Source organism: Aquicoccus porphyridii (genome assembly GCF_008369105.1).
GTDB lineage: Bacteria > Pseudomonadota > Alphaproteobacteria > Rhodobacterales > Rhodobacteraceae > Aquicoccus > Aquicoccus porphyridii.
The window spans coordinates 85,001-310,179 of sequence record NZ_VINQ01000003.1; the positions used below are offsets into that span (position 1 = coordinate 85,001).

Consider the following 225,179-nt stretch of genomic DNA (forward strand, 5'->3'; position numbering starts at 1 on the left):
AAAGCGTCGGCATTTGTTTCGCGCAAGCGCAACAAATCAATGCCCGCGCGCACCACTCTTCACCTCCTGATCGGGAAACAACCTGCTCATCGGCACCGACTGCCCGTCCGGCTGCACGATCCGCACATGCTGGCGACGCATCTGGCGCGGCTCCATCACCCCCACCGAATGGGCGATGGTTTCGACCTCGTCGATGATTCCGCGGGCATAATGCGCAACCCTCTGGTCCTTTTCCTCGACCACCAGCCCGCGTTGCAGGCGCGGGTCATGGGTGGTGATCCCCGTGGGACAGGTGTTGCGGTTGCACTTCAATGCCTGGATACAGCCCAGCGAAAACATGAAGCCCCGCGCCGATGTCACGAAATCCGCCCCCGCACAGATCGCCCAGGCCACATCCCCCGGCACCATGAGCTTGCCGCTCGCGATGATCCTGATCCGCTCTTTCAGCCCGTGCCGGTCGCGCAGATCCACCATTCGCGGCAGCGCCTCGCGAATCGACATGCCCACCAGATCCATCAGCGGCATCGGCGACGCGCCCGTGCCGCCCTCGCCCCCGTCCACGGTAATGAAATCGGGCGCATGCTCGACCCCACGCCGCAACACCTCTTCAAAAAGCGCCTCCCAAGGATCGCCTGCCCCCAACACCGCCTTGATCCCCACCGGCTTGCCGGTCAGCGTGCGGATATGCCCGATCAGGTCGAGCAGATCGCCCCAATCCTCGATCCCCTCATGCCGGTTGGGCGAAATCGACGGCTTGCCCGCCTCGATCCCGCGAATGGTCGCAATCTCCTCGCTCACCTTCTCGCCGGGCAGAATGCCCCCCTTGCCGGGCTTGGCCCCCTGCGCCAACTTCACCTCGAACATCCGCACACAGGGATTTTCCGCCACCGCACGCAGCTTGTCGTCGTCAAGCCTGCCTTCGGCATTACGTACGCCATAGTTGGCGGTGCCGATCTGGAAAACGATGTCGCAACCGCCCTCTAGGTGAAAGGACGATAACCCGCCCTCGCCCGTGTTCATCCAGATCCCCGCCCGCGCGGCCCCACGCGACAATGCCCGCACCGCGGGCCGCGACAGCGCGCCAAAGCTCATTCCCGAGATGTTGAATATCGACGGCGCACGATAGGGCAACGCCGCATGCGGACCGATCACCATCGGCCGGGTTGCGACATGCTCACCATCCAGCGGCGGAAAGGCCGCGTTCACGAAGATCGGCGTGCCTGAAACCGACAGGTTGCGGGTCGAGCCGAATGCGATCGTGTTGCCGATATTCTCCGACGCCCGCTCGACCCAGTCGCGCTGCGCCCGGTTGAACGGCAATTCCTCGCGGTCCATGGCAAAGAAATACTGCCGGAAGAACTCACCCAGCGTCGAGAACATCCCCCGGAACCGCCCGATCACCGGATAATTGCGCCGGATCGCATCGCTGGTCTGCAAGCGGTCGATCACGAAAAACACCACGACCAGCGCCGCAGCCAACCCGAGCACCACGAGGAAAGCCAGCGCCAGAACGTTCAAGGCATTGACCGCAAAATCCATTTCATATTCTCTCATATTGATATGTGTCATGTGCCGCCGGACGGCTTCGGTCTACATTGCGGTGGTTGCCATGGCGGGGCAACCCTGCCCCGCTTCACACTCCAGGGAGGATGTCATGAAGAGATTTCTCGCCGCCGCGGCCACCGTCGCCTGCCTTGCCACCCCGACCCTCGCCGCCGATGGTGTCGTCACCTACGAAACCGACGACAGCTTTGATGACGTGGTATTCGGCCTCGAAAACGCGATCATCGACGCGGGCCTTGTCATCGACGCGGTCAGCCACGTGGGCGACATGCTCGAACGCACCAAGGGCGATGTCGGTTCGACCGTCACGATTTTTGAGAAGGCCGATGTCTATTCCTTCTGCTCGGCCGCCGTGTCACGCAAGGTGATGGAGGCCGACCCGATGAACATCGTCTTCTGCCCCTATGGCATCTTCGTGGCCCAACAGCCCGACCAACAGGTCATGATCGGCTACCGCGAGTTCCCCGAAGGCCCGATGCAGGAGGTGCAGACCATGCTCGACACCATCACCCGCGCCGCCATCGGCCTCGACTGACCCCAACCCCGCGCAAACAACGGCCGGGCGCACCCACTGCAGCACGCCCGGCGGTTGGTTATGCTGGCCTGAGAGATATGGGTTCTCGTTCGATCATCATTCCAGGTGCTGCTTCATGTCAGGCCAAGATCACGGGACCGGCGGCCGTGCGCACCGGAGCGGACCTTTAAGACCAGACCAACCCTTGCTGCCTCGTGCTTTCAATCAGCCCGGAAAAGGAAAAAGCCGTGTGAACTCCGCGTCGCCGCCGGGAGAGAACAAGACGGCCCTGCTCTTCTGATCCCGCCTGGCCCACGACAGCGCCTCGAATCGGCTTAGAAAAGCGCGGCCGAGACTGCCAGCCAAATGGGGACGGCGCTCGCTCCAGTCCAGGCACTCGCGACACAAGGGCGCCTTCTTTCTGACCAAGGCGTCAAGGTCGATCCCGAAACTGGTTACGAACGCCGCGCCTTGGTCTGTCAGGGTGACAATCTCACCTTTAAGGGCAACATATCCTTGCGCCATCAGGCTGTCATATAGGCGCGTGCCCATGTCGCCCGCCAGATGGTTATAACAAACCCGCGCCTTGCGCAGCTTTTCGTCTTTTGGACCTGTGCGTTTGCGCAAATGACCCGCCCCGGCGGCGAGACCCATTAACCCCTCAAGCACATGCGCCACATCGTCGGTCGCAAGCGCGAAATACTTGTGCCGCCCTTGTTTGCGGTGCCGCAGCAATCCACCATCGTCCATCCTCGACAGATGCGAACTTGCCGTCTGGATCGTTACGCCGGCCTCTTCCGCCAACTCGCTGACGGTCAATGCCTTGCCGCTCATCAACGCGGTAAGCATGTTGGCCCGGGCCGGGTCTCCGATCAGCGCGGCGATATATGCGATATCGGGTCCTTCTTTCATGGTTCGACCGTAGTCGAAACATGCATGCCCAGCAAGGCTGTACGTTGCAGGCACGATCCCTTGTTGAGGAACCCCTTATGTTGACCTGTATCATCCGCTACCACATCGACCCCACCAAACGCACCCAGTTCGAAGAGTACGCTCGCAACTGGGGGCAGGCCATCCCGCGCTGCGGGGCCGACCTGATCGGCTACTTCGCACCCCACGAGGGGTCCAGCACTCTCGCCTATGGCATCTACAATGTGGCGAGCTTGGCCGACTACGAAACCTACCGCGCGCGGCTGGCGGCCGATCCGCTTGGGCGCGTGAACTATGAATTCGCCCAGAAAGAGAAGTTTCTACTGCGCGAGGACAGGACATTCCTGAAACTGGTATCCGCACCCCATGGCCCGGGTCGTTCCGCATGATAGCCGTCATCTTTGAAGTACAACCCGCCGAAGGTCGCAAGAACGACTACCTCGACATTGCGGCCACCCTGCGCCCGATGCTCGACCGGGTCGAGGGATTCATTTCGGTCGAGCGGTTCCAGAGCCTGACCGATCCGAGCAAGATTCTGTCCCTGTCATTTTTCGAGGACGAGTCCGCGATCGAGCGCTGGCGCAACCTGACCGCCCACCGCGGTGCGCAGGCAAAAGGAAGAAGCGATGTCTTCGCTGACTATCGTCTCCGAATCGCCCATGTCGTTCGTGACTACGGGATGTTTGAACGCGCCCAAGCCCCGGTGGACAGCAAGAAGGCACACGAGCAGTGACCGCTTTGGCCTCAACGCCCCCCGGCGAGGCACCTGCAATATGCATGTGGCCTTTCCTTTTGCCCGGCCCCCACCTATCTCTTGGAGTGACACGCAAATCAACGGAGAACCCGCATGTTCAAAGGTCTCGGCTCCATGGGCGACATGGCAAAGATGATGAAAGCCGCGCAGGAAATGAAAACCCGCATGGAGAACCTGCAAGAGGAAATGCACCGGATGACCGTCACCGGGGAATCCGGCGCCGGCCTCGTCAAGGCCACCTGCACCGCCAAGGGCGAACTCAAGACCCTCGACATCGACCCCTCGATCTTCGCACCTACGGAAAAGGAAGTGGTCGAAGACCTGATCCTCGCCGCCATCAAGGACGCGCAACAGAAAGCCTCGGACAAGGCGCAAGAGGAAATGTCGAAGATCACCCAGGAACTCGGCCTGCCCGCCGACATGAAACTGCCCTTCTGATCTTCATCTGACCCAAAATACCTCGGGGGTGCGGGGGCTGGCCCCCGCTTCCGCCCGGATCAAAGGCCTGACGCCCGACCATGAGCTCAACCCGCGACATCGACGCCCTGATCGAGATGATGGCGAAACTGCCCGGCCTCGGCCCGCGCTCGGCCCGGCGCGCGGTGCTGCACCTCATCCGCAAGCGCGCGCTTTTGCTCTCGCCGCTGGCCGATCTCATGCAGGAGGTCGCCGCGACCGCCCGCGAATGCATCAATTGCGGCAATATCGGCACGTCAGACATCTGCGACATCTGCGCCGCGGAAAAACGCGCCAATGGCGAGCTGTGCGTGGTCGAGGACGTGGCCGATCTCTGGGCGATGGAACGCGCGGGCGGGTTCAAGGGGCGCTATCACGTGCTGGGCGGCACGCTCTCGGCCCTCGATGCCATCGGCCCCGAGGATTTGCGCATCCCCAAGCTGATCGACCGCGTCTCATCCGAGGGCATCACCGAGGTGATCCTCGCGCTCAACGCCACCGTAGATGGCCAGACCACCGCCCATTACATCGCCGATCAACTCGAAAACCGGGTGCGCCTCACCTCACTGGCCCAGGGCGTGCCCATCGGCGGCGAGCTTGATTATCTCGATGACGGCACGATTTCCGCCGCCCTCAAGGCCCGCAAGGACATCTGACCCCCCGCACCGAAAAAGCCCCGGCGCCGTTTCCGCCACCCGGCACCTCCGGCCGACCCGTGGCAGGGATCAGCCCAGCCCGAGCAAGCGGCTTTCATGCGCGCGCAGGCACATCCGCGCGGTCTCTCCGAAATTGCCCGTCGAACTGCGCAATTCGGGAAAGATCGTGAACAATTCCTCCCGCGCCGCCTCATCGACGGCTTCCAGCCCGATATCGCCGGGAAAGAAGCTCTCGCTCGGCGCACCCTCGGCATAGACGATCTCGTGCCGGTCAAACAGGACATGCACATAGCTCACCACGCCCCCCGACATCCGACGCACCGACCCGCCGTTGACCAGGTGCTTGGCACTGGCCAGAACCTCGCTTTCGCCGAACATGAGGTTCGCCTTGGCACCCCGGATCAGCATCCGGTGCTGCGGCGACACCACGAGCGGCCGCTTGTTGGCCACGACCCCGGCCTCGAACCGGATCGGCGCAAGACTGCCAAGCGCCGGAACCGTGCGGCGCCCGATCCAGCGCAGCGGCTGAAACCCGTGATCCCGGGTCAGCACCATCTCCCCGGGGTGCAGATCCTGCACCGGGCAAAGGCCCCGCGCGGTGGCGATCCTTGTGCCCGCGGTAAAGCAGATGATGACATTCTCGATCTCGCTGAACTTGACGAGCGTGCCATCCGCCAGAACCGCGTTCCCGCTCAACCCGCCATCCATATCGGAATCGGGATCGGCATAGGTGACGTCATCCCAATGGGTCAGCCCCTGGAAATCGAGCGTATCGCCATCTGTCTCGTCACCTTCGCCACCGATAATGGTTATGGGCGCTTCGCCCGGTTCACCCAGATCGGTGACGAGGAACAACTCGTCGCCGTCGCCGCCATCGGCCACATCACCCTTGGCCACCTCGATCGTATCGTTGCCCGCACCGCCATCAAGCGTGTCACCCCCCTCGCCACCAAACAACCGATCATGACCGTCGCCACCGTAAACCGTGTCGGCCCCAAGCCCTGCGAACACGGTGTCATCACCTGCACCCGCCTCGATCACATCGTCGTTCGAAGCGTCGGCGGCATCATTCGCATCCACACGGTCGCCTTCGGGATCACCCTCGTAATCCGCGTCGATCAGATCATCGCCCGCCGTGCCCTCAACGATGTAGTTCCGGCCCGCATCCGGCACACCCATCGCAACCAACTGCGCCGGGCTGCTGACCGCCGAAACCGGCACGCCCGTAAGGGTCAGGCTCTCGCCAAAATGAGGGAAGTGCAGCACCGCATCGCCGCTGCCGTCGCCATTGGTGTCGGTAACGGTGACATTGGCCACGGTGACCGGATTACCCTCGGCATCGGTCATGCCGGATACATCCAGCATATCGACACCGCTATAGGTGCCATCGCCGTTGTCTATCGGTGCCTCGAACCCCTCCACCCGGTCTGCGCCGCCAAAATTGGCGAGGGTCAGCGTGTCACGCCCACCGCCCAGCACGATATTCTCGATCCCGTCGAACCGCGCGGTTGACGTGCCATCGGTGACTGTTCCGATCCCGGGGTTCACATGGCTCAGGTCGATCCTGAGATCGCTGGTCACCCGGCCCAGGTCGAGCGTGTCTCCGTTGACCTCGTCCTCGTTCTCGGCGTCGATCGTGTCATTGCCGAAACTGTCCTCGATGACGAACAGATCGTCGCCATAGCCACCCCAAAGGTAATCGTCGCCCTCGCCGCCCCAGATCTCGTCATCGCCGTAAGAGCCGCGAATCCAGTCATCCCCGGTGCCCCCGAAAACGGTATCGCTGCCCTCGTTGCCTTCAAGGTGATCGTGCCCGTCGCCGCCTTCGATCCAGTCATCGCCCAGCTCACCGAAAATCGAATCGTCGCCGCCCCCGCCGAACAGCGTGTCACCGCCCGCGTTGCCGAAAATGCTGTCATCCCCGGCCCCGCCCTGCACCACGTCATCGCCCGCCCCGGCGCGCACCGTGTCATGGCCCGCGCCCGCGTCGATCACGTCATCGTCCGACCCGTCGGCGGCGTCCCCCGCATCGACCATGTCACCGTCCGGATCGCCAGTGTAACCCGCGTCGATCAGATCGTCATCTGCCGTGCCCTCGACCACGTGATCCAGCGGTAGCGTGGCCACCGTGTTGACCGTCATGAAGCCGATATCGGCATTGCCCGCACTGTCCACCACGCCATAGGTGAAACTCTGGCTGCCCAGCGTGCCGGTGCTCTGCACCGTCACCGTCTGATCGGGGTTAAGCGTCACCTGCTCGCCCGTGGGCAGGGTCACGGTCTCGCCGACGCTCACCGGCTCGTTGTTGATATGGGTGATGGTCAGACCGGGATCGCCGGATTCGCTGATATCATTGGCGAGGATGTCATAGGTGCGGATTGTGTCGGGCAGGATATTCACCGCGTCATCCTGCGCGATCATCACCGCCTGAACCGAATGGCCCATGATCAGCACGTTGGAATCATAGGCCGCGTCGCCCCCATCGGCGAGGCCGATCCTGATATCGTTCTCCTCGCCCCGGTTCACCGGCGCCTTGAGCGTCAGCGCAACGGTGAACCCGTCCATCTCGGTGTTGTAAAGGTCATCCGGCTCCGGGTTGTTGACATAGAGGTTCGGCGTCTCCACGTCGTTGATCGTGTCGATCAACACATTGCCCGATCCCACCGAAAGATCGAGCTTGCTGCCATTGACCCAGACGCCAAAGGCATCGTTCACCCCGCCATTGACGTATTCGAGGTATTCCTCGGACGAAAAGACGAAACTCATCGTCAGGAAATCACCGTCGGGGATGAACACCGCCTCCATGATCACCGCGTCAAAGGTGCTCACCCCGGCCACCGCGTTCATGTCGGCATCCCCGTCGATGCCGCCCGCCGTATTGGTGCCGGTCCCGGTCGAGACATTGGGATCGCCCGACTCCTGCGTGACATCCATTGCATTGCCGGTCGACAGGATCACGCCACTGTCGCTGGGCGAAATCCCCTCCAGCGTCTCCAGCGCCCCGGTATAGATCCCCGACTGGACCGCGTCACCCGCCAGCGTCGATGACACCAGCGTCACGCCCGCGCCGAAAATCTCGTCAAAGAGATCGTCCGCCGACGCGCCGGTGTCGATCGAAAGCTGCGATGCCGTTGCCATGCCTCGTTAACCCGTTCTTTCCCGAATCCCGAACCGCCCGCCAACCGCCCACATGGCGGATGCCCGGCCTGTTTCAGCTTCGGAAAAGAACAGAAGGAACGGGCCATAGTTTGACCCCGGCATGGCCAAATTGTCCGCGTCATTCGGAAATGTGGCAAAATCGGGCCCGATCCCACCACTATCTCAGGCGCGACCCCGCCGGATCACCCGCGCGGGGCGAGGGCCCGTGACAGCAGGATCGAAACCGCGAACAGGATCGCGGCGACACAAACGATGGTCGGCCCCGCCTGCGTATCGAGATGCCAGGCCGCCGCCAATCCGCCCAGCGCCGAGCTAACGCCCAACGCCACGGCCAGCACCGCCATGCCTTCGGGCGTGCGCGCAAACGGGCGCGCCGCCGCTGCCGGAATGATCAGAAGCGCGGTGATCAACAGCGCCCCCACCGCCTTGATCGCCACCGCGACCACCACCGCCAGCGCAAGGATCAAAAGTCGCTCCTCGCGCACCGGGCTCAGCCCCCCGGCAATCGCCAGCTCGGGGTTGAGCGTGGCGGTCAAAAGCGCCTGCCAGCGCCACAAAAGCCCAACCGCCACCACCGCGGCCCCCGCCCAGATCACCAGCAGATCGCCCCGCGACACGGCCAGGATATCACCGAAAAGATAGGCTTCGATATCGACCTGCGCCCCGGGCAGAAGCTCGACCGCAACAAGGCCGAATGCCAGCGCCGCATGCGCCATCACCCCAAGGCTCGTATCCATCGCATGCCCGCGCCCCGACAGGGCCGAGATCGACAGCGCCATGACCAACGCCACCACCAACACCCCGGCAAAGACCGAGATCTCGAATCCCAGCGCCAGCGCCACCCCCAAAAGCGCCGCATGCGCCGTGGCATCGCCGAAATAGGCCATCCGCCGCCACACCACGAAACAGCCCAGCAACGCCGCGGCAATCGCCACCCCCACGGCGCCCAGCGCCGCCCGCACCAGGAAATCGTCAAGCATCACACGGACTCCCGGTCATCGGCGTCATGATCGTGCCCGTGATCATGCCCATGGTCGTGGTCGTGATCATGCCGGTAGAGCGCCAGCGCCCCATGCGTGCCGGTGCCGAACAGCGCCCGGTATTCCGGGGCCGAGCGCACCACCGCGGGCGTGCCCTGGCAACAGACATGCCCGTTGAGACAGACCACCCTGTCACTCGCACTCATCACCACGTGCAATTCGTGGCTCACCATCACCACCGCGCAGCCCAGATCACCGCGGAGCCCCTCGATCATGCGATAGAAATCCGCCGATCCCGGCTGATCCAGCCCCTGCGTCGGCTCGTCCAGCAACAGGATCTCGGGCGCGTTCAGAATGGCACGGGCCAGCAACACCCGCTGCAACTGCCCGCCCGACAGGCCACGCAACTGCCGCTCGGCAAGATGCGCCACCCCCACCCGGCCCAGCGCCGTCTCGGCCGCATCGCGCGGCCCGCGGCGCGGCAGGTCCATGAAGCGCCGCACCGTCATCGGCAGGGTCGACTCGATACTCAGGCGCTGTGGCACATAACCGACCCGCAGCCCCGGCTTGCGCCGCACCGTGCCGCGCGATGGCGCCACCGCCCCCATCAGGGCGCGCAACAGGGTCGATTTGCCCGACCCGTTCGGCCCGACGATGGTGACGATCTCACCCGGCTCGACGGCGAAATCCACACCGCTCAGAACCTCTGAATCACCATAGGAAACCGACAGGCCCTCGGCCGCGATCAGGCTCATGCCGCCTCCGTCCTCTGACAGTCCGGGCAAAGCCCCTCGGCCTCGATCACCATGCGTTCGACCCGGAACCCGTCCGGCCCGACATCGCCGATCATGGGCATCGGCAGATCGGCCTCGCCCACCTTGTGGCATTTGCGACAAATCAGGAAAACCGCCTCATGCGATTTGCCCGGATGGCTGCACGCGACAAAGGCGTTGAGCTTTTCGATTCGGTGCGCGAACCCGTTCTCGACCAGGAACGACAGCGCACGATAGGCGACCGGCGGCTTGTCTCCCAACCCCTCGGCGGCGAGCCGCGCCAACACGTCATAGGCCCCCATCGCCACATGACTTTCCAGCAGGATCTCCAGCGACCTGCGCCGCACCGGGGTCATCCGCAACCCGTTTTCGGCACAGCTCTTTTCGGCCTGCGCAAGGGCGCTGGCCATACAGGCGGCGTGATCATGCGCCACAAGCCCCACGGGGGGTATTTCCGGACGATCGGTGTTTTTCATATTGTTTTGTTATACTATTACAATTAAACCGTCTACCCAATCCACCCCTTACCAAGCGAGTCTCCGAATGCTTCGATATATTGTCCCGTTGCTTCTGACCACCCTTCCCGCCGCAACCCTGTCCGCCCGGGCCGACGCCCCGCGCATCGTCACCGATCTCGCCCCGGTTCATTCGCTGATTGCACAGGTCGCGGGCGATCAGGCCGAGATCGGATTTTTCATGCGCCCCGGCGCCTCGCCCCACGGCTATGCCATGCGCCCTTCCGAGGCGCAGCTGCTGCAAGACGCCGACATCGTGATCTGGACGGGCCCCGACCTCTCGCCCGGCATGACCGAAAGCATCGCAACGCTGGCCCCGAACGCCCTTTCGCTACCCCTGCTCGACGTCCCCGGCGGCGTCAAACATGCCCGCCGCGAACGCGCCGTGTTTGTCGACTCGCATGACGATCATGACCACGACGACGATCACGGACATGATCACGCCGATGACGAGCACGGGCATGACGATGACCACGGGCACGACCACGCCGATGACGATCACGACGACCACGACCATGGCGATAACGATCCCCATGCGTGGCTCGACCCGGAGAACGCCAAGGTCTGGCTTGGCGTCATCGCCGAAGCCCTCGCCGCGGCCAACCCCGATGCCGCCGACCTCTACCGCGCCAATGCCGCACAGGCCCGCGCACGGATCGACAACCTGCAATCCGACATCGCCGCACAGTTCGCGCCGGTGCAGGGGCGCAATTTCGTCGTTTTCCACGACGCCTATCAATATTTCGAAACCCGTTTCGGGCTGAACTCGGTCGCCGCGATCTCGCCCGCCGATGCCGCGTCCCCGGGGCCGCGCCGCCTCGCCGAGTTGCAGCAGGCACTGGGCGAACATGAAGTGGTGTGCGTCTTCTCCGAGCCGCAATTCGACCCCGGCCTCATCACCACGCTGACCGAAGGCACATCGGTCCGCAGCGCCGTGCTCGACCCGCTGGGCCGCGACATCGAACCGGGCGCGGATTTCTACGCGGCTCTCCTGACCGATCTGGCCGACACCATGGCCGGCTGTCTCAGCGGATCAGAATGACCCGCAGGTCGTTCACATTGGTCCCGGTGGGGCCGGTGACGTAAAGATCGCCCGCGGCGGCAAAGGCACTCCACGCATCGTCGCGCGCCAGTGCCGCCGCGGGGTCCACCCCCGCCGCCCGCATCCGCGCGGCGCTGCCACCGTCGGCAAAGGCCCCGGCATTGTCCTCGCTGCCATCCACCCCGTCGGTATCGGCGGCCATCGCGGCAATGCCCTCCAGCCCCTCGATCCCCAGCGCGAGGCCAAGCAGGAACGCACTGTTGCGCCCCCCGCGCCCGCCGTCGCCGCGCAGCGTCACCGTGGTCTCTCCACCCGAGAGAATCGCCACCGGCCGCGCAAAGGGCCGCCCCTTCAGCACAACCTCGCGCGCAATCGCCGCGTGCACCTTCGCCACCTCCCGCGCCTCGCCCTCGATCGCATCCGACAGGATCACCGGCGTGAACCCCGCCGCCCGCGCCACCTCGCCCGCCGCCTCAAGCGACTTTGCCGCACTCGCGATCACATGCACCTCGTCGCGCGCGAAACCCGGATCATCCGGGCGCGGCGGCTCTTCGGCCTGCTCCAGCGCCGCCCTGACCCGCTCGGGCAGGTCGATCCCGAAATCGCGCATTGCCGCCAGCGCCGCCGCGCGCCCACCCTCACCGGGAACCGTCGGCCCGCTCGCCACCTGCGCCGGGTCATCGCCCGGCACATCCGACACGATGAGGCTCACCACCCGCGCCGGATGTGCCGCCTGCGCCAACCGTCCGCCCTTCACCCGGCTCAACATCCGGCGCAGCGCGTTCATCGCCCCGATCGGCGCCCCGCTGGCCAGCAATATCTCGTTGAGCGCCACCTCGTCCGCCAGGTCCAGCCCAGGCGCGGGCCCGGCCAGCAAGGCCGACCCACCCCCGGTGATCAGCGCGATCACGAGGTCATCCTCGGTCAATCCCTCAACCGCCGCGAACAAGGCATCGGTCGCCGCAAGCCCGGCCGCATCCGGCACCGGGTGCGACGCCTCCACGACCCGGATGCCCCGCGTCGGCACGCCGAACCCGTAGCGGGTGACCACCACCCCCTCCAACGGCCCGTCCCACAGGTCTTCCAGCGCCGCCGCCATCTGCGCCGCGCCCTTGCCCGCGCCCACGACAACCACCCGCCCGCGCGGCCGCGCAGGCAGGAACGGGCGCATCGCCGCGCCCGGCTCGGCCGCGCGCACCGCGGCCTCGAACATCTCTTGCAAAAGCTGACGATCCTGATCGCGCATGGGCATCCTCCGCGCGCTCAGCTTCATCCGGCCAATCGCGAAAGACCAGCCCAAAATTCACCCCGAATTCGCCACCGCACCCGGCGAGGCGGGGCAGCGACGGCGTTTCAGACACGCCTTGAACCGCCAACACCCTGACCACGCCGGGCGCGCTCAGGATACTGGCGATACCTCATGCAACAGGCAGCGCCGCAACACGTCAGGTCATCATATGCCCGGCTTCGTCACGTTCCGTCGGAGGATGACAGCGCGGCAACCCCCAGGAGCGCCGCCACACCGAGCGCCGCTGCGCCGGGTTGGGCGCCCAGCCCGGCGTTCATGGTGCTGGCCAAAACACAGCGGCGCACCAGCTTCCCACTCGCCGTTTCCTCAGGGACGCGGCAATGATAGGTCCGCCCATTGCTACCCACCACGGTCACGGGATAGGCGCTCGATCCGCTCTGGCCCACCACGGTCGTGGCCGTGATCAGTTGTGCCGAGGCAACCTGCGTCATCGCGCAGAGCCCGAAAATCGAAGCAAGCAGGGGTTTGAAGAATGTCATAATGCTAACTCCTGTAAATTGTTACGATGCCCAAGTATGCCACGGCCTGAAACCAACCGGTGAGCAAAAAAGACTCCAAAGCCCCAAACAGGCCATTTCCCGCCACCATGCACCGGATCAGAACGCCGCAACCGCGCAAATCTCTCGCATAAGCTGACGATCCCGATCGCATATGACCCCTTCGCGGGCGCAACGACCGGAATCAACAGATCAGATGCCGATCACGTCCCGTCCGACGAGGCCACCGCCAACACGCCCAGAAGCACCGCCGCCCCAGCCAGCGGACCGGCCTGCGCCCCAAAATCACCGCCACCGCCGCTCGTAGCGGACACACAGCGGCGCACCTGCCGCCCGCCCATGGTTTCCACGTTGGCCTGACAATTATAGAGCTGCCCGTCACTGCCCTGAACCGTCACCGGGTAATCGCCCGTTCCGCCCTCGCTCACGACAGCCGTCGCCGTGACTTGCTGAGCCGAGACAACCTGCGTCATCATCAGAAAGCCCGCGCAGGATGCGAGCAGAGGTTTGAGAATTTTCATGTCATGATCTCCTTCAATCACCAATGAATACCACCCTGCCACGACCCCGCCCCACCTCCAGACCCAATTCCGCAATACGCGCAAACCGGCCAAATGCTGCCATTTGGGCGCAAATCGCGCCCTGATTCTCGGCGGATACCTGCCGCCCGCACGGGCCTGCCCTTGCGCCCAACTCGGCGCTTGGCGCGCGCACGCCCTCCGGCATGCACCGGCTGGATCTATAGATTCGCCCCCTCTGGCCCTATCGACTCGTGTTGAAATGGGTCTGTGATATGATCCGAACCCACAGTTCCCGCCGCGCCCGGATTCCCGGGCGCGCCCCAGTTTTCGGAGACACATCATGGACGGAACCCTCAGCCAGAACGATATTTCCCACGTGGTGGACGCCGACCGCGCCCATGTGTGGCACCACCTGATCCAGCATAAACCGTTCGAGACCGGCGAACCACGCGTCATCATCGAAGGCCGCGGCATGCGCGTCTGGGATCAGAACGGCAAGGAATTCCTCGATGCGGTCTCGGGCGGCGTGTGGACAGTCAACGTGGGCTATGGCCGCGAATCCATCGCCAACGCCGTGCGCGACCAGTTGATCAAGCTCAACTATTTCGCAGGCTCCGCCGGATCGGTCCCCGGCGCGCTCTTTTCCGAGAAACTGATCTCGAAGATGCCGGGCATGACCCGGGTCTACTTCACCAACTCCGGCTCCGAGGCGAACGAGAAGGCGTTCAAGATGATCCGCCAGATCGCCCATAAACGCCATGGCGGCAAGAAGACCAAGATCCTCTACCGCGACCGCGACTACCACGGCGGCACCATCGGCACGATGTCGGCGGGCGGCCAGGACGAGCGCAACATTCAATACGGCCCCTTCGTTCCCGATTTCATCCGCGTGCCGCATTGCATGGAATACCGCGCGCAACAGGGCTGGAACCCCGAATCGGAAAGCTATGGCGAATGGGCCGCGAACCAGATCGAAGAGGTGATCCTGCGCGAAGGCCCCGACACCGTGGGCGGGCTCTGCCTCGAACCCGTGACCGCCGGCGGCGGCGTCATCACGCCCCCCGAAGGCTACTGGCCCCGCGTGCAGGAGATCTGCCGCAAATATGACATCCTCCTGCATATCGACGAGGTCGTCTGCGGCGTCGGGCGCACCGGCACCCACTGGTTCGGCTATCAGCATTACGGGATCGAGCCCGATTTCGTGACCATGGCCAAGGGCGTGGCCTCGGGCTATGCCGCCATCGCCTGCTGCGTCACCACCGAACGGGTGTTCGAGATGTTCAAGGACGATGCCGACGATCCGATGAACTATTTCCGCGACATCTCGACCTTCGGCGGCTGCACCGCGGGCCCCGCCGCCGCGCTCGAAAACATGCGCATCATCGAGGATGAGGGCCTGCTCGAAAACACCACCGCGATGGGCGAGCGGATGATGGGCAACCTCGAGGCGCTGATGGAGAAACACCGCGTGGTGGGCGACGTGCGTGGCAAGGGTCTGTTCCTCGGTGCCGAACTGGTATCCGACCGCGCCACCAAGGAACCGGTGAGCGAGAAACAGGTGGGCCAGGTCCTGGCCGAATGCGGCGCACAGGGCGTGATCATCGGCTCCACCAACCGCTCGATGCGCGGGTTCAACAACACGCTTTATTTCTCGCCCGCGCTGATCGCCACGCCCGACGATATCGACCAGATCACCGAGGCCGTGGACACCGCGCTGACCCGCGTCTTCGGCTGACCCGCAGTTTCACGCCGTGCGTTCCCGCGCGGCGTGCCAGCCCTGAAGCGCCGTCGGCGCTCTCCACTATTTTGCCAAGAAAGAGACCCGTGCCCGGAATTCACTCCCGGGCACGGGTCTCTTTCTTGGTCCAAATACTCATCTGCAACGATCCGGGACATCGAACACCGGATCATGTCGCGCAAAGCCGCCCGGGCAAACGGGGTGGGTGGGCGGGCGTTTGCCCGGGCGGCGACCCACCGGACGGGCGATTCATTTATTTTCTCTTCACATTTGCCGCGCTGCGGCGGTGCACGCCTGACAGCCGGGCAGCAGCCGCATATCACCCCCGGCCCATGCGCCCTCGCCCCGGCGTTAACCACGCGGGACGCCCGGTTAACCGGACAGTCACTCCGCCGCGAGCCGGTCCTCGCGATTGCCGATAGCACTGATCTCGGCGACGACCCCGCGCATCAGCCGACGGAAGGCATCGAAATTGCCATTGGGGCGGATCGACTGCTCGTTCATATAGAGCGAACGGTCGATCTCGATCTGGACCGCATGTTGGCACCGTGCCGGGCGGCCATAGGTCTGGGTGATGTAAGCCCCTGCAAACGGGGCATTTCTTACCACCGCCAATCCCGCCGCGGCAAACGCCGCCTCGACCCGCTCGACCACCTCGCCCGAGGCCGAGGCCCCGAACCGGTCGCCGACCACCACCTCGGGGCGTCGCCGCACACCACGGGCAATCGAGTCGAGCGCCTCATGCGGCATCGAGTGACAATCGATGAGAATCGCCTCCCCGAAAAGCCCATGCGCCTCGTTAAGCTGGCGTTGAAGAACCTGGTGATAGGGTCGCCAATACGTGTCGATCCGCCACCGCGCCTCGCTCAGGGGCAGCTTGCCGCGATAGATCGCCTTGCCATTGGCCACCACCCTCGGGATCACCCCCAGTCCCGAGGCAATTCTCGGGTTGTGCCCGATCTTCGGCACGCCTTCGATCAGCGCCGGGTCCAACTCCTCCGGACCGCGATTGAGATCGATAAAGGCGCGCGGCGCCCCGGCCCGCAGAAGCGGGGCGCCGAATTGCGGTGCACAATCAAAGAGCTGATCGACAAAGGCATCTTCCGAGGTCCGGATCGACCGCGCATCCAGAACCGTGCGCCGCAGGAAAGCCCAAGGGTAATCCCGCCCCGAATGGGGCGAGGCAAACACCACCGACGTCGTCCGGCGTTCGGGGTAAACGAGATCGTAGGCAACCTTTGGCATCGGCCCTCCTGATAGCTTATCATTACGCAATCGAATGGGTTTTCAAAAGCCCTTGATCCCTTCGTCGACTCCTTTTATAAGCCCCCAGACCGGCGCGGATTTTCCCGCGCCCGATTTTTTGGAGCCGGGTTCGTGTCGGCTCTTGGGCGGTTAGCTCAGCGGTAGAGCACTACGTTGACATCGTAGGGGTCACTGGTTCGATCCCAGTACCGCCCACCATGGAATTACCACCCCGAATGGCCCGGGGTGCCCGGAACCGAAAAGGCGTGAAGGCCCACGCCGCGACAGATAGGAGAGACCGATGAAGGTCAAGAACTCGCTGCGTTCGCTCAAGAACCGCCACCGCGATTGCCGCGTCGTGCGCCGCAAGGGCCGCGTCTACGTGATCAACAAGACCCAGCGCCGTTTCAAGGCCCGCCAGGGCTGATACCACGGCCCTTCACTCAACCCGGTTCACAGGTTGGAACCGCCCGTTTTCCGGGCGGTTTTTTCGTTTGCAGACCAGAAATCCGGCAGGATCGCGCACATTTGGTGGCACGATCATGTGCCTGACATGCATTCCGTGCAATACTTGCCCATATCTGCAACACGCCTATCGCGGAACCGAATCGCACCATGACCTCTCACCCCCGCAAACCCCTTGCCGCGACACCCACCGGCACCGGGCTGCCCGATCACCGCAACGCCGAAAAGGCACGCGCACATCCCCATGACGGGCCCGACCGCGCGTTGCGTGCAACGCTTGCGCGGACGACCGGCGGGCTGTCGCCACAGGCCGCCGCCGGGGCCTGGCTCGATTGGGCGATGCATATGGGTCGCGCCCCGGGGCGGCAGTTGGAGCTTGCACAGCATGCCATTGAATCGGCTTGGAAACTGGCCGCCGACATGGGTGCCCGCCCCGAGACCGAACCGCCATTCGCGCCCGGCCCGAATGACCATCGCTTTGCCCATCCCGGCTGGTCCCGGCCGCCGTTTCGCGCCATGCAACAGGCTTTGCTGGCCGGTCACGATTGGTGGGATCGCGCCACCGATGACATCCCCGGCATGGGACGTCAGGATGCGGCACGGGTGCGGTTCATGGCACATCAGGCGCTCGATACGTTCTCGCCAGCGAACGGCCCCCTGACCAATCCCGAGGTGATCGAAAGCGCGTTGAAAAGCAACGGTCAAAGCCTTGTCACCGGGGCATCGCATGCGGCACAGGACCTGCTGCACGCCCTGAAACACGAGGAAACCGCGCCTTCATCGAAATTCAGAGTCGGTCACGATCTCGCCGCGACAAAGGGCGAGGTGGTCTATCGCAATACTCTTTTCGAACTGATCCAGTATGCACCGCAAACCGATACCGTGCGGGCCGAGCCGATCCTGATCGTGCCGGCCTGGATCATGAAATACTATATCCTCGACCTGCGGCCCGAGAACTCTCTCATCAACTACCTGGTGGGACAGGGCTTTACCGTCTTCTGCATGTCCTGGATCAACCCTGGCCCGGAACTGCACGATGTCGGCCTCGATGACTATCGTACTGACGGTGTGATGGCGGCCATGGACGCGGTCTCGACCATCACCGGGAACGAAAAGATCCACGCCTGCGGCTATTGTCTTGGCGGCACGATTCTCTCCATTGCGGCAGCCACGATGGCACGCGATGGCGATGACCGGCTTGCCTCGCTGACCCTCCTGGCCGCCCAGACCGATTTCGCCGAAGCCGGGGAACTGATGCTGTTTCTCGATGAAAGCCAGGTGTCTCTGCTCGAAGACCTGATGTTCGATCAGGGATACCTCGCCTCCGACCAGATGGTCGGCGCTTTCAGGGCGATCCGCTCCGAAGACCTTGTCTGGCAACGGGCCGTGCGCCGTTACCTGCTCGGGATCGAGGAAAAAGAGACCGATATGGGCACGTGGAACGCCGACGCCACGCGGATGCCCGCACGGATGCACTCGGAATACCTGCGTGGGCTTTTCATGGAAAACCGCCTGACTGCCGGACGCTTTGCCGTCAAAGGCAAGGTGATCGCGCTGCGCGATATCTCGGTGCCCATGTTCATCGTCGGCACCGAAACCGATCACATCGCGCCATGGCGCTCGGTCTACAAGACCAAGCTGTTCACCGTTGGGGATTTGCGCTTTCTGCTCACGTCAAGCGGCCACAACGGCGGTATCGTGTCCGAACCGGGCCATCCTCGCCGCCACTATCGGATCGGCCACCGCAAGCCCGGCGCGCTTTACATGGATCCTGACACATGGCTTGCCAGCCATGCCCCGCAAGACGGAAGCTGGTGGCCGGAATGGGCCAAATGGCTTGGCGAGCACAGCAGCGAGCGGATCGACCCGCCCCCCATGGCGGCGCCGGATGCAGGATACCCATCTCTTGAAAAAGCACCGGGCAACTATGTGCTGATCCGCTGAAACGCGCCGTCACCGCGTTTCAGCCGGATCTTGCAGAAGCCCATCTGGGGCATGGCAATCAGTCGTAGCTGCGGGTGTCCTCGATCACCTTGCCATCATTGGGCAGGGTGCCCGGCGCCATCATCTCGACCCGGCCCTTGAGCTTGAGCAGTTCACCAGCGGATTTGGCGAAATCCGCTTCGTTCCCGCCTCTGGCCTCGATCTGAACGGTCATCGTGTCCATCTCGCCTTCCCGAGCGGCGATCACCCGTGCCTTGACGATCTCGTCATGGCGGGCCACCAAAGCGGCAACCTGTTCAGGGCGCACGAACATACCCTTGATCTTGGTTGTCTGATCGGCACGCCCCATCCATCCCTTGATCCGCATGTTGGTGCGGCCGCAGGGGCTTTGGCCTTGCATCACCGCCGAAAGATCACCCGTTGCAAACCGGATCAGCGGGTAATCAGGATTGAGCGTCGTAACGACCACCTCGCCCACATCGCCCGGGGCAACCGGGTCGCCGGTCCCGGGGGTCACGATCTCGACGATCACGCCCTCATCCACGATCATGCCTTCCATCGCCTCGGATTCATACGCGACGCTGCCCAGATCGGCCGTGCCATAACCCTGAAGGCAATGGATGCCCCGGTCGGCATATTCCTGTCGCAGTGACGGAAACAACGCTCCGCCCCCCACCGCAGCCTTGGAAATCGCCAGCTTGAGGCCCATCTCGTCGGCCTTGTCGAGGATGATCTTGAGGTAATCAGGCGTACCGGTATAGGCCGTCACCCCGATGTCATGCGCCGCCTGCGCCTGAAGTTCGGTCTGGCCCGTGCCCGCCGGAACCACGGCACAGCCGATCGCCCGTGCCCCGCTCTCGAACATCATGCCCGCGGGCGTCAGATGATAGGAAAAGCAGTTCTGAACGATGTCATCGGCGCGAATTCCCGCCGCATACATCGCACGGCCCGACCGCCACCAATCATGGCTGATGCCACCCGGTTCGTAAATCGGGCCCGGGCTCTGGAAATAATGCGCCACGTTCGAGACCGGCAACCCGCCAAAAGGCGCTGCCGCTTTCTGCCGACTGCTCAACTCGGATTTGCGCAGCACAGGCAGCCCAGCAAGCTCGGACATATCCTTGAGCGGCGCCAGTCCATGCTTGGCCAACTGGGCGTTCAGCGCAGCAAGCTGATCGGCGGCGCGCTCATCGGCCGAGCGGGTTTCCAGGGCGTCATAAAAGGCACTCATCGCCTGATCTCCATAGGGTTTGCTCGTCTCTCGTGTCACTTGTAACTCCCTCGGGCGGGGATCAACTCAGCCATCTCTTGCGGCGGCGATATGACCGCACATCGCGGAAACTCTTGCGACCCTCGTCGGACATCCCGAGATAGAATTCCTTCACGTCCGGGTTCTCACGCAGATCGCTTGCAACGCCATCCATCACCACCCGACCACTTTCGAGGATATATCCGTAGTGGGCAAAGCGCAGAGCCACATTGGTGTTCTGCTCGGCCAGCAGGAAGGTATAACCCTCTTCCTCGTTGAGCGACTTGACGATCCCGAAAATCTGCTCGACCAACTGCGGTGCCAGCCCCATGCTCGGCTCGTCCAACAGGATGGTCTCGGGGCGGCTCATCAAGGCCCGACCAAGCGCGATCATCTGCTGCTCACCACCCGAAGTATAGCCCGCCTGGCTGCGGCGGCGCTCTTTCAGGCGGGGGAAATAATCATAGACCATGTTCAGATCGGCATCTATCGCACCCTTGCCATCCTGGCGCGTATAGGCACCGGTCAACAGGTTTTCCTCAACCGTCAGGTGCTCGAAACAATGGCGCCCTTCCATCACCTGAATCACGCCCTTCTGCACCAGATCATTGGGGGTCAGATCCTGCACCCGCTCGCCGCGATAGCTGATCGAACCCTTCGTCACCTCGCCGCGTTCCGAATGCAACAGGTTCGACACCGCCTTGAGCGTGGTTGTCTTGCCTGCGCCATTCCCACCCAGAAGGGCGGTGATTCCCCCCTTGGGCACCTTGAGCGACACGCCCTTCAGCACGAGGATGACGTGGTTATAGATCACCTCGATGTTATTGACCTCGAGAAGCGTCTCTTGGGCTGTTTCACCGGCATCCAGCATGGCGTTGTCTCTCGCTTGAAACTTGTCTGGGGTGCCCCGGCCGATGGTCGGCCGGGGCCTTGATCATCGCAACATTCAGTTGCAACGCTCCTCGATATCGTTTTCGGCGGCATATGCGGCCGAATCTTCCTCGATCAGCGGCTGAAGCACGTCCTGATCCGATTGCACGAAATCGGTGATCAGCGTCCACTTCTCGGCATTCGCATCCCACTGGGTCACGGCACCAAGGCCATCACCACCATGGTTCTCGCAGGTCACCGTGAACTCGGGACCGAAGTTCGGCATGCCAAGCGTGGCCATCTTCTCCTCGGTGATCTCCAGAGATTCCATCCCGTCGCGCATCATTGCAGCGGTGATGTTGCTCGTGTCGTGGATCTCTTGCGCGGTCTTGGCCGCCTCGGCAGCAAGCATGGCTGCGTAAAGACCACGGTTGTAAAGCACGGTGCCAAGCTGATCACCCGCACCGGCCGCAAGGCCCTTATCCACGACATGCGTCTTCAGGTCGTCAAAGATCGGAAAGTCCGAACCCACGTTGTGGAACGCCAGCGCCTTGTAGCCATCCGCGCCTGCGCCTGCGGGTTTGACGTCGTTCTCGGAGCCCGACCACCAGATGCCGATGAAGTTTTCCATCGGAAAGCGGATGTTCACGGCTTCCTGAATGGCAACCTGGTTCATCACGCCCCAGCCCCACATCAGGACATAGTCAGGACGCTCGCGACGAATTTGCAGCCATTGCGATTTCTGCTCCTGACCGGGATGATCCACCGCAAGCAAGGTGAGCTCATACCCATGCTTCTTCGCCAGTTCCTCAAGTGTGCGGATCGGCTCCTTTCCATAGGCCGAGTTGTGATAGACCAGCGCAACCTTCTTGCCGCTCAGGTCCCCATCATTGAGATCCAGCAGGTGCTTGATCCCGACCGAAGCACCATCCCAGTAGTTGACCGGATAGTTGAAGATATGGCTGAACACCTTGCCGTTCTTGGCCGACGTCCGACCATAGCCCATCGAGTGTACCGGGATACCATCTGCGGTGGCCTTGGGGATCAGCTGATAGGTGATGCCGGTCGACAGCGGTTGATAAAGAAGCGCGCCGCTGCCCTTGGTTGCCTCATAGCATTCCACGCCCTTCTCGGTGTTATAGCCGGTTTCGCATTCGATCAGGTTGATCTTTTCACCGCCGATGCCGCCATCACGCTCGTTCAGAAGCGTGAAATAATCGGCATAGCCATCGGCGAACGGAATGCCGTTTGCGGCATAAGGGCCAGTACGATAGCTTAGCGACGGAAAGGTCAATTCTGCCAGCGCCGGACCTGCGGCCAGCGCCGCGCCCAGTGCCAGTGTGGCCAGTTTCATTTTCATCGGGTTTCTCCTCCCATTGGTTGATTCCGATGTTGTTCGGGGTTTTGCCCCCCCGAAAAGGGTCCGACCCGCCCACGCAACTCAGTGCGGGAAGGGCCAAAGCCTCAGTTTCTCCTTGATGATCCGCCAAAGCTGCGCAAGCCCATGCGGTTCGAGGACAAGAAAGGTTATGATCAAACCGCCCACGATCATGAATTCCAGGTGCGCGGCAAGGTCGGTGGGCCAACCCAGGCCCCCGACCAGAGTGTTCTTGAGAAATACCGGCAAGAGCACGAGAAACGCCGCCCCGGCAAACGCGCCAAAGATCGAACCCAAGCCGCCGATGATCACCATGAAGAGCACGAGGAAGGACTTGTTGATGCCGAACACCTCACCCACTTCCACGGCCCCGAGGTAGACGCTGAAGAACAGCGCGCCGGAAATCCCGATGAAGAAGGACGAGACCGCAAAGGCGCTGAGCTTGGCCTTGAGTGGATCGACCCCGATGATCTCGGCGGCGATATCCATGTCGCGAATCGCCATCCACTTGCGCCCCATACTGCCGCGCGTCAGGTTGCGCGCCATGAAGGCAAGACCTGCCAGGAACACGAGACAGAACAGATAGGCGACCCACGGATCGGCGTTGGCCCCGGTTACGTTCATACCAAAAATACTACGCTCAGGGGCGCTGATCTGACCCGAGGCCGAGTAGTTGTAGGCCCAGGCCCATTTGTTGAAAAGCCAGACAAGGAAGAATTGCGCCGCCAGCGTCGCCACGGCCAGATAGAACCCCTTGATCCGCAGGCTCGGCAGGCCGAACAGCACGCCGACAAAGGCAGTCACGAGCCCGGCGAGGATGACGGAAAGGAAGATATTGATCGGCGGCAACGCATACTGAACCCCACCGATCCAGATATCGAGCCCGGTCATGAACTTGTAACAGGCATAAGCCCCGACCGCCATGAACCCGCCAGTGCCAAGGCTGACCTGCCCGCAATAGCCGACCAGTATGTTCAGCCCGATGGCCGCGATGGCATAGATCAGGAACGGCAGGAACACCGAGTTGACCCAGTAATCGTTGATCACGAAGGGAATGACGGCAAACCCGATGAACAATACCGCGAAAAAGCCGAACCGGTCGAGCTTGATCGGAAAGGTCTGCCCATCCTCCGGATAAGAGGTCTTGAAATCACCGGCCTCACGATAAAACATCAGGCGCACTCCCCGTTTGCGTGTTCTTCTTCAAGATGCGTCTTTTTGACAAGGTTTGGCCGTTTGGCATAACCGGTCGCTTCGCTTTGGCGTATCAGCCAGAAATAGGCCCAAAGCCCAAGCCCCGCGCCGATGGCCGCCAGTATCGCCGCAGTCACCATCTGAGAAGCGTTGGAAGGATCGGACGACAGGGCGAGATACCCAAAGGCCCAGAACCCCGACCAGGCGATAACGTTGAGAATGGCGATCAGCTTGGACATCCCGTCACACCCTCTCGATGATCTTCTCGCCGAACAGACCCTGCGGCCGGAAGACGAGGAAGATCAGCGCCAGCACATAGGCAAACCAGTTTTCGGTCGCTCCACCCACCATCGGCCCGACGATGAACTCGAACAGTTTCTCGCCCACACCGATGATAAGACCGCCAACGATAGCCCCGGGAATCGAGGTGAACCCACCCAACATCAGCACCGGAAGCGCCTTGAGAGCAATCAATGACAGGGAGAATTGCACACCCGACTTGGTGCCCCACATGATGCCAGCCACCAGTGCCACGAACCCAGCCAGCGACCAGACCATGACCCAGATGAAATTGAGGTTGATACCAACCGAAAGCGCCGCCTGATGATCGTCTGCCACCGCGCGCATGGCCCGGCCATGTTTTGAATACTGTGCGAACATCACCAGCGCGATCACCAGGAGCACGGCGATAAAGGTCGCCCAAAGGTCGAGGTTGTCGATGAAGAAGCCATAGCCCAACAGGTTGAAGGTGATCTCGTCGATGAAGCCGTTGATCCCTTGGGGCAACCCGACATCAAGCTTCTTGATGTCGCTGCCCCACATGATGTCACCGAAACCCTCAAGGAAGTATGCCAACCCGATGGTGGCCATGAAGAGGATGATCGGCTCTTGCCCCACGAGATGCCGGAAGATGAAGCGATTCACCATCCAGGCCAACGCCACCATCACCACCATGGTCAACAAGATCGCGGCGAACGCGGGAACATTCCATCCGAAATGATGAACAGACGTGCCAAAGACCGCGTTGATCAGGTGGCTGAATGGAACACGCCCCTCCATGATCCCCACCAACGTCAGGGCCGCGAAAAGCGCCATCACACCCTGGCTGAAGTTGAAGATGCCACTGGCCTTGAAGATCAACACGAAGCCCAAAGCGACCAGCGCATAAAGCACACCGGCCATGAGGCCGTTCATGAAGACTTCCATTCCCCAAAGAAGCTGTTCAGGCATGGTGCGCATCCCCCGGATTGATTTGATCTCTTGCGGTTCTGTCAGTCATGGGCCACCCCCAGATAGGCGTCGATCACCGCCTGGTTGTTGCGCACCTCGTCTGGCGATCCATCGCCGATCTTCTTGCCGTAATCCATCACCACGACCCGGTCGCTGAGATCCATGACCACGCCCATGTCATGCTCGATCAGGGCAATCGTGGTTCCGAACTCGTCATTCACATCGAGGATAAAGCGGCTCATGTCCTCTTTCTCCTCCACGTTCATCCCCGCCATCGGTTCATCGAGGAGCAATAGCGACGGCTGCGCAGCCAACGCCCGGGCAAGCTCGACCCGCTTCTTGAGACCATAGGGAAGGCGCGACACAGGCGTTTTTCGAATGTGCTGGATTTCGAGAAAGTCGATGATCTTTTCCGCGACCTCGCGGTTCTCGATTTCCTCCTGCTCGGCCTTGCCCTTCCAGATCGCCTGCGACAAAAGCCCCATCGTCATGTGGTTGAGACGCCCGGTCATCACGTTGTCCAGAACGCTCATCCCCTCGAACAGCGCGATATTCTGAAATGTCCGGGCGATGCCTTGTCGGGCCACCTCGAAGGGCCGCATTTGTGGCCGCACCGCGCCCTTGTACCAGACCTCCCCCTCCTGCGGGATATAAAAGCCCGAAATCACATTCAGCATCGACGACTTGCCGGCCCCGTTCGGCCCGATGATCGCGCGGATCTCGCCCTCGCGAATGTCAAAGCTGATATCGGTAATCGCCTTCACACCACCAAATCGCAGGCTGATATTGCGCATTTCCATCAGCACACCGCCAATGGTTCGGCCATCCGCGGTGACATAGGTCTCCTGATCCATCACGCTCATTCTGCTGCCACCTTCTGGGGCTCGACCGGCACCACCTTGGCGTCGCGAATCTCCAGCGTCGCCTTGATCGTCCCCTTGCGCCCGTCTTCATATGTTACCTCGGTCACGGTCGAGACCGTCTCCGACCCGTCGTAAAGCGCCTCGACAATGTCATTGAACTTGTCTGCCACGAAGGCGCGGCGCACCTTGCGGGTGCGGGTCATCTCGCCATCGTCGGCATCGAGTTCCTTGTGCAGCACGACAAAGCGATGAATCTGGCACCCCGACAGCATCGGGTCTTCGGCCACCGAACGGTTCACCGCCTCGACATGCTCCTGGATGGTCGCCAGAACCCGCGGATGACCGGCCAGCTCCTGATAGGAACTATAGCCGATATTGTTGCGCTCGGCCCAGTTGCCCACTGCCGTAAGGTCGATATTGATGAAGGCGACGCAGTGGTCACGGCCATTACCGAACATCACGGCCTCAAGGATGTCGGGATAGAATTTCAACTTGTTCTCGACATATTTGGGCGCGAACATCGCCCCATCGGCCATCTTGCCCACATCCTTGGCCCGGTCGATGATCCGCAGATGACCGGTGCCTTCCTCGAAAAACCCTGCATCGCCAGTATCGACCCAGCCCTCGGCATCCTTGGTATCTGCCGTCGACTCGGGGTTCTTGTAATACTCGACGAATGTTCCCGGGCTGCGATAAAAGATCCGCCCTTCATCCGTGATCTTGATCTCGACCTCCGGTGCAGGCACGCCCACCGTGTCGGCCCGAACTTCACCATCCGGTTGCACGGTGATGAAGACCGATGCTTCTGTTTGACCGTAGAGCTGTTTCAGGTTGATTCCGAGCGAACGATAGAAGTCGAAGATCTCCGGCCCGATGGCTTCGCCCGCAGTATAACCTACCCGAACACGCGACAATCCCAGCGTGTTCTTGAGCGGCCCGTAAACCAAGACCTCGCCCATGCGGTATTTGAAATAGCTGCGCACAGGCTCAGGATAGAGATATAACCCCAACGGGTCCCTCGCCTTGAAATGATCGCGCGTGTCGATCGGGTGGCGGAGCTTGACAAAGAACAGGCGGATGGCGTTCTCAAGCAGCGCCTCAAGGGCAAAGCCGACCCCCATCGAGAATTTCCATGCCTGCTTGACCCTGCGTTTGAGATCGGGCTTGGCCAAGCTGCGTTTCGGCATCCCGTATTTCTCGCCCGCGCCAGTGCGAGCGAAATCCATGAAATGGTGAAACAGCGCACGTTTGAGCGTACCCGCATCCTCCATTCGGATCATCACGTTGGTCAATTGCGTCTCGAAGACACGCGGCGGCGCGAAATAATAGGTCGGCCCGATCTCGCGCAGGTCGATCATCATCGTTTCGGGGCTCTCGGGGCAGTTGACGCAGAAACCCGTCCAATAGGCCTGCCCGATTGAAAAGATGAAATCCCCCACCCACGCCATCGGCAGGTAGGCCAGAACCTCGTCGCCGGGACCAAGATTGTCGAACTCGCTCGCATTCTGGGCACTGCGGATGATGTTGCGGTTCGACAGAACCACCCCCTTGGGCTTGCCCGTCGTCCCCGAGGTATAGAGCATCACGCATTGATCATCGAATTTCGGCTTTTCGCGCCGGTCCTTCAGCTCCTGAATGAATTCGTCACGAGCCGCACGACCCTGTTCCTGCACCTTGGCGAATTCGTGAAGCGCCCTGTGGTCGTATTTGCGCAAGCCACGCGGGTCGATATAGATCATGTGCTCGAACTGGTGCAGGCGCTCCTGCACGTCGATCACCTTGTCGACCTGTTCCTGATCTTCGACAATGGCAAACCGCGCGCCGCAATGTTCGAGGACATAGGCCATCTCTTCGGCCGCACTGTCCTGATAGAGAGGCACCGGGATCGCGCCGACCGATTGCGCGGCCACCATCGACCAATAGAAATGCGGCCGGTTGCGTCCAATGATGGCAATGAAATCGCCCTCGTTGACGCCCAGATTGATCAGCCCCAATGCCAGCGCCTCGACCTCTTTCTCGGTCTCGGCCCATGTCCAGCATTGCCAGATTCCAAATTCCTTTTCGCGATAGGCGGCCTTCGAGCCGAACTCACGCGCATTACGCTGCAAAAGCGCCGGAATGGACTCCAGTCCTCCGGCCGTCTGAGACGGATTGCCCAAGTCTTGTCCTCCCTTAGCCCGCGTCCTCCGTCGGGCCCCCCGTTTTCCTCGGGGGATGATTCTCCCGCGTCATTGGGTGCGAAGCATACCCTTGACGTCAAGTTTTTCTCTATGTTTGCCGGAATCTAACAAATTGTTACAGGCGACAGCTGCCAGTTCCGCCGTTGCATCCCCCATTGTCCCCTTTCCCAATGACACCGGTTGCGCTACCTCCCCTAGCAGGAGGGGCCATGCAGCAGATCAGCACAGACACCCATGCCATGATGATGGCCGGGCTGAACCTCATTCAGCAGGCCCTGTCCATCTATGACTCTGACCTGCGCCTGGTGGTTTCGAACCGGATGTTCCGCGACATGTTCGGCCTACCCGAGGCGCTCGTCACACCGGGCGCACATTTCGAGGACACGATCCGCTATCTCGCCACCAGTGGCGAATATGGACCGATTGACGATATCGAGGATTTCGTGAGGACCCGCGTCGAGCAGGCCCGCGCCTTCGTGCCGCATTACATGGAACGCCCCCGCGCCAATGGCCGCATGATCTCGGTGGAAGGTTCCCCTCTGCCCCAAGGTGGCTGGATCACCGTCTATACCGACATCACCGCCGCAAAACGTGCCGAGCAACTACTTCGCGCACGCTCCGAAGAACTCTCGGATCAACTCCTTTCTCATACTGAAGAGCTCTCGGCAGCCAACCGCGAACTCGCCGCCACCGTCACCGCGCTGGAAGAGGCCAAGCGCCAGATCACCGAGGCCGAGGCCCGCACCCGCCTCACCACCGAGATGATGCCGGCCCATATCGCCCATGTCGGCGCCGACCGGCGATATACCTATTCCAACCGGCGCCTGAGCACCATCATGCCGGGCAGCCAGACCAATATCGTCGGCAAACATGTCGCCGATGTTCTGGGTCCACAGCCATGGTCGGTGATCGGTTCACATCTCGACCGCGCCTATGCCGGGCAACCTTCGGTCTTCGAATTCACCCATGAACCGTCGTCGCGCCGGATTCGCGTCGCGCTCACCCCCGATCCGATGTCGGGGGGGGTCTATATCCTGTCAATGGACATCACCGAAGAGACGCAGGCCCGCACCGCCCTGCAACAGACCCGGCGGCGGGAAATTGCCGCGCAACTCACCTCCGGCCTCGCCCATGACTTTTCGAACCTGCTGACCATCATCCTCGGCATGCAGTCACGGCTTCAACGGATGGACCTTCCCGACGAGGCCGGAGGCCTGATCGCTGCCACCCTTTCTGCCGCCCGCCGCGGTGGCACACTGCTGAACCGAATCGCCGATATCACTGGCGCACGCGAAGTTCATCCCCGACCGACCGACTTGCCCGCCTTTCTCCGCGATATCGAAACGCTGGCCGGCTCGACGCTGCCACCGCAGATCAGGCTCGAAATTAACAACCTGATTTCGCACGATGCATTGATTCTCGATGCGGGCATGTTGCAGGACAGCCTGCTCAACCTCGTTCTCAACGCCCGCGATGCCTGTAACGGACAGGGGCGTATCACCCTCACCGCACGAACGGTAAAGGACACATGGGCGGAATTCACCGTTCGCGATACCGGCCCGGGCTTTTCGCCGCAAGCGCTCGAACATGGCTTCGAGCCGTTCTTTACCACAAAGGGCGGCGAAGGCTCGGGGCTTGGCCTTGCCATGGTATATGACATGACCAAACTCGCCGGCGGGCAGGCCACATTGACAAATCGCGACACTGGCGGGCAGGTCTCGATCCGCCTGCCTCTGCGCCCCGCCACCGCGCCCATCGCCCCGGGACTCGTCCTTCTGGTCGAGGACAGCGCCGATCTGCGCGCCACCATCCGCGATATGCTGACGGGCGCGGGCCACACCGTGATCGAGGCTGCCAGCGCCGCCGAGGCGCTCTCGCTGGCCGCGCAGATACCAGACATCTCGCTCTTGCTCTCCGACATCTCGCTCGAAGGCAACGATACCGGAATCGACTTGATCGACCGTCTGCCTGAACCGCACCCGCCGGTCTTTCTGATGACCTCACTCCCCGCGACGCACCCACTTCACCAGACGGCCTTGTCACGTGCGCCCGTTCTGACCAAACCCTTCAGCGCCGAACAGCTTGCCGCTTTCCTCGCGATGGAGCCCGCCTCATGACAGATGCCCCTCTCGTCACCATCCTCGACGACGAACCGGCGATCCGCGACATGCTTTCGGACGCATTGGAAGAGGCGGGCTTTCGCACGATGGGGTTTTCACGCGCGACGGAATTCGAGGCCGCGCTGAAATCGACAACGCCGGATGTCTGCCTTGTCGATCTCTCCCTGCCCGATCGCGACGGGCTTTCACTCGTCCACCGCCTCGCACTCGAACAGGGAGCGACCGTGATCATCATCTCAGGTCGTGCGCAGGTGCAGGATCGCGTGACCGGGCTCGAACTGGGCGCCGATGACTATATAATCAAACCCTTCGATCCGACCGAAGTCGTAGCCCGCATCCGCGCCCGCCTGCGCAAACCCGGCCTCTCGCCTCAAACCGGTGAAACCGCCCGCTTCAACGGCTGGACCGCGCATTTCGACCGCTACATGCTGACCGACGAAAACGGGTCTGAAACTCCCTTTTCCCATGCTGAAGGCGAGGTGCTGCGGCTGTTTCTCGAACGACCCAAGCGGCTCATTTCCCGCGCGATGATGCAGGAAAGCCTCGGCGGCGCCGCAGGGGAAAGCTTTGACCGCGCCATGGATGTCCGCATCTCGCGCCTGCGCACCAAGCTGCGCGAAGATCCGAAAAACCCCCGCCTGATCAAGACGATCTACGGCGCTGGCTATATCTTTCTGGGGGATGTTACATGGTCCTGAACAGTCCCGCCTGAACAGTCCCGAGCGCCGCATGCCTTGTCGCAGATGCTCAGCCTTGCAATCGTTCCACCGCTCCGGCCAGAACCTTTAGACCGGCCACCAGGTCGCGCTCGTCCGTGTCCTCTTCAAAGGCATGGCTGATCCCGTCGATGGACGGCACGAATAGCATTGCCGAAGGCATCAGCCGTGCCACGTTCGTCGCATCATGCAGCGCACCCGAAGGCATCCGCCGCCACCGCCCCGGCGCGGCCTCTTCCGCCGCCCCTTCCAGCGCGGCGCGCAGGTGCGCATCCATGTCCATCGGCTCAAGCCCCAGCATCGGGCCGATGCTCAAGTCCAGTTCCCGCTCCGTCGCCACCTCCTGTGCCGTTTCGCGGATGATCTCCTCCATGCGCGCCAATCGCCCGGCATCGCCATCGCGCCACTGCATCGAGAATACGGCCCGCCCGGGCACGATCGAATGCGCGTCGGGATGCAGGCTCACATGGCCGATCGTCCAAACGGTCGCAGGCGTCACCACGTTGCGAAACCGCGCGTTGATCCGCGCGTTGAATTCGGCCAGGCCCTGAAACGCATCGCGACGCCGGTGCATCGGCGTCGTCCCGGCATGGTTCTGCTCGCCTTCGAAGGTGATCCGCATATCGCGAATCCCCACGATACTCTCGACCACGCCGACAGACTCGCCCGCCTCGTAAAGCCACGGCCCCTGCTCGATATGCATCTCGATGAAGCCATCGAATTGCGCCGGATCGACGAAATCGCCCGTCAGATGCGCCATCGAGGCTCGCGCTTCGGCAAAACCGACGCCATCCCGGTCGGTCAGTTCATCCGCCGCTTCAAGTGAAAGCTTGCCCGACCAGACGGTGCTTCCCGTGGTCACACCGAACCGCCCTTCCTCGTCCTGAAACGATACCACCGACACCGGCGGTCCGCCCGTTTCGCGCGATGCCCGCGCAACTTCAAGCGCCGCCATCACGCCCAGCGCCCCATCGAGCCACCCGCCTTCGGGCTGGCTGTCCGAATGCGAACCCATCAGCAAGGATTTTTCCCCGGCCAACCCGAACAGGCTTCCGACCGGGTCGAAATGCGTCTTCAATCCAGCCGCCTTCATCCGCCCGGCCAACCATTGCCGCGCTTCGATATCGGCTTTCGAATAGGCCGGGCGCACCACGCCCTTGCCAACGCCCGACGCGCCAAAGCGGCGCAGCTCGTGCAGTTCGGCTAGGAATCTCTCGGGATTGACGGGAATCATGACGCACTCCTCCTGTTGTTCCTCTCGGCATACGCCGCCAAATCGGATTGGTCAATTTATCATGATAAATCGTAAGCCCGGTTCACGATCTCCCCTGCACCAAAGGCGACCTCGCCAGCCGGGCCCAATCGTTCAGATCCCCAACCGGTCGCGCGTGGCGTACCACATCATCGCCAGCGTCAGCAGCGGTGCGCGCAACGCCGCACCACCCGGGAAGGGCCTCGTGGGAATGCGCGACAAGACGTCGAACCCGTCGCTTTCGCCTTCAATCGCCCGGGCCATGATCTGTCCGGCCTGTGTCGCACTGCCGACGCCATGCCCGGAGTAGCCCGAGGCCGAAAGCACGTTCGGCGCCACCCGCGCGACATAGGGCAGCCGCCGCATGGTGATGGCCAATGTCCCGCCCCATGTATAGTCGAAGGGAATATCCGCGAGGTGCGGGAAAATCTCGGCCATCGGCCTGCGCACTGTCCGGTCGATGTCGGGAAAGCGATAACCATAGCTTTCGCCACCGCCGAAGAGCAGCCGCTTGTCCGGACTCAGGCGAAAATAATTCACCACGAATTTCGAATCCGCCACTGCCACATCGCGGGCAAGCACCCGGGCGGCCTCCTCCCCCAAAGGTGGCGTCGCGGCGATGAAATTGTTGATCGGCATGACCCGCGCCGCGACCTTGCGGTTCAGTCCACCGAGATACCCGTTGGCGGCCAGGATGACATGTTCCGCCCGCACCTTGCCCGCATCGGTTCGGATTTCGACCGGGCTCTGGCCCTCGCCGATCTGCTGCACACAGGTGCCTTCGTGGATGCGCACGCCCGCCGCCACAGCCGCCCTTGCGAGGCCCAACGCGAAATTGAGCGGATGCAGATGCGCCGCTCCCATATCCAGCGCGCCACCCACATATTTGGGCGAAGGGCAAAGCGCCTGCATCGCATCCCGGTCCAGCGCCTCGATCTGCCCGTATCCATATCGGTCCTTAAGATGCGCGACATAGGCGTGTTCGTGCTTCACCTCTCGCGCAGTGAACGCCGCATGGGCAACGCCCGGCCTCAGGTCACAGTCGATCCCATGCTCGGCCACCAGCGCCTTGACCAGCGCCTTGGCATCCTCGCCCAGATCCCACAGCTTGCGCGCATCCTCGGCCCCGACCAGTTTCTCAAGCGTGAACTGGTCCACCCGTTGGCCGGACCCCAACTGTCCGCCGTTGCGCCCCGACGCACCAAACCCCACCCGATGCGCCTCGAGCAGCACCACATCGCGGCCAGCCTTGGCCAGATGCAGCGCCGCCGAAAGGCCAGTGAACCCACCGCCTACAATGCAGACATCGGCCCGCGCCTCTCCCTGAAGCGCGGGGAACGGATCAAGCGCATGCGCGGTCGCGGCATACCAGCTTTGCGGATATTGTCCGCGCCGGTCGTTGGAAAACAATAGGTTCATACGTTCAACAGCAGATGTTCCCGTTCCCAAGGCGAAATGACCTGAAGGAACTCCTCGTATTCGGTGCGTTTAACGATGGAATAGACCCGCGCGAATTCAGGGCCCAAAACCTCGTGCAACTTTTCCGACGCATCGAAGATATCAAGCGCGGCTCCCATCTCGCGGGGGATATCCTCTTCCCCCTCATAGGCGTCGCCCTTGAACTGCTTGTCCGGGCGCTCCTCCTCCAACAAACCGAGATAGCCACAGGCGAGGCTCGCGGCGATACCGAGATATGGGTTGCAATCCATCCCCGCGAGCCGGTTTTCCACGCGCCGCGATTCCGGCCCCGAAAGCGGCACGCGGATGCCCGTGGTGCGGTTGTCGCGGCCCCATTCAAGGTTGATTGGCGCGGCATGGTCGCGCACGTATCGGCGATACGAATTCACATAGGGCGCAATCACCGCGATGGCCGAGGGCAGATGCGTCTGCATCCCGGCGATAAAATGGAAAAACGCATCCGTTTCCCCACCTTGAGGGCCGGAAAAGATGTTCTTTCCAGTTTCGACATCAAGCACCGAATGGTGAATATGCATGGCACTGCCCGGTTCCTCCGCAATCGGTTTGGCCATGAAGGTAGCATAGCAGTCATGGCGCAGCGCCGCCTCGCGAATGAGGCGTTTGAAATAGAACACCTCATCGGCCAGCTTGACCGGATTACCGTGGCGCAGGTTGATTTCGAGCTGCCCCGCCCCGCCTTCTTGGGTGATCCCGTCGATCTCGAACCCCTGTGCCTCGGCGAAATCATAGATGTCGTCGATCACCGGCCCGAACTCGTCTACGGCAGTCATCGAATAGGCCTGCCGAGCGGCGGCGGGGCGGCCGGAGCGACCCATCATCGGCTTGATCGCCTTGGCCGGGTCGAGATTGCGCGCCACCAGGAAAAATTCCATCTCGGGCGCAACGACCGGTTTCCAGCCCTTTTCATGGTAAAGATCGACCACCCGCTTGAGCACGTTGCGCGGGGAATAGGGGATCGGATTGTTCTTGCGGTCATAAGCATCATGGATGACCTGAAGCGTCCAGTCGCCGGTCCAGGGTGCGGCGGTGGCGGTGGACATGTCCGGCTTGAGGATCATGTCGCGTTCGATGAAACCCTCATCCCCTGCGGCCTCGCCCCAATCGCCTGTAATCGTTTGATAAAATATCGAGTCAGGCAGGTGGAAATAGGTCTGGCGCGCAAATTTCGATGCTGGAACCGCCTTGCCGCGAGCGATGCCCGGCAGGTCGGAGATGATGCATTCCACCTCGTCGAGCCTGCGGCCTTCAAGGAAATCCTGCGCGGCCTGTGGTAGCGTCTTGATCCAGTCGGCGGTCATTTTTCTTTCCTGTTCAAATGCTTGACCATCATCTCCGCGAATACGGCGCTGTCGTCAGGATGATCGAGCGTGGCAGTGGCGGCGTCGATTAGGTCCGGGGGCACAACACCGGGTGCGCGGTAGCGCAAAAGCGCGTCGATCATGGCCGCCGTGAATTCGGGATGTGGTTGAATTGTAAGAATATTCTCTCCGATCATCAGGGCCGCGTTGGCGCAGAAGTCGCTGGACCCGATCAGCTTGGCATCGGGTGGCAGCTCGACCACCTGATCCTGGTGCCACGCATTGAGGCGCATGGGCTTGTTTTCGATGCTGTATTCCTGCTGACCGATCGACCAACCCCCTTGATATTTCTCGACTTTTCCGCCCAGCGCCTGGGCGATGATCTGATGACCAAAACATACGCCAACCAGCGGTTGGTCGGCGTCGCGGATGGCGCGGATCAGGGTTTCGAGGGGGGGAATCCAGTCGTGATCTTCGTAGGCGCCGTGTTTGGAGCCGGTGATGAGCCATGCGTCGGCCGCTTCGGGGCCGTCGGGGAACTTTCCATCAACCACGGAATATGTAATAAACTCAAAGCCTTGCCCATCAAGAAGGCGCTGGAACATCGTGTCGTAGTCGCCAAGCTCGCCCAGCACCATGTCGGGGGCGTGGCCGGTTTGCAGGATGCCGATTTTCACGTCTTTCTCCGAATTTGATCAAGTTCCGAAACGGACCGGAAGACCCGTGTCAGACCGTTTCGAGATAGGTTTTCCAATGGTCCTCGGGCACGATGGCCTTCATCCCCTCAAGTTCCTGCCGCTTGGTATAGCACAGGTTGGAAACGAGGTCTCGGGGCAGAATGCGGGCGATGCGGGCATCCGACTCGAAGGCCGATATCGCACTGTCCCAATCCGGGGCGAGACCGGGCAGGTCGAGGTCATAGGCGTTGCCGGTGATCGGCGCGGGCGGGTCCGCCGAATCCTCGATCCCGGTGAGCGCGCCGCCGAGGATGACGGCAAGCGCCAGATAAGGGTTGATGTCGCCACCTGCCACCCGATTCTCGATCCGCCGCGCCACTGGTGGTCCGGACGGCACCCGGATCGCCGCAGTGCGGTTGTCATAGGCCCAGGACGCGCCGGTGGGCGCATGGGCACCCGGTTCGAGGCGGGCATAGGAATTGGCATGCGGCGCAAAGATCAGCGTCGCACCGTGCATCGCCTCAAGGCTGCCGGCAATCGCGTGGTGCAAAAGCGCGCTGCCCTCGGGCCCGCCGTTGTCGAAAATGTTGCGCCCCTCGGCGTCGAGCACCGAGAAATGCACATGCATCCCCGAGCCCGCATCACCCGCGAACGGTTTGGCCATGAAGGTCGCCGCCATTCCGTGCTTGCGCGCCAAGCCTTTGACAAGGCTTTTGAAAAGCCATGCGTTATCGGCGGCGCGCATGGCCTCGCAGTGGCGCAGGTCGATCTCGAACTGGCCCAGACCGGCCTCGGAAATCGCCGATTGGGCGGGGATGTCCATCGCCTCGCACGCCTCGTAAAGCGCGGTGAACCAGTCGTCGAAGGCGTCAAGCTGCCTGAGCGAGAGGATCGCCTGGCCATGCAGCGGGCGACCCGAAAGCGGGTTGATCGGCGGGGCCAGCCGGGTGTCGCCGTCATCGACCAGGTAGAATTCCATCTCGGTCGCGGCCTGCACGGTCCAGCCGCGTTCGGCATAGCGCGCCAGCACGGCGGCCAGCGCGTGGCGCGGATCACCGGCAAAGGGCGTGCCATCGTCGTGGAACATCCACATCGGGACGAGCGCGCTGGGGCTGTTCAGCCATGGCATCGGAAGGGGGCCGCGTTCGGTGGGCAAAAGAACGCCGTCGGCATCGCCGGACTCGAACACCAGCGGGCTGTTCTTGATGTCGGCGCCCCAGATGTCGACGTTGAGCACCGAATAGGGCATCCGCACCCCATCGGTTTCCAGCTTTTCAGCGGCCTGGGACGGGAGGCGCTTGCCGCGCACCTGACCATTGAGGTCAGCCGCGCCGACGCGGAAGGTTTGCAGATGTCTGAGGTCCATGAAGGGCTCGCTTGGGTAATTTGATCAAAATATCGACGCCTTGTGCGAAAAAGTCCAGTGCTTTCCTGTGGGCAAAGGTTAACGCCACCAAAGAGCGAAAAACAGGGGGGGTGATTTGCGTATGTTTTCCGGCTGCTGCCCGGCTGCCGCGTGAATCAACCATTCGTTAACCGCGCAAAAGGTTAACGCGGCGTGCGCCCGATCGAATTCAGCCCCGCCCGGGCAGCACACGGCCGTGCGCGGCCCTCGCTTCGGCCTTCCACCTCAGCGCGTCAGTGTCAGCGCGCCGTCGGTGATCTCGATCCGCGAATAACGGTTGAGATAGCGCATCCCCAGAAGCGAGCCCGACATGTCGCCATCGTTGACATAGGCCATCACCCGGTCGTCACGGATCGCGCCGATGCTGATACTGTCAAGCCGCACCGGCGCGGTGCGCACCTCGCCATTTGCGGTGTAGGCGCGCCCGACATAGGCAAGGCTCTCTGTGTCGATGCCCGCGCTCAGCGCGTCCTGCCGGCTGAGCACGATCTCGGTGGCGCCGGTATCGACGGTGAATCGGATCGGGGTGCCGTTCACCTCGGCGGTGACGTAGTAATGCCCGTCGCGGGCGCGCGGCAGGGTGATCACGCCCTGCTCGGCGATGACCGATTGTTGCGGGGTGACGGCCTGCCGGATGTCATCCCAAAGCGCGACCACGGCCAGCGCCCCGGCAAAGATCAGCCCCCAGGCCAGCGCCTGTTGCACCAACTTGCCCAGCCGCTCGCGGTTGTGGACGAAGAACCACACCGCGATCGCAGAAAGCAGCAGGACGAGATAAGTGAGCGTGGCGGGATCGTTCGACATGGATCACATATAGGGGGTCAGGCCCCACCCGCAAAGCCAAAGTCGCGCAGCCCGTCGAGGATGAACTGCACCGAGAGCGCGGCGAGAAGCATGCCGAGCAGGCGCGTGGTCACATTGATGCCGGTCTTGCCCAGCGCGCGTTCGAGCAACCCCGAGAGCAGGAAAAGAAGCAGCGCCAGCAGAATCACCGCCGCGACCGTGCCGATCACCATGGCCAGCCCCGCGGCGCCCGGTTTCTGCCCGGCCAGAAGGATGACCGAGGCGATGGCCCCCGGCCCGGCGATGAGCGGGATGGCCAGCGGAAAGACCGAAGGGTCGGGCGCGTCGTCCTCTTCCTCGGCCTGGCCTGCGCGGCGTTTGCTCCGGCGCTCGAACAGCATGTCGAGCGCGGTCAGGAACAGGAGCGCCCCACCCGCCACGCGGAAGGCGGGCATGGAGATGCCGATGAAGCCGAGCACCGCCTCGCCAAAGACGGTAAAGGCGGCAAGGATCGCGAAGCCGGTCACGCAGGCGCGTATCCCGATCGCCCGGCGGCGCGGTGCGCCCTGGGTCAGCGCGATGAAAAGCGGGGTCAGGCCGATCGGGTCGATCACCACGAAAAGCGTGACGAAAGCGGTGATGAGAAAGGCGGTGTCGATCAGCTCCATGGCCCAGCGTTACGGCAGCGGGGCACGGCGCGCAAGCCTAGCCCTCGGCCACTTCGAGCTTTTCCAGCGCGGTCATCCACAGCGCCTCGGCGCGTTCCAGCCCGTCCATCACCTCGGCGTATTTCTTTTGCCAGACGGCGGCCTCGGCCGGGTTGTCGTAAAGCTCGGGATTGGCCAGCTTGGTGGCCAGCCGGTCGCGCATCTCGTTGAGCTTGGTGACGCGGGCCTCGCATTTGCGCACGTCCGAGCGCAGGGCGAGGATGGCGTCGCGCGAGGCGCGTTTGGGTTTCGCAGGCTTCGGTTTCTCGGGCTTGTCGGGTCTGGGCGGCGCAAGCAGCAACTGGCGATAGCTTTCGAGATCGCCCTCATAAGGCGCGACGCGGCCGCCCTGCACCAGCCACAGCCGGTCGGCCACGAGGGACAAAAGGTGCATGTCGTGGCTCACCAGGATGACCGCGCCGGTATAGGCGGTCAGCGCCTCGACCAGCGCCTCGCGGCTTTCGATATCGAGGTGGTTGGTGGGCTCGTCGAGGATCAGGAGATGCGGCGCGTCGAGCGTGGCCAGCATGAGCGAAAGCCGCGCCTTCTGCCCGCCCGAAAGCTGACCCACCAGCGTTTCGGCCTGTTGCGCGCCGATGCCGAAGCCGCCGAGCCGCGCGCGCAGCCGCGCCGGGGTCTCGCCGGGGCGCTGGCGGCGGATGTGGTCGAGCGGGGTTTCGTCGACATGCAATTCCTCGACCTGGTGCTGGGCAAAGAAGCCGACGCGCAGCTTGGCGGCCGTGGTCATCTTGCCGGCGAGCAGCGGCAGGCGTGCGGAGAGGAGTTTCGAGAGGGTGGACTTGCCCTCGCCGTTGCGGCCCAGAAGGGCGATGCGGTCGTCCTGGTCGATCCTGAGGTCGAGATGCGAGAGCACCGGCACCCCGTCATAGCCGACCGATCCGCCCTCGACCCGGATGATGGGGGGCGAGAGTTCCTCGGGCGCGGGGAAGGTGAAGGCGCGCAGCGCGGCCTCTTGCGGGGCGGTGATCGGTTTCATCCGCGCCAGCGCCTTCAGCCGCGATTGCGCCTGTTTCGCCTTGTCGGCCTTGTAGCGGAAGCGATCGACATAGGATTGCAGATGCGCGCGGCGCGCCTCCTGCTTTTTCGCCTCGGATTCCTGCGCCATGAGCCGCGCGGCGCGGGTGTCGGCAAAGGCATCGTAATTGCCCTGGTAGAACGTGAGTTTGCGATCCTCCAAGTGCAGGATCGCCCCCACCGCGCGATTAAGGAGCCCGCGGTCGTGGCTGACGATGATCACCGTGTGCGGATAGCGCGCAAGGTAGCTTTCGAGCCACAGCGCGCCCTCGAGGTCGAGATAGTTGGTCGGCTCGTCGAGCAACAACAGATCGGGCGCGGCGAAGAGCACCGCCGCCAGCGCGACCCGCATCCGCCAGCCGCCCGAGAAGGCGCTGCACGGCATCTGCATTTCCTCGGGCGTGAAGCCCAGACCGCGCAGGATGGCCGACGCGCGCGCCTCGGCCGACCATGCGTCGATATCGGCGAGCCGGGTCTGGACCTCGGCGATGCGATGGGCATCCTGGCTTTCCTCGGCCATGAGTTCGGCGCGCTCGGTATCGGCGGCCAGCACCGTGTCGAGCAGGCTCACCTCGTTGCCCGGCACCTCCTGGGCGACCCCGCCGATACGGGCGCGCGGCGGCAGGGAGATGGTGCCGGTTTCCAGCGCCAACTCGCCCCGGATCAGGCGAAACAGCGTCGTCTTGCCGGTGCCATTGCGCCCGACAAGGCCCACCTTGTGCCCGGTGGGAATGGTGGCGCTGGCATGATCGAAAAGCGGGTGGCCGGCCACGGAATAGGAGATGTCGGAAAGCACGAGCATGGCCGGGCATTGCCAGAGGGGCGCGGGGGTGTCAATCGCCGCCGTCGCCCCCGGCGGCGGCATCCCCCGTGGCGGTTGGCCCGTGGTGGCGCAGGCCGCTCCGCGGGGAGTATTTGGGGCAAGATGAAGGGGGGCGGGCGGGCAGGTCGTGGCGGTTGGGGTGTTGGCGGCACGGGATCGCTGGCGCGACCGGCGGCGTTGCAATGAGCGGTTGGAGCCCAAATGACCGTGCGGCACTTCGGGAACAGAAGCCGAGATGCCTTCAGTGTCTCTTGTTGCCTTGAGGGTGATTCCCTTGTATCGCAGCGGCAAGGTGCCGGGCACCTGCCGCCTGCAGACGTGAGTCATGGTGAAGCCCGGAGCAAGACAACATCTCACCCTCGAAGCATTTCGCAGGTGGGTAACGCAGGCTCCCTCCCGATCTGAAATGCCTCTCTGGAGGAGTGAGCGATGTCTGTCGGACGCGCTGCCAATATAGTTGAAAACCCCTTTCTGACTCTGCCGGTCGGGCGATTGTTCCTGTCCAACGCCGTTCCCATGGCGGTGGTCATGTCAACTGGCGGCCTGCTGAACGTGGTCGACGGGATCTTTGTCGGACGTTTTATCGGCGCCCAAGCCCTTGCCGCGGTCAGCCTGGCCTTCCCGGCAGTCATGCTGCTGACGGCGTTGACCACTCTGGCGGGAGGAGGCATGTCAAGCCTTCAGGCCCGGCATCTGGGCGCCGGATCGCGGAGGGAAGCAGAAACCATTTTTGCGGGTGCGCACGGGCTGATCCTCGCCATGAGTGCGGTCGTGGTCACAAGTGCCCTGACGTTCGGCCCCGGCGCCGTCTCGTTCCTCGCCGCAGGGGATGAAGAAGTCGCCGGACCTGCCTGGGACTATCTGCTGATCCTGATTCTGGGCGCACCCGTGCAGTTCGGTCTGGGCCTGCACGCCGATGCCCTGCGCAATGAGGGGCAAGCAGGGCTTATCGCGCTGCTGTCCGTGCTCGTGAACCTGCTGAACGTAGCGGCAAACTACATTGCGATCGTGATCCTCGACCTCGGCATCGCAGGATCGGCGATCGGCACAGTGGTCGCGCAGACGCTCGGTCTGGTGTTGCTGCTCATGGTGCGCAAGCGCGATCCCGCTCTTTTGCCACTCAGTTCGATCCGGCACGCAAGCTGGCTGACAGGATGGCGGCAGATTCTCTCATTGGGTCTACCTTTGTGCCTGAGCTTCATCGGAATGGCACTGGTGGCCAGCACCGTTCTCCTCACCATCGGCAACACCGCAGCGGCTCACGCCACTTATGTCGCCGCCTACGGGGTGGTGACGCGCGTCCTTGGCCTGGCCTTCCTGCCGCAGATGGCCATCGCGCTCGCCACCCAGAGCATCACCGGCAACAATGTCGGCGCAGGCCGGATGGACCGGGCCCGCGCGGCCCTGTGGCTCGCCATTGGAAGCGCGTTCTTCTGGTGCCTTGGCGTGGCGCTGATCGGCATGTTTGCAGGCGAAATGCTGGGCGCGGTGTTTTCAGAAGATCGGGAGGTTGTCACAGCGGTCGCGGCAATCATGTGCCCATGACGGCGCTCTACGCCATCACCGGACCGATCCTCGTCATCGCCATGCATTTCCAGGCGATGGGGCATTCGCTGCGAACTGCGGTGCTGACCTTGGTGAAACCCTGGCTGCTGACGCCTGTCCTCATCGTCGTCTTGAATGCGCTCTCAGGGCTTCCAGGCTTGTGGCTTGCCTTTCCGGCCGCGGATGCCGCCCTGCTTCTAGTGGCTCTGACGATCATTCTTCGGGACCGCGTGTTTGACACTGCCCTCGCGACACCGGATACCAAGGAGGTATCATGACACAACCATCACTCGATGCCATCAAGGCACAGGCCAAGGCCCTTCGGCAGGCACTGCAAGCTGAGGGCACTGTCGTCAGCCATGCTCAGGCTCTTGAACTCATAGCCCGGCAACATGGCGCCCGAGACTGGAATACGCTGCATGCCCGGCTTACCCAGCGAAACGCCCTGCCTGAACTTGCCTTGGGCGATCGAGTCGCGGGGCATTACCTGGGCCAGGCCTATAGTGGCGAGATCGTCGCCCTGTCGGGATCGGCAGGTCATCGTCATGTGGCGATCAAGCTGGACCAGCCGATCGATACCGTTCGGTTCGAAAGTTTCTCAAACTGGCGCCACCGCATCCGTGGAACGCTCGATGTGGACGGTCGCAGCCATCGTAGAACATCGGACGGCGCACCGCATCTGGTCGTGAAGAAGGTGCCGTCCTAATCTTGGGTTGCGCAATCACTGGCCATGACCGCGAACGGCCGCTTCGTCCCGCAAAGCTGACGCTCGTTCATGGTGCGGCGAAAGGCTGCTTTCAACACCGATTCCGAAGGCAGAGGCAATTTCTCTGACGAAAAAGGCAGAACTATATGATGTTTTCAGGTGGAAACTTGGTGGAGCCTAGGGGGATCGAACCCCTGACCTCTTGCATGCCATGCAAGCGCTCTCCCAGCTGAGCTAAGGCCCCGTAAGTTCAGGCGTTCGGCCTGTCGCCGCTATCTAGGCAAAGCGCCGGGCGGGATCAAGCGGAAAATCGCGGTTTTTGCGGGCAGACGGCCCGTGAAACGCCGCACAACAGAAAATGCGCCGCTGCCAGGCAGGGCGCATTCCGGTCACCTGCAAACATCGTTTGCGGATCAGTCGTCGTCATCCGACGCGACATCGGCGATCTCGTCGAGCGACACGTTGTCGTCGTCGTCATCTTCCAGAACATCCGCGTCGAGATCGACCTCGACATCATCTTCGTCGAGAACATCGGTTTCCAGATCGTCCTCGCTGGTCTTGGATTTCTTGGTCACGGCGTCTTCGGCATCGGCGGACAGCAGGCTGCGCTTGCCGGTCTCGATATTGATGGTCTCACCGGTATAGGGGCTGACCACCGGATTCCGGTTCATGTCGTAGAACCGCTTACCGGTGGTCGGGCAGACGCGTTTGACGCCCCATTCTTCCTTGGGCATGGCAATCCCTCTAAACTCTCATGTCATGTCGACGATCCGCGCCAACTGCCATAACATGCGCAGGGTGTCAAAGGCTTTCAGGGGCTTTCGGGAATGCAGGGAATCAAGGGCGCGATGCGCAGCGCGGAGTCGTGGTCATGAGGGTGCATGTCATCCCCGGCGATCCGCCGGTCGAACTGGTGTTGCGGCGCTCGGGACGGGCAAGGCGGATTTCGTTGCGGGTGTCGTCGCTCGACGGGCGGGTGACGCTGACCTGCCCGCAAGGCGTGCCCGAGGGCGCGGCGCTCGATTTCGCCCGGGACAAGGCCGACTGGCTGCGCCAACAGCTTGCCCGCACCCATGACGCGGTGCCGGTGGGCATCGGTTGCGACCTGCCGTTTCGCGGGCGCCTGATCCGGGTTCTGCATGCCCCGGGGCGCGGGGTTCTGGCCGAACGCGATTGCGTGCATGTCGGCGGCGCACCTGATCACGCGGCGGCCCGGCTTCAGGGATTCTTCAAGCAAACCGCCCGCGACCGTCTCGCCGCCGCCTCCGATCGCTATGCCGCCGCGCTGGGGCGGCCCTATGTGCGGCTCACCCTGCGCGACACGCGCTCGCGCTGGGGGTCGTGCTCGTCGCGGGGTGGGCTGATGTATTCCTGGCGGTTGATCATGGCGCCCGATGACGTGCTCGATTACGTCGCCGCCCACGAGGTTGCACACCTGGCCGAGATGAACCATTCGCCGCGGTTCTGGCACCATGTCACGCAGCTTTACGGCGATTGCTCGGCGCCGCGCCGCTGGCTGCGCGAACACGGGCCGGGCCTGCATCGCTATCAATTCTGAGGGCAGGTCTTGCGCCGCGCTTGCGCGCGTCGCGGCGGGGCCTCGCTGCGCTCGGCCCGGTCATGGGGGCGACGCGGTGCCCACCCCCTGTCGGGGCGCATGTGGCGGGGTGGAGTTGAGTATTTTCGCCAAGAAAGAACCGTGGGCCGGGGTGATTCGATATCGGCACGGCAGGTGATTGACGGCGCGTGAAATTGTGATCACAAGAAGATCATGCTGACCCAGACCCGCCCCGACCCGTCGCCTTCGGCCCATGACCGCGTTTACCGCATGTTGCGCACCCGCATCATGCATGGCGACATGGCGCCGGGGCAGGCGCTGACCCTGCGCGGCATCGGCCGCGAATTCGACGTGTCGATGACCCCGGCGCGCGAATCGCTCAGGCGGCTGGTGGCCGAGGGGGCGCTGACCATGTCGGCCTCGGGTCGGGTGTCGACGCCGGAACTCAGCAATGAGCGGATCGAGGAACTGGCCGCGCTGCGCGCGCTGATCGAGGTCGAACTGGCCAGCCGCGCCCTGCCACGCGCCCACATGGCGCTGATCGAGCGGTTGCAGACCATCAATACCGGGCTGGCCGACGCGATCGCGCGGCAGGACCCGGTGGGTTACATCCGCACCAACCTGGAATTCCACCGCACGCTCTACCTGCGGGCGCAGGCCCCCGCGATGCTGGCCATGGCCGAAACCGTCTGGCTTCAGCTCGGGCCGACCATGCGGATGCTTTACGGGCGGCTCAGGCACAAGGAGGTGCCGCAATATCACCGGCTGATCATTTCGGCGCTCAAGGCCGGTGACGAGCCCGGGTTGCGGCTGGCCGTGCGTTCGGATGTGACGCAGGGGTTGAAGATGCTTCAGACCTGAAGCGGCGCCGCCCCCCGGTGCCCGGCATGCCCCGCGGTTCGAGCGGTCAGGCGGCAAGCCCCTTCGAGCCAAGATCAAGGTAACGGCGGCGGCGGTCCTTGACCAGTTTCTTTCCCGTCCTCCCGTCAAGCTCGGCCAGCATCGAGGTGATCGCCTCGCCCACCGCCGCGATGGTGGCGTCGCGGTCGCGATGCGCCCCGCCCAGCGGCTCGCGGATCACCCGGTCGGTGACGCCCAGCTTTTCGAGATCCTGCGCGGTGAGGCGCAGCGCCTCGGCGGCTTCGCGCATCTTCTCGCTGTCTTTCCAAAGGATCGAGGCGCAGCCCTCGGGCGAGATCACCGAATAGATCGAATGTTCGAGCATCGCGACCCGGTCGGCGGTGGCAAAGGCCACGGCGCCGCCCGATCCGCCCTCGCCGATGATGACGCTGACCAAGGGCACGCCGATCTGCAGGCATTTCTCGGTCGAGCGGGCAATCGCCTCGGACTGGCCGCGCTCTTCCGCGCCCTTGCCGGGATAGGCCCCCGCCGTGTCGACAAGGGTGATCACCGGCAGGCCGAACCGGTCGGCGAGATCCATCAGCCGCACCGCCTTGCGATAGCCTTCGGGCCGGGCCATGCCGAAATTGTGCCGGATGCGCGACTTGGTGTCATGGCCCTTTTCATGGCCGATCACCATCACCGGCCGATCGCCGAACCGCGCCAGCCCGCCCAGAATCGCATGATCGTCGGCGAAATTGCGATCACCGGCCAGCGGCGTGTACTCGGTGAACAGCGTCTTGATATAGTCACGGCAATGCGGCCGGTCAGGATGGCGTGCGACCTGGGCCTTCCGCCATGGCGTGAGCCTGGTGTAAAGCTCTTCGAGAAGCTCGCGCCCCTTCTTGTCGAGCGCCGACGCCTCGGCCTCGACATTCATTTCCTCGTTCGCCCGCGCCATGGCGCGCAGCTCTTCGGCCTTGCCTTCGATCTCGGCCAGCGGTTTCTCGAAATCGAGGTAATTGGTCATTCGGACACTCCCACGCGTGACTTTGCGCTATATGACGTCCCCGACGCCACGATGCAACTCCTGCGCAGTCGGTATCGTTCCGGTAACACTCTTGCCGCCATGCCCATGGAACGTGCAAGCTGGGTCAGGCAGCAACATGCCGATGCCACGAGGAATCAGACCGGAGAGGCCATGACCAAGCTTGATTTCCGCAAGGCCGACAAGGCGCTCTACACACCACCTTCGGACCAATGGCAGCGCGTCGATGTGCCCGCCATGGTCTACCTGTCCATCACCGGGCAGGGCGACCCCAACGGCCCGGGTTTCGCCGCCGCGCTCGGGGCGCTTTATCCCGTGGCCTATGGCCTTAAATTCGCCCGCAAACCCGATGGCGATTTCACCGTTTCCCCGCTCGCGGCGCTGTGGTGGGCCGATGATCCCGCCGCCTTTGCCACGGGCGAGCGCGCCGCGTGGCGCTGGCGGGCAATGTTGCGCGTGCCCGGTGATGCGGACGACGCGGCAGTTGAAGATATCCGCAAGACCGTTCTCGCCAAGCAGGCGGGCAAGACGGGCGGCGCCGATCCGGCGTTGATCGCCGCTGTGACGCTCACAAGGCTGGCCGAGGGCGATTGCCTTCAACGGCTCCATCTCGGCCCCTTCGCGGACGAAGCCCCGGTGCTGGCAGATCTGCACGATAACGTGATGCCACGCCTTGGCCTGACCTTCGCGGGGCCGCATCACGAGATCTATCTCTCCGACCCGCGTCGCACCGCACCCGAGAAGCTCAGGACCATCCTGCGCCAACCGGTGAAACCGGCATGACCGCGCCCCCGCCCATGCCACCCGCCGTTAGGGTCGCTTTCGATGCCTTCCCGGCCCCGGCGCGAACCGGGTGCCTTGCCCTGCGCGCGCTGATCCTCGAGACCGCCGCGCAGATGCCCGAGATCGGGCGCATCGCCGAAGAGTTGCGCTGGGGCGAACCCGCCTATCTCACCCCCGAGACGAAATCGGGCAGCACGATCCGGCTCGGCGTGCCGAAATCCGGCGGTTACGCGCTTTTCGTGCATTGCCGCACAACCCTGATCGCCGATTTCCGCGAAATAGCCCCGCCCGACTGGCGCTTTGACGGGACGCGCGCGGTGCTGTTCGACACGGCGCATCCCCCGCGGCCTGAACCGCTTGCGCTGCTTATCCGCGCCGCGCTGACCTATCACCGCAAAGCGCCGTCCTGAGCGCGGTTTCCGGCGACGCATGTGGATAGGACAGCAACGGTTGACGTCCTACCCCACAGGATAAAGCACCGGATAGAGCGTCGCCACCAGCAAGAGCGCCATCACCCAGTTGAACGCGCGCAGCCGTGCGGGGTTGGTCAGGATGCGCCGCATCTGCTGGCCCATCACCGTCCATGTGCTGACCGAAGGGAGGTTGACCGCGCCAAAGATCACCGCGACGAGCGCGATCGCCGCCATCGAGCGATCCGGCGCATAAAGCGTGATCGCGGTGAGTGCCATGGTCCACGCCTTGGGGTTCACCCACTGGAACAGCGCCGCCTGGAGAAAGCTGAACGGCCGTCCGCCGGGGTCGGCGCCACCCTCAGGCGGGGCGGCGTTGGCGATCTTCCATGCCAGCCACAGGAGATAACCGACACTGCCGATCTTGAGCAGCGTGTAACTGACCGGGAAGGCATCGAACAACCGGATCAGCCCGGCCCCCACAAGGAACACCATCACCACGAACCCGACCCCGATGCCCAACATATGCGGGATCGACCGACGAAAGCCGAAATTCGCCCCCGACGCCATCAGCATGAGGTTGTTCGGCCCCGGCGTGATCGACGAGACGAGGGCAAAAAGGACAAGGGCAGACAGCATGGCTTGGCTCATGAACACAATAATATTGACTTGCTGACGCAAATAAGGTGCAAATTGCAGAAATTTTGCGGATTAAATGCAATTAAAAATGAAACATGACCCGATAACCCAGAAAATATTGCGCGCGCTTACCGATAATGGCCGGATCAGCAATCTCGAACTGGCCGACCGCGTGGGGCTGTCGCCCTCGGCCTGCCTGCGCCGGGTGGTCGCGCTGGAAAAGGCGGGCGTGATCCGCGGCTATCGCGCCGTCCTTGATCCCGCGCAGATGGGCGTGGGCTTCCTCGCCTATATCACCGTGGGCCTCAGCCAGCACACCAAGGCCGCGCAGGAAGCGTTCGAGCACGCCATGGCGCGCGCGCCCGAGGTGCGCGAATGTCACAACGTCACCGGCGCGGTGGAATACCTGCTCAGGGTCGAAGCGGCGGACCTCGCGGCCTACAAGGCGTTTCACACCGAGGTGCTGGGCACGTTGCCACAGGTGCAATCGCTCACCACCTACGTGGTGATCGGCTCGCCCAAGGACGAACGGGCCTGATCCCATCGCGTGGCCTTCGGCCACACAGGTTTTGCGCCGCGCTGTCGCGCGTCGCGGCGGGCACGCATGGCCAGCGGCGGCAAATCGCCCAGATCGGGCGCGGATGGTTTCCGATGCGCCCTGACTGCGCTATCACAGGGGCGTCTTCAGTCATGAGGCCCCCATGCCCCTCACCCGCCGCCTGTTCCTCGTCGCCCCCTTGGCCCTTGTCGCATGCGGTCGGCGCGAAAAGGTTTCGACCAGGCGGGCCTCATCGAACTACAACCCGGCGCTTCACCCAAACGAGACGCCCGAACTGCGCGCCCTGATCAACAAATGGGCCGATCATTACGAGGTGCCCCGCGAACTGGTCCACCGCCAGATCATCCGCGAAAGCACCCACCGCCCCTGGGCGCGCAACGGGCCCTATTACGGGCTGATGCAGATCCTGCCCCAGACCGCGCGCTCCATGGGCTTCCGGGGCAAGCCGTCGGACCTTCTCGATGCCGACACCAACCTGAAATACGCGGTCAAGTACCTGCGCGGCGCCTATCTCGTCGCCGAGGGCAATCAGGACGCGGCGGTGATGTGGTATGCCCGGGGCTATTACTACGAGGCCAAGCGCAAGGGCCTTCTGGTCGAGACCGGGCTGCGCCCGGCCTGATCGGGACTTGGCCTGATCCCGTCCTTCATCTTGCCGAAAATACTCGAATCGACCGGCGAGCGGCATGCCGCACCTGCATAACGCGCGCCGCATTAACTTAATGCGCGTTAACCCTTGATGCGAAACACCCGGCAGCCGGATGGCAGCCGGGCAGCAGCCGGGAGTCACCCCCCGGTTTTTCGCCGCAAATCCGCGTTAACCTTTGGCGATCAGCTCGGCCTGGGTGACGACCACCTCGGCCTGTTTGATGCTGGCGATATCGACCAGGCGGCCCTTGTAGACGGTCGCGCCCGCGCCTGTCCGCTTGGCTTCTTCCATCGCGGCAAGGATTTCGCGGGCCTCGGCCACGGCCTCTTCCGAGGGCGTAAAGACTTGATTTGCAAGCGCAATCTGCTTGGGGTGGATGGCCCATTTCCCGACCATGCCCAGCGTCGCCGACCGCCGCGCCTGCGCGATATAGCCCTCGTCGTCACTGAAATCGCCGAACGGCCCATCGACCGGCAGGATGCCATGGGTGCGACAGGCCGCGACAATCGCCGCCTGCACCCAGTGCCACGGATCGGGCCAGTGCTTCTGCCCTTCGCGCAGCATGTAATAATTCTCCTGCGTCCCCCCAATGCCCGTCGTCTGCATCCCCATCGAGGCCGCAAAATCGGCTGCTCCCAAGGACATAGCCTTCAAGCGCGGGCTCGATGCGGCGATCGCCTCGACATGGGCGATGCCCGCCGCGCTCTCGATGATCACCTCGAAATCGACCGGCTTTTCGCGCCCCTTTGCGCGCTCGATCGCGGTGACAAGCGCATCGACCGCATAGACATCTTCACCGCAGCCCACCTTGGGAATCATGATCTGGTCAAGCCGCGGCCCCGCCTGCTCCATGAGGTCGACGACATCGCGATACCAATAGGGCGTGTCGAGCCCGTTGATGCGAACCGAAAGCGTCTTCTTGCCCCAATCGACGCTGTTGATCGCCTCGATCACGTTAGCCCGCGCCGCATCCTTGTCCGAGGGGGCAACGGAATCTTCAAGATCGAGGTTTATGACATCGGCCTCCGATGCCGCCATCTTCTCGAACAGCTTGGTGTTCGAGCCGGGGCCGAAGAGTTGACAGCGGTTCGGACGGGCCGGTGCGGCGGGCTGAATACGAAAGCTCATGAGGTGCACCTTTCGGTTTGTAAGGATGTTGCGCCATTGCTGCGCAAAGCGGTATAAAATTGCGAGGCTTGCTGCAAGGGTCATTTTGCACTTGCAGAATTTTCAAGGCCTTCACGCCCCTCACCCGGGCCATCCGGGTCCGTGACCTGAATTCGAGGGCAGAACGGATTCAAACTTGCTTGTTTTTGCATCATTTCGAACAATCATCCATGTTTGACGGAAATTTCGCAAGAAACTTCGAAACATGGCGCGCTGGAAGGAGATATTGCAAAGCTCTTTCATTGATTCTGCCCAAGGGTTTTGCGATTGGATACCGGAACGAATTGGAAGGGCCATGGCATGATCAAGACACCGTATCTGTTGTTTCTGGGCGACGCGCCCGACCAGCTGGCCGCCAAGGTGGCCCAGGGCATCAAGGATTGGCGCCCCGAGAATGCGGTTGGCCAATACCGGATGGAAGGGTGCAAGGCCGATATGGGCCTGCCCGACATGGATCTTGCCGCGGCAAAGGCCGCCGGCGCCAAGACGCTGGTGATCGGTGTCGCCAACCGCGGCGGCGTGATCAGCCAGGCGTGGAAAAAGGTTCTGATCATGGCGCTGGAGGAAGGGTTCGACCTCGCCTCGGGCCTGCATAACCTGCTGCGCGACGAGCCCGATCTGGTCGCGGTGGCCGAGGCTTGCGGCCGTGCGCTGCATGACGTGCGGGTGCCCGAGGTCAAGTATCCCATCGCCAATGGCGTGAAACGCAGCGGCAAACGTTGCCTTGCCGTCGGTACGGATTGTTCGGTCGGCAAGATGTATACCGCCATGGCCATGGACGCGGAAATGAAAGAACGTGGAATGAAATCCACATTTCGCGCGACCGGGCAGACCGGCATCCTGATCACCGGCGACGGCGTGCCGCTCGATGCGGTGGTCGCCGACTTCATGGCAGGCTCGATCGAGTGGCTGACGCCTGACAATGAGCCGGATCACTGGGACCTGATCGAGGGTCAGGGATCGCTCTTTCATGTGAGCTATTCGGGGGTGACCATGGCGCTTGTCCATGGCGGCCAACCCGACGCCCTGATCCTGTGTCACGAACCGACCCGCGATCACATGCGCGGCCTGCCCGATTATCAACTGCCCACGCTTGAAGTGCTGCGCGACACGGCGCTGCCGCTGGCGCAGGTGGCCAACGCGGATTGCAAGGTGGTCGGCATTTCGGTCAACACCCAGCACATGGGCGAGGATGAGGCCAAAGCCTATCTCGCCGAGGTCGAAGCGCGCATGGGGCTTCCGGCAGTCGATCCGTTCCGGCATGGTGCCGGGCGGCTGGTGGACGCTTTGGCGACCGCCTGAACGATCGGCATTTGCACCTGCCGGGGGCGCCTCCGGCGGGAGTATTTGTCGGCAAGATGAAAGGGTATTCCCGTGCAGATCACTGTGACCCCCGAGACCTTCAAGCTCGCGCAGGCCTTTACCATTTCGCGCGGGTCGCGGACCGAGGCCCGGGTGCTGACCGTGCGGATAGCGGACGGGTTCATCTCGGGCCGGGGCGAATGTGTGCCCTATGCGCGATATGGCGAGACGCTCGAAAGCGTGACCGCACAGATCGAGGGGCTGTCGGGTCCGGTGGCCCGCGATGCGCTTTACGATCTGCTGCCCGCGGGCGCCGCGCGCAATGCGGTGGATTGCGCCTTGTGGGATCTGGAGGCCAAGAAGGCCGGCAAAAGGGTCTGGGAACTGGCCGGTCTGCCCGCCCCGGGGCCCGAGATCACGGCCTATACCCTGTCGCTCGATTCACCCGAAAAGATGCGCGAACAGGCCGCCCAGAATGCATTCCGCCCTCTTTTGAAGATCAAGCTCGGCACGCCCGACGACATGCCCCGGCTCGAGGCCGTACGGGCGGGGGCGCCGCAATCGACCATCATCGTCGATGCCAACGAAGGTTGGTCGGCCGAGGTTTATGCCGATCTCGCCCCGCACCTGGTGCGGCTTGGTGTGGCTTTGGTCGAGCAGCCCTTGCCCGCGGGCGAGGACGAGGCGCTGTTGGGCATGGAGCGCCCGGTGCCGGTCTGCGCCGATGAAAGCGCCCATGACCGTGCCTCGCTGCCCGGGCTGAAAGGCAAGTACGACGTGGTCAACATCAAGCTCGACAAGACCGGCGGGCTGACCGAAGCGCTGGCGCTCAAACAGGCGGCGCTGGCCGAAGGTTACAAGGTGATGGTCGGTTGCATGGTCGGGTCGAGCCTTGCCATGGCGCCCGCGACACTGGTTGCGCAGGGCGCGATGGTGACCGACCTTGACGGGCCGTTGCTTCTGGCCGAAGACCGTGACCACGCATTGACATTTGACGACGCCGGGGTGCATCCGCCCGTGGCCGAACTTTGGGGCTGAGGAGACGTGAGATGACCCGCACCGTATATGTGAACGGAGACTACCTGCCGGAAGAAGACGCGAAGGTATCGGTCTTTGACCGGTCATTCCTGATGGCCGATGGCGTCTATGAAGTGACCAGCGTCCTTGGCGGAAAGCTCATCGACTTTGACGGGCATCTTGCGCGGCTCGAACGGTCACTGGGCGAGTTGGACATGCAAAAGCCCGAAGCGTTCGACGATCTTCTGGAGATTCACCGCGAGTTGGTGCGCCGCAATGACCTCGAGGACGGGATGATCTATCTCCAGGTTTCGCGCGGGTCGGCCGGGGATCGCGATTTCATCTTTCCCGACCCGAAAGAGGTCAAGCCGACGCTGGTTCTCTTCACCCAGTCGAAACCGGGCCTGGCCGACAGCCCGGCGGCAAAGACCGGGATCAAGGTGATTTCGATCGAGGATATCCGCTGGGGCCGCCGCGACATCAAGACGGTGCAGCTTCTTTATCCCTCCATGGGCAAGATGATGGCCATCAAGGCAGGCTGTGACGATGCATGGCTGGTCGAGGACGGGTTCGTGACCGAAGGCACCAGCAACAACGCCTATATCGTGAAGGACGGCAAGATCATCACGCGCCAGCTCTCGAACGACATCCTGCACGGCATCACCCGCGCAGCCGTGCTGCGCTTTGCCCGCGAGGCGCAGATGGAGGTTGAGGAGCGGTCCTTTACCCTGGACGAAGCCAAGGCCGCGGACGAAGCTTTCATCACCTCGGCCTCGCAATTTGTCATGCCGGTGGTCGAGATCGACGGCGTCACGCTGGGCGACGGGGCACCGGGCAAGGTGGCCCCGCGCCTGCGCGAGATCTATCTCGACGAGAGCCTGAAGAACGCGATCTGACGCCCCATTGTCAACCGAAACGCCAGCTTGACGCGGTAACGCCGCCAAGGATCATTTTCTGGTGGTAGGTGCGCGTGGCGGTTTCGCCTTCGGCCGCACCGAGCGCGGTGAAGAGCGGCACGAGGTGGTCTTCGCGCGCATGGCATTCCCGTGCATGGGGGGCCTTTTCCCACTCCATCAGGCGCGCGGTGCGCTGATCCGGCGGCAGTGACAGGGTCTCGGTCAGCCAGAGATCGAAGGCTTCGGACGGTTCACGCGCGGCCGGGCCGAAGGCGCGCAGGTTGTGGTAACTCAACCCCGATCCGACGATCAGCACCCCCTCGTCCCGCAAGGTAGCCAGCGCCCGCCCCAGTTCCAGATGCTCGGCCGGGGCATAATGCGAGCGCATCGAAAGCTGGACAAGCGGCATGTCGGCGTCGGGCCAGGTCACGGCCATCGGAACAAACGTGCCGTGATCGTAACCGCGCTCATCGTCGAGACGGGTCGGCAGGCCTGCCGCCTCGATCAGCCCGGCCACCCTTTCGGCCAGACCCGGATCGCCCGGGGCGGGATAGGTGATGTCATAGGTATGAGGTGGAAAGCCATGATAGTCATAGAGCATCGGCGGGTTTGCACCATGCATCACGACATAGGCATCCGTTTCTTCCCAGTGACCCGAAATCATCAGCACGGCCTTTGGCCGCTCGGGCAGTTCGCCCGGCATCCGCAGGAACGACTCTTCAAGCGGCGCGAAAGCTTCGCGCATTTCGGGAATCCACGGCCAGGGGCCGCCGCCATGAGATATGAAATAGGTGGGCATACGGGCCATGATGGGCCTCCTTTCAAGCTGTCAAAAGCAAGATAGGCCCGCGAAGTCCGCTAAGAAACGCCCACGGTCAAACAGGTGCTGTGCGCCCATGCGGAACGGTGGCGCGTTTCAGGATCTGTCCTTGAGAACGTTTTCCTCGAACGCCACCTCGAATTCGGCCTGTTTCTCGGGGCTTGCCTCGGACTGGCTCTGTGCCTTCCAGGTGTCATAAGGCATGCCGTAATAGATCTCGCGCGCCTCGTCCTTCGACATCTCGATCCCGCGTTCGGCGGCGGCCTCCTGATACCAGCGGCTGAGGCAGTTCCGGCAGAACCCGGCGAGGTTCATCAGGTCGATGTTCTGAACGTCCTTGCGGTCCTCCATCAGGTGCTGGCGCAGGCGGCGGAATGCGGCGGCCTCGATCTCGGTGCGGGTCTTGTCGTCCATTGCTGTCTCCTTGTCATGCCCCGGACATGACGGGGGTGGTCGGGGTCCGGCTGCACAGATTCGATCATACCCGGGACACCCGGGGCAAGCGCGAAGTTGCGACGTTCAGGCCGGCACCGGTTGGTCCGCATCCAACAGCGCCGCTTGCAGGATTGGCGCAACCCGGGTGGCCCACAGGTGTTGGTGTGCCGCTTCCGCAATCAGGTCGTTGCGGAACTCGATCAGCGCATTGAGCCGCCGATGCGCGATGGCGTGTTTGTCGATCGCGTCACCGGGCAGATGGCCGCCATAGGGCTCGTTCTCACCTATGCACAGGTCCGGCTCGTCGCGCAGTCGGCGCAACAGCGGACGGGCCAGCCGCATATCGGCGGCGTGCAGGACACCGATATGCCACGGTCGGGGCGGACGCCCGGCCAGTTGCGGCGTAAAGGAATGGATCGACAGGATGACCGTGTCATCGCGCCGTGCGGCCAGCCGGGCAAGCGCATCGTGATAGGGCCGGTAACAGGCATCGAGACGGCGCTGGTGTTCGGCCGCATCGGCATCGCGATTGCCCGGAATGACCGTGCCGTCATAAAGCCGCATCAGCAGCGTGGGATCGTCTTCGCCCCGGTTGGGGTCGATCACGAGGCGCGAGAAATTCGACAGGATGATCGGCGCATCCAGTTGCTCGGCCAGAACCCGTGCCACACCGGCGGCCCCCACGTCATAGCCGATGTGACGCTCCATATCGCCCTGCGCGAGTCCCAGCGATCCGCCATTGACGAAAGATGGCACGAAATTCGAAGCATGATCGCATGTTACCAGCCAACGGGACGGGCGGTCCGCCCCAATGATTTCGAACGGTGCGTATGTCATAGCCATGTCTTTTCCTTGCCGCATGATTTAAGGCAGATACGGCAGCAAGGCACAGAGTGCAATTTGCTCGCATGGCGGATGTTGGCGATGACTGGTAAAATCATGAGCATCGTATCCAAGGGCAGGCGGACATGAGACGATACAGAAACGTGAAGATCGTGGCGACTCTGGGCCCGGCATCGACTGATTATGACACGATCCGGGCGCTCCACGAGGCGGGGGCGGATGTGTTCCGCCTCAACATGAGCCACGGCACATATGACGAGATCCGCGAGAGATACCACATCATCCGCGAGATCGAGCGCGACCTCGACAACCCGATCGGCATTCTGGCCGATCTTCAGGGGCCGAAACTGCGCGTTGCCACCTTTCGGCGCGAGGAAGAAGAGCTTGAGGAAGGCGCCACGTTCCGCCTCGATCTGGATGAGACCGAGGGCGATGCAACCCGCGTCTGCCTGCCCCATCCCGAGATTTTCGCGGCGCTGGAACCCGGCTCCGATCTCTTGATCAACGATGGCAAGATCAGGTTGCGGGTCGAGAGCTGCGGACCCGATTTCGCCACCTGCACCGTGATCGCGGGCGGCACGATCTCGAACCGCAAGGGCGTGAATGTACCCGACGTGGTGCTGCCGCTGGCGGCCCTGTCCGACAAGGACCGCGCCGATCTCGAATTCGTTTGCGATCTGGGCGTCGATTGGCTTGCGTTGAGTTTCGTGCAACGGCCCGAGGACGTGATCGAGGCGCGCAAGCTGGTCGATGGCCGGGCGGCGGTCTTGTCGAAGATCGAGAAACCCTCGGCGGTGAAGTGCTTTGACGAGATCCTCGCCGTGTCCGACGGGATCATGGTGGCGCGCGGCGATCTCGGGGTCGAGTTGCCGGTGCAGAACGTGCCCCCGATCCAGAAGCGGCTGGTGCGCCGCTGCCGGGCGGTGGCCAAGCCGGTGATCGTGGCGACGCAGATGCTCGAATCGATGATCGAAAGCCCGATGCCGACCCGCGCCGAAGTGTCGGATGTGGCGACTGCGATTTATGAGGGGGCAGATGCGATCATGCTGTCGGCGGAATCGGCGGCCGGGCAGTTTCCGATCGAGGCCGTCACGACGATGAACAACGTTGCGATCGAGGTCGAGGGCGATCCCACCTATCAAGAGGTCATAGAAGCGTCCCGCCGGGCCGAACGTCACAGCATTGCCGATGGCATCGTCGCCGCCGCGCGCGAGATCGCCGAGACCACGGATATCAAGGTGATCTGCTGTTACACGGAATCGGGCACCACCGCGCTCTTGATTGCGCGGGAACGTCCGCGCGTGCCGATCATTGCGATGACCAGCCTGCGCGGCACGGCGCGGCGGCTGGCGCTGACATGGGGCACGAATTGCATCATGACGGGCGAGCTTAACCGCTTCAAGCAGGCGGTGGTCAATGCCGCGCGGGCGGCACGGGTCAATGGCTATGCCGGAACCGAGGACCAGATCGTCGTGATAGCAGGTGTGCCGTTCAACGTGCCGGGAACGACAAATATCCTGCGCGTCGCGCCATGTGACGAAAGTTTGATTTTTGCCTCCGATCCGGAATAGGCTCGCCCGACCGGGCAGAGTGTCGGAAGGGTTGAGGGTATGAATTACGATCTGGCATTGACCATTGGCCTGCTCATCGGCGTGTTTTCGATTCCGGCAATGGTGTCCGCGTTGTCTGACCGTAGAAGCCCAAGGGTCGCCGCCATCGTGATGATCGTGGCGGGTGGGCTTGTTGTCTATGCGGTGACCCAAAAACCCGGGGGCTATCGGATTGACGAGATCCCCGATGCCATCATCAATGTAATCGCACGTTTCATAGGTTGACCGCCGGGCTATAACCCCCTTGCCAACAGGGGCGCAGCGACGTATACGGCGCCTCTCTAACCCGCGTGGCCGGCCAAAGTGGCATGCCGAGTCGCGCGAATACCGCACCGAAGAAGGAGACGGAAATGCCCAAGATGAAGACCAAGTCGAGCTGCAAGAAGCGGTTCAAGGTCACCGCCACCGGCAAGGTTCTGACGGCCCAGGCCGGCAAACGCCATGGCATGATCAAGCGCACCAACAAATTCATCCGCAACGCCCGCGGCACCACCACGCTCAGCGCCCCTGACGAGAAGATCGTCAAGAGCATGATGCCGTACGACCGTTAAGGAGGGTTTGAGAGATGTCGAGAGTCAAAGGTGGCACCACCACCCACGCCCGTCACAAGAAAGTCGTCAAGGCAGCCAAGGGTTACTACGGACGCCGCAAGAACACCTTCAAGGTGGCGCGTCAGGCCGTGGACAAGGCCAACCAGTACGCGACCCGCGACCGCAAGAACCGCAAGCGCAATTTCCGCGCCCTGTGGATCCAGCGGATCAACGCCGCGGTGCGTCTGCATGACGAAGGCCTGACCTATTCGCGGTTCATCAACGGCCTGACCAAGTCGGGGATCGAGGTAGACCGCAAGGTGCTGGCCGACCTGGCCGTGCACGAGCCCGAAGCCTTCGGCGCGATCGTCAATCAGGCGAAGGCCGCGCTGGCCTGAGGTTTGACGCAAGAATTCAGGAAAAACCCCGGTTCGGTCCCCGAACGCGGGGTTTTTTCATGTCAGGAGGATACAATGCAGATCAACGCGATCACGATTGTCGGCGGTGGGCTGATCGGGGCGAGCTGGGCGGCGCTGTTCCTGGCTCACGGCGCGCGGGTGACGGTGCAGGATGTGGCCCAAGATTTTGAAGCGCGGGTGACCAAGGAGGTCGGGCGGGCCTGGCCAGATCTCGTCGCACTGGGCATGGCGCATGGCGATGCGCCCCTCGACCGGTTGCGCTTTGCCTCTGATACGGCCCAGGCGTGTGCCGGTGCGGATTTCATCCAGGAATGCGGACCCGACCGGATTAATGTAAAGCGCGACCTCATCGCGCAGATCGAGGCGGGGGCAAAACCGGATGCGGTGATTGCTTCGTCCACCTCGTCGCTTCTGGCCAGCGACATTCAGAACGGTGCCGCGCATCCCGAACGAATCGTGGTGGCGCATCCCTTCAACCCGCCGCACCTGATACCTCTGGTCGAGCTGGTGCCGGGGCGTCAGACCGGTGCGCAAGCGATGGCCGTGGCGCGAACCTTCTACGCAGGCATAGGGCGCGAGGTGGTGGAGTTGAAACGCGACGAGGTGGGGCATGTGGCCAACCGGCTCTCGTCGGCGCTGTTTCGCGAGGCGGTGCATATCGTCGCCGAGGGGATCGCCAGCGCCGAGGACGTGGACCGCGCGGTGATGCACGGGCCGGGGCTGCGCTGGGCCTTGATGGGGCCTTACCTGACCTATCACCTGGGTGGCGGCGCGGGTGGCTTTCGTCATTACATCGAGCATCTGGGCCCGACACAGGCGGCACGCTGGGCCGAGCTGGGCGACCCGAAACTCGATCCTGAAACGGTGGGCAAGCTGATTGCGGGGGTGGACGATCTTGTTGCCGGGCTGGGCGACACGGACCCTGCCGCACGGCGGGACGCGGGATTGATCGGGCTTCTGGAACTCAAGCGGCGGATCGACGGCGATCAATCCTGATCGAGCGGGCGTTGCAACAGCGCCAGCGCGGCACCTGACACGAGAACCCCCGCCGCGACCAGAAGGCTTATGCCGATATCACCCGCCAGATCGCCGATCAGGCCCGCGGCATAAGGCCCGATAGTCTGGGCGATGGCGAAGATCACGGTGAAGAATCCGATCGCCGCGCCCCAACTTTCAGGCGGCAGGTTCTGGCGTGCGAAACTGGTCACGGCACCCGGCGGCATGAAGACGCATAGCCCGAAGATGACGGCCGAGATCACCGGCGCGGCCGGGCCGGGCATGATCACCGGCAGGGCCGAGCCAAGCGCGATCCCGGCAAGGATCATGGCCAGCGGGCGCCCCGAGGCGTGACGCGCCAGCACCGGCCGCCAGAGAATGGGCGAAACGAAGATGCAGCTTCCAAGGATGACCCAGATCGTTGCGATGAAAAGGGGCGTTGCCTGTTGTTCGGTCAACCACGCGGACAGGAAAGTCAGATAGACGATATAGCCCATGCCGAACGCGGCATAACCGACCAGTTCCCCCAGCATGCGTCGCAGCGGCAGGGGGATCGCCATGCTCTCGCTCTTGCGCGGGGCATGGAGACGGGAGGCCGACCAGAGACCCAGCGGCAGGAACAGAAGGCTTGTCCCGCCGATCAGCACCCAGCCCCATGGCCACGCACCATAGCCCTGCTGCCCCAGAAGGATCGGCAAGGCCGCCCCTGACAGCACGATCCCGAGGCCCCCGCCCGAACCGAACAGGATGGCGATGGCAAGCGCATTGCGCCTTGGATCGTCGCGGAAAAGCTGCGCCGCCAGCGTGCCCGCGGTTGAAAACGACATCGCCCCGAACACACCGGCCAGCACGCGCCACAGCGTCTGCCACCAGAGCGCGGTGACGAGTCCGGTGACCAGAAGCGCCGCCGTGGTCGTGACAAGGCCGAAAGCAAAGAGATGCGTGGGCCGCACCCGCCGGATCAGGATCATGGTCAGGATCGCGCCCGCGACATAGCCCAACGCATTCGCGGTGTTGAGCCACCCGGCCTGCGCATAGCTCCAGTCGAGTTCGGATTTCATCGCGGGCAAGAGTAGCCCATAGGCGAAACGGGCAAACCCGTTGGTCACGGTCACGCCAAGGGCGAGACCTGCCAGGACCAGCCATGGGTTTGCAGGATTGTCGGTCATCGCGGCGGCAGGTCTCTGCACTTGGCCCGTCCCTTTCAATTCATCGTCGTTGTCTCATGGTCTCGGATGCGCATCAATCGCTTTGCATGCAAGGGCCACGCGCTTGCATTCGGGGGGCGCACTCGCTAGCAGGGGCCAACCGGAATTCGGAGGGTCGGATGGACGATCTGAGAGATAAGTATATCAAGCTGATTGCCGACGCGGGCGACGAGTCCACGCTTGAGGATCTGCGGGTGCAGGCGGTGGGCAAGAAGGGCGAGATCAGCCTTCAGATGCGCGAGTTGGGCAAGATGAGCGCGGAAGAACGGCAGGTGATGGGCCCAAGGCTCAACGCATTGAAAGACGAGATCAATTCGGCGCTGGCGGCCAAGCGCGAAGCGTTGGCCGATGCGGCGCTGGACGAACGCCTGCGCGGTGAATGGCTTGACGTGACGCTGCCCGCGCGGGGGCGTCGGGCGGGCACGATCCACCCGATTTCACAAGTGACCGAAGAGGTGACGGCGATCTTTGCCGATATGGGGTTCGCCGTGGCCGAAGGGCCACAGGTGGAAAGCGACTGGCACAATTTCGACGCGCTCAATATCCCCGGCCACCACCCGGCGCGGGCCGAGATGGACACGTTCTACATGCACCGCGCGGAAGGCGACGAGCGCCCGCCGCATGTGCTGCGCACCCATACCTCGCCGGTGCAGATCCGCTCGATGGAATTGCAGGGCGCGCCGATCCGGGTGATCTGTCCGGGGCGCGTCTATCGTGCGGATTACGACCAGACCCACACGCCGATGTTTCACCAGGTCGAGGGGCTGGCGCTCGATACCGATATTTCCATGGCCAACCTCAAGTGGACATTGGAAGAATTCGTGAAAGCGTTTTTCGAGGTCGATGACGTGGAACTGCGGTTCCGCGCCTCGCATTTCCCGTTCACCGAGCCGAGCGCCGAGGTCGATATCCGGTGCAGTTGGGAAGGCGGGCAATTGAAGGTCGGCGAAGGCGATGACTGGCTGGAAATTCTCGGCTCCGGCATGGTGCATCCCAACGTGCTCCGGGCCGGGGGGATTAACCCGAACGTGCATCAGGGCTTTGCCTTCGGCATGGGGATCGACCGGCTGGCAATGCTGAAATACGGCATCCCCGACCTGCGGGCGTTCTTTGATTCCGACCTGCGCTGGCTGCGCCACTATGGCTTTGCAAGCCTCGACGTGCCGACGCTGCATGGGGGGTTGTCGCGGTGATGTCTGACATGATGTCTTGCGGGGCTTTGGCCCCGCATCGCGCCCGACCCGCCCCCAGGCCGAGTGCGATGCTCGTGCACTTCACAACCGTTGAAATTTCTCTCCTCAAGGAGATGCGGACATGAAATTCACACTCTCCTGGCTCAAGGATCATCTCGACACCACCGCGTCGGTCGATGAGATCGCCGAGGCGCTGACCGACCTTGGGCTCGAGGTCGAAGAGATCACCAACCCGCTGGACAAGCTCGGGAATTTCACGCTGGGCAAGGTCATATCGGCCGAGCAGCACCCCGATGCGGACCGACTGCGCGTCTGCATGGTCGAGACCGACGAGGGCGAGAAGCAGATCGTCTGTGGTGCGCCCAACGCGCGCGAGGGGATCGTCGTCGTGATCGCCAAGCCGGGCGATTACGTCCCCGGCATCGACACCACGCTGAGCGTGGGCAAGATCCGCGGCGTGGAAAGCCACGGGATGATGTGTTCCGAGCGCGAGATGGAGCTTTCCGAAGAACATGACGGCATCATCGAACTGCCCAGCGGTGAGGTGGGCGAGCGGTTCATCGACTGGCTGGCGGTGAACGATCCGGCCAAGGTCGATCCGGTGATCGAGATCGCGATCACGCCGAACCGGCCGGATGCGCTGGGCGTGCGGGGGATCGCGCGTGACCTTGCGGCGCGGGGGCTGGGCACGCTCAAACCCGAGAAAGAAGTCGAGATCGCGGGGGAATTCCCCTGTCCGATCAACGTGACCATCGATGAGGACACGCGCGATGGCTGTTACGTTTTCGCCGGGCGCCTGATCCGGGGGGTCGAGAACGGGCCGAGCCCGCAATGGTTGCAGGACCGGCTGCGCGCGATTGGCCTCAGGCCGATTTCAAAACTGGTGGATGTGACCAATTTCTTCACCTTCGACCAGAACCGCCCGTTGCACGTGTTCGACGCCGCAAAAGTGCAGGGCGACCTGCGTATCCGGCGGGCCGTGGACGGCGAAAAGCTGGTGGCGCTCGACGAGAAGGAATACACGCTTTCCGATGGGCAGATCGTGATTGCCGATGATCAAGGTGTTGAATCAATTGCCGGAATCATGGGCGGGCTGGAAACGGGTTGCACCATGGAAACCACCGATGTCTTCCTTGAGGCGGCGGTGTGGAACCATGTGCAGGTCGCCTATACGGGCCGGGCGCTCAAGATCAATTCGGACGCGCGCTATCGCAACGAACGCGGCATCGACCCCGCGTTCAACATGCCGGCGGTCGAACTGGCCACGCAGATGATCATGGAGCTTTGCGGCGGTGAGCCTTCGGAGGTGGTTGTCGCGGGCGAGGTGCCGGATATGAGCCGCGCCTACAAGCTCGATCCGGCGCGGGTGATCAGCCTCGTGGGCATGGACATACCCGAGAGCGAACAGCGCCAGACCCTGACCAAGCTGGGCTTCCGGCTTGAGGGCAACATGGCGCATGTGCCGAGTTGGCGGCCCGACGTGATGGGCGAGGCGGACCTCGTGGAAGAGGTCGCACGCATCGCTTCGTTAACGAAGCTTAAGGGAATCCCAATGCGCCGAACGCAGGTCGGTGTGCCGAAACCGGTCTTGTCGCTGCATCAGCGGCGCGAACAGGCGGCGCGGCGGGTTTGTGCATCGTTAGGATACAACGAATGCGTGACCTATTCCTTCATCGACCGGGCGTCTGCTGCCCTGTTCGGCGGGGGCACGGATGCGACCATGCTCGACAACCCGATCTCGTCGGAAATGAGCCATATGCGCCCCGACCTTCTGCCCGGTCTTTTGCAGGCGGCGGCGCGCAACCAGGCGCGCGGGTTCCATGACCTTGCCCTCTTTGAAGTCGGCCCCGCCTTTCACGGTGGCGAGCCGGAAGAGCAGCGCAGCCAGGTTTCGGGCCTGTTGGTCGGACGGACGGGCGCAAAGGATGTGCATGGCGGATCGCGCGCGGTCGATCTCTATGATGCCAAGGCCGATGCCGAGGCGGTTCTGGCCGCGATCGGCGCACCGGCCAAGGTGCAGATCCTGCGCGACGGCCCGGCATGGTGGCACCCGGGGCGGCACGGGAAAATCTGTCTCGGCCCCAAGAAGGTGCTTGGAATCTTTGGGGAAATTCACCCCAAGGTTCTGAAGGCGATGGATGTGAAGGGCCCCGCCGTGGGCTTTACCATCTGGCCCGACGAGGTGCCCGCATCGCGCAAGCAGAATGCCACACGCGCCGCGCTGGAAGCCAGCGACCTACAGGCGGTCGAGCGCGATTTCGCCTTTGTCGTGGACGCGCATGTCGAGGCGCAGGCGCTGGTCAACGCGGCGATGGGGGCCGACAAGACGCTGATCGAGAACGTGCGCGTCTTTGACGAATTCATCGGTGGCAGCCTTGGTGCGGACAAGAAATCGCTGGCCCTCACCGTGCGGATTCAGCCCCGCGCCAAGACCCTGACCGAGAAGGAAATCGAGGCGGTCGGCGGCAAGATCGTCGAGAAGGTTTCGAAGGCCACGGGCGGTGTCTTGCGCGGCTAGGCGGGGCGAAATTCCACGCCTCGCGGCGGCTTCCCGCCGATGGTTAACGGGCGCGAATCCCAGGGGGTGATCCGCGCGTGACTCCCGGCTGACATCCGGCTGCCGGGATCTTGGGATCGCGGCGGGTTAACATGGCGCGCGCAGCAGGCGCGCGCAGGAACGGGTTTCACGCAGGTTAACCTTTGGCCGGTGCACCACCCGGGGGTTGGACGCCCTGATCAGCCGCGTTTGCACCTCCGCGGGCCGGGCGCGGCCGAAACAACATGCACCTTTTCAAACCGGCCCTGATCCTGTAAAGGCCCCCCATCTGAGACGTGACGCTTTGGCCCTGGCGCATGGGATGATGAAGGGGTCGGCGGCAATGGGGCCGCCAGTGAAAACGGAGGACCCGGGATACGCCCGGGAGTGCCTCCAGACAGGAAACGATGATGTTCAATATTACGACGAAAAGCATGCAGTGGGGCGATGAGACGCTCACACTGGAAACGGGCAAGGTTGCCCGTCAGGCAGATGGTTCGGTGATTGCAACGCTGGGCGAAACCAGCGTCATGGCCAACGTGACCTTTGCCAAGGAACCCAAGCCCGGATTGGATTTCTTTCCGCTGACGGTTCACTATCAGGAAAAATACTATGCCGCGGGCAAGGTGCCGGGCGGGTTCTTCAAGCGCGAGGCACGCCCGAGCGAGAAAGAGACCCTGACCGCGCGGTTGATCGACCGGCCGATCCGGCCGCTGTTCGTGCCGGGTTTCAAGCATGAAACACTGGTCATGTGCACCGTGCTGAGCCACGATCTGGTCAACGATCCCGACATGGTGGCGATGATCGCGACCTCTGCCGCGCTGACCATTTCGGGTGTGCCCTTCATGGGCCCGATCGCGGCCTGCCGCGTGGGTTATGTCGATGGCGATTACGTGCTGAACCCCGATGTCGAGGACATGCACGATCTGCGCAACAAGCCCGAACAGCGGCTTGACCTCGTGGTCGCGGGGACCAAGGACGCGGTCATGATGGTCGAGTCCGAAGCCTATGAGCTGACCGAATCCGAGATGCTGGGCGCGGTGAATTTCGCGCATCAGCAAATCCAGCCGGTGATCGACCTGATCATCGACCTGGCCGAGGATGCCGCGAAAGAGCCGTTCGACTTCCAGCCGCCGGATTATTCCGAGCTTTACGAGGCGGTGAAGGCCGCGGGCGAAACGCAGATGCGCGACGCTTACGCGATCCTCGACAAGCAGGAGCGCACCGCCGCCGTTTCGGCCGCGAAAGAGGCGATCAAGGCGGGTCTGAGCGAAGAGCAGTTGGAAGACCCGAACCTTGGCGCGGCGCTCAAGAAGCTCGAATCCGTCGTGTTGCGCGGCAATGTCGTGAAAGACGGCAAGCGGATCGACGGTCGCCCGCTGGATCAGGTGCGCCCGATCGTTTGCGAAACCGGCTTCCTGCCCCGCACCCACGGTTCGGCGCTCTTTACCCGAGGCGAAACGCAAGGCCTGGTCGTGACCACGCTCGGCACTGGCGATGACGAACAGTTCATTGACGCGCTGACCGGGAATTTCCGCTCGAACTTCCTGCTGCATTACAACTTCCCGCCCTATTCGGTGGGTGAAGCGGGTCGCGTTGGTCCTCCGGGCCGTCGCGAGATCGGTCACGGGAAACTCGCATGGCGCGCCTTGCAGGCCGTTCTGCCCGCGCCGACCGACTTCCCCTATACCCTGCGCCTGGTGTCCGAGATCACCGAGTCGAACGGTTCAAGCTCGATGGCCACCGTCTGTGGCGGGTCGCTTTCGATGATGGATGCCGGTGTTCCGCTCAAGGCGGCCGTGGCCGGTGTGGCGATGGGCCTCGTTCTGGAAGAAGACGGCTCTTACGCGGTTCTGACCGATATCCTTGGCGACGAGGATCACCTCGGCGACATGGACTTCAAGGTGGCCGGGACCGAAGAGGGCATCACCAGCCTCCAGATGGATATCAAGGTCGCCGGCATCACGCCCGAGATCATGGAAAAGGCGCTGGCACAGGCCAAGGATGGGCGTCTGCACATCCTGGGCGAGATGAACAAGGCGCTTTCGGGTGTCGGTGAGTTCAGCGTGCACGCCCCGCGCATCGAGACCATGCAGATCCCGACCGACAAGATCCGCGAAGTGATCGGCTCGGGCGGCAAGGTGATCCGCGAGATCGTCGAGGTCTCGGGTGCCAAGGTCGATATCAACGACGAAGGTATCATCAAGATCGCGTCGCCCAACGGGGACGCCATCAAGAAGGCCTATGACATGATCCATTCGATCGTGGCCGAGCCGGAAGAGGGTGGCATCTACAAGGGCACGGTGGTCAAGATCGTCGATTTCGGCGCCTTCGTGAACTTCTTTGGCAAACGTGACGGGCTGGTTCATGTCAGCCAGATCGAGAACCGCCGCCTGAACCATCCGTCGGATGTGCTCAAGGAAGGTCAGGAAGTCTGGGTCAAGCTGCTGGGCTTTGACGATCGCGGCAAGGTGCGCCTGTCGATGAAAGTCGTCGACCAGGAGACCGGCGAAGAGGCCAAGAAAGAGGAAGCGGAGGACTGATACGTCCCACGCCATTCCGCTAAGATCGAGCGACGCCCCGGATGATCTCCGGGGCGTTTCTTTTTGCGGTGAGCTGAGGGGTCAGGAAATGATCTCGAAGCGTTCGACATCGACAAGGCCGCGATCCGTGATCTTGAGCGCGGGAATCACCGGCAGGGCAAGGAAGGCCAGTTGCAGGAAGGGTTCCTGTAGCTCCACGCCAAGGCTCGCCGCCGCCGCGCGCAACGGGATCAGCGTATCGCGCACCACCTCGAAGGGCTCAAGGCTCATCAACCCGGCGACCGGCAGGGCCAGTTCGGCCAAAACGACCCCGTCACGCACCACGACGAACCCGCCCTCGATCTCGCCCAGCCGGTTCGCGGCGAGCGCCATGTCGTCGTAATCGGCGCCCACCACCGCGATATTGTGATGGTCGTGGCACACGGTCGAGGCGATGGCCCCGGCCTTGAGGCCGAACCCCTTCACGAAGCCCGTCGCGATGTTGCCGTTGCGGCCGTGGCGTTCGATCACGGCGATCTTCACGAGGTCGCGGGCGGGGTCGGGGCGCTTGTCGCCATCGACGATCGCAATGCTCTCGTGGAGGTGTTCGGTGATGATCTTGCCCTCGAGAATGCCGATCACGTCGGTCTCTTCGCGGTTGCCGGTGGTGCGGAAATCGCGGTCCTGAACCGGCGCCGCCTTGACCGAGTGACGCCCCACCGGCGCGATCACCTCGCGACCGGAATAGGCCGCATCATTCAGGATCACCCCGCCCGAAACGACAAGCGCGGCCCGGCACTCGTCAAGGCTTTCGACCGCAACGATGTCGGCGCGTTTGCCCGGTGCGATCTGGCCCCGGTCCTTGAGGCCGAACGCCTCGGCCGCCGACAGACTCGCCGCGCGATAGACCGCCTGCGGCGAGATGCCAAGGCCGATCAGGCTTCGGATCATGTAGTCGAGATGCCCGTGCTCGGCGATGTCGAGCGGATTGCGATCATCAGTGCACAGGCAGCAATAGGCCGATGTCAGGTCATTGAGGATCGGCGCGAGCGCGTGCATGTCCTTGCTGACCGATCCTTCGCGGATCAGGACGCGCAAGCCTTTGCGCAGTTTCTCGCGCGCCTCCGCGGCGCTTGTCGCCTCGTGCTCGGTGCGGATGCCCGCGGCGGCATAGGCATTGAGATCGCGCCCCGACAAGAGCGGCGCATGGCCGTCGATATGGCGCCCCTCGAAGGCGCGCAGCTTGGCCATTGCCTCGGGGTCGCGGTGAATCACGCCGGGATAGTTCATGAACTCGGCCAGTCCGATCACCCGCGGATGATCCTTGAACGCCGCCAGTTCCTCGGCCCCGATCCGTGCGCCTGCCGTCTCCATCTCGGTCGAGGGGACGCAGGAGCTGAGGTTGACGCGGATATCCATCAGGGTGTGGTGCGACGCGTCGAGGAAATACTCGACCCCCGGCACGCCGATCACGTTTGCGATCTCGTGCGGGTCGCAGATCGCGGTGGTCACGCCACGCGGGCCGACGCAGCGATCGAATTCATAGGGCGTGACCAGCGAGCTTTCGATATGCAGATGCGTGTCGATGAAGCCCGGAACCAGCGTGAGGCCCGTGACGTCAACAATCTCCTGCGCCTCGTAATCCTCGCCGACGCCGACGACCACCGAACCGGCAATCGCCACGTCACCCTCGATCATCTCGCCGGTGACGACATCGAGCACCCGCCCACCGCGCAGGACCATGTCGGCGGGCACCTCGCCACGCGCCGTGGCGATCAGCGTTTCAAGATCCGGCTTGTCCATCCTGTCCTCCTTGCCCGGCATCAGGCGAGCCTTTCGCGCCAGCCCAGCCCCGCGACCGTTTCCCCGGCGGGGATGTATTCGCAGCCGACCCATCCATCATAACCCACGCGGTCCAATACCTCGAACACCGGCCCATAGGCCAGTTCGCCCGTGTCGGGTTCATGCCGGTCGGGCACGCCTGCGATCTGAACATGGTCGATCCGGGCGTGAATAGCCTCGATCGTGCGGATCACGTCGCCACGGGTGATCTGATGGTGATAGATGTCGAATTGCAATCCCACGTTCGGGTGGTCGATCCGGTCCAGCAGGTCAAGCGCCTGTGCTGTCGTGGTGAGGAAATAGCCGGGCATCGCGCGCGGGTTGATCGGCTCGATCAAAACCTTGATCCCGGCCACGCCCAGCACGTCGCCCGCGCGGCGCAGGTTGGCGATAAAGCGCGCCTCGCCCTCTGGTGTCACCGGCGCGATCCCGGCCATGCAATGCAGCTGCCTTGCCCCGAGGGCCCGGGCATATTCCAAGGCGATCCCAAGGCTTTCGGCAAAATCGCCCTCGCGCCCGGCAATCGCCGCCAAGCCACGCTCGCCCGCCGCCCAATCCCCGGGCGGCAGGTTGAAGATGCTTGTTTCCAGCCGGTTTTCCCCGACCTTTGCGGCGATCTCCTCGACCGGCTGCGCGTAGGGAAACAGGAATTCGACCGCCTGAAACCCCGCGGCGCGCGCCGCCGGGAACCTGTCGAGAAACGGCCATTCGGTGAACATCATCGAAAGGTTGGCCGAAAAGCGCGGCATCAGGCGGGCGCTTTCATCGGCGCGCCGGCCACATAGGTCTGTGCCACCGCCCGGTCATCGCCAAGGATCATCAAGAGGAAGAGTTCCTCGGCCAGCGTTTCGACCGTTTCGTAACGCAGCTTCATTTCCGGCGTCGCCCGTGCGTTCAAGACGACCACGTCCGCCTCGGTCCCCTCGTCCAGCGTGCCGATCCTGTCCTCGAGCCCGAGGGCGAGCGCGTTGCCGCGCGTGATCCAGTGAAAGGCGCGATAGGGATGGGTCTGTTGCCGCTGCATTTGCAGCACCTTGTAGCCCTCATTGAGGGTCTGCAACATCGAGAAACTGGTGCCGCCGCCAATGTCGGTTGCAATCGCGTTCACGATGCCGCGCGCGCGCAGCCCCGCATCGTCGAACAGCCCGCTGCCCAAAAAGAGGTTCGAGGTCGGGCAGAACACCGGGTGCGATCCGGTCTCGGCCAGCCGCGCGATCTCGCGATCTTCAAGATGGATGCAATGGCCAAGCAGCGCCTTTTCCCCCAACAGGCCGTGGGTGTCATAAACATCGAGGTAATTGCGTGCATCCGGGTAAAGGCGCAGTGTTTCGGCGATCTCGTCGTGGTTTTCCGACAGGTGGGTCTGCATGTAGCAATCGGGGAATTCCGCCACCAAGGCCCCGGCCGCGGCCAGTTGCGATGGTGTCGAGGTGATCGCGAAACGCGGCGTGATGGCATAGTGCAACCGCCCGCGCCCATGCCATTCGCCGATCAGCGCCTTGCTGTCGTCATAGCCCGATTGCGCCGTGTCGATCAGCCCCTCGGGCGCGTTGCGATCCATCATGACCTTGCCGCCCGCCATGCGCATGTTGCGGCGATGCGCCTCGGCAAAGAACGCTTGGGCCGAATTCGGATGCGCGGCGCAATAGGCGACCGCCGTCGTCGTGCCATGCGCGGTCAGCAGATCAAAGAATGCCCCCGCCATGCGCGCCGCGTGGTCCGGGTCGGCAAAGCGCATCTCCTCGGGGAAGGTGTAGTCGCGCAACCAGTCGAGAAGCTGTTCGCCCCAGCTCGCCACCACCTGCACCTGCGGGAAATGGATATGCGGGTCGATGAAGCCGGGCAGGATCAGGTTCGGCCGGTGGTCGATCACGTCGAACACCCCGGCCCGCTGCGACACGACATCGAATGACCCGCAACCGGCGATCATGCCGTCCCTGATCCAAAGGCCCCCATCCTCGTGATAGGTGAACGCATCGTCATCCCCCGGCCCCACCGGCTCGCGATGAAAGCTCAGGATACGCCCGCGCAGGATACGCTCGCTCACTCTTGCATCTCCATATTTGCCTGCATGCTCTGGAATTGGCCCAGCCTCGACATGATCTCGGCCGCGATCTGAACCGCGATCACCTCGGGCCGCTTGTCCCCCTTTTGCTCGACCGCCATGGGACAGGTCAGGCGCGCAGAATCCACCGAAACGCCGTTGCGCCGCGCCCAGCCGAGAAAGGACGCGCGTTTGGTCTTTGACCCGATCATGCCGACATAGGCGAGATCGGGCCGTTTCAGGGCTTCGGCGGCGATCAGGAAATCGAGTGCGTGATCATGGGTCACGATCACCACCGCCGCGCCGCGCCGCGCGCCGTCAATCTCGGCTTCCGGCAAGGCCACCACGCGCTTGTCACAGGCGGCATCGACCTGCGAAAGTTCATCTGCGCGCGTGTCAACGAGCACGGTCTGCACCGGCAACGCCGCCAGCACACGCACCAGCGCCCGCCCGACATGCCCGGCACCGAAGACCATCACTTGCGGATCGTCCTGTCGGTTTCTCGCATCAGCCCCGATCACCCGTGCCCGGCCCGCCCGGTCCAGCCGTTCCAGCGCCAGCCAGACCCGCCCGCCGCAGCATTGCCCGCTCTCGGGGCCAAGCGTCACATGCATCTCGGTATGATCCTGTCCATCGGCCAGCATCCGGCGGGCGTGGTCGATCGCCATGTATTCCAGTTGGCCACCGCCAATCGTGCCATGCAGGGCGTCGGGTGAAACGAACATGCCCGCGCCAGCCTCGCGCGGGCCTGAGCCTTCGAGCTGTGTCACCGTCACGTGCACGACATCGCCCGGATCATCCAGAAATCTTGCCAGATCGCTCATCTTTCCGCCCTGAGCCTCTCGATCGCCATCAAGACCCGCTCCGGCGTCGCCGGGGCGTCGAGCCTTGGGCACTCCCGGTAATCCGCGACGCTCGCCACCGCCATCGAGATCGCCTCGAACACCGAAATGCCCAGCATGAGGGGCGGCTCGCCCACGGCCTTGGAGCGCTTGATGGTGCGCTCGGCATTCTGCGACCATTCGGCCAGCGCCACGTTGAAGATGCGCGGCCGGTCCGAGGCCAGCGGGATCTTGTAGGTCGACGGCGCATGGGTGCGCAACCGGCCATCGCCATCCCACCACAATTCCTCGCTGGTGAGCCAACCAACACCCTGGATGAACCCGCCCTCGACCTGACCCCGGTCGACCGCCGGATTGAGCGAGCGCCCGACATCATGCAGAATGTCCACCCGGTCCACCCGGTATTCCCCGGTGAGCGTATCGACCGACACCTCGGAACAGGCCGCGCCATAGGCGAAATAGTAGAACGGACGCCCCTGCCCCTTGTCGCGGTTCCAGTGAATTTTCGGCGTCTTGTAGAAGCCCGCCGCCGAAAGCTGCACCCGCGCCACATAGGCCTGACGGATGAAATCGTCGAAACCGATTTCCTCGGCTCCGATTTTCACCCGACCGGGCAGGAACTCAACCTCGGTGGCGTCGACCCCCCATTTCTCACAAGCAAAATCCACCAGCCGGGCCTTGATCTGCTCGCAGGCGTCCAGCGCCGCCATGCCGTTGAGATCGGACCCTGACGAGGCCGCCGTGGCCGACGTGTTGGGCACCTTCTCGGTCGTGGTGCGGGTGATCTTGATCCGGTCGATATCGACCGCGAAGGCTTCGGCCACCACCTGCGCGACCTTGATGTTCAGGCCCTGCCCCATCTCGGTTCCACCATGGTTGAGCATGATCGACCCGTCATTATAGACATGCACGAGGGCACCGGCCTGATTATACCAGGTGGCGGTAAAGGAGATCCCGAACTTGACGGGGGTAAGGGCAATGCCGCGCCGGAGGATGCCGCCCTTGGCATTGTCGTCAAGTATCGCCTGCCGCCGCGCCTGATACTGCGATGACGCCTCCAACTCTCCGACGATACGTTCAAGGATGTTGTCCTCGACCACCTGGTGATAGGGCGTCACATCCCCACCCGGGCGATAGAAATTCGCCTTGCGAATTTCCAGCGGGTCGCGCCCCAAGGCATAGGCGATTTCCTCGATCATCCGTTCGGCCACGATCACGCCTTGCGGACCGCCGAACCCGCGAAAGGCGGTGTTCGAGACGGTGTTGGTCTTCATCGGCCGCGAGCGGAGCCGCACATGCGGATAGAAATAGGCATTGTCGGCATGAAACAGCGCCCGGTCGGTGACCGGCCCTGACAGGTCGGCGGAAAACCCGCAGCGCGCGGCAAACAGCCCCTCGACCGCCTCGATCCGCCCCTCGCCATCGAACCCGACCTCGTAATCGGCCACGAAATCATGCCGTTTGCCGGTGGCGATCATGTCCTGATCGCGGTCGGGGCGGATTTTCACCGGGCGATTCCATTTCTTCGCCGCAAGCGCCGCCACGGCGGCAAAGAGGTTCATCTGGGTTTCCTTGCCGCCGAACCCGCCGCCCATGCGCCGCACGTTGATCACCACCGAATGCGACGGCACGCCGAGGACATGCGCCACCATGTGCTGGGCCTCGCTCGGGTGCTGGGTCGAGGAATAGACCACCACGTCCTCGTCCTCGCCGGGCATGGCAAAGGCGATATGCCCTTCAAGATACATGTGATCCTGCCCGCCAATGGCCATGCGCCCCTTGATCCGGTGCGCCGATCCGGCCAGCCCCGCCGCGACCTCGCCCCGCTCGAGCTTGAGCGGCGCGGTCACGTCCGGGTATCCCGCCTCGATGGCCCCTATCGGGTCGAGAACATGGGGCAAGGGGTCGATCTCGACCCGCGCCCGCGCCGCCGCGCGCCGCGCCGCATCGCGGCTCTTTGCCACCACGGCAAAGAGCGGCTGGCCATGGAACTCGACCGTTTCTGCCGGGAAAACCGGGTCATCGCCTGTTCCCGTCGGGCTGATGTCATTGGCGCCGGGAATGTCGGCTGCCGTCAGAACCCCGACCACACCGGGCGCGGCCAGCACCTCGGACAGGTCCATGCCGGTAATCCGGCCATGCGCCACCTCGGACAGCCCGAGATAGGCATGAAGCGTGCCGATAGATTCGAGAATATCATCGGTATAGTCCGCCCGCCCGGTGACATGCTTGGCCGCGCTGTCATGGGCCAAATCCTGATGGGGTGCGCCCTTGACGCTCATGCTTCGGCCCTCCGCAATTCCGCTTGCTGCGCCTCGCCATGCTCCGCCCAGAACCTTTGAAACAGGTTCTGGGCGACGCGCATCCGGTACTCCGCGCTGGCCCGCCAATCGCTCAGCGGCTTGAAATCCTGCGGCAACGCCTCGGCCGCCCTGGCAAGGCTCTCCCTGTCAAACGGCGCGCCGATCAGCACGGCCTCCGCCGCCTCGGCGCGTTTCGGAACGCCCGCCATCCCGCCAAAGGCGATCCGCGCATCACTGATCGTGCCATCCGCCACCGTCACCGCAAACCCCGCCGCGACCGAGGAAATATCCTCGTCCCGCCGTTTCGAGATCTTCCAAGCGCCGTGCAAAGTGGCCGGGTTCGGGCGCGGCACCGCCACGGTTTCGACGAACTCGCCCGGCGCGCGGTCCTGCTTGCCATAGTCGAGAAAGAACGCCTCGAGCGGCAATTCGCGCCGCACCGCGCCATGCCGCAACACCACCCGCGCACCGAGCGCGATCAAGACCGGGGGCACGTCGCCGATGGGCGATCCGTTGGCGATGTTTCCGCCGATGGTGCCCATGTTGCGCACCTGCCAGCCCGCGATCCGGTGCCAGTATTCGCGCAGATGCGGAAAGGCCCCGATCAACGCCGCCTCGGCTTGCGAGTAACTCGCCCCGGCGCCGATGGTCAGCCCGTCCGCGGTCTCTTCGATCCGCTGCAACCCGTCGAGATGCCCGATAAAGATCGCCGGGCCGATATCGCGCAGGGATTTCGTGACCCAAAGGCCCACATCCGTGGCCCCCGCCACCACTGTTGCATCGGGTTCAGCCGCGTAAACCGCCGCGAAATCATCGACATCCGCAGGCAGGATCGCGCGTTGCCCGTCATGCGCGACCTCGACCCGGGTGCCGTCATGCAGTGCCTTCAAACCCGCCGTAACGCTCGCGCGCTCGGTCACGAGGATATCGCCCTCTGGGCCCCCATGATCCGCCGCCGCCAGCGCCGCCCTGACAATCGGCGCATAGCCGGTGCAGCGGCACAGGTTGCCCTGAAGCGCGATCTCGATTTCGGTCTCGCTGGGCCGTGGCGTCTGCATCCAGAGCGCGTAAAGCGCCATCACGATCCCCGGCGTGCAGAACCCGCATTGGCTGCCGTGATGATCCACCATCGCGCGCTGCACCGGATGCAGACCGCCATCCACCCCGCGCAGATGCTCGACCGTCACCACGTGACAGCCATCCAGACTGGCCAGGAACCGGATACAAGCATTGACCGGCTCATAGCGCAAACCGTCATCGGTCAGCCGCCCGACCAGCACCGTGCAGGCCCCGCAATCGCCCTCGGCACAGCCTTCCTTGGTCCCGGTCAGCCTCTGCCCGATCCTGAGAAAATCCAGGAGCGTGTCGCCCGCGCCCACCTCGGTCAGGCGCATTTCATCATCGTTCAGAAGAAACCGGATCTCTCGCCGCACCATCGCCATATCCATTCCTCCAGCGCACACCGCCCCCGAGTCTACGCTGCTGCGCTGCCCTTCTAAACCATGCCTTTCCTTGGACACTTTCAAGGAAACGTATAAAATCCGGAAAGTCTTTCAATGCTATCATCCGGACAGGAGATCGCGCCATGCCTTATGTAGAGAGTATCAAGGTTTTCTTACGTGTGGTCGAACTTGGTTCAATTACGGCAGGTGGGCGCGATCTCCGCCTGACCCCGGCGGTTGCCTCGAACCGGATCAAGGAGCTGGAGAAGCGTCTCGGTGTCCGGCTTTTCAACCGCACCACGCGCAAGCTCGGCCCGACCGAGGCGGGGCGGCTGTTCTACGACCACGCCCGCCAGGTGATCGAGGCGCTGGACGAGGCCGAGGCCGTCGTCGCGGGCTTTGCCGGGACGCCACGCGGCGCGGTGCGGGTCTCGGCTCCGCTCGGCATCGGGCGGCGCGTCATCGCGCCCATGGTGCCCGAATTCAACGCGACCTTCCCGGATGTGCAGGTGCAGTTGCGCCTGTCGGATCGCAAGATCGACATGCTCGAAGATCGGCTCGACCTTGCGTTCTTCCTTGGTGAATTGCAGGACAGCACCCTCAAGCTGCGCAAGATCGCCTCGTGCCCGCGCGTGCTTGTCGCCTCGCCCGCCTATCTCGACGGGCATGGCACGCCCAAAGATCCGCAGGACCTGCTGGACAATCACAATTGCCTGTTGCTGCGCTTCCCCCGCAGCCCGGAATATTTCTGGACCCTCCAGGCGGGTGAGAACCCGATAAAACTCGATGTTACCGGACGCTTTGATGCAGATGACGGCGACGTTCTGACCGATTGGGCGCTTGCCGGGCACGGCATCGCCAACAAGCCGCGTTTCGATGTCGAGACCCATCTCGCAACCGGCGCCCTGCGCGAGGTCCTGCCCGATACCCCGCCCATGCCCTCGACCTTTGCCTGCCTCTACCCGCATCGCAAGTTGCAGGACCCCAAGGTCAGGCTTTTCATCGACTTCGTCGTCGAGCGGGCGCGCGCGCTATTCCCCGGCTAGCGCGATTTCCGCGCCCGTGGCCGCGCGATACCAGCGCACGATCGCCGCCCGCTCCTCGGGGTCCATCCAGCTCACATTGGCTGGTGGCATCGCCGTGCTCAGCCCGGCCTGGAGATAGATCTCGCGTGCCTGCGCCGCGATCTCCTGCGGGGTTTCAAGCAAGACGCCCTTGGGCGCGTGATAGACCCCGTCATAGGCCGTTTCGCGCGCATGGCACATCGAGCAGCGCCCCATCACGATATAGGTGACATCCTCGAACCCCTCGGCGCTGGCAAAGCGTTCTTCCTGTGCCGTCATTTCCCGCGCCTCGGCCTCTTCGACCGCGCCAAACTCGTCCTGGCCCAGCGTCGAAAGCCAGACGATCGCAAGGAAAAGCGCCACGGTCGCCCCCCATGTCCACCACGGCAGCCCCTTGCGCGCATGCATCGAGTTGAAGAAATGCCGGATCGTCACCCCCATCAGGAACACCAGCGCCGCGATCACCCAATTGTATTCAGTGGCAAAGGCCAGCGGGTAATGGTTGCTCAGCATCAGGAAGATGACCGGCAGGGTCAGGTAATTGTTATGGGTCGAGCGCAGCTTGGCGATCTTGCCGTATTTCGGGTCCGGCTTGCGCCCCGCCTTGAGATCGGCCACCACGACCCGCTGATTGGGCATGATGATGAAAAACACGTTGGCCGTCATGATCGTGGCGGTGAATGCCCCGAGATGCAGCATCATCGCGCGCCCGGTGAACACCTGGTTATAGCCCCAGCCCATCGCCACCAGCAGCGCGAACAAGAGCAGCATCAGGATCGTCGGCTTCTCGCCCAGCCCGCTCTTGCACAGGACATCATAGACCAACCAGCCGATGGTCAGCGACGCCGCCGAGATCACGATCCCCTGCCACAGCGCCAGCTCCACCTTGTGCTGGTCGATCAGGTAAAGCTCGCCCCCTGCCCAATAGACGATCATCAACAGCGCCGCCCCCGAAAGCCATGTCGAATAGCTCTCCCATTTGAACCATGTCAGGTGCTCGGGCATCGCCTCGGGCGCGACGAGGTATTTGCGGATGTGATAGAACCCGCCGCCATGCACCTGCCATTCCTCGCCATCCGCGCCACGCAGATCGCCCTCGCGCCGCAACCCGAGGTCGAGCGCGATGAAGTAAAAGGACGACCCGATCCACGCGATTGCCGTGATCACATGCAGCCAGCGAACGGCAAAACCCATCCAATCCCAAAGGATCGCCACCTCGAACATCGCCTTTCCTCCTGTCTCGTTGCACGGCACAGCCTAGCCGACACCGCTTTTCCCTTGAATAACCCAAATAATCCCAGCACTTTCAAAAAAACCGGAAAAAACGCACCCATGTCCTATCTCGACAATATCCGAACCTTCGTGCGCGTCTATGAACTTGGCTCGATGTCCGCCGCCGCCCGGGATCAGCGCATTTCCCCCGCCGTCGCCTCCGCGCGCATCTCCTCGCTCGAAGAGCACCTGAACGTGCGGCTTTTCCAGCGCACCACCCGGATGCTCAACCCCACCGAACAGGGCCGCATCTTCTATGACGGGGCACAGCGCATCCTCGATTCTGTCTCCGAGGCCGAAGCCGCCGTCACCTCGATCACCGCCGATCCGCGCGGCACGATCCATGTCGCGGCCCCGCTTGGCATCGGGCGTCGCCTGATCGCGCCCCTCGTGCCCGCGTTCAAACGCGACTACCCGCTGATCAACATCCGCCTGCGCCTGTCGGATCGCAAGCTCGACCTCACCGCCGAGGGGCTCGACATCGTGTTCTTCCTCGGTCAGCCCGAAGACAGCAGTCTCAGGATTCGCAAGATCGCCGATTGCCCGCGCCTGCTCTGCGCCGCGCCGTCCTACCTGCAGAATCGCGGCGACCCCGAAACCCCGCAGGATCTTGTCACCGGCCTGCATGATTGTCTCAACCTGCGTTATCCCGGCGCGCCCGAATTCCAGTGGCCGCTCGAAACACCCGAGGGGATCAAACGCTTTGCCGTCACCGGCCCGTTCGAATCCGATGATGGCGACGTGCTCACCAACTGGGCGCTCGACGGGCAGGGGATCATTCTCAAACCCGTGTTCGAAGTCGCCGACCATCTTGCCAGCGGTGCGCTCAAACCCGTGCTCGAACATGCACCGCCCGTGCCCGTCACGCTCGGGGCGCTCTATCCCCACCGCCGCCGACAGGACCCCAAGATGCGGCTCTTTCTCGATTTCATGGCGACGCGGATGGCCGCGACGCTTCAGCTTCCGCGATAGGTCGAATAGCCGAAAGGCGACAGCAAGAGCGGCACGTGGTAGTGCGATGCCTCGCTCATGCCGAAGCGGATCGGCACATGATCGAGAAACAGCGGTTCCGCCCCTGCCTGCCCGGTCGCGCGCAGGTAATCGCCGGCGTGGAAAACCAGCTCGTAAACCCCGCGCTCGAATTCCTCGGCCGGCAGGATATGCTCATCCGTGCGCCCGTCGTCATTCGTGGACAGCGTTCGCACATGCCGCCGCGCCGCACCCTCGATCCGGTAAAGCTCGATCCACAAACCCGCCGCCGGACAACCCCGCGCCGTATCGAGAACATGTGTCGTCAGAAACCCGGCCATCCGGTATCCTCCATTTTTCCCCAGCCTGCCGTCACAACCCTGCCAATCCAAGCCCGTGACGCCAAGGATCACTTTCAAACCAGACCGGAAAATCGGGTTCTTTCTTGGGAAAAATACTCAAATCCCCGGCATCCACCCGCGCAACCGGACGGTCTCAACGCGCCGCCATCAGCCCCGCGACGTCCAGCATCCGGTTCGAAAAGCCCCATTCATTGTCATACCAGCCGAAGACCCGCAGCAACCCGCCCACCGACACGCTGGTTTCGCGCCCGCTCATCACGATAGATTCGGAACGCATGCGCAGATCGGTCGACACCAGCGGCAGGGTGATCCAGCCAAAGACCGGGCTCTCCGCCGCCTGCTCCAGCACCGCGTTGACCTCGTCGACGCGCGCCGGTTTGCGGGTCTGAACCGTCAAATCGATGCATGAGACGCTCGCCGAGGGAACCCGCACCGCGCGGGCCTCGATCCGTCCGTCCAGCCCCGGCAGAACCGCACCGATGAGCCGCGCGGCACTCGTCGTCGTGGGCACCATCGACAGGGCCGCCGCCCGCGACCGCACAAGGTTGGCCTTGGGCTTGTCGACGGTGGGCTGGCTGCCGGTATAGCAATGCACGGTCGTCATATGCCCGCTTTCCACGCCCCAATGCGAATCAAGCAGCGCCAGCAGCGGGGCCAGCGCGTTGGTCGTGCAACTGGCGTTCGAGACGACCCGGTGTGCGCCCAGATCGGCCTCGTTCGCACCCAGCACCACGGTCATATCGGCAACATCGGACGGCCCCGAAATCAGAACCGAACCCGCCCCCGCCTCAAGCCCACGTTCCACTTCGGCGCGGCCGCCCTCGGCCCCGGTGCATTCCAGCAAGACATCGACGCCTTGCAGATCGACCTCGCGAATATCGGCAACCGAATGAAACGGGATGCGTCGCCCGTCCACGATGATCGCCCCGTCTTCGTGGCGCACATCGCCCGGATAGGGGCCGAACACGCTGTCATAGGCGAACAGATAGGCACAGCTTTGCAGCGGCGCGATATCGTTGATCGCGACCAGTTCGAACCCGTCCTCCGCCCGGCTGGTCAGCAACATCCGCAGGATCGACCGCCCGATCCGCCCGAATCCATTGATCGCGATTCTCGTCATCATCATTGAAGCGGGCCGTTGCCCACCCCTCCTTCTTCCCCGAAAAACGGCGTCATCTGCGCCACGATCACCGCGTTCTCGTCAAGTGCGCGCTGCATCAACGCGCGCTCGTCCGCGGAAATTTCATGCCCTTCCGCCAGCCGCTCTTCATAGGTGCCATACCCGGTGACATCGAGCGGCGCGGTATCGGCCTGCTTGAGAATCGCAACCGCCTCGCGCACCGCCTCGGCCTCGTCCACGCCGCTGGCAAATACCATCAGCGCCGCGCCCGTGGCCCCCTTGGGCAGGCCATCCCCGGCCTTGCGGCCGATCTCGACCACAAGCGTATAGACCTGCTGTTGGCGTTTGCCCGTGTTCGACATGATCGCTCTCTCCAGACATCTCGCACTTGAACAGTTGGCGAAAGCTTGTCAAGCAATGCAAAATGTTATGTTATCACATCCGCATGCAAAGGACTCATCCGTGCCGAACCACCCTTTTGCCACCATGTCACCCAAGCGGGCCAACCCGGGCAAGGCACGGTTGCCCACCTCGGAGACACCCGGCATGAGTCCGAACATGCAAACCGCATTGAAACGGCGGCGCCGGCGCACCAATCCGATGGACGAGTTCGACCGCCTGCCGCCCGGTGCCCGGCGCTGGCTGCACAAGGCCGTCCTGCCATGGTCGGCGCGCTCGGTCGCGCGACACTGGGCCGAAGCAGTGAGCCGCACAGGCGGCGACGAGGCCGCCGCCCATGCCTGGCTCGATACGCTGGAACGTCGCCTGCTGGCGCGCGATGCGCTCGCGACAGGGGGCGTCGTCAGTCCCGCAAAAGCTCGTTGATCGAGGTTTTCGAGCGGGTTTTCTCGTCGACCCGCTTCACGATCACCGCGCAATAGAGGTTGACCCCGTTCTTCGACGGCATCGTGCCCGAGACCACGACCGATCCGCTCGGCACCTCGCCATACATGACCTCGCCGGTTTCGCGGTCGACGATCTTGGTCGATTGACCAATATAGACGCCCATCCCCAGAACCGAGCCTTCGCGCACGATCACGCCCTCGACCACCTCGGAGCGCGCGCCGATAAAGCAATTGTCCTCGATGATCGTCGGCCCCGCCTGCATCGGTTCGAGCACACCGCCGATACCGACGCCACCCGACAGGTGCACGCCCTTGCCGATCTGCGCGCAAGAGCCGACCGTGGCCCATGTATCGACCATCGTGCCCTCGTCGACATAGGCGCCGAGGTTGACGAAGGACGGCATCAGCACCACGCCCGGCGCGATAAAGGCCGAGCGCCGCACGATGCAGTTGGGCACGGCGCGAAAGCCGCCGGCCTTCCACTCGGCATCGGTCCATCCGGCGAACTTGCTGTCCACCTTGTCCCACCAGCCGCCACCCTGCGGCCCGCCCGATTGCTGTTCCATGTCCTTGAGACGGAACCCCAGGAGAACCGCTTTCTTGGCCCATTGGTTGACCTGCCACACGCCGTCGTCACCACGTTCGGCCACGCGCAATTTGCCACCGTCCAGCGCGTCGAGCGTCGCCTCGATGGCCTCGCGGGTCTCGCCCTTGGTGGCCGGTGTGATCTGGTCGCGGTTGTCCCATGCGGCCTCGATGGCCGCTTCGAGTTGCGCGTTCGACATGTCGTGTCTCCCCTGTCGGATTCTGGCGTTCCTGCGGCTATAGCGGCAAGACCGACGCCGATCAATGCGGCCCGTGCGCCACGGGTAAAACGCTCAGCCCAGCGGATCGGGCGCCACGTTCGCCCCGCAGACCAGCACCGCCACCCGCTCACCCGGTTCGGGGGTATAGGCCCCGCTCATCAGCGCGGCCAGCGCGGTCGCCCCCGCAGGCTCCACCAGTTGCCGCAACCCGCGCCAAAGCGCCTTCTGCGCCTCAAGGATCGCATCGTCACTCACCAGAACGCTCTGCGCGCCGTGTTCGACCGCCAGATCATGGCAAATGTCGCCGATTCGCCGCGCGCCCAGCGCATTGGCGGCCACGCCCGAGACCTCGACATCGACCGGGTGGCCCGCCGCCAGCGCCGCATTCAACGCACAGGAGGTTTCCGGCTCGACCGCGACGACCTTGCGCGCGCCCTCAAGCCAGCCCAGCGCACCGGCGATCAGCCCGCCACCGCCCACCGCGATCAGCACCGTGTCGGCCTGCAATCCCTGTGCCACCCATTCGGCCATGCAGGTGCCCTGCCCCGCGACGGTCGCGGGGGCGTCATAGGCATGGATCTGCATCGCGCCCGAGGCCTCCTCGTATTCGCGCGCGGCGGCCAGCGCGTTGGCATATTCACCGCTCACCACGGTCAACTGCGCCCCGGTTTCGCGGATCAGCGCAATTTTCGAAGGCCCGGCCATTTCCGGCACAAAGATATGCGCCACATGGCCCAGCGCACGCGCGGCAAAGGCCACTGCCGCACCATGATTGCCACCGCTGGCCGCCACCAGACCGGCCTGCGGCACCGGCCCCGACAAAAGCGTGTTGAACGCACCGCGCGCCTTGAAACTCCCGGTATGCTGCATCTGTTCGAGCTTGAGTTCGATCGGATCGGCAAGCCCCAGCCCATCCCATGTCAACACCGGCGTGCGCAGCACATGGCCTTCGATCCGTGTTCCCGCCGCCTTGATCTCGCGTTTCCAGTTCATCCTGTCTCTCCCCGGCTGGCCTTGATCCGGCGAACCTTATAGTGCTTGCATGAACGCGCAACCAAGGAAACCGCCATGAACGACGATCGCCGCAGCCCCTTTCGCGATGCCGGAACGGATCGGTCCACGGCCGAGCACGTCCCCGACACGCCGCAGACCCGCGCCCCGGCCTATCGGCTGGCCTTCGACGACGAGGATTTCCTGCTGCGCGACGAATTGCGCCCGGTCCGGCTTCAACTCGAACTGCTCAAACCGCAACTGATCCTCGAAGAGCGCGGCATCACCTCGACCATCGTTCTGTTCGGCGGCGCCCGCATCCCCGAGCCCGAAAAGAAGGACAAGGCGCGCACCAGGACCCTTGCCGAACTGTCGCATTTCTACGAGGTCGCTCGCGAATTTTCCCGCCTCATGACGGCGAAATCGCTGGCCAGCTACGGGCGCGAATACGTGATCTGCACCGGCGGCGGGCCCGGCGTGATGGAGGCCGGAAACCGCGGTGCCGCCGATGTCGGCGGGGCGTCCATCGGGCTCAACATCGTGTTGCCGCATGAACAGGCGCCGAATGAATACGTCACGCCCGACCTGTGCTTCAACTTTCACTATTTCGCGATCCGCAAGATGCATTTCCTGATGCGGGCGCGCGCGATCTGCATCTTTCCCGGTGGGTTCGGCACGATGGACGAGATGTTCGAATCGCTCACCCTGATCCAGACCGGGCGCATGGAGCGCGTGCCCTTCCTGCTCTTTGGCCGGGCGTTCTGGGAGAAGATCATCAACTGGGAGGCGCTGGCCGATGCCGGCACGATCTCGGACGAGGATCTCGACCTGTTCCGCTATGTCGAAACCGCCGAAGACGCGGTCCATGTCATCGAGAACTGGGCGCCCGACCCGTGCCGCGGCGACCTGCCCGGGCGGTAGATTCGCGCCGGGGCAGGCCGCTGAAGCTCAGGAAAACGCCGCGCCGGGGCGGATATGCGCGGCCTCGATGCCGCGGCAATTGCGCAGAACGGGGGCACGGAACTGGCGGGCCGCAGGGTGCTCGGGGTCAAGCACCCCAAGCCGCACGAGGATCGAGGCAATGGCGCTTTCCGCACCGCGCGTTCCGCCGTCGATGATCTTGAGCGCCACGCCCAGCTTGCGTTCGGGAATGATCGCGATGAAGAACGCCTCCGCCCCGGTCTTGAGCGCCACGCGCCCGTCCATCGCCCGCATCAACTCGGTACAGGCACGCCCCTCGCCCGCGACCAGTTCGGGCCACGCCACCATCGCCTGCCGCAGCGCCACCGCCGCGCGCGACCGCGCATCGCCGGTGTCCGAGGCCCCGGCAAAGAACGCCATGGCGCGGGCCATGCCATGCAAGGTGCCCGCGAAATTCGGGGCCGAACACCCGTCGATCCCATGGCCCAGCGTGGCCTCGCCCGTGACCTCTTCCCAGGCGGCTTTCACCGCCTTCTGCACCGGGTGATCGACCGCGATATATTCCGGCCCCGCCCCAAGGTGGCGCGTCAAGGTCAGGAACCCCGCATGCTTGCCCGAACAGTTGTTATACACCTGCTCATGGGCGCAATCGGTGCAGGTGAGACGCCGCGCCTCGTCCTCGTCGCGCGGCATGTGCCAGCCACAGCGCAGATCGTCGTCACCCAGCCCCAGATCGGCCAGCCACGCCCGCACCCGATCGACATGGATCGCCGCCCCGTTATGCGACGCGCAGGCCAGTGCGAGTTGCTCGGGGCCAAGCCCGGCCGCCGCGGCCGCACCGCTTTCCAGCATCGGCAGGGCCTGGATCATCTTCACCGACGACCTTGGCAAGACGACCAACCCGGGATCGCCCCAGCTTTCGACGATGTCACCCCCCGGGCCGCACACCACCGCGTGCCCCAGATGCACGGATTCGCGGATCGGTCCGCGCCAGAGTTCCGCCATTTCCACTGCTGCCGTCATCTGCTGCTCCCTTCGCATGACATGCCGCGCAACGCGGCCCGCCCTATGGCAATTTTTCGCCAATTTCCCTTTCGCACATGGCAGATTTCAGGCTATTGTATCAATGTCGAGTAGGAAACAGCCCTTGTTCGCGACAATGATCCGCAAAGGACCGCCGACAGGGGTAGCGATTGAGGCAAAAGGACAGCTGGAGGCTGGACATATGGTATCACGTTTTGCGTTGGGCTTTGCCGGGGCTCTGATGGCACTGGCGGCCTTTGACGTTGCCGCGCAGGAAACAAGCACGAATCAGGTGGCGGCCAAGACCGACTGGTCGGTCTTCGAGGAGAGCAACCCGCGTGAATGCTGGGCCGTCACCTCACCCAAGGAAACCGTCAATACCAAGGAAGGCCGCGTGGTCGCGGTCCGGCGGGGTTCGATCCTTCTGATGGCCTTCTACCGGCCCGAAGCGGATGTGGCCGGGCAGATCACCTTCACCGGCGGGTATCCCTTTGCGTCCGGGTCGACGGTCAACCTCAATATCGACGGCACCGAATTCGAGCTTTTCACCGAAGGCGAATGGGCATGGCCGGCATCGGCCTCGGACGACGCCAAGATCCTCACCGCGATGAAGCGCGGCCGCAGCGCCGTTCTGACCGCCCGCTCTTCGCGCGGCACGACCACCGAGGATACGTTTTCGCTCTCGGGCTTTACCGCCGCCGTGGAAGACGCCGAGGCACGGTGCAAGTGATCCACCCCACGGGCGGCGCCGCTCGCACCTGATCGCAGCCCCCGGTTTGGGCCGCCGGGCAGGCCGCTGCACGCGGTCCCGCCATTCCTTTTGCAATCGCCCCCGATTCCCCTATATAAGCGCAGCCTTTACAGGACACGCGCATCATGACCGATACACCGATCACGCCTGACGTCACCGCCCTGCCCCGCCTGCCCAAGCGCGCGGATGGCAAGGTGAATCTCGTCGGGCTCACCCGCCCGCGACTGCGCGAGGCATTGATTGCCGCCGGGACACCCGAGAAACAGGCAAAAATGCGCGCTGATCAGCTCTGGCAATGGATCTACCAGAGGGGCGAGGCCGATTTCGCCGCCATGACCAACCTTGCCAAGGCCTATCGCGCCACGCTGGCCGAGCATTTCGTGATCGAGCGCCCCGAGGTGGTCTCGAAACAGGTCTCGGCCGACGGCACCCGCAAGTACCTCGTGCGTATCTCCGGCGGTCACGAGGTCGAGGTGGTCTATATCCCCGAGGAAGATCGCGGCACGCTCTGCATCTCGTCGCAGGTCGGTTGCACGCTCACCTGTTCCTTCTGCCACACCGGCACGCAGAAACTTGTCCGCAACCTCACGGCGGGCGAAATCGTCGGCCAGATCATGGTCGCGCGCGACGATCTGGACGAATGGCCCAATCCCGGCGAAGGCTCGGATTTGCGGCCCCGGCTTCTGTCGAACATCGTGCTGATGGGCATGGGCGAGCCGCTTTACAATTTCGAAAACGTTCGCGACGCGATGAAGATCGCGATGGACCCCGAGGGCATCTCGCTCTCGCGCCGCCGCATCACGCTTTCGACCTCGGGCGTGGTTCCCGAGATTGCCCGCACCGCACAGGAAATCGGCTGCCAACTGGCCGTGTCGTTCCACGCCACCACCGACGAAGTGCGCGACAAGCTGGTGCCGATCAACCGCAAATGGCCGATTGCCGCGCTGCTCGACGCGCTGCGCGCCTATCCCAAGGCCAGCAATTCCGAACGGATCACCTTCGAATACGTGATGCTGAAGGGCGTGAACGACAGCGACGCGGATGCGCGGCGGCTGGTGCAACTCATCCGTGGCATCCCGGCCAAGATCAACCTCATCCCGTTCAACGAATGGCCCGGCGCCCCGCACGAGCGGTCGGACTGGGAGCGGATCGAGAGCTTTGCCGACATCATCTACAAGGCCGGCTATGCCTCCCCCATCCGCACCCCCCGGGGCGAGGATATCATGGCCGCCTGCGGACAATTGAAATCGGCAACCGAACGCGCCCGTAAATCCCGCGCCCAGGTCGAGGCCGACGCGGGGCTTTGAGCCTGCGCGAGGAGAACCCCGCCAGTGGCCGCCCCGCCGAGGTCTTCCTGGCCTTTCTCAAGCTGGGGCTGACCTCCTTTGGCGGTCCAATCGCGCATCTGGGCTATTTCCGCGATGAACTGGTCACGCGGCGGCGCTGGCTAAACGACGAAGCCTATGCCGATCTCGTCGCGCTTTGCCAGTTCCTGCCGGGCCCGGCGTCAAGCCAGGTGGGTTTTGCACTCGGCATGATGCGCGCCGGGTGGCTGGGCGCACTGGCCGCCTTCATCGCCTTCACCCTGCCTTCGGCGCTGATCCTGCTCGCCTTTGCCCTCAGCGCTGGCGCGATTGACGGGCCCATCGGCACGGGTGCGCTGCACGGGCTCAAGATCGTGGCGGTGGCCATCGTGGCCCAGGCGGTCCTGGGCATGGCCCGCACGCTCTGCCCCGACCGCGAGCGCGCCGCCATCGCGGTGGGTGCCGTGGCCGTTCTGGCGTTTCTGCCCGGGGCCATCGGCATGATCGGCGCCATCCTGCTCGGCGCCGTTGGCGGGCTTTATCTTGGGCGCGGCACCGGTCGCGCGGTCGGCGGACATGTCGCCACACCCGTTTCGCGGGCGCAGGCCATTGCCGCGCTGCTCGCTTTCGCGGGGCTTTTGATCACGCTGCCCCTGCTGGCCGGGCTGTCCCAGGGCCTTGCCGTGATCGACGGCTTCTACCGCTCGGGCGCACTGGTCTTTGGCGGCGGGCATGTCGTGCTGCCGCTGCTTGAGGCTGAAACCGTCCGGACCGGTTGGGTCAGCGCCGACCAGTTCCTCGCCGGATACGGCGCGGCGCAGGCGGTGCCCGGCCCGATCTTTACCTTCGCGGCCTATCTCGGCGCCGTTCTGGACCCTGTGCCAAACGGAGTCGCCGGGGCCACTCTGGCGCTCTTGGCGCTGTTCCTCCCCGGCTTCCTGATCCTGATCGCCGTGCTGCCCTTCTGGGACAGGTTTCGCACCCTCGCACCAGCGCAATCGCTGATGCAGGGGGCCAACGCCGCGGTGGTCGGCATTCTGGGTGCGGCGCTTTATTCGCCGCTCTTTACCAGCGCGATAACCGACCTGCGCGACTTTGCGCTGGCATTGGCCGCGTTCGTGCTTCTGACCTTGTGGAAAGTGCCGCCCTGGGCGGTGGTCATCGTGGCCGGGCTCGGCGGGGTTGCCTTGACCCTGACACGCTGACGCCCACACTGCCCCCCGAATTTCCCAATTCAGGACAAAACCCCGCCACAAACGATGATCATCCTCATCTCATCAACAATTCAATTGGAATGAGGCAACAGGGCATGAAACACGATCCCATCGACACCGAATTGACCGCGAAAATCTGTGACATCGTTCTGCACGAGCGCAGCATGTCGCTCTCCGAGCGGGAATGGAAATACCGCCTGCGCGGTTATGGCTATGCGATCCGCGACACCGATGCGGGGCGCGTGGTCACGTCGCTGATCAACGGCAGCGATCTGTGCACCCTGCCCGAAGCGCAACCCGAAGACAGCGCCATGCACTACGCCGCATAAGGCGGGGATCTCCTCCACTTCAGGCCGCGCGCAGGCCCAACATCTCGCGCGCCTGTGCCACGCTGGCCACCGGGCGTTCGTATCTTTCGCACAGCGCCACGGCGCGCTCGACCAGCGCCGCGTTCGACGGCGCCAGCCGCTCGCGATCCAGCCGCACGTTATCCTCAAGCCCGGTGCGCGTGTGGCCGCCCGCGGCGATGCACCACTCGTTGACCTCGATCTGGTGCCGCCCGATCCCGGCGGCGCACCATTCCGCCCCGGGGGCCAGCCGCTCCATGGTTCGCACGTAGTAATCGAACACGTCCTTGTCGGCGGGCATCGCGTTCTTCACCCCCATCACGAACTGCACGTAAAGCTTGCCGGGCAGAAGACCCGCCTGCTTCATCATCACCGCCTGGTGGATATGGCTCAGATCGAACGCCTCGATCTCGGGGGTGACGTCGTATTTGGTCATCTCGCTGGCCAGCCACGCCACAAGATCCGGCGGGTTCTCGTAAACCCGCGTCGGGAAATTGTTCGACCCCACCGTGAGGCTCGCCATGTCGGGGCGCAGCGGCAGCATCCCACCCCGCTCGGCCCCCGCCCCCGACCGGCCACCGGTCGAGAACTGGATGATCATGACGGGGCAATGTTTCTCAAGACCCTCCTTCAGCCGCGCAAAGCGTTCCGGGTCGCTCGTCGTCGAACCATCCTCCATCCGCACGTGGCAATGGGCAATCGACGCCCCCGCTTCGAACGCCGCATGGGTGCTTTCCACCTGCTCGTCTATCGTGATCGGCACCGCCGGGTTGTCGGCCTTCTGCGGCACGCTGCCGGTGATCGCCACACAGATGATGCAGGGTTTGGTCATGAAACGCTCCTCAAGCCTCAGATGTCGAAAAAGACGGTCTCGTCTTCGCCCTGCACCTTGATATCGAAGCGATAGAGTGCATGTCCATCCCGCTCGACCCGATGCGCGATCAGGGTCTGCCGCCGCCGCTCCCACTCGATCAGGTTCAACACCGGGTCATTCGCGTTGGCCTCGGCCTCGTCGTTGAAATAGAGTCGCGTGTTGAGGCCAAGGTTGATCCCCCGCGCCACGATCCACAGGTTGATATGCGGCGCCATCATCGTGCCGTTGCGCCCCGGCACCGGCCCGGGCTTCACGGTGTCGAACCCCCATTCGCCGGTCTCGAAATCGGTAATCACCCGGCCCCAGCCGCGAAATCCCTCTTCCACCTCGCCCGGATGCTCGGGATGGGCATGGATGCCGTCGCTGTTGGCCTGCCACGCCTCGAGCATCACATCCTTGATCGGGCTGCCGGTGCCGTCGATCACGACACCCTCGACCCGGATACGCTCACCGCGCGCATTCGGCCCCGCGATGTCCCAACCCAACTCGCGTTCGTAGATGTCGAACCCCGCCGCCCCGGGCGCCAACCCGATATGCACGTAAGGCCCCGCCGTCTGGCTGGGCGTTTCCTTGAGATAATCGAGCCTTTGCATCAATTCCCCTCCAGCCGGTTTTCAAACAGGGTCGAACGCCGCCCGCGCAGCACGATATCGAACTTGTAGGCGATGGAATCGAGCGGAATGGTGGCGTTCCGGTCCAGCGGCGCGATGAGCTGTCCAATGGCCGCCTTGTCGGGAATCGTGTTGACGATCGGGCAGGTCTCGATCAGCGGATCACCCTCGAAATACATCTGCGTGATCAGCCGCTGCGCGAACCCGCTGCCAAACACCGAAAGATGGATATGCGCCGGGCGCCAGTCATTGACCCAGTTGCGCCACGGATAGGCCCCGGGCTTGACCGTGCGAAAGAAATAATACCCGTCCTCATCGGTCAGAACCCGCCCGCACCCGCCGAAATTCGGGTCGATGGGGGCAAGATAGGTGTCCTTCTTGTGGCGATACCGCCCGCCCGCATTGGCCTGCCAGATCTCGACCAGCGTATTGGGAACGGGGCGCGCGTTTTCATCCAGCACTCGCCCATGCACGATAATCCGCTCACCGATCGGGCTTTCCCCGGGCTTGGCGTAATTCAGGATCAGATCGTTATCCATCGGGTCGATATCGCCATGGCCGAACACAGGCCCGGTGATCTCGCTCAGCGAATTTTCAAGGCTGATGGGCGCATAGTGCGGCGAGCGGGTGACACTCGTCTTGTAGTCGCGGTCAAGCGCGGGCGGATGCCAGCGCCGGTCTCTCTGGTAAAACTCGCCGGGTTTCATCTCGGCCTCCTCCTTGATGGGAATTGCGCGCAGCGCTCACTCCCGTTCGCGTTCCATCTCGTCATAGGTCTCGCGCGCCAGCTTGAGCGCGTGATTGGCGCGCGGCACCCCGGCATAGATCGCCACGTGCTGAAACGCCTCAAGCACGTCGGTCTTGCTCGCCCCGGTGCGCGCGGTGGCGCGGATATGCATCGGGATCTCGTCGAAATTGCCCAGCGCCGCCAACAGCGCCAGCGTGATCATCGACCGCTCCCGGTCGGAAATCCCGTCGCTGGCCCAGACATGACCCCAGGCCGTTTCGGTGATCATCTCCTGGAACGGCGCCTCGAAATCGCTTTTCCGCGCCTCGGCCCGGTCGACATGCGCATCCCCCAGGATATGCCTGCGCACCTTCATTCCCTGTTCATATCGCTCCGACATGCTCTCTCCCTCGCAGCTCAGTATGGCAGGCCGACATAGTTCTCGGCCAGCACCGTTTGCGCCGCGCGGTTCTCGCGCAGAAACGCCACCTCGGCCGCCTGAATGCGCAGATCGAACGCGCTCTGATCCGGAAAGCGATGCAAAAGCGTGGTCATCCACCAACTGAACCGCTCGGCCTTCCAGATGCGTGCCAGTGCGCGTTCCGAATAGCGCTCGATCCCCTCGTCCTCGCCGTCCTGATAATGCTGCACCAGCCCGTGATAGAGATAATGAATATCCGATGCCGCCGTGTTCAGCCCCTTGGCCCCCGTGGGCGGCACGATATGCGCCGCATCCCCGCACAGGAACAACCGCCCCCAGCGCATCGGCTCGGTCACGAACGACCTGAGCGGCGCGATGGATTTCTCGACGCTGGGCCCCGTCACAAGACGCTCCGCCGCCTCCTCGGGTATCCGCCGTTTCAACTCCTCCCAGAACGCCGCATCGGTCCAGTCCTCTGGGCTGTCGCTCAACGAACACTGGATGTAATAGCGGCTCAGGTTCTCGTTGCGCATCGAACACAGCGCGAAACCCCGCTCCGAACTGGCATAGATCAACTCGTCATTCACCGGCGGCGTCTCGCTCAGGATACCGAGCCAGCCGAACGGGTAAAGCTTCTCGTATTCGCGCCGCACCGAAAGCGGGATGCTCTGGCGGCTGACCCCGTGAAACCCGTCACACCCGGCCACGAAATCGCAGTCGATCCGCTGCTCTGCCCCGTCCTTGTGATACGTGACATATGGCGCATCGCCATCGGCACCGTGGATCTCGACCCCGTCCACCTCATAGACGATCTTGCCGCCCGCCGCCTCGCGCGCATCGTAAAGATCCCGGGTCACCTCGGTCTGGCCATAGACGACCACGTGACTCCCGGTCAGCTCCTTGAAATTGATCCCGAATGACAGGTTGTCACGCGAAATCACCGTGCCGTCATGGATGAAGCATTCACGGTCCATCCTCTCCGCCACGCCCGCCTCACGCATGAGGTTCACGAACCCCACCTCGAGCACACCCGCCCGGATACGCCCCAGAACATACTCCCTGGTCTTGCGCTCCAGCACCACGCTGTCGATGCCGCGCTGGTGCAGAAGCTGGCTCAAAAGCAGGCCCGACGGCCCGCCCCCGATGATCGCAACCTGTGTTCGCATGGGCCATCCTCCCTTTGTGCCCATGATGAATTGCCTTTTCCGCAAAGTAAAATGACGTTATCTCCGATTTACTTGCCTAAATCGGAAAGCAAATGATCGACCGCCGCATCAAGTTCCGCCATATCCAGTGCTTCACCGAGATCGCCCGCCAGGGCAGCCTCAAACGCGCCGCCGAAACCCTGCACCTCACCCAGCCGGCGATTTCCAAGACATTGAAGGAACTCGAAGACATCCTCGCAGCCCCGCTCCTGACCCGCTCGCGCGCGGGTGTGGCGCTGACACCGCAGGGCGAGGTCTTCCTGCATTTCGCGCGCTCGTCGCTGGCCGCGCTGCAACAGGGCCTGAACGAGGTGGACGAGATCGGCCAGAGCGCCCGCGCCCGCCTGCGCGTCGGTGCGCTGCCCTCGGTCGCCGCGTGGCTCATGCCGCCGGTCGCGCGCGCCTTTGCCACGCTGGCCCCGCAGGCGGTGCTTGAAATCATCGACGGCCCGCATGGCTACCTGACCGACCGGCTGCGCCTCGGCGCGCTCGATCTTGTCATCGGCCGGCTTGGCCCGCCCGAGATGATGCAGGGCCTTTCCTTCACGCAGCTTTACGCCGAAGAGGTGGCCTTTGTTACCCGCGCCAACCACCCGCTGACCCGTGCCCCCGATCTGCACCGCATCGCCGATTACCCGGTGATCTATCCCTCGACCGGCTCGGCCATCCGCCCCCTTGTCGACCGCTACCTTGCCGAGAACGGGGTGGGCGACCTGCCGCGCCGGATCGAAACCGTTTCGGGCGCGTTCGGGCGCGTCCATACCCGCCAGAGCGATTGCGTCTGGATCATCTCCGCCGGCGTCGTCACCAATGAAATCGCCGATGGGCATCTCACCCGCCTGTCCTTCGACACCGCGATCACCCAAGGGCCCGTCGGCCTCATGACCCGCCCCGAGGCACAACCCACCCCGGCGCAGGAATTCTTTCGCCTCGCCGTATCCCGGGCGCTTGCCGCCTGACGCTCACGCCACCAGCGCGCCTTCCCACTGCCGCAGGCAATACCGCGCGGTCGGCGACTCGCGCCCCGTCGCCATGGGATCATCGCCAAACAGCGCCTCGATCTCGGCCCGCGCCTCCCGGCCCAGCGTGGCAAGCGCCTCCGCCCCCAGATGCAGGCTCTCGCTCGCGATCCCCTCGGCCCAGATCACCTCGTGCCGGTCAAAGGCCAGATGCACGTAACGCACCCGTGGCCGCTCAACCTGGCGGATCGTGTCACCATTGACCAGGTGCGCCGCCGCCACCAGAACCTGCCCCTGCCCGAAATAAAGCGCGGTGCGCCAGTCACCGAGAAGCATCCGGTGCTGCGGCGACACCCAAAGGTCGCGCCGGTTGCCCAGCGCCCCGGCCCGGATCACCACCGGCGCCATCGGCCCCACGCCCGGCACCTCCTTCTGGCCCACCCACCGGACCGGCTGCAAACCATGGTCCAGCGTCTGCACCAGATCGCCCACCCGAACCGCGTCGACCGGCATCGGCCCACGGTCGGTCTCGACCGATGTGCCCGCCACGAAACAGGGAAATTCCGGCGGCTCGGACTCGAAGGTTTCAAAGGAAAGCTGCTCGCTCCGGGGCGGATCGGCCCCCGGCCCGTATTGCATCGTGCCCTCGGTCACGCCGTTCACGTCAAAGACGATATTCGCCGGGCTGGTAAAGACCTGGTGGTCTGCCGACGACGCCCGCCCCTGGAACTGGTCATGCTGCGGGTTGAGGTTGGAAAAGATCGGCGGATCGGACGAATCGCCCCCGGGCCAGGCATAGATATCCACGAACTGCCCGTTCGAGAACAGCGTGTCGCCCTCGTTCACCTGTCGCACCACGATGCGAAACACGTCAGACTCGCTGCCAAGCGCCTCAACGCCCGAAAGCGTGACCTTCATGCCGTTGTTGTTGCCACTGGTCGACACACCGGAAAACATCCCGATCTGATCGCCCGTAACGAAGATCTCGACCTCAGCCACCAAAGGCCCCCTGCACTATCCCCCCAGGGTTTGCAGCCGGTTCAGGCTTGGGCAATTTGCCTGAAATCTCGTTTTCGTACAATGGCTTTCGCCGCGCGCGTCGATCGGTGCGCAGATGACCGCGCGTCACGGTTTCCGGCGGGCTGATCGCGGCTCAGGACAGGAATTCGGCCTTGGCATAGCCCTGCACGTAAAGCAGCGCCGTGAGGTCACCGAAATTCACCCGGATATCGCATTGCGCGGCCACGCTCGGTTTCGCATGCAGCGCCACCCCCGCCCCGGCCAAACCCAGCATCCCGAGGTCATTGGCCCCGTCACCGACCGCCATCACATCCGCCTTGGAAATTCCCAGCCGCGCGCTGATCTCTTCCAGCGCCCGCACCTTGGCCTCGCGCCCCAGTATGGGCTGCGCCACCGCCCCGGTCAGGCGACCATCCTCGATCAAAAGCGTGTTCGCGCGGTGCTCGTCGAACCCCAGTTCGGCGGCCACCTTGGCCGTGAACGCCGTGAACCCGCCCGACACCAGCGCCGCATAGGCCCCATTGCCCCGCATCGTCGTGACCAGTTCCCGGCCCCCCGGCATCAACTCGATCCGCTCGCGCAGCACCTTGCCGATCACGCCCGCGTCCAACCCCTTCAACAGCGCCACCCGTTCGGTCAATGCGCCCTCGAAATCCAGCTCGCCATTCATCGCCCGCGCGGTGATCTCCTTCACATAGTCACCCACGCCCGCCGCATCGGCCAGCTCGTCAATGCATTCCTGCCGGATCATCGTGCTGTCCATGTCGGCCAGAAGCATCCGCTTGCGGCGCCCCTCTTGCGGCTGCACCACCAGGTCAACGCCCATCTTCTGAAGATCGGCCCACACGTCCCAAAGGTTGCCCGGCCGCTCCGCCACGGCAAACTCCGCCGCCTCGTCCACCGCAAGCCACCGCGCCGCGCCCCCGCCCCAGGCATTGCGCAGCGAATCGACCAGCGCCGGGTCGAGCGCCGGGGTCTCGGGCGAGGTCAGAAGCGTAACGATATGCATGGGCAAGGTTCCCGATCATGGCCATTCCATGCCGCGATGCGGCACTTTGGCGGCTCTTACCGACAAATCAAGGCTTGCGAAAGCCCCGCATCGCCCGTATCCCGGTTCGTGGGACACCCCTCCCCAACGAGGGGCGCTTATCTGGAAGGGTAGCTACATGGCTATTGATGCACCGGCAACGCGGCCGGCAAATCCGCGTTTTTCCTCTGGCCCTTGCGCCAAGATCCCCACATTCGAACTTGCGAAACTCGCCGACGCCTCGCTGGGCCGCTCGCACCGCGCCGCGGTGGGCAAGGCCAAGCTCAAGGCGGCGATCGACGGCACGCGCGAAATCCTCGGCATCCCCGACGATTATCGCATCGGCATCGTGCCCGCCTCTGACACCGGCGCCGTGGAAATGGCCCTGTGGTCGATGCTCGGCGCTCGCGGGGTCGAGATGCTGGCATGGGAATCGTTCGGCGCCGGCTGGGTCACGGATGTCGTGAAACAGCTCAAGCTTGACAATGCCACCGTGAAAACCGCCGAGTATGGCGAGATCGTCGATCTCTCTTCGGTCGATTTCGCGCATGACGTGGTGTTCACATGGAACGGCACCACCTCGGGCGTGCGCGTCCCGAACGGCGACTGGATCGCGGATGACCGCGACGGGCTCACCATCTGCGACGCGACCTCGGCGGCCTTCGCACAGGATCTGCCCTGGCCGAAACTCGACGTGACGACCTTCTCCTGGCAAAAGGTGCTGGGCGGCGAAGCGGCGCATGGCATGCTGATCCTGAGCCCCCGCGCCGTCGAACGCCTCGAAAGCTACACCCCGCCCTGGCCCCTGCCCAAGATCTTCCGCATGACCAAGGGCGGCAAGCTCAACGAGGGCATCTTCGTGGGCGAAACCATCAACACGCCCTCGATGCTCGCGGTCGAGGATTACCTCGTCTCGCTCGACTGGGCGCGCTCGGTCGGCGGTCTCAAGGGCCTCATCGCCCGCGCCGATGCCAACACCAAGGCGGTGGTCGATTTCGTCGAAACGCATGACTGGATCGACGTTCTTCCGCGTGACCCCGCCACCATGTCGAACACCAGCGTCTGCCTCAAGTTCACCGATCCGCGCATCAAGGACGGCGCGGGCTTTGCCAAGGCGGTCGCCAAGCGGCTTGAAGGCGAAGGCGTGGCCTATGACATCGGCGCCTATCGCGACGCACCTCCGGGCCTGCGCATCTGGTGCGGCGGCACGGTGGAAACGGCCAACGTGCAGGCGCTCATGCCGTGGATCGAATGGGCCTTTGAGGCCGAAATCGCCGCGCAATCCTGATCGAAATTTCCGCGAAACCCCGGGGCCTCGCACATGGCCCCGGCACGCTTCTCATATCAAAGGACCAGACACATGGCTCCCAAAGTTCTCGTATCCGACAAGCTCTCCGAAACCGCCGTTCAGATCTTCCGCGATCGCGGCATTGATGTCGATTTCATGCCCGATGTCGGCAAGGACAAGGACAAGCTGGCCGAGATCATCGGCGATTATGACGGCCTTGCCATCCGCTCGGCCACCAAGGTCACCGAGAAGATCCTCGAACGCGCGGACAAGCTCAAGGTGGTCGGCCGCGCCGGGATCGGCACCGACAATGTCGACAAGGCGGCCGCCTCGAAAAAGGGCGTGATCGTGATGAACACGCCGTTCGGCAACACCATCACCACCGCCGAACACGCCATCGCCATGATGTTCGCCTGCGCCCGGCAAATCCCCGAGGCCAGCGCCTCGACCCAAGCCGGCAAGTGGGAGAAATCGCGCTTCATGGGGGTCGAACTGACCGCCAAGACGCTGGGCGTGATCGGCGCGGGCAATATCGGCTCGATCGTCTGCGACCGGGCCCGCGGGCTCAAGATGAAGGTCATCGCCTTCGATCCCTTCCTCAGCGAGGAAAAGGCCACCTCGATGGGCGTCGAAAAGGTCGAGCTTGACGACCTTCTGGCGCGCGCCGATTTCATCACGCTGCATGTCCCGCTCACCGATCAGACCCGGAACATCCTCTCGGCCGGGAACCTCGCCAAGACGAAAAAGGGCGTGCGCATCATCAACTGCGCCCGGGGCGGCCTCGTCGACGAGGCGGCGCTGGCCGAGCTGATCAAATCCGGCCATGTCGCCGGTGCCGCCTTCGACGTGTTCAGCGTCGAACCCGCCACCGAGAACCCGCTCTTCGGCCTGCCGGGCGTGGTCTGCACCCCGCATCTGGGCGCCGCCACCACCGAGGCACAGGAAAACGTGGCCCTGCAGGTGGCCGAGCAGATGTCGAACTACCTGCTCACCGGCGCCGTTGAAAACGCGCTCAACATGCCCTCGGTCACCGCCGAAGAGGCCAAGGTGATGAGCCCGTGGATCAGGCTCTCCGATCACCTCGGATCGTTCATCGGGCAACTGACGGACGAGCCGATCAAGGCGATCAACATCCTTTATGACGGCGTTGCCGCCCGGATGAACCTCGATGCGCTCAACTGTGCGGTGGTCTCGGGCATCATGAAATCGGTGAACCCGGATGTGAACATGGTTTCGGCCCCGGTCATCGCCAAGGAACGCGGCATCAAGATCAGCACCACCAATCAGGACAAGTCGGGCGCCTTCGAGGGCTATATCAAGGTCACGGTCGTCACCGACAAGCGCGAACGCTCGATCGGCGGCACCGTGTTCTCCGACGGCAAGCCGCGCTTCATCCAGATCAAGGGCATCAACATCGACGCCGAGATCGGCGCGCATATGATCTATACCACCAACGAGGACGTGCCCGGCATCATCGGCACGCTGGGCGTCACCATGGGCGAGGCGGGCGTGAACATCGCCAACTTCACCTTGGGCCGTTCCGCATCGGGCGGCGAGGCCATCGCGCTGCTTTACGTGGACAGCCCGGTGGAACCTGTCGTGCTCGACAAGCTCAAGGCGACCGGACTGTTCCAGCAGGTTCAGCCGCTCGAATTCGACGTCGCCTGATCCCAAGCCACCAACACGATGCCGCCGCTCCCCCGGAGCGGCGACACGGCCCGTTCGCTCAAGGCGTCTTCAGGCTGGCTTGCGCGCGTGCATCGCCACCGTGACGAGAAAGATCAGCATCGCGATCAGCGTCAGGAACGACCCCACCTTGGCCAGCGTCTCGCCCGTCTGACGCAATGCCTGCACGATCCCCGGAACCAGCGTCACCAGCCCGACAAGCGCCACGACATAATGAACCCGGGCCAGCACCGTCTCCGCCGCCGCGGGCGTCGCGTGATAATAAAGCCCGATCAGCGCCATCGTCGCCCACCCGACAAGATTGAGATGCGCATGCGCCCCCGAAAGCATGTGATTGCCGGTGGCCGACATCTGGATGCCCCAGATCATGCCCAGCGTGACCGCCACCGTTCCGGTGGCAAAGAACCAAAGCGCAACACCTTTCATGATACGTCCCTCCCCTTTTCTTGTTGCATGGCCCCAAGCGGCGGCCCGGTGAACTCCAGCTGATACCGCTGCGCGGCCTCGGTCACAGCCTCCATGTCCTCGGGAATGCGCAGCGACCGTGCCGCCATCTCGTAAAAGAACCCGTCAAAGCCACCCGGCGTCAGGATCACCAGGTGACGGCTCGGCTTGTCGCCGGTCACACGGAACGTATGCTCGGTGCCACGCGGCACGAAAACGCTCTCGCCAACCTGTTTGACGACGGTTTCGCCCGCCATCCAGAATTCTGCTTCGCCGGACAGCATGACGAATGTTTCATCCGCGCCGCGGTGCACGTGGCGCGGCGGTCCGCTGCCGGGCGGTCCGACCGAATCCACGATGCTCATCGCGCCGCCCGTGTCCTCGGCGCTCAGCATCCGGCTATAACTTGTGCCCAACCACTCGACGCAATCGTCACCGTTATCTGCAAAACTCATGGCCTCCTCCTGTCACAATTCAGTGAGTCGAAAGCCGCGGCACCCTGAACTCTGCCAGATGCCACTCCCCCTGTGAAACGAATTGATGTTATGATACATATCAATGCCATGAATTTCAGGTCCTTCGATCTCAACCTGCTCCGGGTGCTTGATACGCTCCTGACGGAACGCTCCACGGTCGCCGCCGCACAGAAGCTCGGGCTTAGCCAATCCGCCGTTTCCGCCGCGCTCTCGCGTTTGCGCCACGCACTCGGCGACCCGCTCTTCGTGCGCCACGGGCGGGGACTCGAACCCACGGATTTCGCCGCCGGGCTGCATATTCCGCTCGCTCGCCTGCTCGAAGAAACCGAGAACCTGCTCAGCGGCCCGGGCCAGTTCGACCCCTCGCAGGCGTCACAGGAATTCCGCATTTCAGGCTCGGATTTCTTCTCCGACATGCTGATACCGCAACTGGCCACCGACCTGCGGGTCAACGCACCACGCATGCGCGTGATGCTGGTCGATCTCGTGCCCGACAATTACGTCGACACGGTCGAACGCTACCAGGTCGATCTCGCGCTGCTGCCCAAAACCACCCTGCCCAACTGGGCCAAGGAAATGCCGGTCTTCCATTCGACCTTCGTCGCCGTCGCCCGGCGCGATCACCCCCGGCTCACCCGCGCCGGGCTCAGGCCGGGCGATACGGTGCCACTCGATCTTTATTGCGACCTCGAACACGTTCTCTTCTCTCCCGAGGGGAAAACCTCGGCCATGGGCGATACCGCGCTGGCGAGGCTGGGGCGCAAGCGACATGTGCTGATCACCCTGCCCACCTTTGCCGGGGTCTATCATGCCGTCGCCGAAAGCGATCTCATCGCGCTCCTGCCCGGGCAACTGGCCCGCCACGTGGCCCCGCGTGTCGGGCTCGACATCTTCACCCCGCCGATGCCGGTGCCCGCGCCGCTCATCACCATGGTCTGGCACCGGCGCGCGACGCACAACCCCGCCCATCGCTGGCTCAGAAACAAGGTTGCGAATTTGCTTCTGCCGCTCAATGAAGGGGAACAACCACTGCCCGAAAGCACCACATGATGACCGAAACCATCTATGCCATTGGCGATATCCACGGCCAGCACGAGATGCTGCTCGACGTTCTCACCCGGATCGAGGCGGATGGCGGCACCGACGCCCGCGTCGTCATGCTTGGCGATCTGGTCGATCGTGGCCCCGACAGCCGCGCGGTGCTCGACACGCTGATCTCGGGCATCGAACAGGGGCGCGACTGGACCGTCCTCATGGGCAACCATGACCGGATGTTTCTCGACTTTCTCGAAACCGGCGCGATGGATAGCCCGATGGTCCGCTCCGGTCTCGACTGGCTCAACGAACGGCTGGGCGGGGCCGAAACGCTGGCCTCTTACGGGCTCGACCCCACCATGCCCGCCAAACGCCTGCTAAAGGCCGCCGGGCGCGCCGTTCCCCGCGAACATCACAGCTTCCTCGCCGCCCGCCCGTTCTATCTCGAACGCGGGCCCCATCTCTTTGTCCATGCCGGGATTCACCCCGAGCGCCCGCTCGAGGCCCAGTCCGAGGACGACCTGATCTGGATACGCGAGCCCTTCCTGTCCTATTCCGAACCGTTCGACTGGCTGGTGATCCACGGCCACACCGCGCAGAAACTGCCGCGCCATTATGGCAATCGCATCAATCTCGACAGCGGCGCGGGCTGGGGCCGCCCGCTCACCGCCGCCGCCATCGAAGGCACCCGCGCATGGGTGCTCACTGATGACGGACGCCAACCGCTGATGCCCTGACGACACGTCGCGCCTTGCCATTCCCGCGCATCGCGGCCAAGCCTTTGATCATCGTCGCAAGGGCAGCTCAGCATGTTCAGGGACCGCACCATCCTTATCATGGCGCTTGGCCAGACCCTTGTCTGGGCCGGGCTGTTCTATGTCTTTCCCGCACTGATCCTGCACTGGACCGCCGACCCCGGCTGGTCCAAATCCCAACTGTCCGTCGCCATCGCCATCGCCGTCTTTCTCTCGGGGCTGGCCTCTATGGTGGCCGGGCCGGTGATCGACCGTGGCTTTGGCCCCGCGCTCATGGCGGGCTGCGCCGGTCTGGGCGGTCTTGCCCTCGCCACCCTCTCGCAGGCGCACGAGATCTGGCAGTTTCAGGCGATATGGGCCTTTATCGGCCTCTGCCTCGCGGGCTGCCTTTACGAACCCTGTTTCGTGCTGGTCACCCGCGCCCGCGGCGCCGAGGCCAAGGGCGGCATCGTCGCGATCACCCTCGTCGCGGGCTTCGCCGGCACGCTCAGCTTTCCGGTCGCCAACGCGCTCGCGGGCGGGCTGGGCTGGCGCACCGCGGTGCAGGTCATCGGGTTGTTCGTCGCGCTGATCGTCGCCCCGCTCCTGTGGTGGGCGGCGGCCCGGCTCGAACGCGAACGCCGCGCCCATCCCCACCACGCCGCCGAAGCGCCCGAAACGCAGCCCCGCTTCCTGCGCCGCCCCGCCTTCTGGGCCTTGGGGCTGGCCATGGCGCTCATGGCGACGGTGCATTCCGCAACGCTCCAACACCTTCTGCCGATCCTCGATGAACACAGTATCGCCCCGGCGACCGCGGTTTTCGTCGCCTCGCTCATCGGCCCGATGCAGGTGGCGGGGCGTCTGGCGATGATCTGGGCCGGGCGGTTCCTGTCGCATCACGGTCTCACGCTGACCTGTTTCGCGATGATCGGAACGGCCGAGATCGTGCTGGTCGCCTCCGGCCGCGCGCCGATCCTGCTCTGGCTCTTCGTGCCGCTTTTCGGTGGTGCGGTGGGCGTGGTCAGCATCCTGCGCCCGCTGCTCGCGCGCGAAATCCTCGGCGCGCGCAATTTCGGCGCCAAGTCCGGGGCGCTCGCCTTTCTCTTCCTCGCCGGGGGCGCCTCGGCGCCATGGCTCGGCGCGCTGATCTGGGGCTGGGGCGGGTATGACGCGATGCTCGCACTACTTACCTGCGCCGCCGCGCTCGGCGCCGGGCTCTACGCGATTGCGCGCCGCTTCGGGGCCGACGCGAGAGGTCACACGTCGTAACTGGCAATCTCGATCAGGTTCCGGTCCGGGTCGCGGATATAGACCGACAGGATCGGCCCCTGCGCCCCGGTGCGCGGGACTGGCCCCTCCTCGATGAGAACCCCCGCAAGGTTGAGCTTCTCGACGACCGTTTCCATGGCAAGCGACGTGATCAGGCACAGATCGGCCGCCCCCGGCATCGGGCTGGCTGCCTTGGGTTCGAACTCGCGCCCCGCCTGGTGCAGGTTGAACTTCTGGCGGCCAAAGCTCAGCGCCGTTCGCCCCTCACCGAAAGTGATCACCTCGAACCCCAGGACGTCCCGGTAGAATGTGCAGGTCCGATCAATGTCGGCGACGGTCAGGACAAGGTGGTCCAATTGGTCGATCTGGAGCATGTTGCCCCTCCTTGCTGCTTCGGGCTGGCGTCTGGCGATCCTATCGTGCCGGCCAGATGCCGACAACGACGGTCTCCGAACCATCCCCCGATGGGCTGTCCGCTGCTTGCCCCGGCGTTCCGTCGCACAGGCACATCTGCCGGAAAAATGTTGGCGAACGCCCTACCGCACCGCGCGCCCCGTTCACGATCGGCACCCCCGCGAAATCCGCGTTTTCCCCGACAGCCGGATGTCAGCCGGGCAGCAGCCGGATGTCACCCCCTTAACATCGGGTTAACGGGCCAAGGGTTAACGCCCGGATTTCCGCAGGCAGAATTTTCCTGCACGACGCACAAAGGGCGCTTTGAGGCCGAAAACAAAGGGAAAATGACGAAACGTAGCCCTGCCATTCCCCGCATCTCGGGCGTATGATCCGTTCCGAAACGCTTCACTTCTTCGGGATAGACTCATGACAGACATCGTAATCCTCGACGGCGCCCGCACCCCCATCGGAACCTTCGGCGGCGCCCTCGCCGGAACGCCCCCGGCACAAACCGGGGCGATCGCGGCAAAGGCGGCGCTGGAACGTTCGGGCGTCGATGGCGCGCAGATCGGGCATGTAGCCTTTGGCCATGTGATCAACACCGAACCGCGCGACATGTATCTCAGCCGCGTGGCGGCGATGGACGCGGGCATCCCCGACACGGTGCCCGCGATGAACGTGAACCGTCTGTGCGGCTCGGGCGCGCAGGCGATCGTTTCGGTCGTACAATCGCTCATGCTGGGCGATGCCGATTTCGGTCTCGCCGGTGGTGCCGAAGCGATGAGCAGGGCACCATATATTGTGTTGGACCAACGCTGGGGCGCCAAGATGGGCGATATTCGCACGCTCGACATGATGCTCGGCGCGCTCAATTGCCCGTTCGGCACGGGCCATATGGGCGTCACCGCCGAGAATGTCGCGGGCGAACATGACATCAGCCGCGAAGCCCAGGATGCCTTTGCGCTGGAAAGCCAGAAACGCGCCGCAAGGGCCATCGAAGCGGGGCATTTCCAAAGCCAGATCGTCCCGGTCGAGGTCAAGGTCAAGCGCGACACGGTCGCCTTCGACACCGACGAGCATCCCAAACCCTCCACCACGCTCGACGGCCTTGCCAGCCTCCGTCCTGCCTTCCGCAAGGACGGCAGCGTGACCGCTGGCAACGCCAGCGGCATCAACGACGGCGCCGCCGCCCTCGTCCTCGCCCGCTCAGAGGCCGCCGAAAAGGCCGGTCTTAAACCGAAAGCGCGCGTTCTGGGATATGCCCATGCCGGGGTTCGGCCCGACGTCATGGGCATCGGCCCGATCCCAGCCGTGCAGAGCCTTCTGGCCAGAACCGGCCTTGAAATCAATGACTTCGACGTGATCGAGTCGAACGAGGCCTTCGCCGCGCAAGCCCTTGCCGTCAACAAGGGGCTGGGCCTCGACCCGGCCAAGGTCAACCCGAACGGCGGCGCAATCGCCCTTGGCCACCCGGTCGGCGCAACCGGCGCAATCATCACCGTCAAGGCACTCTACGAGTTGGAGCGGATCGGCGGATCCAAGGCGCTGATCACCATGTGCATCGGCGGCGGTCAGGGCATCGCGCTGGCCATCGAACGGCTCTAATCCACCTCGACCACGGCGCGCGTGGACCGCCCGCGCGCGTCGATCACCGACAGGGTGACAAACCCCTTGCCGACAGGCCCAACGGCAATTTCGCGCCGGTATTCGCCGGTGACCCTTGGGCTCCCGTCGGCCAGAACCGCAAAGGGGGGCACCCCCTCGCGCAGCTTGACCACCAGCGGCGTACCCACCTCCAGTCGCAGCCGAACCCCATCGGGCGGAAAAGCCAGAACCGGTGCATCGGCATCGGGGCTGAACACCGCTTGACGCCCGCGAAACCGCCGAAGCGGCACCGGCAACTCGGAACCGCTCAGGATCAACGTCTCGGGCGGCGGCGGTGGCAGCGGGTCGAGTTCGGGTTTCAGACGCTGGAACACCTCCACCAGAAGCGGCGCCGCCAGATCACCACCAAAGGCCCCTGGAACCGGCGTTCCGTCGGGCCGCCCGATCCACACCCCGGCCACGTGGCGCCCGTCATAGCCCACCGCCCATGCATCGCGGTGGCCATAGGACGTGCCTGTCTTGAAGGCCAACCGCCCCTTCGCCTTGGCCCCCGGCGGGGTCAGTTGCGACAGGATATGCCCGACATGCCACGCGGCTGCGCGGCTGACGAAAGCCTGGCCCTCCACACCCGCTGAGTCTTGCGGTTTCCAAGTAAGATCAACGGCTTCCCCACCCCGGGCCAGCCCGGCAAACAGTTGCACAAGATCATGCAGGGACACACCCACCCCGCCCAATGCAACCGCGAGCCCCGGCTTGCCCCCCGACAACGCGGGGTCGACACCCGCGCGCTTTAACCCGCCCATGAACCGGGCCGGGCCGATCTCATTCATCAACAGGATCACGGGGATATTGAGCGACAGCCGCAGCGCCTCGGAAACGCGGATCTCGCCGCGGAACCGTCCGTCGAAATTTTGCGGCGCATACGAACCAAAGGCCACCGGCCGGTCCTCGATCACCGTTTCGGGATGAGCCAACCCCAGATCAAAGGCCATGGCGTAGACCAGCGGTTTGAGCGTCGATCCCGGCGAGCGCGCGGCCCGTGTCATATCAACGAACCCCTGCCGCGACGATGTCTCGCCATAACTGGCCGACCCGACCGAGGCGAGGATCTCACCGCTTCGGTGATCGGCCACCATGATCGCGACCGACACTTGCCGCGGCAGTTTCGACAAACGCGCAGCGGTCAGGTCTTCCAACGCCCCCTGCAAAGGCCCGTCAAGGCTGAGGTCATGGCGTATGGACAAAGGGGAACCGGCCCGCGCCCGGTCCGTCATATGCGGGGCCAGCGCGGGAAAGGATCGGCGCAGGCGCGGCACCGGGGCCGCCTGCGCGGTCTCAAACGCCTCCTGCCCGATCACGCCCGCATCATGCGCACGCACAAGCACACGCCCACGCCCCGCACGCGCCGCCCGCCAATCGCGGTCGGGGCGCCGGGTTTCGGGCGATTGCGGCAATGCCACCAGAAGGGCCGCCTCGTCCGGGGTCAGTCGCCGGGGCTCTTTCCCGAACCAGGCGAGGCTCGCCGCGCGCACGCCTTCAAGATTACCGCCAAAGGGCGCGTGGGTGAGGTAGAGACCAAGGATCTCGCGCTTGCTCAACTGGCGTTCAAGCGCGAGGGCCAACCGAATCTGGCGCAGCTTGCCCGCCCATGAACCCGTGCCACTATCCTCCAGCAGGCGAGCGACCTGCATGGTCAGGGTTGAGGCGCCCGACACGATGCGCCCATGCCACATGGCCTGCCCGGCCGCCCGCCCCATGGCCCACGGATCAACGCCGGAATGGGAAAAAAAGCGTTTGTCTTCAAAGGCGATCAGCATATCAAGATAAAGTGGATCGACCTGCGCCACCCTGGTTGCCAAACGCCAGCGCCCGTCATCCACGGTGTAAACCCGCAGCAAGCCATCACTTCGATCCCGCATTTCAACCGATGTTTCGGCCACAAGGGGCGGCAAGTCGGTCATGTCGACCCAGCGGTCGAACCGCATCCACGCCAGCGCAACTACGGCAACAACACAGAGAAGCCCAAAGATGTAAGCGACAGGTCTCATTCCAACACGGTCAGCCGCCCCGCCCCGGTCTGAGCGCGATAGTGAGGGCGATACATATCCTCGACCTGTGCCGCCGGATGGTGAAACTCACCGGGCGATACAGCGCGCACAAGATAAGCCAGCTGGAATGCCTTGTCCGAGCGCCAGTCCACCGCGGCAAGGAAACGGTCGGAGCGGAACTCGGCATGTTCGGCCTCCTGCGGATCAAGCCAATCCAGCGCCCGAATATCGCCCGAACGCAAAAGGTTGGGATTGTCGATCTCGAACCCGGCAGGCAGCGGATCGTCGATCATCAGCCGCGCCTCGCCCCGTTCGAACGGCGCCACACGCAACACGACGACGAAACGTTCGCCCACTTTGGGAGTGAGGCTCTGAACCGGCTCGCCCTCCATCGTGTAATAGCTCCGCTCGATGCGATAGCCATAGCCACCTGCATCGGGCGCCACGTCCGGCACACCGAACGTGGTCAGGGTCACATCGGTCGGCGTGTCGCTCTCATTGCGAATGGCCAGGGGTTGTGCCTGTGTCTGCGCTTCGAAAGCGCGGACGAGCGGCCCATCGACCGGCGATCCATTCACGCTCAACCCGGGCACCGAAGGGTCGTTCACCAGCGCCCTCGCGGCCAGCAGGGACCACGCGCTCTCCTGCGTCGAAAACCTGCGATCGGATTGCGCGATATGATTGGCCAACTGGCTTCGATCGACCGCATGACTGCCCGCCTCGACCGCGAGGCTCAGAACACCGGCAGCATCGCGCAGATTGCTGCCGTAATCCGCGCGCCAGATTGCGGCCTCATCCTGCATGCGCGTTTGCATCATGCGCCCGGCCCGGGCGAACAAAGCGTCGGCGCGGGTCTGGTCGCCATACATGGCCAGCGCGGCGCCAAGCTGTGCGACGGCCAGCGGCGTGGAAAACGCCTCGGCCTTGACGTCGGCGAAATACCGCAGATCGGCCATCGCCGCGGCCCCTTCGCGCGCCAGAACCATCAACGCATAAGCAATGTCTCCCCCGCCCTCATCGAAATCCGGCGCATAGTTCACCCGGTTTCGCAGGTTATCCATCGCCATGCGAAAGGCGTTCTGTGGCACGTCATGCCCTTCGGCACGCGCGCGGCTCAGGAAATCCGAAACATAGGCGTCGAGCCAGAAATCCCCCGACCCTGCGCGCCACAATCCGAACGCCCCGTTGCTGGCCTGATGGCTCAGAACCCGAGCGATGGCTTGGTCAATACGCTCTTGCACCTGCCGCTGGCTACCTTGGCCAAGGGCGGTGGCGACCTGGCCGAAATACAAGAGAGGCATCGCGACGGATGTCACTTGTTCGGTGCAGCCATAAGGGTAACGGTCAAGCGCCGAAAGAAGGCCGGGCGCGTCCAGTTTGGCCAGCGGTCCGGCCGAAACGGCTGCCGAGCCAGTGCCGGGTCTCATCCCGGCGAAAACATTGTCGTCGAGCGTGAAGGTCTCCCCCGATCCGAGCACAAAGCGCCGCGTAAGCGCAATCTCGGGATCGTTCAGGCGCACCGGCAGGGTCAGCGTTTTTACAAGCTGCCGACCGTCCGGCGTTGTCAGGGCCACGCGCAGGCTGTGATCGCCCACATCATCGGCCAGAACCGGAATCGAGAAAGCAGCCTTGCCCCCATCGGCGAGTGTCACGCCCGAAGGGATCGCCGCAGTATCCAGAGAAACGCCCGCAGCCGACACATCAAGCCCGACACGACCCGCCGGTCCGTCCGCATGAACGAGTTCAAGCAACAGGCGGCTCCGATCGCCCGGCGCCATGAAGCGTGGCAGGCTGGCGGTGACAACCACCGGATCGCGCACCAGAACATCCGCCGCGCTCTGTCCTACCCCGCTTCTGGACCAGGCCACCGCCATGAGACGCACCGTCCCGTTAAAGCCCGGCATGTCAAAAGACACCGCCGCCGTGCCATCGGGCCCGATTTCGACCGGGCCGGAGAAGAAGGCAACAAGCTCTTCAGTCGGCGGGGGTGACTGCATGCGCATCTCGCTCGACGCGTCGCCGCCCGAACGCACGGCTCCCATGGCCCCGTTCATCCCGTCGATCAACCGGCCATAGACATCGCGGATATCGACCCCAAGCCGTCGCTGGCCAAAGTAGTGTTCGAATGGATCGGGGCTTGCAAAACCGGTCAGGTTGAGAATCCCGACATCCACGGCCGCGACGGTGACAAAGGCCGTTTCGCCCTCTGCGACACCATCCACACGGACCACCGCATCCAATGGGCCACGCGGTTCAGACGCGGTCGGTGCGTCAATCTCCACGTTCAGTCGCTTGTCGCCCGGATCTATCTGCGCATAGGAAAGCCCCATCGACCGCGCCGGATTCTGCGCCGCGGCAACATCCATGGGGCGGATCACCGTCGCCGAAACATAGGCACCGGCCCCCCATTCATCGGTCACATCCAGCGAGACAAGATTCTCGCCTTCTTCGACATCGACCGATTTCATCGCGATCAACCGGTTCGACATGACGGTGACAAGCGCCTTGCCTGCATAACGTGGCACCAGGCGCAAAGTCGCTACGTCTCCACTCCTGTATCCCGGCTTGTCGAGCGAAAGTTCAAGCATGTCCGGAGTCGTGGTCACATCCGCAGGCGCGTACCAGCCCGCATAGAAATCCTGCGAGCTGGAGACATAACGACCATCGAGCCGCTCGACGACAAGTTCATAGCGCCCCCACTCGACCGGGGCGGAGACCTGCAACGGCTCCTGACCCAGCACTCCCTCGCCGCGCTTGACCGCGCGGCGGGTGGTGATGGGCTCCCAATTCCAGTTGCCGTAGTCCTGATACCATTGATAGCGCGTTTCGACCCGGTTGACCGTCCAGCGCACCTGCATTGGCACCCGTTCAAGCGTCGGCGAGATCGCGATCACATCAAAGGCGGCCTCGGTCCCCTCGGGCACAATGCCGTCGTCGAACAACGGCTTGAGGCCGATCACCGGACCAGCGGGCGCCACGGCATGTGTCACGCGCCGCTCGACCGGTCGGCCAGATCCTTCGGACACCCGGCCGATCACGTCCAGTTCGAGCATGCGATCGTCCACCGGGGCATCGGGCAGGCTGATTTGCACCTTTGCATTGCCATCGGCGTCGGTCCTTTCGCCCTGAAAAGACCCGCGGCGCGCGGTCGCCTCTCGGTCATGCCGACCAAAGACATAACCCGGCACGGCATCGACCGACCGTTTGGCACGAAGAACGGTATCCCCTTCGACCGGCAAATCCGAACCCGGGGCGCCGAACAGATACCTTGCCACCACGTTCAATGTCGTGGTCTGGCCGGGCCGCAAGCTATCGTCCGGCAGAGACATCTCGAAGTCGATCCGTTCGGGCAGGAAATCCTCGACCAGGATCGTTTCGCTGGCCAGGGCATCTTCGACCGAATCCGCCTTGATCTCCAACCGCCACACGCCACGCGGGACACTGGCCCCGATGGGCATATCGAACACATGTCCGCCCGCCAAACCGGTTTGCGAGACATGTCGGGCATATTCCACACCATCCGGCCGCGTGAGTATCGCGGTCAACGGAAGGTCCTCGATAGCAGAGACCTCGTCATCACGAGCCAAAACCGTTGCATGTATCATATCGCCCGCGCGATACGCGCCACGGTCCGTTGCAAGGAATACATCCACAGGCCCCGCCGGTGCGCGCCCTTCAACCCCGCGATCCGACAGATCGAACGCCGGCTCACTGAGCGACAGAAAGGTCATGTCAGCCTCGCCATCCTGGGCTGTCACCAGCGCCGGTTCGGCTCCGCCCTGACCACGGATCAATCCGGCGTCAAAACGGGCATAACCTTGGGCATCTGTTCTCGTCTGGCCCAGAACCCTGTTGGCGCGCGACAGAAGAGACACCTCTACTCCCTCACGCATGTCGGCGTCCCCGAGGCCGCGTACAAAGACATGGAGGCCGTCAGCACCACTCAGCGTTGAAAGGCCCAGATCGGACAAGACAAACCACTGCGTCGCGCCCGGATCGTCATAGCGGTCTTCGCCCGGCACCGAGGCGCTCAGAGCATAAACCCCCGCGGGAAGCCCCGCGATGATCTCGCCTACGGGAAGGCGGGTCAGAATATCCGTATTGAGTTCGTTGCGAACCTCTCCAACACCGGTCCAGACCTCTTCACCGACCTCGCCGGAAAAACGTCGATCGGTGAAAAAGGGCAGCGGACGGCCGAAATATTGCTCCTGGATGGCACGCAACACGCTGCGATCGCTCACATGGCGCAGGCGCAGATCGACCTTGTCAATGTTTACGGTCTCGATCGGAACCGCTGCGTCACCGGTTTTCGGAAGCACATAGGCCCGCCCCGGGAACCGGGCCGATGGCGTGCGATCACGTACATAGAGAGAGAGTTCCACGTCCTTGGCTAACGCCTCACCACTCGCCGCCGGCAGCCCTTCGCGAAAAACAAGCGTGTATCGCTGACCATGTGCCACACCCGAGATGCAAATTCGATTTCCATCGGCCTCAACCGCCATGCGTTGATCCGGCATGCTGACAAATGAGGAATAATCGGTCCCCAGCTTGATCAAGGGTTCGGAAAACTCGGCGCATATGCGGGGATTCGCCTGATCGCTCTCGACCACATGCTCGGTAACGCGGAAGCCGTATTTTGCGATCGCATCATCCAGCCTTGCCAAGAGATCCTGTCGTGGACGAATCGTTTCCGCCAGCCGCAAAGCCGGGATCATATCCCGCCCGCGATCCAACCGTTCCAGCGCGTCTGACATCACCGAAAGCGCATTGACGCGTTGTGGATCATTTCCCGACCTGAGATACCCGTTGATCGCCGCGAGCAAGGCACGGTCGGCCCACCGGCGCAGATCGGCGTTCGTCGAACTTTCGATCGCAAGCGAAAGCCGACCGTATTCGACCCACTGATCACTGGCATCCGTCACAGCAACCGCAGCCCCGATCCAGCGCATCGCATTGAGCGGGTCACCCGCCCGCCGCCGATCATCCGCCGCCTTCAAGAGGGTTTCGACATCCCATTGCCCACCGGGATGAAGCGGCCCAATCCCCTTTGCCTGATCAAAAGCACGCTCAAGATCGCGTTCCGGCAGGAAATTCAACTCTTGCAAACGCGTGGACGCACTTTGCGCAACGCGCGGGTCCACCGTCAGAACTTCGGCAGAGACCGCACCGTCATAGGGTTTCTTTTCACTGATGGCAGATTTCGGGAAACAGGCATTCGAACGCTTGTTGAACGTAAACGCCCGGCATTGCGGATCAGCAAGGCAAGCGTTCTGGCATGATTCCAGATCCGTATCGAACAGCGATTGCAGGTCAGCCCCGTAAAAATCCACGTCATTGGTCACGACAAGACGGCGCTCGGGTACGACATCCTTCGCGACAACGACACCGGACAGACCGGTCAGCACGACAAGAGCGAACAAAAAAAATCGCATGAAATCCTCCATCGGCAATAGCTTGATCGTCTCATGCACCATGAATTTTCGCAACGATTCCCCATGCGCCGGTTAAGCAAAAATTCACCACAATGACAGAACCTCTCATCGACTCAGACAGCGCGATCCGAGAGTTTCGAAATGAGCCTGGCAAACAAACTCGCCGAGGAACGGCGTCTCAGGCTGGCTGCCGAGCGGTTACTGGAACAAAAGCAAGCCGAATTGTTTGCGGCCAACCGCAAGCTTGGCCTTCATGCCCGCAAACTTTCGGATGAGATCGTCGAAACGCGCGCCGAGGTCAAAACCGTGCGTGACGAGAACCAGCGCGTCAAATCCGACCTGACCGTCGCTCACCAGAAAGCCGAGATTGCCGAGCGTCGGCTTTGGCACTCGATCGAGACCATTCAGGACGGATTCGCCTTTTTCGACGTCGAAAGCCGCATGATCGCCGCCAACAAATCCTATCTCGCCGTGTTCGACGGGCTGGACGAGGCTGAACCGGGGGTGAGCTATGTCCGTATTCTGCAACTGATCACGGAAGAGGGAATCGTCGATATCGGAGACAGAACCCCGGCCGATTGGCGGGCCATGATGATCAAACGCTGGCAATCGCCAGTGCCCGATCCCACGGTGATCCGGCTCTGGAATGGCCAATACATAAAATTGATCGACCAACGAGGTCATGGTGGTGACGTGGTCAGCCTTGCCCTCAACATTACGGAAACCGTTCGATACGAAAAGGAACTCAAGAAAGCGCGCGAACGGGCCGAGGCGGCAAATCGGGCAAAATCTTCGTTCCTTGCGAATATGAGCCACGAAATCCGCACCCCTATGAATGGAGTCGTCGGCATGGCGGAACTTCTTCGCGACACAACGCTCGACAAGGAACAAGAACTCTATGTCGATACGATCAAGAATTCGGCCGAGGCCCTTCTGGTCATAATTAACGACGTCTTGGATTACTCCAAGATAGAAGCCGAGAAACTGGTCCTGCATCCCGAACCGTTCGATCTCGAGCGCTGTATTCACGAAGTTGTCTTGCTTTTGCAACCGGTGGCCCGTGACAAGGAGATCGAGATTATTATCGAGTATGACTTGTTTCTCCCCACGGTATTCGTGGGCGACCCCGGCCGTATTCGGCAGGTCCTGACTAATCTTCTTGGCAATGCGGTCAAATTCACACCCGAAGGGCATGTGCTCGTACGCGTTGTGGGCATGCAGCAGGAAAATAGTCCTGAAACCCAGCTTCACATCACCGTCGAGGACACGGGTATCGGCATCGCCGCCGACAAGGTCGAGCATATCTTTGGTGAGTTCAATCAGGTCGAGGACGAGCGCAATCGCCAGTTCGAGGGCACCGGTCTAGGCTTGGCCATCAGCGAAAAACTGATCCGGATGATGGGCGGCACAATCTGGGTGGATTCTGAAGAGGGCGGCGGGTCCTGCTTCGGTTTCAAACTGACGCTGGAGACAACAGACACAGGCTCTGAAGAACCCGCCAGCTTGCCGGGGCACCTGAAGAAAATCATGGTTATTGACGATCTGGATGTAAATCGCCTGATCCTGAGCAAGCAGATCGAGGCGCTCGGGCTGACGGCCCATTGTTTTGCCAATGGGGCACAGGCACTCGGGGCGCTCGACGATACCTATGATGCGATTGTGACCGATCACAATATGCCCAAGATGGACGGGCTCGAACTTGCCCGCCTGCTGAACGCAAGGCATTCGGAGCTGCCCATCATCCTCGCAAGTTCGGATCCGGGCGCTGCCGAGCAGGACCCGGCCTTCGCATTGATTCAAAGCGTGATGCCCAAACCCACGCCAAGGCGCGTGTTGCTTCACCACCTCGCCGCTCTGGGAACGGGAACCACCCAACCACGCTCAGCCAAGGCTCTCAAAGAGGTCGCAAAATCCCGCCCTATGCGCATTCTTGCCGCCGAGGACAACAAGACCAATCAACTCGTTTTCAGAAAGATGGTCAAAGCGCTCGACATCGATTTGAAGTTCGCAGGCAACGGAATGGAAGCCGTGAACCTCTATCAGGAGTATGCCCCTGATCTGGTATTCATGGACATCTCGATGCCCAAGATGGACGGAAAAGAGGCCACGGAAAAAATCCGCGCAATCGAAGGCCAAGGCGGGCCCCGTGTTCCCATCGTCGCCCTGACCGCCCATGCGATGGATGGCGACCGCGAAAGCATCCTGGCCGCCGGGCTTGATCACTACCTGACCAAACCGCTGCGCAAGGTCGAGATCATTTCGATGATCAGCAGGTATCATCCGGACGGTGCGCGTGAAATTGCTTCGGAGGATGTTCAGACGATCGCCTGAGCGTTCTCATCGCGCAGGAAAACCCAACGATCCGCTTGCGACATATCAGCGTTGAAACGATACCCACCGGTATCGAAATCTTTCAAACCTTCAGGATCGACCAGCCGGTTCTGTACGACGAAGCGCGCCATCGCGCCCCGCGCCTTCTTGGCGAAAAAGCTCACGATCTTGGGCGCCTCGGCTCGCATTTCCATGAAAACGGGTTCGACCACCCTCAATTCGAGCGCGTTACGATCAACCGCACCAAAATATTCCTGGCTGGCACAGTTGACGAGTGTATTGCAGCCAATCTTGCGGGCCTGTTCGTTCAACGCCCGGGAAATCCGGTCTCCCCAGAATTCATAAAGCGTCTTGCCGCGCGGATTGGTGAGCTTGCTTCCCATTTCAAGTCGGTAGGGTTCGATCTCATCAGTTGGCCGCAACAGCCCATACAGGCCCGACAAGATGCGAAGGTGATCTGCGGCCCAGTCCATTTCATCGCGGTCCAGCGACGCAGCCTCCAGGCCGGCATAGGTGTCTCCATCGAACATCAACGCCGCCGGCCCGCGCACCATCGCCCCGAAATCGCGAAACCTGTCCCGATTAAGCAGGGCCAGCTTTTCGCTTATCCCCATAAGCTTTTGCAATTCATCCGGGTTCAGTTCACGCGCAATCGATGCCAGTTGCCCCGCCTCGTCTTGGAACACCGGCTCGGTTGGCTCGAACTTGGCAACCGGGTTTTCGTTCAGACGTTTGGCAGGAGATACGATAACAAGCATGGTGATGTCCCAAATATTGGCTTCAAGATTGGGACCTAGTCCGCCTCGCGAAGGATTTCCAGAAATGCCTCTCCAAATCGCTCGGTGCGTTTGGGCCCCAGGATTCTTTCGATCACTTGCACATCGGCAGAGCGCAGTTGAGCGACCCGCGCCAGAAGCGAGGCCGAACACGTCATCGGTTTTTCAATCCCATTATTTCCCCGAGCAAGTTCGTTTTGCACCTGCATCAAACGATCATAGATTCGACCCGCATCACGTCCGGCAATCCCGCGTCGCACCGGGTGCACCTGGGAGACTTCGCCCTGGATGACCGACAGGAATGCATCGCCGTAACGTTCGAGCTTTTTTGCTCCGACTCCGCCGATCCGGACCATGTCATCCAATGTGGATGGGCGCGTTTCGGCCATTTCGATCAATGTGCGGTCATTGAAAATGATATAGGCGGGCACGCCTGCCGCCTCGGCCAATGCCCTGCGTTTCGCCTTGAGCGCAGAAAGCAGCGGGGCGTCTTCGTCCGAAACCAACGTCTTGACAGCAGGCCGATCCGGGGATTTGCGAAGGCTGTCCTGCCTGAGCGTTATGCTCTCCTCACCGCGCAAGATTGGCACGGCCTTTTCGGTCAGTCGCAGCGCACCATAGCGCTCGGGGTCAGGGCGCAGGAGGTCATGGCCCAGCATCTGGCGAAAGATCGCCTGCCACTGAGCGCGCGAATATTCCGCCCCCACGCCGAAGGTTGGGAGGGCGTCATGGCCACGCTGGCTCACCTTGTCGGTGACATGCCCCAAAAGAACATCGACCAGATGGCCAGCACCAAAGCGTTCGTCCGTTCGCAGCACTGCGGAAAGTGCCTTGCGCACCGCTGTTGTCGCATCGAAGGTTTCAGCCGGGGTGTCACAGAGGTCACAATTCCCGCAGGCGGAGGCACTCTCGCCGAAATAGGACAACAACGTCTTGCGGCGACACTCGATCGTTTCGGCAAGCCCGAGCAGGGCATTGAGACGGCCGTGATCGGCAGAACGGCGTTCCGGCGGGGCGAGACCTTCATCGATCTGCGTTCGCCTTAGGCGGATATCGTCAGGACCAAACAGAGTGAGTGTTTCCGCGGGCGCTCCATCGCGGCCGGCGCGGCCAATCTCCTGATAATAGGCCTCGATCGACTTTGGCAGGTCGGCATGAGCGACCCAGCGAATATCGGGTTTGTCCACACCCATCCCGAAGGCAACGGTTGCCACGACGATAAGACCATCCTCTCGGGCGAACCGTGTTTCGACGATGCGACGGCTCTCGGCCTCCATCCCGCCATGATAGTGGCAGGCATTATGACCAGCTTCGCGCAACGCCTGTGCCAGACCTTCGGTCTTGGCACGAGTGCCGCAATACACGATCCCAGATTGCCCTTTGCGTGAACCGGCGAATTCGAGAACCTGTCGCCGAGGCCCGTCCTTCGCAGCAAAAGCAAGGTGAATATTGGGACGGTCAAAGCCGTGCAGGAAGATCTCGGGGCTTTTGCCGCCGAACAACCGCTCCACGATCTCGTCACGGGTTTCGGCGTCGGCCGTTGCCGTGAACGCCGCCAGCGGCACGTTCAGCGCCTGCCGCAATTCTCCGATCCGAAGATAATCGGGGCGAAAATCATGGCCCCACTGGCTCACGCAATGGGCCTCGTCAACGGCGATCATGCGCACGTCGATTCGTCGCAACATGCCAAGCGCAGATCCTGCGGCCAGCCTCTCGGGCGCGATGTAAAGCAGTTTCAACTGATTGCTGTCCAATGCCTGCCAGACAGCATCGGTTTCCTCTTCGGTATTGCCGCTGGTCAAAGCTCCTGCCTCGACCCCGGCCTCACGCAAGGCGCGCACCTGATCTCGCATCAGGGCGATCAAGGGCGATATAACGACAGTGACCCCGTTGCGCATCAGCGCGGGCAATTGGAAACAAAGCGATTTTCCGCCGCCCGTTGGCATGATGGCCAATACATCGCGACCAGCCGCAACCGCCTCGACGATCTCTTGCTGACCCGGCCGAAAGGAATCGAATCCGAATACATCGCTCAGAAGCGTGGCAGCGCCTGACATGAAAAACCTGTTTTGATCTGACTGCTCTTGTCCGAAGCTTCACATTTCACGATGGAATGAACAAGACCCGACCCGACACAGGCTCAGCGCAAGAGAAGCTCGGGCAGGATGAAATCGCGCAGGGATATGATGATGATGAACACGACCAGCGGCGCAAGGTCAAGCGGTCGTGTATCCGGCAGAATGCGCCGGATCGGGTCATAGATCGGCTCCAGCAGGCGGTTGAGGCCATGCCACACCTGGGCAACGAAAGGTTGATGCAGGTTGAGAACCTGAAAATTGATCAGCCAGCTCATGATGATGTGGGCAAGCAGAATGAAGAATGCCACGTTCAGAATCAACGCCAGCGGCCCATAGATCGCCATCATGCTGAGAAACCCTTGTATTGATTTGCGGTTGTGAAACTAGGGCACCCCCTGAGAGAGAACAAGGCCAAGACGAAAATTAACCGGATGTCAAGGTAAGGAATACCTTGCCACGTTGCCGGTTTCACGGTCTAACTTCGCCTATCGAACGGGGGGCAGGCATGGCCGAGATTTCAGCGCGCAGGCGCATCTGGGGGTGGTGGTTTTTCGATTGGGCCAGCCAGCCTTATCACACGCTGCTTGTCACATTCGTGTTCGGTCCGTTCTTTGCAGGGGTCGCCGCCGAGTTCTTTCTTGCCGAGGGCCTTAGCCCTCAGGCCGCTGGCGCGCGCGCGCAGAGCGTCTGGTCTCTTTGCCTGACGATCACCGGGCTGCTCATCGGCCTTGGCGCTCCGATCATGGGGGCCTTGGCCGATACCCAGGGTCGGCGCATGCCGTGGATCGTCGGGTTTTCGATCATGTATGTGGCCGGCTCTGCCGCCTTGTGGTGGACGATGCCGGACGGGTCGAACATGTGGTGGATGCTGCTGGCATTCGGGTTCGGCTTTGTCGGTGCGGAATACGCCTTGATCTTCATCAATTCACAGCTTCCATCACTGGGTGACGAACAGCAGGTCGGCGAGATTTCCGGGTCGGGGTTTGCTTTTGGGTACCTCGGTGGGCTCGTCTCATTGGTCATCATGCTGCTGTTCTTTGTCGAGCAGGGCAGCGGAAAGACCCTGATCGGCCTTGATCCTGCCTTTGGCCTGATGAATGCCACCGACAAGGAGGGCACCCGGTTTGTCGGCCCTCTGACGGCGGTTTGGTATCTGGTGTTCATGATCCCCTATTTCCTGTGGGTCCGGGACGTGAGAACGCCCCGCATCGACGCCGGTTTTTCCGGCGCCATGAGGCTTTTGCGCAAGTCCGTTGCAAACCTGAAACATCGAACGAGTCTGCTGACCTACCTTGGGTCCTCGATGTTCTATCGTGATGCCTTGAACGGCCTTTACGGATTCGGCGGCGTTTATGCCAAGCTGGTGCTTAACTGGGAACTGACCATGATCGGGATTTTCGGGATCGTCGGCGTGATATCCGCGGCGGCGTTCAGTTGGCTTGGCGGCAAGCTCGACAAGCGCCTGGGGCCCAAGCCCGTGATCATCATGGCGATCTGGGCACTCATCATTGTCTGCACGGTCATTGTCGGCATGTCGCGAGATCAGATATTCGGCATCCCCCTGCCCGAGGGTTCGACCCTTCCGGACATCGTCTTCTTTGGCTGCGGCGTGTTGATCGGCGGCATGGGCGGCACGTTGCAGGCGGCCTCTCGCACGCTCATGGCGCGCCATACCGACCCGATCGCACCGACCGAAAGTTTCGGGCTCTATGGCTTGTCGGGGCGGGCCACGGCATTCCTGGCCCCCGCGCTTATCGGTGTTGCCACGACGATCACCCAAAGCGCGCGGCTTGGCATTGCACCGGTCATCCTGCTGTTCCTGACCGGCCTGATCATGCTACGCTGGGTCAGCGCCAAGGGAGACAAGGAAACATGGTCCGTTTCGCCACACTGATGATTGGGTTGTTGCTCGGGCTGGCCATGCCGGTTGATGCGGCGGACCCGCTTGCCAAGCAGCTATTCGGGTCCAAGAGCGCACCGTCGCGGCAAAACCCGGCCGCTTTTGGGGGGTATTCCAAGGGCTGTCTGGCCGGTGGGGTGAAACTGCCCGAAACCGGAGCCACCTGGCAGGCGATGCGACTGTCGCGAAACCGCAATTGGGGCCACCCGGAAGCCATTGATTTCATAAAGGATCTGAGCCGCGCCGCAGCCCGTCAGCCAGGATGGAACGGGATCTATGTAGGAGATATCAGCCAACCACGCGGCGGGCCGATGCTGTCGGGGCATCGCAGTCACCAGATTGGTCTCGATGTCGATGTCTGGATGCTGCCTGCCCAACGGCTCAACCTCACGAGGGCGGCGCGCGAGAATCTCTCCTCGATCTCGATGCGGCGGGCGAAGGGGGCCTTTGTCAACCAGAACTGGACCCGTGCCCATCACGAGATCATCAAGGCCGCCGCATCCGACCGCCGCGTGGCGCGGATATTCGTGTTTCCCGGCGCCAAGGTGCAGATGTGCAAGGATGAGCGTGGCAATCGCGCATGGCTGCGCAAGGTGCGGCCCTGGTGGGGGCATCATTACCATTTCCACGTCCGGCTCGCCTGTCCCCGGGGCATGCGTCATTGCGCAGACCAGAACCCGCCGCCGCGCGGCGATGGATGCGCCGAAGCGCAGCAATGGGTGAACAACATCCTTAATCCGCCGCCGCCCGATCCGAACGCACCGAAACCGAGGAAACGGCGCGAGTATGTTCTCGCAGATCTGCCCAGGCAATGCGCTGGCGTTCTACAATCGCCATAGGGGCGATCCTTCCGGTCATTTTGACACTCACTGGATCGGCCGGTGAGCCGTTTCCGGAAACTTATATGGCCCGCTATACTTGGCAGGAGAGTACGTCGGAATTCGGTGGCTTTTCCGGTTTGGACATCGCGGCGAACGGACGCGATTTCGTGGCCGTGACGGATCGTGGCTTTCTTGCGCGCGGTGTCCTGATGCGAGACGACGAACAGATCATTGGAGTCAAACTCGATCACTTTGCCGCCATCGAGCCGAGCCAGACCACCGAAAAGCTTGATAATGATGCCGAGGCCGTCGCGATCGGAGCCGATGGCATCTATATATCGTATGAACAAGATCATCGCGTCATACATCTTGTGGGCACTGGTCCTGCCTTGCGCTCGCCCACCCATCCCGACTTTCGGCTTTTCCCCCGAAATGGCGGGATCGAGGCATTGGCCGTAGACGAAAAAGGGCTGCTTCATGCCCTTCCAGAGCGCTTTCGTCGCGGCGGGGCTTTTCCCGTCTACCGCCTTGACGGGTCGGAATGGTCCGTAATCACCACGCTGGACCCCGTTGGGGGCTTTGAGCCCGCTGGCGCGTCTTTTGGCCCGGATGGCGCGCTTTACGTTCTGGAGCGCGCCTTTACCGGCTATGGGTTCCGATCGCGCGTGCGGCGCGTGATCGAAACCGACCAGGGCTGGCGCGACGACGAGGTTTTCCGATCACCGACCGGACGTCATGACAATCTCGAAGGCATTGCCGCTTGGCGCGATGAGGATGGGCATATCCGCCTGACGATGATTTCCGACGACAATTTCTTTTTCTTCCAGCGCACCGAGTTCGTGGAATACACAGTTCCGCCAGAGCTTGCCATTCGCCACCGAACCCCTTAAATGCCACCTGTTCCCCGCGACGGGGACCATGTCGCCGCAACCATGTCAAAACGGGCTTAACCTGATATGAATCGCACGCACCTTCCCGGCATTCTTGCCATGGCCGCCATTGTCGTGGCTTCGAACATCCTCGTTCAGTTCCTCGTTCTCGACGGATTGCTGACCTGGGGCGCCTTTACCTATCCTCTCGCCTTTCTCGTCACCGACCTCATGAACCGGATCTATGGGCCGGGGCCCGCACGACGGGTGGTCCTTGCCGGGTTCGTGACCGGCGTGATCTGTTCGCTGATCGGATCGCAGATCATGTTGCAGGGGGACGGCTATGAATATGCCGCCGTGCCGCTGCGTATCGCGGTGGCGTCGGGCACCGCGTTCCTGATCGCGCAACTCACTGATGTCGCGGTGTTTAATCGCGTCCAGGGGCAATGGTGGCGGGCGCCTTTGGTGTCGACGCTGGTGGGGTCGGCGCTGGATACGGCCTTGTTCTTCAGCATTGCCTTCTCGGCGGCGGTCTCGTTTGGCGCGGTCGCCGATTCGGCCGTCAGCTGGGCCTGGGAGCCGGCGCCCTTCATGACGCTGGGCGCGGAGGCGCCGCTCTGGGTGTCGCTGGCCTTTGCCGACTGGCTGGTCAAGTTGGCCCTCGCGCTTATCGCGCTTGCCCCTTTTCGCATCATCGTCACACAAGTTTCACCCCGTATGTCGTGATTTCATTTGACATATGCACAACCTATGGCAATCTGAGGTTAACGGAAACCAAAGAAAGGAGGTGCTCTTGTGTCTATTGAGATCATGGAGAAAGGCTTTGGAACAGTTCGGGAGAGGATGACCTGAGGCAGCCCTCGGGTCGTGATGACCCCGGATTGGTGTTCGCCTAACCTGAGCACCTCCTTAAATCTCGAAGGGCCGTTTCCGGTTTGGAAGCGGCCCTTTTCGATTGCGCGCGGGGCGTTTACGTTCGGGCGCAACACCCCGAAATCGGGGGGGTGACATCCGGCTGACATCCGCGCACCCCCCGGCTGCCGTCGGAATCGCCAGAATGCCGTTAACCATCAACGATCAGATCACGCTCGAAGACTGGGAACTGACCGAGAGTTTCAGCCGATCCTCGGGCCCCGGCGGGCAGAATGTGAACAAGGTGGAAACCGCGGTCGAACTGCGCTTCGAAGCGGCGCGTTCGCCCCACCTGACCGAGGCGGTGAAACGGCGATTGAAGCGGCTGGCGGGACGCCGCTGGACCGGCGACGGCGCGGTGGTGATCCGGGTGGAAGAGACCCGCCACCAGGCCCGCAACCGCGAGATCGCCCGCGAACGGCTGACCGAATTGATCGAGAAGGCGCTGGTCGCGCCCAAACGGCGTATCCCCACGAAACCGACCAAGGGATCGAAGGAACGGCGGATCAAGGCCAAGAAGGAGCGAAGCGAGGTCAAGAAGCTGCGGGGGCGGGTATAGACCCACGCCAGATGGCGCGTTGCGCCGGTTCGTTTCATGCCCATGTGCTTGCGATGTACCTGCACCGCCCGGATTATCGGGCGAGACCTTGGGCAGCCCGTGATTTGTTGGTAATGGCCATGATACTGATCACGCGCAACACGCCACGGGATGCCCTTCATGTTCGAAATCTTCCTCAAGACCCTGCCGTTTTTCGCGCTGATCGGCCTGGGGTTCGGTGCCGGGAAAACGCGGTTCTTTACCGAGGAAGCGACCGCCTACCTGACCAAGTTCGTGTTCTACTTCGCGCTGTCGGCGATGTTGTTTCGGTTCTCGGCCAATCTCAGCCTGACGGACCTGATCGACTGGCGGTTCATCGGCGCCTATCTCTGGGGAAGCGGATTCGTTTACGGCATCGTGATGGCCGTGGGGTTCCTGCGGGGGCGCGGCCTTGAAGAGGCGTCGATCGAGGCGCAATGCGCGGTGATCGGCAATGTCGGGTTCCTGGGTGTGCCGATGCTTGCACTCTTGATGGGGCAAGAGGCGGTCGCGCCGGTGATGCTGGTGCTGTCGATGGACCTGATCGTGTTCGGCTCGCTTGTCGTGATCCTGATCACCGGCGGGCGTGACGGCCGGATGCGGCTTGGCATCTTGCGCACGGTCGGGCTTGGCCTGCTCAAGAATCCGATGATCATGTCAATCGTCCTGGGGCTGACCTGGGCGGGGCTGGAGCTGCCGATGCCGACGCCACTGGAAGAGTTCGTGTCGATCCTCGGGGCGGCGGCGACGCCCGGGGCGCTGTTCGCGATCGGGGCGTCGCTGGCCACCAAATCGGCCGAGCGGATGGTGGTGGCGGGCTGGCTCAGCTTTGCCAAGCTGGTGTTGCACCCGCTCTTTATCGCCTTTTCGGCCTTGTATCTCTTTCCGGTCGATCCCTATCCGGCGGCGGTGATGATTGCCTGTGCGTCCTTGCCGGTTGCGGGCAACATTTTCATCCTGGCCCAGCATTACGGGGTCGCGCCGCACCGGGTGTCGGCGTCGATCCTGTTCTCGACCGCGTTCAGCGTCTTGACCGTGTCGATCATCATTGCATGGGTGATGCAACTATACTGAGAGGAGGACCGCGATGGCCGAAGATTACACACCGCTGCCACTGCCCGACTGGGTGGACCGCAGCGATGAAGAAATTGCCGCGCGGGCGGATGCTTTCCGGGCCGAGATGGCCCGGCGCCACACGATCCGCGATTTCTCGACCCGGCCCGTGGCGCGTGCGGTGATCGAGGATTGCATCGCGACCGCCGGGTTGGCCCCCAGCGGGGCGAACCATCAGCCATGGCATTTCGTGGCGATTGCCGATCCGGGGGTGAAGGCCAAGATCCGCGCCGCGGCCGAGGAGGAAGAGGCGCGGTTCTATGCCGGCGGGGCGGGCGATGAGTGGCTTGCCGCGCTTGAACCCATCGGAACCGGCGTGTCGAAACCGCATCTCGAACTGGCGCCGTGGCTTATCGTGGTTTTCGCCCAGCGCTGGGGCGAGCGGTCGGATGGCACACGGTTCAAGCATTACTATGTCCCTGAAAGCGTGGGCATCGCCAGCGGGTTCCTGATCACGGCGTTGCACCGGGCCGGGCTGGCGGCGTTGACCCATACGCCGAACCCGATGAAATTCCTGACCGAAATCTGCGAACGACCGGCACATGAAAAGCCGGTGATGATCGTGGCGGTCGGGCATCCGGCGAATGACGCAACCGTGCCGGAGAAGGCGCTGAGGAAAAAGCCGCTGTCGGATATATCGACATTCATGGAGACGTGAGCCCGGCCCCTTGGCCGGATGCAAACTTGAACAGGACGGGAGATCGAGATGGAAACGATATCGGAAAACAGGTGCTTTGGCGGGGTGCAGGGTGTTTACACCCACGGGTCCGAGGCCTGTGGCTGTCCGATGACCTTTGGCCTTTTCCTGCCGGAGGAGGCACAGGACGGGCCGGTGCCGGTGTTGTGGTATCTCTCGGGCCTGACCTGCACGCATGAGAACGCGATGGTGAAGGCCGGGGCGCAGGGATGGGCGGCGGAACAGGGCATCGCGCTGGTCTTTCCCGACACCAGCCCCCGGGGCGAGGGCGTGGCCGATGACGAGAGTTATGATCTCGGCATGGGGGCGGGGTTTTACGTGAACGCGACCGAAAGCCCGTGGGCGCCGCATTACAGGATGTGGGATTACGTGGCCGAGGAATTGCCAACATTGCTGGGCGAGGCTTTCGCGCTCGACATGGAGCGGCAGGCGATCACCGGCCATTCGATGGGCGGGCATGGTGCGCTGACGCTGGCCATGGGGCTGCCGGGGCGGTTCCGGTCGGTCTCGGGCTTTGCGCCGATCGCGCATCCCACGGCCAGCGACTGGGGCCGCAAGCAGTTGCGCGCTTATCTCGGCGAGGACGAGGGCAAGTGGCGGCGTCACGACGCGACGCTGATGATGCGCGAACACGGGTTCGACGGGCCGATGCTGATCGACACCGGCACGGATGACCAGTTCATCGACCTTTTGCAGCCCGAAGCGCTGGCGCAGGCGGTGGCCGAACGGCGCCAGCAGGCGGTGATGCGGCTGCAACCGGGGTATGACCACAGCTATTTCTTCGTCTCCTCCTTCATGGAGGATCACGTGGCGTTCCACGCCGAGGCGCTTTATGCGAGGTAGCATGCACGATTATGACCTGATCATCATCGGCTCGGGGCCGGCGGGCCGGGCGGCGGCCATCCAGGCGGGCAAGCTCAAACGCCGGGTTCTGGTCATCGACCGCAAGGACCGGCTGGGCGGGGTGTCGGTGCATACCGGCACGATCCCGTCCAAGACCCTGCGCGAGACGGTTCTGAACCTTTCGGGCTGGCGCGAGCGCAGCTTTTACGGGCGCTCCTATCGCGTGAAGGAGGATATCGGGGCGGGCGACCTCAAGGCGCGGCTGCACATGACGCTCGATCACGAGGTCGACGTGCTGGAGCATCAGTTCAACCGCAACCATGTCGATGTGCTCAACGGGTTCGCGCGCTTCACCGGGGCGCATGAGGTGGAGGTCGCGACCGAGGCGGGCGAAGTGCGGCGGTTGACGGCGGACAAGTTCCTGATCGCGACCGGCACCAAGACGTTTCGACCCGATAACGTGCCGTTCAACGGGCGCAACGTGGTCGACAGCGACGAGTTCCTGGAACTGGCAAGGATTCCGCGCAGCCTTGTGGTCGTGGGGGCCGGGGTGATCGGGGTGGAATATGCCACGATGTTCGCGGCGCTCGATGTGCGCGTGACCCTGATCGAGCCGCGCGAGACGTTCCTCGATTTCATCGACAAGCGGCTGATCGAGGATTTCACCCACCAGATCCGCGAGAACGGCGTCGACCTGCGCCTTGGATCAGCGATCGGAAAGATCGAGGATGCGGGCGAGCATGTCGAGATCACGCTTGAAAACGGCCGCCACGTGCGCGCCGAGATGCTGCTTTTTGCGGCGGGGCGGATGGGGGCGACGGCCCGGCTCAACCTCGATGCGGTGGGGCTTGAAACCGACCATCGCGGGCGGATCGAGGTGGATCGCAAGACCTATCAGACCGCGGTGCCGCATATCTATGCCGCGGGGGATGTGATCGGGCATCCCAGCCTCGCCTCGACCTCACTCCAGCAGGGGCGCGTGGCGGCGTGCGATGCGCTCAACACGCCGACGCTGCCCGAAAGCCCGTGGTTTCCCTATGGCATCTACTCGGTGCCGGAAATCTCGACCTGCGGCATGTCGGAAGAAGAGATGCAGGAGCGTGGCATTCCCTACGAGGTCGGCATCGCGCGGTTCCGCGAGACCAGCCGCGGCCATATCATGGGGCTTGAGCATGGTATGCTCAAGATGCTGTTTTCGTTGAAAACCCGGCGGGTTCTGGGGGTTCAGATCGTGGGCGAAGGCGCGACCGAGCTGATCCATATCGCGCAGGCGGTTCTCAACCTCAAGGGCACGGTGGATTATTTCGTTCAGAACACGTTCAACTATCCGACCCTCGCCGAAGCCTACAAGATCGCCGGGCTGGATGCGTTCAACCGGATGCCGATTCCCGAGGAATACAAGGTGACGAGAGACAAGGCGGGCAAGGGCAAGTGATCTATGTCGACGCCGATGCCTGCCCGGTGAAGGCCGAGGTCGAAAAGGTTGGCACCCGGCACGGGCTGCGCATGTTCATCGTGTCGAACGGGGGCTTGCGCCCGTCGCAAAACCCGCTGGTCGACACGGTGATCGTGCCCGAGGGCGCAGACGTGGCGGACATGTGGATCGCCGAGCGCGCCGGACCGGGGGATGTGGTGATCACCGGCGACATTCCCCTCGCCGCGAAATGCGTCGAGGGGGGGGCCGTGGTTCTCAAGCATAACGGTGAACGGCTCACCCAATCCAACGTCCGCGAGGCGCTGGCGATGCGTGACCTGATGAGCGATCTGCGTGCCGCCGATCCGTTTCGACAGGGTGGCGGCAAAGGGTTTACAAAGGCCGACAGGTCGCGTTTTCTCGACGCGTTGGAAACGACCCTGCGGGCGCTCTCGCGGGGCTGACCGCGAGAGGACACTCCATGGCGACCGCTGCGATGAACCGGGGCAACCTGATGGGTGCGCTTTGCGCGGCCTTCGCGGTGATGTGCTTTTCGGTCAACGACGTGGGAATCAAGTTCCTGTCGGGCGACTATGCGCTGCACCAGGTGGTGTTGATCCGGTCGCTGATCGGGACGGTGGTGTTCCTGCTCGTGATCATGCCGCTGAGCGGGGGATGGAGGGTGATGAAAACCAAGCGCCCGGGTATTCACCTGATCCGCGGGCTTTGCGTGGTTCTGGCCAACATGTCGTTTTTCCTTGGGCTGGCCGCATTGCCGATTGCCGATGCGGTGGCGATCTTTTTCATCTCGCCGCTGGTCATCACGGTGTTTTCGGTGGTCTTTCTGGGCGAGCATGTGGGGCCGCGCCGCTGGACGGCGGTTGTCCTTGGCTTCGCGGGGGTGATGGTGATCGTCAAGCCCGGCACCTCGGCGTTTCAACTGGCCTCTCTCCTGCCGATCCTCGCGGCGATTCTCTATGCGACGTTGCACACGTTGACCCGCAAGATCGGCGCGACCGAGAGCGCGGCGACAATGGCGTTCTATATCCAGTTCACCTTTATCGTGACCAGCGCGGCCTTCGGCCTGGCCATCGGTGACGGGCGGTTTGCCGGGAGTGCCGACCCCTCGCTGGAGTTTCTCACCCGTGCATGGGGGGTGCCGGCGGTCGGGGATTACGCGGTGCTGGCGGTGATTGGCGTGACCAGCGTGGCGGGCGGTTATTTCATCTCGCAGGCCTACCGGATGAGCGAGGCGGCCTTTGTCGCGCCGTTCGAATACGTGGCGATGCCGATGGCGGTGATCTGGGGGCTGACGATCTTTGGCGAATGGCCCGCAGCGAGCGCATGGCTCGGTATCGCGATGATCGTCGGCTCGGGGTTGTTCCTCTTGTGGCGCGAGGCCGAAACCGAGGACGACATGGCAACCAGGGGGCCGAAATATCGGCGTTGACCAAGGGTTTGACGCCACGGCACCGGTTGCTAGTCTGGTCGGACCAAGAATGGGAGCGAGCCAATGGATGTGACGATGATCCCCTTTGCCGAGGGCGAGAAACTGCTCGACTGGGTGGGGCTGACCCGGGCCTTCGAGGACGGGCACAAGCGCCCCAAGGCCGAGATCGGGGATACGTTTCTCTATCGCGATCCCGACACGCTCTTGAACCGGGCGGCATGGATCGACGGGATGGGTATCGCGGTGAAAAGCGCCACGATTTTCCCGGGCAATCCGGCCAAAGGCAAGCCGATGATCGGTGGCGCGGTGAACCTTTACAACGATGCCGACGGGCGGTTCGAGGCAATCGTCGATTTCCACCTGGTGACCAAGTGGAAGACCGCGGGCGACAGCCTTCTGGCGGCGATGAAACTGGCGCGCAAGGACAGCCGCAAGGTATTGATCGTGGGGGCGGGCACGGTGGGCCGGTCGCTGCGCGAGGCCTATGGCGCGGGCTTTTCCGAGGCGGAATTCACGGTCTGGAACCGGACCCGGGAGAATGCCGAGAAGATGGCGGCCGAGTATCCCGGGATGCGGGTGGCCGACGATCTGGAGGCGGCGGTCGCGGAGGCCGATATCGTCACCTCGGCCACGATGTCGACCGAACCCGTGCTTCGTGGTGAATGGTTCCGGCCCGGTCAGCATATCGACCTGATCGGCGCCTATCGCCCCGACATGCGCGAAGTGGACGATGCCACGTTGCAGCGCGCGCGGGTCTTCGTGGACAGTTTCGACACCACGGTCGGGCATATCGGCGAGATCCGTATCCCGCTCGAAAGCGGGGCGATCCGGCGCGAGGACCTGGTGGCCGATTATTACGAGATGGAAAAATTCACCCGTGCCTCGGATGACGAGATCACGTTGTTCAAGAATGGCGGCGGGGCGCATCTCGACCTGATGACGAGCCGCTATATTCTCGACGCATGGCGGGCGGGGTGATGTTTGGCGTTCCGGATTCCCGGGATTGCCTCATCCGACGTGACGAGGGTCACGAGCCGGGGTTAGCAAACCCGTAAACCCGCGTTCACGCCGGGACGAGGCGGCGTTCCTTGACCGGAAGATGGACGATGGCCGAGAACGCGCCGACACCCACGCCAACCCACCAGACGGCGGTATAGCTGCCATAAAGGTCATACATGCGCCCGCCCAGCCAAACACCGAGGAAGCTTCCCAACTGGTGCGAGAAGAAGACGATGCCGTAAAGCGTGCCCATGTAGCGCAACCCGTAAAGATGGGCGATGAGCCCCGAGGTGAGCGGCACCGTGGCCAGCCAAAGCGCGCCCATCGAGACCGAGAACAGCAGCACCGTGGCAGGGGTCATCGGCGTCAGGATGAAGGCGGCGGCAATCAGGGTGCGGCCGGTGTAAATGCCTGCCAGCAGGTATTTTTTCGAATACCGATTGCCCAGCCAGCCCGCGACCAGCGTGCCCGCGATGTTGGCCAGCCCGATGAGGGCGATGGCCACGGCCCCGAGGCGCGAGGTCGTGGTGATGCCCATGTTGTGCAGGATGCCGCCCGAGGCGATCGGGCCGCACATCTCGGTCACGAAGGCCGGGAAATGCGCGGTGACGAAGGCAAGTTGATAGCCGCAAGAGAAAAAGCCCAGGAAAATAAGGGTATATGATGGGTCGCGGAAGGCCTTGCCAAGGATCTGGCCCATGCTTTCCTGCAACTCGGCGCGGTTCGCGGGTTCGGGCGCGCGCATCATGGGCAGGACCATGAGAACGGCGAGGATCGTAGCAGCGAAGATCAGGAAGACGCTTTGCCAGGGAAACCAGGTCAGAAGCCACTCGGCGGTGGGGGCGCCAACCACTTGACCGGCCGATCCCGCGGCGGTGGCGATGGCGAGCGACATCGAGCGGTTCGCATCGGAACTGGCCCGCCCCACGACCGCAAGGATGACCCCGAAACCGGTTCCCGCGATGCCGAATCCGACAAGGATTTCATAGAGTTGGTGGGCCGTGGGCGAAACGGCGAAGGCGCTCAGCACGAGGCCCAGCGCGTAGGTGAGGGCGCCGAGGATGATGGCCTTGCGGTCGCCGATCTTCTCGGCGATGGCGCCGAAGATGGGCTGGCCGATGCCCCAGAACAGGTTCTGAAGGGCGATGGCCATGGAAAACTCGGCCCGCGCCCAGCCGAATTCATCTGCGATGGGAATCTGGAAGACGCCGAAACTGGCCCGAATGGCGAATGAAATCAATATGATGACGCATCCCGCCATAAGGACGGGGGTCATGAGGGGGGCGGATTTCTGCATGGGGTCTCTCCTGATCGCCGCGCGACTTTAGCCGTTCCGCGGGCGGCGTCAATTCGGCTCGGGAAGAGAAAGGTTAACGCGGGTGACGGGTCGGAAAACGGGGGGTGATTCCCGGCTGCTGCCCGGCTGTTAGGCGTATGCCATGCGTGGGCGCCCGGTTGGACCGCCGGAACGGTTAACGCAACGGTCGCAGAATGAGTATTTCTGCCAAGAAAGAGACGGCGAGGATCGGCATGTGCCTGCTGCTCTTTCTTGGTGAAAATACTCAATCGCACCACCGGGCGGACAAGCGCCGCGCGGGTGGTGTGCACAGCATTCCGGGGCCTATACCTTGGCGAAAAGCCGGGTTAGAGGTGGCGGATGACGCGCGATGTGACAAGCGAATACCGGGCGAGGGTGGCAGGGGGCCAGATCCGGCCCGATCCGGCGCAGGAGGCCATGCTGCCCGCGTTGGAGCGGGTGCGCGCGGCGCTGGCCGAACCGGTCAAGACCGGCTGGTTCGGGCGGCGCAAGCCCGAGCCGATCCGCGGGCTTTACATGTGGGGCGGGGTCGGGCGCGGCAAGTCGATGCTGATGGATCTCTTTGTCGATTGCCTCGGCGACATCCCGGCGCGGCGGGTGCATTTCCATGCCTTCATGCAGGAAATCCACGCCGCGATGCACGAGGCCCGCCAGCAGGGAGTCGAGGATGCGCTGAAGCCCGCGGCGCAGGAGGTCATCGATACGGTGCGCTGCCTCGCCTTCGACGAAATGCAGATCACCGACATCACCGATGCGATGATCGTGGGGCGGCTCTTCGAGGCGCTCATTGGGGCCGGGGTGGCGGTGGTCACGACGTCGAACCGGGTGCCGGACGATCTTTACAAGGACGGGCTGAACCGGCAGCTTTTCCTGCCCTTCATCGACTTCCTCAACGAGAACATGGAGGTTTGCGAGCTGGCCAGCCCGACGGATTACCGGCAGGATCGGTTGCAGGGCCAGCCCACGTTCTTTACCCCCGCCGATGCTGCGGCACGCAAGGCGATCGAAGAGATCTGGCAGGATTTCACCGGCGGCAGGAGCGAAGCCTTGATCCTGCAGGTGAAGGGGCGCGAGGTCGAGCTGCCGCATTTTCACAACGGGATCGCGCGGGCCAGTTTCTATGAACTGTGCGGGCGGGCGCTGGGGCCCGGCGATTACCTTGCGCTGGCCGACGAGGTGAAGGTTCTGATCCTTGAGGAAATCCCGCGGCTGGGGCGCGGCAATTTCAACGAGGCCAAGCGGTTCGTGACCTTGATCGACGCGCTTTACGAGGCCGGGGTGCGCTTGATCGCGAGCGCGGCGGCCGAGCCAGAGATGCTTTATGTCGAAGGCGCGGGAAGTTTCGAGTTCGAGCGCACGGCGAGCCGGTTGCGCGAGATGCAGAGCGAGGAATGGGCACAGGGGTAAGGGGCGCACATGAAAGGGGGCCGTTGAACCGGCCCCTCGATCATTCCCTGCCTGCGTGTTCGGATGTGCCCGATGTAATCCTTGGCCCAGATATAGGCGAATCAGTGCGAATCAGTCAACATAAAGTGATTCGGTTGCACCTTGGGCATGTCGCGTCTGGTTGGAAAACCCCGCCCCGGCCCGTCAGCCGTGATCGCGCAGCACCCGTCCGGCGAGATAGAGCGAGCCGCAGATCAGGATGCGCGCGGTGGCGTCCCGAGCGGTGATGATGCGCACGGCCTCTTCGACACTTTCCGCTGTGCTGGCGGGGATGCCCGACGCGGCGGCGTGACGCGCGGTATCGGCGGCGGGGAGCGTGTTGGTCTCGCCCGGGATCGAGACGGCGGTGAGGCTGGCGGCGTGGGGTTCGAGCGGCGCCATATAGCCCGCGACATCCTTGGTGTTCATCATGCCACAGACGAGGTGCGTGTCGCGCATGGGCAGGCGGGTCAGGGTTTCGGCCAGGGTTTCGCCGCAGGCGGCGTTGTGGCCGCCGTCGAGCCAGAATTCGGCCCGTGGCGCCATGTCGAGCAGTGGACCACTGCGCAGGCGCTGCATCCGGGCGGGCCATGTGGCATCGCGCAGGGCCGCCTCGGCCGCGTCGTCGCCAAGGCCCAGGTGGCGCAGGGCCATGATCGCGGCGCCCGCGTTCTGAAACTGGTGTGCGCCGATCAAGGCGGGCGGGGGCAGGTCGATGAGCCCGCGCAGGTCCTGGTAGACGAACCTGCCGCGTTCTTCCCATGCGTCCCAGTCGCGGCCCTGCACCAGGAGCGGTGCGCCGATCTCTTCGGCGCGGGCGTCGATCACCGCCATCGCGTCGGGGTGCTGGCGTGACACCACGCAAGTGACGCCGGGCTTGAGGATGCCCGCCTTTTCGCGCGCGATCTCGGGCAGGGTTTCACCGAGGAATTGCGGGTGATCGTAGGACACCGGCGTGATCACGGTAAGCGCGGGGCGGTCGATCACGTTGGTGGAATCAAGGCGGCCGCCAAGCCCGACTTCGAGCAGGGTGTAATCGGCCGGGGTGCGGGCCATGGCGAGGATCGCGGCGCAGGTGGTGATCTCGAAATAGGTGATGGGGATGCCGTCATTGGCGGCGTCGCATTCGTCGAGCACCGCGGTCAGGTGCTCTTCGGTGATCAACTCTCCGGCAAGTCGGATGCGTTCGTGGAACCGCGCGAGATGGGGCGAGGTATAGGCATGGGCGCGTTTGCCCGCACCTTCGAGCCCGGCGCGGATCATCGCGAGGGTGGAGCCCTTGCCGTTGGTGCCCGCGATATGGATCACCGGGGGCAGGTCGCTCTGCGGGTTGCCCAGCGCATCGAGCAGCCGCCAGACCCGATCGAGCGTGAGGTCGATGATTTTCGGGTGAAGCGCCATCATCCGGTCAAGGATGACGTCGGAGCGGGCCGTCATTTCGCGGGTTTCTCGGCGGGGGGCGTGTTCGGCGCTTCGAGGGGCGTCGCCTCGGCGGTGTCGCCCGGTGCGGGCAGGTCGCCCGCGACGGCCGGGCTCAGCCCCATGAGCATGCGGGTGATGGTGATCAGTTCGGTGCGCAGCTCGGTCCGGGGGGTTACCCGGTCGAGCATGCCGTGATCGAGCAGGTACTCGGCCCGCTGGAAGCCGTCGGGCAGTTGCTCGCCCAGGGTCTGTTCGATCACCCGTGGCCCGGCAAAGCAGATGAGCGCGTTCGGCTCGGCGATCTGGACGTCGCCCAGCATGGCGTATGAGGCCGTCACCCCGCCGGTGGTGGGATGGGTGAGCACCACGATATAGGGCAGGCCCGACTCTTTCAGCATCTGGACGGCGACGGTGGTGCGGGGCATCTGCATGAGGCTGAGAATGCCCTCTTGCATGCGGGCACCGCCGGCGGCGGAAAACAGGATCAGCGGGCGTTTGCGCGCCACTGCGCGCTCGGCAGCGGCGATGATGGCATTGCCGACATACATCCCCATCGAGCCGCCCATGAACGCGAAATCCTGCGCCGCGGCGACGATCGGGGTGCGGCCCATCTCGCCCTCGGCGACGAGCATCGCCTCTTTCTCGCCGGTGGTTTTCTGGGCGGCGCGCATCCGGTCGGGATAGCGTTTCTGGTCGCGGAACTTGAGCGGGTCTTCGAGCGGGGCGGGCACGTCGATCTCGGAGAAGAGGCCACCGTCGAAGAGCGCGGAAAAGCGTTCGCGCGGCGTGATCGCCATGTGATGACCACAGGAGGTGCAGACATTGAGGTTTTCGCGCAGCTCGCGGTGGAAGAGCATGTTGCCGCAACTGTCGCATTTCGACCAGAGATTCTCGGGCGTGTCGCGGCGCGAGAAAATCGAGTTGATCCGGGGCCGGACATAATTGGTGATCCAGTTCATCGCGAGGAGCCCTTGTTGTCTGCCGCTGTGTCAGGCGCTGTGCTGTTGGGTGAGATAATTGCACCGGCGGGGAAATGCAATCAGCGCCTGAGCGCCACCCGCGCCGCAAGCCACATCAGGCCGACAAGGCCCAGTTCGGCGACAAGGCTGGCGGGTTGAAAAGGCAGGGCGCTGTCGGGATCGAAGAGAAACAGCGCCAGCCCGGACTCGGGGCCGTGCAATTCGCCGTAAAGCAGGAAGGCATAGGCGTTGTTCACAAGGTGCAGCGCCAGCGCCGGGCCGAGCGAGCCCGTGCGCGCCGTGAGGTCCGACGCGGCGAGGCCGAAGGCGAAGGCCCAGACCACGTATTGCGCGTTGATTTCCAGCGGCGCATGGGCGTTCCAGTGCGCAAAGGCGAAGGCGAGGTTGGGCAGGGTGAGCCAGACCCATGGTCGTGCATCCCACGCCGCGATCTGCTGTTGCAGGTAGCCGCGATAGAACAATTCCTCGGCGCCGGTCTGGATCAGCAGGGCGGCAAGCGCCGGGGCGAGCAGCAAGAGCCATGTGAGCGGCGGGTGAATCTGGGCCAGCGCCTCGGCGCTCCACCATGGCGGCGCGATCTCGACCACGAGGATGATTAGGGCAAGCGGCAGCAGAACCGCGCGAAATTGCGCGATGGCTTGGGCGGGTGGGCCGATCAGGCTGATCAGGGTGCGGCCATGAACGGCGCGCAACACGAAGTGCAGGATCAGGAGGAGGATCAGGAACGAGGCGAGACTGGTCAGCATGCCCGCCGGTGTGGTGCCGTCGAACACGGTTTGCGCAAAGCCGGGCGCGACCCATGAGAGCGCGAAGCCAAGGGCGCGCTGGGCCATCTCGTAAAGGCTTTCGACGATGATAAAGCCAAGGATCACCGGGCGCAGGCCGGGCGTGCCAAGCGCGGGCGCGATGAACCCCCGATGCGCGGCATAGGCAGAGGGGCGCGAGGTGCGGCCGCTCATCGCCCGAGCGCGAGCCGTGCCGTCAGCCACGAGCAGAACAGCATCAACACATCATAGGGCAGCCAGACCGCGCGCGCCGCGGTGTCATCGAGCGCGAAAGGATAATGGCCAAGGGCCAGACCGTTGAGCGCACCCTGGGGTGCGGCAATCAGGATCGCGCCGATATTGATCGCGAAATGCAGCGCCAGCGCCGGGCCGAGCGTGCCCGAGCGCGCGGTGAGATCGGCGGCGGCGAGGCCGAAAAACGTGGCAATGAGAACGAACCAGGGGGCGTTGTCGCCCTGGGTCGCCGGATCGTAATGCAGCATCCCGAACAGCAGCGACGGCACGATGAGCCAGACCGCCGGATGCGGCAGGCGCGCGGCAAGCTGGCTTTGCAGGTAGCCGCGAAAGCCCAGCTCCTCGGCGCTGATCTGGAGAAAGAGCAAGGGAAGCGTGAGCGGCAGAAGCGCAAGCCAGCGCAGCATCGGCAGGTTGGGCACGGTGGCCATGGTTTCGGGTTCGGGCAGGAGCCAGAGCAGGAAGCCCAGCGCCGAGAGCGCCACACCGGTGCGAAAGAAATCGCTGGCGGCCCGGGGCAAGGGACCGATGAGGGTGAATATGCCGCGCCCGTGCAGGGTGGGCAGCACCACCGCGAGGGCGATCACGATCATCGCGAACGAGCCCAGCAGCGCGATCATGCCGCGCGGCGTCGATCCCTCGCTGATCTCGCGGGAGAGTGCAGGCCATTCGCGCTGCGTGACCAGTTCGGCCAGCAGATTGAAATAGGCAAAGCCGAGCGCGTAGTAGATCGCCACGACGATGGCGACGCCAAGGCCCAACCGCCAAAGCTGGGCCGAGGGGCGGGCCGGGTCGGTCAGGAACCTGTGGGCGGTGTAGGCATTGCGCATGAAAGGCAGCAATATCGTGAAGCGGATGACGCCGCCAGATAATTCAACCCGGTTGCTCGGGCCGGGATGAGGCCAATCGCAGCACATCGGCATAGGAGCGGCCGATCTGCATCCGCCCCCCTGCCCCGCGCGCCATCAGCATGTCATGCAGGCGCGGCAGGTTGCGGCAGGGCATGTGCATCACGAGGTGATGTTCGAGGTGATAATTCACCCAGTAGGGCGCAACGAAGGCGCGCATCAGCGGACCGGCCAGCGTGGTGCGGGTGTTGCGCATCGGGTCACTCGTGCGTTCGACGGCGCCATGTTCGGCGATGTTCCTGATCCGCACGACGAGCTGATACCATGTGAGCAGCGGCAGCAGCCAGAACACCGGATACCACCACCACGCGCCAATTGCGGTGAACACGGCAAGGAGCACGGCATTGGCGATGAGGGATTTGCCAAGCGACGGCCCCGCGAAGGCCTGTGACAGCCCGTCGTCATCGGGTTCGATGTCGGGATCGAAGGCGGTCTTGAAGGCAAAGGCAAGCTGTTGCGCGCGCAGCTTGATCCCGGTGCGGCCGGTCAGGTCGCGAAGGATCTTGCGTCTGAGCGAGGATTTCGTGGTCGGGAACGGGGCCGAGAGCACGAGGTCGGGGTCTTGGTCGGTCTGGGTATGGCGGTGGTGCTTGAGGTGGTAGCGGCGATAGGCGGGCAGATCGGCGAGGATCGGGCGGCCACAGAGCCAGTCACCCGCGAGTTCATTGAGCCTGCGGCTCTTGAAGAGGGCATTATGCGCGGCCTCGTGCATGAGGATGGCAAGGCCGAGTTGCCGCGAGCCGATGATCATCACCGCGAGGATCAGGGTAAGCGGGTTGGGCCAGACCAGGAACAGCGCCATCGCCGCCGCGATCACGCCCCAGCAATGCAGCACCAGCCATGCCCCCCAGAGGTCCGAGCGTTCCGCAAGCGGGCGGATTTCATCGGATGTAAAGAGCCTGTTGCCCGGTGTCATGTGATCGTCCTCCCTCGGGCTCGAAGGTCGGGCAAGGCGGCGGGGTTTGTCAATCATGACGCGGGGGCGGGTATGGCGTGTGGTGTTCAACTGAATGCGCCACCGTGGGGCCGGGCGGAGTGATGCCGATCACATCCGGCGCGCAGACCTACATCAGCGAGGGCAGGTAGAGCACCAGTCCCGGCACGGCAAGAAGGAGCGCGAGGCGCACGATATCCATTGCCCAGAACGGGGTCACGCCGCGAAAGATCGTGCCGGTGGTGACATCGCCCACCACGCCCTTGAGCACGAAGACGTTGAGTCCGACGGGCGGCGTGATCAGGCTGATCTCGGTCACGACGACGACGACGATGCCGAACCAGACCGGATCGAAACCAAGGCCGGTCACCAGCGGGAAGAAGATCGGCACGGTCAGAAGCAGCATCGAGAGGCTTTCGAACACGGTGCCCAGCACGATGTAGATGAGCAGGATCACCGCCATCACCATCCAGGGCGAGAGGCCCAGTTCGGAGACCATGGTGCGCAACGCCTCGGGGAGACCGGCGATGTTGACGAAGTTGGAAAAGATCCACGCGCCGATCAGCACGGCAAAGAGCGAGGCGGTGGTCATGGTGGTTTCGCTCAGCACTTCGCGGATATCGGAGAACGACAGGCTGCGCCGTGCCAGCGCGATCAGGAAGGCGCCCATCGCGCCCATGCCCGCGGCCTCGGTCGGCGAAAAGGTGAGGTGGATGGGCCAGAAATCGAGGATGCCGTAAAGCCCGCCGATGACGAGGCCGAAGAGCAGGAGCACCGCCCAGACGCCGCGCAAGGCGCGCATCCGTCCCGTCCAGTCGGTGCGCGACCCTGCCGGGCCTGCTGCGGGGTTGCGCGCCACGGTGATCCGCACCGCGACGAGGTAGAAGAGAATGCCCAGCGCCCCCGGAATGATGCCCGCGATGAAAAGCTGCCCGATCGAGGTTTCGGTCAGGATGCCGTAGATCACGAGGATCACCGAGGGCGGGATCAGGATGCCCAGCGTGCCGCCAGCGGCGATCGAGGCGGTCGATAGGCTGTCGGCATAGCCGAACTTGCGCATCTCGGGCATGGCGACCTTGGACATGGTGGCCGCCGTGGCCAGCGACGAGCCCGAGATCGCGGCGAAACCGCCGCAGGCAACGATGGTGGCCATCGCCAGCCCGCCACGCATATGGCCGAGAAAGGCGTTCGAGACGGCGTAAAGCTCGCGGCTGATGCCGCCCTTGTTGACGAAAAGCCCCATCAGGATGAAGAGCGGCACGACCGAGAGCCCGTAATCCTGGCTGGTGTCGATGATCAGGCGCGAGACCATCGAGATCGCGCCGCGCCAGCTTGTCTCCATCCAGAAGCCGACGAGGCCGACCAGCCCCATGGCAAAGGCAATCGGCATGCGCAGCAGGACGAGCGCGAGCACCACGCCGAATCCGATCAGGGCTTCAGTCATTGCGGATCAGTCCCAGTTTATGCGGTGCGAAAAGAATGATCAGACCGCGCAGCACCATCACGAGAGCGGTGGCGAAGGTCATGATCGCGATGAACCAGCCCAGATAGAAGGTCGGGATGTTGAGGTACTCGGTCTGGTCGCCATAGGAGCGGGAACGCTCGGCAAGGTCGATGACGCGCGAGGCGGGAAACCACAGCATTACCCCGCAGAGGAGCGTGACCATGCCATCGAGCAGCCGTTTCATGTGCAGCCGGACAAAGAGCGGGTCGAGCAGGTCGACCGTGATATGCTGACCCCGCGCCGACAGCAGCGGCATGGCGGAAAACACGATCACGGCAATGGCGATGCGGGTCAGTTCGGTCGCGGCCTCGATCGGCGCATTGAAGGTCGAGCGCATGACCACATCGGTAAAGGTCAGCACCATCAGCCCGAAGAGGGTGAAGGCGGCGACCGTCATCGGCACGGCGACGGAAAGCTGGGCCAGTCGTTTCAGCAAGGGCATGGGGGTCCACCGGATCGGGAACGGGGCCGCGTGTTGCGCGGCCCCGTCCGGTTGGTTTGGCTCAGTTGCTTTCCTTGGCCATCTCGGCCTTGACCATCTCGTAGGCGGCCTGCGCGTCGATGCCCGCATCGGCGATTTCGCCGAGGATCTTTTCGCGCACCTTCGCGGCCATTTCGGCAAAGGCGGCCTGATCGGCCTCGGAGGCGGTGACGATCACGTTGTCCTCGGCTTCTTCGGTGGCGGCGCGGGCGCGCACGTCAGACGCATCCCATGCCGCGCCCATCAGGCGGCTGAAGGGTTCGCCAAAGACCTCTTCTTCGAGCGCCTGTTGCACGTCGGCGGGCAGGCTGTCGAATTTTTGCTGGCTCATCAGCACGGCAAAGGAGCCGCGATAGAAGCCGCCGGGCATTTCATAGACGTTCTTGGCCACTTCGTTGAGCTTGAAGCTGATCCGTTCGCCCATGTTCATCGCCACGCCATCGGCGGCACCGCTGTCGAGGGTTTCATAGACCTTGGGCGCGGGCACCTGGATACCGACAAGGCCCAGCTCGGCGCCGACATCGGCCGAAACGCCGCCGCCAAGGCGGGTCTTGAGGCCATTGAGATCGGCCAGCGTGTTCACCGCCTTGTTCGAGTGGATCTGACCGGGGCCGTGGGTCGAAAGGCCGATGAGCTTGACGCCGCGATGCTCGTCGAGTTCGGCCAGGTGCGCCTCGTGAACGCGCCAGTAGGCCACCGATGCGGCCTCGGCATTGCCCTCGTAGCCGGGCAGTTCGATGAGCTTGGTCGCGATGAAGCGGCCCGGCTGGTAGCCGTGGAAGATGATGGTGACGTCGGCGGCGCCGTCCATCACAAGGTCCATCTGTGCGGGCGGAGGCGCGATGCCCATCTTGATTTCGCCCGTGACCTGCCCGTCGGTGGCTTCTTCCATCATGTCGACAAGCCCTTCGAGCATGTCGACGTTGATCGGGTGCGCGGGTGGCAGCCAGCTCGAGATCACCAGGTTTTCCTGGGCCTGGCTGGCGGTTGCGGCGCAGATCGCGAATGCGGCGCTGGCCATGATGCGTGTCAGTTTCATGTTGATCGTCCTCCCGGTTTTATCGCCGCCGCCGGATTCTCCCCCCGCGGGCGGCTATTACATGCAATTTCATATATTCACAGAATCAGCCGTCTGTGAACCTGAAATTTAGAATAATCGACCACGCGGTCGGTTATTCTGTCAAGTGGTGTTTGAACAGCCTGCCAGTCGAGCAATGGCCCCTACACCCCGGGGTTGTGCGTCATGCGTCGGGTTCGCCGCGGGTTTGCCCGTCGGGGTCGAGCCGGGCCAGAAGCGCGGCCAGCGCGGGTTTGAGCCGGGCCCCATCGCCGCCTTCGAGTTGGGCGAGGAGCGCGGTTTCATGGGCGCGCGCGTCGGTGACAAGCTGTTCGGCGATCTGGCGCCCCTTGTCGGTGAGATGCACGCGAACGCGGCGGCGGTCGCGGGTATCGCCCTTGCGGATCACGAGGCCGCGCTCCTCCATCTGGATGATGATCCGGGTCAGGCGCGATTGTTCGATGAGCGAGATCCGCGCCAGGCGGGTGATCATCGCACCGTCGCGGTCATGCAGCCAGGCCAGCACCCGCCATTCCGGCACGCGCAGACCGTGGGTGCGCACATGGGCGTGGAACTGTGCACTGGCGGCCTCGGAGGCGGCGGCAAGCAGGTAAAGCAGGTAGTCCGAGACGAATCCCTTGCCCTGGGTTTCATCCTCGGACGGCACTGTTTCTGGCGGTTGCATCCGGTGGCTCCTTTCCTTGCCTGTGCCTTCTAGAGCCGGGAGTGGCGTGAAAAGTCAACGAAAACACACGGTTTCCGGTGAAGAAGAAAACACTTGACCCAAATTATATGAATTTTCATACTTATTGCCAAGGGAGACGCGAGAATGACGAAACTTGACCTGATCGTGGCAAAGGTTCGCCCGCTGACCGAGCGTATATCGGAATTCACGCTGCAAGCGGCGGATCGCGGGGCTTTGCCGGAGTGGGAGGCAGGCGCGCATATCCGGGTGGATGTCGATGGCGGCGACCGGGCCTATTCGCTGATCCGGTTCGGGGCCGGCGATGGCGGTGATTACCGCATCGCGGTGCAACGCGAGGACGATGGCGCGGGCGGGTCGCGGTTCATGCATGGGCTGAAGGACGGCGACAGGATCGTGGCGACCCCGCCGAAATGCGATTTTCCGGTCGTGGCCGGAGAAGCGGCGGTTCTGCTGGCGGGGGGAATCGGGATCACGCCGATCATCTCGATGGCCGCCGAGTTGCAGGCGGCGGGCGTGCCGTTCGAGTTGCATTATGCCGGGCGCAGCCGGGAGGTGATGGGGTTTGCCGACGATCTTTCGGAGCGTTTCGGCGATGCCGTGACAGTGCATTGCGACGATGACGAAAGCGCGCTCGATCTCGCCGCGGTGATTGGCGCGTTGGGGGATCGGCATCTTTATATCTGCGGGCCAAGGGGCCTGATCGACGCGGCGCGCAGCACGGCCGAGGCGGCGGGCGTTCCGGGCGCGCGGGTGCATGTGGAGTTGTTCGACAATGCCAGCGCGGCGGTCGAGGGCGACCGGCCGTTCGAGGTCGAGGTCGCCTCGTCCGGCGAGGTGTTCACGATCCCGCCGGGCAAGAGCATCATCGAGGTGCTGGAGGAAGGCGGGATGGACCTGATCCACGATTGCCAGCGCGGCGATTGCGGCATCTGCCAGACCGACGTGATTTCGGGCGAGCCGGATCACCGCGACGTGGTATTGTCGGACGCGGAAAGAGCCGAGGGCAAGGTCATGCAAATCTGTGTCAGCCGGGCGAAATCGGCGCGGCTGGTGCTGGACCTGTAGAGGGAGGAAACCATGGGACGCTATACCGACAATCCACAGGCGGTGGCCGCATTGGTGCGCGGGCGCGAGGTGCATCGGGATGTCTATGTCGACCCCGAGATTTACCGGCTGGAGATGAAGCATCTTTTCGCCAATGCCTGGGTGTTCGTGGGCCATGACAGCCAGACCTCGAACAAGGGCGATTATTTCACCACGCAGATCGGCGATCAGCCGGTGATCATGGTTCGCCACAGCGACAACGAGATCAAGGTGCTTTACAACCGCTGCCCGCACAAGGGCACCAAGATCGCCATTGATCGCACCGGCAACACCGGCAAGTTCTTTCGCTGCCCCTATCACGCATGGTCGTTCAAGACCGATGGCTGCCTTTTGGCGATCCCGTTGAAGAAGGGATACGAGGGCACGGGGCTGGAAGAGGCCGAGGGCAGTCGCGGCATGAAGGCGGTGGGCGCGGTGCACAATCATCGCGGGTTTGTCTTTGCACGGTTGGCGGAAGAGGGGATTTCGTTCGAGGAATATTTCGGCGATAGCCTGTCGTCGCTCGACAACATGGTCGATCGCTCGCCCGCCGGGCGGCTGGAGGTGGCGGGGCCGCCGCTGCGCTATATGCATCAGTGCAACTGGAAGATGCTGGTCGAGAACCAGACCGACACCTGCCACCCGATGGTCGCGCATGAGAGCAGCGCCGGGACGGCGGTTCAGATCTGGAAGGAGATGGGCTATACCGAGGACGACCCCAAGCCGCCGGCGATGGAAATCATCGCGCCGTTCATGAGCCCCTACGAATTCTTCGAGAACATGGGCATCCGCACATGGCCCAACGGGCATGGCCATACCGGCGTGCATCATTCGATCCATTCGAAATATTCGGAAATCCCCGGCTATCTCGACGCGCTGAGCGAGACATACGGGGCGGAAAAGGCCGAGGCGATCCTGACCGAGAACCGGCACAACACGGTCTATTTCCCCAATATCATGATCAAGGGGCCGATCCAGCAATTGCGCGTGTTCATCCCGCTCGCCGCCGACAAGACGCTGGTCGAGAGCTATATCTATCGGCTGGTCGATGCGCCGGACGAATTGCTGGCACGCACGGCGATGTATAACCGGATGATCAACGCGCCCACCTCGATCGTGGGGCATGACGATCTGGAAATGTACGAGCGCGCGCAGGAGGGTCTGCATGTGGACGGCCTTGAATGGGTCAACGTGCAGCGGCTTTACGAGGAGGACGAGGATTTCGACGAGGAGCGCGTCGAGAACGGCACCACCGAGCGGCAGATGCGCAACCAGTTCAACGCATGGGTCAAGTTCATGACCGCATCCATGCAGGGCAAGGAGGCGGCGGAATGAGCATCACGCGCGAGGATCTGATTGATTTCGTCTATGACGAAGCCCGGATGCTGGACGAGGGCCGCTTTGACGAGTGGCTGGAGCTGTGGCTTGAGGATGGGCATTACTGGATGCCGCTCGACTGGAAGCAGGAAGACCCGCTGCATGTGACCTCGCTCATGTACGAGGACATGTTCATGCTGCGATTGCGGGTGCAGCGCCTGACCGGCGCGCGGACGTTTTCGCAGAAACCCAAAAGCCGGTGCCATCACGTGCTGAACCGCCCGTTTGTCGACGAAATGGACCACGAGGCGGGGCGATACGTGACCAACACGAACATGCATTATGTCGAAACGCGGCTCGACGATCAGCTCCTTTTGGCGCTGACGGCGGTGCATGAGTTGAAACTGGTCGACGGGCGTTTGCGGATCGCGAACAAGCGGGTTGATCTGCTCAATTGCGATGCCGCCTTCGGCAATATCCAGCTTTTGCCATGATCGAACCGGATTGCCCGAGCGTATATGACGCCTTTGCCGCGAGCGCCGCGCGCTGGTCGGGGCGCGACATGTTGAATGTCTTGCCCGAGACCGCCGGGATCTACGGGATCGAGGCGGGCGCAATGCGCTATGGCGCGGCGCTGGACGAAGTGGCGAGGCTGGCGGATCGGCTGGCAGAGGCGGGTTATGGCAAGGGGCACCGGGTGATGGTGCTGTTGGAGAACCGGCCCGCGTTCTTCCTGTGGTTTCTCGCCTTGAACCGAATCGGTGCGTCGATCGTGCCGGTGAATCCCGACCTGCGGGCGGCCGAACTGGCCTATATGGCGGGTCATGCCGAGCCGGTGCTGGCGGTGGCACTGCCGGGCCGCGTGGAGGAATTGCGACAGGCGGCCAAGGCGGCAGGCGTGGTGATGCCGGTGGTGGCGCCGGGCGATGCCCTGCCCGCGCCGCGCGCGGGTGGTGCGCTGGCCGGGGGGGAGGGCGTGCGGGCCGAGGCGGCGATGCTTTACACCTCGGGGACGACGGGCCAGCCCAAGGGCTGCGTGCTGCCCAACGAATATTTCCTGATGGCGGGGCGCTGGTATGCCGAGGCCGGGGGGCTGTGTGCGCTGAGCGAAGACGGCGAGCGGATGATCACGCCCCTGCCAATCTTTCACATGAACGCGATGGCCTATTCGCTGATGGCGATGATCGCGGTGGGCGGTTGCCTGACGGCGCTCGACCGGTTTCATCCGCGCACATGGTGGCAATCCGTGCGAGAGAGCGGCGCGACCTGCCTGCATTACCTCGGCGTCATGCCCTCGATGCTGATGGGCCTGCCGGAGAGTGGTGATGAGCGCGCGCACGGGGTGCGGTTCGGGTTCGGCGCGGGGGTCGATCCCAAGCTGCACGGGGCGTTCGAGGCGCGGTTCGGCTTTCCGCTGGTCGAGGCATGGGCAATGACCGAGACCGGCGCGGGGGCGGTGATCTGTGCCAACACCCTGCCCCGGCGGGTCGGCGAAAGCTGCCTTGGACAGCCGGGACCGGAGCTGGAGATTCGCATCGTGGATGACGCCGGGCAGGACACCGGCGGCGCACCCGGTGAATTGCTGGTGCGCCATGCGGGGGACGACCCGAAACGCGGTTTCTTTGCCGAGTATTACAAGAACCCGGAGGCCACGGACGAGGCTTGGGCCGGGGGCTGGTTTCATACCGGCGACATCGTGCGGCAAGAGGCGGATGGCGCGATGTTCTTTGTCGACCGCAAGAAGAACGTGATCCGCCGGTCGGGCGAGAATATCGCGGCGGTCGAGGTGGAATCGGTGCTGATGCGGCATCCGCGTGTAAGGGCGGCAGCGGTGGCGGCGGTGCCGGACGCGGTGCGCGGGGACGAGGTGTTTGCCTGTCTCGTGGTCGATGATCCGGCGCCGGAACTGGCCGAGGAGATCGTGGGTTGGTGCCTGACGCAGCTCGCCTATTACAAGGCACCGGGCTACGTGGCCTTTGTCGAGGCCCTGCCGTTGACCGCAACGCAGAAGATCCAGCGCGGGGAATTGAAGGCGATGGCGGCGCAGTTGGTGGAGGACAAGGCGACGGTGGACCTGCGTCACATGAAGAAGCGGAACGCGGCATGAGCAAGGGCTATGACGGCGTGGTGCTGACCTGTCCGGTGACGGTGCCCTATGTGCGCTTTGCCCATGAGACCGCGCATTGGTGGATCGCGCGGGGCCTCAAGGGCGCGCTTGATGCAGGGGGGATGCGGCCCGGTGACATTGACGGGCTTTCGGTATCATCCTTCACGCTTTTCCCCGATACGCCCGTGGGACTGACCCAACACCTGGGGCTATGCCTGCGCTATCTCGACACGATCCCGATGGGCGGCGCCTCGGGCGTGGTGGCGGCGCGACGCGCGGCGCGGGCGGTGCAGGCGGGGGATGCGGACGTGGTGGCCTGCGTGGCGGGCGACATGAACCGGATCGATTCATTCCGCCAGCTTCTGTCGGCCTTTTCGCGGTTTTCGCTCGATGCGGCCTATCCCTATGGCTATGGCGGGCCGAACGCAAATTTCGCGCTGATCATGGATGCCTACATGGCCGAATACGGTGCCACGCGCGAGGATTTCGGGCGCATCGCCGTGGCCCAGCGCGACAATGCCCTGCGCAACCCGCACGCGGTGATGAAAAAGCCCCTGACGCTTGACGATTACATGGGCGCGCGGATGATTTCCGATCCGGTCTGCCTCTTTGATTGCGTGATGCCCTGTGCCGGGGCCGAGGCGTTCCTCGTCATGCGCGAGGACGAGGCGGTGCGGCGGGGCCTGCCTTTTGCGCGTATTGCCGGGACGATCGAGCGGCACAATGCCTTTGCCGAAGATCCGGTGCAGCTTCGCGGCGGATGGGCGGCGGATATCGGCACGCTTTATGACAGCGCTGGGTGCGGGCCCGGGGATATCGACCTTTTGCAGAGTTACGACGATTACCCGGTGATCTCGATGATGCAGATCGAGGACCTGGGGTTCTGTGAAAAGGGGGGTGCTGCGGAATTCGTGCGCAGCCGTGACCTGACCGTGACGGGGGATTTCCCGCACAATACCAGTGGCGGGCAATTGTCGGCCGGACAGGCGGGCGCGGCGGGTGGATATCTCGGGATCGTCGAGGCGATCCGGCAGGTGACGCAGCAGGCCGGGCCGACGCAGGTGCGGGATGCGCATCGTGCGATGGTCTCGGGATTTGGGATGATCAATTACGACCGCGGCGTGTGCTCGGCGGTGGCCATATTGGAGGGCGCGTGATGGTGTTGGAACGCCCGAAACGCAAGGACCCGCGCAAGCGCAGCGTGGTGCCGACATTGCCGCCGCATATGCGATCGCGCGCGGCGCTGGGGCTGGCGGTGGCGGCGGGTGCGGGGCGGTTCGCGTTGCAGCATTGCGCCGCGTGTGGCGCGGTGCAGTATCCGCCGCGCGATGCCTGTCACGCCTGCCTGTCGGTCGACCTGGACTGGCGTGAGTGCGCGCCGGAGGGGCGGGTGATGGCCGAAACGGCGGTGCGCGCCTCGCCCGATCCTTACTTCCGCGAGCGGTTGCCGTGGCGGATGGGGACGGTGAAGCTTGGCGCCGGGCCGGTGGTTCTGGCGCATCTGGTCGGGGTCTCGCGGGGCGATGCCGTGCGGATGGAATTGCGGCTCGACCGGGCGGGACAGGGGGTGATGGTCGCCCTGCCCACGGAAAGTCCCGGGGAAAGGAACAGCGAGATGGAAGACGATCCGGTTTTGCGGGCGATGGGCACGCATCCCAAGTATCGCAGGGTGCTGGTGAGCGATGCCACGCATCCCGCCGCGGTGCCGCTAATCAAGGCGTTGCTGGCGGCGGAGGCGTCGCATGTGTTCGCGGGCGTGCCCGAGATGTGGCGTCGTCCGCATGGCGTGTCAGCATTGGAAGGATTGGAGGGCGTAAGCCTGATGCCGCTCGACGTGACTGACCCCTTGAGCCTCAAGGAGGCGGCGAGCGAGATCGGTGGCAAGGTCGATATCCTGATCAACACCGCGCGGCATGTGCGCCCCGGTGGCGTATTGGGGCAGGACGTGACCCATGCGCGCGACGAGATGGAGGTGAACGCGCTGGGCCTGATGCGGCTGGCGCAGGCGTTCGGGCCGGGGATGGCGTCACGCACGGCGGACGGGGTGAATGCCTCGGCGGCGTTCGTCACGGTTCTTTCGGCGCATGCGCTGTCGCCCGATCCGGCCTATGGCGCGTTCAACGCCTCTCAGGCGGCGGCGCGGTCGGTGGCACAGACCCTGCGGGCCGAGTTCGCGCCAAGCGGTCTCAGGGTGATGTGTGTCTATGCCGGGCCGCTGGACGATGACTGGCACCAGCCATTGCCACCGCCCAAGGTCGCACCGGGGGCATTGGCGCGGTCGATTGTCGATGGGCTCCAGCGTGGGTTGGAGGATGTCTATTGCGGCGATGTGGCCAAGGATATCGCGGAACGCTGGCGCCGCGATCCGGGCATACTGGAGCGGGAAATCACGGGGGGACAGGGATGAGCGTTCTGGACAGCCTGACGGCAGCGATGGCGGGGGGCGCGGTCGAGGTGGTGGACCTGACCCATCGGCTCGACCCGGATTTCCCGGTGATCGTGCTGCCGCCCGAATTCGGCCAATGCGCGCGGTTTCGCATGGAGGAGGTGAGCGCCTATGACCATCGCGGACCGGCGTGGAAATGGCACAACCTGACCATGAACGAGCACACGGGCACGCATTTCGACGCGCCGATCCACTGGGTTTCGGGGCGCGACTGGCCGAATGGCGCGGTGGACGAGATCCCCGCCGGAGACCTCATCGGCCCGGTCTGCGTAATCGACTGTTCGACGGGCACAGCGCAGGACGACGATTTCGAGCTGACGCCCGAGATCATCGCGGATTGGGAGGCGACACATGGCCGGATTCCTGCCGGGTCATGGGTGCTCATGCGCACCGACTGGTCAAAACGCAGCGGGGCGGAGTATCTCAACATGGCGGATGACGGGCCACATTCGCCCGGGCCGGTGCCCGAGGCGATCCGGGTGTTGCTGGAACGCGATATTCGCGGCTTTGGCACCGAATGCGTGGGTACGGATGCCGGGCAAGGGGCGCATTACGACCCGCCCTACCCCGCGCATTACCTGTTGCACGGGGCGGGCAAATACGGGCTGCAATGCCTGTGCAACCTCGACCTTTTGCCACCCACGGGCGCGGTGCTGATCGCGCCGCCGTTGAAGATCAGGGGCGGCACGGGCAGCCCGCTCAGGGTGTTGGCACTGGTTCCGGGGGAAGGTGCATGAGTTACACGGCGGTTATCACCGGCGCGTCCAAGGGGATCGGCTTTGATCTCGCGCAGCGCCTTCTGGGCAAGGGGTACGCGGTCATCAACCTGTCGCGCAACGCGCCCGAATTTGCCCATGAGCGGTTCGAGACGATGCCGGTGGATTTGCTCGATGCGGATGCGGTGCGGGACGTGGCGGCGCGGCTGGCGGATCGCGGGGTCACGCATCTGGTGCATAATGCCGGGTTGATCTGGCCCAACCTGTTGGAAGAGGCCGAACCCGAGGACATCGCCGGGCTGGCGCAGCTTCATCTCGGGTCGGCGCTAACGCTCCTGAAGGCGGTGCTGCCGGGGATGAAGGAACGCGGCTTTGGCCGGGTGATGTTCAACGGATCGCGCGCGGCGCTGGGCGTGCCGACGCGCACCGCCTATGCGGCGACCAAGGCGGGCATGGTGGGCATGGCGCGGACATGGGCGCTTGAACTGGCGCCGCACGGGATCACCGTGAACGTGGTGGCACCGGGGCCGATCCGGACCGACAATTTCTGGGGGATCATCCCCAAGGGGTCGGAGCGCGAGGACGAATTGGCCGGGCGTATCCCGGTGGGGCGGCTGGGTACGGTCGAGGACGTGTCGAATGCGTTCCTGTTCTTCTGCGCGCCGGAAAGCGGCTTTGTCACGGGCCAGGTGCTTTACGTCTGTGGCGGGGCGAGCGTGGGGTCGATCAGCCTGTGACGTGATGGCCGGGCGTTGCCCGGTCTGGTCATCCGGCCTTGTGCCGGGCCCGTGCCTTGGGTATTCGGATTCCAACATATTTCCGGGAGGCCCATCATGACCAAGTTCGATAAGTCGAAACTGCCCAGCCGCCACGTGACCGAAGGCCCGCAACGCGCGCCGCATCGGTCCTATTACTATGCGATGGGCATGACCGAGGAAGAGATTCACCAGCCGCTGGTCGGGGTCGCCACCTGCTGGAACGAGGCCGCACCCTGCAACATCGCGCTGAGCCGTCAGGCCCAGGCCGTCAAGGGCGGCGTGAAAGAGGCACATGGCAGCCCGCGCGAATTCACCACCATCACCGTCACCGACGGGATCGCGATGGGGCATGAGGGGATGCGCTCGTCGCTCGCGTCGCGCGAGGCGATTGCCGACACGGTCGAATTGACCATGCGCGGCCATTGCTATGACGCGCTTGTGGGGCTGGCGGGCTGTGACAAGTCGCTGCCGGGGATGATGATGGCGATGGTGCGGCTCAACGTGCCGTCGGTCTTTATCTATGGCGGGTCGATCCTGCCGGGTCGCGCGCCGCAGGTTGACGAGATTCCCGAGGATTTCCGCAACCGCGACCTCACGGTGCAGGACATGTTCGAGGCCGTCGGGCGGCAACAGAACGGAACCCTGTCCGAGGCGGCGCTGGACATGCTCGAACGCGTGGCTTGCCCGTCGTCGGGGGCCTGCGGCGGGCAGTTCACCGCCAACACCATGGCCTGTGTCTCGGAGGCGATCGGGCTGGCACTGATGAACTCGTCCGGCATGCCCGCCCCTTACGAGAGCCGCGACCAGTATGGCGAGGCGAGCGGTCGGGCGGTGATGAACCTGCTGGAAAAGAACATCCGCGCCCGCGACGTGGTCACGCTCAAGAGCCTGCAGAACGCCGCGCGCGTGGTCGCCTGCACCGGGGGCAGCACCAATGCCGGTCTGCACCTGCCCGCCATCGCTCACGAGGCGGGGATCGACTTTTTCCTCGATGATGTCTGCGAGATCTTCCGCGACACGCCCTATTTCGTCGATCTCAAGCCCGGTGGCAATTACGTGGCCAAGGATCTTTACGATGCTGGCGGCATCCCGGTGGTGATGAAGGAATTGCGCAAGGCGGGGCTGATCCACGAGGACTGCATGACCGCCAGCGGTTACAGCATCGGCGAGGAGCTGGAGAAGATCGACCGCGAGGCCGATGGCCGCGTCATCTATGCGATCGACACCCCGCTCACCAAGACCGGCGGCGTTGTCGGGCTCAAGGGCAACATCGCGCCGGAGGGGGCAATCGTCAAGGTTGCGGGCATCGCACCCGAGCACCAGGTCTTTACCGGCCCGGCGCGGGTGTTCGAATGCGAAGAGGATGCCTTCGAGGCGGTGAAGGCGCGTCAATACAAGGAAGGCGAAGTGATCGTCATCCGCAACGAGGGCCCCGCCGGTGGCCCCGGCATGCGCGAGATGCTGGCCACCACCGCCGCGCTTTCGGGCCAGGGCATGGGCAAGAAGGTCGCGCTCATCACCGATGGGCGGTTCTCGGGGGCGACGCGGGGCTTCTGCGTGGGTCATGTCGGGCCGGAGGCCGCACATGGCGGGCCGATCGCGATGCTCAAGGATGGCGACATGATCACGATCGACGCGATCAAGGGCGAGTTGTCGGTCGACCTGACGGATGCTGAACTGGAAGCGCGCAAGGCCGGCTGGAAAGGCGCGCGCGATACGATCTATGCCTCGGGGGCGCTGTGGAAATACGCCCAGCAGGTCGGCGCGACCTACAAGGGCGCGGTGACCCATCCCGGCGGCAAGGCCGAAAAACATGTTTACATGGATCTCTGAGACGGGTTTTCCCGGGCGTGTCAGGCGCCCGGGTCTGGCCTTCGGGCTGGTTCTGGGATTGGGCGGATGCCTGAGCGAGAATGCCAGTCGGGGCGCCGACCCTCTTGATCGGGCGGAACTGGCCGGGGGGCAGGTGGTCGTGGTCGGGCCGCCCGGCTATTGCGTGGATCGCGGATCTCTCGATGCGCGCCCCTCGGGCGGGTTCGCCCTGATCGGGGCATGTGCGGCACTTGGCGGGGCGGGACCGGGCGAAGAACCGGTCGTGATGACGGTGCAGGTGCAACGCCGCCCGTCGCGACAGGAGCCGCCGGATGCACAGGCGCTGGCCGCCGCCGTTGCACCGCTTCGGGTGCTGGCACGCGAGGACAGGGATGACATATCGCTCATTCAACTGGCCGAGGGCGGAGATACCGCCCTGCCCGGCAGCGATCCACGGCACTGGCGCGGGGCGATGATGATCAACGGTCATGCGGTGGCGCTGTCGCTCTATGCGCCCGAGGGCAGCAGCGCGACCGGGCGCGGCGGGCGGGCGCGGCTGATCGCGCTGTCCAAGGCCATAATGAAGGCAAGCCCGACCCGGGATGACCCCGAGGAGATGACCGCGGCGCAGGCGGCGGCAAGGAACGAAGACACGCAAGCGGCAGGCGACAGCCAAGGGCGCGGCGGGCTGCGCGGTATGTTTCCCGGTTTGTTTCAATAACCCCTTTTTGTTAACTTTGTTTCCGGTAAGACTGGACCGGGAACGCCAGGCAACATGCGACAAGCAACCGACACCGGGCAGGGATGGTGAAATTGGGCAACGGATTCGTCAAAAGGCTGTTGCATGAGGCGACGGTCCGGCGCTGGGCGCGTGCCGCGCGCGAGGCCGGTTCGACCGATCTGTCGCTCTTGCGGGCACAACGCGGGCGCGCCCGTCGGCTCAAGACACATCTCGACAAGTTGATCCACGTGTCGGAAAGCCGGTTGGCGCTGCCGGTGATCGGCTCGCACGCCTTTCCAAGGCCGCATGATTCCGACTGGGCGTGGCGGCCCGAATTGTGGCGCGGCCCGCTTCCGGTGTCGGGGATGTCCTCGGTCGAAACCAAGAGCACGCTGGGCCACGAGGTGACGCTGTTTCACGATTGCCAGCGTTCGGAACTGACCCTGCGCCAGTTGCGCAACCGGCGCGAGGCCGATCTTGCGCCGTTCGGTCTGCGCATGGATGTGTTCAATTTCGACGGCTCGTTCCTGTCGCTGGTGGTCGATCTGCCCGAAGCGGCGGCGCAGGGGCTCAAGCGCAAGCATCTGATCCGGGTGGATGTCATCGCGGAAATGGAAAAGCCGCTGGAAATTTTTGCCCGTCTCAACGTGAAGCACGGGCCGAATACCGAGCAGATCGTAAGGGAATTGCCGCTTGGCGCGGAAGAGGTGATGGTCGAGTTCGACCTGGCCTATTCCAAGCTGAATGAGAAGCGGGTCGACAAGCTCTGGCTCGATCTGATCTTCGAGGGGCCACAGATGAACCAGGTCACGCTGCGTGATCTTACGTTCAGCCGCCGCCCACGGGCGGAGCTATAGGGGGTGCAATGGGTGATCTGACGCTGACCAAGACGCGGATGAAGGAAGGGGTCTGGGAGGGCCTTTTGCGGCGCGATGGCGATGGCGATGCGCCGCCCGAAATCACCGTGACGCTAGACGAGCAGCCGATTTCGGGCGTCGAGGTGATCCCGGATCAGGCCGGAGGATGGGCGCTGCGCGTGGCGGTGCCGGTCGCGGCGATTGCCGACGGGGTGCAGACCTTCCTGATCCGCGACAAGGCCGCGAACGAGAAACTGGGATCGTTCACGCTCATCGCGGGCGAGGCGCTGGATGACGACATCCGCGCCGAGATCGACCTGTTGCGTGCCGAATTGGACATGCTCAAGCGCGCGTTCCGGCGGCATTGTCTTGAAACGATGTAGTATTCGCCACCTGACACGAGGTCCCCGACGAGGGCCGGGCAATAGCGGCGTCCATTCTCTCTGAGCGAAACTGTCAGGTGAGGGTGATGAGTGCACTTTGACAAATGCTGAAACGGGCACGAATGTCGGCTTGCAACGAAAGCTGGAGAAGTGGTGCCCTCGAAATGAAAGCGTCGAATGAAAGTGTGCTAACACAGCCGTTGCAGCTGCCGTGTGGGGTTGTCCTCAAGAACCGCATTGCGAAATCGGCAATGTCCGATTCATTGGGGAATGGGCGCGGCGCGCCAACGGATGCTCAAATTCGCCTCTATGAGCGCTGGGCTGAGGGCGGCGTGGCGCTGTCAATCATTGGCGAGGTTCAGGGCACCCCTCATTATGCCGAGAAGCCCGGCAACCTTGTCCTGAACGCCCATTCTGAACCCGAGGTTTTCAAGGCCCTGGCGCGTGCGGGATCAATCAATAACACACAACTTTGGTTGCAGCTTGGGCATGCGGGTGCGCTGGCCGATGCACCGTTCAGTAATCCGAAGGGGCCAAGCGCGCTTGATCTTCCAGGACTCAAATGTGGCGCGCTTTCTGTTTCAGAAATTCAAGCCCTGCCCGAAGAGTTCGCCCGCACGGCGGTTCTTGCGAAGCAATTTGGATTTGGGGGTGTCGAAATTCATGCGGCGCATGGCTTCCTGTTGAGCCAATTTCTGTCGCCATTGTTCAACAAACGGACAGATGCCTATGGGGGCCGCCTCGAAAACAGAATGCGCCTAATGCTGGAGATCATAGACAATGTGCGCCACGCCGTTGGTCCGGACTTTCCTGTTGGAATAAAGCTTAATGCCACTGATCAGCTTGAAGGTGGCCTGAGGCAAGACGAGGCGCTTGCCGTCGTGGACGCTCTCGACAGCACCGGCATTGATCTGATCGACATTAGTGGCGGGACTTACTTTCCGGGTGCGCCTTCCTCGTCGGATCGTTCCGGGTCCGGCCCCTATTTTTTGGACTTTGCCGAACGTGCCCGCGCCAAGACGGATAAGCCGCTAATGGTTACAGGTGGGTTCAAGACGCTGCAGCAGGTAAAGGCGGCTATCAAGGAAGGGAAAGCTGATCTGGTGGGCCTTGCGCGCGCGCTTGTCGTCGATCCCGGTTTGCCAAAGAAATGGAAAATGGGTGGCACGCCGGAACCTCAATTCCCACGCTTCGACAATCCACCGGAAGGCGGTGTAACGGCTTGGTATACGATGCAAATAACACAGTTCGCCAACGGAGAAACCGCGCTGTCATCGAGTGATCTTTCCGATGCAATTATAGCTTACGAGGAGAGAGATCAGCAACGGCGTGGGATTTGGAGGAAGCATTTCGGAGGCTAGTGCAACCGTCGAAGCGGACATCCGGATTGCGATAGCGAAAGCCAGAAAGGTCCCGCTCGCGCCGCCTCGGACTTCGCTCCCGCGATCCGGGTGTCTGAGGCAGCGAGGGTTTTGTCATATGTAGAACAATCGCGCGCCAGCGGGCGGGGTGGCTGACGCTGCGTTGAGGGGTGACAGGTGATCCGGCGGGTTGCAATGTGGCCTGCGCAAAGGGAGGCCACGATGACTGGATACCCACATCTTCTGAAACCGCTCGACCTCGGGCATGTCACGTTGAAAAACCGGGTTCTCATGGGCTCGATGCATACCGGGCTGGAAGAGCGCGGCGATTGGGGCCGGGTGGCCGAGTATTATGCCGCGCGGGCGCGGGGGGGTGTGGGCCTGATGGTGACGGGGGGCATTGCGCCGAACAACGAAGGCGGCGTTTTCCCGGGTGCTGCGGGGCTTTATACGGCCGAGGATATCGCCAACCACCGCAAGGTCACGGATGCGGTGCATGATGCGGGCGGGCGGATCGCGATGCAGATCCTGCATGCCGGGCGCTATGCCTATGGGCCGGAATGCGTATCGGCCTCGCCGGTGAAGAGCCCGATTTCGCCGTTTCCGCCCAAGGAGCTTGACGAGGCGGGCATCGAGAAACAGATCGCCGATTTCGCCACCACCGCCGCGCGGGCGCGCGAGGCGGGCTATGACGGAGTCGAAATCATGGGCTCCGAGGGGTATTTCATCAACCAGTTCCTCGCGACCCATGTGAACAAGCGCACCGATCGCTGGGGCGGTTCCTATGAAAACCGGATGCGCCTGCCGATCGAGATCATGAGCCGGGTGCGCGCGGCGGTGGGCGATGATTTCATCATCATCTACCGGCTCTCGATGATCGACCTCGTGCCCGATGGCTCGACCCATGAAGAGGTGGTGCAACTGGCGCAGGAAATCGAAAAGGCCGGGGCCTCGATCATCAACACCGGCATCGGCTGGCACGAGGCGCGGGTGCCGACGATTGCCACGTCGGTGCCGCGTGCGGCGTTCGCATGGGTGACGAAAAAGCTGATGGGCAAGGTGTCGATTCCCCTGATCACCTCGAACCGGATCAACACGCCCGACGTGGCCGAGGAGGTTCTGGCCGAGGGGTGTGCCGACATGGTGAGCATGGCGCGGCCATTCCTCGCCGACGCGGATTTCGTGCAGAAGGCGGCAGAGGGTCGGGCGGATGAGATCGCGCCCTGCATCGGCTGCAACCAGGCTTGCCTCGATCACACGTTCAGCGGCAAGATCTCGACCTGCCTCGTGAACCCCAAGGCCTGTTTCGAGACCGAGATCGTGATCGAACCGGCGGCCGAGATAAAGCGCGTGGCGGTGGTCGGTGCGGGGCCTGCGGGCCTGTCGGCGGCGATGACCGCGGCCGAGCGGGGCCATGCGGTGACGCTCTTTGACAGGGCCGATGAGATCGGCGGGCAACTCAACATGGCCAAGGTGATCCCCGGCAAGGAAGAGTTTCACGGGCTGGTCGCGTGGTTCGCCACGATGATGGAAAAGCATGGCGTCGAATTGCGCCTCGGCACCGAGGCGACGGCGGAGATGTTGGAGGACTTCGACGAGGTGATCGTGGCCACGGGCGTGATCCCGCGTGATCCGGGTATCCCGGGTCAGGAGGCGCCGAACGTGCTGTCCTATGTCGATGTGCTGCGTGGTGGCGCCGAGGTGGGTCGCCGTGTCGCGGTGATCGGGGCCGGTGGAATCGGGTTCGATGTGTCGGAATTCCTTGTGCATGACGGCGAGAGCCCGACCGAGAACCTCGCGCTCTGGCGCGAGGAATGGGGGGTCGGCGACCCCGAAAAGGTGCCGGGCGGGCTGGCCGAGGCGGGGCCGCAGCCGCATCCCGCTGCGCGCCAGGTGACGCTGATGCAGCGCAAGGCCAAGGCTTTGGGCAAGGGGCTGGGCAAGACGACCGGCTGGATTCATCGCGCGGCGCTGCGGATGAAGGGGGTCGAAATGGTGGGCGGCGTCAATTACGAGAGGATCGACGACGCGGGCCTGCATGTGAGCAGCGGCGAGGCCCGCGAGAATCCGCGGATGATCGAATGCGATACCGTCGTTCTGTGCGCCGGACAATTGAGCGAGCGGTCACTGGCCGACGCGCTGGAGGCGCGCGGCAAACCCTGCCACGTGATCGGCGGGGCGGAACTGGCCGCCGAGCTTGACGCCAAGCGGGCGATTGACCAGGGGGTGCGACTCGGCGCGCAGCTTTGAACGCGCCGGGGCAGGCACACCGGGGTCAATCGGGGAAAAGCCCCTCGGGCGGGTCGGCGACGATGCGCCCGGCGCCGAGATCGACGGTTGGAACCGCCTCGCGGGTGAACGGCAAAAGCACGCTGTCCTTCAAGCCCGGCCCGGTGATTTCAAGCAAATCACCCGCGCCGTGGTTCTGCACCGATTTCACCCGGCCCAGTTCGGCGCCGCCGGTGTCGAAGACGACAAGCCCGATCAGGTCCGCGTGATAGAATTCGTCATCGGGCAGCGAGGGTAGCTTGTCCCTCGGGGCGTAAAGCTCGGTCCCGCGCAGCGCGTCGGCCTCTTCCTTGGTGGTGATGCCGGAAAGACGCGCGGCAAAGCCGCCCTTGACCGGCCGCAGGATCGCGACCGTGAAATCGCGGCTGCCGTCGGCAGTGGTCAGCGGCGCATAATCGGCAATCGCCTGCGGGTCGGCGGTGAAGCTCTTGAGCCGCACCTCGCCGCGGACACCGTAAGCGCCTGCAATGGCACCGACGCAGATGAGGTCTGTCATGGCCCTTGCCTTCGCGGATCAGGGTGCGCCGGGCCGGATTGCTCCGGCCCGGCCAGGAATGTGCGACCGGATTATTCGGCGCTTGCCTCTGCGGCCTCTTCAGCCGGGGCGGCCGTGGCTTCGGCGGCCTTGGCGGCCTTGGCTTCGGCGCGCTCCTGTGCGGCCTTGCCGGGGGTGCCTTTTTTCGGGTTCGAACGCTCTTTCTTGGCGATCACGCCCGCCGCTTCGAGAAAGCGCGACACGCGGTCGGTGGTCTGCGCGCCGTGGTCGAGCCAGTATTGCACGCGCTCGACATCCATCTTGACGCGGTCTTCGCTGTCTTTCGGCAGAAGCGGGTTATAGGTGCCCAGTTTCTCGATGAAGCGGCCATCGCGCGGCATGCGCGAATCGGCCGCGACGATGCGGTAAAAGGGACGTTTCTTCGAGCCGCCGCGGGCGAGCCGGATTTTCATAGCCATTTGCGTTTCTCCTTTGAATGGCGGGTTTGGTGGGAAGGCCCCACCCTAGGTTTGATGTTGGCGATGGTGCTGAATCACTTCAGCGATGATGAAGTTGAGGAACTTGCGGGCAAATTCCGGGTCGAGATCGGCGTCCTGCGCCAATTGCTCCAGCCGTGCGATCTGCTGCGCCTCGCGCGTGGGATCGGACGGGGGAAGATCGTGCCGGGCCTTGAGCTTGCCCACGGCCTGGGTGTGCTTGAACCGCTCGCCCAGCGTATAGACGAGGATCGCGTCGAGCCGGTCGATACTGGCGCGATGCTCCTTGAGCAGGTCTGCGGCACGGGTGACAGCATCAGTCAATGGCCCATCCTTTCGGCTTGAAGAGCGGGTCGATGTAATTGGCGATCTCCATCTCGATCCCGTGCGCCAACTGGCTACCGACAAGCGCATCGGGGGACGGGTGGCGATAGACCGTATCGGAGCCGTCGATGGTGGCGGCCTGCGGGTCCTTTTTCGCGCCCAGCCGCTCGGCAAGGCGGATGGAATCGAGGTTCTTGGGGTCGATATAGCTGACCGCGCCGTCCCAGCCCAGCGTGTCGTAGAAATAGCCGCGCGCCGCGTGGGTCGCTTCGAGGGCATAACCGTGCCCGGCCTTTTCGGGCCAGATGATCCATGCGATTTCACGCTCGGGCCATTTCGCGGGCATCCAGCCGCCGGCCATGCCGACCGTTTCATCCGTGTCCCTGAGGTGGATCATCCACATGCCGTAACCGCGGATGTTCCAGTGCCCGATTTCCGCGGCATAGAGCATCCACGCCTCGTAGCCATTGAGCGGGCCGCCCATGAACCGCGAGCGATAGGACGAGAACGTCGCCTTGAAGTCGGGATAATCCTCGGCCTCCGGTCCACGCAGGGCGAGGCGCCGGGTTTCCAGCGTGGGGATGTTGGCGGTGTGCATCAGGCGTAAGCCTCCATCCCGCCGTTTTCGAGATCGGTCGGTGCGAGGTGGCGCCAGATCTCGATCGGGCCATATTCGGGATCGTCGTACATTTTCTCGAACGACGCGCCGAGGCGGCGGGCCACGGCCTTCGAGGCCTCGTTCTTCGGGTCGATCTCGGAAATCGCGGTGTCCCAGCCCAGCACGTCATAGGCATGGGCACGCGCGGCCAACGCGGCCTCGGTGGCATAACCGTTGCCCTGGCCGTGGGGCATCAAGGTCCAGCCGATTTCACGCTCGATCCAGCCTTCGGGGAACCACAGGCCGACGCGGCCCTGATAGGTGCCGCTTTCCTTGTCTTCGAGCGCCCAGAAGCCGTAGCCGCGAAAGGCCCAGTGACCGATCAGCATGGCAAGGCTGCGCCAGACCCGGTGTGCGGGAAGCGGGCCGCCGACGAAACGCGATCCCTCGGTGGCGAAGAACTCGCGTTCATGCTCGAAATCGCTCTCGCGCGGCGCGCGCAGGATCAGGCGTTCGGTTTCCAGAACGGGAATGTCGAGGGCGGGTGTCATTGCGGAACCTCGCGCGGATGGTGGCGGTAGACCAGCAGCGGTTCGTCGAAAGCGGCTTCGGCTTGTGGGTCGCGGCGGGCACCGAGGCGTTCAGCCAAGGCGATGGACCGGTCGTTGCGCGGGTCGATATAGCTGACCAGCGATGTCAGCCCGGCAATGCCGATCCCCCAGTCGCGCAGGGCCTGCGCCGCCTCGAACGCGATTCCTCGCCCTTCAGCATCCTGGGCGAGGAACCAGCCGAGTTCCGGCTCGCGGTCGCCGAACTCCATGCAGATCAGCACGAAGCCAAGGACGGTAGCGTCTTCGCGACCGGTAATCGTCAGGAGCCCGTGGCCGCGCAGCAACCAGTTGGCCACGCATTGCGTGAAGTCGAGCCAGGCGCCTTCGCGGTCGAGCGGTTCGGAATACATGAAACCGGCCCGGTCGGACATGGCGATGGTGCGATAGGTGGCGAAATCGGAGATTTCGGGCGCACGCAAGATCAGCCGCGCGGTTTCAAGCCGCGGCAGCCCAGCACACAGGCCAGCGGCAAGGGCGGCGGAGGCGCCGGTAGGCGGAGCCTCGTGGGGATATGCGATCGACCGGGTCACCCGTCTATTTCTTCTTGCCCAGGCCCGAGAGGCCCGAGGGCAGGCCCATGCCGCCGCCAAGGCCGGGCAGGCCGCCCCCCTGCCCCATCTGCCTGGCCGCCTTTTCCAGCGCCTTCTGGTCCATGCCCTCGGCCATGCCGGCCATATCCGCGGGCGCACCGCCCTTGCCGAACATGCCCTTCATGGCCTGCTTGAGCATGCCGCCCTTGCCCATCTTCTTCATCATGTCGCCCATCTGGCGCTGCATCTTGAGAAGCTTGTTGAGATCGGACACATCGAGCCCCGCACCCTTGGCGATCCGTTTCTTGCGGCTGGCCTGAAGGATCTGGGGATTGGCGCGTTCCAGCTTGGTCATCGACTGGATCAGCGCGATCTGCTGGCGGATGATCTTGTCGTCAAAGCCGGCCGCCTCGACCTGCTTGGCCATCTTGCCCATGCCGGGCATCATGCCCATGATCCCTTCCATGCCGCCCATCTTGAGCATCTGTTCGAGCTGCATCTTGAGATCGTTCATGTTGAAGCGGCCCTTCTGGAACCGTTTCATCATGCGTTCGGCCTGTTCGGCCTCGATGGTTTGCTGTGCCTTCTCGACGAGAGAGACGATATCGCCCATGCCGAGGATGCGCCCGGCGATGCGGTCGGGTTCGAAGGTCTCGAGCGCCTCCATCTTTTCGCCCAGGCCCACGAAGCGGATCGGCTTGCCGGTGACCGCGCGCATGGAAAGCGCCGCACCGCCGCGCCCGTCGCCATCCATCCGGGTCAGGACAACGCCGGAAATACCGATCTTGGCGTCAAATTCCTCGGCCACCTCGACGGCGACCTGACCGGTCAGGCCATCGACCACCAGAAGCGTTTCGCGCGGGGTGACGACGTTGCGAACGTCCTCGACCTCCTGCATCAGGGTTTCGTCGATATGCAGACGTCCGGCGGTGTCGAGCATGTAGACGTCATACCCGCCCATCGTCGCCTGTTGCTTGGCGCGTCTGGCGATATCGACGGGTTTCTGGCCCGGCACGATGGGCAGCGTATCAACGCCGATCTGGGTGCCCAGGATGGCAAGCTGGTCCATGGCCGCAGGCCGATAGACGTCGAGCGAGGCCATCAGCACCTTCTTGCCCTCGCGCTCGGCAAGGCGCTTGGCGAGCTTGGCGGTGGTCGTGGTCTTGCCGCCACCCTGAAGGCCGACCATCAGGATCGGTGCGGGCGGGTTGTCGATCTTGAGCTTGCCGGGATCTTCGTCGCCTGTGAGCGTCTCGACAAGGGCATCGTGGACGATCTTGACGACCTGTTGACCCGGCGTGACGGATTTCGTCACCGCCTGGCCGGTGGCCCGGTCCTGCACACGCTTGATAAAGGCCCGCGCCACGGGCAGCGAGACGTCGGCCTCGAGCAGGGCGACGCGCACTTCGCGCAGGGCGGTCTTGACGTCATCCTCGGAAAGCGCGCCCTGCTTCGTCAGCCGGTCGAAGACACCGGAGAGGCGTTCGGACAGGTTTTCAAACATCTCGTCGGCTCCTTTGACCGTTTCCTGTTCATGCCCACCAGATAGGGGTGGAGCGGCTCAATACCAAACAATGCGCGCCCAAAGGGCATGTCCATACGATGCGCGCCCCCGTGGGCGCAACGCGCTGACGGAGGGCGATCCCGGGACACGGCCCAAGGGACCGGAAGTTTGGCGCTTCCGGGTATCAAGCGGCCAATACGGCGATGATGCGCAGGAGTCAAGCGGCGGCATGGGCATCCGCCCCGGCAAGATCGGGCCAATGATTGGGCCGGAGGTGATTTTCATGCGTAGAGATGGCAGAACGCAACACGAGGGACAGGAAAAGGCGATGCGGGCGATGGACAAGGGTGTGATCTATGTGGCGACGGGGCCGGATTACCGCGCTCTTGCCCTGCAATCGGTGCGGTCGCTGCGGCAGGTCGAGCCGGGATTGCCGGTCGATCTGTTCACCGATGCGCCCGATGCGGTGCCGCCGGGCGTGTTCGATGCGGTTCACCCGGTCGAGAACCCGCACCGCCGCTCAAAGCTCGATTGCATGGGGCAAACCCGGTTCGAACGCACGCTTTACCTCGATTGCGATACATTGGTCACGGCCCCGTTGGGCGATCTCTTTGACCTGCTGGATCGGTTCGAGATGGCACTGGCCCACGAAGTGCGCCGGGCGAGTGACCTCATTCGCGAGGGGTTCGAACAGGTCACGCCCTATGCCTTTCCACAGATGAATTCCGGGGTACTGCTCTATCGCCGGTCCGACCGGGTTCTGGATTTCCTGCGGGACTGGGCGCGGCGATTTGCCGAGTCGGGGGTGACGCGCGATCAGGTCATTCTCAAGGACATGCTCTGGCAGGGGGATCTGGCCTTTTACGTGCTGCCGCCCGAGTTCAACCTGCGGCGCCTGACCGTTCTGGACGCGTGGGAGCCGGAGGATGCGATCCCGACCATCCTGCATTCGCATCGGCTGATGGATCACATGCGGAATGGCGGGAAGCAGCTCACGCAGGTCGAAGACCTGGTCGAGGCCGAGCGCACGGCCCATCGCGAAGAATGGGCAGACAGGGAGGTTGGCAACGATCCCGTGGCGCGGTTTCTCACCCCGCCAGCCAATCGTTGATGGCGTGGGCGACCCCCCGATGGTCGCCAATATTGGAATAGGCCAGCGACAGCGGGTGGCGCCCGGCACTTTGCCCATGGTCGATTTCAAGCACCACGCGGTAAAGCGTTCCGTTCTTGCCCGCGCTCTGCTCGACGACGGCGCGCGAAATCTCGTCGATGGTGTGGCGCACGCGGCTGTGGCGCAGGGCATTGGCGCGGCGAATCTCGACCCAGCCTTCGGGTCGGTAAAAGACCACCTGAACCCGGCGCACGAACAGAACGAAGGCGACGGCCCCCATCCCGCCACCGACCACGAGGAAGATCAGGCCATGCCAGATTCCTTCGAGGATCAGGCCCAGCCCGACACCGACAAAGACCAGGATAAAGACGATGAGCATCACACCGGTAAGCCAAGGCGTATCGTCCACGATCAATAGATCGGGTGTATCTGTCTTGATCTTCATGCCGCCAGATTAGGCGCGATTTCGCCCCGGTTTCAATTGCAATTTCCAACAGGTATGGCAGGATTTGCCCGAAAATGTTTGCTGCCGCACAGGAGAGAGCGTGGAGAACTGGGACGAGGTAAGAACCGCCTTTCAGGTGGCACGGCTGGGAACTGTGAGCGGTGCGGCCGAGGTTCTGGGGGTCCACCATGCCACCGTGATCCGGCATATCGACGCGCTCGAAGGGCGGTTGGGCGTCAAGCTGTTTCAGCGCCATTCGCGCGGATACACCCCGACCGAAGCCGGCGAAGACCTGTTGCGCGTGGCACGGGCGACGGACGACCAGTTCGCGCAACTGGCCGGGCGCATCAAGGGCCGTGGCAACGAGGTCACCGGAGAGCTTGTCGTCACCGCCCTGGCCGAGTTCAGCCGGATTCTGGCGCCGATCCTGTCAGGGTTCCAGCACCGGCACCCGGGCCTTGTCGTGCGTCTCAAGACAAGCGAGCGGTTGTTTCGACTCGAATATGGCGAGGCCCATGTCGCCATTCGCGCCGGGCAGAAAGCCCCCGGCGAGCCCGACAATGTTGTGCAAAAGCTCGTGGATCAACCGATCGGTCTCTACGCCAGCAAAGCCTATATCGACCGCCACGGGCGCCCGTCCGGCCCCGAGGAACTTGGCGATCATGTTTTCGTCGGCACCGATGACACGGCGTCGCGCGCGCCCTTCGCCCAATGGCTGCGCGCGCATGTCGCCGAAGAACGGATCGCCTTTCGGGCCGATGATTTCCGCGCGCAGGAAGAGGCGGTTCTGGCCGGGGCGGGGATCGGCTTTCTCGCGGTGGAGGACGCAGCACAGGTGCCCGACCTGGTCGAGGTCATGGCCCCGCGCGAAGAGTGGGCGATCCCACTCTGGATCGTGACCCATATGGACCTGCACCGGACGGCCAAGGTGCAGGCCTTTCTCAAGCACCTCAAGGAGACGCTGGCGAAGAGGCACAACCCGTGACGCCCGCGCAGATGGGGCATCTGGCGATGCTGGCCTTTTCGGCGCTGGTGGCGGGGTCGTTTTCGCTCGGGGTGATGGCGGCGCCGCATATTGCGCCTGCCGCGCTCAATGCGCCACGGTTCCTGATCGCGGCACTTCTGGTGGGGGCGGCGGCGCTGGCCACGACCGGAATCCCGAAAAGCGCGGCCCGCGCACCGTGGCGCTACCTGGTGCTCGGGGGAACCTTTGCCATCTATTTCGTGCTGATGTTCGAAGGGTTGAAAACCGCCGCGCCGGTCTCGGCCTCGGCGGTATTCACCCTGACGCCGGTGATGTCGGCGATCATCGGCTACGCGATGCTGCGACAGATCACGACGCCGCGCATGGCACTGGGGCTGAGCGTCGGGGCGGCCGGGGCGCTCTGGGTGATCTTCCGCGCCGATTGGGAGGCTGTTCGCGCCTTCGAAGTGGGCCGCGGCGAGATGATCTATTTCTGGGGCTGCGTCGCGCACGCGGCCTATACGCCCATGGTCCGGTTGCTCAATCGCGGGGAATCACCGGTGGTGTTCACCTTCGGCATGCTGGTGGCGGGCTGTGTGCTGGTCACGATCTATGGCTGGAATGACATCCGGGCGACCGACTGGGCGGCCCTGCCCGCGATCGTGTGGATCACGCTGGTCTATGTCGCGGTCTTCGCCAGCGCGGTCACGTTCGTGCTGTTGCAATTCGCCACGCTGCGCCTGCCCTCGGCCAAGGTGATGGCCTATACCTATCTCACGCCCAGTTGGGTCATCGCGTGGGAGGTCCTGCTGGGCCACGAGGTGCCGCCCGTGCTGGTGATGGCGGGGGTGGGGCTGACGGTGGTGGCGCTTCTGGTGCTGCTCAAGGACGAGGGGCATTGATGCACGCCCGCACTACTGTGACGGATCGGCCCCGAACTCGCCTTCGAGAAACCGCTCGAACGCATCGAGATTGACCGGCTCGAACTGGCCGAACCCCTGCATCCACACCGAGGCCGCGCGCAGCGCGTCGGGTTCGAGCTTGCACCATTTCACCCGGCCGCGCTTTTCCTGGCTGATGAGCCCGGCGCGGGTCAGGATCGTCAGGTGCTTGGAAATCGCCGCAAGCGACATCTCGAACGGGTCGGCCACGTCGGTAACGGCCATGTCATCTTCGAGAAGCATGGTCAGGATGGCCCGCCGCGTGGGGTCGGCCAGCGCGGCGAACGTGGCGTCGAGGGTATCGCTCATGGCTTGGGGTTTGTCCGAGACCGGCGCTTTCGTCAACCGTTTGGTTGAATATGCGCTTTTGCCGGAACCGGCGCCCAGCGATGCCATGGCCGAATGATGGCATTCGACGGGTGCTGAAAAAATTCGCTTGATATCAATCCCTTGGATGGTGTTTCCCAAGGGCGTCATGACGCTTGACTCTGTCCGGCCTGCCCCCTAGCAAAGGCACAAATTTCCGATGGGGGAATTCGCGTGACCGATCCCGATCCAAAGCAACGCCTCGCGGAGCTGGACGCACGGATCGCGGCCATGAAAAAGGCCGGTGAACGCGACAAGCCGCATCAGGAAGAACACTATTCCAAGGCCCAGATCGGCTGGCGGATGGTGACGGAGATGGTGGCCGGTCTGTTGATCGGTTTCGGCATGGGATACGGGCTTGACCGCCTGTTCGGAACGCTTCCGATCTTTCTCGTGCTGCTGACATTGTTGGGCTTTGCCGCCGGTGTACGCACGATGTTGCGAACCGCGAAAGAGTTCGACGTCGTGGATGAGCCTGAAAAGGCCGAAGAAGACGAGAGGATGTAGGACGTGGCAAGCGAGACGCATTCCGGGCAAGGGTCGGGGCTGGAATTTCACCCGATGGATCAGTTCATCGTCAAACCGTTGTTCGGCGACGGCCCGGTGGGCATGTTCACCGTGACCAACGTGACGCTGTGGATGGCAATCAGCGTTCTGGCGGTGGTCCTCTTGCTGATCGTGGGCACGTCGCGCCGCGCCATCGTGCCAAGCCGCAGCCAGTCGGTGGCCGAGCTTGCCTATGGCTTCGTCTACAAGATGATCGAGGACGTGGCCGGCAAGGACGGGCTTAAATACTTCCCCTATATCATGACGCTGTTCATGTTCGTCCTGTTCAGCAACGTGCTGGGCCTGATCCCCTCGGCGTTCACGACGACATCGCATATCGCGGTAACCGCGGTTCTGGCGATGGGCGTGTTCCTGACCGTGACGATCCTTGGCTTTGTCAAGAACGGCGCCGCGTTTCTCGGGCTGTTCTGGGTGTCGAGCGCGCCGCTCGCGCTGCGCCCCGTCCTGGCCCTGATCGAGCTGATTTCCTATTTCGTGCGCCCGGTGAGCCATTCCATCCGTCTTGCCGGGAACATGATGGCGGGTCACGCGGTGCTCAAGGTGTTCGCGGGCTTTGCCGCCTCGGCCCTGATCGCCCCCTTTGCGATCGGCGCGATCACCGCGATGTATGCGCTCGAGCTGCTCGTGGCCTGTGTCCAGGCCTATGTCTTCACCATCCTCACCTGCGTCTATCTCAAGGATGCGCTGCACCCGTCGCACTGAGGTTTCATCAAGGTTCGGTGGGCCACCTGCCCGCCCTGCATCATTCGCCAATTCCAACGTAAGGAGAAATCACAATGGAAGGCAATATCGCTGAAATGGGTCAATTCATCGGTGCCGGCCTCGCCGCTATCGGTTCGGGCGCTGCGGCTATCGGTGTTGGCCATGTTGCCGGCAACTTCCTGTCGGGTGCACTGCGCAACCCGTCGGCGGCCCCTGGCCAGACCGCGACGCTCTTTATCGGCATCGCCTTCGCCGAAGCCCTGGGGATCTTCTCGTTCCTCGTCGCGCTTCTGCTGATGTTTGCCGTCTGATCCGATCGGGCCATCCTTACGCTCGGGTGGGTTGTCACGCATGACCCACCCGTTGTAATCCCGGTTCGAGGAGAACTACGACATGGCAAGCGAGACCCAAGCCCCGGTCAGTTCCTGCGTTGACGCAGGTGGCAGCGCCATTGGCATGCCACAGCTTTGCGGCGACTGGATGGGCAACCAGATTTTCTGGCTGGTTGTGACGCTGGTGGTGATGTTTTTCATCCTGTCCAAGATCGCGCTGCCGCGGATTGCCGCCGTGCTGGCCGAACGTCAGGGACGGATCACCAATGACATCGCCGCCGCCGAAGAGCTGAGAAAAAAGGCTCAGGAAGCGGAAGCGGCCTATGAAAAGGCACTTGCCGAGGCCAAGGCCGAAGCGGGCCGGATCGTGGCTGAGGCCAAGGCCGAGATGCAGGCCGAAATGGATGTCGAGATCGCCAAGGCCGATGCAGAGATCGCGGCCCAAACCGCGGAAAGCGAAAAGAAAATCGTTGAAATCCGCGAGGGTGCGCTCGAGGCGGTCAAAGAGGTCGCCATGGACACCGCCCAGGATATCGTGACCGCCATGGGCGGCAAGGCCGACGCCAAGAGCGTGACAGCGGCCGTCAACGAACGGATGAAAGGGTAATCTCATGCGCAGCCTTGCCACAATGATCGCCCTTTTCGCCGCCAGCCCGGCACTGGCCGCTTCGGGCCCGTTCTTTTCGCTCGGCAATACGAACTTCGTGATCCTGATCGCGTTCCTGATTTTCATTGCGATTCTGGTCTATTACAAGGTGCCGGGCCTGTTGACCGGCCTGCTGGACAAGCGTGCCGCCGGTATCCAGTCCGAACTCGACGAGGCCCGCCGCCTGCGTGACGAAGCGCAAAGCGTTCTGGCCTCGTATGAGCGCAAGCAAAAGGACGTGGCCGCACAGGCCGAACGGATCGTCGCCCATGCCAAGGATGAAGCGGCGACCGCGGCGGAGCTGGCCAAGGAAGACCTGAAGAAATCCATCGCCCGGCGGATCGCGGCGGCGGAGGACCAGATCGCCAGCGCACAGGCCGCGGCCATCAAGGATGTCCGCGATCAGGCGGTCACCGTTGCCGTTGCGGCCGCGCGTGACGTCATCGCCAAGAACATGACCGCGACCGATGCCAACAAGCTGATCGACTCGGCGATTTCCGAGGTCGAGGCCAAGCTACACTGATCACGCGCCGCGGAGTGGCGCGCGAGGTGAGAGATCGGAAAACCCGGGTTTCGTGCCCGGGTTTTTCATTTTCGGGCAGGTGACAGTCTGATCCGGAATGCTTTACAGGGATCGCCCCGGGCGCGCGGTGATAATCTTTGACCGCGAAACGGGTCAACGCGCCCTTTCGTGTTCGATGCGCTGGCGGGCGATGTCTTCGTTGCGATCGGCCTTGGCCTGCGCGCGCAACGCCGTTTCGATGTAATCCATATGCGCCTCGACCGCGGCCCGGGCGCCGGCCGCGTCGCGGGCCTGAAGGGCCGCGTTGATCGCCGCGTGCTGGGTCAGGATATCCTCGCGCGAGGTGGTCTGGCGGAACATCTGGGCGCGGTTGTAAAACACGCCCTCGCGCAGAAGATCATACATCGAGCGCATCATGTGCTGCATCACCACGTTGTGGCAGGATTCGATGATGGCCATGTGAAAATCGGCATCCGCCTCGGCTTCGAGCGCGGTATCGGCCTGGTGATGCGCGCTCACCATCCGGTCGTAAGCCGTTGCAATCACTTCCAGATCGGTACTCGATGCATATCGCGCAGCGCGTTCCGCGGTCATCCCTTCGAGATCGCGGCGAAACGAAATGTAATCGATCACCGCCTCGTCATGCGCCGCGAAAAGCCGCACCAGCGCCGGGGAAAAGGCCGATCCCAACACATCGGCCACGTAAATCCCCGACCCGGCGCGCGATGCCAGAAGCCCACGGGCCCGCAACTCGGCCACCGCTTCGCGCAGCGACGGGCGTGAGACACCGAGTTTCTCGGACAGCTCACGCTCGGGCGGGAGACGCTCGCCCGGGCGCAGGATTCCGCGCAGGATCAAAAGCTCGATCTGGCGGACAACGGCGGAGGAGAGTTTCTCGGGATGGACGGGGCGGAACGGCATGACAGGAACCCAAAACGTTAATTGGTCAAACCTTATGACCGCTTTCCCAGCACCGCAAGGCCATGGTTAACGCCGTCAGAGATGGCGAAACAAGGGGGTGACACCCGACTGTTTCCCGGCTGTCGCCCGGCTGCCGGGTGATTCAACCTTTCGTTAACCGCGCGAAAGGTTAACGCACCGTCCGCCCGCGACGCGCTTGCAAGACGCGATCTTCGGCAATTGGCACTGCCAGCGGGTGGCGTTATGGTCGGTCCCAACACGCCGTCGGTTCGACCTGAACCGCAGCACGCCGCCCGGTGGCGGCAAGGGAGCTGTTTAATGTCCGACATGATCGAAAAACTGCTTGATGCGGCACTGATCCACGTGCCGTTTGACGGTTGGAGCGACGAGACGTTCAACGCCGCCGTCGCAGAAAGCGGGGTCGAGATGGCGCTGGCCCGGGCCATGTGCCCGCGCGGCGCGGTGGATCTTGCCGCCGCCTATCACAGGCGCGGCGACCAGCGCATGGTCGCGCGCCTGAACGAGGCCGAGCTTGCGCAGATGCGGTTTCGCGACCGGATCGCGGCGGCGGTGCGGTTCCGCATCGAAGCGGTCGAGGACAAGGAACTGGTGCGCCGAGGCATGACCCTGTTTGCGCTGCCGCAGCACGCACCCGAGGGGACGCGGCTGATCTGGGGCACCTGCGATCTCATATGGCGCAGCCTTGGCGATACCTCGGATGACGTGAACTGGTATACCAAGCGGATGACGCTGTCGGGGGTCTATTCCTCGACGCTTCTCTATTGGCTGGGCGACGAGAGCGAGGGGTTCGAGGCGACATGGGCCTTTCTCGACCGGCGGATCGAGGACGTGATGCAGTTCGAGACACTCAAGGCCCGACTGCGCGACAACCCGGCCCTGTCGCGGGTGTTGAAGGGGCCGCTGGAGGTGCTGGGCCGCATCCGCGCACCGAAACCACGCGGTGACATGCCGGGACATTGGGACAAGTGAGAGAGGCAGACATGAGCAAGACGATGAAAGCGATCGAGATTTCCACGCCGGGCGGACCCGAGGTCCTGGTGCCCTGCGAACGGCCCATGCCAACGGCCGGTCAGGGCGAGGTGGTGATCCGCGTGGCATGGGCGGGGGTGAACCGGCCCGACGCACTGCAACGTGCGGGCAATTACGCACCGCCCCCCACGGCAAGCGACCTGCCCGGGCTCGAGGCATCGGGCGAGGTGGCCGAGGTCGGCCCGGGCGTCACCGACTGGAAGGTGGGCGACAAGGTCTGCGCGCTCCTGCCCGGCGGCGGCTATGCCGAATACGTGACAACGCCCGCCGCGCATTGCCTGCCCATACCCGAGGGCATGGACCTGCGCGAGGCCGCGTGCCTGCCCGAGACGTTCTTTACCGTCTGGACCAACGTGTTCATGCGCGGCGGGTTGAAAGCCGGTGAGCGGTTCCTTGTGCATGGCGGAAGCTCGGGCATCGGGACGACCGCCATTCAACTGGCACGCCATTTCGGCGCGCGGGTGTTCGCCACGGCCGGGTCGGACGAGAAATGCAAGACCTGCACCGATCTCGGGGCGGAACGGGCGATCAACTACAAGACGCAGGATTTCGTCGAGGTGATGAAGGATGCGGGCGGTGCCGATTTGATCCTCGACATGGTGGGGGGTGACTACCTTCCGCGCAACGTCAATGCGCTCGCCAATGACGGGCGGCTGGTGCAGATCGCGTTTCTGAACGGTCCCAAGGTCGAGTTGAATTTCGCACAGGTCATGGTGCGGCGGCTGACCATCACCGGGAGCACGCTGCGCCCGCAATCGGACCTCGCCAAGGCGCGCATCGCGGAAGAGCTGCGCACCCATGTCTGGCCGCTTCTCGATGCGGGGCGGGTGGCGCCGGTGATGGATAGCGAGTTTCCGCTTGAGGATGCTGCCGGGGCCCATGAACGGATCGAAAGCCCCGGGCATGTCGGCAAGATCGTGTTGAAGGTGGGGGCGTGACATCGCGCACCCGATAAGGAGAGATCACATGGCAAGAACAGTCATCATCGAAGAATTCGGCGGACCCGAGACAATGCAGATCGTCGACCGGCCGGTGGGCGATCCGGGGCCGGGGGAAATTCGCATCCGGCATGAGTTTGCCGGGCTCAACTTCATCGACGTCTATCAGCGCACCGGGCTTTACCCCAACGACCTGCCCCTGACCCTCGGCATGGAGGCGGCCGGCATCGTCGAGGCGGTGGGCGAAGGTGTGAACCACCTTTCCCCCGGGGATCGCGCGGCCTATGCCAGCATGCCGCCCGGCGCCTATTGCGAAGCCCGCGTGATGCCCGCCGCGCAGGTGATGAAACTCCCCGACGGGATCGGCGCGGATACCGCGGCGGCAATGATGCTTCAGGGGCTGACGGTGCAATACCTGTTTCATCGCACGACGCCCATTCAAAAGGGCGACACGGTACTGTTTCACGCCGCCGCCGGGGGTGTCGGGTTGATCGCCTGCCAATGGGCGCGCTCGGAAGGGATCAACCTGATCGGCACGGCGGGCACGGACGAGAAATGCCAATTGGCGCTCGATCACGGGGCCAGCCATTGCATCAATTACCGACAGGAGGATTTCGCCGCGAAAGTGCGGGAATTGACCGGTGGAAAAGGCGTCGACGTGGTGATGGATTCGGTTGGCGCGGACACGTTCGAGGGCTCGCTCGATTCGCTTAAACCCTTGGGAATGATGATTTCCTTTGGCAATGCCTCGGGTCCGGTGCCGCCGCTCAATATCGGTATTCTGGGTCAGAAGGGATCGCTCAAGATCACCCGGCCCACGCTTTTCACGCATATCGCGGATCATCATACCTGTCAGGCAATGGCCAATCATCTTTTCGAGAAAGTCGAAAAGGGCGACGTGGCGATCAATATCAGTCAGCGTTTCACTCTGGACGATATTCGCGCGGCACATGAAACACTCGAAGCGCGGAAAACAACCGGTTCGACAATTATCGAGATTTGAATATGACGCGCATGGGATCGGAGAAGAACCCATGCGCGCCGATTACCGCCAGATACATTCCCCTGCGGGTTTTCGCTCAAATAGAATTTGATATATGTGAAATACCGCATTTTCCGCTTGCAATTGCATCTCTTTACGGTCGAGAAACGCTCACCGAAAATGAACCGTGAATCTGAACGGCCAGATTCCGTGAAATGAGATGAGAGACATGACAAAAGAAGACAAGATCACGATGGCGGACCTGACCGCCATGTCCGTGGCCGAGTTGAAATCGCTCGAAGGCAAGGTCGCGAAAGCCATCGAAACGGTGACAGCGCAGGAACGGCAAAAAGCCATCGCCGCGCTGCAAGCGAAGGCAAAAGAGTTGGGCTATTCGCTTGACGAATTGATCGCCCAGGAGACCCCGCGCGGTCGCGGCAAGGGCAAGCCCAGAACCAAGGGTGTTGCGAAATACGCCAACCCGGCGAACCCGTCGCAAACCTGGACCGGCAAGGGCCGCCGCCCGGGCTGGGTGCTGGAAGCGTTGCAGGCCGGCAAGAGCCTCGACGACCTGGCGATCTGAGTCCGGTTCGGCGCAGGCGGGCGAGAGGCGCGGCCTTCGGCGGCGTCTCCGGCGTCTTGTGCCGCGCATGAACGGCCGCCAGCCTTACGCCGCGTCGGTGCCCGTCGCGCTGTAAGCGGTCGTGTCGCCCTTGGGCCGATCCTCGTCCATCTCGTCGATCATCTTGTCGTCGCGCTGCACCTTCCGGCTCAAATCAAGGTCGCGCGTTTCCAGCACCTTGAGCGCGTTGCCGATGGCCGCGTCCACCAGCCGGCTCATGGTGACCAGCCTGATCTGCAAACCCTCGAGATCACGGTCGAAAGACGAATCCGTATGTTGGGACGTCATTTTGCTGCTCCTTACCCGAAGCGACCGCTCACATAGTCTTCGGTCTGCTGTTTCGCGGGGTTGGTAAAGATCTCGTCGGTGGCGCCATATTCGATCAGCCGGCCCAGATACATGATACCGGGGAGCGCCTTGGGCAACACCACATTCCAGATCGTCTGCCATTTCGATGCGCCACAGGCCAGCGACCCCTCGCGCATCGAACGCGGCACCGTCGAGAGCGCCTCTTCGGTGGCCACGTTGGGATAGAAGCCGCGGAAGCCTTCGGCCCACAGCGTCATCAGGTTGTTCAGCGTGTCCGAGCCGATCGACGACAGGCTGCCGGACACGCCGGATGTTGCCTCGTAATCGGGCAGCGCGGGATCAACGGTGACCTGGGCCAGCACCGAGGTCGCGAAAAAGCTGGCGGCGGTGACCAGCAAAGCAGCGGAACGTTTCATCATCTCTCCTTGGTTGGATAGGTAATGGCCCTTGACCTTGCCGTCGCAGGGCTGGGAGAGTTTGGTGACGGGTTTGCAACAGTTTTGTGCACGTTTTTGACACCCGCCCCGTCGCGCATTTCATCGCGGGCAAGGCCCGTGACTCTGGCGCGATTCCCGGTCGATCCGGTATCCGCAAGATCGCGTCGCACATCCCCATGATCGACAAGATACCGCCAACAGGTGGCACATCGGCCACGGCGGGCCGCGCCCGGGGCGAACGGTTGATTCATTAAAATCGGGTTAATTTCGCTGCAACGCGGCGGTGCACGGATTTCAGCCGGGCAACAGCCGGGATTCACCCCCGCATTTGCCCCGCCCGTCACGGCGTTAACCATCCGGGGCGCTCTATGCACCCGATCTCAACACTCTATCTGTGGCTGTGTTCTTGCGGGCACCGCGCGGCCCCGTCGCCTCTTGAGCCTGAGCCTCAGACCAGCATGCCACCGTCGCTGTCATCGCCCGCCTCTTCCATCAGGCGTGCGAAATCGGGGACGGTCACGTGCCGCTTGCCTTCAAGCTCGATCACCCCGTCCCGCTTGAGCGCCGAGATCTGGCGGCTCACCGTCTCAAGCGTGAGCCCGAGATAGTCCGCCATCGCCTCGCGGGTCAGCGGCAGGTCGAAGACCAGCCGCCCCACCATGCCCGTCTTGCGAAGCGTAGCGTCGCGCCGAGCCACGATCGACAGCAGGCTGGCGATCTTTTCGCGCGCCGTCTTGCGGCCCAGAACCAGCATCCATTCGCGCGCCGCATCCAGCTCATCAAGCGTCATCTCAAGCAGGCGATGCGCGACATGAGGGGTGGCTTCCATCATGTTCTCAAAGGGTTTCTTGCGAAAGCAGCACATCACCAGGTCGGTCGTGGCAACCACGTCATAGACGGTCCCGTCCCGACCGGGGCGGCCCACGAAATCGCTGGGCAGAAGCAGGCCCACCATCTGGGTGCGCCCGTCTTCCATGGTCTGGGTCAACGACGCGATCCCGGTCACGACCGAGCCCACGAAATCCATCCGGTCGCCCGCCCAGATCACCGTCTGCCCCGCTTCGAACTTCCGGTAATACTTGATCTGTTCAAGCTGCGCGAGTTCCTCGGGCTCACAGCGCGCACACACCGCCCTGTGCCGGATCGGGCAGTCGTCGCATTTCTGCGGCACCGCAATTGTGTCGTCTTTCAGCATGAGAACCCGTTCGCGCTTGACCTAGGTCAAAGATATCCAGTCCCCCGGACGCTACAGGTTCAAGGATGGTTACGCAAACGCAACTCGCCCAATTGGGTCTATTTGACGCGAAAGTGCCGCGGTATACGAGTTATCCCACGGCGCCCCACTTCGATTCGTCGGTCGGACCCGGGGATTTCACCAACTGGATCGGAGCAATCGCACCTGATTCGGAAGTGTCGCTCTATATCCACGTACCGTTCTGCCGGAGGTTGTGCTGGTTCTGCGCCTGCCGCACCCAGGGCACCCAATCCGACGCCCCCGTCCAAACCTACCTCGAAACCCTCAAAACCGAGATCGAGATGCTCGGACAGGTGCTCCCCAAGGGCGTGCGCCTGTCGCGTCTGCATTGGGGTGGGGGCACGCCGACATTGCTTGCCCCGTCGATGATGCGTGATCTGGCCGGGGCCATTGCCGATATTGCGCCCTTCGCGGAAAGCTATGAATTCTCGGTGGAAATCGACCCGAACGAGATCGACGGCCCGCGGCTCGACGCGCTGGCGGCGGCGGGGATGAACCGCGCCTCGATCGGCGTGCAGGATTTCAATGACGAGATCCAGAAGACCATCGGCCGAATTCAAAGTTTCGACATCACCCGCCAGGCGGTCGACGAGATTCGTGCCCGCGGCGTGACCTCGCTCAACGCGGATATCCTGTTTGGTCTGCCTGACCAGTCGAATGCGCGGATCACCGAAAGCGTGCAGAAACTTCTGGCCCTGTCGCCCGATCGTGTCGCGCTTTACGGCTATGCTCATGTGCCGTGGATGGCCAAGCGGCAACAGATGATCCCGTCGGACAAACTCCCCACCCCGCAAGAGCGGCTGGCGTTGTTCGAAACCGCCCGCGAGCTGTTCCTGTGGGACGGGTATACCGAAATCGGGATCGACCATTTCGCCGTCGAAGGGGACGCGCTGAGCAAGGCGCAGAAGAACGGCACGCTGCGGCGGAATTTCCAGGGCTATACCGACGATCCGGCCGACGCGCTGATCGGGTTGGGCGCCTCGTCGATCTCACGCTTTCCGCAAGGCTATGCGCAGAATGCGCCGGCCACATCGGCCCATACCGCCCGGATTCGCGCCGGGCAATTCTCGACGACACGGGGCCACGTCTTTACGCCCGAGGACCGGATGCGCAGCCGGATGATCGAGATGCTGATGTGCAACTTCAGGATCGACGCAGCGGAGATCCTGCGCGATTTCGACATCTCGCAAGAGGCGTTGTTCGCAATGCTCGACAAGGTGCAGGCCGAGTTCGGTGGCCTGTTGAACAGCACCGAATCGGGCCTCGCAATCCCGTTCAAGGCGCGACCGCTCACCCGGATGGTCGCGCGCGCCTTCGACGCCTATGAGTTGTCCAAGGCGGGTCACAGTTCGGCCATCTGATCCCGGGTGGCGAAGGTCGTCGGCCGGGCGGGGTCAGGCGGGGTCAGGCGGGCTTGGCTTGCACATCCAGTGCTGCGGCCAGAAGCGTGCGGGCATAGTCGGTCTGCGGCGACTCGAACAGGGTCTGTGCCTCACCCGACTCGACGATATCGCCCTGTTTCATCACGATCATCTTGTGGCTCATCGCCCGCACCACGTTCAGGTCATGGCTGATGAACAGATAAGCCAGCCCGTATTTCACCTGTAGATCGCGCAACAGGTCGACGATCTGCACCTGCACCGTCATGTCGAGCGCGCTTGTCGGCTCGTCCAGCACGACGAGGCGCGGACGCAGGATCATCGCCCGGGCAATCGCGATGCGCTGGCGTTGGCCACCGCTGAATTCATGCGGATAGCGATCCATCGTGACGGGGTCGAGCCCCACCTCCTCCATCACCTCGGCCACCAGTTCACGCGCGGACCGGCCACCGGGATTGCCATGCACGCCCAGCCCCTCGGCGATGATCTGTTCACAGGTCATGCGCGGCGAAAGCGATCCGAACGGGTCCTGAAACACGATCTGCATTTCGCGCCGCAAATTGCGCAGCTTCTTGGTGGACCATGCGCGCACGTCCTGCCCGTCGAAGGTGATCCCGCCCTCCGAAGTGATCAGCCGCATGATGGCGAGCGCCAGCGTGGTCTTGCCGCTGCCCGATTCCCCAACGATGCCCAGCGTTTCGCCCGCTCGCACGCTGATCGTGGCGTCGTTCACCGCCTTCACATGACCCACCGTGCGCTTGAGAAACCCTTTCTGGATCGGGAACCAGACCTTGAGGTGATCGGTGCGCACGATCTCTTGCGCGCCCTCGTCCACCGGTATGGGCTGACCCACCGCCCGCGCGCCCAGCAGCTTCTTGGTGTAGGGATGTTGCGGATTGGCGAAAATCTCGCCCGTCGGGCCGCTTTCCACGATCTCGCCATCCTTCATCACGCAGACCTTGTCGGCGATCCGTTGCACGGTGCCAAGGTCATGGGTGATGAACAAAAGTCCCATGTTCTCGGTGCGTTTCAACTCGGCCAGCAACTCGAGGATCTGCGCCTGGATCGTCACGTCGAGCGCGGTGGTCGGCTCGTCCGCGATCAGGATGTCGGGCTTGTTCGACAGCGCCATGGCGATCATCACCCGCTGGCGTTGCCCGCCCGAAAGCTGATGCGGATAGGCGGTGAGCCGCGTCTCGGCATCGCGAATGCCGACCCTTTCGAGCAGGGCGAGGATATGCGCGCGCGCCGCATCGCCGACCAGTCCCTGGTGCAGGGCGATGCTCTCGGCCAGTTGCTTTTCGATCGTGTGCAGCGGGTTGAGCGATGTCATCGGCTCCTGAAAGATGAAGCTGATGTCATTGCCGCGCACCTTGCGCAGCCGCGCGTCATCCGCGCCGATCATCTCCTGCCCGTCATAGGTGACCGAACCGGCGGTTTCGGCACTCCCGGGCAGCAGCGAGACGGTCGAAAGTGCGGTCACCGACTTGCCCGAGCCGCTTTCGCCCACCAGCGCCACCGTTTCGCCCCGGTCGACGGCAAAGGACACGCCCCGCACCGCCTCGATCACCTTGCCATCCTGACGGAAGGAAACCGACAGGTTGCGTACATCCAGAAGGCTCATTGAAAGGTCTTCCTTGGATCGAACGCGTCGCGCACCCCTTCAAAGATGAAGACGAGCAGCGACAGCATGATGGCGAACGTGGTGAAGGCGGTAAAGGCCAGCCATGGGGCCTGAAGGTTCTGCTTGGCCTGAAGCGTCAGCTCGCCAAGACTGGGCGCGCTGGCTGGAAGGCCGAAACCCAGGAAATCGAGGCTGGCCAGAAGCGCGATCGTGCCGGTGACGATAAAGGGCAACATGGTCAGCGTCGCCACCATCGCGTTGGGCAGCATGTGGCGGAACATGATCTTGGTGTTCGACACGCCCAGCGCCTTGGCCGCGCGCACATATTCAAGGTTGCGCGCGCGCAGGAACTCGGCCCGCACCACGCCGACCAGCGCGGTCCAGCCGAAAAGCACGGTGATGAACACCAGAAGCCAGAAACTTCGCCCCAGCACCGCGAACATGATGATGATCACGTAAAGCTGCGGTGTCGCGCTCCAGATCTCGATGAGGCGCTGAAAGATCAGGTCGAGCCAACCGCCGAAATAGCCCTGCACCGCCCCCGCCGCGACGCCCAGCAGGCTGGCCAGTGCCGTCACGATCAGGGTGAAGAGCACCGACAATCGGAATCCGTAGATGACGCGCGCCATCACGTCGCGCTTGGTGTCGTCGGTGCCCAGCAGATTGCCCTCGCCGGGCGGCAGCGGGGCCGCGCCGGGCCGGTCAACGCTGGTGTCATAGGAATAGGGGATGATCGGCCATATCATCCAGCCCTTGTCGATCGCCTCGCCGTCGATGACACCGCTCTCGGCCTCTTCGATCAGGGTTTCGGGCTCGTCGAAACACAGATCAAGCCCCCCGGTCACGATCAGGCACTGCACCTCAAGGTCGCGATAGATCGCCTCGGTCCTGAAGTCGCCACCAAAGGCGGTTTCGGGGTAGAAATTGAAGATCGGATAATAGAACTCGCCGCGATACTGCACGACGATCGGCTTGTCATTCGCGATGAATTCGGCAAACAGGCTCGTCACGAACAGGGCGAGAAATATCCACAAGGACCAGAATGCCCGCCCGTTGCGCCGGAAATTGCGCCAGCGGCGCTGGTTGAGAGGGGACAGCGCCATCAGCCCTCCCTCTTCTCGAAGTCGATCCGCGGATCGACAAGCACATACATCGCATCGCTCAGGATACCGACGACAAGGCCGATGAGGCCGAAGATGAACAGCGTGCCGAACATCACCGGATAATCCCGCGCCACCGCCGCCTCGAAGCCGAGCCGCCCGAGGCCGTCGAGAGAGAAGATCGTCTCGATGATCAGCGAGCCGCCGAAGAACACCCCGATGAACACCGCCGGAAAGCCCGCGATCACGATCAGCATCGCGTTGCGGAAGACATGGCCGTAAAGCACCCGCCCCTCGCTCAGTCCCTTGGCGCGGGCGGTCATGACATAGTGTTTCTTGATCTCGTCGAGAAAGCTGTTCTTGGTCAGAAGGGTCAGCGTCGCAAAGGCCGAAATGGTCGAGGCCAGAACCGGCAGGGTGATATGCCAGAAATAATCCAGCACCTTGCCGATCAGGCTCAACTCGCTCCAATTGTCGCTGGTCAGCCCCCGCAGCGGAAAGATCTGCCAGTATGAGCCACCGGCAAACAGCACGAGGAGCAGGATGGCGAACAGGAACCCGGGGATCGCATAGGCCACGATGATCGCGCCGCTGGTCCATGTGTCGAACGGGGTGCCGTCATTCACCGCCTTGCGGATGCCGAGCGGGATCGACACCAGATAGGCAATCAGCGTCGACCAAAGGCCAAGGGTGATCGACACCGGCATCTTTTCCAGCACAAGGTCGATCACGCTGATCGAGCGAAAATAACTCTCGCCGAAATCGAACCTCATGTAATTCCAGACCATGCCCAGGAACCGCTCGAGCGGCGGCTTGTCGAAACCGAACTCGCGTTCGAGCTGTTCGATGAACTCCTTGGGCAGGCCACGGGCGCCGACATATTTCGAATCGCCCCCCGAGCCGACAAAGAAATCCTCGCCCACGAGGTCTGAACTGCCCGCCTGATCGCCGCCACCGCCGGCAAAGCCCGCGAACACGTCGCCCCGGCCCTGGATCTGCGCCAGAACCTGTTCGACCGGTCCACCGGGAACGAATTGAACCAGCGTGAAATTGATGACCATGATCCCGAACAGCGTGGGAATGATCAGCAACAACCTCCTTAGGAAATAGGCGCCCATTCCGCCCCTACCTCAGCGCGCCCGAGGCTTTGAGCGCCGCGGCTTTTTCGGGGTTCACCCACCAGAAATCCATCACCCCCACGTCGAAGGGCGGCAAGGGATCGGGATGTTCATACATGTCCCAATAGCTCACCCAATACTTGTCCTTGAACCATGTCGGCACCATGAACCGCTCATAACGCAGAACCCGGTCCAGCGCCATGAGCGCGGTTTGCGACCCCTCTCTCGTCTCGGCTTCGAGCGCGATGTCGATGATCCGGTCCACCAGCGGGCTGGCCAGCCCTGCCGGGTTGAACACGCTGAACTCTGCCTCGGCCGATCCGTAACGCTGATGCAGGCCGGTGCCCGCTTCGAGAAACGGGATATAGGCGTCGTAGATCATGTCATAATCGAAATCGCGCTCAAGCAGCGTGTACTGCGCCGAGTCGATGGAGTTGACCCGTGCATCTATACCCATGCGTTTGAGGTTCTTGGCGAAAACCTCGATCGCCGCGCTCAGCGTCGAGGGAAAGCTCGACGGGATCGGAAAGTCGATGGTCAGCGGCTCGCCTTCGGCATTGCGCCGCATCCCGTCATCGCCGACGACCCAGCCCGTTTCATCCAAGAGCCGCATCGCACGGCGCAGGTTGCGCCGGTCGGTCTGCCGTTCACCGTTCGATTCGTGCGCCATCACCGCAGGTTCCTCGAGAACCGCCGGCGGCACCATGTCGCCCAGGTCTTCCAGCAGCGCCCGCTCGGCGCCTTCCGGCATGCCTTTGGCCTCGTGCGGGGCATTTTGCACGAAGGAATGACGCTGCGCGTAAAGATCGTATTGCAGCGACGCATTGGTCCATTCGAAATTGAACGCCAGCGCAATCGCCTCGCGCAGTTTGGGATCGGCGAACTTGTCACGCCGCAGGTTGAAGATGAACCCCGTTGGCATAGGCGGCGTGCCATTGGGCAATTCGACAACCTTGACATCGCCCCGCTGCACCGCCGGGAAATTATAGCTCGTCGCCCATTTCTTGGGGTCGCTCTCGTCGCGGAACGTGTATTCGCCCGCCTTGAACGCCTCGAACGCGGCGGAGTCATCGGCGAAATACTCGACCCGGATTTCATCGAAATTGTGCCGCCCCCGGTTGATCGGCAGATCCCAACCCCAGTAATCGGGGTTACGCCGATAGACCACGCGGCGGTTCACCTCGTAGCTTTCAAGAACGTAAGGCCCCGATCCCGGCGGATGGGCAAGCCGCGATTCATCAAGTCGCGCACCGGTTTCCTCATACCATTTGCGGGGGAAAACCGGTGTGCTTCCGACCTGATCAATCAGGCTCCGGCGCGAAATGCCCTCGGCAAAGGTAAACTTGACCGTGTGATCATCCAGCGCCTCGGCGTTCAACACCCGCTTGGCCACCGCGATGGCATAGGATGGCAGGCCCTGTTCGAGAAACAGGTTATGCGAAAACACCACGTCATGCGCCGTGACCGGCGTGCCATCCGAAAACCGGGCCTCGGGGCGCATATGGAATATCACCCATGTCTTGCCCACGTCATATTCGATGCTCTCGGCCAGAAGGCCGTAATTCTCGCCATAGGCATCCGCCGGGCCGGCCCCCAGAAGCGATTCATAGGTCGTCGAGATCAAGGTTCCACCGGCCCGCCCCTTGCGGGTGTAGGGATTGAGCGAGTCGAACGTGCCCAGCGCATAGCGCACCATCGCGCCGCCCTTGGGTGCGTCGGGATTCACATAATCGAAATGCTCGAAATCGGCGGGGTATTTCAGATCGCCGAAATAGGAATAGCCATGGCTGCGGATGATCCCGTCCTCCTCGGCGCGCACAGGCCATGCCGCCAGAGCCAGAATCACGAGACCACACAGCGCCGTCAGCAGGCGCGCAGCAGGAAAGGCATCCGGCGGCTCCGCCCGGACCACGCAAACCTGTGCCTTGTCGGCTTTCACCTCTATTGGACCCGCATAGCTCATCCCGTCTCCCTCTCTCCCGGACCTGTCACAGGCCCGCTTTGGCGCAAGCATTGACGTTTGTCCCAAGCTAATGGTCAGGACCGGGCATATTCAAGTTGCGAATACGTCAACAGGACGTGACAGGTGCCATGAAAAAGGCCGTCGCCCATATGGGTGACGGCCTTTTGGCTGCATGTCCGATCGGCTCAATCGCCAAGCGTTTCAAGATAGGCAATAAGGTTGGCACGGTCTTCGGCCTTGGGCAAACCGGCAAAGCTCATCGAGGTGCCGGGCGTCGCGCTGCGCGGGCTTTCCAGGAATGTGTTGAGATTCTCGGGGCTCCAGGCATCGCCGATCTGGTTGAGGCTGCCGGAGTAGCGGTCGAACCCGTCCGCCGCGCCAACGGCGCGACCGACAACCGCGTGAAGTGACGGGCCAGTGCCATGCGCACCCTCGTCCACCTTGTGACAGGCCCGGCATTTGGCAAAGACCCTTGCCCCCTGGTCCGGATCGGCCGACGCCAGAAGCTCTTCGAAGCTCGGCTCATCTTCGGCTTCGGCGCCTGCGTCATCGCCTTCGTCCACGGCGATCACATATCCTGCGGCATGATCCTCGCCGCCATGCCCGCCGCCAGTCGCATAAAGCTCTTCCGCCGCCCATTTACCCAGCATGAACACCAGAAGTGCCCCACAGAAGGCGCCGATAATCTTGGTGGATGTCATCGTGTCAAACATGTGCCTGCTTCCGAAATTGGTCTCGCTTCGGCGCGTATCTATCCGCTTCCCCTTGGGCAAAGCAAGGTGTAGTTTCCGCGACCAATCGCCCTTTCGGGCGTAAATCGACAGGAAAGCACGAAAATGACACAGCGGATCGCCTTTCAGGGAGAACCGGGCGCCTATTCTCACGAGGCCTGCCACACCGCCCGCCCCGAACTGGAAGCGCTGCCTTGCAGCACCTTCGAAGAGGTGATCGGCGCGGTGCGCGACGGGCACGCCGATCTAGCCATGCTTCCGGTCGAGAACACGACCTATGGCCGCGTGGCCGACATTCACCGTCTCCTGCCCGAAAGCGGGTTGCACATCGTCGGCGAATCCTTTGTCCGTGTGCGCATCTGTCTTCTGGCCAATCCCGGCACCCGGATCGAGGACATCAACGCAGTGCGCGCGCATCTCGTGCTGCTGCCGCAATCGGCCGCATTTCTCAAGCAACACGGGATCAAGGGCATCCCCGCCGCCGACAGCGCCGGCGCGGCCGCCAAACTTGCCCGCCTCAAGACCCCGGGCGAAGGTGTTCTGGCTTCTGCATTGGCGGGCGAGATTTACGGGCTCGACGTGCTGGCCCGCGACATCGAGGATCACGGCCACAACACCACCCGCTTTGTCATCATGGCGCGCGAACCCGATTATGCGCCCCGGGGCGAGTTGGGCATGATGACCAGCTTTGTTTTCGAAGTGCGCAACATCCCCGCCGCGCTTTACAAGGCGATGGGCGGGTTTGCCACCAACGGGGTGAACATGACCAAGCTCGAAAGCTACATGGTCGATGGCTCGTTCACCGCCACCCGCTTCTGGGCCGATATCGACGGCCACCCGGGTGACCCGGCCGTGAAACGCGCGCTTGACGAGTTGGGCTATTTCACCTCGCATCTCGAGATCATGGGCGTCTATCCAGCCGACCGCGTGCGCTGATCACCGTGGCGCGGAGATGCACCCGGCCCCGATCTGTCGCGGAGAAATCGCCTCTGCCCGGTGGGCGATTTCATCCCATGCGCGACTTGTAGTTATCTTCGGTCGCCTTGGCATATTCGGCCACCCGCACCTTGAACCGCTTGTTCAGGCTCCCCTTGGCCAGTTTCATCGACTGCACCAGCAAGCGCGTCGACAGGGTGAGCGGCTTCAATTCGATTTCGAGCCCCAGCCGTGTGCGGAGCCGTGACAGCGCGACCAGATCGACGATCATATGCCCGCCGATATTGGGCGAGCGGCTTTCGAACACCATCCGGGTGGATGGATCATACTCGGTCAATTCGATCTGGATTTCACGCCGCTTGCCCCGCATCTGAAAGGCGATGTGCCACATCATGCCCAGGCCCGGCTGCTGCAGCCTGTCCATCCTCGAAACCTCGGCCCCCCGCCGCAGCGCCAGCCGCTCGAACCTGTCGAAATCCGACACCACGCCGAACACGTGCTCCAGCGGGGCCTCGATATCTTCCTTGGTTGTAAAGATCATGGATGCCTGCCGTTTTTCCCAGTGTCACCTCAATCGAGCCGGTCCGCAAGCCAGTTCCAAAGCAGGAAATGCGCAATCGACCCTTTTCTGGCAGGCTTCATCCGGGGGTTTTGTCCCGAAAAGGCATCGGCGATCTCTTCGCGGGTGAACCATTGCGCAGTTTCGATCTCGACCGGGTCGATGGTGATCTCGTCACTCAGCGCCTCACCGCGACAGCCGATCATCAGGGAACTGGGATAGGGCCATGGCTGCGAGGCAAGGTAATCAACACGTCCGACCCTGATCGCCGCCTCTTCCTCGACCTCGCGACGCACCGCAGCCTCGATCGCCTCGCCGGGCTCGACGAAACCCGCCAGAAGGGAATACATGCCTTCGGGCCAGCCGTGGCTGCGGCCCATCAACACCTTGTTGCCGCGCGTGATCAGCATGATCACCACCGGGTCGGTTCGCGGGAAATGCTGGGCGCCACAGCCCGGGCAGGCGCGCTGCCAACCGGCCATGATCATCTCGCTTTCATGCCCGCATTTGGCACAGAACCTGTGGCTTCTGTGCCAACTCAGGATCGCCTTGGCCGTCGCCGCCACTTCTGCATCCCGCGGGCTGATCCGCGACATCACGCCGCGCAACTCGCAAAAGGCGCTGCCCTTGGGGGCCTTGGGGTGGACCTGCTCGCTCGGGTCGAAAAACGCGGCCAGCGCCTCGGCGTCGATCTCACCCGGCTCCCAATGCGAGATATCGGCCCCGAAAAGCGCCGCGCTCCCTTCCCGGCCCAGGAAAATCATTTCGCGCGCACCGATGAGCACCGGATGATCGAGAGGCACCCTGACCAGGGTTTCGCGCGCCTCACCCTCGAAAAGCGGCTTGCTGCGCCAGATCACGACCGCCCGGCTATCGGGATCGCGGCGCGCCTTGGCCAGCCCGTCGGCATCGCCGCGCAGATGCGCCGCCCGATCAAGACCCGATCCACCGAACGTTACCGTTTCCGCCAATCGCATACCCGCCCCTCCCTTTGGGATCGGATGTCGCATGTTTGTACCCGCCACGCAATCACGCGCAATAACCATGGGGGTTGACGATGCGTACAGCACCCTCTTTGGTTGATAATTGAAATTTCATTCAATCAACCGAACTGCACCCGCGTGCATCCTTTGTCCTGCACCTTTGAACGCCACCCCCTGTAAACAACATGCACCGCAATTTCAGACCGCCCTCGAAACTCGATCCAAGCAATATGGCAAGGCATTGAAGAACCGAACATCTCCCGTTTCGAACCCTGTGACGTTGCAGATCACGCTCATGCAGACCACCGACCTGCATGGCACGTTGCGCGGCTATGACTACCTGGCCGACAAGCCCGTTGATACAGGCGGGCTGAGCCGCGTTGCCACGCTGATCCGCCAATGTCGCAATGAACAGCCCAACACCCTGCTGTTCGATTGCGGCGACATGCTTCAAGGCAGTGTTACCTGCGACCTGTTGGCCCGGCATGAACTGAACCAGACCGGGGCACATCCGGTGATCGCAGCGATGAATAGCCTGCACTATGACGCCGCCGCTCCGGGCAATCACGATTTCGACTATGGCGCCGATTTCCTGTTCGAATCCATCTCCACCGCACAGTTTCCCTTTCTGTGCTGTAACCTGCACCGCACCGGCTCGGGGCTGATCCCCGGCCCGCCCGCTTTTGCCCCGCACCGCATTCTCGAACGGTGCTTTCGCGACCTGCAAGGGGCCATGCATCGCCTGCGCATCGGTGTCACCGGCTGCCTGCCTCCGCAAACCCTCGAATGGGATCACCACCTCGCCACTGAATTCCACATCCGCGACATGGTCAGCGCGGTGCGGGAAGAGGTGGCCGCGATGCGCAAGACGGGCTGTGATCTCATTGTCATCCTCGCCCATAGCGGGCTTGAGATCGGCGACCGCGCCGGGGCCGAGAACGCCATCCTCCCGCTGGCCGCGCTTGAGGGCGTGGATGCGGTTCTGGGCGGGCATACACATGCACGCTTTCCCGGGGAGGCCGCGCTCCCACATCCCGCAATCAATGTGGAAACGGGCCTGATCCATGGCACCCCCGTGGTGATGAGCGGCTTCTGGGGCAGCCATCTGGGCGCTATCGACCTCACGCTCGAACGGACGGCAGGCGCGGGCTGGCGGGTGAAACAGGCCGCACCCCGCCTTGTCCCGACCGGAACACCGCCGAACACACCGCCCGCCTCGGAAGACCCTGAAATCCTGTCCATCACCCGCCCAGTCCACGAGGCCACGCTCGCCCGCATCCACGAACCGGTCGGTGAAACCCGGACCCCGCTGCACAGTTTCTTTTCGCTCTTCGCCAACGATGCCGCGTTGCAACTCGTCGCGCGCGCACAAGCGGGGTTCCTGCGCGAGGCGATCCACGGAACCGATCTCGCCGATCTGCCGCTTCTCTCGGCCGCGGCCCCGTTCAAGACCGGGCGCCGGTCCGGCGTCGATCACTACACCCATGTGCCCCCCGGCCCCCTGACCCGGCGTAGCCTTGCCGATCTCTACCTCTATCCCAACCCGTTCTGCGCCCTGCATGTCACCGGTGCTGTGCTGCGGCACTGGCTCGAATACAGCGCCAGCCTGTTTGCCCGGCTCGACCCCGATAGCGCCGCACCCCAACCGCTGCTGCGTGATGCGTTTCCGGGCTACAAGTTCGACGTCATCTGCGGGGTGAGCTATGAAATCGACATCTCGCGCCCGGCCCGGTTCGACGATAACGGCATGTTGCTTGACCCCGAGGCCCGCCGCATCCGCAACCTTCGCTGGAACGGGCGGCGCGTCACTGATACTATGGAGTTCATCGTCGCCACCAACGCCTTTCGCGCCCACGGCATCGGCTTCCCGCCCGAATTGGGCTATCATCCGACACCCGAGATCGTGTTCGAAAGCCCGGTCTGGACACGCGACATCTTGCGCCGCTACGTCACCACCCACAGCCCGCTCGACTTCGAAATCCAACGCAACTGGTCCTTCACGCCCCTTGGCGGGGTGCGCAGCCTTGTGGCAACCTCGCCGACGGCACGTGCCTATCTCCACGACCCACAGTTGCCCCCGGTCGAGGATCTCGGCGATATGCCCGAAGGATTCATGCAGCTTTGCCTGAGGATCTGAACCCGACGCTTGCGAATCCCCCGTCCAATCCCTATATGACGCGGTGAGAGGTTGGCGCGGGCAGGCGCCTCGCCAACCCGGTCAGGTCCGGAAGGAAGCAGCCGTAACGAGCCCCGCTTGGGTCGTTGTCCAGCCTCTCACCTTTGCTCCCACTAGAGTCAGGATCCATTGGTTTCCGCGGGGTGGCGTGATTCACGGCTCCGAAAACGGAGCGGTGTCATGTCTGATCTATTCTGGTTGAGCGATGCGTAGATGGCCCGTCTTGAGCCCTGTTTCCCTAAGTCCCACGGCAAGCCGCGCGTCGATGATCGGCGCGTGCTGAGCGGGATTATCTGCATCAATCGCAATGGGTTGCGGTGGCGCGATGCGCCTGCGGAATGCGGTCCGCACAAGACGCTCTACAACCGGCGGAAGCGATGGAGCGATATGGGCGGCCTCGCCCCCGTATCAATAAGCTTCTCTACACTTTCGAATGTAGCATATATCGCCATCATGTTCGTCTCAACGGCATGAAATTGCGGGACCGTGTAGTTCTGAACACCCAGGACTTGAGACGCGCCCGCGGCCTCAGCCAAGAGGAGCCTGCTCATCTGGCCGACGTGAACCGCGGCCATATGGGCAAAGTCGAGAACGCCAAGTTCGCGGCATCTCCCGACCTTCCCAAGGGCATCGCCTGCGCCCTGAACGTCGCCCCCGAAGAGCCTTTTTCAAGACGCTAGTCCTCTTCCCGAGAGAGAACCCTTTGCTATACTCTCCAGGTTCTTCGCACTCCCATTGGCGATCGCGGCGGCGCGATCCATCTGGCGGTCCGGCTTGGAAACCCCGGTGAATCGCGTCCGCGGTCGCCCGTCGGATGCGGGCGACCGGGCGGTACTCAATGCGCGATCATGACATGGCGCACCGCGGTGTAGTCCTCCAGCGCGTACATCGACATGTCCTTGCCATAGCCCGACTGTTTCAGGCCGCCATGCGGCATTTCAGTGGTCAGCATGAAATGGGTATTGATCCAGGTACAGCCGTATTGCAGCCCTGCCGCGATCTCCATCGCCTTCCCGATGTCCTGCGTCCATACCGACGACGCCAGGCCATACTGGCTGTCATTGGCCCAGTCGACGACCGGATCGCCCCCGGTGAAACGGGTGACCGACACCACCGGGCCGAACACCTCGCGCTGGACAATCTCATCGCTCTGAAGAGCGCCTGCAACAACGGTAGGCTTGTAATAGAACCCGTTGCCGTCATGCGGCGTCCCGCCGGTGGTGATATCGATATGCTTCTGTTCCACCGCGCGCTGAACGAAGCTGTCCACCCGGTCGCGCTGCCGCGTCGAGATGAGCGGGGGGATTTCGTTCAGCGTGTCGTCGGCATTGGCGAAGACAATGCTGGCGGCCGCGTCGGTCAGCTCCGCCACAAGCTTGTCATAGATGCCCGCACCGGCGTAAACGCGACACGCCGCCGTGCAATCTTGCCCGGCATTGTAGAAACTGAAGGCCTTCAGCCCCTCAACCACACGCCCGAGATCGGCATCGTCCAGCACGATGACAGGGGCCTTGCCGCCCAATTCCAAATGGGTGCGCTTGACGCTTTTTGATGCTGCCATGAGCACTTTCTTGCCCGTCGCCACATCGCCGGTAATAGAGATCATGTCGACCTGCGGATGGTTGATCAGGGCATTGCCCACGGTGGCGCCCTGACCGACGATCACGTTCACCACGCCTTCGGGCAGGATGCCAGCCATGATCCGGGCAAAGGCAAGTGCGGTAAGCGGTGTCTGTTCGGATGGCTTCATCACCACCGTGTTGCCCCCGGCCAGCGCCGGAGCCAGCTTCCACGCCATCATCATGATCGGATAGTTCCACGGCGCGATAGAGGCAACAACGCCAATGGGATCGCGCCGGATCATGCTGGTGTACCCGGCAAGGTAGTTGCCCGCAAGCGGGCCATGCATGTTCCGTACCGCCCCGGCAAAGAAACGGAAGCAATCGGCGACGGCGGGAATCTCCTCGGCTCGAACCTCGTTTATCGGCTTGCCGCAGTTCAGCGCTTCGAGTTGCGCAAGCTCTTCCAGCCTGCCCTCTACCGCGTCGGCAATGGCAAGAAGCTTTGCCGCACGTTCACCCGGTGTGGTACGCGACCACGCGGGGAAGGCCGCGCGCGCCGCCCTGACCGCACGGTCGATCTGTCCCGGGTCAGCCTCGGGCATTTTCAGGATAATCTCGCCAGTGCGCGGATTGAACACGCTTTCCTCGATGTCCGTTCCACGCTCGAACGCGCCGCCGATTAACATGTCGGTTTCCATGAAGGGTCTCCCTTGTTTTTTACTTGCCCTGACCTGCAACCATTTCCGTGCCGCGAGTGAGGTAATATGCGCCGAGGATCGGCAGGAACGTCACCAGAACCACGACCATCGCCACGACGTTGGTGACGGGGCGCTGACGCGGGCGCACCAGTTCCTCCAGCATCCAGATCGGCAGGGTCTGCTGCTGACCGGCGGTGAAAGTGGTGACGATGACCTCGTCAAAGCTCAGCGCGAACGCAAGCATCCCACCGGCCAGAAGGGCTGTCGCGATATTTGGCAGGATCACATGGCGGAAGGTTTGAAACATATTCGCCCCCAGATCCATGGACGCCTCGACGAGGCTGCCGCTGGTTCGGCGGAACCGCGCCACGGCGTTGTTGTAGACCACCACGACACAAAAGGTCGCGTGACCAAGGACGATGGTCCAGAAACTGAACGGGATGTCGGCAAGATTGAAGGCTGAGCGCAGCGATATGCCGGTGATGATCCCCGGCAGAGCGATGGGCAGAATCACCAGAAGCGAGATCGCCTCGCGCCCGAAAAAGCGCGTCCGCGATACCGCGGCGGCGCAAAGCGTGCCCAGCACCAGCGCGACCACCGTGGAAATCGCGGCCACCCGCAACGAAAGCGAAAGGGCCTCCCACACATCCGGGCGTTCCCAAGTGACGGAGAACCACTTCAGCGTATAGCCCGGCGGCGGCCACTGATAGCTTTTGTCCTCGGTCGTGAAGGCATAGACGAAAATCAGCAGGATCGGCAGATGCATGAACAACAACCCCGCCGCCGCGGCGATCTTCAGCCCAAGGGAAGCCCGGTCAGAGTGCATTGAAGGCCCCCATGCGTTTGGCGATATAAAGATAAACACCCATGATTAGGATCGGCACCACAGCAAAGGCCGCCGCTAGCGGAATGTTCCCGGCCGTGCCCTGAAACTGATAGACGGCCTGCCCGATCATCCGCGCCGAGGTTCCGACGATCTGCGGGATGATGTAGTCGCCAAGCGTCAGCGAAAAGGTAAAGATTGATCCGGCCACGATCCCTGGCAGCGCCAGCGGCAAGAGCACATGGCGAAAGGTCTGGCCCGGACGCGCTCCAAGGTCGCCTGACGCTTCCAACATCGAGGGCGGCACCCGTTCGAGAGCGGCCTGCGTGGGCAGGATCATGAATGGCAGCCAGACATAGAGGAAGACAAGGAACGTGCCGGTCCAGCTTACCGAAAGAGAATTTCCGCCCACCACCGGCAGCAACAGATAGGCATCAAGCAGCCAGGACAGGTGCAGCGTCTCGAACAGCCAGCTCAGGATGCCCTCCTTCGCAAGGATCAGCTTCCAAGAATAGACCTTCACCAGATAGCTCGACCAGAGCGGCAGCATGACACCCAGATAGAACAGCGCCTTCCACTTCCCCCGGGCATAGCGCGCGGCGTAGTAGGCCACAGGAAACCCGACGATCATCGCCGCGATGGTGACGCATCCGGCCATCAGGACGGTACGCACGATAATGTCGAGATTGGCGGCGCGAAAAAGTTCGCCATAGGTGCGAAGGGTGAATTCATAGTTGATCAGGCCCGAGAACGGGTCGATCGAGAAAAAGCTCTGCGCCAGCAGCGCAAAGAGCGCACCCAGATAGATGATTCCCAGCCACAACGCCGGCGGCAGGATCAGCAGCAGGATAAGCAGGCCCTGCCGGCTCCATAACAGATCCGACAGCCTGTCGCTCAGCCCCCTGGAGGCCGGAGAGGACACGGCCACCTCAGGCATCCCGTTGCTCCATCAGGTGCAGGGCGTCCTCATCCCAGCCGATATGCACGGTGGCGGCCTTCTCCGGCACCTCCTCACCTTTCGGCAGAAGCATCGCAAGCTTTTGCCCGTCTATGTCGAGCGTCAGGCGCGTCACCGCGCCCAAAAAGGCCTTCTCGATCACTTGTGCCGCATATCCGTCCGCTTGCAGGCGCAGCGCCTCGGGCCGAAGGCTGGCAGAGGCCCGCTTGCCAGTCAGGCGTTCGACCATTTCGGGGGGCAGTACATTCGACGACCCCACGAAATCGGCCACGAACGGCGTATTGGGGCGGTCGTAAATATCCTGCGGGCATCCGATCTGCTGAATCTGCCCCTCGTTGAACACCGCCACGCGGTCGGCCATCGATAGCGCCTCGCTCTGATCGTGGGTGACGAAGACGAAGGTGATGCCAAGTTGCCGTTGCAGGCTTTTCAGTTCGACCTGCATCTGTTCCCGCAGCTTCAGGTCGAGCGCACCAAGCGGTTCGTCGAGTAGCAAGACCTTGGGCTTGTTCACAAGCGCACGGGCCAGCGCCACGCGCTGCCTCTGACCGCCCGACAGGGCGGCGGGCTTGCGGGCGGCGTATCCCGGCAGGGCCACCATGGAAAGCGCCTCTTCGGCTGCACGATGGCGTTCCGCCCGTGCGACGCCGGCGATCATCAGGCCATAAGCCACGTTATCACGCACATTGAGATGCGGAAACAGCGCGTAGTCCTGAAACACCGTGTTCACCGGCCGGCGATAGGGCGGCACCGCACCAGACGGCTTGTCGAAGATTTCGACCTCACCAGCGGTGGGGCGCTCGAACCCTGCGATAAGACGAAGGCAGGTGGTCTTACCCGATCCCGACGGCCCGAGCATAGCGAAGAACTCACCCTCGGCAATCTCCAGATCGACGGCATCCACGGCTCGCACCGTCCCGTAGTGACGCGAGACCTGACGAAAGGCGATAGCTGTTGTCATGAAACTTTCCGATTCGCCCGCCGCTCTTCAAGCAAGAGCGACGAGCTGGTTACCGTTCGATCAGCGGCCGCCGATCACACCGATATAGTCCGAGACCCAGCGATAGTAGGGCACGCATTCGCCCTGGCTTTCGCATTGTGACACTGGGGTCTGCCAGAAGCTGATCCTGTCGAAATCGTCAAAACCGTTCTTGGTGCAGCCCTCGGCCGTCTGCATCCCGCGCCCGTCGCTACAGGCCGCTGGCACGGCCGGGTTGGCCCCGAACCAGACGCTGAGATCCGACATCAGGTTGGAACTGAGCGTGTGCTCCATCCACATATAAGCGCAGTTGGGGTTTCGCGCGTCCACATGCATCATCGTGGTATCGGCCCATCCGGTTGCGCCCTCTTCGGGAATGACGCTTGCAATCGGCGCATTATCCCCCTGCAACAGGTTTACCTGGAACGGCCATGAGCCCGAGGCAGCCATGCCCTCGTTCTTGAAATCGTCGATTTGGATAAAGGCATCGTGCCAGTAGCGGCTGACCAGCTTGCGCTGTTCCCGCAGCAGGTCCAGCGCGGCGTCGTACTGTTCTTGGTTTAGTTCATAGGGTGACGTGATGCCCAGTTCCGGCTTGTGGGCCATAAGGTAGAGCGCCGCATCGGCAATGTGGATCGGCCCGTCATAAGCCTGTACGCGGCCCTTGTTCGGCTGACCGTCGGGCAGGTTCATCGCCTCGAACACCACGTTCCACGATGTGGGCGCACTGTCACTGAACACCTCGGTGTTATACATCAATACATTGGGCCCCCACATATAGGGAACGCCGTAATGCGTACCATCTACATAATGCCACGGGGCCTCTTTCAAGCGATCGTCAAGCGTATCCCAGCTTGGGATCAGCGCTGTATTGACGGGCTGCACCCGCTTGCCCGCGACCATCCGCAGCGAAGCATCGCCCGAAGCGGTAACGAGGTCGAAACCGCCCTCGTTCATCAGCGCCACCATCTCGTCAGAGGTGTTGGCCGTCTTCACATTGACCTTGCAGCTTGTCTTTTCCTCAAAGCCGGTGACCCAGTCAAACTCTGCCGCTGTTTCACCGCGTTCGATATAACCGGGCCAGGCAACGATGTTCAGTTGGCCCTCCCCCTCACCGATGGCGGTCAGCATTTCGGCAGACGCAGGCAGAACAGACACACCGGCAACGACACCGAGCGTAGTGCAGGACTTTAGAAAGGATTTCATCAAACATCTCCCGTTTGGTTACTTCTGTGTTTTGAAGAAACCATGAGGAAGAACCGGCGTTATCGCAAATACAATTATCAGAACGGTCGGTATCGGAAAAACCGATAGGTGTTTTAACGCACATTCACTTCATGCTGGGCCTGCGCAACGGCAATGAATTCCCGCGCCGCATCCGAGATCGGCGACCCACGCCGCCAGACAAGGCCGACCTGAACGACGGGAAGCGCACCGGACACGTCCCGGCTGTGAATGCGGTCGCCTTCCAGTGACCAAGGCCGGTACACCAGATCGGGCAGCAACGCCACACCGGCCCCCGTCGCCACGAGCGAGCGCACAGCCTCGACTGACCGGGTGCGAAAGGCGATGCGCGGTCGTTCCCCGAAGGCCGAAAGCAGCTTGACCGCTTCCTGCTCCATCTCATCGACATCCAGAACAATAAGCTGTTCACCGGCCACATCGGACAGCGCAATGCTTTGCTGCCCATTCAGATGATGATCGATAGGTAGCCACAACCGAAAAGACGACACTTCGAGGATCTCAGATTGCAGCGCCTGCACATCGCGCAGGTTAGTCGTGACCATCACAGCCACGTCAAGCTCTCCGCCGATGATCAGATGCTCCAGATATTCTCCGGTATCCTCGATCGCGGTGACGTCGACATCAGGGTTCAGCCTGCGATATCGCGACAGGACATCCGACAGGACGTAACCAGCGGTCAAGGACGTGACCCCGAGGTTCAGCCGCCCCGTCACCCGCTGCGCCCCTGCCGATACGACGCGGGTCGCCTGCGATACTTCCGCAAGGATCGAGATGGCGTGGCGCAGAAACTGCTGGCCTTCGGGCGTCGTCGTCATGCCGCGCGGATGGCGGATGAACAGCTTAACGCCAAGATCGGCCTCCAGTTCCTTGATCGCCTCGGTGACGGCGCTTTGCGAGATCGACAAGGCATGGGCTGCCTTGCTGACCGAACCCTGATGCGCGGCGGCGATGAAATAGCGAAGCTGTTTAAGGGTCAGGGACATGGCGGTGCGATCCGGCTAGCGCTGATAGGTAACGCCCGGCCCCGGACAGGTATCCGGCATCGCGGCATCGTGGAACAGCGGGACCGTTGTAGGGCAGCGATCCCAGTGGGCCAACACATTTCTGGCGAACCGGCGGGGGCATTAGGTGAGGACCCATTGATTTCCTCTGGGTCGCATGATTCACGGTTCGAAAATCGAGCGGTGAACATGTCTAATCTCTTTTGGCTGACCGACGCGCAGATGGCCCGTCTTGAGCCCTATTCCCCGAAATCCCACGGTAAGCCGCGCGTCAATGATCTGCGCGTGCTGATCGGGATTATCTTCATCAATCGCAATGGATTGCATTGGCGCGACGCGCCTGCGGAATACGGTCCGCACAAGACGCTCTACAACCGGTGGAAGCGATGGAGCGATATCGGCGTCGTCGCCCGGAAAATAGGCAGCATGAATACCAAGTTGCACGCCATCTGCGACAGCCAAAGGCGGCAGATGCTATCCAGGCGATCAGATCGTTTGGTCCCGTTTTCAGAAGTCGTTTCGACAATAATCCATGCACCCATGGTGGTCTTCCTGTTTGAACGACCACTACATCATAGCAGGCTACCCCCAGATTTTGCCCGCTCCCGGTATGCCGCACTCGGCATACCCGTCACGAAAACCGTTGGATAAATGTGTCTGGGAAAAGGGAAAGTCCGTTCAGCTACGGCTTTGTGCATCAAAGCCCAACAGACCCCAAAAAGGTGCTTGTTCAGATTTCCAGGTCGATCTTGCGCACCCTATCGCGCAACAGGGCGTTGGACACAGTAAGCAAGTGCTGCTCCATTGCCGCTGCTGCTTCCCGGCTGTCATGCCGCGAAATCGCGTCTGCCAGCGTCTTGTGTTGTTCGCCCAGCAGATGCAGCGTATGCGCAGAATAGCTGTCCCGACGCTGGGTGGTCCAGACGGCTTCGCGGCGTACGGACCGGATAGATTCATAGACCGTCAGAAACAGAGGATTGCGCGCGGTCTCTGCGATCTTGTAGTGAAACATGTCATCGGCCGCTTCGTAGTCGTCCATATCTGTCAGGTTCAGCGTGGCGCGCATCAACTGATCCAGCAGGTCAATCTCTTGCGGTTGGGCGCGGTCGGCGGCCAGCGCGGCCAGCGCCGGTTCGACCTCTAGCCTCACTTCCATCACATCGCGCGGCGTTACCTGTCGGGCTAGCGAACGCAGGCTTTCAACATTGGTGGCGGGTGGCGGTGTCGCGAAGGTGCCTTTTCCGCGGCGGCGAAAGATGGTGCCATCTTCCTGCAAGAGATCCAGAGCTAGACGCAACCGCGCGCGGCTGACCCCAAAGCGTTCGGCCAGCGTGCGTTCGGGCGGCATGCGCCCCTTGTCCAGCAAGTCACCTTTGCGGATCGCGGCCCGCAATACCTCGGCAAGTTCTGCCTCCCGCTGCATACGGGGCGTACTGTCACCCATTGGCATTCAAGCTGTTGAAAAGGTCCAAAAACATTCGAATTGAGGTTATCATGAGGAAGATACCAAAGGCAAACCGCAAGGCGCGGCGGGGAATGCTGTGGGCGAGCTTTACACCGACATGTGCGAAACAGCTGGTCAGGGGAATGATGATAGTTGCCGCCGCAAGGTTGACGTATCCCAGCGAGAAGGGGGGCAGTTCCTCAACCCCCAATCCGGTGAAGGCGTAGACGACCGCACCGGGTAGGCCGATGATAAACCCGATCGCGGCTGAGGTGCCTACTGCGCGGCGGATATCATAGCCCAGAAAGTTCAGCAGGGGTACACCGATGGTCCCGCCGCCGATGCCCATCATCGCCGAAAGCGCCCCGGTGATCGTGCCGAGTGCGGCCCAGACCAGCTTGGAAAAGCTGCGCACGGCCAGGTCTTCCGAGGGTTTGCGGAAGATCATGTCAATCGCGACCAAGGCCGCGACGACCGCAAAGACCCCGACAAGGATCAGCCCCGAAACATAGCCCCCCAGCAGCGCGCCGATGATGACACCAACCAGCAGCGAGGGTGCCCAGAGACGCAGCAGGTCCATATCAATCGCGCCGCGTTTGAAGTGGCCATAGCCGGATGACAGGGAGGTGAAAACGATGGTGGCAAGCGAGGTGCCCACCGCCACCTGCATGGTGATTGCCGGGTCCATGCCCACTGCCGACAGCGACATGTAGAGCGCGGGCACAATGACGATCCCGCCCCCCACGCCGAGCAGGCCGGCGAGGACACCCCCGGCGATACCCGCACCCACCGCAATGGCCAGAAGAGGAAGCAGACTGCTGAAATCGAGCGCCATCATGGGCTTATGTTCTGTCGGTCTTGGGATCTGTGGCGTAAGACAGGCTTGGACGCCCGGCGCTTTTTCGTGTTTGTTCGGCCAAGGTGATGGCGGCATCAATCGGTCCGCGGTCGGTGGTGCCGGAGAAATCATCGTGCGTCGGCATCGCGTCCGCCACATGCAGATAGCGTTCGCCCGCTACATCCAGCAGGCGGTCCAATTCGGCCAAAGGGTCGCTGTGATCATCGGCGCGCAGGTCAAGATAGGCGTGATCCTGCCCGCGGTGGATCATCAGCCCCGCCGCCTGCCTGCCGCGTTTGTCGCCGCCCGCATCTTCGCCCGCGCGCATTGCGGCCAGCAACCGCTGCGGCATCGCCAGATCGCTGCGGTTTGCGTAGGTCTCAAATGTGGCGTGCACGACCTCTGGCCCCGCCAGCATGTTGCCCGCAACGGAATGGTGGGCGCCGATCTGGTGTCCCGCCCAATCGACGCAATCGACCCCGGTATGTGCGGCGAAATTGCCCGTCGCATCCAGCATGTGACATTGGCGAATGTCGCGGCCCGCATCGCGGGCGGCAAATTCGGCAAGCAGGGCTTCTGCCGTCTTGCCCGCCTCAAGCCTGCGGCGGCCCTCGGTGCCCCAGAGCGGATTGACGAAAGCCTGCGTGGCCACGGCCACCCGCCGCCCGACGTAAGGCACCACTGCGCCACAGGCAAAGAACCTGCTGGCAACGATGACACCAATCTCGCCTGTGCCCGGATCGCGCGCGATGATCGAATAGGTCATGGTTCAGCGCCCCACTGCATAGGCTTGCATCAATCGCGGTGTCGCCGCCGCCTGAAGGCTGCCATCGGGATGGCGCAGCGCCGCCGTCAGACGGCCGACCGACCACGGCTCGGCCACGGTCACGATATGACCGCGCGCACGCAGACCTTTGATGACGGCCTCACCAAAACTTGGTTCGATCGTCATTTCGCCCGGTAACGCCTGCCGCGGGAAAAAGCTGCTTTGGAAGTGCATCGAATGAAACAGTGACGTGTCCATGCCGGCCTGCAGGTCCAGCCCGTGATGCACAAAACGCAAAAACCAGATCAACTGCCACTGATCCTGCTGATCGCCACCGGGCGTGCCAAACACAAGCCGGGTGCCGTCGGATTTCTCAGCCAGCGAGGGTGATAGTGTTGTGCGCGGGCGACGGTGGGGGCCCAGCGACGTGGGCAGACCTTCCTGAAGCCAGAACATCTGTGCGCGGGAGTTGAGCGGGAAGCCGAGGCCGGGGATCACCGGGTTGCTTTGCAGCCAGCCGCCTGAGGGAGTAGCCGACACCATGTTGCCCCAGCGGTCGATCACATCCAGATGCACGGTATCGCCGCGCTTTTCGCTCAGATGGGCTATTGCTGGCTCTTGAGGGGCCGCATCGTTGACGCCGAAATCGCAGGTCGCGCGGCGCAGATAGGCTTCTGCCAGGTGTTCAAGTCCGGGTATGAAGCCGGGGCGGTGTTCAAGCGAAGCGTGGTCAGTGATCAGCTTGGCGCGCTCGGCGTTGTAGCTGTCCGACAGGAGGATCTCCATCGGAATGACGCTGTACTCCGGATCGCCGTAATAGGCTTCGCGGTCGGCGAAAGCCAATTTCATCGCCTCGATGACGGTATGCACAAACTCTTCGCCCATCGGGTCCATCGCGGCGAGGTCGAAGTGTTTAAGGATCGCGAGCGTTTGCAAGAACACCGGCCCCTGCGACCACGGCGCGGTCTTGTGAACCGTCCAGCCTTCGTAGTCATAGCGCAGCGTGTCTTCGTAAGTTGCTGACCAGTTCGCCATGTCTTCACGGGCCAGCACGGCGCTGTTTTTTTGCTCGGATACGTCATGCACGCAGGCATCCTTGAGATAGTCAAAGATGGCGTCGGCGATAAACCCCTTGGACCAGATCGCCCGCGCTGCATCAATCTGCGCGACGCGGTCTTGCCCGCTTGCTTCGGCTTCGCTGACCAACCGTTCGTAGGTCGCGGTCAGGTCAGGATTCTTGAAATTGGCGTTGGCAGCGGGCGCCCTGCCCCCGGGGGTCCAGACGGCAGCGGAGGTCGGCCATTCTGCGGCGAAGTAATCGGCCAAGCCTGCTATGGTATTGGCGACACGCGGCAACACCGGGTGGCCGCCGCGGGCGTAGTCAATGGCCGGTTGCAGCACATCGCGCAGATCCATCGTGCCATGATCGCGCAGCAGCAGCATCCAGCCGTCAAAGGCACCCGGCACCACGGTGGAGAGCAAGCCGGAACCAGGGATCAGCGTCAGCCCCTGCGCCTTGTAATGCGCGGTGGTGGCACCGGCGGGGGTAACACCCTGCCCGCAGACAACCTTGGTCTGGTTTGTTTCGGCGCTGTGGAAAATAATCGGCAGATCGCCTGCAGGGCCGTTCAGATGCGGCTCGACGATCTGAAGCACAAATCCTGCCGCCACCGCTGCATCAAAGGCGTTGCCGCCCTTTTCGAGGATGCCAAAGCCCACGGCCGAGGCGATCCAGTGGGTCGATGTGGCGACCCCGAAGGAACCCCGGACCTCGGGACGGGTGGTAAAGCCGGACATGGAGTCTCCGTTCGTCAATGTTCGCGGGGGTCGAGCGCATCGCGCAACCCGTCGCCCAGAAGGTTAAAGCCAAGCACGACCAAAAAGATCGCGACACCGGGCCAGAGCGCCATCCAGGGCGCCTGGTTGAGGAAGTTCTTTGCGGTGTTGAGCATCGACCCCCAGGATGGCGAGGGTGGTTGCTGGCCCAGGCCGAGAAAGGACAGCGACGCCTCGGCGATGATGGCAGTGGCCACGGTGAGCGTGGCCTGCACCAGAACGGGTGGCAACACGTTGGGTAAGATATAGCGGCGCAGGATGCGCGGCGTGGACAACCCGATGGCGCGCGCACTTTCAACATAATCTTCGGCGGCAACGCTGAGCACCTGACCGCGGGTCAGGCGGATGAAAACCGGGGTTGCGGATATGCCGATAGCGATCATCGCATTGGTCAGGCTTGGCCCCAAAAACGCGGCCAGCGCGATGGCGAGGATCAGGAATGGTGCGGCCAGCAATGCTTCGGTACAGCGGGAGATGATCGCGTCGGTCCAGCCGCCGAAATACCCCGCGATAATGCCCAAGGGCACCCCGAACCCAAGCGCGATGGCGACCGACACGACCCCGGCCAGCAGAGAGGCCTGCGCCCCCCAAACCAGTCGCGACAACACATCGCGGCCCAGCTCATCCGTGCCTAGCCAATGCGCGGCAGAGGGTGCTTTGCGCACCGCGCCCCAATCGGTCGCGACAGGGTCAGGGATGGGCAGGATCGGGGCGACAAGCGCGATCAGCACAAAGAATGTCACCAGCACACCGCCCAGCATCGCGCTGCGGTGTTTGCGAAACTTCTTCCAGACGCGGTTTTCGGGGCGGGCCGACAAGACCGGATCAGCGGCGCTTTCGGCATCAATGGTCACGGGAGTCGCAGGTTGGGCCATTATTGCTTCCTCAGGCGCGGGTTCAGCAACACATAGGCGACATCGGCCAGCAGATTCATGAAGATGAAGCCCACGGCGGTAACGAGGACGATCCCCTGCACAACAGCGTAGTCACGGTTGAACACCGCATCGACGACCAGTTTGCCAAAGCCGGGGATGGTGAAAATCTGTTCGGTCAGCACGGCGCCGGCGATCAGCTCTCCGAACAGCAGGGCCGTTAGTGTGACGATGGGAGTCAGCGCGTTGCGAAAGGCGTGTTTCAGGATGACGCGCCGTTCAACCAGCCCTTTGGCGCGGGCGGTACGCACATAATCGGAATTCAGCACTCCGAGCATGGCCGAACGGGTGTGACGCATCAGCGTGGCGGCCAGTGCGGTGCCCAGCACGAAAGCGGGCATGATCATCACGGTGATGGAGCGGACGGGGTCCTCGCTTAGCGGGACATAGCCGGAGGCGGGCAGCAGTTTCCATTTCACCGACACCAGCAGGATCAGCATGATGCCAAGCCAGAAATTCGGGATCGACAGGCCCGAAAGCGCGACAACATTGGCGATGTAATCCACAATCGTGCCCTTTTTCACGGCCGAGAAGATGCCGGCAGGGATGCCGATCAGCAGGGCAAAGATCATCGCCATGGCGGCAAGCTGGATGGTCACCGGCAATTTCTGCGCGATCAGTTCCAGCACCGGTTGGTTGGTGCGCAGCGAAATGCCCAGATCGCCCCGGAGCGCGTTGCCGATCCAAGTGAAATACTGCACCGGAATCGGATCGTTCAGACGGTATTTCTCGCGCAGGAACTCAAGCACCTGCGGATCACGTTCTTCACCCGCCATTGCCAGAACCGGATCACCCGGCAACAACTTTTGCAAGGTGAACACGAAGATCGAGATCAGAATGATCGTGGGGATCGCGATGACGACACGGCGCAGGATAAAGGACAGCATCTGAGACGGCCTCATATGAGCGTGAAGACACCGCCGGGACATGCCCGGCGGTGTAGGGGAAAGGTGGCTTAGCCGTCTTCTTTTTTCATGCCTTTCAGACGGATCATCCCGTCAGGGTAGGGCGTGAAGCCGGAGATCGCGGAATCCAGTGCCCAGATCCATGTCTGGTGGTAGAGATACACGATGGGCGCCTCGTCGTTCAGGATCGCGCGGGCGGCGTTATAGCTTTCCTTGCGGACCTGCTGATCGTTGGACGTGCGTGCTGTGTTCAGCAGCGCATCAACTTTGGCGTTGGAGTATTTGGAATCGTTCAGCCCGGCATCGGTGGTCATGAACTGATGGATGTTGCCATCGGGATCGACACGACCCGACCACCCGATCTGGCTGGCGGTATAGTCGCCTGCGGTCTGGTCCGACAGCAATGTTGCGAACTCTTTCGAGACCAGCGAAATGCGGATGCCTGCCTCGGATGCCATGGATTGCACGACCTGCATCAGTTGCAGCGGAATGGTGGTGTTGGGCACCTGCACCTCAAGGTCGATGCCATCGGGGAAACCGGCCTCGGCCAGCAATGCCTTGGCCTGTTCCACGTCGCGCGCGGGCACGGGGAAGTCCTTGCTGTACCATGGCGATGTCGGTGGGAAGGGCTGGTTGCCCGCCGCAAAGGCACCGTTGAACACAACCTGATTGATCGCCTCGCGGTCCAACGAAAGGCTAAGCGCCTGACGCAGACGTTTGTCTTTGCCCCACGGATTGTCGGCCTTGTCGCCATTGGCCACATTGATCGTGATGCCCTGATAGCCAAGCGACACGGCGCTGGCCACCTGGATGCCCGCATCGCTTTCTGCTTGCGCCAGATCCGTGGCGGCCAGACGTTCCAGCATGTCGATGTCGCCCGATTGCAGATTGGCAAGCCGCACTGTGGTGTCGGGGATCGGCAGATAGGATACCGTGTCGAAGTGGAAGTCGTCGGCGTTATAATAGTCTTCGAATTTCTCCAGAACGATCCGGTCCTGTGCCACACGCTCCTTGAACTTGTAAGGCCCGGAGCAAATGGGGTTCAGGCCGAAATCGGCACCGGCCTGTGTTGCGGCGGTGGGCGACACCATCATGCCAGCGCGGTCCGCAAGCTGCGCCATCAGCGTTGCATCGGGGCTGGTCAGATCAAGGCGCACCACGTGGCTGCCCAGAACTTCGACGCCCGTCACCGATGACAGTTCGGATTTGCGCCGCGATTCCTGAAGGTTTTGGCTGCGATCGATGTTGGCGGCCACGGCTGCGGCATCGAACGGGGTGCCGTCGTGAAAAACCACATCATCGCGCAGTTTCAACGTCAGTTGTTTGCCATCCTCTGAAAACGACCATTCGGTGGCCAGTTGCGGGATGATCTCCAGATCGGGCGTGATGTCGACCAGTTTGTCACACAGAGCGGTGTAAACGATCCGCCCCACGAAGGTGCGCGACTGATCGGGGTCCAGCACGTCGGCATCCGATTGCAGCGCGATGCGCAGATCGGCGGCCTGTGCGCCCAGCGTTGTCGCCCCCAGCAAGGCTGCTGCAAGGGTCAGTTTAGTCAGTTTCATGTCGAACTCTCCTGTTGATGGAATGGTTTTGGTTCAGCCTGTTGCTTTTGGTCTTGGCCGGACCGGACATTTGCCCGCTCCTGCATGGCGTCCTGATAAAGCGCAAAGCGCGCGCTGGCGCCTGCGGCACGGGGCGGCGTACCGACACGGCCCGGATCGGGTTCTGCGGCTGCGATGTCCGCGAAGAAATGGCAGGCCGCAACGTGATCTTCGCCGTTGCCTGTGGGACGCAGCGTGGGGGCCTGCGAGGTGCAGCGGTCTTGCGCGTAGGGGCAGCGGGTGTGGAACCGGCAGCCGGATGGCGGATTGGCCGGGCTGGGCATTTCGCCATGCAGCGCGGTCTGGCTGAGGCGCTGGCCGTAGGCGGCCACCGGAATGGCCGACAACAGCGCGCGGGTGTAGGGGTGGCGCGGGTGCTGGAACACGGTATCAACCGTGCCTTGTTCGACGATCTGGCCCAGATACATCACTGCCACGCGATCGCTCATGTGCCGGATCACCGCCAGATCATGCGCGATGATCACCAGTGTCAGCCCCAATTCGTCGCGCAGATCGCCCAGCAGATTGATCACCTGCGCCTGCACCGAGACATCCAGCGCCGACACCGGCTCATCGCCGATCATCAGCTTTGGTGCAGAGGCCAACGCGCGGGCGATGCCGATGCGCTGGCGCTGACCGCCGGAAAATTCATGCGGATAGCGTTCGGCGTGTTCGGGGCGCAGCCCGACCTTGTCCAGCAACTCCGACACCTTGGCCCGCCGCTCTGCCCCGCTCATGTCGGGAAAGTGGGTTTCCAGCGGCTCACCGATCAGCTTGCCCACACTCATGCGCGGGTTGAGCGAGGAAAACGGGTCTTGAAAGATGAATTGCATGTCCCTGCGCAGGGCGGTCAGATCGCGCCCCTTGAGGTTGCGCACATCTATGCCATCAAAGATCACATCCCCTTCGGTGGGCGACAGCAGGCGCATCAGCAGCCGCGCCAGCGTGGATTTACCGCAGCCGGATTCGCCGACGATGGCAAAGGTTTCACCCCGCCGAACGTCAAAGGAGACATCATCAACGGCGCGGATCACGCCTGCGGTGCCCATCACGACACCGCCGGTCGTGAAGTGCTTTTTCAGCCCGCGCGCCCGAAGAATGTTGTCGCTCATGCGCTTTCCTTCAGTTTGATTTCCAAAGGGGCGAAATGGCAGGCGGCCTGATGACCGTCACCTATTTCAACAAGCGGCGGCTCGGTGGTGCAAACCGGACGGGCAAAGGGGCAGCGCGTTGAGAAACGGCAGCCCGCCGGCATGTTCCGCGCTGTCGGCACCATGCCTGGAACAGTCGAAAGCCGCCCGCGCGCGCCGGTCAGTTGCGGAATCGAGGACATCAACCCGATGGTATAGGGGTGCTGGGGGTCGTTGAATATCCGCTCGGCAGGCCCTGTTTCCACGACAGTTCCGGCATACATCACGGCCACCGTATCAGCGATTTCCGCAACCACACCCAGATCATGAGTAATCATGATGGTGCCCATACCGGTTTCTGCCTGAAGATCGCGGATCAGTTCCAGAATCTGCGCCTGAATGGTCACGTCCAGCGCGGTCGTCGGCTCGTCTGCAATCAAAAGTGCCGGGTCGTTGACCAAGGCCATTGCAATCATCACGCGCTGGCGCATCCCGCCCGAAAGCTGGTGCGGATAGTCGCGCATCCGCTTTGCAGGCGCGGGGATGCCGACCCGTTGCAACATTGCCACCGCACGGTCGCGCGCTTGGGCGTCGGTTGCATCGCTGTGCGCCTTGACGGCTTCGACAATCTGGTCACCGATGCGAAACACCGGATTAAGTGAGGACATCGGTTCCTGAAAGATCATCGTCATCCGGCTGCCGCGGATTTTGCGCATGGCCTTCGGGTCGGCAAGGTTCATGGCCTGCCCTTCGAACAGCATTTTCCCCGAATTGATCTGTGCTGCACCGGCGGGCAGCAGACCCATCATGGCAAGTGAGGTCACGCTTTTGCCACAGCCGCTTTCACCGACGATACACAGGGTTTTGCCCGAACCGACCGAGAAACTGACGCGATTGATCTGGTCGCTGGGCGCACCACGAAACCGCAGGCTGAAGTCCTGAACGACAAGCAGGTCCGGTTGTGCTTCGGTGTTGACCAGGGACAAAGTGTGCTCCTCTTGAACCAACCGTAAAACCAATATGGAATTGGTTTAATATGCGGTTGCAAATAATATGCTGTCAATCAACTGCCATCAGTAGCCGACTGCCTGACCGTCTTTGCGCGGGTCCGATCCAGCCGCATAGCCGCCTCCCTCCAGCCGTTGCACCAATTGCGCACCGCCAAAACCAAAGGCGTTGTCAGGCGCCTCGACCTGAACGCTGTGACCCATCTTTTTCAGACCGTCGATCATGCCGGCCGGCATGGAGGGTTCGCAGGCGACCTCCAGCCCCTCGATCGTGCGCCAGCGTGGCGCGTCTGCCGCAGTCTGAGGGTCCTGATTCCACAACTGGGTGCGTAGCAGCAACTGCATATGCCCCATCGCCTGGATCGGGCCGCCCATCATACCGAACGCCATCAGAGGCGCGCCGTTTTTCATCGCGAACCCCGGAATGATGGTGTGGAAAGGGCGCTTGCCTGGAGCCACCTGATTGGGGTGGCCCTGTTCGGTGGTAAAGCCCAACCCGCGGTTCTGCATTGAGATGCCGGTGCCGGGCACCACCACGCCAGAGCCGAAACCGGCATAGTTGGACTGGATAAAGCTGACCATCATACCGAATGCATCCCCGACATTCATCAACACGGTGCCGCCCAGCTTTGGCGCTCCTGCGCCAAAATCCTGCGCCCGATCAAGGTCGATCAGCGCGGCGCGTGACTTGAGGTAGTCCGGGGCCAGCAGGGCCGTTTCGTCGACCTCGCCCATGTGGTCGCGGTCCGAGACATAGGCATGCAAGTCGCTATAGGCCAGTTTCACTGCCTCGATTTGCAGATGGACGGCGGCCAGATCGTCGGGGCCGTGGTCGCGGATCGCAGTGTGTTGCAAAATGCCAAGCGCCATCAGCGCCGCGATGCCCTGACCGTTTGGAGGGATTTCATGCAATTCCACATCGTCAAAGCTCTGGCTGATGGTTCCACACCAGTCGTTGCGGTGTGCTGCCAGATCCTCGACCGTCATCGCGCCGCCGTGCGCCTTGGCAAAGGCTGCGATTTCCTGTGCGATTTCACCTTCATAGAACGCGCGGCCCTTGGTTTCCGCAATCGCGCGCAATGTGCGCGCTGCGCCGGGATTGCGGAACCGTTCACCGGGTTTGGGCACACGGCCATCGGGCATGAAGGTTTCCGCAAAACCGGGCTGGTCTTTTAGAACAGCGGCTCCTTTTGCCCATGCCGTGCCAACAACCGGCGATACGATAAACCCGTCTTCGGCATAGCGGATCGCGGGGGCCAGCACGGTGGCAAGATCCAGCTTTCCGAATTTCTCGGAAAGTTCGACCCATGCGCTGACGGCGCCCGGAACGGTGACCGAATCCCAGCCATGCTCAGGTATGCCGCCGGCGAAACGCTCTGGTGTCCATGCAGCGGGTGCGCGGCCAGAGGCATTCAGCCCATGCAGCTTTTTGCCGTCCCACAGAATGCAGAATGCATCCGACCCCAGCCCGCAGCCAGTCGGCTCGACGATGGTCAGGGTTGCGGCCGTGGCAACGGCTGCGTCTACGGCGTTACCGCCTTGTTGCAGGATCGCAAGACCGGCTTGGGTGGCCAGTGGCTGTGACGTTGCCACAACATTTTCCGCAAGAACCGGCGAACGCCGGGACGGGTAAACAGGATCATGACGCAAGTGCATCGGGCGACCTTTCTGCGGGCTTTCGGGATTTGATGTGATTGCGAACCGCCCGGAAGAGGGAGACATCGGCGGCGATCAAGAGGCCCGTGCAAAATGTCATGAGGTCGCTCCCAATGAGAGAAAGCAGCGGTTTGTGAACCGCAGTTTTGTTTATGACGATAGCATAACACAAGAGTAACCCTTACAAAGAGCTTATTTATTGCCTTTATATTTAGATTATCTTATCTTAAGGCATGGATACGCGCCAATTAGAAACCCTTCTCGCTGTTCAGCAGCACGGTGGCTTTGCCGCTGCGGCGCAGGCCGTAAATCTGACGGCTTCTGCAATCAGCCAGCAAATTGCAGCGTTGGAAGCCGAGTTGGGCACGCAGTTGTTCGACCGTTCCCGCCGTCCGCCTGTGCTGACTGCGAAAGGGGCGGAAATGGTGCGTTCGGCCCAGTCAATTCTGCAGATCGTGAGAGAGACAAAAGCCTCGGTCGGCGGGGGGGCCGTGCGCGGTACTATGGCTTTCGGATCGCTGCGCACCGGGGCCAATTCGCTGGTGCCCAAATCGCTCGCAACACTTCGGGTCAGCTATCCTGACCTCCATTTCCGTTTGCGCGTCGGCATGTCAGAGGAGTTGATGAGCGAGGTTGTGTCGGGGCAGCTTGATGCCGCGCTTGTTGCCGATCATGTCGCCGTGCCAAGCAGTTTGCGCTGGACCCCGGTGATGACAGAGCCCCTGATTGTACTCACCCCACCGGGTACTGGCGGGATGTCAGTCGACGACTTGATCCGCACGGTTCCTTACATCCGCTACCGCTCACAGGTGCCGCTGGCGCGCCAGATCGACACCGAAATAGCCCGATTTGGCGGGACTCCTCGGCAGATCCTTTCGGTCAACACCATGCCTGCGGTGGTGGGTTGCGTCCGGGCGGGGCTTGGCTTTGCCATAGTGCCGCAGGTCGCGTTGCAAGATATGGTTACTGCGACGCTGGATTGGTTTCCTTTCGGATCACCGTCCATTCACCGCCGGCTGGGTGTTGTGCAACGCGCAACGTCACGTCGCGAGGAGATATTGGTCGCGCTTGTGGCCGCACTCACCTTTCATGGCCGCCCACGTAAAGATTATGACTAGGCTTTACCAGGGCGAGGAAGTTGGCGTCGTGTTTCTCGTATCGGGTTGCGATGGCCCTGTCATGCTTGAGTTTCATGAAGAACCGCTCGATCCGGTTGCGGCGGCGGGGCGGATCAGGCCGCATTCGGACGGGTGCAAACAAGTTGGCAATGCCCTTCATTGATCTGATCTTGCAAGATCGCTTCCTGCAGTCGCCTCAGCAAGTGCTTCGCCTCATCGAGGAGCAAACCAAGGTTATCGGATTCCAACTCGTCAGGCGCACGGCGGAGCCGACCGATATTGCGCCTCCGGGTTTCGCCATCGTCAAACGTCGTCGCGACAAGAATGCTTACACCCATGGTCGGCTCCGCCTTGTTCCGAAACCCTTACCATACCATGTCGACCAACAGGGTTTGCCCACTCCCGGCATCGAACGTGGAAAAAAGGAGCGGGAGCCGCACTCGCCACCTCACATCGAAGAGGTCTGGCTCAACTCCTCGATCATCTGGTCACGCATGATGAACTTCTGCGGCTTGCCGGTCACCGTCATTGGCAGCTCGTCAACAATGCGGAAATGGCGCGGCACCTTGAAATGCGCGATCTGACCGCTGCAATGAGCGCGCAGATCCTCGGGAGTCAGCTTCACGGCCGGTTTCGGCACGACCCAGGCGCAGATCTCTTCGCCCATCTTTTCATCGGGAATGCCAAACACCTGCACATCCGCTATTCCGGGGTGACCATAGAGGAACTCCTCGATCTCGCGGGGATAGATGTTCTCACCGCCGCGAATGATCATGTCCTTGGCGCGGCCTACAATGGCACAGAACCCCTCCGCGTCGAACCGGGCAAGGTCGCCGGTGTGCATCCATCCGCCGCGCAGCGCCTCCGCGCTTTTCTCGGACTCATCCCAGTAACCCTTCATTACCGAGTAGCCACGCGTGCACAATTCCCCGTCCTTGCCCTGCGGCACGATGCGTCCCTCGGTGTCGATGATCTTGACCTCAAGATGGGGATGCACCCTGCCCACGGTTTCGCAACGCTTGTCGAGCGGATCGGACACGAAACTCTGAAACGACACCGGGGAGGTCTCTGTCATGCCATAGCAGATCGTGACCTCGGGCATATGCATGTCACGGACGACGCGCCGCATGACATCCACCGGACAGGGTGCCCCCGCCATCACGCCGGTGCGCATCGCCGTCAGATCGTGCGGTGCCTTTTCAAGTGCCTGCAACAGCGTGACAAACATGGTCGGCACACCGTAAAGCGCCGTGCACCGCTCCGCCGAAAGGGCCGCAAGTGTTTCATCGGGTTCAAAGGACGGGCCGGGAAAGACCATGGCCGCGCCCTTGCTCAGCGCCCCCAGGACCCCCATGACCATCCCGAAACAATGATAGAGCGGCACGGGTATGCACAGCCTGTCCATTTCCGTCAGGGTGATCCGGTCCGTGACGAAACGGGCGTTGTTGACGATGTTGTAATGCGACAGCGTCGCACCCTTGGGATGGCCCGTCGTGCCGGAGGTGAACTGGATATTGATGGCGTCGTCGGGGTCGAGCGCCCGGTCCAGCACCGGAAGGCGCAACTGCTGCGCCGGTCCGCCCAGTTTGCGAATGTCGTCGAACAGATGCGCGCCGGCGACCGCGCCCGCGCCCATCACGATCACATGGCGCAGATGCGGCAGGCGATCGGCGCGCAATCGACCCGGCGCGCAGTTTTCCATTTCGGGCGCAAGATGCCGGATCATTCCTACATAGTCCGAGGATTTGAACGACCGCGCCGAGATCAGCGCCTTGCAGCCCACCTTGTTGAGGGCATATTCCAGCTCCGAACGCCGATAGGCCGGGTTGATGTTGACCATGACAAGCCCGATCCGTGCGGTGGCGAATTGCGTCAGCACCCATTCGTGACAGTTCGGTGCCCAGATGCCGATGCGGTCGCCCTTCTCAAGCCCCAGCGCCAGCAGGCCGGCGGCCAGTTCGTCGACGGCGCGGTCCAACTCGTAATAGCTCTGGCGTATCCCCTGCCGGGGAAAGATCACCGCGTCGCGCGGCCCGAAGCGGGCCACCGTCTCGCGGAAAAGCTGCGGGATCGTGATGAACCGCAATTCCGGCAGCGTCGTTCCCCTGACATAAGACATCCCGTCGACCGGAGTGCCGATGCCGTCCGGGTCGGATGGCGCGGTATGGCCTGCCGCCCGGATCTGGCCGGCCAGGCTTTCGTTGAGAATGGACATGCGCTGACTCCTTACATGGTGCGCCAGTCGCCCGATTGTTCAAAGGCATGGGCGGCCTGATAAATCTTCAACTCGCCATAGCTCGGCCCCACAAGCATCATTCCGATGGGAAGCCCCTCGCTCAAACCGCAAGGCAGGCTCATCGCCGGCAATCCGCCGTTGAACGGCGCGGTATTGCCGATCATCTCGAAGGCGCGCTGCACGTAAAGGCTCATCGAACAATCGGGCGGCGGAATCTCCTGCGGTTTCATCGGCACGGTGGGCATCAGCAGCAGATCGAACTCGCGCAATGCCTCTCCATACCTGCCATTCGCCTTGCGCATGAGATTCTGCGCCTTGCCATAGAACCGGCCGCGATACTGTTCTTGGAAATACTCTCCAAGGAACATGCAGGCCTTCAGCGAATGGCTCAACTCATCCGCACGGCCCCGCCACTGTGACATGCGGTCCATCATCGACGGCAGGAAAAGGCCGCGATAGTTGGTGCCGCCGGCATGGCCGTGCATCAGGTGATCCTGAAGCCCCTCAACGGTGATCGCCGTCCAGCAGTCCACCGCGAGATTGTGTTCCGGGATCGACACCTCTTCGACCCGCGCGCCCAGCGCCTTGAAGCGGTCGGCGGCGGCCAGCACCTTGTCATCCACATCCGACTCGCCCTCGGAGCGATGAAACCCCTCTTTCAGAATGCCGATGCGCATCCCCTGCGCGCCGCGACCCAAAGCCTCGGTATAGCGGAAGGTCTTTGGCGCATACTGCCGGGGATCAAGGCCGTCCTCGCCTGCCAGAACCTCGAGCAGCATCGCATTATCAGCCACCGAGGTCGTGATCGGGCCGACATGGTCAATCGTCTGCTCGATCGGCATCACCCCGGTATAGGGCACAAGGCCATGCGTGGCCTTCATCCCGTAAACCCCGCAATTCGACGACGGAATGCGGATCGAGCCACCCTGATCGCCGCCAATGGCCATATCCACGTCGCCCGCCGCAACCAGAGCGGCGGAGCCACCCGACGACCCTCCCGCCATGTAGCCGCGCTTCCACGGGTTGTGGATCGGCCCCTTGGCACCGGTATGCGACCCGCCCGACAGGCACAGGTTCTCGCTATGCGCCTTGCCGGCGATCACGGCCCCCGCATCCAGCATCCGCGTCACGATGGTGGCGTCGATCTCGGGCACATACCCCTCGATGATCGAGGACCCGTTCATCATCGGCACCCCGGCAAGACAGACGGTATCCTTGAGTGCGATCCGCTTGCCTCGCAATGGGCCATCGGGGGCGCCGCTTACCTCGGTCTTGACATACCAGGCATTCAGCGGGTTTTCCGTTGGGTCGGGAAAATGCCCCGGCGCCCGCGGATAGCGCACTTCGGGAAGGTTGTCGGGCATCGCGTCGAGCCGGTCATAGGCCTGGATATAAGGTTCGATGATCTGCCGGTATTCCTGCAAATCCTCATCCGTGAGGCTCATGCCGAACCTGTCGGCCATGTCGCGCATCTGGGTCAGCGTCGGGCGGTTTATCGTCATCTGTGTCACCGGGGTTGAAGGAATTGGGGTATCCGGGCGGCGTGGCGAAGCCGGGGGTGCGTCGTCCCTGCCGTGGCCGGGCGGTGGCGGGCCAGGGCGCGGCGATGCGACAGGGCGCGCCCCGCGTGTCGTTCGTGCGGCGCCGAAACCGAGGAACTGATCCACCTTGGCGCGGTCCGCCATGTCATCGCGCGAAAGCTCGGCCGTGATGCGTCCGCGTTCAAGCACCAGAACGCGGTCGGACAGGTCATGAATGAAATCGAAATTCTGCTCCACCAGAAGGATCGACAAACCGCGCGCCTTGCGCAGATGCAGAAGCGTTTCCTCCATCTCCTCGATGATCGAGGGCTGGATGCCCTCGGTCGGTTCATCGAGCAGCAAGAGATCCGGATCTCCCATGAGACTGCGCGCCAGTGAAAGCAGTTGCTGCTCGCCACCCGACAAGGTGCCACCGTCGCGATCAAGGAGCCGTTCAAGCCGCGGAAAATCGGCCAGCACACTGTCGAGGACCACGGCCTCGTCGCCCCCGGCATAGTCGTGCCAGGCAAAACGCAGATTATCTCGCACGCTCAATTGCGGGAAGATGCCCCGCCCCTGCGGCACGTATCCGATACCCAGCGCCGCCCGATCGTGCGGTGCCAGGCGGGTGACATCCGCATCGTGATACCGGATCTGCCCGGAGGTTGCCGGCAGAAACCCCATCAGGGTCTTGAGGAGCGTTGTCTTGCCCATTCCGTTGTGACCGAGAATGCCCACGACCTCGCGTTCGGCCACGTCGAACTCCACGCCGTGCAGGATCGGCACCTTGCCATAGCCGCCCGAAAGGCTTTTGACCTGCAGGCCCAGATGAGTTTCGTCCGACATGCTCAGGCCTTCTTTCCAAGATAGATGTTGCGCACATGCGGGTCCGACATGACCGTCTCCACGTCGTCCTCGATCAGGATCGCCCCCTGGTGGAAAACGGTGACCCGGCTCGCGATTGAGCGGATGAATTGCATGTCGTGCTCCACGATGACCACGGCGGCGGTGCGGTTAAGCTCGTGAATCACCTCGGACATCCGGGCAACCTCGCCAGCGGTCATCCCCGCGGCGGGCTCATCAAGCAGCACCAGCCAGGGATCGCTTGCAGCGACGAAACCCAGTTCGACCTGCTGGCGCTCGCCATGCGCCAGCCGCCCCAACGCGGTGCGCGCGATCTGCCCCAATGCCAGTCGCTCGATGACTTCGCGGGTCTTGGCGTCGGCTTGCGTGCTTGGCAGGAAGCGACGCGCGGCAAGCCAGATATTCTCCTGCACGGACAACCCGTCCATCACATTGGGCACCTGTGTCTTGATCCCGACACCGAGCGCGGCCACCCGATGCGGCGCCCAGCCGGTGGTCTCCTCCCCCTGCATGAGAACATGGCCCTCGCTTGGGGTGAGCAGCCCGGTCAGGCATTTGAAGAAGGTCGATTTGCCCGCGCCATTCGGCCCGATGAGGCAACGCAGCTCACCACGCCGCAAGGTGAAGGTCACATTGTCCACCGCGACGACACCACCAAAACGCATGGTCAGATGCTGGGTTTCCAGAACCGGCTCAGCCATCGACCCGATCCTTCCTGCGATTGCGGCGCACCGCCCCTGCCCGCCCGGCGCGGCGCGGGCGTCCGACGCTGGCCCGCCAGACGGACATCGCCGCCGGCACCACGCCGCGCGGCAGGAACAGCACGAACAGCACAAGGATCAGGCCCATCAGCATCGTGTTGTTGATCATGCTTTGCTGGCCAAGAAGGAACTTCAGGTATCCCAGCCCCGCCGCCCCGAGAAGCGGGCCGAACCGCGTGCCAAGCCCACCGACGATACACCAGATGATGATTTCGGCGGATTGCGACAGGCTGAAAAGCCCCGGCGTGACGATCGCGCCCCAATTCGCGAAAAGCGCCCCCGCCAGCCCGGCAATCGCGGCCCCGGTGGCGAACATCACCGTCTTGCGAATTCGCACGTCATACCCGATCAGCGACATGCGTGTCTCGTTCTCCCGGATTCCAACGGCAACCCGTCCGAAAGGCGACCGCAAGAGCCACGTCACCCCGAAGTAAACGAGCAGCAGCGCCGCCGCACAGAAGTAATAGAGCCCGTCACCCCAGATAGACAGATCGGTCCGCCCCGGCACGTTGAGCGTCGGAAAGCCCGGTATGCCGTTATACCCGCCCAGCCGCGCGTTTCCGATGGTGTATTGCGGCCCGGCGGTGGAATTGATGAACTTGAACAGGATCAGCGTCACGACAAGCGTGATCACCCCCAGGTAGACATCGCCGAGTCGGCCATAGAACATCATCGCTCCAAGCAACGCGGCAAAAACGCCGGGCACCATCACCGCAAGGATCATCGGCAAGGTGCTCTCGCCGGTATTGATGGCCGCAATGGCATAGGTATAGGCACCCAGACCGAAGAACGCCGCCTGTCCGAAACAAAGGATTCCGCCGAACCCCCAGATCAGACCGAGGCTCAGGCCCAGCATCGCATAGATCGCCAGCACGGTAAGCGTATAGGTTCCGACCATCAGCGGCAGCGCCCAAACCAGAACCGCCGCCACGATGAGCGTGGTGATCACGTCTTTTCCGGCCGATCCCTGCATCACATGCGCCCCCGGAAAAAGCGCGCGGTGATTCCCTGCGGCAGAAGCCGCAACAGCACCACCGCCGCAATCAGAAGCGCCACCTCCCCGATCACCGGCGACATGGCAAAGGTGAAGATCCGGTCAATGACGCCAAAGACGCTGGCGCTGCTGACCAGCCCCGCGATCAGCGACGGCCCCCCCGCGATCACGGTGATGAAAGCCTTGGCGATATAGGCCCCGCCCGATGTCGGAACCAACCCCACCAGCGGTGCAAGGATCGCCCCGGCCAGACCCGACAGGGCCGAGCCGCAAAAAAACGTGGCCATGTAGATCCGCTCGGGGCTGTAGCCGAGGCCCGACGCCATATCGGGGCGCTGCATCGTGCCACGCGCGATCAGTCCGAGCCTTGTCCGGCCCAGCACCAGGTAGAGCCCGATCATCAACAGGACCGACACCACCACGATGAACAGGTTATACCCGTTGATCTGGTAATTCCCGATCGCCAGTCCCGAGATCGGCGTGGAAATCCCCGTGGTGGTATTGCCGAATATGATCGTCGCCAGGCCGATGAAAAACAGGCTCAGCCCCCAGGTGGCCAGCATCGTGTCCACCAGCCGCCCGTAAAGATGCCGAATGACAAGGCGCTCCACCACCAGCCCGATCAGCCCCACCACCAACGGCGCGATAATGAGCATGGCCACGAACACGTTGATACCAAGGTTGACGGCGACGATGGTGGCATAGCCCCCCATCATCATGAACTCGCCATGCGCGAGGTTGATCACCTTCATCATGCCGAACACGACCGCCAGCCCGACGCTGATCAGCGCGAGAGACGCGACAGCGTAAAGCATTTCGATCACGATGACGATTGTCAGATCCATGTGTCAGGGCCCTTCGGACAATAAGCAACACCCCCGGCGCCGTGCCGGGACGGCGGGGCCACCGCCGGGCGGCCCCGTCCTCGCGCGTCGCGTTTGATCAGATGTCGATCTCGTACTGCGTGTTGTCGTCGGGGTTGGCCCCGAGGTCGCACACCGCCTGCGTATCCATCGGTTGCCGCTGCGGCAGGGTTTCGAGAACCTGCATCTTCTGGTCCCTGATTTCCATCAGGCGCACATCCGCAATGGCATGGTGGGTCTGCGGATCGACCGTGAACATGCCCGAGGGTCCGTCCACCGACAGCCCCGACTCCAGCGCCTCGACCACCGGATCATGCGCGGCCGTGCCGGCCTGCCGCACGGCCTCGGCCCAGGTCATGATGGCGGCATAGGTGGAGATAGCGAACTCGTTGATTTCGCTCGCATTGCCGCCCGCGGCTTCCCATTTGGCCTTGAAGGCCTTGTTCTCGGGCGACTCGATCTCCTGGCTGTAATTGTAGGCAACCATGATCCCGTCGCCCTCCTCGGCGGTCAGGACCTTGTGCTCATTGCCCACGCCCAGCGTGGTGGAGGCAAGCGGAATACGATCTTTCATGCCCGACGCCGCCCATTGCCGGAAAAACGACAGATGCGCGCCCCCCACCAGCGGCGCCACCACGAGATCGGGCGCGGCGGACTGGATCTTGGCGATGGTGGAGCCGAAATCTGCGACATCGAGCGGGAAGAAATCCGTCGCCACGACCTCGCCGCCATTGTCGCGCACGAACTTGTCGATCCAGCGCGCCATGATCTGACCGTAGTTGTAGTCAGCCGCCAGCACATAGACCTTCTTGCCCGATTGCTTCATCGCGTAGGGAATCAGAACCTCGACCTGCTGGGCCGGCGTCACACCATTGATGAAGATGTTGCGATCACAGACACCGCCCTCATACATCACGTTGTAGAAATAGAGCGTGTTGCTGCGGCGCATGGTCTGGCGGATCGCCTCGCGCGAGGCGGACAGGATACCGCCATGCACCACGTCCACCTGGTCCCGTCGCGTTAGCTGCTGGGCATATTGCGCGTAAAGCGCCATGTCGGATTGCGTGTCATAGGCGCGAATTTCGATCTGCCGGTCCAAGAGACCGCCGCCGTCGTTCAGATCCGACACGGCAAGGCGCATCGCATGATCCATCGGCTTGCCGTAGGCGTCGAAAATTCCCGAGGTATCGAGGATCGAGCCGAGCTTGATCGGATCTGCCGCCCGACCGATACGCGGCATGAGGCCCGCACCCGCCAGCGCTGTGCCCGTCGCTAGAAACTGTCGTCTGTTGAAAGTCATCTGTGATCTCCCGGTTGGTGTTGTTTGGCGCCACCCTTGCGGTGGTCATTCCCTGGTCTTGCTGTCGCCTGTCTTGTCCTTGCCGTCCTTGGGCGTGATACGGCTGGCATAATCCGCCGTGCGCCCGGCCAAGTTGGCGTCGAAGTCAAAGCCGATCTCCTCGCCCATCTGCTTCATCGCGGGCAGACGCACCGCCATGCCGAGGATCTGATCCATCGCGGCGCCAAAGGCCCCTTCGACTCCAGTGCCGTCACCACCGTTCATGCCGCTCCCGGTTCCGCCGATCTGGTTGATGCGGATGGAGTCGATTTTCTCGACCGGCTTCATCATCTGGGTCATGATCTCGGGCATGCGATCGAGCTTGTGACCCTCCAGACGCATCCGAAGCACCGTTTCGCTCAGCGTGTTTTCTGCCTCGTTGAGTGCGGCCTGACCAGCGGCGCGCGCCTGCATGCCAAGCTTCTCGGCCTCGGCGGCGGTCTGCGCGGCCCCGGCCTCGGCTTGCGCCCGCGAGAGCATGATCTCCACGTCCGAGGCGACCTTCTCGTTCTCCAGCTCCAGCGCACTCTTCTGCTTCAGTCCTGAAATCTCGCGCTCTCGTTCGGCGATGGCGCGTTCCTTCTGCGTCTGGACCTGCTCGGCGGCCAGCAATACCTGCGCACGGGAGGTCTCCTCGGCGGCCTTCGCCTCGGCCTCTTCGGCGCGCTTTCGCGCGAGCTGAATGTCGTTCGCGATCCTCGCCTCCTCCAGCGCCAGAATGGCCGCCATCTCGGCCCGGCGCAGGGCTTCGTCGTTGCCGACCTGCACGGTCTTGAGGCGTTGCTCCTTCTCGATCCGCGCGGTTTCCGTGGCCAACGCAGATTCAGTGGCCGATGTCTCGCTGCGCGCGCGCGATTCCGCCTCGAGCCGTGCGATGTGTTCGCTTTGGGCAATCTCCGCCTCGCGCTCCGCACGCTGTACCTCCAACCGCTTGTTGTGCTGGGCCAGCCTGCTCTCGCTGATGGCGATCTCGGCCTCGGTCTCCACCTTGACCCGTGCCTTGCGCTGCTCGGCCACCAGTTCGGCGAGACGGCGCATCCCTTGTGCATTGAAGGCATTGCTCTCGTTGTGCTGCGTCAGGTCGCTCTGATCCACCGCAACCAGCGACGCCGACACCAGAACCAACCCCAGCCGCGCGGCATGCGCACCGGCAAGCTGCGCCACCTCGTCCGTGTATCCGGCCCGGTCGAGGTGGATGTCGGCCATCCCGCGCTTGGCGGCGGCGTTCTGCATGGCATTGGCAAGCGGACCGGCAAGAACCTCGTGCACCCCCTCGCCGCCACTGCGGGAAATCCGGCGCCCAAGCGCCTGCGCCGCGGTGGCAATGCCCTTTTCGCCGGGATCGACATAAAACTCGAATTCCATGTCCACATCGACGCGCAGCTGGTCCTGAGTCAAAAGGGCGTCGCGACCGCTGCGCGAGGTGGTGAAAGAGATCGTGCCCATCGACACGCGCTGCACCTGATGCAGGATCGGGAGTGCCAGGCACCCGCCATCCATGACCACGCGCCGCCCTCCCATTCCGGTGCGCACCAGCGCCGTCTCCAGCGTCGCCTTGGCATAGTAGCGGTGCAGGAACCAGATCCCGATCAGAACGACAGCGGCCAGAAAGAGCAGAGAAAGAAACCAGATCAAGGCCAGATCCCCCAATGTAACAGGTGATGCCGCCACGCCGACGACGACTGAGTCCGTTACGCTGAAGGATTGGAAATTTTCATTTCCATTTCAAGTAAATTATTTTCCAATTCAATAGTTTTTGGTAAAGTATTGTTTTATATGCGCTTTATAACCGAAAACTGAACGCCGTCCGCACGGGCAAGATAAATCGGGGTGCGCATTTTCCCGTCGTCCGACATGCGTTCACGCCGCGCGCTGCGGTAATCGAGGGTCAGGGGAATCACCTGTCCGGCCTCGCGCCAGCCAGCATTGTCATGCCCCAGAAGGCCGGCAAGAAAATGCACCCCCTCATAGGTCGATTGTCCGATTGCATTGAGCACCGGCGCATGCTCTCCATGCAGACTGTAGTATTTTTCCTTGAACGCCCCGTTGGCCTCTGTCGGCAGCGCGCCAAAATATGACGCGGCCGAGAACAGCCGCTTGAGGTTTTCGCCGCCACTGGCCAGCAAACCGTTTTCCTCGACGGCACAGGACAAGCGCACGATCCGCTTGTCGAGGCCCGCCATCCCGAATGCCCGGTTGAAGGCCACCGCATCCTGCCCGACCAGCGAAATGAGTACCGCCTCGGCCCCCGAGGTCGCGATTTCATCCACATGTCGGTCCATGTTGCGTAGGCCGAAGGGCAGATACCGCTCGAACGCGAGATTGGCGGACATCTCGCGCAGCTTGGCCTTGGCATAGGCGTGCGAGGTCCGCGGCCAGACATAGTCATTGCCGATCAGCGCCCAGCTTCGCGGCCGGAACCGCGTTTGCAGATATCGCAGCGCCGGACCCAACTGTGCGTCAGGCGTTTCCCCGATGGCAAAGATTCCGGCGGTCTGCTCTCCCCCTTCGTAAAGCGGGGTATAGACATAGGGCACGCGCTGGCCGACCACCTTGCTCAACCGCTGGCGCACCGCGCTGATATGCATCCCGACGATGGCGTCGATCGCGCCCGCCTCGATCAGCTCATGCACCACGGCCTCTACCGGCGTGGGCGCCTCAACGGCCGCATCGACCATGACAAGTTCCACCGGCCGCCCCGTGATCCCGTCGCCGCGGTTCAACTCGCGCACCGCGACCTGCGCGCTCGAGATGCAGGACGGAGCCCAGAGACCGGCCGACCCGCACAACGGGATCAACAGGGCCACGCGATAGGTGCGCGCCGCTCCGCACAGCGAACGGTCACCGATTTCCGGCACCTCCGTGGGAAACGAAATCTCCCCCATGCAAGAGATCATTTTGCAAGCCTTGAACAATTGCCAGATCGTTTCGCAACACTGCAATTGAATTTACTTTCCAAGTCAACTATTAATTGGCACACGCAAAATATGGTGAAATACGGCATGAAACACGTTTCAACCTCGATGAACTCCTACATTTCCTACATGCTGGCTGCGGCACATCATGCCGTGCATCAGACACTCGCCACGCGCCTGAAGGACCATGGGATGCAGGTTGAGACATGGCGCATTCTCGAGACGCTCGACAGCGAACAGCGGCTGACCATGGGGGAACTGGCGCGTATCGTGCTGATGAACCCGCCAACCCTGACAAAGATGGTGGACCGGATGGTATCGCAAGGTCTCGTGCACCGTCAGGTCGACGCCTCCGATCAGCGCAAAGTCAATCTGCTACTCACCGATCTGGGCCGCAAGCGCATGACCGAGATCCGCGAGTTGGTCCGCGTGCAGGACCGTGAGATTCTCGCCCAGCTCGACCCGCAACAGGTCGAGGTGCTCAACTGCGTCCTGCGCGATCTGTCCGACACCGCCGGCTGAGTCGCGGCACCGGGAAAACCGGGCTCTGCCGCAAGCTTTCCCCAAACCCGCAACGGGACGGTTTCGCCTTGGGCTTCATGCTGCCATGCGGTCTTCGAGCATGGACACCGCCCCGGTCAGCGCGCAGGGCCCCGATCCAAAGTCGCGTTCGATCATACGGACCTCGCCGCTGATATCGCCGGTCAGGTTGAAGCTGCGGGACTGTACCTTTCGCAAGGCCCGCACCCCATCAAAAGCATCCGGTCACGCCAGAGGCGCGCCTCCGGCACGACGGGCGGCCCGGGCGGCTGCGCCGCTGTTGCGGGCGGGGCGCCTTGTCGAGTGGCTGGTTGGCGTGACGGAGCGGTCGCCCGGTTTCAGGAAAGGGGGCTGGACAGCAGGAAGCGCGCCTTCGCGAGAAGCTTTGCTGCGCGTTCCATTTCTTCGCGGTCGAAATGTTTGGCCACGTCTTTGAGCCATTCTCGTCTGATGCTATCTGCCTTCGCGTAAGCTGCCTGACCTTTTTCTGTCATTTTGACGAGCTGCGCGCGCCTGTCTCGGGGGTTGTCCGCCATTTCCAACAAGCCATCATCGATCAATGTGTTTGCAATGCGTTGGACGGCCTGACGTGACACACCCGCTTCCCGGGCAAGCTGCGACACTGTCTGCGCCTCTGACGAGCGGTCCACAGCGCCCAGAACCTGCCATCGCGCACTGCTGAGGCCGAACGGCGCCACCTTTCTGTCGCCCTCAGCGATCAGACAACCGTTCAGCCGAAAGACCTCGAGGATCAAGCCACCAAGATCATCCACACTTGCAGTCACTTTACATACCTCCATTCTTTTGACAATGTGTTGTCAATATTGGCGGAAACATACAGCAGGAGGTTACTATGCCGGAAGGGCCATTCTTCAGGATCGACAAATTCATCGTTCCAGCCGAATCCAGGCACCGCTTTACCGAACGGCTGAAACTGACCCACGAGGCTTTGGACAGCGCCCCGGGCTGTGAGCAGAACCTGATACTCGAGCAGATCGAAGGCCCGGGGCGGTTCAACCTTGTCACCTTCGTGAGGTGGCGGGATCGCACCTGCTATGAGGCTGCCCGGAAGGCCGCGCAGAAACGTCAGAACGCGGCAGGATTCAATCCATCCGCCTTTATGGAGGAGCTTGGTGTCGTTGCCGATCTGGGAAATTATGCCGACCTTGATCGGGTCATCGCGGCCTCTTAACTCCGGTCTGCCGCTTCTGATTGCCGTCCGCTCTGGCCCCATTCCAGACAAGGCCCGGCGCCCTTGCTCTTGCCCAAATCAACCCCGTTCCCTTCTTATCCCCCCGGGCTTTGCAGTCTGCCGTCCAGACGTTAAAGAGTTCAGACACGGATCAAGGCCGGGCCCTGCATGCAAATCCTCTTCATCCACCAGAATTTCCCCGGCCAGTTCAAGCACCTCGCCCCCGCGCTGGCCGCCGGGGGGCACGAGGTGGCGGCGCTGACGCTGCGGGTCAAGGAGGCGCGCAAATGGAACGGCGTGAGCCTGCTGCCCTATGCGGTCAACCGCGACCCCGGGCAGGCGCTGCACCCGTGGCTGGTCGATTTCAACACCAAGGTCACCCGCGCCGAAAGCTGCTATCACGCCGCCTGCGCGCTGCGCGATCAGGGGTTCACCCCCGACGTCATCATCGCACATCCCGGCTGGGGTGAATCGCTGTTCCTGCGCGATGTCTGGCCCGATGCGCGCATCGGCATCTATTGCGAGCTTTATTACCGGCCCGATTATCCCCATACCGGCTTTGACCCCGAATTCGACGGCCCGCCCGACCCGACCAACGCGCTGCGCCTGCGGATGAAGAACCTCAACAACCACATGCATTTTGCCATCGCCGATGCGGGCCTCAGCCCGACCCGGTTCCAGGCCGACACCTTTCCCGCCGCCTTTCGCGACCGCATCACCGTGGGGTTCGACGGCATCGACACGGCCCGCCTCGTGCCGGATGACACCGCATCCCTGTCGTTCAAGAGCGGCCTGACCCTTTCGCGCAGGGACGAGGTGATCACCTTCGTCAATCGCAACCTCGAACCTTACCGCGGCTATCACGTCTTCATGCGCGCCCTGCCGCGCCTGTTGCGCGAACGGCCCCGGGCGCATGTGCTGATCGTGGGCGGCGACGAGGTGAGCTATGGCGCCCGCCCGCCCAGGGGCAAGACGTGGAAACAGATCTTCATCGACGAGGTGCGCAGCCAGATCCCCGATGACGACTGGGCCCGCGTCCGCTTCCTTGGCCGCATCCCCTATGACCGCTTCGTGACCCTGCTGCAGCTCAGCCGCGTGCATGTCTACCTGACCTATCCCTTCGTGCTCTCCTGGTCGCTCTTCGAGACGATGAGCGTCGAAGGCGCCATCGTGGCCAGCGCCACCGCCCCGGTCAAAGAGCTGATCACCCACGATGAAACCGGCCGCCTCGTCGATTTCTTCGACGGCGACGCGATTGTCGATGAAGTCTCGATGCTGCTCGACGACCCCGGGATGCGCGAACGGCTGGGCAAGGCCGCGCGCCACCACGTGGTGCGCAACTACGATCTCGAAACGATCTGCCTGCCGCGCCAGGTGCAATGGGTCAGGGATCTCGCCGCGATGACGCCCCGCACGCCCGGCCTCTAGCCGCGAATCAGAACCGCCGGTCCTCGATCCGCAATTCCCGCGCCCGCGCCAGGATCGCATCCTCGACCGCGCGCTGCGTGCCCGCCGCCACCGGCCCGCCCTGCGAGGCCAGCGCCACGGTGAGCGAGCGCGCATCCAGCGCCGGGTCCTTGATATAGACGGTCGCGCGATAGGCCCGCCCGCCGCCCGGCGGAGTGCCATAGCCGGTCACGATCACCCCTGTGAACGGGTCGATCGACTGGATCGGCAGGAAATTCAGCACGTCAAGCGACGCGTTCCACAGGTAGCGGTTCACCTTCACGGTGGTGCCCGTATCCGTGCGCTTGAACAGATCCCAGACCGAAGTCTGGCCGACCTGGCTCATCCCGTCGCGCCCTTCGAGGATCGGCTCGGCCACATCCTCTTCGGTATCCACGTTGTCGCGCGCACCGCCAAGGCCAACGGAACCGAAGATCCCGCCACCACCGCCGCCACAGGCGGTCAGCGAAAACGCCACCAGCCCGGCCATTAGGAATTTGAAAGCGCTCGAATGCTGCATGTCACCGCCCAGAACCTGCTTTTCCTCACCGTCCTACCCAAGCCCCGCCCCGGGGGCAAGGATTTATGAACATTCCCGCCGGTTCGCCCGCCTGCTCGTCTGCCCGCCGGTCGCCCGTCCACCATCGGCGCGACTCCGCCACGTGTGGCCGGCCCGCGCCCAAACTGTGGCAAAGCTGCACCAATTATCGCCACATTGCCGATGGCCCGCGCCGCATGCTTGCAAACACCCCCCGTTTGGAGCGAGACACTTGCCATACCCAATGCGGATTCCCTGCTTTGGGCCTATGACTGGAAAACCGAGGGAAACAACATGAAAAAGATTCTCTTTGCAACGACCGCACTCGTCGCCTCCGCTGGCGTCGTAGCTGCAGACGTGTCGTTCAGCGGCTACGGCCGTTTTGGTGCAATCAGCATCGACAACCCCACGCCCACGCCCGACGTCGAAGGCATCTACACTCGTATTCGCCTGCAAATCGACATGACCACCGAAGCCGACAACGGCCTGACTTTCGGTGCCCGTCTGCGTCACCAGGCAACTTCGGTTAACGGTGCTGGCTACGGCGGCGGCTTCAACGGCGCACGCTTCTTCGCACGTGCCGGTGGCCTCGAAATCGGTGTTGGTAACACCTTTGGCGCCATCGAATTCATGCCCGGCGTCTACATGAGCACCCAATCGGCCGATATCGGTCTGTCGGGTCTGGGCTTCCACAGCCTGGTCACCAACACCGCGCAAAAAGGCTACTTCAACTGGGACGCCTACTCGTCCGGTGGTGTTGGCCGTGACGGCGTCGAAGTGATGTACTCGGCTGGCGACTTTGGCGGTCACCTGTCCTACTCGAACACCGGTGGTGTTGAGCGGACCGGCCTGCACGTTCGTTACGCCTTCAACGACTGGACCGTTGCTCTGGGTTACCAGGACTCGAGCCTGGCAACCGAAGACAAGATCGTCCTGACCGTTGGCGGCAACGTCGGCCCGGCGAAACTCGGCCTGGCCTATGCTGACAACGATGGCATCGGCAAATTCGCCCTCACCGCAGGTGTTGAAGTTGGCGCGGCGACCCGTGTTGACGCCTACATCTCGTCGGAAGACGGCGCAGCCGGCGGCGAAGCCTACGGCCTCGGCGTGTCGCACAGCCTCGGTGGCGGTGCGTCGCTCGAAGGTGGCTTCACTCGCAACGACATCACCGATGTCAACGCGGTTGACCTTGGTATCCGCTTCAACTTCTGATCCCAGAAGTCAAAGCGACCCAAAGGGAAAGGGCAGGTCTTCGGACCTGCCCTTTTCTTTTTGCGCAGACTGGTGTTTCTCTCATCCCGAAGAATAGGGAAAACACCATGCCACTTGCAGATATTCAAACCCGCATCGCCAAAGCCGAGGCCGCAGCCAACCGCGCCCCCGGCTCGGTCAATCTCATCGCCGTCTCCAAGGTGCAGCCCGATGAACGGGTCCGCGCCGTCCTCAGCGAGGGCCACCGCCTCTTCGGCGAAAACCGCGTGCAGGAAGCCGCGGGCAAATGGCCCGCATTCCGCGACGCGTTCGAGGGCGTCAAGGTCCACCTGATCGGCCCCCTGCAAACCAACAAGACGCGCCAGGCCTTCGAGTTGTTCGAGGCGATCCATTCCGTCGACCGCCCCAAGCTGGCCAAGACCATCGCCCGCATCGCGCAGGAAGAGGGGCGCTGCCCCGATCTCTTCATCCAGATCAACACCGGGGAAGAGCCGCAAAAGGCGGGCGTGCTACCCACTGACGCGGACGCTTTCATCAAGGATTGCCTGGCGATGGACCTCCCGGTTCAGGGCCTGATGTGCATCCCCCCCGTGGACGAGGAACCCAGCCTGCATTTCGCCCTGCTGGCCAGGATCGCCGCCCGCAACGGCCTCACCGGTCTCTCGATGGGGATGAGCGACGATTTCGAAACCGCCATCGCACTGGGCGCCACCCACATTCGCGTCGGCTCGGCGATTTTCGGGGAACGGGTCACGGGCGCGTAGGGCGGGCTTCAACGCAGCACGACCAAGCTTGACCCCGAACTCGTGGTCGGAATACTATTTCAATAGTTTTTTCGCAAAAGGAATTCCCAATGAAACCGTTCTTCATTGCCGCAGGATTCGCCTTTGTGGCCAGCACCGCAGTGGCCGAAATGACACTTGGTTTCCAATGGGGCGATATCCCGCGCTGCACTACCGGTCGGCCGAATACCGTTGCCAACCCCGAATTCGTTCTTGGGGGCGTGCCACAAGGCACCAACCGGATCGTGTTCAAGCTCAAGGATCTCGATGTGCCGAACTACAATCACGGCGGCGGCACGTTGAAGGTTCAGATGTCGGGCAGCGGTCGAATCCCCTCTGGGGTGTTCAAATACAAAAGCCCCTGCCCACCCTCGGGCCGCCACACCTATGAATGGACTGCAACAGCGAAAAAGGGCAACCAGACCCTCGCGACCGCAAAGGCCGCGCGGCAATATCCCTAACGAGCCTCAACTCACCGGTCATTGCCGAAAACCGGGGTCTTTAACCGGATCTCAACCAATCTGAACAAATCCTTGCGCGCGCCCGGTTAACCCCGCGAAACCCGTCACGCCCGGCAGCCGGGGAACAGCCGGGAGTCATACGCAAATCACCCCCCCGATTCGGGCCGCGTTAATCATCGGCGTCAATCCGCCAACGCCTCCGGCACGATCACCCGTGTTCCCGGCTCCACGCGGCTCGCAATCCACATGAGGTTCGCCCGCGAAAAGGCGATGCAACCCGCCGTCGGATACCCCGGGCCCCGCCATTGATGCAGGAAGATGGCCGAGCCTTTCCCGGTTTCCGCCACGGGGTAATTCCAGTTTGTTATCAATATGATATCGTAAAGCGGATCACTGCGCCGCAACCGCTCGTGGCTGTGCGGATAGGGCGCGCGCACCAACTGGTTATACGCCGCGTCGCCGCTCGCATCCGACCACAGATCACCAACCCGGATGGGCTCCGCCCATGGCGCGGGGCGCATCACACGGTCCGGCCGATAGAGCATCCCGACGATGCGATGCACCCCCGTGGGCGTCGCCCCGTCACCCTCGCGCTTATCCGTGCAAATCCCGCCAACACCCTGAGAACACGGGATAAATCTTCCCATAAACCGAAGCCCGCGCCGGGTCAGCACCATATCCGCAGGGCTCAAAACAGGTGCCCTGATTTCAACGCCTTGGTCGCCAGGTAGGCCCGGTTATGCACGTTCTCACCGACCTTGAGCGGCACCCGCTCGGTCACCGTGATCCCGTTGGCCTGCATCATGTCGATCTTGCGCGGGTTGTTGGTCAGTAACCTGACCGACGAAAAACCCATTGATTTCAGGATTGTAGACCCGATACGGAAATCCCGCTCATCATCCTCGAACCCCAGCCGGTGATTAGCCTCGACCGTGTCAAACCCCTGATCCTGAAGGCTATAGGCCCGCATCTTGTTGGCCAGCCCGATCCCCCGCCCCTCCTGGTTGAGGTAAAGCAGGACCCCTTCCCCCTCTGCCCCCATCTGCGCCAGCGCACCGCGCAATTGCGGTCCGCAATCGCATTTCAAAGAGCCCAGAACATCGCCCGTGAAACAGGCCGAATGGAGCCGCGCCAACACCGGC

Annotated in this window: 218 protein-coding genes, 2 tRNA genes, 1 other RNA gene and 3 pseudogenes (1 of these 224 cut by a window edge); 101 read left to right on the top strand and 123 right to left on the bottom strand. The window is 63.1% G+C overall.

Annotated elements, in window-relative coordinates; genetic code table 11:
- Positions 1-36: 36 nt before the first annotated feature.
- Complete coding sequence (locus FLO80_RS05650; protein WP_246156582.1) at positions 37-1,554, bottom strand: FMN-binding glutamate synthase family protein; 1,518 nt, start codon at positions 1,552-1,554, stop codon at positions 37-39.
- A 100-nt stretch (positions 1,555-1,654) separates the two neighbouring features.
- Here FLO80_RS05650 and FLO80_RS05655 point away from each other — a divergent pair, with 100 nt between their 5' ends.
- A complete protein-coding gene (locus FLO80_RS05655) occupies positions 1,655-2,098 on the top strand; it encodes a DUF302 domain-containing protein (protein WP_111362607.1) in 444 nt (147 codons plus the stop codon).
- 204 nt (positions 2,099-2,302) lie between these two features.
- Here FLO80_RS05655 and FLO80_RS05660 read toward each other — a convergent pair whose 3' ends face one another.
- The gene (locus FLO80_RS05660) at positions 2,303-2,989 is read right to left on the bottom strand and encodes an ArsR/SmtB family transcription factor (RefSeq protein ID WP_111362608.1); all 687 of its coding nucleotides are present in this window, start codon (positions 2,987-2,989) and stop codon (positions 2,303-2,305) included.
- 77 nt (positions 2,990-3,066) lie between these two features.
- On the opposite strand from FLO80_RS05660, the gene FLO80_RS05665 reads away from it, so the two are divergent.
- The 4 genes from FLO80_RS05665 to recR all read left to right on the top strand — a co-directional run bounded on the left by FLO80_RS05665 (position 3,067) and on the right by recR (position 4,873).
- Entirely contained in the window at positions 3,067-3,396 is a 330-nt protein-coding gene (locus FLO80_RS05665; protein ID WP_111362609.1) for an NIPSNAP family protein, read from the top strand.
- Positions 3,393-3,740 (top strand): antibiotic biosynthesis monooxygenase family protein, encoded by a 348-nt coding sequence (locus tag FLO80_RS05670; RefSeq protein WP_111362610.1) that lies wholly within the window; start codon positions 3,393-3,395, stop codon positions 3,738-3,740. The genes FLO80_RS05665 and FLO80_RS05670 overlap by 4 nt, the downstream gene beginning before the upstream one ends.
- A gap of 114 nt (positions 3,741-3,854) precedes the next feature.
- On the top strand, positions 3,855-4,199 hold the full coding sequence (locus FLO80_RS05675; protein WP_111362611.1) for a YbaB/EbfC family nucleoid-associated protein: 345 nt from the start codon (positions 3,855-3,857) through the stop codon (positions 4,197-4,199).
- A gap of 80 nt (positions 4,200-4,279) precedes the next feature.
- Positions 4,280-4,873, top strand: coding sequence for a recombination mediator RecR (gene recR / locus FLO80_RS05680; protein WP_111362612.1), 594 nt, complete (start codon positions 4,280-4,282; stop codon positions 4,871-4,873).
- 69 nt (positions 4,874-4,942) lie between these two features.
- Here recR and FLO80_RS05685 read toward each other — a convergent pair whose 3' ends face one another.
- The 4 genes from FLO80_RS05685 to FLO80_RS05700 all read right to left on the bottom strand — a co-directional run bounded on the left by FLO80_RS05685 (position 4,943) and on the right by FLO80_RS05700 (position 10,228).
- A complete protein-coding gene (locus FLO80_RS05685) occupies positions 4,943-8,011 on the bottom strand; it encodes a Hint domain-containing protein (protein ID WP_111362613.1) in 3,069 nt (1,022 codons plus the stop codon).
- A gap of 203 nt (positions 8,012-8,214) precedes the next feature.
- The gene (locus tag FLO80_RS05690; protein ID WP_111362614.1) at positions 8,215-9,012 is read right to left on the bottom strand and encodes a metal ABC transporter permease; all 798 of its coding nucleotides are present in this window, start codon (positions 9,010-9,012) and stop codon (positions 8,215-8,217) included.
- Entirely contained in the window at positions 9,012-9,767 is a 756-nt protein-coding gene (locus FLO80_RS05695; RefSeq protein WP_111362615.1) for a metal ABC transporter ATP-binding protein, read from the bottom strand. The genes FLO80_RS05690 and FLO80_RS05695 overlap by 1 nt, the downstream gene beginning before the upstream one ends.
- Positions 9,764-10,228, bottom strand: a complete 465-nt coding sequence (locus FLO80_RS05700; protein ID WP_439328706.1) for a Fur family transcriptional regulator — start codon at positions 10,226-10,228, stop codon at positions 9,764-9,766. Before FLO80_RS05700 ends, FLO80_RS05695 begins: the two co-directional genes overlap by 4 nt.
- Before the next feature lie 100 nt (positions 10,229-10,328).
- Here FLO80_RS05700 and FLO80_RS05705 point away from each other — a divergent pair, with 100 nt between their 5' ends.
- Positions 10,329-11,342, top strand: coding sequence for a zinc ABC transporter substrate-binding protein (locus tag FLO80_RS05705; protein WP_111362617.1), 1,014 nt, complete (start codon positions 10,329-10,331; stop codon positions 11,340-11,342).
- Here FLO80_RS05705 and FLO80_RS05710 read toward each other — a convergent pair.
- From FLO80_RS05710 to FLO80_RS05720, 3 genes are all read right to left on the bottom strand, one after another.
- On the bottom strand, positions 11,326-12,588 hold the full coding sequence (locus FLO80_RS05710) for a glycerate kinase type-2 family protein (protein ID WP_111363176.1): 1,263 nt from the start codon (positions 12,586-12,588) through the stop codon (positions 11,326-11,328). The genes FLO80_RS05705 and FLO80_RS05710 overlap by 17 nt on opposite strands.
- Positions 12,589-12,812: 224 nt before the next feature.
- Positions 12,813-13,130, bottom strand: a complete 318-nt coding sequence (locus tag FLO80_RS05715; RefSeq protein WP_111362618.1) for a hypothetical protein — start codon at positions 13,128-13,130, stop codon at positions 12,813-12,815.
- A 221-nt stretch (positions 13,131-13,351) separates the two neighbouring features.
- Positions 13,352-13,669, bottom strand: coding sequence for a hypothetical protein (locus FLO80_RS05720; protein WP_111362619.1), 318 nt, complete (start codon positions 13,667-13,669; stop codon positions 13,352-13,354).
- Positions 13,670-14,009: 340 nt separating this feature from the next.
- Here FLO80_RS05720 and FLO80_RS05725 point away from each other — a divergent pair, with 340 nt between their 5' ends.
- Positions 14,010-15,404 (top strand): aminotransferase family protein, encoded by a 1,395-nt coding sequence (locus FLO80_RS05725; RefSeq protein WP_111362620.1) that lies wholly within the window; start codon positions 14,010-14,012, stop codon positions 15,402-15,404.
- A 387-nt stretch (positions 15,405-15,791) separates the two neighbouring features.
- Here the strand turns inward: FLO80_RS05725 and FLO80_RS05730 are convergent, their stop codons facing one another.
- Positions 15,792-16,652 (bottom strand): N-formylglutamate amidohydrolase, encoded by an 861-nt coding sequence (locus tag FLO80_RS05730; protein ID WP_111362621.1) that lies wholly within the window; start codon positions 16,650-16,652, stop codon positions 15,792-15,794.
- A 144-nt stretch (positions 16,653-16,796) separates the two neighbouring features.
- Here FLO80_RS05730 and FLO80_RS05735 point away from each other — a divergent pair.
- The 3 genes from FLO80_RS05735 (at position 16,797) to FLO80_RS05745 (ending at position 19,061) form a co-directional block, all read left to right on the top strand.
- Positions 16,797-16,871: transfer RNA gene (locus tag FLO80_RS05735), tRNA-Val, on the top strand.
- Positions 16,872-16,953: 82 nt separating this feature from the next.
- Positions 16,954-17,079, top strand: a complete 126-nt coding sequence (ykgO, locus tag FLO80_RS05740; RefSeq protein ID WP_008562923.1) for a type B 50S ribosomal protein L36 — start codon at positions 16,954-16,956, stop codon at positions 17,077-17,079.
- 188 nt (positions 17,080-17,267) lie between these two features.
- Positions 17,268-19,061 carry a PHA/PHB synthase family protein gene (locus tag FLO80_RS05745; RefSeq protein ID WP_111362622.1) on the top strand — a complete coding sequence of 598 codons (1,794 nt, stop codon included), beginning with the start codon at positions 17,268-17,270 and terminating at the stop codon, positions 19,059-19,061.
- Positions 19,062-19,119: 58 nt separating this feature from the next.
- Here the strand turns inward: FLO80_RS05745 and FLO80_RS05750 are convergent, their stop codons facing one another.
- From FLO80_RS05750 to FLO80_RS05785, 8 genes are all read right to left on the bottom strand, one after another.
- Positions 19,120-20,292 (bottom strand): phenylacetate--CoA ligase family protein, encoded by a 1,173-nt coding sequence (locus FLO80_RS05750; protein WP_111362623.1) that lies wholly within the window; start codon positions 20,290-20,292, stop codon positions 19,120-19,122.
- A 61-nt stretch (positions 20,293-20,353) separates the two neighbouring features.
- Positions 20,354-21,181, bottom strand: a complete 828-nt coding sequence (locus tag FLO80_RS05755) for an ABC transporter ATP-binding protein (protein ID WP_111362624.1) — start codon at positions 21,179-21,181, stop codon at positions 20,354-20,356.
- A 75-nt stretch (positions 21,182-21,256) separates the two neighbouring features.
- Entirely contained in the window at positions 21,257-22,540 is a 1,284-nt protein-coding gene (locus FLO80_RS05760; protein ID WP_111362625.1) for an ABC transporter substrate-binding protein, read from the bottom strand.
- A gap of 81 nt (positions 22,541-22,621) precedes the next feature.
- Positions 22,622-23,731 carry a branched-chain amino acid ABC transporter permease gene (locus FLO80_RS05765; RefSeq protein WP_111362626.1) on the bottom strand — a complete coding sequence of 370 codons (1,110 nt, stop codon included), beginning with the start codon at positions 23,729-23,731 and terminating at the stop codon, positions 22,622-22,624.
- Positions 23,731-23,991 carry a hypothetical protein gene (locus FLO80_RS05770; protein ID WP_111362627.1) on the bottom strand — a complete coding sequence of 87 codons (261 nt, stop codon included), beginning with the start codon at positions 23,989-23,991 and terminating at the stop codon, positions 23,731-23,733. The genes FLO80_RS05765 and FLO80_RS05770 overlap by 1 nt, the downstream gene beginning before the upstream one ends.
- A 4-nt stretch (positions 23,992-23,995) precedes the next feature.
- A complete protein-coding gene (locus tag FLO80_RS05775; RefSeq protein WP_111363179.1) occupies positions 23,996-24,982 on the bottom strand; it encodes a branched-chain amino acid ABC transporter permease in 987 nt (328 codons plus the stop codon).
- 41 nt (positions 24,983-25,023) lie between these two features.
- The gene (locus tag FLO80_RS05780) at positions 25,024-25,845 is read right to left on the bottom strand and encodes an ABC transporter ATP-binding protein (RefSeq protein WP_370331400.1); all 822 of its coding nucleotides are present in this window, start codon (positions 25,843-25,845) and stop codon (positions 25,024-25,026) included.
- Complete coding sequence (locus FLO80_RS05785) at positions 25,842-27,974, bottom strand: AMP-binding protein (RefSeq protein ID WP_111363181.1); 2,133 nt, start codon at positions 27,972-27,974, stop codon at positions 25,842-25,844. Before FLO80_RS05785 ends, FLO80_RS05780 begins: the two co-directional genes overlap by 4 nt.
- A gap of 260 nt (positions 27,975-28,234) precedes the next feature.
- On the opposite strand from FLO80_RS05785, the gene FLO80_RS05790 reads away from it, so the two are divergent.
- Complete coding sequence (locus tag FLO80_RS05790; RefSeq protein ID WP_111362628.1) at positions 28,235-30,142, top strand: hybrid sensor histidine kinase/response regulator; 1,908 nt, start codon at positions 28,235-28,237, stop codon at positions 30,140-30,142.
- On the top strand, positions 30,139-30,843 hold the full coding sequence (locus FLO80_RS05795; protein ID WP_111362629.1) for a response regulator transcription factor: 705 nt from the start codon (positions 30,139-30,141) through the stop codon (positions 30,841-30,843). The genes FLO80_RS05790 and FLO80_RS05795 overlap by 4 nt, the downstream gene beginning before the upstream one ends.
- Before the next feature lie 49 nt (positions 30,844-30,892).
- Here FLO80_RS05795 and FLO80_RS05800 read toward each other — a convergent pair whose 3' ends face one another.
- The 8 genes from FLO80_RS05800 to FLO80_RS05835 form a co-directional block, all read right to left on the bottom strand.
- On the bottom strand, positions 30,893-32,095 hold the full coding sequence (locus FLO80_RS05800) for a hydantoinase/carbamoylase family amidase (RefSeq protein WP_111362630.1): 1,203 nt from the start codon (positions 32,093-32,095) through the stop codon (positions 30,893-30,895).
- 132 nt (positions 32,096-32,227) lie between these two features.
- On the bottom strand, positions 32,228-33,532 hold the full coding sequence (locus FLO80_RS05805) for an NAD(P)/FAD-dependent oxidoreductase (protein WP_111362631.1): 1,305 nt from the start codon (positions 33,530-33,532) through the stop codon (positions 32,228-32,230).
- Positions 33,529-34,890: a glutamine synthetase family protein gene (locus FLO80_RS05810; RefSeq protein ID WP_111362632.1), complete on the bottom strand. Its 1,362-nt coding sequence runs from the start codon at positions 34,888-34,890 to the stop codon at positions 33,529-33,531. Before FLO80_RS05810 ends, FLO80_RS05805 begins: the two co-directional genes overlap by 4 nt.
- Complete coding sequence (locus tag FLO80_RS05815; protein WP_111362633.1) at positions 34,887-35,567, bottom strand: type 1 glutamine amidotransferase; 681 nt, start codon at positions 35,565-35,567, stop codon at positions 34,887-34,889. Before FLO80_RS05815 ends, FLO80_RS05810 begins: the two co-directional genes overlap by 4 nt.
- Positions 35,568-35,616: 49 nt before the next feature.
- Positions 35,617-36,933 (bottom strand): glutamine synthetase family protein, encoded by a 1,317-nt coding sequence (locus FLO80_RS05820; RefSeq protein WP_111362634.1) that lies wholly within the window; start codon positions 36,931-36,933, stop codon positions 35,617-35,619.
- A 264-nt stretch (positions 36,934-37,197) separates the two neighbouring features.
- The gene (locus FLO80_RS05825) at positions 37,198-37,776 is read right to left on the bottom strand and encodes a retropepsin-like aspartic protease family protein (RefSeq protein ID WP_111362635.1); all 579 of its coding nucleotides are present in this window, start codon (positions 37,774-37,776) and stop codon (positions 37,198-37,200) included.
- Positions 37,777-37,793: 17 nt separating this feature from the next.
- Entirely contained in the window at positions 37,794-38,423 is a 630-nt protein-coding gene (locus tag FLO80_RS05830) for a MarC family protein (protein WP_370331395.1), read from the bottom strand.
- A 37-nt stretch (positions 38,424-38,460) separates the two neighbouring features.
- Positions 38,461-40,299 (bottom strand): ABC-F family ATP-binding cassette domain-containing protein, encoded by a 1,839-nt coding sequence (locus FLO80_RS05835; protein ID WP_111363188.1) that lies wholly within the window; start codon positions 40,297-40,299, stop codon positions 38,461-38,463.
- Between the two features lie 450 nt (positions 40,300-40,749).
- Between FLO80_RS05835 and FLO80_RS05840 the strand changes: the two genes are divergently transcribed.
- Genes FLO80_RS05840 through FLO80_RS05845 form a run of 3 tightly spaced genes read left to right on the top strand, consistent with a single transcriptional unit; the run spans position 40,750 to position 42,571 of the window.
- On the top strand, positions 40,750-41,865 hold the full coding sequence (locus FLO80_RS05840) for an MATE family efflux transporter (protein WP_246156583.1): 1,116 nt from the start codon (positions 40,750-40,752) through the stop codon (positions 41,863-41,865).
- Positions 41,862-42,143 (top strand): hypothetical protein, encoded by a 282-nt coding sequence (locus FLO80_RS23155; protein ID WP_246156584.1) that lies wholly within the window; start codon positions 41,862-41,864, stop codon positions 42,141-42,143. The genes FLO80_RS05840 and FLO80_RS23155 overlap by 4 nt, the downstream gene beginning before the upstream one ends.
- On the top strand, positions 42,140-42,571 hold the full coding sequence (locus tag FLO80_RS05845) for a glyoxalase superfamily protein (RefSeq protein WP_111362636.1): 432 nt from the start codon (positions 42,140-42,142) through the stop codon (positions 42,569-42,571). Before FLO80_RS23155 ends, FLO80_RS05845 begins: the two co-directional genes overlap by 4 nt.
- A gap of 168 nt (positions 42,572-42,739) precedes the next feature.
- Here FLO80_RS05845 and FLO80_RS05850 read toward each other — a convergent pair.
- Both FLO80_RS05850 and FLO80_RS05855 read right to left on the bottom strand, forming a co-directional pair.
- Positions 42,740-42,815: transfer RNA gene (locus tag FLO80_RS05850), tRNA-Ala, on the bottom strand.
- A gap of 169 nt (positions 42,816-42,984) precedes the next feature.
- A complete protein-coding gene (locus tag FLO80_RS05855; protein ID WP_111362637.1) occupies positions 42,985-43,305 on the bottom strand; it encodes a TIGR02300 family protein in 321 nt (106 codons plus the stop codon).
- Positions 43,306-43,442: 137 nt separating this feature from the next.
- Between FLO80_RS05855 and FLO80_RS05860 the strand changes: the two genes are divergently transcribed.
- Positions 43,443-44,129, top strand: coding sequence for a M48 family metallopeptidase (locus tag FLO80_RS05860; protein ID WP_111362638.1), 687 nt, complete (start codon positions 43,443-43,445; stop codon positions 44,127-44,129).
- Between the two features lie 213 nt (positions 44,130-44,342).
- Positions 44,343-44,990, top strand: a complete 648-nt coding sequence (locus tag FLO80_RS05865; RefSeq protein WP_111362639.1) for a GntR family transcriptional regulator — start codon at positions 44,343-44,345, stop codon at positions 44,988-44,990.
- 46 nt (positions 44,991-45,036) lie between these two features.
- Here the strand turns inward: FLO80_RS05865 and FLO80_RS05870 are convergent, their stop codons facing one another.
- Positions 45,037-45,999: an acetyl-CoA carboxylase carboxyltransferase subunit alpha gene (locus FLO80_RS05870; RefSeq protein WP_111362640.1), complete on the bottom strand. Its 963-nt coding sequence runs from the start codon at positions 45,997-45,999 to the stop codon at positions 45,037-45,039.
- A 171-nt stretch (positions 46,000-46,170) separates the two neighbouring features.
- On the opposite strand from FLO80_RS05870, the gene FLO80_RS05875 reads away from it, so the two are divergent.
- Both FLO80_RS05875 and FLO80_RS05880 read left to right on the top strand, forming a co-directional pair.
- On the top strand, positions 46,171-46,800 hold the full coding sequence (locus tag FLO80_RS05875; RefSeq protein WP_111362641.1) for a GyrI-like domain-containing protein: 630 nt from the start codon (positions 46,171-46,173) through the stop codon (positions 46,798-46,800).
- A 14-nt stretch (positions 46,801-46,814) separates the two neighbouring features.
- On the top strand, positions 46,815-47,210 hold the full coding sequence (locus tag FLO80_RS05880; protein ID WP_111363191.1) for a DUF1801 domain-containing protein: 396 nt from the start codon (positions 46,815-46,817) through the stop codon (positions 47,208-47,210).
- A 48-nt stretch (positions 47,211-47,258) separates the two neighbouring features.
- Here the strand turns inward: FLO80_RS05880 and FLO80_RS05885 are convergent, their stop codons facing one another.
- Entirely contained in the window at positions 47,259-47,861 is a 603-nt protein-coding gene (locus FLO80_RS05885; protein ID WP_111362642.1) for a LysE family translocator, read from the bottom strand.
- Positions 47,862-47,937: 76 nt separating this feature from the next.
- On the opposite strand from FLO80_RS05885, the gene FLO80_RS05890 reads away from it, so the two are divergent.
- Both FLO80_RS05890 and FLO80_RS05895 read left to right on the top strand, forming a co-directional pair.
- Complete coding sequence (locus FLO80_RS05890) at positions 47,938-48,387, top strand: Lrp/AsnC family transcriptional regulator (protein ID WP_111362643.1); 450 nt, start codon at positions 47,938-47,940, stop codon at positions 48,385-48,387.
- A 163-nt stretch (positions 48,388-48,550) separates the two neighbouring features.
- Positions 48,551-49,030, top strand: a complete 480-nt coding sequence (locus FLO80_RS05895) for a lytic transglycosylase domain-containing protein (RefSeq protein WP_111362644.1) — start codon at positions 48,551-48,553, stop codon at positions 49,028-49,030.
- Between the two features lie 195 nt (positions 49,031-49,225).
- Here the strand turns inward: FLO80_RS05895 and FLO80_RS05900 are convergent, their stop codons facing one another.
- Positions 49,226-50,185 carry an L-malyl-CoA/beta-methylmalyl-CoA lyase gene (locus FLO80_RS05900; RefSeq protein WP_111363193.1) on the bottom strand — a complete coding sequence of 320 codons (960 nt, stop codon included), beginning with the start codon at positions 50,183-50,185 and terminating at the stop codon, positions 49,226-49,228.
- Positions 50,186-50,524: 339 nt separating this feature from the next.
- Between FLO80_RS05900 and dgcN the strand changes: the two genes are divergently transcribed.
- The 3 genes from dgcN (at position 50,525) to FLO80_RS05915 (ending at position 53,439) form a co-directional block, all read left to right on the top strand.
- Complete coding sequence (gene dgcN / locus FLO80_RS05905; RefSeq protein WP_111362645.1) at positions 50,525-51,526, top strand: N-acetyltransferase DgcN; 1,002 nt, start codon at positions 50,525-50,527, stop codon at positions 51,524-51,526.
- A 72-nt stretch (positions 51,527-51,598) separates the two neighbouring features.
- A complete protein-coding gene (dgcA, locus tag FLO80_RS05910) occupies positions 51,599-52,564 on the top strand; it encodes an N-acetyl-D-Glu racemase DgcA (RefSeq protein WP_111362646.1) in 966 nt (321 codons plus the stop codon).
- 11 nt (positions 52,565-52,575) lie between these two features.
- Positions 52,576-53,439: a D-amino-acid transaminase gene (locus FLO80_RS05915; protein WP_111362647.1), complete on the top strand. Its 864-nt coding sequence runs from the start codon at positions 52,576-52,578 to the stop codon at positions 53,437-53,439.
- Positions 53,440-53,449: 10 nt separating this feature from the next.
- Here the strand turns inward: FLO80_RS05915 and FLO80_RS05920 are convergent, their stop codons facing one another.
- From FLO80_RS05920 to FLO80_RS05930, 3 genes are all read right to left on the bottom strand, one after another.
- Positions 53,450-54,247 carry a dioxygenase family protein gene (locus FLO80_RS05920; RefSeq protein WP_111362648.1) on the bottom strand — a complete coding sequence of 266 codons (798 nt, stop codon included), beginning with the start codon at positions 54,245-54,247 and terminating at the stop codon, positions 53,450-53,452.
- Positions 54,248-54,355: 108 nt separating this feature from the next.
- Entirely contained in the window at positions 54,356-54,673 is a 318-nt protein-coding gene (locus tag FLO80_RS05925) for a DUF1244 domain-containing protein (protein ID WP_111362649.1), read from the bottom strand.
- Between the two features lie 105 nt (positions 54,674-54,778).
- The gene (locus FLO80_RS05930; RefSeq protein ID WP_111362650.1) at positions 54,779-55,531 is read right to left on the bottom strand and encodes an N-formylglutamate amidohydrolase; all 753 of its coding nucleotides are present in this window, start codon (positions 55,529-55,531) and stop codon (positions 54,779-54,781) included.
- Positions 55,532-55,662: 131 nt separating this feature from the next.
- Here FLO80_RS05930 and pyk point away from each other — a divergent pair, with 131 nt between their 5' ends.
- From pyk to FLO80_RS05955, 5 genes are all read left to right on the top strand, one after another.
- Positions 55,663-57,108, top strand: a complete 1,446-nt coding sequence (pyk, locus tag FLO80_RS05935) for a pyruvate kinase (RefSeq protein ID WP_111362651.1) — start codon at positions 55,663-55,665, stop codon at positions 57,106-57,108.
- A gap of 39 nt (positions 57,109-57,147) precedes the next feature.
- A complete protein-coding gene (locus tag FLO80_RS05940) occupies positions 57,148-57,372 on the top strand; it encodes a hypothetical protein (RefSeq protein ID WP_111362652.1) in 225 nt (74 codons plus the stop codon).
- 125 nt (positions 57,373-57,497) lie between these two features.
- Positions 57,498-57,698 (top strand): 50S ribosomal protein L35, encoded by a 201-nt coding sequence (gene rpmI, locus FLO80_RS05945; protein WP_111362653.1) that lies wholly within the window; start codon positions 57,498-57,500, stop codon positions 57,696-57,698.
- A gap of 14 nt (positions 57,699-57,712) precedes the next feature.
- Positions 57,713-58,075, top strand: a complete 363-nt coding sequence (gene rplT, locus FLO80_RS05950; protein ID WP_111362654.1) for a 50S ribosomal protein L20 — start codon at positions 57,713-57,715, stop codon at positions 58,073-58,075.
- A gap of 75 nt (positions 58,076-58,150) precedes the next feature.
- Positions 58,151-59,092, top strand: a complete 942-nt coding sequence (locus FLO80_RS05955; protein ID WP_111362655.1) for a 3-hydroxyacyl-CoA dehydrogenase NAD-binding domain-containing protein — start codon at positions 58,151-58,153, stop codon at positions 59,090-59,092.
- On the opposite strand, the gene FLO80_RS05960 is transcribed toward FLO80_RS05955, so the two are convergent.
- The gene (locus FLO80_RS05960; RefSeq protein WP_111362656.1) at positions 59,083-60,261 is read right to left on the bottom strand and encodes a YbfB/YjiJ family MFS transporter; all 1,179 of its coding nucleotides are present in this window, start codon (positions 60,259-60,261) and stop codon (positions 59,083-59,085) included. The two genes, FLO80_RS05955 and FLO80_RS05960, sit on opposite strands and share 10 nt — an antisense overlap.
- Before the next feature lie 158 nt (positions 60,262-60,419).
- On the opposite strand from FLO80_RS05960, the gene pheS reads away from it, so the two are divergent.
- The 3 genes from pheS to pnp all read left to right on the top strand — a co-directional run bounded on the left by pheS (position 60,420) and on the right by pnp (position 66,572).
- Complete coding sequence (gene pheS, locus FLO80_RS05965; RefSeq protein WP_111362657.1) at positions 60,420-61,493, top strand: phenylalanine--tRNA ligase subunit alpha; 1,074 nt, start codon at positions 60,420-60,422, stop codon at positions 61,491-61,493.
- A gap of 121 nt (positions 61,494-61,614) precedes the next feature.
- On the top strand, positions 61,615-64,011 hold the full coding sequence (gene pheT / locus FLO80_RS05970) for a phenylalanine--tRNA ligase subunit beta (RefSeq protein ID WP_111362658.1): 2,397 nt from the start codon (positions 61,615-61,617) through the stop codon (positions 64,009-64,011).
- Positions 64,012-64,439: 428 nt separating this feature from the next.
- Entirely contained in the window at positions 64,440-66,572 is a 2,133-nt protein-coding gene (gene pnp / locus FLO80_RS05975; protein WP_111363196.1) for a polyribonucleotide nucleotidyltransferase, read from the top strand.
- An 81-nt stretch (positions 66,573-66,653) separates the two neighbouring features.
- On the opposite strand, the gene ade is transcribed toward pnp, so the two are convergent.
- From ade to xdhA, 6 genes are read right to left on the bottom strand one after another with little or no spacing between them, the layout of a single operon-like run.
- Positions 66,654-68,354: an adenine deaminase gene (gene ade, locus FLO80_RS05980; RefSeq protein WP_111363199.1), complete on the bottom strand. Its 1,701-nt coding sequence runs from the start codon at positions 68,352-68,354 to the stop codon at positions 66,654-66,656.
- Between the two features lie 20 nt (positions 68,355-68,374).
- On the bottom strand, positions 68,375-69,142 hold the full coding sequence (gene otnI / locus FLO80_RS05985) for a 2-oxo-tetronate isomerase (RefSeq protein ID WP_111362659.1): 768 nt from the start codon (positions 69,140-69,142) through the stop codon (positions 68,375-68,377).
- Positions 69,142-70,440: a guanine deaminase gene (gene guaD, locus FLO80_RS05990; protein WP_111362660.1), complete on the bottom strand. Its 1,299-nt coding sequence runs from the start codon at positions 70,438-70,440 to the stop codon at positions 69,142-69,144. The genes otnI and guaD overlap by 1 nt, the downstream gene beginning before the upstream one ends.
- On the bottom strand, positions 70,437-71,261 hold the full coding sequence (xdhC, locus tag FLO80_RS05995) for a xanthine dehydrogenase accessory protein XdhC (RefSeq protein ID WP_111362661.1): 825 nt from the start codon (positions 71,259-71,261) through the stop codon (positions 70,437-70,439). Before xdhC ends, guaD begins: the two co-directional genes overlap by 4 nt.
- Positions 71,258-73,561, bottom strand: a complete 2,304-nt coding sequence (xdhB, locus tag FLO80_RS06000; RefSeq protein ID WP_111362662.1) for a xanthine dehydrogenase molybdopterin binding subunit — start codon at positions 73,559-73,561, stop codon at positions 71,258-71,260. The genes xdhC and xdhB overlap by 4 nt, the downstream gene beginning before the upstream one ends.
- Complete coding sequence (xdhA, locus tag FLO80_RS06005) at positions 73,558-75,024, bottom strand: xanthine dehydrogenase small subunit (protein WP_246156585.1); 1,467 nt, start codon at positions 75,022-75,024, stop codon at positions 73,558-73,560. Before xdhA ends, xdhB begins: the two co-directional genes overlap by 4 nt.
- Before the next feature lie 143 nt (positions 75,025-75,167).
- Here xdhA and FLO80_RS06010 point away from each other — a divergent pair, with 143 nt between their 5' ends.
- Positions 75,168-76,070 (top strand): LysR family transcriptional regulator, encoded by a 903-nt coding sequence (locus FLO80_RS06010; RefSeq protein ID WP_111362663.1) that lies wholly within the window; start codon positions 75,168-75,170, stop codon positions 76,068-76,070.
- On the opposite strand, the gene FLO80_RS06015 is transcribed toward FLO80_RS06010, so the two are convergent.
- Positions 76,056-77,312: a urate hydroxylase PuuD gene (locus tag FLO80_RS06015; RefSeq protein ID WP_111362664.1), complete on the bottom strand. Its 1,257-nt coding sequence runs from the start codon at positions 77,310-77,312 to the stop codon at positions 76,056-76,058. The genes FLO80_RS06010 and FLO80_RS06015 overlap by 15 nt on opposite strands.
- 108 nt (positions 77,313-77,420) lie before the next feature.
- Between FLO80_RS06015 and FLO80_RS06020 the strand changes: the two genes are divergently transcribed.
- Positions 77,421-78,332, top strand: coding sequence for a LysR family transcriptional regulator (locus FLO80_RS06020; protein ID WP_111362665.1), 912 nt, complete (start codon positions 77,421-77,423; stop codon positions 78,330-78,332).
- Here the strand turns inward: FLO80_RS06020 and uraH are convergent.
- The 3 genes from uraH to FLO80_RS06035 all read right to left on the bottom strand — a co-directional run bounded on the left by uraH (position 78,317) and on the right by FLO80_RS06035 (position 80,173).
- Entirely contained in the window at positions 78,317-78,670 is a 354-nt protein-coding gene (gene uraH, locus FLO80_RS06025) for a hydroxyisourate hydrolase (protein ID WP_111362666.1), read from the bottom strand. The genes FLO80_RS06020 and uraH overlap by 16 nt on opposite strands.
- 154 nt (positions 78,671-78,824) lie before the next feature.
- Positions 78,825-79,817 carry a type I glyceraldehyde-3-phosphate dehydrogenase gene (locus tag FLO80_RS06030; protein WP_439328707.1) on the bottom strand — a complete coding sequence of 331 codons (993 nt, stop codon included), beginning with the start codon at positions 79,815-79,817 and terminating at the stop codon, positions 78,825-78,827.
- A complete protein-coding gene (locus FLO80_RS06035) occupies positions 79,814-80,173 on the bottom strand; it encodes a DUF8846 family protein (protein ID WP_111362667.1) in 360 nt (119 codons plus the stop codon). Before FLO80_RS06035 ends, FLO80_RS06030 begins: the two co-directional genes overlap by 4 nt.
- 100 nt (positions 80,174-80,273) lie before the next feature.
- On the opposite strand from FLO80_RS06035, the gene FLO80_RS06040 reads away from it, so the two are divergent.
- On the top strand, positions 80,274-80,636 hold the full coding sequence (locus FLO80_RS06040; RefSeq protein WP_246156586.1) for a DUF6525 family protein: 363 nt from the start codon (positions 80,274-80,276) through the stop codon (positions 80,634-80,636).
- On the opposite strand, the gene dapD is transcribed toward FLO80_RS06040, so the two are convergent.
- The gene (gene dapD / locus FLO80_RS06045; RefSeq protein WP_111362668.1) at positions 80,614-81,441 is read right to left on the bottom strand and encodes a 2,3,4,5-tetrahydropyridine-2,6-dicarboxylate N-succinyltransferase; all 828 of its coding nucleotides are present in this window, start codon (positions 81,439-81,441) and stop codon (positions 80,614-80,616) included. The genes FLO80_RS06040 and dapD overlap by 23 nt on opposite strands.
- Positions 81,442-81,534: 93 nt before the next feature.
- Complete coding sequence (locus tag FLO80_RS06050; protein WP_111362669.1) at positions 81,535-82,455, bottom strand: threonine/serine dehydratase; 921 nt, start codon at positions 82,453-82,455, stop codon at positions 81,535-81,537.
- A gap of 75 nt (positions 82,456-82,530) precedes the next feature.
- Between FLO80_RS06050 and FLO80_RS06055 the strand changes: the two genes are divergently transcribed.
- The gene (locus FLO80_RS06055) at positions 82,531-83,373 is read left to right on the top strand and encodes an LOG family protein (RefSeq protein ID WP_111362671.1); all 843 of its coding nucleotides are present in this window, start codon (positions 82,531-82,533) and stop codon (positions 83,371-83,373) included.
- A gap of 27 nt (positions 83,374-83,400) precedes the next feature.
- Here FLO80_RS06055 and FLO80_RS06060 read toward each other — a convergent pair whose 3' ends face one another.
- Positions 83,401-84,396, bottom strand: a complete 996-nt coding sequence (locus tag FLO80_RS06060) for an asparaginase (protein ID WP_111362674.1) — start codon at positions 84,394-84,396, stop codon at positions 83,401-83,403.
- 202 nt (positions 84,397-84,598) lie between these two features.
- Here FLO80_RS06060 and FLO80_RS06065 point away from each other — a divergent pair, with 202 nt between their 5' ends.
- From FLO80_RS06065 to FLO80_RS06080, 4 genes are all read left to right on the top strand, one after another.
- Positions 84,599-85,126, top strand: a complete 528-nt coding sequence (locus tag FLO80_RS06065; RefSeq protein WP_223145458.1) for an invasion associated locus B family protein — start codon at positions 84,599-84,601, stop codon at positions 85,124-85,126.
- Between the two features lie 146 nt (positions 85,127-85,272).
- A complete protein-coding gene (gene rlmN, locus FLO80_RS06070) occupies positions 85,273-86,454 on the top strand; it encodes a dual-specificity RNA methyltransferase RlmN (protein ID WP_188078222.1) in 1,182 nt (393 codons plus the stop codon).
- Entirely contained in the window at positions 86,451-87,656 is a 1,206-nt protein-coding gene (gene chrA, locus FLO80_RS06075) for a chromate efflux transporter (RefSeq protein ID WP_439328708.1), read from the top strand. Before rlmN ends, chrA begins: the two co-directional genes overlap by 4 nt.
- A gap of 104 nt (positions 87,657-87,760) precedes the next feature.
- Positions 87,761-87,994 carry a hypothetical protein gene (locus tag FLO80_RS06080; RefSeq protein ID WP_111362679.1) on the top strand — a complete coding sequence of 78 codons (234 nt, stop codon included), beginning with the start codon at positions 87,761-87,763 and terminating at the stop codon, positions 87,992-87,994.
- 19 nt (positions 87,995-88,013) lie between these two features.
- Here FLO80_RS06080 and FLO80_RS06085 read toward each other — a convergent pair whose 3' ends face one another.
- The 5 genes from FLO80_RS06085 to pobA are packed head-to-tail and all read right to left on the bottom strand — an operon-like array spanning position 88,014 to position 91,811.
- Entirely contained in the window at positions 88,014-88,844 is an 831-nt protein-coding gene (locus tag FLO80_RS06085) for a 3-oxoadipate:acetyl-CoA acetyltransferase (protein ID WP_111362681.1), read from the bottom strand.
- Positions 88,845-88,861: 17 nt separating this feature from the next.
- The gene (gene pcaG, locus FLO80_RS06090) at positions 88,862-89,482 is read right to left on the bottom strand and encodes a protocatechuate 3,4-dioxygenase subunit alpha (RefSeq protein WP_111362684.1); all 621 of its coding nucleotides are present in this window, start codon (positions 89,480-89,482) and stop codon (positions 88,862-88,864) included.
- The gene (gene pcaH / locus FLO80_RS06095; RefSeq protein WP_111362686.1) at positions 89,479-90,204 is read right to left on the bottom strand and encodes a protocatechuate 3,4-dioxygenase subunit beta; all 726 of its coding nucleotides are present in this window, start codon (positions 90,202-90,204) and stop codon (positions 89,479-89,481) included. The genes pcaG and pcaH overlap by 4 nt, the downstream gene beginning before the upstream one ends.
- Before the next feature lie 36 nt (positions 90,205-90,240).
- Entirely contained in the window at positions 90,241-90,624 is a 384-nt protein-coding gene (pcaC, locus tag FLO80_RS06100; RefSeq protein ID WP_111362688.1) for a 4-carboxymuconolactone decarboxylase, read from the bottom strand.
- Positions 90,625-90,641: 17 nt separating this feature from the next.
- Entirely contained in the window at positions 90,642-91,811 is a 1,170-nt protein-coding gene (gene pobA, locus FLO80_RS06105; RefSeq protein ID WP_111362691.1) for a 4-hydroxybenzoate 3-monooxygenase, read from the bottom strand.
- A 92-nt stretch (positions 91,812-91,903) separates the two neighbouring features.
- On the opposite strand from pobA, the gene pcaQ reads away from it, so the two are divergent.
- Positions 91,904-92,809, top strand: coding sequence for a pca operon transcription factor PcaQ (pcaQ, locus tag FLO80_RS06110; protein ID WP_111362693.1), 906 nt, complete (start codon positions 91,904-91,906; stop codon positions 92,807-92,809).
- Positions 92,810-92,812: 3 nt separating this feature from the next.
- Here the strand turns inward: pcaQ and FLO80_RS06115 are convergent, their stop codons facing one another.
- Together FLO80_RS06115 and serB are read right to left on the bottom strand one after the other, a co-directional pair.
- Positions 92,813-93,808 (bottom strand): Hint domain-containing protein, encoded by a 996-nt coding sequence (locus FLO80_RS06115; RefSeq protein ID WP_146611005.1) that lies wholly within the window; start codon positions 93,806-93,808, stop codon positions 92,813-92,815.
- 154 nt (positions 93,809-93,962) lie between these two features.
- Positions 93,963-94,838 (bottom strand): phosphoserine phosphatase SerB, encoded by an 876-nt coding sequence (serB, locus tag FLO80_RS06120; RefSeq protein WP_111362698.1) that lies wholly within the window; start codon positions 94,836-94,838, stop codon positions 93,963-93,965.
- A 157-nt stretch (positions 94,839-94,995) separates the two neighbouring features.
- Here serB and FLO80_RS06125 point away from each other — a divergent pair, with 157 nt between their 5' ends.
- Together FLO80_RS06125 and serA are read left to right on the top strand one after the other, a co-directional pair.
- Positions 94,996-96,144 carry a phosphoserine transaminase gene (locus FLO80_RS06125; RefSeq protein ID WP_111362701.1) on the top strand — a complete coding sequence of 383 codons (1,149 nt, stop codon included), beginning with the start codon at positions 94,996-94,998 and terminating at the stop codon, positions 96,142-96,144.
- Between the two features lie 72 nt (positions 96,145-96,216).
- On the top strand, positions 96,217-97,812 hold the full coding sequence (serA, locus tag FLO80_RS06130; RefSeq protein WP_111362703.1) for a phosphoglycerate dehydrogenase: 1,596 nt from the start codon (positions 96,217-96,219) through the stop codon (positions 97,810-97,812).
- Positions 97,813-97,881: 69 nt separating this feature from the next.
- Here the strand turns inward: serA and FLO80_RS06135 are convergent, their stop codons facing one another.
- Both FLO80_RS06135 and FLO80_RS06140 read right to left on the bottom strand, forming a co-directional pair.
- Positions 97,882-98,256: a hypothetical protein gene (locus FLO80_RS06135; protein WP_111362706.1), complete on the bottom strand. Its 375-nt coding sequence runs from the start codon at positions 98,254-98,256 to the stop codon at positions 97,882-97,884.
- Positions 98,253-98,729 (bottom strand): cupin domain-containing protein, encoded by a 477-nt coding sequence (locus FLO80_RS06140; RefSeq protein WP_111362709.1) that lies wholly within the window; start codon positions 98,727-98,729, stop codon positions 98,253-98,255. The genes FLO80_RS06135 and FLO80_RS06140 overlap by 4 nt, the downstream gene beginning before the upstream one ends.
- A 108-nt stretch (positions 98,730-98,837) precedes the next feature.
- Here FLO80_RS06140 and FLO80_RS06145 point away from each other — a divergent pair, with 108 nt between their 5' ends.
- The 3 genes from FLO80_RS06145 to FLO80_RS06155 all read left to right on the top strand — a co-directional run bounded on the left by FLO80_RS06145 (position 98,838) and on the right by FLO80_RS06155 (position 101,788).
- Positions 98,838-99,800 carry a LysR family transcriptional regulator gene (locus FLO80_RS06145; RefSeq protein WP_111363217.1) on the top strand — a complete coding sequence of 321 codons (963 nt, stop codon included), beginning with the start codon at positions 98,838-98,840 and terminating at the stop codon, positions 99,798-99,800.
- Entirely contained in the window at positions 99,800-100,522 is a 723-nt protein-coding gene (locus tag FLO80_RS06150) for a metallophosphoesterase family protein (protein WP_111363214.1), read from the top strand. Before FLO80_RS06145 ends, FLO80_RS06150 begins: the two co-directional genes overlap by 1 nt.
- Positions 100,523-100,594: 72 nt before the next feature.
- On the top strand, positions 100,595-101,788 hold the full coding sequence (locus FLO80_RS06155) for an MFS transporter (protein WP_111362712.1): 1,194 nt from the start codon (positions 100,595-100,597) through the stop codon (positions 101,786-101,788).
- On the opposite strand, the gene FLO80_RS06160 is transcribed toward FLO80_RS06155, so the two are convergent.
- On the bottom strand, positions 101,776-102,162 hold the full coding sequence (locus tag FLO80_RS06160; RefSeq protein ID WP_111362715.1) for a VOC family protein: 387 nt from the start codon (positions 102,160-102,162) through the stop codon (positions 101,776-101,778). The two genes, FLO80_RS06155 and FLO80_RS06160, sit on opposite strands and share 13 nt — an antisense overlap.
- A gap of 448 nt (positions 102,163-102,610) precedes the next feature.
- Between FLO80_RS06160 and FLO80_RS06165 the strand changes: the two genes are divergently transcribed.
- A complete protein-coding gene (locus FLO80_RS06165) occupies positions 102,611-103,789 on the top strand; it encodes an acetyl-CoA C-acyltransferase family protein (protein WP_111362717.1) in 1,179 nt (392 codons plus the stop codon).
- Here FLO80_RS06165 and pbpC read toward each other — a convergent pair.
- Both pbpC and FLO80_RS06175 read right to left on the bottom strand, forming a co-directional pair.
- Positions 103,786-105,837 carry a penicillin-binding protein 1C gene (gene pbpC / locus FLO80_RS06170; protein ID WP_111362719.1) on the bottom strand — a complete coding sequence of 684 codons (2,052 nt, stop codon included), beginning with the start codon at positions 105,835-105,837 and terminating at the stop codon, positions 103,786-103,788. The genes FLO80_RS06165 and pbpC overlap by 4 nt on opposite strands.
- On the bottom strand, positions 105,834-111,269 hold the full coding sequence (locus FLO80_RS06175; RefSeq protein WP_111363220.1) for an alpha-2-macroglobulin family protein: 5,436 nt from the start codon (positions 111,267-111,269) through the stop codon (positions 105,834-105,836). The genes pbpC and FLO80_RS06175 overlap by 4 nt, the downstream gene beginning before the upstream one ends.
- A gap of 141 nt (positions 111,270-111,410) precedes the next feature.
- Between FLO80_RS06175 and FLO80_RS06180 the strand changes: the two genes are divergently transcribed.
- Positions 111,411-113,600, top strand: a complete 2,190-nt coding sequence (locus tag FLO80_RS06180) for a response regulator (RefSeq protein WP_111362721.1) — start codon at positions 111,411-111,413, stop codon at positions 113,598-113,600.
- Here the strand turns inward: FLO80_RS06180 and yaaA are convergent.
- From yaaA to FLO80_RS06195, 3 genes are all read right to left on the bottom strand, one after another.
- Complete coding sequence (gene yaaA, locus FLO80_RS06185) at positions 113,585-114,358, bottom strand: peroxide stress protein YaaA (RefSeq protein WP_111362724.1); 774 nt, start codon at positions 114,356-114,358, stop codon at positions 113,585-113,587. The genes FLO80_RS06180 and yaaA overlap by 16 nt on opposite strands.
- 35 nt (positions 114,359-114,393) lie before the next feature.
- On the bottom strand, positions 114,394-116,433 hold the full coding sequence (gene recQ / locus FLO80_RS06190) for a DNA helicase RecQ (protein ID WP_111362727.1): 2,040 nt from the start codon (positions 116,431-116,433) through the stop codon (positions 114,394-114,396).
- A gap of 83 nt (positions 116,434-116,516) precedes the next feature.
- Positions 116,517-116,801: a YggT family protein gene (locus FLO80_RS06195; protein ID WP_111362730.1), complete on the bottom strand. Its 285-nt coding sequence runs from the start codon at positions 116,799-116,801 to the stop codon at positions 116,517-116,519.
- Positions 116,802-116,959: 158 nt separating this feature from the next.
- Here FLO80_RS06195 and FLO80_RS06200 point away from each other — a divergent pair, with 158 nt between their 5' ends.
- The 12 genes from FLO80_RS06200 to FLO80_RS06255 all read left to right on the top strand — a co-directional run bounded on the left by FLO80_RS06200 (position 116,960) and on the right by FLO80_RS06255 (position 128,028).
- Positions 116,960-118,348, top strand: coding sequence for an MFS transporter (locus FLO80_RS06200; protein ID WP_111362732.1), 1,389 nt, complete (start codon positions 116,960-116,962; stop codon positions 118,346-118,348).
- A complete protein-coding gene (mepA, locus tag FLO80_RS06205) occupies positions 118,348-119,193 on the top strand; it encodes a penicillin-insensitive murein endopeptidase (protein ID WP_246156598.1) in 846 nt (281 codons plus the stop codon). The genes FLO80_RS06200 and mepA overlap by 1 nt, the downstream gene beginning before the upstream one ends.
- Before the next feature lie 65 nt (positions 119,194-119,258).
- The gene (locus tag FLO80_RS06210; RefSeq protein WP_188078223.1) at positions 119,259-120,065 is read left to right on the top strand and encodes an esterase-like activity of phytase family protein; all 807 of its coding nucleotides are present in this window, start codon (positions 119,259-119,261) and stop codon (positions 120,063-120,065) included.
- A 66-nt stretch (positions 120,066-120,131) separates the two neighbouring features.
- A complete protein-coding gene (locus tag FLO80_RS06215) occupies positions 120,132-120,770 on the top strand; it encodes a queuosine precursor transporter (protein WP_111362740.1) in 639 nt (212 codons plus the stop codon).
- 331 nt (positions 120,771-121,101) lie between these two features.
- A complete protein-coding gene (gene arfB, locus FLO80_RS06220) occupies positions 121,102-121,515 on the top strand; it encodes an alternative ribosome rescue aminoacyl-tRNA hydrolase ArfB (protein WP_111362742.1) in 414 nt (137 codons plus the stop codon).
- A gap of 159 nt (positions 121,516-121,674) precedes the next feature.
- A complete protein-coding gene (locus FLO80_RS06225; protein ID WP_111363223.1) occupies positions 121,675-122,607 on the top strand; it encodes an AEC family transporter in 933 nt (310 codons plus the stop codon).
- Between the two features lie 13 nt (positions 122,608-122,620).
- A complete protein-coding gene (locus tag FLO80_RS06230) occupies positions 122,621-123,304 on the top strand; it encodes a nitroreductase family protein (RefSeq protein ID WP_111362745.1) in 684 nt (227 codons plus the stop codon).
- Between the two features lie 48 nt (positions 123,305-123,352).
- On the top strand, positions 123,353-124,186 hold the full coding sequence (gene fghA / locus FLO80_RS06235; protein ID WP_111362748.1) for an S-formylglutathione hydrolase: 834 nt from the start codon (positions 123,353-123,355) through the stop codon (positions 124,184-124,186).
- A gap of 1 nt (position 124,187) precedes the next feature.
- Positions 124,188-125,621 (top strand): Si-specific NAD(P)(+) transhydrogenase, encoded by a 1,434-nt coding sequence (sthA, locus tag FLO80_RS06240; RefSeq protein ID WP_111362750.1) that lies wholly within the window; start codon positions 124,188-124,190, stop codon positions 125,619-125,621.
- Positions 125,618-126,064, top strand: a complete 447-nt coding sequence (locus FLO80_RS06245; RefSeq protein ID WP_111362753.1) for a YaiI/YqxD family protein — start codon at positions 125,618-125,620, stop codon at positions 126,062-126,064. Before sthA ends, FLO80_RS06245 begins: the two co-directional genes overlap by 4 nt.
- A 17-nt stretch (positions 126,065-126,081) precedes the next feature.
- Entirely contained in the window at positions 126,082-127,050 is a 969-nt protein-coding gene (locus FLO80_RS06250) for a DMT family transporter (protein ID WP_111362756.1), read from the top strand.
- Positions 127,051-127,113: 63 nt separating this feature from the next.
- Positions 127,114-128,028, top strand: a complete 915-nt coding sequence (locus FLO80_RS06255) for an ornithine cyclodeaminase family protein (protein ID WP_111362758.1) — start codon at positions 127,114-127,116, stop codon at positions 128,026-128,028.
- An 85-nt stretch (positions 128,029-128,113) separates the two neighbouring features.
- Here the strand turns inward: FLO80_RS06255 and FLO80_RS06260 are convergent, their stop codons facing one another.
- Positions 128,114-129,346 (bottom strand): MFS transporter, encoded by a 1,233-nt coding sequence (locus FLO80_RS06260; RefSeq protein ID WP_111362761.1) that lies wholly within the window; start codon positions 129,344-129,346, stop codon positions 128,114-128,116.
- 360 nt (positions 129,347-129,706) lie between these two features.
- On the opposite strand from FLO80_RS06260, the gene zapE reads away from it, so the two are divergent.
- On the top strand, positions 129,707-130,774 hold the full coding sequence (gene zapE / locus FLO80_RS06265; protein WP_111362764.1) for a cell division protein ZapE: 1,068 nt from the start codon (positions 129,707-129,709) through the stop codon (positions 130,772-130,774).
- Between the two features lie 183 nt (positions 130,775-130,957).
- Here zapE and FLO80_RS06270 read toward each other — a convergent pair whose 3' ends face one another.
- The 9 genes from FLO80_RS06270 to FLO80_RS06310 all read right to left on the bottom strand — a co-directional run bounded on the left by FLO80_RS06270 (position 130,958) and on the right by FLO80_RS06310 (position 139,782).
- On the bottom strand, positions 130,958-132,229 hold the full coding sequence (locus tag FLO80_RS06270) for a bifunctional folylpolyglutamate synthase/dihydrofolate synthase (protein WP_111362766.1): 1,272 nt from the start codon (positions 132,227-132,229) through the stop codon (positions 130,958-130,960).
- Complete coding sequence (gene accD, locus FLO80_RS06275) at positions 132,226-133,173, bottom strand: acetyl-CoA carboxylase, carboxyltransferase subunit beta (protein ID WP_111362769.1); 948 nt, start codon at positions 133,171-133,173, stop codon at positions 132,226-132,228. Before accD ends, FLO80_RS06270 begins: the two co-directional genes overlap by 4 nt.
- A gap of 80 nt (positions 133,174-133,253) precedes the next feature.
- The gene (locus FLO80_RS06280; protein WP_246156587.1) at positions 133,254-134,153 is read right to left on the bottom strand and encodes a CPBP family intramembrane glutamic endopeptidase; all 900 of its coding nucleotides are present in this window, start codon (positions 134,151-134,153) and stop codon (positions 133,254-133,256) included.
- Complete coding sequence (locus tag FLO80_RS06285; protein WP_111362771.1) at positions 134,150-135,043, bottom strand: CPBP family intramembrane glutamic endopeptidase; 894 nt, start codon at positions 135,041-135,043, stop codon at positions 134,150-134,152. The genes FLO80_RS06280 and FLO80_RS06285 overlap by 4 nt, the downstream gene beginning before the upstream one ends.
- Before the next feature lie 43 nt (positions 135,044-135,086).
- The gene (locus tag FLO80_RS06290; RefSeq protein ID WP_342781711.1) at positions 135,087-136,094 is read right to left on the bottom strand and encodes a fatty acid desaturase family protein; all 1,008 of its coding nucleotides are present in this window, start codon (positions 136,092-136,094) and stop codon (positions 135,087-135,089) included.
- 91 nt (positions 136,095-136,185) lie between these two features.
- Positions 136,186-137,499: a TRAP transporter large permease gene (locus FLO80_RS06295; RefSeq protein ID WP_111362777.1), complete on the bottom strand. Its 1,314-nt coding sequence runs from the start codon at positions 137,497-137,499 to the stop codon at positions 136,186-136,188.
- Positions 137,492-138,001, bottom strand: a complete 510-nt coding sequence (locus FLO80_RS06300) for a TRAP transporter small permease (RefSeq protein ID WP_111362780.1) — start codon at positions 137,999-138,001, stop codon at positions 137,492-137,494. Before FLO80_RS06300 ends, FLO80_RS06295 begins: the two co-directional genes overlap by 8 nt.
- Positions 138,002-138,062: 61 nt before the next feature.
- Positions 138,063-139,079, bottom strand: coding sequence for a TRAP transporter substrate-binding protein (locus FLO80_RS06305; protein WP_111362782.1), 1,017 nt, complete (start codon positions 139,077-139,079; stop codon positions 138,063-138,065).
- A 202-nt stretch (positions 139,080-139,281) separates the two neighbouring features.
- Positions 139,282-139,782 (bottom strand): MarR family winged helix-turn-helix transcriptional regulator, encoded by a 501-nt coding sequence (locus tag FLO80_RS06310; protein WP_111362785.1) that lies wholly within the window; start codon positions 139,780-139,782, stop codon positions 139,282-139,284.
- 144 nt (positions 139,783-139,926) lie between these two features.
- Between FLO80_RS06310 and FLO80_RS06315 the strand changes: the two genes are divergently transcribed.
- The 14 genes from FLO80_RS06315 to FLO80_RS06380 all read left to right on the top strand — a co-directional run bounded on the left by FLO80_RS06315 (position 139,927) and on the right by FLO80_RS06380 (position 155,614).
- Positions 139,927-140,868 (top strand): PDR/VanB family oxidoreductase, encoded by a 942-nt coding sequence (locus tag FLO80_RS06315; RefSeq protein ID WP_111362788.1) that lies wholly within the window; start codon positions 139,927-139,929, stop codon positions 140,866-140,868.
- A 12-nt stretch (positions 140,869-140,880) separates the two neighbouring features.
- Positions 140,881-142,221, top strand: a complete 1,341-nt coding sequence (locus tag FLO80_RS06320) for an aromatic ring-hydroxylating dioxygenase subunit alpha (protein ID WP_111362791.1) — start codon at positions 140,881-140,883, stop codon at positions 142,219-142,221.
- The gene (locus tag FLO80_RS06325; RefSeq protein ID WP_111362793.1) at positions 142,218-142,697 is read left to right on the top strand and encodes an aromatic-ring-hydroxylating dioxygenase subunit beta; all 480 of its coding nucleotides are present in this window, start codon (positions 142,218-142,220) and stop codon (positions 142,695-142,697) included. The genes FLO80_RS06320 and FLO80_RS06325 overlap by 4 nt, the downstream gene beginning before the upstream one ends.
- Positions 142,694-144,310, top strand: a complete 1,617-nt coding sequence (locus FLO80_RS06330) for an AMP-binding protein (RefSeq protein WP_111362796.1) — start codon at positions 142,694-142,696, stop codon at positions 144,308-144,310. Before FLO80_RS06325 ends, FLO80_RS06330 begins: the two co-directional genes overlap by 4 nt.
- The gene (locus FLO80_RS06335) at positions 144,307-145,467 is read left to right on the top strand and encodes a thiolase family protein (RefSeq protein WP_111362809.1); all 1,161 of its coding nucleotides are present in this window, start codon (positions 144,307-144,309) and stop codon (positions 145,465-145,467) included. The genes FLO80_RS06330 and FLO80_RS06335 overlap by 4 nt, the downstream gene beginning before the upstream one ends.
- Positions 145,467-146,717 (top strand): SDR family oxidoreductase, encoded by a 1,251-nt coding sequence (locus FLO80_RS06340; protein ID WP_111362812.1) that lies wholly within the window; start codon positions 145,467-145,469, stop codon positions 146,715-146,717. The genes FLO80_RS06335 and FLO80_RS06340 overlap by 1 nt, the downstream gene beginning before the upstream one ends.
- Positions 146,714-147,493: a cyclase family protein gene (locus FLO80_RS06345; protein ID WP_111362815.1), complete on the top strand. Its 780-nt coding sequence runs from the start codon at positions 146,714-146,716 to the stop codon at positions 147,491-147,493. The genes FLO80_RS06340 and FLO80_RS06345 overlap by 4 nt, the downstream gene beginning before the upstream one ends.
- Positions 147,490-148,209 carry an SDR family NAD(P)-dependent oxidoreductase gene (locus FLO80_RS06350; protein WP_111362817.1) on the top strand — a complete coding sequence of 240 codons (720 nt, stop codon included), beginning with the start codon at positions 147,490-147,492 and terminating at the stop codon, positions 148,207-148,209. The genes FLO80_RS06345 and FLO80_RS06350 overlap by 4 nt, the downstream gene beginning before the upstream one ends.
- Before the next feature lie 96 nt (positions 148,210-148,305).
- Entirely contained in the window at positions 148,306-150,063 is a 1,758-nt protein-coding gene (gene ilvD / locus FLO80_RS06355; RefSeq protein WP_111362820.1) for a dihydroxy-acid dehydratase, read from the top strand.
- Positions 150,044-150,763, top strand: coding sequence for a hypothetical protein (locus FLO80_RS06360; protein WP_111362823.1), 720 nt, complete (start codon positions 150,044-150,046; stop codon positions 150,761-150,763). The genes ilvD and FLO80_RS06360 overlap by 20 nt, the downstream gene beginning before the upstream one ends.
- An 83-nt stretch (positions 150,764-150,846) precedes the next feature.
- Positions 150,847-151,620, top strand: a complete 774-nt coding sequence (locus tag FLO80_RS06365) for a DUF6478 family protein (RefSeq protein WP_111362826.1) — start codon at positions 150,847-150,849, stop codon at positions 151,618-151,620.
- Between the two features lie 8 nt (positions 151,621-151,628).
- Positions 151,629-152,003 carry a hypothetical protein gene (locus FLO80_RS06370; RefSeq protein WP_111362828.1) on the top strand — a complete coding sequence of 125 codons (375 nt, stop codon included), beginning with the start codon at positions 151,629-151,631 and terminating at the stop codon, positions 152,001-152,003.
- Between the two features lie 164 nt (positions 152,004-152,167).
- Complete coding sequence (locus FLO80_RS06375; RefSeq protein ID WP_111362831.1) at positions 152,168-153,364, top strand: NADH:flavin oxidoreductase/NADH oxidase family protein; 1,197 nt, start codon at positions 152,168-152,170, stop codon at positions 153,362-153,364.
- A gap of 222 nt (positions 153,365-153,586) precedes the next feature.
- Complete coding sequence (locus tag FLO80_RS06380) at positions 153,587-155,614, top strand: NADPH-dependent 2,4-dienoyl-CoA reductase (protein ID WP_111362834.1); 2,028 nt, start codon at positions 153,587-153,589, stop codon at positions 155,612-155,614.
- A gap of 25 nt (positions 155,615-155,639) precedes the next feature.
- Here the strand turns inward: FLO80_RS06380 and rimM are convergent, their stop codons facing one another.
- The 7 genes from rimM to ffh all read right to left on the bottom strand — a co-directional run bounded on the left by rimM (position 155,640) and on the right by ffh (position 160,192).
- Positions 155,640-156,149 carry a ribosome maturation factor RimM gene (gene rimM / locus FLO80_RS06385; RefSeq protein ID WP_111362837.1) on the bottom strand — a complete coding sequence of 170 codons (510 nt, stop codon included), beginning with the start codon at positions 156,147-156,149 and terminating at the stop codon, positions 155,640-155,642.
- A gap of 71 nt (positions 156,150-156,220) precedes the next feature.
- Complete coding sequence (rpsP, locus tag FLO80_RS06390) at positions 156,221-156,607, bottom strand: 30S ribosomal protein S16 (RefSeq protein WP_111362839.1); 387 nt, start codon at positions 156,605-156,607, stop codon at positions 156,221-156,223.
- A gap of 45 nt (positions 156,608-156,652) precedes the next feature.
- Positions 156,653-156,949, bottom strand: coding sequence for a chorismate mutase (locus tag FLO80_RS06395; protein WP_111362842.1), 297 nt, complete (start codon positions 156,947-156,949; stop codon positions 156,653-156,655).
- Positions 156,942-157,547, bottom strand: a complete 606-nt coding sequence (locus FLO80_RS06400; protein ID WP_111362845.1) for a GNAT family N-acetyltransferase — start codon at positions 157,545-157,547, stop codon at positions 156,942-156,944. Before FLO80_RS06400 ends, FLO80_RS06395 begins: the two co-directional genes overlap by 8 nt.
- Positions 157,547-158,098: a GNAT family N-acetyltransferase gene (locus FLO80_RS06405; RefSeq protein WP_111362848.1), complete on the bottom strand. Its 552-nt coding sequence runs from the start codon at positions 158,096-158,098 to the stop codon at positions 157,547-157,549. The genes FLO80_RS06400 and FLO80_RS06405 overlap by 1 nt, the downstream gene beginning before the upstream one ends.
- Complete coding sequence (locus FLO80_RS06410; RefSeq protein ID WP_246156588.1) at positions 158,095-158,577, bottom strand: GNAT family N-acetyltransferase; 483 nt, start codon at positions 158,575-158,577, stop codon at positions 158,095-158,097. Before FLO80_RS06410 ends, FLO80_RS06405 begins: the two co-directional genes overlap by 4 nt.
- A 115-nt stretch (positions 158,578-158,692) precedes the next feature.
- Positions 158,693-160,192 carry a signal recognition particle protein gene (gene ffh / locus FLO80_RS06415; protein ID WP_111362854.1) on the bottom strand — a complete coding sequence of 500 codons (1,500 nt, stop codon included), beginning with the start codon at positions 160,190-160,192 and terminating at the stop codon, positions 158,693-158,695.
- Positions 160,193-160,475: 283 nt separating this feature from the next.
- Here ffh and FLO80_RS06420 point away from each other — a divergent pair, with 283 nt between their 5' ends.
- Entirely contained in the window at positions 160,476-161,303 is an 828-nt protein-coding gene (locus FLO80_RS06420) for a glycosyltransferase family protein (protein WP_188078224.1), read from the top strand.
- Here the strand turns inward: FLO80_RS06420 and FLO80_RS06425 are convergent.
- Complete coding sequence (locus tag FLO80_RS06425; RefSeq protein ID WP_111362856.1) at positions 161,281-161,748, bottom strand: hypothetical protein; 468 nt, start codon at positions 161,746-161,748, stop codon at positions 161,281-161,283. The genes FLO80_RS06420 and FLO80_RS06425 overlap by 23 nt on opposite strands.
- Positions 161,749-161,848: 100 nt before the next feature.
- Here FLO80_RS06425 and FLO80_RS06430 point away from each other — a divergent pair, with 100 nt between their 5' ends.
- Both FLO80_RS06430 and FLO80_RS06435 read left to right on the top strand, forming a co-directional pair.
- The gene (locus tag FLO80_RS06430; RefSeq protein WP_111362859.1) at positions 161,849-162,733 is read left to right on the top strand and encodes a LysR family transcriptional regulator; all 885 of its coding nucleotides are present in this window, start codon (positions 161,849-161,851) and stop codon (positions 162,731-162,733) included.
- A gap of 11 nt (positions 162,734-162,744) precedes the next feature.
- The gene (locus FLO80_RS06435) at positions 162,745-163,614 is read left to right on the top strand and encodes a DMT family transporter (RefSeq protein ID WP_111363231.1); all 870 of its coding nucleotides are present in this window, start codon (positions 162,745-162,747) and stop codon (positions 163,612-163,614) included.
- Between the two features lie 12 nt (positions 163,615-163,626).
- Here the strand turns inward: FLO80_RS06435 and FLO80_RS06440 are convergent, their stop codons facing one another.
- On the bottom strand, positions 163,627-163,962 hold the full coding sequence (locus FLO80_RS06440) for an ArsR/SmtB family transcription factor (protein ID WP_111363228.1): 336 nt from the start codon (positions 163,960-163,962) through the stop codon (positions 163,627-163,629).
- Positions 163,963-164,193: 231 nt separating this feature from the next.
- Here FLO80_RS06440 and FLO80_RS06445 point away from each other — a divergent pair, with 231 nt between their 5' ends.
- The 5 genes from FLO80_RS06445 (at position 164,194) to FLO80_RS06465 (ending at position 166,789) form a co-directional block, all read left to right on the top strand.
- On the top strand, positions 164,194-164,526 hold the full coding sequence (locus FLO80_RS06445) for an AtpZ/AtpI family protein (protein ID WP_111362861.1): 333 nt from the start codon (positions 164,194-164,196) through the stop codon (positions 164,524-164,526).
- Positions 164,527-164,580: 54 nt separating this feature from the next.
- Positions 164,581-165,288: a F0F1 ATP synthase subunit A gene (locus FLO80_RS06450; protein WP_370330660.1), complete on the top strand. Its 708-nt coding sequence runs from the start codon at positions 164,581-164,583 to the stop codon at positions 165,286-165,288.
- A 74-nt stretch (positions 165,289-165,362) separates the two neighbouring features.
- Positions 165,363-165,599, top strand: a complete 237-nt coding sequence (locus tag FLO80_RS06455; RefSeq protein WP_111362866.1) for a F0F1 ATP synthase subunit C — start codon at positions 165,363-165,365, stop codon at positions 165,597-165,599.
- 82 nt (positions 165,600-165,681) lie between these two features.
- Positions 165,682-166,227, top strand: coding sequence for a F0F1 ATP synthase subunit B' (locus FLO80_RS06460; RefSeq protein ID WP_111362868.1), 546 nt, complete (start codon positions 165,682-165,684; stop codon positions 166,225-166,227).
- 4 nt (positions 166,228-166,231) lie between these two features.
- Positions 166,232-166,789, top strand: a complete 558-nt coding sequence (locus FLO80_RS06465) for a F0F1 ATP synthase subunit B (protein ID WP_111362870.1) — start codon at positions 166,232-166,234, stop codon at positions 166,787-166,789.
- Between the two features lie 153 nt (positions 166,790-166,942).
- Here FLO80_RS06465 and FLO80_RS06470 read toward each other — a convergent pair whose 3' ends face one another.
- Positions 166,943-167,710, bottom strand: a complete 768-nt coding sequence (locus FLO80_RS06470) for a FadR/GntR family transcriptional regulator (protein WP_111362872.1) — start codon at positions 167,708-167,710, stop codon at positions 166,943-166,945.
- Between the two features lie 318 nt (positions 167,711-168,028).
- Between FLO80_RS06470 and FLO80_RS06475 the strand changes: the two genes are divergently transcribed.
- The 4 genes from FLO80_RS06475 (at position 168,029) to FLO80_RS06490 (ending at position 171,263) form a co-directional block, all read left to right on the top strand.
- On the top strand, positions 168,029-168,700 hold the full coding sequence (locus tag FLO80_RS06475) for a COQ9 family protein (protein ID WP_111362874.1): 672 nt from the start codon (positions 168,029-168,031) through the stop codon (positions 168,698-168,700).
- A gap of 11 nt (positions 168,701-168,711) precedes the next feature.
- Entirely contained in the window at positions 168,712-169,698 is a 987-nt protein-coding gene (locus tag FLO80_RS06480; protein WP_111362876.1) for an NAD(P)H-quinone oxidoreductase, read from the top strand.
- Positions 169,699-169,726: 28 nt separating this feature from the next.
- A complete protein-coding gene (locus FLO80_RS06485) occupies positions 169,727-170,701 on the top strand; it encodes a quinone oxidoreductase family protein (protein ID WP_111362878.1) in 975 nt (324 codons plus the stop codon).
- A 208-nt stretch (positions 170,702-170,909) separates the two neighbouring features.
- On the top strand, positions 170,910-171,263 hold the full coding sequence (locus FLO80_RS06490; protein WP_246156590.1) for an H-NS histone family protein: 354 nt from the start codon (positions 170,910-170,912) through the stop codon (positions 171,261-171,263).
- Between the two features lie 84 nt (positions 171,264-171,347).
- Here the strand turns inward: FLO80_RS06490 and FLO80_RS06495 are convergent, their stop codons facing one another.
- The 3 genes from FLO80_RS06495 to fnrL form a co-directional block, all read right to left on the bottom strand.
- Positions 171,348-171,590 carry a phosphate signaling complex PhoU family protein gene (locus FLO80_RS06495; protein WP_111362880.1) on the bottom strand — a complete coding sequence of 81 codons (243 nt, stop codon included), beginning with the start codon at positions 171,588-171,590 and terminating at the stop codon, positions 171,348-171,350.
- 11 nt (positions 171,591-171,601) lie between these two features.
- Positions 171,602-172,027 (bottom strand): ABC transporter permease subunit, encoded by a 426-nt coding sequence (locus FLO80_RS23355; RefSeq protein ID WP_188078225.1) that lies wholly within the window; start codon positions 172,025-172,027, stop codon positions 171,602-171,604.
- 469 nt (positions 172,028-172,496) lie between these two features.
- Entirely contained in the window at positions 172,497-173,243 is a 747-nt protein-coding gene (gene fnrL, locus FLO80_RS06505; protein WP_111362886.1) for a transcriptional regulator FnrL, read from the bottom strand.
- Between the two features lie 65 nt (positions 173,244-173,308).
- On the opposite strand from fnrL, the gene hemN reads away from it, so the two are divergent.
- Positions 173,309-174,664, top strand: coding sequence for an oxygen-independent coproporphyrinogen III oxidase (gene hemN / locus FLO80_RS06510; protein WP_111362888.1), 1,356 nt, complete (start codon positions 173,309-173,311; stop codon positions 174,662-174,664).
- A gap of 43 nt (positions 174,665-174,707) precedes the next feature.
- Here hemN and FLO80_RS06515 read toward each other — a convergent pair whose 3' ends face one another.
- From FLO80_RS06515 to FLO80_RS06535, 5 genes are all read right to left on the bottom strand, one after another.
- Positions 174,708-176,306 carry an ABC transporter ATP-binding protein gene (locus FLO80_RS06515; RefSeq protein WP_111362890.1) on the bottom strand — a complete coding sequence of 533 codons (1,599 nt, stop codon included), beginning with the start codon at positions 176,304-176,306 and terminating at the stop codon, positions 174,708-174,710.
- Complete coding sequence (locus tag FLO80_RS06520) at positions 176,303-177,409, bottom strand: ABC transporter permease (protein WP_111362892.1); 1,107 nt, start codon at positions 177,407-177,409, stop codon at positions 176,303-176,305. Before FLO80_RS06520 ends, FLO80_RS06515 begins: the two co-directional genes overlap by 4 nt.
- Complete coding sequence (locus tag FLO80_RS06525; RefSeq protein ID WP_111362894.1) at positions 177,409-178,524, bottom strand: microcin C ABC transporter permease YejB; 1,116 nt, start codon at positions 178,522-178,524, stop codon at positions 177,409-177,411. Before FLO80_RS06525 ends, FLO80_RS06520 begins: the two co-directional genes overlap by 1 nt.
- Before the next feature lie 7 nt (positions 178,525-178,531).
- Entirely contained in the window at positions 178,532-180,487 is a 1,956-nt protein-coding gene (locus FLO80_RS06530; RefSeq protein ID WP_111362896.1) for an extracellular solute-binding protein, read from the bottom strand.
- A 185-nt stretch (positions 180,488-180,672) separates the two neighbouring features.
- Positions 180,673-181,200, bottom strand: coding sequence for a c-type cytochrome (locus tag FLO80_RS06535; RefSeq protein ID WP_111362898.1), 528 nt, complete (start codon positions 181,198-181,200; stop codon positions 180,673-180,675).
- A 123-nt stretch (positions 181,201-181,323) separates the two neighbouring features.
- On the opposite strand from FLO80_RS06535, the gene FLO80_RS06540 reads away from it, so the two are divergent.
- Entirely contained in the window at positions 181,324-182,154 is an 831-nt protein-coding gene (locus tag FLO80_RS06540) for a prephenate dehydratase (RefSeq protein ID WP_111362900.1), read from the top strand.
- 70 nt (positions 182,155-182,224) lie between these two features.
- Here the strand turns inward: FLO80_RS06540 and FLO80_RS06545 are convergent, their stop codons facing one another.
- Both FLO80_RS06545 and nudC read right to left on the bottom strand, forming a co-directional pair.
- On the bottom strand, positions 182,225-182,695 hold the full coding sequence (locus tag FLO80_RS06545) for an SRPBCC family protein (RefSeq protein WP_111362902.1): 471 nt from the start codon (positions 182,693-182,695) through the stop codon (positions 182,225-182,227).
- Positions 182,696-182,724: 29 nt separating this feature from the next.
- The gene (gene nudC, locus FLO80_RS06550) at positions 182,725-183,690 is read right to left on the bottom strand and encodes an NAD(+) diphosphatase (protein ID WP_111362904.1); all 966 of its coding nucleotides are present in this window, start codon (positions 183,688-183,690) and stop codon (positions 182,725-182,727) included.
- A 280-nt stretch (positions 183,691-183,970) separates the two neighbouring features.
- Here nudC and FLO80_RS06555 point away from each other — a divergent pair, with 280 nt between their 5' ends.
- The 4 genes and pseudogenes from FLO80_RS06555 (at position 183,971) to FLO80_RS06570 (ending at position 186,552) form a co-directional block, all read left to right on the top strand.
- Positions 183,971-185,833, top strand: coding sequence for a bifunctional 2',3'-cyclic-nucleotide 2'-phosphodiesterase/3'-nucleotidase (locus tag FLO80_RS06555; RefSeq protein WP_111362906.1), 1,863 nt, complete (start codon positions 183,971-183,973; stop codon positions 185,831-185,833).
- A gap of 44 nt (positions 185,834-185,877) precedes the next feature.
- Positions 185,878-185,976: signal recognition particle sRNA small type (gene ffs, locus FLO80_RS06560), an RNA gene on the top strand.
- A 109-nt stretch (positions 185,977-186,085) separates the two neighbouring features.
- Positions 186,086-186,280 (top strand): annotated as a pseudogene (locus FLO80_RS06565) (transposase); the annotation flags it as partial.
- Between the two features lie 62 nt (positions 186,281-186,342).
- Positions 186,343-186,552: a helix-turn-helix transcriptional regulator gene (locus FLO80_RS06570; protein ID WP_111362908.1), complete on the top strand. Its 210-nt coding sequence runs from the start codon at positions 186,343-186,345 to the stop codon at positions 186,550-186,552.
- Positions 186,553-186,707: 155 nt separating this feature from the next.
- On the opposite strand, the gene FLO80_RS06575 is transcribed toward FLO80_RS06570, so the two are convergent.
- From FLO80_RS06575 to FLO80_RS06600, 6 genes are all read right to left on the bottom strand, one after another.
- A complete protein-coding gene (locus FLO80_RS06575; RefSeq protein WP_111362910.1) occupies positions 186,708-188,132 on the bottom strand; it encodes a gamma-aminobutyraldehyde dehydrogenase in 1,425 nt (474 codons plus the stop codon).
- A gap of 19 nt (positions 188,133-188,151) precedes the next feature.
- Positions 188,152-188,958 carry an ABC transporter permease gene (locus FLO80_RS06580; RefSeq protein ID WP_111362913.1) on the bottom strand — a complete coding sequence of 269 codons (807 nt, stop codon included), beginning with the start codon at positions 188,956-188,958 and terminating at the stop codon, positions 188,152-188,154.
- Complete coding sequence (locus tag FLO80_RS06585) at positions 188,948-189,892, bottom strand: ABC transporter permease (RefSeq protein WP_111362916.1); 945 nt, start codon at positions 189,890-189,892, stop codon at positions 188,948-188,950. Before FLO80_RS06585 ends, FLO80_RS06580 begins: the two co-directional genes overlap by 11 nt.
- Positions 189,885-190,874 carry an ABC transporter ATP-binding protein gene (locus tag FLO80_RS06590; RefSeq protein WP_111362918.1) on the bottom strand — a complete coding sequence of 330 codons (990 nt, stop codon included), beginning with the start codon at positions 190,872-190,874 and terminating at the stop codon, positions 189,885-189,887. Before FLO80_RS06590 ends, FLO80_RS06585 begins: the two co-directional genes overlap by 8 nt.
- A gap of 60 nt (positions 190,875-190,934) precedes the next feature.
- A complete protein-coding gene (locus FLO80_RS06595; RefSeq protein WP_111362921.1) occupies positions 190,935-192,098 on the bottom strand; it encodes an ABC transporter substrate-binding protein in 1,164 nt (387 codons plus the stop codon).
- Positions 192,099-192,211: 113 nt separating this feature from the next.
- Positions 192,212-193,120, bottom strand: coding sequence for a LysR family transcriptional regulator (locus tag FLO80_RS06600; RefSeq protein WP_111362923.1), 909 nt, complete (start codon positions 193,118-193,120; stop codon positions 192,212-192,214).
- Between the two features lie 207 nt (positions 193,121-193,327).
- Between FLO80_RS06600 and FLO80_RS06605 the strand changes: the two are divergent.
- Positions 193,328-193,552, top strand: a pseudogene (locus FLO80_RS06605) (transposase); the annotation flags it as partial.
- A 316-nt stretch (positions 193,553-193,868) separates the two neighbouring features.
- Here the strand turns inward: FLO80_RS06605 and FLO80_RS06610 are convergent.
- The 10 genes from FLO80_RS06610 to FLO80_RS06655 form a co-directional block, all read right to left on the bottom strand.
- On the bottom strand, positions 193,869-194,588 hold the full coding sequence (locus tag FLO80_RS06610) for a FadR/GntR family transcriptional regulator (protein WP_342781712.1): 720 nt from the start codon (positions 194,586-194,588) through the stop codon (positions 193,869-193,871).
- The gene (locus FLO80_RS06615) at positions 194,575-195,420 is read right to left on the bottom strand and encodes a sulfite exporter TauE/SafE family protein (RefSeq protein ID WP_111362928.1); all 846 of its coding nucleotides are present in this window, start codon (positions 195,418-195,420) and stop codon (positions 194,575-194,577) included. Before FLO80_RS06615 ends, FLO80_RS06610 begins: the two co-directional genes overlap by 14 nt.
- Positions 195,421-195,424: 4 nt before the next feature.
- Positions 195,425-196,186, bottom strand: coding sequence for a DUF1028 domain-containing protein (locus FLO80_RS06620; protein WP_111362930.1), 762 nt, complete (start codon positions 196,184-196,186; stop codon positions 195,425-195,427).
- Positions 196,187-196,189: 3 nt separating this feature from the next.
- Positions 196,190-197,983 (bottom strand): gamma-glutamyltransferase family protein, encoded by a 1,794-nt coding sequence (locus tag FLO80_RS06625; RefSeq protein WP_111362932.1) that lies wholly within the window; start codon positions 197,981-197,983, stop codon positions 196,190-196,192.
- Between the two features lie 14 nt (positions 197,984-197,997).
- Entirely contained in the window at positions 197,998-198,897 is a 900-nt protein-coding gene (locus FLO80_RS06630) for an ABC transporter permease (RefSeq protein WP_223145459.1), read from the bottom strand.
- On the bottom strand, positions 198,897-199,841 hold the full coding sequence (locus tag FLO80_RS06635) for an ABC transporter permease (RefSeq protein ID WP_111362935.1): 945 nt from the start codon (positions 199,839-199,841) through the stop codon (positions 198,897-198,899). The genes FLO80_RS06630 and FLO80_RS06635 overlap by 1 nt, the downstream gene beginning before the upstream one ends.
- Positions 199,842-199,909: 68 nt before the next feature.
- Entirely contained in the window at positions 199,910-201,424 is a 1,515-nt protein-coding gene (locus tag FLO80_RS06640; RefSeq protein WP_111362937.1) for an ABC transporter substrate-binding protein, read from the bottom strand.
- Positions 201,421-202,575 carry an ABC transporter ATP-binding protein gene (locus FLO80_RS06645; RefSeq protein ID WP_111362939.1) on the bottom strand — a complete coding sequence of 385 codons (1,155 nt, stop codon included), beginning with the start codon at positions 202,573-202,575 and terminating at the stop codon, positions 201,421-201,423. Before FLO80_RS06645 ends, FLO80_RS06640 begins: the two co-directional genes overlap by 4 nt.
- A complete protein-coding gene (locus FLO80_RS06650; protein ID WP_111362942.1) occupies positions 202,572-203,579 on the bottom strand; it encodes an ABC transporter ATP-binding protein in 1,008 nt (335 codons plus the stop codon). Before FLO80_RS06650 ends, FLO80_RS06645 begins: the two co-directional genes overlap by 4 nt.
- A gap of 87 nt (positions 203,580-203,666) precedes the next feature.
- On the bottom strand, positions 203,667-205,256 hold the full coding sequence (locus FLO80_RS06655) for a gamma-glutamyltransferase family protein (RefSeq protein ID WP_111362944.1): 1,590 nt from the start codon (positions 205,254-205,256) through the stop codon (positions 203,667-203,669).
- A 233-nt stretch (positions 205,257-205,489) separates the two neighbouring features.
- On the opposite strand from FLO80_RS06655, the gene FLO80_RS06660 reads away from it, so the two are divergent.
- Positions 205,490-206,374, top strand: a complete 885-nt coding sequence (locus FLO80_RS06660; protein ID WP_111362947.1) for a LysR substrate-binding domain-containing protein — start codon at positions 205,490-205,492, stop codon at positions 206,372-206,374.
- A 155-nt stretch (positions 206,375-206,529) separates the two neighbouring features.
- On the opposite strand, the pseudogene FLO80_RS06670 reads toward FLO80_RS06660, so the two are convergent.
- The 9 genes and pseudogenes from FLO80_RS06670 to FLO80_RS06710 form a co-directional block, all read right to left on the bottom strand.
- Positions 206,530-206,712 (bottom strand): annotated as a pseudogene (locus FLO80_RS06670) (ISKra4 family transposase); the annotation flags it as partial.
- 110 nt (positions 206,713-206,822) lie between these two features.
- Positions 206,823-208,589, bottom strand: a complete 1,767-nt coding sequence (locus tag FLO80_RS06675; RefSeq protein WP_111362952.1) for an AMP-binding protein — start codon at positions 208,587-208,589, stop codon at positions 206,823-206,825.
- 11 nt (positions 208,590-208,600) lie between these two features.
- Positions 208,601-210,976 carry an amidase gene (locus FLO80_RS06680; protein ID WP_111362955.1) on the bottom strand — a complete coding sequence of 792 codons (2,376 nt, stop codon included), beginning with the start codon at positions 210,974-210,976 and terminating at the stop codon, positions 208,601-208,603.
- Between the two features lie 2 nt (positions 210,977-210,978).
- Positions 210,979-211,695: an ABC transporter ATP-binding protein gene (locus tag FLO80_RS06685; RefSeq protein WP_111362958.1), complete on the bottom strand. Its 717-nt coding sequence runs from the start codon at positions 211,693-211,695 to the stop codon at positions 210,979-210,981.
- Positions 211,688-212,728, bottom strand: a complete 1,041-nt coding sequence (locus FLO80_RS06690) for a branched-chain amino acid ABC transporter permease (RefSeq protein WP_111362961.1) — start codon at positions 212,726-212,728, stop codon at positions 211,688-211,690. The genes FLO80_RS06685 and FLO80_RS06690 overlap by 8 nt, the downstream gene beginning before the upstream one ends.
- Positions 212,728-213,594, bottom strand: a complete 867-nt coding sequence (locus tag FLO80_RS06695; protein WP_111362963.1) for an ABC transporter permease subunit — start codon at positions 213,592-213,594, stop codon at positions 212,728-212,730. Before FLO80_RS06695 ends, FLO80_RS06690 begins: the two co-directional genes overlap by 1 nt.
- A 97-nt stretch (positions 213,595-213,691) precedes the next feature.
- Positions 213,692-214,912 carry an urea ABC transporter substrate-binding protein gene (locus tag FLO80_RS06700; protein ID WP_111362966.1) on the bottom strand — a complete coding sequence of 407 codons (1,221 nt, stop codon included), beginning with the start codon at positions 214,910-214,912 and terminating at the stop codon, positions 213,692-213,694.
- Between the two features lie 45 nt (positions 214,913-214,957).
- Complete coding sequence (locus FLO80_RS06705; protein ID WP_111363239.1) at positions 214,958-216,586, bottom strand: flotillin family protein; 1,629 nt, start codon at positions 216,584-216,586, stop codon at positions 214,958-214,960.
- A gap of 137 nt (positions 216,587-216,723) precedes the next feature.
- Positions 216,724-217,836 carry a substrate-binding domain-containing protein gene (locus tag FLO80_RS06710; RefSeq protein WP_111362969.1) on the bottom strand — a complete coding sequence of 371 codons (1,113 nt, stop codon included), beginning with the start codon at positions 217,834-217,836 and terminating at the stop codon, positions 216,724-216,726.
- A 117-nt stretch (positions 217,837-217,953) separates the two neighbouring features.
- On the opposite strand from FLO80_RS06710, the gene FLO80_RS06715 reads away from it, so the two are divergent.
- The gene (locus FLO80_RS06715; protein ID WP_111362972.1) at positions 217,954-218,388 is read left to right on the top strand and encodes a MarR family winged helix-turn-helix transcriptional regulator; all 435 of its coding nucleotides are present in this window, start codon (positions 217,954-217,956) and stop codon (positions 218,386-218,388) included.
- A 75-nt stretch (positions 218,389-218,463) separates the two neighbouring features.
- On the opposite strand, the gene FLO80_RS22840 is transcribed toward FLO80_RS06715, so the two are convergent.
- Together FLO80_RS22840 and FLO80_RS06720 are read right to left on the bottom strand one after the other, a co-directional pair.
- Complete coding sequence (locus FLO80_RS22840; protein WP_188078228.1) at positions 218,464-218,604, bottom strand: hypothetical protein; 141 nt, start codon at positions 218,602-218,604, stop codon at positions 218,464-218,466.
- A 140-nt stretch (positions 218,605-218,744) separates the two neighbouring features.
- Complete coding sequence (locus FLO80_RS06720) at positions 218,745-219,191, bottom strand: MarR family winged helix-turn-helix transcriptional regulator (RefSeq protein WP_223145460.1); 447 nt, start codon at positions 219,189-219,191, stop codon at positions 218,745-218,747.
- 68 nt (positions 219,192-219,259) lie between these two features.
- Here FLO80_RS06720 and FLO80_RS06725 point away from each other — a divergent pair, with 68 nt between their 5' ends.
- Together FLO80_RS06725 and FLO80_RS06730 are read left to right on the top strand one after the other, a co-directional pair.
- Entirely contained in the window at positions 219,260-219,598 is a 339-nt protein-coding gene (locus FLO80_RS06725; protein WP_111362977.1) for an antibiotic biosynthesis monooxygenase, read from the top strand.
- 168 nt (positions 219,599-219,766) lie between these two features.
- Complete coding sequence (locus FLO80_RS06730) at positions 219,767-221,026, top strand: glycosyltransferase (protein ID WP_111362980.1); 1,260 nt, start codon at positions 219,767-219,769, stop codon at positions 221,024-221,026.
- Positions 221,027-221,033: 7 nt separating this feature from the next.
- On the opposite strand, the gene FLO80_RS06735 is transcribed toward FLO80_RS06730, so the two are convergent.
- Positions 221,034-221,564, bottom strand: coding sequence for a DUF3576 domain-containing protein (locus FLO80_RS06735; RefSeq protein ID WP_246156592.1), 531 nt, complete (start codon positions 221,562-221,564; stop codon positions 221,034-221,036).
- A gap of 312 nt (positions 221,565-221,876) precedes the next feature.
- On the opposite strand from FLO80_RS06735, the gene FLO80_RS06740 reads away from it, so the two are divergent.
- From FLO80_RS06740 to FLO80_RS06750, 3 genes are all read left to right on the top strand, one after another.
- On the top strand, positions 221,877-222,794 hold the full coding sequence (locus FLO80_RS06740) for a porin (protein WP_111363243.1): 918 nt from the start codon (positions 221,877-221,879) through the stop codon (positions 222,792-222,794).
- 107 nt (positions 222,795-222,901) lie between these two features.
- Complete coding sequence (locus tag FLO80_RS06745) at positions 222,902-223,558, top strand: YggS family pyridoxal phosphate-dependent enzyme (RefSeq protein WP_111362983.1); 657 nt, start codon at positions 222,902-222,904, stop codon at positions 223,556-223,558.
- Positions 223,559-223,647: 89 nt separating this feature from the next.
- On the top strand, positions 223,648-224,037 hold the full coding sequence (locus tag FLO80_RS06750; protein WP_111362986.1) for a YbhB/YbcL family Raf kinase inhibitor-like protein: 390 nt from the start codon (positions 223,648-223,650) through the stop codon (positions 224,035-224,037).
- 182 nt (positions 224,038-224,219) lie between these two features.
- Here the strand turns inward: FLO80_RS06750 and FLO80_RS06755 are convergent, their stop codons facing one another.
- Together FLO80_RS06755 and ribA are read right to left on the bottom strand one after the other, a co-directional pair.
- Positions 224,220-224,729 carry a L,D-transpeptidase family protein gene (locus tag FLO80_RS06755; RefSeq protein WP_111362988.1) on the bottom strand — a complete coding sequence of 170 codons (510 nt, stop codon included), beginning with the start codon at positions 224,727-224,729 and terminating at the stop codon, positions 224,220-224,222.
- Positions 224,726-225,179: the end of a GTP cyclohydrolase II gene (gene ribA / locus FLO80_RS06760; protein ID WP_111362990.1), read on the bottom strand. 638 nt of this gene lie beyond the right edge of the window; 454 of the gene's 1,092 nt are visible here — the last part of the coding sequence; the start codon falls outside the window, past its right edge; the stop codon is at positions 224,726-224,728. Before ribA ends, FLO80_RS06755 begins: the two co-directional genes overlap by 4 nt.

Excerpts from the sequence above, each read along its gene's own strand:
- dgcN (WP_111362645.1), top strand. The coding sequence starts at position 50,525 with ATGATCAAGACACCGTATCTGTTGTTTCTGGGCGACGCGCCCGACCAG.
- FLO80_RS05650 (WP_246156582.1), bottom strand. The coding sequence starts at position 1,554 with ATGAGAGAATATGAAATGGATTTTGCGGTCAATGCCTTGAACGTTCTG.
- FLO80_RS06060 (WP_111362674.1), bottom strand. The coding sequence starts at position 84,396 with ATGACGGCAGCAGTGGAAATGGCGGAACTCTGGCGCGGACCGATCCGC.
- FLO80_RS05760 (WP_111362625.1), bottom strand. The coding sequence starts at position 22,540 with ATGAAAATGAAACTGGCCACACTGGCACTGGGCGCGGCGCTGGCCGCA.
- xdhB (WP_111362662.1), bottom strand. The coding sequence starts at position 73,561 with ATGAGCGTCAAGGGCGCACCCCATCAGGATTTGGCCCATGACAGCGCG.
- FLO80_RS06145 (WP_111363217.1), top strand. The coding sequence starts at position 98,838 with ATGAATTTCAGGTCCTTCGATCTCAACCTGCTCCGGGTGCTTGATACG.
- recQ (WP_111362727.1), bottom strand. The coding sequence starts at position 116,433 with ATGTCAGGCGCTGCCACGCTTCTGAGCGATGTATTCGGATTCGATTCC.
- FLO80_RS06630 (WP_223145459.1), bottom strand. The coding sequence starts at position 198,897 with ATGGCCCAACCTGCGACTCCCGTGACCATTGATGCCGAAAGCGCCGCT.
- FLO80_RS06330 (WP_111362796.1), top strand. The coding sequence starts at position 142,694 with ATGATCGAACCGGATTGCCCGAGCGTATATGACGCCTTTGCCGCGAGC.
- serA (WP_111362703.1), top strand. The coding sequence starts at position 96,217 with ATGGCTCCCAAAGTTCTCGTATCCGACAAGCTCTCCGAAACCGCCGTT.
- FLO80_RS06135 (WP_111362706.1), bottom strand. The coding sequence starts at position 98,256 with ATGAAAGGTGTTGCGCTTTGGTTCTTTGCCACCGGAACGGTGGCGGTC.
- FLO80_RS06270 (WP_111362766.1), bottom strand. The coding sequence starts at position 132,229 with ATGACGGCCCGCTCCGACGTCATCCTTGACCGGATGATGGCGCTTCAC.
- mepA (WP_246156598.1), top strand. The coding sequence starts at position 118,348 with ATGATTGGGTTGTTGCTCGGGCTGGCCATGCCGGTTGATGCGGCGGAC.
- FLO80_RS05780 (WP_370331400.1), bottom strand. The coding sequence starts at position 25,845 with ATGAGCGTGATGGATCAGGAGACCTATGTCACCGCGGATGGCCGAACC.
- FLO80_RS05710 (WP_111363176.1), bottom strand. The coding sequence starts at position 12,588 with ATGCGCGATCAGGATCGTCAGCTTTTGCAAGAGATGTTCGAGGCCGCG.
- FLO80_RS05895 (WP_111362644.1), top strand. The coding sequence starts at position 48,551 with ATGCCCCTCACCCGCCGCCTGTTCCTCGTCGCCCCCTTGGCCCTTGTC.
- FLO80_RS05670 (WP_111362610.1), top strand. The coding sequence starts at position 3,393 with ATGATAGCCGTCATCTTTGAAGTACAACCCGCCGAAGGTCGCAAGAAC.
- FLO80_RS05940 (WP_111362652.1), top strand. The coding sequence starts at position 57,148 with ATGAATTACGATCTGGCATTGACCATTGGCCTGCTCATCGGCGTGTTT.
- FLO80_RS05755 (WP_111362624.1), bottom strand. The coding sequence starts at position 21,181 with ATGCTGGATGCCGGTGAAACAGCCCAAGAGACGCTTCTCGAGGTCAAT.
- FLO80_RS06575 (WP_111362910.1), bottom strand. The coding sequence starts at position 188,132 with ATGGAAACCGACATGTTAATCGGCGGCGCGTTCGAGCGTGGAACGGAC.
- FLO80_RS06290 (WP_342781711.1), bottom strand. The coding sequence starts at position 136,094 with ATGATTGACAAACCCCGCCGCCTTGCCCGACCTTCGAGCCCGAGGGAG.
- recR (WP_111362612.1), top strand. The coding sequence starts at position 4,280 with ATGAGCTCAACCCGCGACATCGACGCCCTGATCGAGATGATGGCGAAA.
- FLO80_RS06615 (WP_111362928.1), bottom strand. The coding sequence starts at position 195,420 with ATGATGGCGCTCGATTTCAGCAGTCTGCTTCCTCTTCTGGCCATTGCG.
- FLO80_RS05750 (WP_111362623.1), bottom strand. The coding sequence starts at position 20,292 with ATGAGTGCCTTTTATGACGCCCTGGAAACCCGCTCGGCCGATGAGCGC.
- arfB (WP_111362742.1), top strand. The coding sequence starts at position 121,102 with ATGCCGTTAACCATCAACGATCAGATCACGCTCGAAGACTGGGAACTG.
- FLO80_RS06200 (WP_111362732.1), top strand. The coding sequence starts at position 116,960 with ATGGCCGAGATTTCAGCGCGCAGGCGCATCTGGGGGTGGTGGTTTTTC.
- FLO80_RS06540 (WP_111362900.1), top strand. The coding sequence starts at position 181,324 with ATGACACAGCGGATCGCCTTTCAGGGAGAACCGGGCGCCTATTCTCAC.
- FLO80_RS06125 (WP_111362701.1), top strand. The coding sequence starts at position 94,996 with ATGGCTATTGATGCACCGGCAACGCGGCCGGCAAATCCGCGTTTTTCC.
- FLO80_RS23355 (WP_188078225.1), bottom strand. The coding sequence starts at position 172,027 with ATGAAACGTTCCGCTGCTTTGCTGGTCACCGCCGCCAGCTTTTTCGCG.
- FLO80_RS05860 (WP_111362638.1), top strand. The coding sequence starts at position 43,443 with ATGAGGGTGCATGTCATCCCCGGCGATCCGCCGGTCGAACTGGTGTTG.
- FLO80_RS06595 (WP_111362921.1), bottom strand. The coding sequence starts at position 192,098 with ATGAAATCCTTTCTAAAGTCCTGCACTACGCTCGGTGTCGTTGCCGGT.
- pcaQ (WP_111362693.1), top strand. The coding sequence starts at position 91,904 with ATGATCGACCGCCGCATCAAGTTCCGCCATATCCAGTGCTTCACCGAG.
- FLO80_RS06230 (WP_111362745.1), top strand. The coding sequence starts at position 122,621 with ATGGCCGAAGATTACACACCGCTGCCACTGCCCGACTGGGTGGACCGC.
- fghA (WP_111362748.1), top strand. The coding sequence starts at position 123,353 with ATGGAAACGATATCGGAAAACAGGTGCTTTGGCGGGGTGCAGGGTGTT.
- pobA (WP_111362691.1), bottom strand. The coding sequence starts at position 91,811 with ATGCGAACACAGGTTGCGATCATCGGGGGCGGGCCGTCGGGCCTGCTT.
- FLO80_RS06020 (WP_111362665.1), top strand. The coding sequence starts at position 77,421 with ATGTCCTATCTCGACAATATCCGAACCTTCGTGCGCGTCTATGAACTT.
- FLO80_RS06150 (WP_111363214.1), top strand. The coding sequence starts at position 99,800 with ATGACCGAAACCATCTATGCCATTGGCGATATCCACGGCCAGCACGAG.
- FLO80_RS06490 (WP_246156590.1), top strand. The coding sequence starts at position 170,910 with ATGACAAAAGAAGACAAGATCACGATGGCGGACCTGACCGCCATGTCC.
- FLO80_RS06375 (WP_111362831.1), top strand. The coding sequence starts at position 152,168 with ATGAAAGCGTCGAATGAAAGTGTGCTAACACAGCCGTTGCAGCTGCCG.
- FLO80_RS06465 (WP_111362870.1), top strand. The coding sequence starts at position 166,232 with ATGCGCAGCCTTGCCACAATGATCGCCCTTTTCGCCGCCAGCCCGGCA.
- FLO80_RS05880 (WP_111363191.1), top strand. The coding sequence starts at position 46,815 with ATGCCACCCGCCGTTAGGGTCGCTTTCGATGCCTTCCCGGCCCCGGCG.
- FLO80_RS06080 (WP_111362679.1), top strand. The coding sequence starts at position 87,761 with ATGAAACACGATCCCATCGACACCGAATTGACCGCGAAAATCTGTGAC.
- FLO80_RS06365 (WP_111362826.1), top strand. The coding sequence starts at position 150,847 with ATGGTGAAATTGGGCAACGGATTCGTCAAAAGGCTGTTGCATGAGGCG.
- FLO80_RS06225 (WP_111363223.1), top strand. The coding sequence starts at position 121,675 with ATGTTCGAAATCTTCCTCAAGACCCTGCCGTTTTTCGCGCTGATCGGC.
- FLO80_RS23155 (WP_246156584.1), top strand. The coding sequence starts at position 41,862 with ATGACGGCGCTCTACGCCATCACCGGACCGATCCTCGTCATCGCCATG.
- FLO80_RS06400 (WP_111362845.1), bottom strand. The coding sequence starts at position 157,547 with ATGCACACCGCCAACATCCCCACGCTGGAAACCCGGCGCCTCGCCCTG.
- FLO80_RS06730 (WP_111362980.1), top strand. The coding sequence starts at position 219,767 with ATGCAAATCCTCTTCATCCACCAGAATTTCCCCGGCCAGTTCAAGCAC.
- pcaH (WP_111362686.1), bottom strand. The coding sequence starts at position 90,204 with ATGAAACCCGGCGAGTTTTACCAGAGAGACCGGCGCTGGCATCCGCCC.
- pheS (WP_111362657.1), top strand. The coding sequence starts at position 60,420 with ATGGACGATCTGAGAGATAAGTATATCAAGCTGATTGCCGACGCGGGC.
- FLO80_RS06485 (WP_111362878.1), top strand. The coding sequence starts at position 169,727 with ATGGCAAGAACAGTCATCATCGAAGAATTCGGCGGACCCGAGACAATG.
- pheT (WP_111362658.1), top strand. The coding sequence starts at position 61,615 with ATGAAATTCACACTCTCCTGGCTCAAGGATCATCTCGACACCACCGCG.
- FLO80_RS06340 (WP_111362812.1), top strand. The coding sequence starts at position 145,467 with ATGGTGTTGGAACGCCCGAAACGCAAGGACCCGCGCAAGCGCAGCGTG.
- FLO80_RS05665 (WP_111362609.1), top strand. The coding sequence starts at position 3,067 with ATGTTGACCTGTATCATCCGCTACCACATCGACCCCACCAAACGCACC.
- FLO80_RS06405 (WP_111362848.1), bottom strand. The coding sequence starts at position 158,098 with ATGACACCCGCCCTCGACATTCCCGTTCTGGAAACCGAACGCCTGATC.
- FLO80_RS06195 (WP_111362730.1), bottom strand. The coding sequence starts at position 116,801 with ATGATGGCGATCTATGGGCCGCTGGCGTTGATTCTGAACGTGGCATTC.
- FLO80_RS06750 (WP_111362986.1), top strand. The coding sequence starts at position 223,648 with ATGAAACCGTTCTTCATTGCCGCAGGATTCGCCTTTGTGGCCAGCACC.
- FLO80_RS06635 (WP_111362935.1), bottom strand. The coding sequence starts at position 199,841 with ATGCTGTCCTTTATCCTGCGCCGTGTCGTCATCGCGATCCCCACGATC.
- FLO80_RS06685 (WP_111362958.1), bottom strand. The coding sequence starts at position 211,695 with ATGGCTGAGCCGGTTCTGGAAACCCAGCATCTGACCATGCGTTTTGGT.
- FLO80_RS06715 (WP_111362972.1), top strand. The coding sequence starts at position 217,954 with ATGAAACACGTTTCAACCTCGATGAACTCCTACATTTCCTACATGCTG.
- FLO80_RS05930 (WP_111362650.1), bottom strand. The coding sequence starts at position 55,531 with ATGACATACGCACCGTTCGAAATCATTGGGGCGGACCGCCCGTCCCGT.
- FLO80_RS06055 (WP_111362671.1), top strand. The coding sequence starts at position 82,531 with ATGAACGACGATCGCCGCAGCCCCTTTCGCGATGCCGGAACGGATCGG.
- sthA (WP_111362750.1), top strand. The coding sequence starts at position 124,188 with ATGCACGATTATGACCTGATCATCATCGGCTCGGGGCCGGCGGGCCGG.
- FLO80_RS06155 (WP_111362712.1), top strand. The coding sequence starts at position 100,595 with ATGTTCAGGGACCGCACCATCCTTATCATGGCGCTTGGCCAGACCCTT.
- xdhA (WP_246156585.1), bottom strand. The coding sequence starts at position 75,024 with ATGGCGATGGTGCGGCGAGAGATCCGGTTTCTTCTGAACGATGATGAA.
- FLO80_RS05875 (WP_111362641.1), top strand. The coding sequence starts at position 46,171 with ATGACCAAGCTTGATTTCCGCAAGGCCGACAAGGCGCTCTACACACCA.
- FLO80_RS06335 (WP_111362809.1), top strand. The coding sequence starts at position 144,307 with ATGAGCAAGGGCTATGACGGCGTGGTGCTGACCTGTCCGGTGACGGTG.
- FLO80_RS06440 (WP_111363228.1), bottom strand. The coding sequence starts at position 163,962 with ATGAGCGATACCCTCGACGCCACGTTCGCCGCGCTGGCCGACCCCACG.
- otnI (WP_111362659.1), bottom strand. The coding sequence starts at position 69,142 with ATGCCGCGCTTTTCGGCCAACCTTTCGATGATGTTCACCGAATGGCCG.
- FLO80_RS06180 (WP_111362721.1), top strand. The coding sequence starts at position 111,411 with ATGAGCCTGGCAAACAAACTCGCCGAGGAACGGCGTCTCAGGCTGGCT.
- ilvD (WP_111362820.1), top strand. The coding sequence starts at position 148,306 with ATGACCAAGTTCGATAAGTCGAAACTGCCCAGCCGCCACGTGACCGAA.
- FLO80_RS06280 (WP_246156587.1), bottom strand. The coding sequence starts at position 134,153 with ATGAGCGGCCGCACCTCGCGCCCCTCTGCCTATGCCGCGCATCGGGGG.
- FLO80_RS06085 (WP_111362681.1), bottom strand. The coding sequence starts at position 88,844 with ATGACCAAACCCTGCATCATCTGTGTGGCGATCACCGGCAGCGTGCCG.
- FLO80_RS06585 (WP_111362916.1), bottom strand. The coding sequence starts at position 189,892 with ATGCCTGAGGTGGCCGTGTCCTCTCCGGCCTCCAGGGGGCTGAGCGAC.
- ade (WP_111363199.1), bottom strand. The coding sequence starts at position 68,354 with ATGGACAAGCCGGATCTTGAAACGCTGATCGCCACGGCGCGTGGCGAG.
- FLO80_RS06360 (WP_111362823.1), top strand. The coding sequence starts at position 150,044 with ATGTTTACATGGATCTCTGAGACGGGTTTTCCCGGGCGTGTCAGGCGC.
- FLO80_RS05820 (WP_111362634.1), bottom strand. The coding sequence starts at position 36,933 with ATGGACCTCAGACATCTGCAAACCTTCCGCGTCGGCGCGGCTGACCTC.
- FLO80_RS05955 (WP_111362655.1), top strand. The coding sequence starts at position 58,151 with ATGCAGATCAACGCGATCACGATTGTCGGCGGTGGGCTGATCGGGGCG.
- FLO80_RS06515 (WP_111362890.1), bottom strand. The coding sequence starts at position 176,306 with ATGAGCCTTCTGGATGTACGCAACCTGTCGGTTTCCTTCCGTCAGGAT.
- FLO80_RS05660 (WP_111362608.1), bottom strand. The coding sequence starts at position 2,989 with ATGAAAGAAGGACCCGATATCGCATATATCGCCGCGCTGATCGGAGAC.
- FLO80_RS06660 (WP_111362947.1), top strand. The coding sequence starts at position 205,490 with ATGGATACGCGCCAATTAGAAACCCTTCTCGCTGTTCAGCAGCACGGT.
- FLO80_RS05865 (WP_111362639.1), top strand. The coding sequence starts at position 44,343 with ATGCTGACCCAGACCCGCCCCGACCCGTCGCCTTCGGCCCATGACCGC.
- FLO80_RS05720 (WP_111362619.1), bottom strand. The coding sequence starts at position 13,669 with ATGAAAATTCTCAAACCTCTGCTCGCATCCTGCGCGGGCTTTCTGATG.
- pbpC (WP_111362719.1), bottom strand. The coding sequence starts at position 105,837 with ATGAGACCTGTCGCTTACATCTTTGGGCTTCTCTGTGTTGTTGCCGTA.
- fnrL (WP_111362886.1), bottom strand. The coding sequence starts at position 173,243 with ATGCTGAAAGACGACACAATTGCGGTGCCGCAGAAATGCGACGACTGC.
- FLO80_RS06645 (WP_111362939.1), bottom strand. The coding sequence starts at position 202,575 with ATGAGCGACAACATTCTTCGGGCGCGCGGGCTGAAAAAGCACTTCACG.
- FLO80_RS05730 (WP_111362621.1), bottom strand. The coding sequence starts at position 16,652 with ATGCCAAAGGTTGCCTACGATCTCGTTTACCCCGAACGCCGGACGACG.
- FLO80_RS05775 (WP_111363179.1), bottom strand. The coding sequence starts at position 24,982 with ATGCCTGAACAGCTTCTTTGGGGAATGGAAGTCTTCATGAACGGCCTC.
- FLO80_RS05925 (WP_111362649.1), bottom strand. The coding sequence starts at position 54,673 with ATGGACGACAAGACCCGCACCGAGATCGAGGCCGCCGCATTCCGCCGC.
- FLO80_RS06530 (WP_111362896.1), bottom strand. The coding sequence starts at position 180,487 with ATGAGCTATGCGGGTCCAATAGAGGTGAAAGCCGACAAGGCACAGGTT.
- FLO80_RS05695 (WP_111362615.1), bottom strand. The coding sequence starts at position 9,767 with ATGAGCCTGATCGCGGCCGAGGGCCTGTCGGTTTCCTATGGTGATTCA.
- hemN (WP_111362888.1), top strand. The coding sequence starts at position 173,309 with ATGGTTACGCAAACGCAACTCGCCCAATTGGGTCTATTTGACGCGAAA.
- dapD (WP_111362668.1), bottom strand. The coding sequence starts at position 81,441 with ATGTCGAACGCGCAACTCGAAGCGGCCATCGAGGCCGCATGGGACAAC.
- FLO80_RS05705 (WP_111362617.1), top strand. The coding sequence starts at position 10,329 with ATGCTTCGATATATTGTCCCGTTGCTTCTGACCACCCTTCCCGCCGCA.
- FLO80_RS05830 (WP_370331395.1), bottom strand. The coding sequence starts at position 38,423 with ATGGAGCTGATCGACACCGCCTTTCTCATCACCGCTTTCGTCACGCTT.
- FLO80_RS06545 (WP_111362902.1), bottom strand. The coding sequence starts at position 182,695 with ATGATCTTTACAACCAAGGAAGATATCGAGGCCCCGCTGGAGCACGTG.
- FLO80_RS06725 (WP_111362977.1), top strand. The coding sequence starts at position 219,260 with ATGCCGGAAGGGCCATTCTTCAGGATCGACAAATTCATCGTTCCAGCC.
- FLO80_RS06305 (WP_111362782.1), bottom strand. The coding sequence starts at position 139,079 with ATGAAACTGACACGCATCATGGCCAGCGCCGCATTCGCGATCTGCGCC.
- pyk (WP_111362651.1), top strand. The coding sequence starts at position 55,663 with ATGAGACGATACAGAAACGTGAAGATCGTGGCGACTCTGGGCCCGGCA.
- FLO80_RS06655 (WP_111362944.1), bottom strand. The coding sequence starts at position 205,256 with ATGCACTTGCGTCATGATCCTGTTTACCCGTCCCGGCGTTCGCCGGTT.
- FLO80_RS05840 (WP_246156583.1), top strand. The coding sequence starts at position 40,750 with ATGTCTGTCGGACGCGCTGCCAATATAGTTGAAAACCCCTTTCTGACT.
- FLO80_RS06250 (WP_111362756.1), top strand. The coding sequence starts at position 126,082 with ATGGCGACCGCTGCGATGAACCGGGGCAACCTGATGGGTGCGCTTTGC.
- FLO80_RS05810 (WP_111362632.1), bottom strand. The coding sequence starts at position 34,890 with ATGACCGCCGACTGGATCAAGACGCTACCACAGGCCGCGCAGGATTTC.
- rpmI (WP_111362653.1), top strand. The coding sequence starts at position 57,498 with ATGCCCAAGATGAAGACCAAGTCGAGCTGCAAGAAGCGGTTCAAGGTC.
- FLO80_RS06215 (WP_111362740.1), top strand. The coding sequence starts at position 120,132 with ATGAATCGCACGCACCTTCCCGGCATTCTTGCCATGGCCGCCATTGTC.
- FLO80_RS06600 (WP_111362923.1), bottom strand. The coding sequence starts at position 193,120 with ATGTCCCTGACCCTTAAACAGCTTCGCTATTTCATCGCCGCCGCGCAT.
- FLO80_RS06520 (WP_111362892.1), bottom strand. The coding sequence starts at position 177,409 with ATGGCGCTGTCCCCTCTCAACCAGCGCCGCTGGCGCAATTTCCGGCGC.
- FLO80_RS06425 (WP_111362856.1), bottom strand. The coding sequence starts at position 161,748 with ATGAAGATCAAGACAGATACACCCGATCTATTGATCGTGGACGATACG.
- FLO80_RS06420 (WP_188078224.1), top strand. The coding sequence starts at position 160,476 with ATGCGTAGAGATGGCAGAACGCAACACGAGGGACAGGAAAAGGCGATG.
- FLO80_RS05655 (WP_111362607.1), top strand. The coding sequence starts at position 1,655 with ATGAAGAGATTTCTCGCCGCCGCGGCCACCGTCGCCTGCCTTGCCACC.
- FLO80_RS06525 (WP_111362894.1), bottom strand. The coding sequence starts at position 178,524 with ATGGGCGCCTATTTCCTAAGGAGGTTGTTGCTGATCATTCCCACGCTG.
- accD (WP_111362769.1), bottom strand. The coding sequence starts at position 133,173 with ATGAACTGGATCACCAATTATGTCCGGCCCCGGATCAACTCGATTTTC.
- FLO80_RS06260 (WP_111362761.1), bottom strand. The coding sequence starts at position 129,346 with ATGCAGAAATCCGCCCCCCTCATGACCCCCGTCCTTATGGCGGGATGC.
- FLO80_RS06460 (WP_111362868.1), top strand. The coding sequence starts at position 165,682 with ATGGCAAGCGAGACCCAAGCCCCGGTCAGTTCCTGCGTTGACGCAGGT.
- ffh (WP_111362854.1), bottom strand. The coding sequence starts at position 160,192 with ATGTTTGAAAACCTGTCCGAACGCCTCTCCGGTGTCTTCGACCGGCTG.
- FLO80_RS06295 (WP_111362777.1), bottom strand. The coding sequence starts at position 137,499 with ATGACTGAAGCCCTGATCGGATTCGGCGTGGTGCTCGCGCTCGTCCTG.
- FLO80_RS06065 (WP_223145458.1), top strand. The coding sequence starts at position 84,599 with ATGGTATCACGTTTTGCGTTGGGCTTTGCCGGGGCTCTGATGGCACTG.
- FLO80_RS06625 (WP_111362932.1), bottom strand. The coding sequence starts at position 197,983 with ATGTCCGGCTTTACCACCCGTCCCGAGGTCCGGGGTTCCTTCGGGGTC.
- FLO80_RS06140 (WP_111362709.1), bottom strand. The coding sequence starts at position 98,729 with ATGAGTTTTGCAGATAACGGTGACGATTGCGTCGAGTGGTTGGGCACA.
- FLO80_RS06535 (WP_111362898.1), bottom strand. The coding sequence starts at position 181,200 with ATGTTTGACACGATGACATCCACCAAGATTATCGGCGCCTTCTGTGGG.
- FLO80_RS05835 (WP_111363188.1), bottom strand. The coding sequence starts at position 40,299 with ATGCTCGTGCTTTCCGACATCTCCTATTCCGTGGCCGGCCACCCGCTT.
- FLO80_RS06640 (WP_111362937.1), bottom strand. The coding sequence starts at position 201,424 with ATGAAACTGACTAAACTGACCCTTGCAGCAGCCTTGCTGGGGGCGACA.
- FLO80_RS05900 (WP_111363193.1), bottom strand. The coding sequence starts at position 50,185 with ATGAGCTTTCGTATTCAGCCCGCCGCACCGGCCCGTCCGAACCGCTGT.
- rlmN (WP_188078222.1), top strand. The coding sequence starts at position 85,273 with ATGACCGATACACCGATCACGCCTGACGTCACCGCCCTGCCCCGCCTG.
- rimM (WP_111362837.1), bottom strand. The coding sequence starts at position 156,149 with ATGACAGACCTCATCTGCGTCGGTGCCATTGCAGGCGCTTACGGTGTC.
- FLO80_RS05890 (WP_111362643.1), top strand. The coding sequence starts at position 47,938 with ATGAAACATGACCCGATAACCCAGAAAATATTGCGCGCGCTTACCGAT.
- FLO80_RS06675 (WP_111362952.1), bottom strand. The coding sequence starts at position 208,589 with ATGTCCATTCTCAACGAAAGCCTGGCCGGCCAGATCCGGGCGGCAGGC.
- FLO80_RS06475 (WP_111362874.1), top strand. The coding sequence starts at position 168,029 with ATGTCCGACATGATCGAAAAACTGCTTGATGCGGCACTGATCCACGTG.
- FLO80_RS06570 (WP_111362908.1), top strand. The coding sequence starts at position 186,343 with ATGAAATTGCGGGACCGTGTAGTTCTGAACACCCAGGACTTGAGACGC.
- FLO80_RS06735 (WP_246156592.1), bottom strand. The coding sequence starts at position 221,564 with ATGCAGCATTCGAGCGCTTTCAAATTCCTAATGGCCGGGCTGGTGGCG.
- FLO80_RS06700 (WP_111362966.1), bottom strand. The coding sequence starts at position 214,912 with ATGACTTTCAACAGACGACAGTTTCTAGCGACGGGCACAGCGCTGGCG.
- FLO80_RS05800 (WP_111362630.1), bottom strand. The coding sequence starts at position 32,095 with ATGATTCCCGTCAATCCCGAGAGATTCCTAGCCGAACTGCACGAGCTG.
- FLO80_RS06345 (WP_111362815.1), top strand. The coding sequence starts at position 146,714 with ATGAGCGTTCTGGACAGCCTGACGGCAGCGATGGCGGGGGGCGCGGTC.
- FLO80_RS06590 (WP_111362918.1), bottom strand. The coding sequence starts at position 190,874 with ATGACAACAGCTATCGCCTTTCGTCAGGTCTCGCGTCACTACGGGACG.
- FLO80_RS06315 (WP_111362788.1), top strand. The coding sequence starts at position 139,927 with ATGACGAAACTTGACCTGATCGTGGCAAAGGTTCGCCCGCTGACCGAG.
- FLO80_RS06175 (WP_111363220.1), bottom strand. The coding sequence starts at position 111,269 with ATGCGATTTTTTTTGTTCGCTCTTGTCGTGCTGACCGGTCTGTCCGGT.
- FLO80_RS05885 (WP_111362642.1), bottom strand. The coding sequence starts at position 47,861 with ATGAGCCAAGCCATGCTGTCTGCCCTTGTCCTTTTTGCCCTCGTCTCG.
- FLO80_RS05805 (WP_111362631.1), bottom strand. The coding sequence starts at position 33,532 with ATGAACCTATTGTTTTCCAACGACCGGCGCGGACAATATCCGCAAAGC.
- FLO80_RS06035 (WP_111362667.1), bottom strand. The coding sequence starts at position 80,173 with ATGTCGAACACGGGCAAACGCCAACAGCAGGTCTATACGCTTGTGGTC.
- FLO80_RS05920 (WP_111362648.1), bottom strand. The coding sequence starts at position 54,247 with ATGGCCCGTATGCCCACCTATTTCATATCTCATGGCGGCGGCCCCTGG.
- yaaA (WP_111362724.1), bottom strand. The coding sequence starts at position 114,358 with ATGCTTGTTATCGTATCTCCTGCCAAACGTCTGAACGAAAACCCGGTT.
- serB (WP_111362698.1), bottom strand. The coding sequence starts at position 94,838 with ATGCATATCGTTACGCTTCTGACCTCGCCCGAGACCCCGGCGCTCGAC.
- FLO80_RS06030 (WP_439328707.1), bottom strand. The coding sequence starts at position 79,817 with ATGATGATGACGAGAATCGCGATCAATGGATTCGGGCGGATCGGGCGG.
- FLO80_RS05770 (WP_111362627.1), bottom strand. The coding sequence starts at position 23,991 with ATGTCCAAGCTGATCGCCATTCTCAACGTTATCGCCTGGTCGGGGTTC.
- pnp (WP_111363196.1), top strand. The coding sequence starts at position 64,440 with ATGTTCAATATTACGACGAAAAGCATGCAGTGGGGCGATGAGACGCTC.
- FLO80_RS06310 (WP_111362785.1), bottom strand. The coding sequence starts at position 139,782 with ATGCAACCGCCAGAAACAGTGCCGTCCGAGGATGAAACCCAGGGCAAG.
- FLO80_RS05745 (WP_111362622.1), top strand. The coding sequence starts at position 17,268 with ATGACCTCTCACCCCCGCAAACCCCTTGCCGCGACACCCACCGGCACC.
- FLO80_RS06255 (WP_111362758.1), top strand. The coding sequence starts at position 127,114 with ATGGATGTGACGATGATCCCCTTTGCCGAGGGCGAGAAACTGCTCGAC.
- FLO80_RS05855 (WP_111362637.1), bottom strand. The coding sequence starts at position 43,305 with ATGCCCAAGGAAGAATGGGGCGTCAAACGCGTCTGCCCGACCACCGGT.
- FLO80_RS06695 (WP_111362963.1), bottom strand. The coding sequence starts at position 213,594 with ATGGATCTGACAATCGTCATCGTGATCGAAATGCTTTACGCTGTCGCG.
- FLO80_RS05915 (WP_111362647.1), top strand. The coding sequence starts at position 52,576 with ATGACCCGCACCGTATATGTGAACGGAGACTACCTGCCGGAAGAAGAC.
- zapE (WP_111362764.1), top strand. The coding sequence starts at position 129,707 with ATGACGCGCGATGTGACAAGCGAATACCGGGCGAGGGTGGCAGGGGGC.
- xdhC (WP_111362661.1), bottom strand. The coding sequence starts at position 71,261 with ATGAGCGATCTGGCAAGATTTCTGGATGATCCGGGCGATGTCGTGCAC.
- FLO80_RS06015 (WP_111362664.1), bottom strand. The coding sequence starts at position 77,312 with ATGTTCGAGGTGGCGATCCTTTGGGATTGGATGGGTTTTGCCGTTCGC.
- FLO80_RS05685 (WP_111362613.1), bottom strand. The coding sequence starts at position 8,011 with ATGGCAACGGCATCGCAGCTTTCGATCGACACCGGCGCGTCGGCGGAC.
- nudC (WP_111362904.1), bottom strand. The coding sequence starts at position 183,690 with ATGCGATTGGCGGAAACGGTAACGTTCGGTGGATCGGGTCTTGATCGG.
- FLO80_RS06745 (WP_111362983.1), top strand. The coding sequence starts at position 222,902 with ATGCCACTTGCAGATATTCAAACCCGCATCGCCAAAGCCGAGGCCGCA.
- FLO80_RS06300 (WP_111362780.1), bottom strand. The coding sequence starts at position 138,001 with ATGCCCTTGCTGAAACGACTGGCCCAGCTTTCCGTCGCCGTGCCGATG.
- FLO80_RS05795 (WP_111362629.1), top strand. The coding sequence starts at position 30,139 with ATGACAGATGCCCCTCTCGTCACCATCCTCGACGACGAACCGGCGATC.
- FLO80_RS06710 (WP_111362969.1), bottom strand. The coding sequence starts at position 217,836 with ATGGGGGAGATTTCGTTTCCCACGGAGGTGCCGGAAATCGGTGACCGT.
- FLO80_RS06480 (WP_111362876.1), top strand. The coding sequence starts at position 168,712 with ATGAGCAAGACGATGAAAGCGATCGAGATTTCCACGCCGGGCGGACCC.
- FLO80_RS05725 (WP_111362620.1), top strand. The coding sequence starts at position 14,010 with ATGGACGGAACCCTCAGCCAGAACGATATTTCCCACGTGGTGGACGCC.
- FLO80_RS06050 (WP_111362669.1), bottom strand. The coding sequence starts at position 82,455 with ATGAACTGGAAACGCGAGATCAAGGCGGCGGGAACACGGATCGAAGGC.
- FLO80_RS05790 (WP_111362628.1), top strand. The coding sequence starts at position 28,235 with ATGCAGCAGATCAGCACAGACACCCATGCCATGATGATGGCCGGGCTG.
- uraH (WP_111362666.1), bottom strand. The coding sequence starts at position 78,670 with ATGGCCGGGTTTCTGACGACACATGTTCTCGATACGGCGCGGGGTTGT.
- FLO80_RS05825 (WP_111362635.1), bottom strand. The coding sequence starts at position 37,776 with ATGTCGAACGATCCCGCCACGCTCACTTATCTCGTCCTGCTGCTTTCT.
- FLO80_RS06610 (WP_342781712.1), bottom strand. The coding sequence starts at position 194,588 with ATGCCAATGGGTGACAGTACGCCCCGTATGCAGCGGGAGGCAGAACTT.
- FLO80_RS06160 (WP_111362715.1), bottom strand. The coding sequence starts at position 102,162 with ATGCTCCAGATCGACCAATTGGACCACCTTGTCCTGACCGTCGCCGAC.
- FLO80_RS06580 (WP_111362913.1), bottom strand. The coding sequence starts at position 188,958 with ATGCACTCTGACCGGGCTTCCCTTGGGCTGAAGATCGCCGCGGCGGCG.
- FLO80_RS05845 (WP_111362636.1), top strand. The coding sequence starts at position 42,140 with ATGACACAACCATCACTCGATGCCATCAAGGCACAGGCCAAGGCCCTT.
- FLO80_RS05690 (WP_111362614.1), bottom strand. The coding sequence starts at position 9,012 with ATGCTTGACGATTTCCTGGTGCGGGCGGCGCTGGGCGCCGTGGGGGTG.
- rplT (WP_111362654.1), top strand. The coding sequence starts at position 57,713 with ATGTCGAGAGTCAAAGGTGGCACCACCACCCACGCCCGTCACAAGAAA.
- FLO80_RS06210 (WP_188078223.1), top strand. The coding sequence starts at position 119,259 with ATGGCCCGCTATACTTGGCAGGAGAGTACGTCGGAATTCGGTGGCTTT.
- FLO80_RS06620 (WP_111362930.1), bottom strand. The coding sequence starts at position 196,186 with ATGACCTATTCGATCATCGCGCGCGATCCGGGCACAGGCGAGATTGGT.
- FLO80_RS06370 (WP_111362828.1), top strand. The coding sequence starts at position 151,629 with ATGGGTGATCTGACGCTGACCAAGACGCGGATGAAGGAAGGGGTCTGG.
- FLO80_RS06680 (WP_111362955.1), bottom strand. The coding sequence starts at position 210,976 with ATGTCGGACGAAACTCATCTGGGCCTGCAGGTCAAAAGCCTTTCGGGC.
- FLO80_RS05870 (WP_111362640.1), bottom strand. The coding sequence starts at position 45,999 with ATGACCAATTACCTCGATTTCGAGAAACCGCTGGCCGAGATCGAAGGC.
- FLO80_RS05675 (WP_111362611.1), top strand. The coding sequence starts at position 3,855 with ATGTTCAAAGGTCTCGGCTCCATGGGCGACATGGCAAAGATGATGAAA.
- FLO80_RS06435 (WP_111363231.1), top strand. The coding sequence starts at position 162,745 with ATGGGGCATCTGGCGATGCTGGCCTTTTCGGCGCTGGTGGCGGGGTCG.
- ykgO (WP_008562923.1), top strand. The coding sequence starts at position 16,954 with ATGAAGGTCAAGAACTCGCTGCGTTCGCTCAAGAACCGCCACCGCGAT.
- FLO80_RS05765 (WP_111362626.1), bottom strand. The coding sequence starts at position 23,731 with ATGTTTTATCGTGAGGCCGGTGATTTCAAGACCTCTTATCCGGAGGAT.
- FLO80_RS06450 (WP_370330660.1), top strand. The coding sequence starts at position 164,581 with ATGGATCAGTTCATCGTCAAACCGTTGTTCGGCGACGGCCCGGTGGGC.
- FLO80_RS06320 (WP_111362791.1), top strand. The coding sequence starts at position 140,881 with ATGGGACGCTATACCGACAATCCACAGGCGGTGGCCGCATTGGTGCGC.
- rpsP (WP_111362839.1), bottom strand. The coding sequence starts at position 156,607 with ATGGCTATGAAAATCCGGCTCGCCCGCGGCGGCTCGAAGAAACGTCCC.
- FLO80_RS06010 (WP_111362663.1), top strand. The coding sequence starts at position 75,168 with ATGCCTTATGTAGAGAGTATCAAGGTTTTCTTACGTGTGGTCGAACTT.
- FLO80_RS06740 (WP_111363243.1), top strand. The coding sequence starts at position 221,877 with ATGAAAAAGATTCTCTTTGCAACGACCGCACTCGTCGCCTCCGCTGGC.
- pcaC (WP_111362688.1), bottom strand. The coding sequence starts at position 90,624 with ATGTCGGAGCGATATGAACAGGGAATGAAGGTGCGCAGGCATATCCTG.
- FLO80_RS06455 (WP_111362866.1), top strand. The coding sequence starts at position 165,363 with ATGGAAGGCAATATCGCTGAAATGGGTCAATTCATCGGTGCCGGCCTC.
- FLO80_RS06350 (WP_111362817.1), top strand. The coding sequence starts at position 147,490 with ATGAGTTACACGGCGGTTATCACCGGCGCGTCCAAGGGGATCGGCTTT.
- FLO80_RS06285 (WP_111362771.1), bottom strand. The coding sequence starts at position 135,043 with ATGCGCAATGCCTACACCGCCCACAGGTTCCTGACCGACCCGGCCCGC.
- FLO80_RS06380 (WP_111362834.1), top strand. The coding sequence starts at position 153,587 with ATGACTGGATACCCACATCTTCTGAAACCGCTCGACCTCGGGCATGTC.
- FLO80_RS05715 (WP_111362618.1), bottom strand. The coding sequence starts at position 13,130 with ATGACATTCTTCAAACCCCTGCTTGCTTCGATTTTCGGGCTCTGCGCG.
- FLO80_RS06470 (WP_111362872.1), bottom strand. The coding sequence starts at position 167,710 with ATGCCGTTCCGCCCCGTCCATCCCGAGAAACTCTCCTCCGCCGTTGTC.
- FLO80_RS06495 (WP_111362880.1), bottom strand. The coding sequence starts at position 171,590 with ATGACGTCCCAACATACGGATTCGTCTTTCGACCGTGATCTCGAGGGT.
- FLO80_RS05960 (WP_111362656.1), bottom strand. The coding sequence starts at position 60,261 with ATGACCGACAATCCTGCAAACCCATGGCTGGTCCTGGCAGGTCTCGCC.
- FLO80_RS06690 (WP_111362961.1), bottom strand. The coding sequence starts at position 212,728 with ATGCAGGGATCGGCCGGAAAAGACGTGATCACCACGCTCATCGTGGCG.
- FLO80_RS06165 (WP_111362717.1), top strand. The coding sequence starts at position 102,611 with ATGACAGACATCGTAATCCTCGACGGCGCCCGCACCCCCATCGGAACC.
- FLO80_RS06325 (WP_111362793.1), top strand. The coding sequence starts at position 142,218 with ATGAGCATCACGCGCGAGGATCTGATTGATTTCGTCTATGACGAAGCC.